General features: G+C 64.3%; 207 protein-coding genes, 3 tRNA genes, 2 other RNA genes and 1 pseudogene (2 of these 213 cut by a window edge). 100 read left to right on the top strand and 113 right to left on the bottom strand.

The genetic code is table 11. From position 1 onward, the window contains the following. The 4 genes from OSH12_RS09130 to OSH12_RS09115 all read left to right on the top strand — a co-directional run. Nucleotides 1-681 carry the 3' portion of an ABC transporter permease gene (locus tag OSH12_RS09130; protein WP_266343201.1) on the top strand. It extends 153 nt beyond the left edge of the window, so 681 of the gene's 834 nt are visible here — the last part of the coding sequence; its start codon lies beyond the left edge, outside the window; its stop codon occupies nt 679-681. A gap of 62 nt (nt 682-743) precedes the next feature. Next, nucleotides 744-1,697, top strand: coding sequence for an ABC transporter substrate-binding protein (locus tag OSH12_RS09125; RefSeq protein ID WP_266343200.1), 954 nt, complete (start codon nt 744-746; stop codon nt 1,695-1,697). A gap of 24 nt (nt 1,698-1,721) precedes the next feature. Continuing rightward, nucleotides 1,722-2,450 (top strand): ABC transporter ATP-binding protein, encoded by a 729-nt coding sequence (locus tag OSH12_RS09120; RefSeq protein WP_266343199.1) that lies wholly within the window; start codon nt 1,722-1,724, stop codon nt 2,448-2,450. A 25-nt stretch (nt 2,451-2,475) separates the two neighbouring features. Then, a complete protein-coding gene (locus OSH12_RS09115) occupies nt 2,476-3,825 on the top strand; it encodes an LLM class flavin-dependent oxidoreductase (protein ID WP_266343198.1) in 1,350 nt (449 codons plus the stop codon). Between the two features lie 33 nt (nt 3,826-3,858). Here OSH12_RS09115 and OSH12_RS09110 read toward each other — a convergent pair whose 3' ends face one another. Further along, nucleotides 3,859-5,271, bottom strand: a complete 1,413-nt coding sequence (locus OSH12_RS09110; RefSeq protein ID WP_380223463.1) for an aminotransferase-like domain-containing protein — start codon at nt 5,269-5,271, stop codon at nt 3,859-3,861. Between the two features lie 233 nt (nt 5,272-5,504). Here OSH12_RS09110 and ehuB point away from each other — a divergent pair, with 233 nt between their 5' ends. The 7 genes from ehuB (at nt 5,505) to OSH12_RS09075 (ending at nt 11,540) form a co-directional block, all read left to right on the top strand. After that, a complete protein-coding gene (gene ehuB, locus OSH12_RS09105) occupies nt 5,505-6,353 on the top strand; it encodes an ectoine/hydroxyectoine ABC transporter substrate-binding protein EhuB (protein ID WP_266343197.1) in 849 nt (282 codons plus the stop codon). Nucleotides 6,354-6,411: 58 nt separating this feature from the next. Then, nucleotides 6,412-7,074 carry an ectoine/hydroxyectoine ABC transporter permease subunit EhuC gene (gene ehuC, locus OSH12_RS09100; protein ID WP_266343196.1) on the top strand — a complete coding sequence of 221 codons (663 nt, stop codon included), beginning with the start codon at nt 6,412-6,414 and terminating at the stop codon, nt 7,072-7,074. Beyond that, complete coding sequence (gene ehuD / locus OSH12_RS09095; protein ID WP_266343195.1) at nt 7,071-7,736, top strand: ectoine/hydroxyectoine ABC transporter permease subunit EhuD; 666 nt, start codon at nt 7,071-7,073, stop codon at nt 7,734-7,736. The genes ehuC and ehuD overlap by 4 nt, the downstream gene beginning before the upstream one ends. Beyond that, nucleotides 7,733-8,503 carry an amino acid ABC transporter ATP-binding protein gene (locus OSH12_RS09090; RefSeq protein ID WP_266343194.1) on the top strand — a complete coding sequence of 257 codons (771 nt, stop codon included), beginning with the start codon at nt 7,733-7,735 and terminating at the stop codon, nt 8,501-8,503. The genes ehuD and OSH12_RS09090 overlap by 4 nt, the downstream gene beginning before the upstream one ends. Before the next feature lie 10 nt (nt 8,504-8,513). Continuing rightward, complete coding sequence (locus OSH12_RS09085; RefSeq protein WP_266343193.1) at nt 8,514-9,824, top strand: amidase family protein; 1,311 nt, start codon at nt 8,514-8,516, stop codon at nt 9,822-9,824. Between the two features lie 24 nt (nt 9,825-9,848). Beyond that, nucleotides 9,849-10,232: an ectoine synthase gene (locus tag OSH12_RS09080; RefSeq protein ID WP_266343192.1), complete on the top strand. Its 384-nt coding sequence runs from the start codon at nt 9,849-9,851 to the stop codon at nt 10,230-10,232. A gap of 153 nt (nt 10,233-10,385) precedes the next feature. Then, nucleotides 10,386-11,540, top strand: coding sequence for a M24 family metallopeptidase (locus OSH12_RS09075; protein WP_266343191.1), 1,155 nt, complete (start codon nt 10,386-10,388; stop codon nt 11,538-11,540). 53 nt (nt 11,541-11,593) lie between these two features. Here the strand turns inward: OSH12_RS09075 and OSH12_RS09070 are convergent, their stop codons facing one another. Genes OSH12_RS09070 through OSH12_RS09045 form a run of 6 tightly spaced genes read right to left on the bottom strand, consistent with a single transcriptional unit; the run spans nt 11,594 to nt 17,689 of the window. Further along, on the bottom strand, nt 11,594-12,397 hold the full coding sequence (locus OSH12_RS09070) for a PhzF family phenazine biosynthesis protein (protein ID WP_266343190.1): 804 nt from the start codon (nt 12,395-12,397) through the stop codon (nt 11,594-11,596). Next, the gene (locus OSH12_RS09065; protein WP_266343189.1) at nt 12,394-13,506 is read right to left on the bottom strand and encodes an NAD(P)/FAD-dependent oxidoreductase; all 1,113 of its coding nucleotides are present in this window, start codon (nt 13,504-13,506) and stop codon (nt 12,394-12,396) included. The genes OSH12_RS09070 and OSH12_RS09065 overlap by 4 nt, the downstream gene beginning before the upstream one ends. An 18-nt stretch (nt 13,507-13,524) precedes the next feature. Beyond that, nucleotides 13,525-14,616, bottom strand: coding sequence for an ABC transporter ATP-binding protein (locus tag OSH12_RS09060; RefSeq protein WP_266343361.1), 1,092 nt, complete (start codon nt 14,614-14,616; stop codon nt 13,525-13,527). Next, nucleotides 14,616-15,437: an ABC transporter permease gene (locus OSH12_RS09055; protein WP_266343188.1), complete on the bottom strand. Its 822-nt coding sequence runs from the start codon at nt 15,435-15,437 to the stop codon at nt 14,616-14,618. Before OSH12_RS09055 ends, OSH12_RS09060 begins: the two co-directional genes overlap by 1 nt. Continuing rightward, a complete protein-coding gene (locus OSH12_RS09050; RefSeq protein WP_266343187.1) occupies nt 15,437-16,633 on the bottom strand; it encodes an ABC transporter permease in 1,197 nt (398 codons plus the stop codon). The genes OSH12_RS09055 and OSH12_RS09050 overlap by 1 nt, the downstream gene beginning before the upstream one ends. Before the next feature lie 12 nt (nt 16,634-16,645). Further along, on the bottom strand, nt 16,646-17,689 hold the full coding sequence (locus tag OSH12_RS09045; protein ID WP_266343186.1) for an ABC transporter substrate-binding protein: 1,044 nt from the start codon (nt 17,687-17,689) through the stop codon (nt 16,646-16,648). A gap of 117 nt (nt 17,690-17,806) precedes the next feature. Between OSH12_RS09045 and OSH12_RS09040 the strand changes: the two genes are divergently transcribed. Next, on the top strand, nt 17,807-18,928 hold the full coding sequence (locus OSH12_RS09040) for an alcohol dehydrogenase family protein (RefSeq protein WP_266343185.1): 1,122 nt from the start codon (nt 17,807-17,809) through the stop codon (nt 18,926-18,928). Nucleotides 18,929-18,957: 29 nt separating this feature from the next. Here OSH12_RS09040 and OSH12_RS09035 read toward each other — a convergent pair. Continuing rightward, a tRNA-Leu gene (locus OSH12_RS09035) sits at nt 18,958-19,042 on the bottom strand. Between the two features lie 276 nt (nt 19,043-19,318). Between OSH12_RS09035 and OSH12_RS09030 the strand changes: the two genes are divergently transcribed. Next, nucleotides 19,319-20,017: a hypothetical protein gene (locus OSH12_RS09030; protein WP_266343184.1), complete on the top strand. Its 699-nt coding sequence runs from the start codon at nt 19,319-19,321 to the stop codon at nt 20,015-20,017. Between the two features lie 92 nt (nt 20,018-20,109). Here the strand turns inward: OSH12_RS09030 and OSH12_RS09025 are convergent, their stop codons facing one another. Continuing rightward, nucleotides 20,110-20,970, bottom strand: a complete 861-nt coding sequence (locus tag OSH12_RS09025) for a LysR family transcriptional regulator (protein WP_266343183.1) — start codon at nt 20,968-20,970, stop codon at nt 20,110-20,112. A gap of 164 nt (nt 20,971-21,134) precedes the next feature. On the opposite strand from OSH12_RS09025, the gene OSH12_RS09020 reads away from it, so the two are divergent. After that, nucleotides 21,135-22,007 carry a DMT family transporter gene (locus OSH12_RS09020; protein WP_266343182.1) on the top strand — a complete coding sequence of 291 codons (873 nt, stop codon included), beginning with the start codon at nt 21,135-21,137 and terminating at the stop codon, nt 22,005-22,007. A 72-nt stretch (nt 22,008-22,079) separates the two neighbouring features. Here the strand turns inward: OSH12_RS09020 and OSH12_RS09015 are convergent, their stop codons facing one another. The 3 genes from OSH12_RS09015 to OSH12_RS09005 all read right to left on the bottom strand — a co-directional run bounded on the left by OSH12_RS09015 (nt 22,080) and on the right by OSH12_RS09005 (nt 23,849). After that, nucleotides 22,080-22,424 carry a hypothetical protein gene (locus tag OSH12_RS09015; RefSeq protein ID WP_266343181.1) on the bottom strand — a complete coding sequence of 115 codons (345 nt, stop codon included), beginning with the start codon at nt 22,422-22,424 and terminating at the stop codon, nt 22,080-22,082. Between the two features lie 72 nt (nt 22,425-22,496). Then, on the bottom strand, nt 22,497-22,994 hold the full coding sequence (gpt, locus tag OSH12_RS09010; RefSeq protein WP_266343360.1) for a xanthine phosphoribosyltransferase: 498 nt from the start codon (nt 22,992-22,994) through the stop codon (nt 22,497-22,499). 96 nt (nt 22,995-23,090) lie between these two features. Continuing rightward, on the bottom strand, nt 23,091-23,849 hold the full coding sequence (locus tag OSH12_RS09005; RefSeq protein ID WP_266343180.1) for a competence/damage-inducible protein A: 759 nt from the start codon (nt 23,847-23,849) through the stop codon (nt 23,091-23,093). A 255-nt stretch (nt 23,850-24,104) separates the two neighbouring features. On the opposite strand from OSH12_RS09005, the gene map reads away from it, so the two are divergent. The 8 genes from map (at nt 24,105) to OSH12_RS08965 (ending at nt 32,159) form a co-directional block, all read left to right on the top strand. Next, a complete protein-coding gene (gene map, locus OSH12_RS09000) occupies nt 24,105-24,938 on the top strand; it encodes a type I methionyl aminopeptidase (RefSeq protein WP_266343179.1) in 834 nt (277 codons plus the stop codon). Continuing rightward, the gene (gene radC, locus OSH12_RS08995; protein WP_266343178.1) at nt 24,935-25,636 is read left to right on the top strand and encodes a RadC family protein; all 702 of its coding nucleotides are present in this window, start codon (nt 24,935-24,937) and stop codon (nt 25,634-25,636) included. The genes map and radC overlap by 4 nt, the downstream gene beginning before the upstream one ends. A 302-nt stretch (nt 25,637-25,938) precedes the next feature. After that, nucleotides 25,939-26,868 carry a metal ABC transporter substrate-binding protein gene (locus OSH12_RS08990; protein WP_266343177.1) on the top strand — a complete coding sequence of 310 codons (930 nt, stop codon included), beginning with the start codon at nt 25,939-25,941 and terminating at the stop codon, nt 26,866-26,868. After that, nucleotides 26,865-27,767 carry a manganese/iron ABC transporter ATP-binding protein gene (locus tag OSH12_RS08985; protein ID WP_266343176.1) on the top strand — a complete coding sequence of 301 codons (903 nt, stop codon included), beginning with the start codon at nt 26,865-26,867 and terminating at the stop codon, nt 27,765-27,767. Before OSH12_RS08990 ends, OSH12_RS08985 begins: the two co-directional genes overlap by 4 nt. Further along, nucleotides 27,764-28,624: a metal ABC transporter permease gene (locus OSH12_RS08980; RefSeq protein ID WP_323180632.1), complete on the top strand. Its 861-nt coding sequence runs from the start codon at nt 27,764-27,766 to the stop codon at nt 28,622-28,624. The genes OSH12_RS08985 and OSH12_RS08980 overlap by 4 nt, the downstream gene beginning before the upstream one ends. Beyond that, nucleotides 28,621-29,472: a metal ABC transporter permease gene (locus tag OSH12_RS08975; RefSeq protein WP_266343174.1), complete on the top strand. Its 852-nt coding sequence runs from the start codon at nt 28,621-28,623 to the stop codon at nt 29,470-29,472. Before OSH12_RS08980 ends, OSH12_RS08975 begins: the two co-directional genes overlap by 4 nt. A gap of 201 nt (nt 29,473-29,673) precedes the next feature. Continuing rightward, a complete protein-coding gene (locus OSH12_RS08970) occupies nt 29,674-30,708 on the top strand; it encodes a patatin-like phospholipase family protein (RefSeq protein ID WP_266343173.1) in 1,035 nt (344 codons plus the stop codon). A 2-nt stretch (nt 30,709-30,710) separates the two neighbouring features. Then, nucleotides 30,711-32,159, top strand: a complete 1,449-nt coding sequence (locus OSH12_RS08965; protein ID WP_266343172.1) for a GntP family permease — start codon at nt 30,711-30,713, stop codon at nt 32,157-32,159. Nucleotides 32,160-32,198: 39 nt separating this feature from the next. On the opposite strand, the gene OSH12_RS08960 is transcribed toward OSH12_RS08965, so the two are convergent. From OSH12_RS08960 to OSH12_RS08945, 4 genes are all read right to left on the bottom strand, one after another. After that, the gene (locus tag OSH12_RS08960) at nt 32,199-33,872 is read right to left on the bottom strand and encodes a L,D-transpeptidase family protein (protein ID WP_266343171.1); all 1,674 of its coding nucleotides are present in this window, start codon (nt 33,870-33,872) and stop codon (nt 32,199-32,201) included. Beyond that, the gene (locus OSH12_RS08955; RefSeq protein WP_266343170.1) at nt 33,853-34,881 is read right to left on the bottom strand and encodes an amino acid ABC transporter substrate-binding protein; all 1,029 of its coding nucleotides are present in this window, start codon (nt 34,879-34,881) and stop codon (nt 33,853-33,855) included. The genes OSH12_RS08960 and OSH12_RS08955 overlap by 20 nt, the downstream gene beginning before the upstream one ends. A 176-nt stretch (nt 34,882-35,057) precedes the next feature. Then, on the bottom strand, nt 35,058-36,047 hold the full coding sequence (locus OSH12_RS08950; RefSeq protein ID WP_266343169.1) for a potassium channel beta subunit family protein: 990 nt from the start codon (nt 36,045-36,047) through the stop codon (nt 35,058-35,060). 100 nt (nt 36,048-36,147) lie between these two features. Then, complete coding sequence (locus OSH12_RS08945) at nt 36,148-36,630, bottom strand: VOC family protein (RefSeq protein ID WP_266343168.1); 483 nt, start codon at nt 36,628-36,630, stop codon at nt 36,148-36,150. A 465-nt stretch (nt 36,631-37,095) separates the two neighbouring features. On the opposite strand from OSH12_RS08945, the gene OSH12_RS08940 reads away from it, so the two are divergent. From OSH12_RS08940 to OSH12_RS08925, 4 genes are all read left to right on the top strand, one after another. Beyond that, entirely contained in the window at nt 37,096-38,514 is a 1,419-nt protein-coding gene (locus tag OSH12_RS08940) for a circularly permuted type 2 ATP-grasp protein (protein WP_266343167.1), read from the top strand. 135 nt (nt 38,515-38,649) lie between these two features. Then, entirely contained in the window at nt 38,650-39,591 is a 942-nt protein-coding gene (locus OSH12_RS08935) for an alpha-E domain-containing protein (RefSeq protein WP_266343166.1), read from the top strand. Nucleotides 39,592-39,603: 12 nt separating this feature from the next. After that, on the top strand, nt 39,604-40,419 hold the full coding sequence (locus OSH12_RS08930) for a transglutaminase family protein (protein ID WP_266343165.1): 816 nt from the start codon (nt 39,604-39,606) through the stop codon (nt 40,417-40,419). Between the two features lie 84 nt (nt 40,420-40,503). Further along, nucleotides 40,504-41,247: a peptidase gene (locus OSH12_RS08925; RefSeq protein WP_266343164.1), complete on the top strand. Its 744-nt coding sequence runs from the start codon at nt 40,504-40,506 to the stop codon at nt 41,245-41,247. A 57-nt stretch (nt 41,248-41,304) separates the two neighbouring features. Here the strand turns inward: OSH12_RS08925 and OSH12_RS08920 are convergent, their stop codons facing one another. Continuing rightward, nucleotides 41,305-41,577 carry an usg protein gene (locus tag OSH12_RS08920; RefSeq protein ID WP_266343163.1) on the bottom strand — a complete coding sequence of 91 codons (273 nt, stop codon included), beginning with the start codon at nt 41,575-41,577 and terminating at the stop codon, nt 41,305-41,307. Between the two features lie 153 nt (nt 41,578-41,730). Then, nucleotides 41,731-42,627, bottom strand: a complete 897-nt coding sequence (locus OSH12_RS08915) for a LysR substrate-binding domain-containing protein (RefSeq protein WP_266343162.1) — start codon at nt 42,625-42,627, stop codon at nt 41,731-41,733. A gap of 140 nt (nt 42,628-42,767) precedes the next feature. Here OSH12_RS08915 and OSH12_RS08910 point away from each other — a divergent pair, with 140 nt between their 5' ends. Together OSH12_RS08910 and OSH12_RS08905 are read left to right on the top strand one after the other, a co-directional pair. Further along, nucleotides 42,768-43,550, top strand: coding sequence for an SDR family NAD(P)-dependent oxidoreductase (locus OSH12_RS08910; protein WP_266343161.1), 783 nt, complete (start codon nt 42,768-42,770; stop codon nt 43,548-43,550). Nucleotides 43,551-43,771: 221 nt separating this feature from the next. Further along, the gene (locus OSH12_RS08905) at nt 43,772-44,221 is read left to right on the top strand and encodes an SRPBCC family protein (protein ID WP_266343160.1); all 450 of its coding nucleotides are present in this window, start codon (nt 43,772-43,774) and stop codon (nt 44,219-44,221) included. A gap of 57 nt (nt 44,222-44,278) precedes the next feature. Here the strand turns inward: OSH12_RS08905 and OSH12_RS08900 are convergent, their stop codons facing one another. Genes OSH12_RS08900 through OSH12_RS08880 form a run of 5 tightly spaced genes read right to left on the bottom strand, consistent with a single transcriptional unit; the run spans nt 44,279 to nt 49,094 of the window. Further along, on the bottom strand, nt 44,279-45,889 hold the full coding sequence (locus tag OSH12_RS08900) for a molybdopterin-binding/glycosyltransferase family 2 protein (RefSeq protein WP_266343159.1): 1,611 nt from the start codon (nt 45,887-45,889) through the stop codon (nt 44,279-44,281). After that, nucleotides 45,890-46,609, bottom strand: coding sequence for an XdhC family protein (locus OSH12_RS08895; protein ID WP_266343158.1), 720 nt, complete (start codon nt 46,607-46,609; stop codon nt 45,890-45,892). Then, nucleotides 46,610-46,951, bottom strand: coding sequence for an XdhC family protein (locus tag OSH12_RS08890; RefSeq protein ID WP_266343157.1), 342 nt, complete (start codon nt 46,949-46,951; stop codon nt 46,610-46,612). 11 nt (nt 46,952-46,962) lie between these two features. Further along, entirely contained in the window at nt 46,963-48,180 is a 1,218-nt protein-coding gene (locus OSH12_RS08885) for a vWA domain-containing protein (RefSeq protein WP_266343156.1), read from the bottom strand. Next, on the bottom strand, nt 48,180-49,094 hold the full coding sequence (locus OSH12_RS08880) for an AAA family ATPase (RefSeq protein WP_266343155.1): 915 nt from the start codon (nt 49,092-49,094) through the stop codon (nt 48,180-48,182). The genes OSH12_RS08885 and OSH12_RS08880 overlap by 1 nt, the downstream gene beginning before the upstream one ends. Nucleotides 49,095-49,273: 179 nt before the next feature. Here OSH12_RS08880 and pcaD point away from each other — a divergent pair, with 179 nt between their 5' ends. Beyond that, entirely contained in the window at nt 49,274-50,059 is a 786-nt protein-coding gene (pcaD, locus tag OSH12_RS08875; protein WP_266343154.1) for a 3-oxoadipate enol-lactonase, read from the top strand. Here pcaD and OSH12_RS08870 read toward each other — a convergent pair whose 3' ends face one another. Both OSH12_RS08870 and OSH12_RS08865 read right to left on the bottom strand, forming a co-directional pair. Next, entirely contained in the window at nt 50,060-50,458 is a 399-nt protein-coding gene (locus OSH12_RS08870; protein ID WP_266343153.1) for a DoxX family protein, read from the bottom strand. Nucleotides 50,459-50,574: 116 nt separating this feature from the next. Then, entirely contained in the window at nt 50,575-52,236 is a 1,662-nt protein-coding gene (locus OSH12_RS08865) for an electron transfer flavoprotein-ubiquinone oxidoreductase (protein WP_266343152.1), read from the bottom strand. A gap of 352 nt (nt 52,237-52,588) precedes the next feature. Here OSH12_RS08865 and OSH12_RS08860 point away from each other — a divergent pair, with 352 nt between their 5' ends. Continuing rightward, nucleotides 52,589-53,422 carry a uracil-DNA glycosylase gene (locus OSH12_RS08860; protein ID WP_266343359.1) on the top strand — a complete coding sequence of 278 codons (834 nt, stop codon included), beginning with the start codon at nt 52,589-52,591 and terminating at the stop codon, nt 53,420-53,422. Nucleotides 53,423-53,562: 140 nt separating this feature from the next. Continuing rightward, a complete protein-coding gene (locus OSH12_RS08855; RefSeq protein WP_266343151.1) occupies nt 53,563-54,876 on the top strand; it encodes an MFS transporter in 1,314 nt (437 codons plus the stop codon). 24 nt (nt 54,877-54,900) lie between these two features. Here the strand turns inward: OSH12_RS08855 and OSH12_RS08850 are convergent, their stop codons facing one another. Next, entirely contained in the window at nt 54,901-55,398 is a 498-nt protein-coding gene (locus tag OSH12_RS08850) for a flavin reductase family protein (RefSeq protein ID WP_266343150.1), read from the bottom strand. 273 nt (nt 55,399-55,671) lie between these two features. Here OSH12_RS08850 and OSH12_RS08845 point away from each other — a divergent pair, with 273 nt between their 5' ends. The 7 genes and pseudogenes from OSH12_RS08845 (at nt 55,672) to OSH12_RS08815 (ending at nt 62,506) form a co-directional block, all read left to right on the top strand. Continuing rightward, nucleotides 55,672-56,589, top strand: a complete 918-nt coding sequence (locus OSH12_RS08845; RefSeq protein WP_266343149.1) for a branched-chain amino acid ABC transporter permease — start codon at nt 55,672-55,674, stop codon at nt 56,587-56,589. 1 nt (nt 56,590) lies between these two features. Further along, a complete protein-coding gene (livM, locus tag OSH12_RS08840) occupies nt 56,591-57,970 on the top strand; it encodes a high-affinity branched-chain amino acid ABC transporter permease LivM (RefSeq protein ID WP_266343148.1) in 1,380 nt (459 codons plus the stop codon). Further along, nucleotides 57,970-58,845 (top strand): annotated as a pseudogene (locus tag OSH12_RS08835) (ABC transporter ATP-binding protein); the annotation flags it as partial. The gene livM and the pseudogene OSH12_RS08835, both read left to right, overlap by 1 nt. Before the next feature lie 20 nt (nt 58,846-58,865). Then, a complete protein-coding gene (locus OSH12_RS08830; RefSeq protein WP_266343146.1) occupies nt 58,866-59,603 on the top strand; it encodes an ABC transporter ATP-binding protein in 738 nt (245 codons plus the stop codon). A gap of 49 nt (nt 59,604-59,652) precedes the next feature. Next, nucleotides 59,653-59,997 (top strand): DUF6867 family protein, encoded by a 345-nt coding sequence (locus tag OSH12_RS08825; protein WP_266343145.1) that lies wholly within the window; start codon nt 59,653-59,655, stop codon nt 59,995-59,997. Nucleotides 59,998-60,157: 160 nt separating this feature from the next. Then, nucleotides 60,158-61,276 carry a branched-chain amino acid ABC transporter substrate-binding protein gene (locus OSH12_RS08820; RefSeq protein WP_266343144.1) on the top strand — a complete coding sequence of 373 codons (1,119 nt, stop codon included), beginning with the start codon at nt 60,158-60,160 and terminating at the stop codon, nt 61,274-61,276. Nucleotides 61,277-61,387: 111 nt separating this feature from the next. Further along, nucleotides 61,388-62,506 (top strand): branched-chain amino acid ABC transporter substrate-binding protein, encoded by a 1,119-nt coding sequence (locus OSH12_RS08815; RefSeq protein WP_266343143.1) that lies wholly within the window; start codon nt 61,388-61,390, stop codon nt 62,504-62,506. Here the strand turns inward: OSH12_RS08815 and OSH12_RS08810 are convergent. After that, the gene (locus tag OSH12_RS08810) at nt 62,503-63,750 is read right to left on the bottom strand and encodes an NAD(P)/FAD-dependent oxidoreductase (RefSeq protein WP_266343142.1); all 1,248 of its coding nucleotides are present in this window, start codon (nt 63,748-63,750) and stop codon (nt 62,503-62,505) included. The genes OSH12_RS08815 and OSH12_RS08810 overlap by 4 nt on opposite strands. 160 nt (nt 63,751-63,910) lie before the next feature. Here OSH12_RS08810 and rpe point away from each other — a divergent pair, with 160 nt between their 5' ends. From rpe to OSH12_RS08785, 5 genes are all read left to right on the top strand, one after another. Beyond that, on the top strand, nt 63,911-64,585 hold the full coding sequence (rpe, locus tag OSH12_RS08805) for a ribulose-phosphate 3-epimerase (RefSeq protein ID WP_266343141.1): 675 nt from the start codon (nt 63,911-63,913) through the stop codon (nt 64,583-64,585). A 35-nt stretch (nt 64,586-64,620) separates the two neighbouring features. Next, complete coding sequence (locus tag OSH12_RS08800; protein ID WP_266343140.1) at nt 64,621-65,340, top strand: DUF2259 domain-containing protein; 720 nt, start codon at nt 64,621-64,623, stop codon at nt 65,338-65,340. Nucleotides 65,341-65,419: 79 nt separating this feature from the next. Continuing rightward, complete coding sequence (locus tag OSH12_RS08795) at nt 65,420-65,749, top strand: hypothetical protein (RefSeq protein ID WP_266343139.1); 330 nt, start codon at nt 65,420-65,422, stop codon at nt 65,747-65,749. 69 nt (nt 65,750-65,818) lie between these two features. Beyond that, nucleotides 65,819-67,126: an adenylosuccinate lyase gene (gene purB / locus OSH12_RS08790; RefSeq protein ID WP_266343138.1), complete on the top strand. Its 1,308-nt coding sequence runs from the start codon at nt 65,819-65,821 to the stop codon at nt 67,124-67,126. A gap of 93 nt (nt 67,127-67,219) precedes the next feature. Continuing rightward, a complete protein-coding gene (locus tag OSH12_RS08785; RefSeq protein WP_266343137.1) occupies nt 67,220-67,696 on the top strand; it encodes a glutathione peroxidase in 477 nt (158 codons plus the stop codon). 187 nt (nt 67,697-67,883) lie between these two features. On the opposite strand, the gene OSH12_RS08780 is transcribed toward OSH12_RS08785, so the two are convergent. The 3 genes from OSH12_RS08780 to OSH12_RS08770 form a co-directional block, all read right to left on the bottom strand. Then, the gene (locus OSH12_RS08780; protein WP_266343136.1) at nt 67,884-68,582 is read right to left on the bottom strand and encodes an MIP family channel protein; all 699 of its coding nucleotides are present in this window, start codon (nt 68,580-68,582) and stop codon (nt 67,884-67,886) included. A 78-nt stretch (nt 68,583-68,660) separates the two neighbouring features. Continuing rightward, nucleotides 68,661-69,434: an HpcH/HpaI aldolase family protein gene (locus tag OSH12_RS08775; protein WP_266343135.1), complete on the bottom strand. Its 774-nt coding sequence runs from the start codon at nt 69,432-69,434 to the stop codon at nt 68,661-68,663. A 95-nt stretch (nt 69,435-69,529) separates the two neighbouring features. Continuing rightward, nucleotides 69,530-69,853 (bottom strand): DUF1476 domain-containing protein, encoded by a 324-nt coding sequence (locus tag OSH12_RS08770; RefSeq protein WP_266343134.1) that lies wholly within the window; start codon nt 69,851-69,853, stop codon nt 69,530-69,532. A gap of 286 nt (nt 69,854-70,139) precedes the next feature. On the opposite strand from OSH12_RS08770, the gene purC reads away from it, so the two are divergent. The 8 genes from purC (at nt 70,140) to OSH12_RS08730 (ending at nt 75,829) form a co-directional block, all read left to right on the top strand. Further along, nucleotides 70,140-70,907 carry a phosphoribosylaminoimidazolesuccinocarboxamide synthase gene (gene purC, locus OSH12_RS08765; protein WP_201400204.1) on the top strand — a complete coding sequence of 256 codons (768 nt, stop codon included), beginning with the start codon at nt 70,140-70,142 and terminating at the stop codon, nt 70,905-70,907. 73 nt (nt 70,908-70,980) lie between these two features. Further along, on the top strand, nt 70,981-71,223 hold the full coding sequence (purS, locus tag OSH12_RS08760; RefSeq protein ID WP_266329440.1) for a phosphoribosylformylglycinamidine synthase subunit PurS: 243 nt from the start codon (nt 70,981-70,983) through the stop codon (nt 71,221-71,223). A gap of 21 nt (nt 71,224-71,244) precedes the next feature. Beyond that, on the top strand, nt 71,245-71,478 hold the full coding sequence (locus tag OSH12_RS08755; protein WP_266343133.1) for a hypothetical protein: 234 nt from the start codon (nt 71,245-71,247) through the stop codon (nt 71,476-71,478). A gap of 23 nt (nt 71,479-71,501) precedes the next feature. After that, on the top strand, nt 71,502-72,164 hold the full coding sequence (gene purQ, locus OSH12_RS08750; RefSeq protein ID WP_266343132.1) for a phosphoribosylformylglycinamidine synthase subunit PurQ: 663 nt from the start codon (nt 71,502-71,504) through the stop codon (nt 72,162-72,164). 75 nt (nt 72,165-72,239) lie between these two features. Then, nucleotides 72,240-74,453 (top strand): phosphoribosylformylglycinamidine synthase subunit PurL, encoded by a 2,214-nt coding sequence (purL, locus tag OSH12_RS08745; RefSeq protein ID WP_266343131.1) that lies wholly within the window; start codon nt 72,240-72,242, stop codon nt 74,451-74,453. A 41-nt stretch (nt 74,454-74,494) separates the two neighbouring features. After that, on the top strand, nt 74,495-74,728 hold the full coding sequence (locus OSH12_RS08740) for a BolA family protein (RefSeq protein WP_201400209.1): 234 nt from the start codon (nt 74,495-74,497) through the stop codon (nt 74,726-74,728). Nucleotides 74,729-74,763: 35 nt separating this feature from the next. Then, nucleotides 74,764-75,099 carry a Grx4 family monothiol glutaredoxin gene (gene grxD, locus OSH12_RS08735; RefSeq protein WP_266343130.1) on the top strand — a complete coding sequence of 112 codons (336 nt, stop codon included), beginning with the start codon at nt 74,764-74,766 and terminating at the stop codon, nt 75,097-75,099. A 256-nt stretch (nt 75,100-75,355) separates the two neighbouring features. Further along, entirely contained in the window at nt 75,356-75,829 is a 474-nt protein-coding gene (locus tag OSH12_RS08730) for a BA14K family protein (protein WP_266343129.1), read from the top strand. Between the two features lie 74 nt (nt 75,830-75,903). Here the strand turns inward: OSH12_RS08730 and ttcA are convergent, their stop codons facing one another. The 5 genes from ttcA to OSH12_RS08705 form a co-directional block, all read right to left on the bottom strand. Beyond that, the gene (gene ttcA / locus OSH12_RS08725; RefSeq protein ID WP_380223433.1) at nt 75,904-76,779 is read right to left on the bottom strand and encodes a tRNA 2-thiocytidine(32) synthetase TtcA; all 876 of its coding nucleotides are present in this window, start codon (nt 76,777-76,779) and stop codon (nt 75,904-75,906) included. Between the two features lie 70 nt (nt 76,780-76,849). Beyond that, entirely contained in the window at nt 76,850-77,743 is an 894-nt protein-coding gene (locus OSH12_RS08720; protein WP_266343128.1) for a DMT family transporter, read from the bottom strand. A 138-nt stretch (nt 77,744-77,881) separates the two neighbouring features. Continuing rightward, nucleotides 77,882-78,499: a 30S ribosomal protein S4 gene (gene rpsD, locus OSH12_RS08715; RefSeq protein ID WP_266343127.1), complete on the bottom strand. Its 618-nt coding sequence runs from the start codon at nt 78,497-78,499 to the stop codon at nt 77,882-77,884. Between the two features lie 191 nt (nt 78,500-78,690). Continuing rightward, nucleotides 78,691-79,467, bottom strand: a complete 777-nt coding sequence (locus OSH12_RS08710) for an SDR family NAD(P)-dependent oxidoreductase (RefSeq protein ID WP_266343126.1) — start codon at nt 79,465-79,467, stop codon at nt 78,691-78,693. Between the two features lie 96 nt (nt 79,468-79,563). Further along, entirely contained in the window at nt 79,564-80,553 is a 990-nt protein-coding gene (locus OSH12_RS08705; RefSeq protein WP_266343125.1) for a Gfo/Idh/MocA family protein, read from the bottom strand. Between the two features lie 163 nt (nt 80,554-80,716). Here OSH12_RS08705 and OSH12_RS08700 point away from each other — a divergent pair, with 163 nt between their 5' ends. Then, on the top strand, nt 80,717-81,718 hold the full coding sequence (locus OSH12_RS08700) for an LLM class flavin-dependent oxidoreductase (protein ID WP_266343124.1): 1,002 nt from the start codon (nt 80,717-80,719) through the stop codon (nt 81,716-81,718). A gap of 72 nt (nt 81,719-81,790) precedes the next feature. Here the strand turns inward: OSH12_RS08700 and murI are convergent, their stop codons facing one another. After that, nucleotides 81,791-82,588: a glutamate racemase gene (murI, locus tag OSH12_RS08695; protein ID WP_266343123.1), complete on the bottom strand. Its 798-nt coding sequence runs from the start codon at nt 82,586-82,588 to the stop codon at nt 81,791-81,793. Beyond that, nucleotides 82,585-83,394 (bottom strand): RNA methyltransferase, encoded by an 810-nt coding sequence (locus OSH12_RS08690; RefSeq protein ID WP_266343122.1) that lies wholly within the window; start codon nt 83,392-83,394, stop codon nt 82,585-82,587. The genes murI and OSH12_RS08690 overlap by 4 nt, the downstream gene beginning before the upstream one ends. 141 nt (nt 83,395-83,535) lie before the next feature. On the opposite strand from OSH12_RS08690, the gene OSH12_RS08685 reads away from it, so the two are divergent. The 9 genes from OSH12_RS08685 to OSH12_RS08645 all read left to right on the top strand — a co-directional run bounded on the left by OSH12_RS08685 (nt 83,536) and on the right by OSH12_RS08645 (nt 94,364). Then, nucleotides 83,536-84,099 (top strand): HdeD family acid-resistance protein, encoded by a 564-nt coding sequence (locus OSH12_RS08685; protein ID WP_266343121.1) that lies wholly within the window; start codon nt 83,536-83,538, stop codon nt 84,097-84,099. Beyond that, nucleotides 84,096-85,004, top strand: a complete 909-nt coding sequence (locus OSH12_RS08680; protein ID WP_266343120.1) for a glycosyltransferase family 2 protein — start codon at nt 84,096-84,098, stop codon at nt 85,002-85,004. The genes OSH12_RS08685 and OSH12_RS08680 overlap by 4 nt, the downstream gene beginning before the upstream one ends. 57 nt (nt 85,005-85,061) lie before the next feature. After that, complete coding sequence (locus OSH12_RS08675; protein ID WP_266343119.1) at nt 85,062-86,276, top strand: glycosyltransferase family A protein; 1,215 nt, start codon at nt 85,062-85,064, stop codon at nt 86,274-86,276. Between the two features lie 195 nt (nt 86,277-86,471). Beyond that, nucleotides 86,472-87,761 (top strand): glycosyltransferase family 2 protein, encoded by a 1,290-nt coding sequence (locus tag OSH12_RS08670; protein ID WP_266343118.1) that lies wholly within the window; start codon nt 86,472-86,474, stop codon nt 87,759-87,761. A 189-nt stretch (nt 87,762-87,950) separates the two neighbouring features. Continuing rightward, nucleotides 87,951-89,162, top strand: coding sequence for an NADP-dependent isocitrate dehydrogenase (locus OSH12_RS08665; RefSeq protein WP_266343117.1), 1,212 nt, complete (start codon nt 87,951-87,953; stop codon nt 89,160-89,162). A gap of 825 nt (nt 89,163-89,987) precedes the next feature. Further along, a complete protein-coding gene (locus tag OSH12_RS08660; RefSeq protein WP_266343116.1) occupies nt 89,988-91,049 on the top strand; it encodes an ABC transporter ATP-binding protein in 1,062 nt (353 codons plus the stop codon). 86 nt (nt 91,050-91,135) lie between these two features. Next, complete coding sequence (locus OSH12_RS08655) at nt 91,136-92,452, top strand: ABC transporter substrate-binding protein (RefSeq protein ID WP_266343115.1); 1,317 nt, start codon at nt 91,136-91,138, stop codon at nt 92,450-92,452. 117 nt (nt 92,453-92,569) lie between these two features. Then, nucleotides 92,570-93,457, top strand: a complete 888-nt coding sequence (locus OSH12_RS08650; protein WP_380223560.1) for a carbohydrate ABC transporter permease — start codon at nt 92,570-92,572, stop codon at nt 93,455-93,457. 10 nt (nt 93,458-93,467) lie between these two features. Beyond that, entirely contained in the window at nt 93,468-94,364 is an 897-nt protein-coding gene (locus OSH12_RS08645; RefSeq protein ID WP_266343113.1) for a carbohydrate ABC transporter permease, read from the top strand. Nucleotides 94,365-94,432: 68 nt separating this feature from the next. On the opposite strand, the gene OSH12_RS08640 is transcribed toward OSH12_RS08645, so the two are convergent. Continuing rightward, nucleotides 94,433-95,083: an AraC family transcriptional regulator gene (locus tag OSH12_RS08640; protein ID WP_323180624.1), complete on the bottom strand. Its 651-nt coding sequence runs from the start codon at nt 95,081-95,083 to the stop codon at nt 94,433-94,435. Then, nucleotides 95,043-95,345 (bottom strand): AraC family transcriptional regulator, encoded by a 303-nt coding sequence (locus tag OSH12_RS26215; RefSeq protein WP_323180623.1) that lies wholly within the window; start codon nt 95,343-95,345, stop codon nt 95,043-95,045. The genes OSH12_RS08640 and OSH12_RS26215 overlap by 41 nt, the downstream gene beginning before the upstream one ends. Before the next feature lie 156 nt (nt 95,346-95,501). On the opposite strand from OSH12_RS26215, the gene OSH12_RS08635 reads away from it, so the two are divergent. From OSH12_RS08635 to OSH12_RS08620, 4 genes are all read left to right on the top strand, one after another. Beyond that, the gene (locus OSH12_RS08635) at nt 95,502-96,338 is read left to right on the top strand and encodes an SDR family NAD(P)-dependent oxidoreductase (RefSeq protein WP_266343112.1); all 837 of its coding nucleotides are present in this window, start codon (nt 95,502-95,504) and stop codon (nt 96,336-96,338) included. A gap of 87 nt (nt 96,339-96,425) precedes the next feature. After that, nucleotides 96,426-97,448, top strand: a complete 1,023-nt coding sequence (locus OSH12_RS08630) for an aldo/keto reductase (protein ID WP_266343111.1) — start codon at nt 96,426-96,428, stop codon at nt 97,446-97,448. Between the two features lie 38 nt (nt 97,449-97,486). Further along, entirely contained in the window at nt 97,487-98,194 is a 708-nt protein-coding gene (locus OSH12_RS08625; protein WP_266343110.1) for a hypothetical protein, read from the top strand. 71 nt (nt 98,195-98,265) lie between these two features. Next, the gene (locus OSH12_RS08620; RefSeq protein WP_266343109.1) at nt 98,266-98,994 is read left to right on the top strand and encodes an SDR family oxidoreductase; all 729 of its coding nucleotides are present in this window, start codon (nt 98,266-98,268) and stop codon (nt 98,992-98,994) included. Nucleotides 98,995-99,054: 60 nt separating this feature from the next. Here OSH12_RS08620 and OSH12_RS08615 read toward each other — a convergent pair whose 3' ends face one another. The 4 genes from OSH12_RS08615 to recA form a co-directional block, all read right to left on the bottom strand. Continuing rightward, a complete protein-coding gene (locus OSH12_RS08615; RefSeq protein WP_266343108.1) occupies nt 99,055-100,848 on the bottom strand; it encodes a cation:proton antiporter domain-containing protein in 1,794 nt (597 codons plus the stop codon). Nucleotides 100,849-100,883: 35 nt separating this feature from the next. Next, nucleotides 100,884-103,535, bottom strand: a complete 2,652-nt coding sequence (gene alaS, locus OSH12_RS08610) for an alanine--tRNA ligase (RefSeq protein WP_266343107.1) — start codon at nt 103,533-103,535, stop codon at nt 100,884-100,886. Nucleotides 103,536-103,675: 140 nt separating this feature from the next. Further along, nucleotides 103,676-104,065, bottom strand: coding sequence for a GFA family protein (locus tag OSH12_RS08605; RefSeq protein ID WP_266343106.1), 390 nt, complete (start codon nt 104,063-104,065; stop codon nt 103,676-103,678). A gap of 101 nt (nt 104,066-104,166) precedes the next feature. Further along, the gene (gene recA / locus OSH12_RS08600; RefSeq protein WP_266343105.1) at nt 104,167-105,249 is read right to left on the bottom strand and encodes a recombinase RecA; all 1,083 of its coding nucleotides are present in this window, start codon (nt 105,247-105,249) and stop codon (nt 104,167-104,169) included. Nucleotides 105,250-105,576: 327 nt separating this feature from the next. Between recA and OSH12_RS08595 the strand changes: the two genes are divergently transcribed. After that, nucleotides 105,577-106,809 (top strand): serine hydrolase domain-containing protein, encoded by a 1,233-nt coding sequence (locus OSH12_RS08595; protein ID WP_266343104.1) that lies wholly within the window; start codon nt 105,577-105,579, stop codon nt 106,807-106,809. Nucleotide 106,810: 1 nt separating this feature from the next. On the opposite strand, the gene OSH12_RS08590 is transcribed toward OSH12_RS08595, so the two are convergent. Beyond that, the gene (locus tag OSH12_RS08590) at nt 106,811-107,500 is read right to left on the bottom strand and encodes an SDR family oxidoreductase (protein WP_266343103.1); all 690 of its coding nucleotides are present in this window, start codon (nt 107,498-107,500) and stop codon (nt 106,811-106,813) included. 277 nt (nt 107,501-107,777) lie between these two features. Between OSH12_RS08590 and OSH12_RS08585 the strand changes: the two genes are divergently transcribed. Beyond that, on the top strand, nt 107,778-108,689 hold the full coding sequence (locus OSH12_RS08585; protein WP_266343102.1) for a pseudouridine-5'-phosphate glycosidase: 912 nt from the start codon (nt 107,778-107,780) through the stop codon (nt 108,687-108,689). 107 nt (nt 108,690-108,796) lie between these two features. On the opposite strand, the gene OSH12_RS08580 is transcribed toward OSH12_RS08585, so the two are convergent. Continuing rightward, nucleotides 108,797-110,389 (bottom strand): winged helix-turn-helix domain-containing protein, encoded by a 1,593-nt coding sequence (locus OSH12_RS08580; RefSeq protein WP_266343101.1) that lies wholly within the window; start codon nt 110,387-110,389, stop codon nt 108,797-108,799. A gap of 25 nt (nt 110,390-110,414) precedes the next feature. On the opposite strand from OSH12_RS08580, the gene OSH12_RS08575 reads away from it, so the two are divergent. Beyond that, nucleotides 110,415-111,326 (top strand): DUF1194 domain-containing protein, encoded by a 912-nt coding sequence (locus tag OSH12_RS08575; RefSeq protein ID WP_266343100.1) that lies wholly within the window; start codon nt 110,415-110,417, stop codon nt 111,324-111,326. Nucleotides 111,327-111,336: 10 nt separating this feature from the next. On the opposite strand, the gene OSH12_RS08570 is transcribed toward OSH12_RS08575, so the two are convergent. The 4 genes from OSH12_RS08570 to cckA all read right to left on the bottom strand — a co-directional run bounded on the left by OSH12_RS08570 (nt 111,337) and on the right by cckA (nt 116,592). Next, on the bottom strand, nt 111,337-112,203 hold the full coding sequence (locus OSH12_RS08570; protein WP_266343099.1) for a class I SAM-dependent methyltransferase: 867 nt from the start codon (nt 112,201-112,203) through the stop codon (nt 111,337-111,339). 9 nt (nt 112,204-112,212) lie between these two features. Then, on the bottom strand, nt 112,213-112,596 hold the full coding sequence (locus tag OSH12_RS08565; protein ID WP_266343098.1) for a hypothetical protein: 384 nt from the start codon (nt 112,594-112,596) through the stop codon (nt 112,213-112,215). Continuing rightward, complete coding sequence (locus OSH12_RS08560; RefSeq protein ID WP_266343097.1) at nt 112,596-113,879, bottom strand: cytochrome P450; 1,284 nt, start codon at nt 113,877-113,879, stop codon at nt 112,596-112,598. The genes OSH12_RS08565 and OSH12_RS08560 overlap by 1 nt, the downstream gene beginning before the upstream one ends. A gap of 169 nt (nt 113,880-114,048) precedes the next feature. After that, nucleotides 114,049-116,592, bottom strand: coding sequence for a cell cycle histidine kinase CckA (gene cckA, locus OSH12_RS08555; protein ID WP_266343096.1), 2,544 nt, complete (start codon nt 116,590-116,592; stop codon nt 114,049-114,051). A gap of 533 nt (nt 116,593-117,125) precedes the next feature. On the opposite strand from cckA, the gene OSH12_RS08550 reads away from it, so the two are divergent. Next, nucleotides 117,126-118,466: a flagellar biosynthetic protein FliO gene (locus tag OSH12_RS08550; protein WP_266343095.1), complete on the top strand. Its 1,341-nt coding sequence runs from the start codon at nt 117,126-117,128 to the stop codon at nt 118,464-118,466. 108 nt (nt 118,467-118,574) lie between these two features. Here the strand turns inward: OSH12_RS08550 and dksA are convergent, their stop codons facing one another. Continuing rightward, complete coding sequence (dksA, locus tag OSH12_RS08545; protein WP_266343094.1) at nt 118,575-118,991, bottom strand: RNA polymerase-binding protein DksA; 417 nt, start codon at nt 118,989-118,991, stop codon at nt 118,575-118,577. Between the two features lie 487 nt (nt 118,992-119,478). Between dksA and OSH12_RS08540 the strand changes: the two genes are divergently transcribed. The 4 genes from OSH12_RS08540 (at nt 119,479) to OSH12_RS08525 (ending at nt 123,128) form a co-directional block, all read left to right on the top strand. Next, nucleotides 119,479-119,844, top strand: a complete 366-nt coding sequence (locus OSH12_RS08540; RefSeq protein ID WP_266343093.1) for a hypothetical protein — start codon at nt 119,479-119,481, stop codon at nt 119,842-119,844. Nucleotides 119,845-120,007: 163 nt separating this feature from the next. Further along, complete coding sequence (locus OSH12_RS08535; RefSeq protein ID WP_266343092.1) at nt 120,008-120,553, top strand: SixA phosphatase family protein; 546 nt, start codon at nt 120,008-120,010, stop codon at nt 120,551-120,553. A 95-nt stretch (nt 120,554-120,648) separates the two neighbouring features. Then, entirely contained in the window at nt 120,649-122,112 is a 1,464-nt protein-coding gene (locus tag OSH12_RS08530; protein ID WP_266343091.1) for a YcjX family GTP-binding protein, read from the top strand. Continuing rightward, nucleotides 122,109-123,128, top strand: coding sequence for a YcjF family protein (locus OSH12_RS08525; protein WP_266343090.1), 1,020 nt, complete (start codon nt 122,109-122,111; stop codon nt 123,126-123,128). Before OSH12_RS08530 ends, OSH12_RS08525 begins: the two co-directional genes overlap by 4 nt. Nucleotides 123,129-123,310: 182 nt before the next feature. On the opposite strand, the gene OSH12_RS08520 is transcribed toward OSH12_RS08525, so the two are convergent. The 3 genes from OSH12_RS08520 to OSH12_RS08510 form a co-directional block, all read right to left on the bottom strand. Continuing rightward, nucleotides 123,311-123,826 carry a cupin domain-containing protein gene (locus OSH12_RS08520; protein WP_266343089.1) on the bottom strand — a complete coding sequence of 172 codons (516 nt, stop codon included), beginning with the start codon at nt 123,824-123,826 and terminating at the stop codon, nt 123,311-123,313. A gap of 116 nt (nt 123,827-123,942) precedes the next feature. Beyond that, nucleotides 123,943-124,971 carry an NAD(P)/FAD-dependent oxidoreductase gene (locus OSH12_RS08515; protein ID WP_266343088.1) on the bottom strand — a complete coding sequence of 343 codons (1,029 nt, stop codon included), beginning with the start codon at nt 124,969-124,971 and terminating at the stop codon, nt 123,943-123,945. A gap of 126 nt (nt 124,972-125,097) precedes the next feature. Then, nucleotides 125,098-125,418, bottom strand: a complete 321-nt coding sequence (locus tag OSH12_RS08510; protein ID WP_266343087.1) for a 2Fe-2S iron-sulfur cluster-binding protein — start codon at nt 125,416-125,418, stop codon at nt 125,098-125,100. 770 nt (nt 125,419-126,188) lie between these two features. Between OSH12_RS08510 and OSH12_RS08505 the strand changes: the two genes are divergently transcribed. From OSH12_RS08505 to OSH12_RS08485, 5 genes are all read left to right on the top strand, one after another. Then, on the top strand, nt 126,189-132,557 hold the full coding sequence (locus OSH12_RS08505; protein WP_266343086.1) for an apolipoprotein A-IV repeat region-like domain-containing protein: 6,369 nt from the start codon (nt 126,189-126,191) through the stop codon (nt 132,555-132,557). A 214-nt stretch (nt 132,558-132,771) separates the two neighbouring features. Then, nucleotides 132,772-134,013: an MFS transporter gene (locus tag OSH12_RS08500; protein ID WP_266343085.1), complete on the top strand. Its 1,242-nt coding sequence runs from the start codon at nt 132,772-132,774 to the stop codon at nt 134,011-134,013. 110 nt (nt 134,014-134,123) lie between these two features. Next, nucleotides 134,124-134,276: a DUF3309 family protein gene (locus OSH12_RS08495; RefSeq protein ID WP_266343084.1), complete on the top strand. Its 153-nt coding sequence runs from the start codon at nt 134,124-134,126 to the stop codon at nt 134,274-134,276. A 165-nt stretch (nt 134,277-134,441) separates the two neighbouring features. Next, nucleotides 134,442-135,686, top strand: coding sequence for an MFS transporter (locus tag OSH12_RS08490; protein ID WP_266343083.1), 1,245 nt, complete (start codon nt 134,442-134,444; stop codon nt 135,684-135,686). 129 nt (nt 135,687-135,815) lie between these two features. Continuing rightward, the gene (locus tag OSH12_RS08485) at nt 135,816-135,962 is read left to right on the top strand and encodes a DUF1127 domain-containing protein (RefSeq protein ID WP_266343082.1); all 147 of its coding nucleotides are present in this window, start codon (nt 135,816-135,818) and stop codon (nt 135,960-135,962) included. A gap of 42 nt (nt 135,963-136,004) precedes the next feature. Here the strand turns inward: OSH12_RS08485 and OSH12_RS08480 are convergent, their stop codons facing one another. After that, the gene (locus OSH12_RS08480) at nt 136,005-136,934 is read right to left on the bottom strand and encodes a trypsin-like serine peptidase (RefSeq protein ID WP_266343081.1); all 930 of its coding nucleotides are present in this window, start codon (nt 136,932-136,934) and stop codon (nt 136,005-136,007) included. A 170-nt stretch (nt 136,935-137,104) separates the two neighbouring features. Between OSH12_RS08480 and OSH12_RS08475 the strand changes: the two genes are divergently transcribed. Beyond that, nucleotides 137,105-137,668 (top strand): sterol desaturase family protein, encoded by a 564-nt coding sequence (locus OSH12_RS08475; protein WP_266343080.1) that lies wholly within the window; start codon nt 137,105-137,107, stop codon nt 137,666-137,668. Here the strand turns inward: OSH12_RS08475 and OSH12_RS08470 are convergent. Continuing rightward, nucleotides 137,665-137,949, bottom strand: coding sequence for a helix-turn-helix domain-containing protein (locus OSH12_RS08470; RefSeq protein WP_266343079.1), 285 nt, complete (start codon nt 137,947-137,949; stop codon nt 137,665-137,667). The two genes, OSH12_RS08475 and OSH12_RS08470, sit on opposite strands and share 4 nt — an antisense overlap. Before the next feature lie 157 nt (nt 137,950-138,106). On the opposite strand from OSH12_RS08470, the gene OSH12_RS08465 reads away from it, so the two are divergent. Continuing rightward, entirely contained in the window at nt 138,107-138,430 is a 324-nt protein-coding gene (locus tag OSH12_RS08465) for an XRE family transcriptional regulator (protein ID WP_266343078.1), read from the top strand. A gap of 66 nt (nt 138,431-138,496) precedes the next feature. Here OSH12_RS08465 and OSH12_RS08460 read toward each other — a convergent pair. Continuing rightward, nucleotides 138,497-138,572, bottom strand: a tRNA-Lys gene (locus OSH12_RS08460). A 61-nt stretch (nt 138,573-138,633) separates the two neighbouring features. Then, nucleotides 138,634-138,709 (bottom strand) — tRNA-Lys (locus OSH12_RS08455). Nucleotides 138,710-138,934: 225 nt separating this feature from the next. On the opposite strand from OSH12_RS08455, the gene OSH12_RS08450 reads away from it, so the two are divergent. Then, nucleotides 138,935-141,142 carry an esterase-like activity of phytase family protein gene (locus OSH12_RS08450; protein ID WP_266343077.1) on the top strand — a complete coding sequence of 736 codons (2,208 nt, stop codon included), beginning with the start codon at nt 138,935-138,937 and terminating at the stop codon, nt 141,140-141,142. Nucleotides 141,143-141,588: 446 nt separating this feature from the next. On the opposite strand, the gene OSH12_RS08445 is transcribed toward OSH12_RS08450, so the two are convergent. After that, nucleotides 141,589-143,157 (bottom strand): 2-isopropylmalate synthase, encoded by a 1,569-nt coding sequence (locus OSH12_RS08445; RefSeq protein ID WP_266343076.1) that lies wholly within the window; start codon nt 143,155-143,157, stop codon nt 141,589-141,591. Between the two features lie 396 nt (nt 143,158-143,553). On the opposite strand from OSH12_RS08445, the gene OSH12_RS08440 reads away from it, so the two are divergent. Next, complete coding sequence (locus tag OSH12_RS08440; protein WP_266343075.1) at nt 143,554-144,633, top strand: CgeB family protein; 1,080 nt, start codon at nt 143,554-143,556, stop codon at nt 144,631-144,633. A gap of 331 nt (nt 144,634-144,964) precedes the next feature. Here the strand turns inward: OSH12_RS08440 and OSH12_RS08435 are convergent, their stop codons facing one another. After that, complete coding sequence (locus OSH12_RS08435) at nt 144,965-145,885, bottom strand: PhzF family phenazine biosynthesis protein (protein ID WP_323180620.1); 921 nt, start codon at nt 145,883-145,885, stop codon at nt 144,965-144,967. A gap of 167 nt (nt 145,886-146,052) precedes the next feature. On the opposite strand from OSH12_RS08435, the gene OSH12_RS08430 reads away from it, so the two are divergent. Continuing rightward, nucleotides 146,053-146,421 (top strand): BA14K family protein, encoded by a 369-nt coding sequence (locus tag OSH12_RS08430; protein ID WP_266343074.1) that lies wholly within the window; start codon nt 146,053-146,055, stop codon nt 146,419-146,421. 136 nt (nt 146,422-146,557) lie between these two features. On the opposite strand, the gene OSH12_RS08425 is transcribed toward OSH12_RS08430, so the two are convergent. Together OSH12_RS08425 and OSH12_RS08420 are read right to left on the bottom strand one after the other, a co-directional pair. After that, entirely contained in the window at nt 146,558-147,583 is a 1,026-nt protein-coding gene (locus OSH12_RS08425; protein WP_266343073.1) for a hydroxyacid dehydrogenase, read from the bottom strand. 96 nt (nt 147,584-147,679) lie between these two features. Beyond that, nucleotides 147,680-148,573, bottom strand: a complete 894-nt coding sequence (locus OSH12_RS08420) for a LysR family transcriptional regulator (RefSeq protein ID WP_266343072.1) — start codon at nt 148,571-148,573, stop codon at nt 147,680-147,682. A gap of 100 nt (nt 148,574-148,673) precedes the next feature. Between OSH12_RS08420 and OSH12_RS08415 the strand changes: the two genes are divergently transcribed. After that, nucleotides 148,674-149,414 carry an SDR family oxidoreductase gene (locus OSH12_RS08415; RefSeq protein ID WP_266343071.1) on the top strand — a complete coding sequence of 247 codons (741 nt, stop codon included), beginning with the start codon at nt 148,674-148,676 and terminating at the stop codon, nt 149,412-149,414. A gap of 218 nt (nt 149,415-149,632) precedes the next feature. Next, nucleotides 149,633-149,998: a BA14K family protein gene (locus tag OSH12_RS08410; protein WP_266343070.1), complete on the top strand. Its 366-nt coding sequence runs from the start codon at nt 149,633-149,635 to the stop codon at nt 149,996-149,998. Nucleotides 149,999-150,160: 162 nt separating this feature from the next. On the opposite strand, the gene ilvC is transcribed toward OSH12_RS08410, so the two are convergent. After that, the gene (gene ilvC, locus OSH12_RS08405; protein ID WP_266343069.1) at nt 150,161-151,180 is read right to left on the bottom strand and encodes a ketol-acid reductoisomerase; all 1,020 of its coding nucleotides are present in this window, start codon (nt 151,178-151,180) and stop codon (nt 150,161-150,163) included. A 14-nt stretch (nt 151,181-151,194) separates the two neighbouring features. After that, nucleotides 151,195-151,881, bottom strand: a complete 687-nt coding sequence (locus tag OSH12_RS08400) for a TetR/AcrR family transcriptional regulator (protein WP_266343068.1) — start codon at nt 151,879-151,881, stop codon at nt 151,195-151,197. A gap of 552 nt (nt 151,882-152,433) precedes the next feature. Between OSH12_RS08400 and OSH12_RS08395 the strand changes: the two genes are divergently transcribed. Beyond that, nucleotides 152,434-153,474, top strand: a complete 1,041-nt coding sequence (locus OSH12_RS08395) for an LLM class flavin-dependent oxidoreductase (RefSeq protein WP_266343067.1) — start codon at nt 152,434-152,436, stop codon at nt 153,472-153,474. A 57-nt stretch (nt 153,475-153,531) separates the two neighbouring features. Here the strand turns inward: OSH12_RS08395 and OSH12_RS08390 are convergent, their stop codons facing one another. The 9 genes from OSH12_RS08390 to OSH12_RS08350 form a co-directional block, all read right to left on the bottom strand. Further along, the gene (locus OSH12_RS08390) at nt 153,532-155,046 is read right to left on the bottom strand and encodes an ATP-binding cassette domain-containing protein (RefSeq protein WP_266343066.1); all 1,515 of its coding nucleotides are present in this window, start codon (nt 155,044-155,046) and stop codon (nt 153,532-153,534) included. 301 nt (nt 155,047-155,347) lie between these two features. Continuing rightward, complete coding sequence (gene ilvN, locus OSH12_RS08385; protein WP_266343065.1) at nt 155,348-155,887, bottom strand: acetolactate synthase small subunit; 540 nt, start codon at nt 155,885-155,887, stop codon at nt 155,348-155,350. A gap of 159 nt (nt 155,888-156,046) precedes the next feature. Further along, nucleotides 156,047-157,813: an acetolactate synthase 3 large subunit gene (locus tag OSH12_RS08380; protein ID WP_266343064.1), complete on the bottom strand. Its 1,767-nt coding sequence runs from the start codon at nt 157,811-157,813 to the stop codon at nt 156,047-156,049. 338 nt (nt 157,814-158,151) lie between these two features. Then, entirely contained in the window at nt 158,152-158,355 is a 204-nt protein-coding gene (locus tag OSH12_RS08375; RefSeq protein WP_266343063.1) for a hypothetical protein, read from the bottom strand. Nucleotides 158,356-158,383: 28 nt separating this feature from the next. Next, the gene (locus OSH12_RS08370) at nt 158,384-158,662 is read right to left on the bottom strand and encodes a hypothetical protein (protein ID WP_266343062.1); all 279 of its coding nucleotides are present in this window, start codon (nt 158,660-158,662) and stop codon (nt 158,384-158,386) included. A gap of 249 nt (nt 158,663-158,911) precedes the next feature. Then, entirely contained in the window at nt 158,912-159,880 is a 969-nt protein-coding gene (locus tag OSH12_RS08365) for a DMT family transporter (protein ID WP_266343061.1), read from the bottom strand. Nucleotides 159,881-160,599: 719 nt separating this feature from the next. After that, nucleotides 160,600-161,208, bottom strand: coding sequence for a hypothetical protein (locus OSH12_RS08360; RefSeq protein ID WP_266343060.1), 609 nt, complete (start codon nt 161,206-161,208; stop codon nt 160,600-160,602). A gap of 300 nt (nt 161,209-161,508) precedes the next feature. Continuing rightward, nucleotides 161,509-163,116, bottom strand: a complete 1,608-nt coding sequence (locus tag OSH12_RS08355; protein ID WP_266343059.1) for a glucan biosynthesis protein — start codon at nt 163,114-163,116, stop codon at nt 161,509-161,511. Nucleotides 163,117-163,266: 150 nt separating this feature from the next. Next, the gene (locus tag OSH12_RS08350) at nt 163,267-164,106 is read right to left on the bottom strand and encodes an alpha/beta hydrolase family protein (RefSeq protein ID WP_266343058.1); all 840 of its coding nucleotides are present in this window, start codon (nt 164,104-164,106) and stop codon (nt 163,267-163,269) included. A gap of 187 nt (nt 164,107-164,293) precedes the next feature. On the opposite strand from OSH12_RS08350, the gene adhP reads away from it, so the two are divergent. Further along, nucleotides 164,294-165,322 (top strand): alcohol dehydrogenase AdhP, encoded by a 1,029-nt coding sequence (gene adhP / locus OSH12_RS08345; protein WP_380223390.1) that lies wholly within the window; start codon nt 164,294-164,296, stop codon nt 165,320-165,322. On the opposite strand, the gene miaA is transcribed toward adhP, so the two are convergent. Further along, nucleotides 165,303-166,238 carry a tRNA (adenosine(37)-N6)-dimethylallyltransferase MiaA gene (gene miaA / locus OSH12_RS08340; protein ID WP_266343056.1) on the bottom strand — a complete coding sequence of 312 codons (936 nt, stop codon included), beginning with the start codon at nt 166,236-166,238 and terminating at the stop codon, nt 165,303-165,305. The two genes, adhP and miaA, sit on opposite strands and share 20 nt — an antisense overlap. Between miaA and serB the strand changes: the two genes are divergently transcribed. Next, nucleotides 166,237-167,148, top strand: a complete 912-nt coding sequence (gene serB, locus OSH12_RS08335) for a phosphoserine phosphatase SerB (RefSeq protein ID WP_266343055.1) — start codon at nt 166,237-166,239, stop codon at nt 167,146-167,148. The two genes, miaA and serB, sit on opposite strands and share 2 nt — an antisense overlap. Beyond that, entirely contained in the window at nt 167,145-167,696 is a 552-nt protein-coding gene (locus tag OSH12_RS08330; RefSeq protein ID WP_266343054.1) for a GNAT family N-acetyltransferase, read from the top strand. Before serB ends, OSH12_RS08330 begins: the two co-directional genes overlap by 4 nt. Before the next feature lie 200 nt (nt 167,697-167,896). Here the strand turns inward: OSH12_RS08330 and OSH12_RS08325 are convergent, their stop codons facing one another. The 9 genes from OSH12_RS08325 to OSH12_RS08285 all read right to left on the bottom strand — a co-directional run bounded on the left by OSH12_RS08325 (nt 167,897) and on the right by OSH12_RS08285 (nt 175,472). Beyond that, complete coding sequence (locus OSH12_RS08325) at nt 167,897-169,387, bottom strand: DegQ family serine endoprotease (protein WP_380223386.1); 1,491 nt, start codon at nt 169,385-169,387, stop codon at nt 167,897-167,899. Nucleotides 169,388-169,491: 104 nt separating this feature from the next. Then, nucleotides 169,492-169,677: a DUF2065 domain-containing protein gene (locus OSH12_RS08320; RefSeq protein WP_266343053.1), complete on the bottom strand. Its 186-nt coding sequence runs from the start codon at nt 169,675-169,677 to the stop codon at nt 169,492-169,494. Beyond that, nucleotides 169,674-170,690, bottom strand: a complete 1,017-nt coding sequence (hflC, locus tag OSH12_RS08315) for a protease modulator HflC (RefSeq protein WP_380223558.1) — start codon at nt 170,688-170,690, stop codon at nt 169,674-169,676. The genes OSH12_RS08320 and hflC overlap by 4 nt, the downstream gene beginning before the upstream one ends. Beyond that, nucleotides 170,690-171,820: an FtsH protease activity modulator HflK gene (gene hflK / locus OSH12_RS08310; RefSeq protein ID WP_266343051.1), complete on the bottom strand. Its 1,131-nt coding sequence runs from the start codon at nt 171,818-171,820 to the stop codon at nt 170,690-170,692. Before hflK ends, hflC begins: the two co-directional genes overlap by 1 nt. 169 nt (nt 171,821-171,989) lie before the next feature. Beyond that, the gene (locus tag OSH12_RS08305) at nt 171,990-172,487 is read right to left on the bottom strand and encodes a dihydrofolate reductase (protein WP_380223556.1); all 498 of its coding nucleotides are present in this window, start codon (nt 172,485-172,487) and stop codon (nt 171,990-171,992) included. Nucleotides 172,488-172,489: 2 nt separating this feature from the next. Next, nucleotides 172,490-173,017: a TIGR00645 family protein gene (locus tag OSH12_RS08300; RefSeq protein ID WP_266343049.1), complete on the bottom strand. Its 528-nt coding sequence runs from the start codon at nt 173,015-173,017 to the stop codon at nt 172,490-172,492. 39 nt (nt 173,018-173,056) lie between these two features. Continuing rightward, nucleotides 173,057-173,572: a GNAT family N-acetyltransferase gene (locus OSH12_RS08295; RefSeq protein WP_266343048.1), complete on the bottom strand. Its 516-nt coding sequence runs from the start codon at nt 173,570-173,572 to the stop codon at nt 173,057-173,059. A gap of 17 nt (nt 173,573-173,589) precedes the next feature. Beyond that, nucleotides 173,590-174,588, bottom strand: coding sequence for a DUF4424 domain-containing protein (locus OSH12_RS08290; protein WP_266343047.1), 999 nt, complete (start codon nt 174,586-174,588; stop codon nt 173,590-173,592). Between the two features lie 89 nt (nt 174,589-174,677). Beyond that, on the bottom strand, nt 174,678-175,472 hold the full coding sequence (locus OSH12_RS08285) for a thymidylate synthase (RefSeq protein WP_266343046.1): 795 nt from the start codon (nt 175,470-175,472) through the stop codon (nt 174,678-174,680). A gap of 174 nt (nt 175,473-175,646) precedes the next feature. Between OSH12_RS08285 and OSH12_RS08280 the strand changes: the two genes are divergently transcribed. Next, nucleotides 175,647-176,237, top strand: a complete 591-nt coding sequence (locus OSH12_RS08280; protein ID WP_266343045.1) for a hypothetical protein — start codon at nt 175,647-175,649, stop codon at nt 176,235-176,237. A 91-nt stretch (nt 176,238-176,328) separates the two neighbouring features. Here OSH12_RS08280 and OSH12_RS08275 read toward each other — a convergent pair whose 3' ends face one another. Continuing rightward, nucleotides 176,329-177,534, bottom strand: coding sequence for a multidrug effflux MFS transporter (locus OSH12_RS08275; RefSeq protein WP_266343044.1), 1,206 nt, complete (start codon nt 177,532-177,534; stop codon nt 176,329-176,331). A 294-nt stretch (nt 177,535-177,828) separates the two neighbouring features. On the opposite strand from OSH12_RS08275, the gene ssrA reads away from it, so the two are divergent. From ssrA to OSH12_RS08250, 5 genes are all read left to right on the top strand, one after another. Then, nucleotides 177,829-178,186, top strand: a transfer-messenger RNA (tmRNA) gene (gene ssrA, locus OSH12_RS08270). A 262-nt stretch (nt 178,187-178,448) separates the two neighbouring features. After that, entirely contained in the window at nt 178,449-178,967 is a 519-nt protein-coding gene (locus OSH12_RS08265; RefSeq protein ID WP_266343043.1) for an SspB family protein, read from the top strand. 58 nt (nt 178,968-179,025) lie between these two features. Next, nucleotides 179,026-180,417 carry a class II fumarate hydratase gene (gene fumC / locus OSH12_RS08260; RefSeq protein ID WP_266343042.1) on the top strand — a complete coding sequence of 464 codons (1,392 nt, stop codon included), beginning with the start codon at nt 179,026-179,028 and terminating at the stop codon, nt 180,415-180,417. A 302-nt stretch (nt 180,418-180,719) separates the two neighbouring features. Then, nucleotides 180,720-180,920 carry a DUF4169 family protein gene (locus OSH12_RS08255; RefSeq protein WP_266343041.1) on the top strand — a complete coding sequence of 67 codons (201 nt, stop codon included), beginning with the start codon at nt 180,720-180,722 and terminating at the stop codon, nt 180,918-180,920. Continuing rightward, nucleotides 180,917-181,165, top strand: coding sequence for a ribbon-helix-helix domain-containing protein (locus OSH12_RS08250; RefSeq protein WP_266343040.1), 249 nt, complete (start codon nt 180,917-180,919; stop codon nt 181,163-181,165). Before OSH12_RS08255 ends, OSH12_RS08250 begins: the two co-directional genes overlap by 4 nt. Here the strand turns inward: OSH12_RS08250 and OSH12_RS08245 are convergent. The 3 genes from OSH12_RS08245 to OSH12_RS08235 form a co-directional block, all read right to left on the bottom strand. Then, nucleotides 181,149-184,967 (bottom strand): AsmA family protein, encoded by a 3,819-nt coding sequence (locus tag OSH12_RS08245; RefSeq protein ID WP_266343355.1) that lies wholly within the window; start codon nt 184,965-184,967, stop codon nt 181,149-181,151. The genes OSH12_RS08250 and OSH12_RS08245 overlap by 17 nt on opposite strands. 39 nt (nt 184,968-185,006) lie before the next feature. Beyond that, the gene (locus tag OSH12_RS08240; protein WP_266343039.1) at nt 185,007-186,428 is read right to left on the bottom strand and encodes an FAD-binding oxidoreductase; all 1,422 of its coding nucleotides are present in this window, start codon (nt 186,426-186,428) and stop codon (nt 185,007-185,009) included. Nucleotides 186,429-186,600: 172 nt separating this feature from the next. Beyond that, entirely contained in the window at nt 186,601-187,584 is a 984-nt protein-coding gene (locus OSH12_RS08235) for a zinc-binding dehydrogenase (RefSeq protein WP_266343038.1), read from the bottom strand. A 192-nt stretch (nt 187,585-187,776) separates the two neighbouring features. Between OSH12_RS08235 and OSH12_RS08230 the strand changes: the two genes are divergently transcribed. Further along, a complete protein-coding gene (locus tag OSH12_RS08230; RefSeq protein ID WP_266343037.1) occupies nt 187,777-190,128 on the top strand; it encodes an ATP-dependent helicase in 2,352 nt (783 codons plus the stop codon). On the opposite strand, the gene OSH12_RS08225 is transcribed toward OSH12_RS08230, so the two are convergent. Further along, complete coding sequence (locus OSH12_RS08225) at nt 190,125-190,523, bottom strand: GNAT family N-acetyltransferase (RefSeq protein WP_266343036.1); 399 nt, start codon at nt 190,521-190,523, stop codon at nt 190,125-190,127. The two genes, OSH12_RS08230 and OSH12_RS08225, sit on opposite strands and share 4 nt — an antisense overlap. A gap of 72 nt (nt 190,524-190,595) precedes the next feature. Between OSH12_RS08225 and OSH12_RS08220 the strand changes: the two genes are divergently transcribed. Then, entirely contained in the window at nt 190,596-191,462 is an 867-nt protein-coding gene (locus OSH12_RS08220; protein ID WP_266343035.1) for a 50S ribosomal protein L11 methyltransferase, read from the top strand. 141 nt (nt 191,463-191,603) lie between these two features. Here the strand turns inward: OSH12_RS08220 and OSH12_RS08215 are convergent, their stop codons facing one another. Both OSH12_RS08215 and OSH12_RS08210 read right to left on the bottom strand, forming a co-directional pair. Then, nucleotides 191,604-193,097, bottom strand: a complete 1,494-nt coding sequence (locus OSH12_RS08215) for an acetyl-CoA hydrolase/transferase family protein (protein ID WP_266343034.1) — start codon at nt 193,095-193,097, stop codon at nt 191,604-191,606. A 142-nt stretch (nt 193,098-193,239) separates the two neighbouring features. Beyond that, nucleotides 193,240-193,455: a hypothetical protein gene (locus OSH12_RS08210; protein WP_266343033.1), complete on the bottom strand. Its 216-nt coding sequence runs from the start codon at nt 193,453-193,455 to the stop codon at nt 193,240-193,242. Between the two features lie 237 nt (nt 193,456-193,692). Between OSH12_RS08210 and OSH12_RS08205 the strand changes: the two genes are divergently transcribed. Further along, a complete protein-coding gene (locus OSH12_RS08205) occupies nt 193,693-195,528 on the top strand; it encodes an aminopeptidase P family protein (protein WP_266343032.1) in 1,836 nt (611 codons plus the stop codon). Between the two features lie 127 nt (nt 195,529-195,655). Beyond that, nucleotides 195,656-196,234 (top strand): PRC-barrel domain-containing protein, encoded by a 579-nt coding sequence (locus OSH12_RS08200; protein WP_266343031.1) that lies wholly within the window; start codon nt 195,656-195,658, stop codon nt 196,232-196,234. 59 nt (nt 196,235-196,293) lie between these two features. Here OSH12_RS08200 and ligA read toward each other — a convergent pair whose 3' ends face one another. Continuing rightward, nucleotides 196,294-198,441, bottom strand: a complete 2,148-nt coding sequence (ligA, locus tag OSH12_RS08195) for an NAD-dependent DNA ligase LigA (protein WP_266343030.1) — start codon at nt 198,439-198,441, stop codon at nt 196,294-196,296. Nucleotides 198,442-198,532: 91 nt separating this feature from the next. Beyond that, complete coding sequence (locus tag OSH12_RS08190) at nt 198,533-199,810, bottom strand: multidrug effflux MFS transporter (RefSeq protein WP_266343029.1); 1,278 nt, start codon at nt 199,808-199,810, stop codon at nt 198,533-198,535. 379 nt (nt 199,811-200,189) lie between these two features. On the opposite strand from OSH12_RS08190, the gene OSH12_RS08185 reads away from it, so the two are divergent. Continuing rightward, nucleotides 200,190-201,572 (top strand): FAD-binding oxidoreductase, encoded by a 1,383-nt coding sequence (locus OSH12_RS08185; RefSeq protein ID WP_266343028.1) that lies wholly within the window; start codon nt 200,190-200,192, stop codon nt 201,570-201,572. Between the two features lie 56 nt (nt 201,573-201,628). Here OSH12_RS08185 and OSH12_RS08180 read toward each other — a convergent pair whose 3' ends face one another. From OSH12_RS08180 to OSH12_RS08075, 22 genes are all read right to left on the bottom strand, one after another. Beyond that, on the bottom strand, nt 201,629-202,471 hold the full coding sequence (locus OSH12_RS08180; protein WP_266343027.1) for a siderophore-interacting protein: 843 nt from the start codon (nt 202,469-202,471) through the stop codon (nt 201,629-201,631). Between the two features lie 176 nt (nt 202,472-202,647). Beyond that, nucleotides 202,648-204,318 carry a DNA repair protein RecN gene (recN, locus tag OSH12_RS08175; protein WP_266343026.1) on the bottom strand — a complete coding sequence of 557 codons (1,671 nt, stop codon included), beginning with the start codon at nt 204,316-204,318 and terminating at the stop codon, nt 202,648-202,650. A gap of 18 nt (nt 204,319-204,336) precedes the next feature. Beyond that, nucleotides 204,337-205,209 (bottom strand): outer membrane protein assembly factor BamD, encoded by an 873-nt coding sequence (locus tag OSH12_RS08170; RefSeq protein WP_266343025.1) that lies wholly within the window; start codon nt 205,207-205,209, stop codon nt 204,337-204,339. 183 nt (nt 205,210-205,392) lie between these two features. Then, nucleotides 205,393-206,343: a UDP-3-O-acyl-N-acetylglucosamine deacetylase gene (gene lpxC / locus OSH12_RS08165; protein WP_266343024.1), complete on the bottom strand. Its 951-nt coding sequence runs from the start codon at nt 206,341-206,343 to the stop codon at nt 205,393-205,395. Nucleotides 206,344-206,604: 261 nt separating this feature from the next. Then, on the bottom strand, nt 206,605-208,374 hold the full coding sequence (ftsZ, locus tag OSH12_RS08160; protein WP_266343023.1) for a cell division protein FtsZ: 1,770 nt from the start codon (nt 208,372-208,374) through the stop codon (nt 206,605-206,607). 99 nt (nt 208,375-208,473) lie between these two features. Then, a complete protein-coding gene (ftsA, locus tag OSH12_RS08155) occupies nt 208,474-209,796 on the bottom strand; it encodes a cell division protein FtsA (RefSeq protein WP_266343022.1) in 1,323 nt (440 codons plus the stop codon). Beyond that, the gene (locus OSH12_RS08150; RefSeq protein WP_266343021.1) at nt 209,796-210,713 is read right to left on the bottom strand and encodes a cell division protein FtsQ/DivIB; all 918 of its coding nucleotides are present in this window, start codon (nt 210,711-210,713) and stop codon (nt 209,796-209,798) included. Before OSH12_RS08150 ends, ftsA begins: the two co-directional genes overlap by 1 nt. Then, nucleotides 210,701-211,624: a D-alanine--D-alanine ligase gene (locus OSH12_RS08145; RefSeq protein WP_266343020.1), complete on the bottom strand. Its 924-nt coding sequence runs from the start codon at nt 211,622-211,624 to the stop codon at nt 210,701-210,703. Before OSH12_RS08145 ends, OSH12_RS08150 begins: the two co-directional genes overlap by 13 nt. A gap of 254 nt (nt 211,625-211,878) precedes the next feature. After that, nucleotides 211,879-213,291, bottom strand: coding sequence for a UDP-N-acetylmuramate--L-alanine ligase (gene murC, locus OSH12_RS08140; RefSeq protein WP_266343019.1), 1,413 nt, complete (start codon nt 213,289-213,291; stop codon nt 211,879-211,881). Between the two features lie 4 nt (nt 213,292-213,295). Continuing rightward, nucleotides 213,296-214,414: an undecaprenyldiphospho-muramoylpentapeptide beta-N-acetylglucosaminyltransferase gene (murG, locus tag OSH12_RS08135; protein WP_266343018.1), complete on the bottom strand. Its 1,119-nt coding sequence runs from the start codon at nt 214,412-214,414 to the stop codon at nt 213,296-213,298. A gap of 7 nt (nt 214,415-214,421) precedes the next feature. Next, nucleotides 214,422-215,582, bottom strand: a complete 1,161-nt coding sequence (gene ftsW, locus OSH12_RS08130; protein WP_266343017.1) for a putative lipid II flippase FtsW — start codon at nt 215,580-215,582, stop codon at nt 214,422-214,424. After that, nucleotides 215,582-216,982 carry a UDP-N-acetylmuramoyl-L-alanine--D-glutamate ligase gene (gene murD, locus OSH12_RS08125; protein ID WP_266343016.1) on the bottom strand — a complete coding sequence of 467 codons (1,401 nt, stop codon included), beginning with the start codon at nt 216,980-216,982 and terminating at the stop codon, nt 215,582-215,584. Before murD ends, ftsW begins: the two co-directional genes overlap by 1 nt. Before the next feature lie 7 nt (nt 216,983-216,989). After that, the gene (gene mraY, locus OSH12_RS08120) at nt 216,990-218,075 is read right to left on the bottom strand and encodes a phospho-N-acetylmuramoyl-pentapeptide-transferase (RefSeq protein ID WP_266343015.1); all 1,086 of its coding nucleotides are present in this window, start codon (nt 218,073-218,075) and stop codon (nt 216,990-216,992) included. Then, entirely contained in the window at nt 218,075-219,526 is a 1,452-nt protein-coding gene (locus OSH12_RS08115) for a UDP-N-acetylmuramoylalanyl-D-glutamyl-2,6-diaminopimelate--D-alanyl-D-alanine ligase (RefSeq protein WP_266343014.1), read from the bottom strand. Before OSH12_RS08115 ends, mraY begins: the two co-directional genes overlap by 1 nt. Then, nucleotides 219,523-220,986: a UDP-N-acetylmuramoyl-L-alanyl-D-glutamate--2,6-diaminopimelate ligase gene (locus OSH12_RS08110; protein WP_266343013.1), complete on the bottom strand. Its 1,464-nt coding sequence runs from the start codon at nt 220,984-220,986 to the stop codon at nt 219,523-219,525. Before OSH12_RS08110 ends, OSH12_RS08115 begins: the two co-directional genes overlap by 4 nt. Before the next feature lie 83 nt (nt 220,987-221,069). Next, the gene (locus OSH12_RS08105) at nt 221,070-222,803 is read right to left on the bottom strand and encodes a peptidoglycan D,D-transpeptidase FtsI family protein (RefSeq protein WP_266343012.1); all 1,734 of its coding nucleotides are present in this window, start codon (nt 222,801-222,803) and stop codon (nt 221,070-221,072) included. Next, nucleotides 222,800-223,264: a cell division protein FtsL gene (gene ftsL / locus OSH12_RS08100; RefSeq protein WP_266343011.1), complete on the bottom strand. Its 465-nt coding sequence runs from the start codon at nt 223,262-223,264 to the stop codon at nt 222,800-222,802. Before ftsL ends, OSH12_RS08105 begins: the two co-directional genes overlap by 4 nt. After that, nucleotides 223,264-224,289 carry a 16S rRNA (cytosine(1402)-N(4))-methyltransferase RsmH gene (rsmH, locus tag OSH12_RS08095; RefSeq protein ID WP_266343010.1) on the bottom strand — a complete coding sequence of 342 codons (1,026 nt, stop codon included), beginning with the start codon at nt 224,287-224,289 and terminating at the stop codon, nt 223,264-223,266. Before rsmH ends, ftsL begins: the two co-directional genes overlap by 1 nt. Then, nucleotides 224,286-224,759 carry a division/cell wall cluster transcriptional repressor MraZ gene (locus OSH12_RS08090; protein WP_266343009.1) on the bottom strand — a complete coding sequence of 158 codons (474 nt, stop codon included), beginning with the start codon at nt 224,757-224,759 and terminating at the stop codon, nt 224,286-224,288. The genes rsmH and OSH12_RS08090 overlap by 4 nt, the downstream gene beginning before the upstream one ends. Before the next feature lie 558 nt (nt 224,760-225,317). Next, nucleotides 225,318-225,710, bottom strand: an RNA gene (gene rnpB / locus OSH12_RS08085) — RNase P RNA component class A. A gap of 221 nt (nt 225,711-225,931) precedes the next feature. Beyond that, nucleotides 225,932-226,438 (bottom strand): lytic transglycosylase domain-containing protein, encoded by a 507-nt coding sequence (locus OSH12_RS08080; protein WP_266343008.1) that lies wholly within the window; start codon nt 226,436-226,438, stop codon nt 225,932-225,934. Between the two features lie 170 nt (nt 226,439-226,608). After that, nucleotides 226,609-226,881, bottom strand: partial view of an N-acetylmuramoyl-L-alanine amidase gene (locus tag OSH12_RS08075; protein WP_266343354.1) — the final stretch only. Its footprint extends 459 nt past the window's final position; the window shows 273 of its 732 coding nt (coding positions 460-732); its start codon lies off the right edge, out of view — the gene reads right to left on this strand; its stop codon occupies nt 226,609-226,611.

Raw genomic sequence — 226,881 nt, 5'->3', positions numbered from 1 at the left:
GTCGGCCCAAAGGTGCTGCCCTCGCCGGTGCTGGTCGTGGCCGCCGCCTGGGAATTGACGCTGAACGGCCGGTTGCCGCAGGCGCTCGTCGCCAGCCTCGGCCGCGTGCTGGCCGGAACCATCATCGGCGTCGCGCTCGGCCTCGCGGCCGGGTTGCTGGCGGGCTATTACCGCGCCGGGCAGATCGTCGTCGACAAGCCGCTGCAAATGCTGCGCGCCGTGCCATTCAACGCGCTGGTGCCGCTGTTCATCGTCGCTTTCGGCATCGGCGAATGGATGAAGGTGTCGCTGATCGCCGTCGGCGTGCTCGTGCCGATCTACCTGAACACCTTCGCCGGCGTCCGCAATGTCGACAGCAAGCTGGTCGAGGTCGGCCTGGTCTATCGCGCGCCGCGATACCTGATCGCCTACAAGATCCTGTTCCTCGGCGCCCTGCCCTCGATCCTGACCGGCCTGCGCTTCTCGCTCGCCATCGCCTGGATCGCGCTCGTCACCAGCGAGACCGTCAACGCCAATGCCGGCATCGGCTACATCCTGGCGCAGGCGCAACGCTTCGTCCGCACCGACCAGGTCTTCCTCTGCATCGTCATCTACGCGTTTCTCGGCATCCTCACGGATTATCTCGTGCGGTTGCTGGAAGGCCGGCTGCTCGCCTGGCGCAACACTTATGACGGACGCTGACCACGAGCCGTCGTCGCCCCATTCCTCCACCTGATTATTTCAAGGACGACATGATGTTCCCAATGCATTCCAGCCTCCGCCGCACGACCGTTGCGGCCTCTCTCGGCCTCCTTTTCTCCGGCGGCGTAGCGCTTGCCGAGGACGTGGTGACGTTTCGCGCGGCCTATCTGCCGACGGCCAACTACCTGACCACCGTTCGCACCACCGGCATCCTGGAGAAGGAACTCGCCAAGGTCGGCGCGAAGGTCGAGTTCATCGGCCCGCTCGATCCGTTCTCGGCCTACAACACCGTGACCTCCGGCAGCGCCGACGCCTCGTCGACAGGAACCGGCTATTTCGTCAACCTCTCGGCCCAGAAGAGCGACTGGGTCGCGTTCGCGCTGGAGAAATACTCCGGCAACAGCCAGGGCATCGTCGCGGCGCCGGGCTCGGGCGTGACCTCGCTCAAGGATCTTTACGGCAAGAAGGTCGGCATCGACGGCGAGGGCGCGACCGGCGACTACATCCTCAACCTCGCCTTCAAGGAAGCCGGGCTTGACGTCTCGCAGGTCGAGAAGGTGACGCTGGATACGACCAGCTTTGCCTCGGCCTTTGCCAGCGGCCAGGTCGCAGCGATCGCGAGCTACGACCAGAATCTCGCCAACGCCATATCGACGGAAGGCGCCAAGGTGCTGGTGACCGCCGATCAGCTGCCGACCGCCAACTGGTCGATCCACATCGTCAGCCGCGAGTTCGCCGAGAAGCATCGCGAGGCGCTGAAGGCGGTCTATGACGGCCTGGTCCAGGAAGCGGCGCGCGCGCAAGCCAATCCGGCCCTGATCCCGGACGCCTATCGCGAATTCGGCGCCTCGGAAGGTCTCGCCAAGGTGGTTGCCGGCTTCGACACGCCCAGGATCCTGCCGCTCGACGCCACGGCCGTCGCCGATCTGAACCGCCTTGGCACGCAATATGTCGAGTTCGGCTTCATCGAGAAGGCGCCCGACATCGCCGACTACGTCGTCGACCTGTCGAAGTAGCCCGGATTGACGAGAGTCGCATACGTGCCCGAAATCAGGCTTGAGCGCATCTCGAAGCGCTTCGACGATGTCCCCGTTCTCGATGGCATCGACCTTGTCATCCCGGCGGGCGAGTTCATCGCCATCGTCGGCCGCTCCGGCTCGGGCAAATCCACCCTGCTGCGCATCATCGCCGGACTGGAGCAGGCCACCTCAGGCCGTCTCCAGTCCACCGACCGGCTCGCCGTCGCCTTCCAGGAGGCGCGGCTGATGCCCTGGCTGAAGGTGGCGGAGAATGTCGGCTTCGGACTGCCGGCAAAGGACCAGTCGCGCATCGTCGCGGATGCGCTCGGCGAGGTCGGCCTTGCCGGTAAGGCCGCGTCGTGGCCACTGACGCTTTCCGGCGGCCAGGCCCAGCGCGTCTCGCTGGCCCGGGCGCTGGTGAGGCAGCCCGAAGTACTGCTGCTCGACGAACCGTTCGGCGCGCTGGACGCGCTGACCAAGCTCGAAATGCAAAACCTCGTCGGGACGCTCTGGCGCGCGCATGGTTGGACCGTCGTCATGGTCACGCATGACGTCGCCGAAGCGGTCCGGCTTGCCGACCGCGTCATCGTACTCGACGGCGGCCAGATCTCGGAAAGCGTCGCGATCCCCGGCCGGGGACCGCGCAGCCCGGAGGACGGCCACCTCGCCGCGCTCGAAGCGCAATTGCTGCGCCATCTCGGCGTGCCGCTGCCGGCCGGCAATGCCGCGCCCGAAACGGCGCATTCCTGACCCCCCGCTTTTTTCCGGAATCATCATGCCCCGCACCCGCCCCGGACAGATCCATCTCGCCGCCTTCATGAATGCCGGGCCCGGCGGCGTCGGCGCATGGCGCCATCCCGACGCGGAATCCGGCTGGTTCTCGCCGGCCTTCTACCAGAAGGTCGGCCGCATCCTGGAGGCGGCGCGGTTCGATTTCGTCTTCTTCGCCGACAGCCTCGGCATCCCCCGCAGTTTCGGCAACAGCATCGAGAACCACGTGCATTACGGCGTTGGCACCCCTCGGCTGGATCCGATCCCGGTGATCGCGCAGATTGCCGCCGTCACCGAGCATCTCGGCGTCGGCGCCACGCTTTCGACCGGCTACCAGCAGCCGTTCAACGCCGCGCGCACCTTCTCCTCGCTCGATCACCTGACATCCGGTCGCGCCGGCTGGAACGTCGTCACCTCGTTCCAGGACGCGGAAGCGCTCAATTTCGGCAATGAGAAGCTGCCCGGGCGCTCCGAGCGCTACCAGCGCGCCGACGAGTTCCTCGAAGTCACCGCCAAGCTCTGGGACAGCTGGCAGGACGGCGCGCTGAAGCTCGACAAGGCGAGCGGCGATTTCGCCGACCCAGCCGCCGTCGCCTCGATCAACCATCAGGGTGCGCATTTCCAGGTCCAGGGGCCGCTCAGCCTGCCGCGCTCGCCGCAGGGCTATCCGGTCATCATCCAGGCCGGCTCTTCACCGGATGGCCGCGACTTCGCCGCACGCTGGGCCGACGTGATCTTCTGCAGCCATGCCTCAATCGAGTCCGCCATCGCCTTCTATGCGGAGGTGAAGGCACTGGCGGCTCGGCATGGCCGCGATCCCGACCATCTCAAGATCCTGCCGGCGGTGACGCCGATTGTCGGCCGGAGCGAGGAAGACGCCGAGGCGCGGAAGCTGGAATTTGAAGAACTCGTGCCGGCGGAGGCCGGCCTCGCCCGCCTCTCCTATCACATTGATGTCGACCTCTCGCAGTTCGACCTCGACAAGCCGCTGCCCCCGCTCGAGGTCAAGGGTGTCTATGGCCATTACCACGAGGTGCTGGAGGTCGCGGCGCGCGAAAACTTCACCGTCCGCCAGCTCGGCAAATGGTATGGCGCGCGCACCGAGGGCGATCTCGTCGGCACGCCGGCCGTGATCGTCGACCGGATGGAGGAGTGGTTCGACCGCCGCGCGGCGGACGGCTTCATGATTTCCCCGACCCACGTCCCCGCCGCGTTTGAACAGTTTGCCGAGCATGTGGTGCCGGAACTGCAGCGGCGCGGCCTGTTCCGGACGGAGTACGAGGGCGCGACGCTGCGCGAAAATCTCGGCGTGCCCAGGCCGGCATCGGGCGAGTGGAAATCACGGCTTCGCTAGGCATCGCCGACCTTGTCGCGATCGGCGCGGGCGTCAGACTATAGCGCGGCGCGTATCGGGCGGAGATTGATCAAGCAGGCTCCGGAGGCTCCGCAGCGCCGTTTCCAACGCGCCGCGATCCGGCGCGGCGCCTAGCGAGATCCGGACAGCTTCGAGTGACGGCTTGGCGATCGCAAAACTGGCACTCGCCAGGATCAGCACGCCCCGGAGCTCCGCCTGGCGAACGAAATCGAACGCTCGCCAGGGATCGGGCAACGTCAACCAGAGATGGGGAGCGGAAGGATTGGCTGCCAATCTCATTCCGGAGAGAATCGACGCGGCGAGTTCTTGCCGCCCGGTGTTCTCCGCGCCAATGGCGGCTGACATTTCCTGCAGGAAGCCGGAACGGATCCACCGTGTGGCGATGCCGGCCAGCAATGGCGACGCCATCATCGTCATGGCTTGCAGCGTCGCCGCCAATTCCTGCGCCTGTTTGGGAGATGGCGCGGCGACATAGCCAAAACGCAGGGCCGGCGTCAGGCATTTCGATAGGGTCGCGATATGCCAGGTGATGTCCGGACCAAGGGAAGCGATCGCCGGCGGCGGCGCATCGAGCAATGCGCCGTAAGGATCATCCTCGATAATCGAAACCGCGTGCTTGCGGGCGATCCGGACAATCTCCTGCCGCCGTAGCTCAGAAAGGCTCGCCGTCGTCGGGTTGTCCGCGGTCGGGGTTATGTACAACGCGTCGAGCGACTGGAGCCGGCAGGCGTCCTCGAACGCGGCCGGCAGGATGCCCTCGCCATCCATCGCCAGCGGAACGAGCACGAGCTCCTGCTGGGCGGCGACCGTGTGAATTCCCGGATAGCAGAACTCCCCGACGGCCACATGTCTGGATGCGCGACACAGCAGATGGCAAATGGCGAACAGGGCGCTCTGAGCTCCTGAGGCCAGGATCACGCGGTCCGGCGCGCAGCCGTCGACGCGCTGACCGAGCCATGTCGCCCCTGCCGAGCGATTGGTCCAACTGCCGCCCGTTTCCTGATAATCGAGCAGGGATTCGTCGCTGCCGGACAAGGCCTGGCCGATATCCCGCGCCAGAATGCGCTGGAAATCCTGCGGCTTTGGCGGGCTGTTCTTGCTGAGATCGATCGCCCCTGCCGCGACATCCGCGAGAGTGCTGGCGGGACGGGGCTCGCCCGCGACGAAAGATCCCCTCCCCGTCGTGGCGTCGATGATCCCCTCTTCGCGCGCGCGACTATAGGCTTTGGTGACGGTGGTAAGATCCACCCCCAGCGCGGCGGCGACCGCGCGCTGCGGCGGCAGACGATCGCCGGGCCGCAGCCGGCCGCTGGCGATATCGGCCACAAGGGCGTCGAAGATGCCCTGATGCTTGGACGGCGAGGCTTCTTCCAGCCTCGGGCTCCATCGGGGACTGCCAGGACCGATCGACGGGGAACGTCCCATGTGCATCTCCGCGACACGCGTTTGTATGGCGTTGCAGATATCCCGCGCTCGCGCCTGTCACAAGCTACAGGCCTACCGATCCGAATGGGAAGTAATTCCATTCCGCCCTTCAACGGAATTGTGGGGTGAAAAATCGCCACTTCTCCATACATTTGAAACATACATTCTTCCGAAACCTTGCACTGTTTGTATGGTTATGTGACGCAAACAATGGCGGTGTGGAGCATACCAGCATGATAAGATCGGCTCTCGTCGGCGCAGCGCTTCTGCTCGCCTCACTCTCCGGCGCATCCGCCGGCCTTCTCGACGACGTCAAGGCAGGCAAGACGGTCCGCGTCGGCTTCGCCGAGCAGGAACCCTTCATCGTCACCGGGCCAAACGGCAAGCTGACCGGCTATGAGGTGGACCTGCTGAACGCCGTCCTCGCCAAGATCGGCAAGGTCGAACTCGAGGCAGTACCCACGCAGTTCGGCGCGCTGATCCCCGGCCTGCAGGCCCGCCGCTTCGACATCATCGCCTCCGACCTCTACATCCGCCCCGACCGCTGCAAGCTGGTCGCCTTCGCCGAGCCGACGCATTTCGTCAATGACGGGATCATCGTGGCCGCGGGCAACCCGAAGGGCATCCACAGCTACTCCGACATCGCCAAGGATCCGGCGATCAAGCTCGGCTACCTGACCGGCGGCGGCCCGATCGCCGACCACGCCCTGGCCGCCGGCGTCTCCAAGGACCAGCTCGTCACCCTGCCCGACGTCGCCTCGCTGCTTGCGGCGGTGAAGACCAAGCGCATCGATGCGTTCCTCAACACCGGCGTCACCGTCCAGTCGACGATCAAGACCGCCAATGATCCCGCCGTCGAGCGCGCGATCCCGTTCGAGCAGGCGATCATCGACGGCAAGCCGGCGATCGGCATCGGCAGCTACGCCTTCCGCCTCGAAGACCAGCCCTTCGTCGACGAATTCAACAAACATCTCGCCGTGATCCTGACCTCGGGCGAGGCCGCCAAGATCGGCGAACCCTATGGCTTCACCGCGGCCGACATTCCCGACGGCACGGTCAAGCTCGCTGAGCTCTGCAAGTAGCCTTCCCTGACCGGGACGCGCGTCCGAGGATGCGCGTCCCGTTTTCGAGTTCGGTTTGATGGCCCTGATCTGGGAATACCGCTTCGATTTTCTGGCCGGCGTCTGGTGGACCGTCAAATTGTCGGTCCTTTCGGCGTTGCTCGCTTTGGTTCTGGCGATCGTCGCCGGCGTGGCGCGATCGTCGAAGCTGCGCGTGCTTCGCATCGCCTCCGGCGTCTATGTCGAGTTCTTCCGCGGCACCTCGGCGCTCGTCCAGCTGTTCTGGCTGTTCTACGTCCTGCCCTATCTCGGCATCGACCTGACGCCGCTGCAATGCGCGACGCTCGGCCTCGGGCTCTGCTTCGGCGCCTATGGCGCGGAAGTGGTGCGAAGCTGCATCCAGGCCGTGCCTCAGGGCCAGTTGGACGCCGCCGCCGCGCTCAACTTCAGCTATTTCCAGACGCTGCGCATCGTCATCCTGCCGGAAGCGCTGATCATGATGATGCCGCTGTTCAGCAACCTGCTGATCGAGCTGATCAAGGCGACCTCGCTGGTCTCGCTGATCACCATTCCGGATCTGACCTTCCAGGCGAAATCGATCATCACCAAGACCTACAGCTCCGGCAACGTGCTGCTGGTGACGCTGGCGATCTATCTCGTCATTTCGCTGATCGCGGCCAGCTTCATGCGCCGGATGGAAAAGGTGCTGTCGCGCGGCCGCCAGACGGGTCAGCCGGCATGACGGAGATCTTCTCCTGGCCGTTCGCGGCCGAGATCCTGCCGGCGCTGCTGCGCGGCGCGGTCGTCACCTTCATCGCGACGATCGGCGGCTTTTTCGCCTCGCTTATCATCGGCGCCGTGCTGCTGGCCCTCGGCCGCTCGAAGCAAACCGCCATTGCCTGGCTCGGGCGCGGGCTGGTCGAACTGCTGCGGTCGACGCCGCTGCTGATCCAGGTCTACGTCCTGTTCTTCGTGCTGCCGGATGCCGGCATCGTGCTGGAGCCGGTCACCACCGGCATCCTGGCGCTTGGCCTCTATCACGGCGCCTATGTCGCGGAAGCCTATCGCGCCGGGCTCGACAGCATCCCGCGCGGCCAGTGGGACGCGATCGAAAGCCTGCGCTTCTCGCGGTTCGCCGCCTATCGCTACCTCATCCTGCCGCAGGCGATCGCGCCGCTGGTTCCCTCGCTCGGCAACACCTTCATCACCATGCTCAAGGATACCCCGATCCTGGCCGCGATCACCGTCCCGGAACTGATGTTCGCCGCCAACGACGCCGGCTCGCAAAGCTTCCGCTATGTCGAGCCGATGACCATGGCGGCAATCGCCTATCTCGTCATGAGCCTGATCGCGGCGTTTGCCGTGTTCCTGCTGCGCCAGCGCCTCGGGACCCGCTACGCATGAGCGACATGATCACCTTCGACAAAGTGGACAAGCGCTTCGGCCAGACCGTCGTGCTGGACCAGTTCGATTTTCGCGTCGCGCGCGGCGAGAAGGTCGCGATCATCGGCCCGAGCGGCTCCGGCAAGTCGACGCTGCTGCGCATCATCATGGCGCTGCAGGATATCGATCAGGGCAAGGTCAGCCTCGACGGCCGGCCTCTCTGGGACGCGGCGGGCGGCAAGCACCGCATCAAGCCGACGCGAAAGCACCTGCGCGACATGCGCTCGCTGGTCGGCATGGTGTTCCAGAACTTCAACCTGTTTCCCAACCTGACCGCGCTCGGCAATGTCGCCGCCGCGCCGCGCCATGTGCTGGGTCTGTCGCAGGCCGAGGCCGAAGCGCGCGCCGCCGCGCTGCTGGCGCAGGTCGGGCTTTCCGACAAGCTGCAGAACTATCCGGCGACGCTTTCCGGCGGCCAGCAGCAGCGGGTCGCCATCGCCCGCGCCATGGCCCTGGAGCCGGAAATCATGCTGTTCGACGAAGCCACCTCGGCGCTCGATCCCGAGCGCGTCGGCGAGGTTCTGGAAGTGATGCGCGCGCTGGCGCATGAGCGCGACCTGACGATCGTCGTCGTCACGCACCAGATCGGCGTCGCCCGTGCGATTGCCGACCGGATCTGCTTCATGGAAGGTGGCCGGATCCTGGAAGACGGGACACCGCAGCAAATCCTCAACGAGCCGCGAAACGAGCGCACCCGCGCGTTCCTGCGCGCCGTCCATCTGAGCTGAGAGCGAGATCATGACGCAGACCCTGGCCGGCGACTTTCGCCACAACGTCGCGCAGCAACTGGCGCGGATCGACGCGCACCCCGAGGACGCCAGGCTGGCCATTCTCCGCCGGCGCGATGAAGCCGCGCTGCGGGAGGCGGCGGCCTGGGATACGCTGGCGGCATCCCCGTCCGCCCGGCCGGCGCTTTATGGACTGACCGTCGCAGCAAAAGCCTGCTTCGACGTCGCCGGCTGGCCGACGACCGCCGGGGCGAAGCTTCTCCGGGACGCCCCGCCGGCGAAGGAAGACGCCGCGCTGGTGGCCAGGCTGCGGGCGAACGGCGCGGTCGTCACCAGCCAGACCAACATGACCGAGTTCGCCTTCGGCGCGCTCGGGCTCAATCCACATTTCGGCACGCCGCGCACACCGCTCGATCCGTCGCGCGAGCGGATCGCCGGCGGCTCGACATCCGGCGGCGCCGTCGCCGTGGCGCTCGGTTTTGCCGATCTGGCGCTGGGCAGCGACACCAGCGGCTCCGTCCGTATCCCCGCCGCCTTTTGCGGCCTTGCCGCCTTCAAGCCCAGCAAGGGTCGCTACCCGGATGAGGGCCTGCTCCACCTGTCCACAAGCTTTGACGTCCCCGGATTCCTGGCGCGGGATATCCAGACCTGCACCCGCGCCGATCAGGCGATCACCGGCGAGACGGCGATCCAGCCCGCCGACCTGCGCGGCCACCGCTTCCTGCTGCCGCCAAAATTCGCGCTCGACGCCGCCGACGAGGCGGTCACTGCCCGCTTCCTGGAGGCTGTCGAAACCCTCCGGCAAGCCGGCGCGGTAATCGTTGAGCGCGACTGGCCGGAATTGGAGAGCTATGGCCGGATCGCCGTCGAGGGCGGCCTCATCGTCGCCGAGGCTTTCGCCTGGCACCAGCCTCATCTCGAGAGCCGCGCGGCGGACTACGATCCGCGTGTCGGCCCGCGCATCCAGCTTGGCAAGGATGTGTCCGCCGTCGCCTATCTCCGCGCCCGGCAGGAGTTGGCGCGGTTGGCGAAGGCCTATCACCGCGACCTCGAAGGCTTCGATGGGCTGCTGACGCCGACCGTGCCGATCCTGCCGCCGCGCGTCGACGACGTCTCGGACGACGAACATTATTACCCCGCAAACCGCCTGACCTTCCGGCTGACCGAGGTGGCCAATCGCATCGATGCGCCGAGCGTCAGCCTTCCCATCGCGCAGGGCCAACCGATCGGGCTGATGCTGACAGGGCGGAATGGGCATGACAGCGCCCTGCTCGCCCTCGCCGCCTCGGTCGAGGCCGTCCTCGCTTCTTCCCACCGCTGAAACCGAACCCCAGAAGGCAAGATCATGATCGTTCACGACGTCGAAGACCTGCGCAAGACCGACCGCCATGTCGTCACCGACAGTTGGCGCAGCACGCGGCTGATCGTGAAGGGCGACGGGCTCGGCTATTCCGTCCACCACACGGTCGTGCCCGAAGGCTCTGAAGTGCATTGCCACTACAAGGAGCACTACGAGACGAACTACTGCATCGCCGGCGCCGGCGAAGTCTTCGATGTCGCCACCGGCAAGACGCATCCGATCGCGGTCGGAACCGTCTATGCGCTCGACCAGCATGACGAGCACATCCTGCGGGCGCTCAAGGGCGATCTGCATCTCGTCTGCGTCTTCAACCCGCCCTTGGCCGGCACCGAGACCCACAACGCCCATGGCGGATACGATCCCGTCTAGCCACTGACAAATCATAGAACCGGCGCGGTGAAGAGCGCGGCGGTTCTCGTCGCACATCTAATACACGATTGAATCCATAGATTTTATCGTATTAAAGAGACGCCTATTGAAGTTCAGTCGGCGACAAGCGCCGGGGTCGATGAAGCGAGGGTTATGATGCGGGTGCAAGAGGCGAGAACGATCGAGTTGCAGCAACGGTTGGCGGAGGACGGCATCGACGTCGCCATCCTGCATGACGCGGACTCGATCTTCTATTTCTCGGGCTTCTGCGACTATCTCGGCATGGAGTATGACCGGGCAACGCTCCTGGTCATTCCTCGCCTGGGTGCCCCCGTCCTCATCACGCCGGCCATGGAAGCCGAGTTGGCGCGGCGGATGGGATCGGTCCCGGACGTTCGCGAATGGACCGACGGGATCGACGGCGAGTGGCCGCGCCATGTCGAGGCGATCTTCGCCGGCCAGACCTATCGCGTCATCGGCATCGAACCCTTCAAAACACACCCGCGTGTCGCCTCGGTCCTGCGCGCGCTGGCCCCAGACGCCGACTGGCGGGACGTCTCGCGCACGATCGGCACCCTGCGCGCCATCAAGTCGCCGGATGAGATCGCCACCATGCACCAGGCCGGCGAGGTTGCCGTGGCGATGGTCGAAGGTGGTCGCGCCGCGATTGCGGAAGGCGTGCCGGAATACGAGCTGGCGCTTGCTGTCATCGCCGCCGGCACGCGTCGCGCCGCCCGCTTCCTGGCCGACAATGGCGAGGACGCGCTCGTCTCGCCGACAATCTACAATCTGCAGATCCTGCAGTCCGGCTGGGAAACCTGCATGGTTCATCGCCGTTCGACGGTGAAGCCGCTCGCCAAGGGCGACCCGATCTATTTCTGCTTCTGCGGCATGGCGACGTTCAAGCAGTTCAAGCTCGGCTTCGATCGCGAATTCTTCCTTGGCTCGGCGACCGACGAGCAGCAGCGCACCTATGAGACGGTGGTGGCCGCCCAGCAGGCCGCGCTGGCGGAAATCCGGCCCGGCGCCATCGCCGAAGACGTCCATGCGGCGGCGGAGGAAGTCTATCGCTCCGCCGGCTTCGGCCTCGCCTATCGCACGGGCCGCGCCATCGGCTATTCCTACCTTGAAGAGCCGCAACTGAAGCGCGGCGACAAGACCCCGCTGCAAACCGGCATGACGTTCGCCGTCGATGGCGGCATCACCATCCCCAACACGTTCGGCGCGCGGGTCGGCGATTCCATCGTCGTCACCGACAAGGGCTTCGACTATTTGACCCGCTATCCGCGCGAATTCACGATCGTGTAGCGAAGCAGGATCGGGGGCGGACGGAAGCCGCGTCGCCCTCTCCCCCGATCTCATCAGGCTGGCAGGCTCAGCACGCCCTGCAACGAGATCGCCGCCCTTCCGCCAAGGACAACGCGCTCCCCGCGATCTTCGCAGCGAATGGTGCCGCCACGCGCCGACAATTGCTGCCCGACCAGATGCGCCTTGCCGAGACGCCACGCCCAGTAGGGCGTCAGGCAGCAATGCGAGACACCGGAGACCGGGTCCTCGGGCACGCCGTTGGCCGGCGCGAAAAAGCGCGAGACAAAGTCGACGGGATTTCCATCGCCATCAACGCCGCACGGGGCGGTGACGATCACCGCCGGCAGCTCCAGCCGGGCGACCGCCGCCATGTCCGGGCGCAGGCCGGCGACCTCCTGCCAAGTCTCGAAAACGAAGAGATGATGCTTGGCCGCCAGGGCCTCGACCGGCCGCGCGCCCAATGCCGCCACCACCTCGTCGGTGACGCGGGCCGGTCGCGGCGGCAAGGCCGCCATGTCGAGCGCCACGCCGTCGCCGTCCCGCCGAACCAGCATGTAGTCGTCGCCGGTGCGAAACCGCACTTCCGAGCGAGCCGGATCGAGCTTCGACAGCACGAGATGACCTGCGGCCAGCGTGGCGTGGCCGATATGGTCGACCTCGCGCGTCGGCGTGAACCAGCGGATACGGTAGTCGTCATCCTCGGGAGCGAAAAAGACCGTCTCGGTCTGGTTCAGTTCGGAGGCGATCGCCTGCATCGACGCGTCCGGCAGCCATTCCGGCAAAGGGCAGACGCCGGCCGGATTGCCGGCCAGCGGTCGATCGGAAAACGCGTCGATGATAAAGACGTCGAGCTTCATCTGGGATCCTTTCCGGCCGCCCATTCGGCGATTTTGGCAGGGTCGCGCTTGCCGGAGATCGCCTCGGCGACACCTTGGGCAATCAACGGCGCCAGCTTGAACCCATGGCCCGAACAGGCGCTCACCACCCAGCCTGTGCGTCCAAGCGGCTGGACGAAGAAGCTCTCGTCATCGCTGACCGTATAGAAGCAGGTCTTGGCCTCGAGGATCCGATAGCGCTCAAACCCGGCAAAGGCGGCGGCGGCTGCCGCTTCGACGGGCGCGATATCCTCGGATGACGGCGTCCGGTCCTCGTCCGGATGGCCACGCCGGCTGAAATGATGATCGCCGATCTTCAGACCCGTGCCGCCACGCGGCGGCAGCGTATAGCTCAGATGTGCGCCCTCCTCGATCAGGATCGGCGCCTCGGCCCAGGCGCTTCGGAGATCGTCGGGCGGATCGAGATACAGCACGGTCTGCCGCGACGGCGTGACCGCGGGAGCAACCTCCGGCAGGAGCCGGGTAACCCACGCGCCGGCCGCGACCAGCACGACGTCCGCCGCATGCGTCTTGCCGGCCACGACGACACGGCCATGCTCAAGGTCGATCGCCTCGACCGCGCTGTGCTCATGGAGAACGACGCCTGCCTCGCGGAGCCAGGCGACCAGATCCGCCAGGATACGCTGCGGGAACAACAGGCCGGCGCCACCGACCTCGACGACGGAATGGATGCCGCCGGGCCGGACCATCGGCAAGCGCGCGGCGACCTCGCCCTCCGTCAGAAGTCGATGCTCGATGCCGAACGCGTCGAGATCGCGGGCAGTCGTCGCATACCAGTCATCCGCCTGCCGGCGCACATAGGCGATGCCGGTGGGCAGGTAGTGACGCTTGCCAAGGTCCTGCCAGAGCGCGTCATACGCCCGGAAGGCATCCGGCATCAGCCGCGTGTAGCCGTCCAGCGAACCATAGGTATGGCGGGTGATGCGATGCTCGTCGAAGGACGAGGAAAGCGGATTGGGGATCGGCCCCTGGTCGAACAGCTCGACCGCAAATCCCTGCTTCACGAGGGAGCGGGCAAGCGACAAACCGGCAATGCCCGCGCCCACGACAATGACCTTACTGGCAGCCATACGTTCTCGTCTCACTCCTCAGATGACCGGCTCGAGCAGGAGCGTATGCTCCGCCCGCCAGCTCAGAACAATCTCGCTGTCCGGCACCGGCGCATGATCCACGCCGCGCACGCCCAGATTGACGCGAACCATCGCGCCGCCGTCGATCGCGACCTCGATGCCGAGGTGGTCGCCGAAATAGATCGCCTGCCTCACCCGACCGACGACGCGGTTCTCGCCATGGCCATCGCCGATGGAAATCCGCTCCGGCCGTATCGAGACCAGGACATAGGCGCTGCGGGGCGCGGACTGGCCGGCCACGCCGCGAAGCACCAGCCCGGCTGAGCCGTCGATGCGGACGTCGCGCCCGTCGCCCGTTCCGGTCAGGCGACCGTCAAAGGCGTTGGTCTCGCCGATGAAGCGGGCGACAAAACCGTTTGCAGGTTGCTCGTGAATGGTCCGGGGATCGGCGAGTTGCTGGACCCGCCCCAGATGGAACACCGCCACCCTGTCGGACATCACCATGGCTTCCGTCTGGTCGTGGGTGACATAGACGACGGTGAGGCCGAGTTCGCGATGCAGCCTGCGGATCTCCAGCTGCATCTGCTCGCGCAGCCGCTTGTCGAGCGCGCCGAGCGGCTCGTCCATCAGGACCAGCTTCGGCTCGAACACCAGCGCACGCGCCAGGGCGACCCGCTGCTGCTGGCCGCCGGATAATTGCCCCGGCCGTCGCGCACCCAGCCCGCCGAGCTCGATCATATCCAGCGCCCGCGCCACCCGACGATCGATTTCCGCCCTGGCAATTCCGCGCAGGGTCAGCGGGAAGGCGACGTTTTCGGCAACGCTCATATGCGGGAACAGGGCATAGCTCTGGAACACCACGCCGAAGTCGCGCTTGTGCGGCGGCAGGTTGGCGATCGAGCGCCCCTCATAGAGGATCTCGCCGGCATTGGCCTGCTCGAAGCCGGCGATCATCATCAGGGTCGTCGTCTTGCCGGAGCCGGAGGGACCCAGCAGCGTCAGGAATTCGCCCCGCTCGACGGTGAGGTCCAGCGCATCGACCACCAGCCCGCCGCCGTCATAGCGCTTGGTGACGCCCCGAAGGCGCAGAAGCGGCTCTGCCAAGGCCATCACGTCGCCTCCGAGGCGGTGGCGAGCCGGCGCGAACGGCGTCGAAGCATCTCGACGACCAGCAGGAACGTCATCGACAGCAGAAGCAGGAGCGTCGCTACGGCGGTGACGATCGGCCCGGTGTTTTCCTTGATTCCCGAGAACATCTGAAGCGGCAGGGTCCGTTGTGAGGGCGCTGTGACGAACGAAGCGACGACCACTTCATCCAGCGACATGGCAAAAGCGAAGATGGCTCCAGCGGCGACGCCGGGCGCGATGATCGGCAGCATCACCCGCCGGAAGGCCGTGATCGGGCTGGCGCCGAGACTGGCGGCGGCGCGCCAGAGCGTCCGGTCGAAGCCCTGCAGCGAGGCGACAACGCTTAGCGTGACGAAAGGCAGGCCGAGCGCGGCGTGGAAGATGACGAGCCCGGTCAGGCTGTTGCTGAGCCCCACCGTCGCCAGCGCGAAATATGCGCCCAGCGCCAGGATGACGATCGGAATCACCAGCGGAAGCAGGGTTGCGAGCAGCACGATCGCACGAGTCCGCCCCTGGAGACGATCGATCCCCAGCGCCGCGGCTGTGCCGATCACGGTCGCTATGAGCGTGGAGGCAGCACCAACCCGCAGGCTGCTCAGCAGGGCATCCCGCCACGCCGGCGACGCCGCCGCCTCGCCATACCAGTGCCAGGAGAAGCCGGGCAGCGGAAACGCGATGATGCTGCCCGACGAGAACGAAATCGGCACGACGACCAGCGCAGGCAGGACGAGAATGACGACGAGCAGGATCGAGCCAAGGCGCATCCACCATCGCGGCAGCGGCAGGCCGTAATCGGTCGACATCAGCGAGCCCCCTCCAGCGCGCGCATGGGCTTCAGCGCGGCGATCAGGACGCCGACAAGCGCGAGGAACAGAAGCAGCGCCACCAGCCCCAGGGCCGCGGCGAGGCCGGGATTGTTGGTGCGGATGACGGCGAGCTCGACGAAGGTTCCGATCATGCGGTCGGCCGGTCCGCCAACCAGCGCCGGGGTGATGTAATAGCCGGCCGCAGAGGCCAGCACGAGAAGCAGCCCCGCAGCGATTCCGGCGCGGGCCTGCGGAAGATAGACCCGAACAACGCTTTGCAGCGGCGTCGCCCCAAGCGAACCGGCGGCCATCAACTGCGTCTTCGGGATGGCGCGCAAGGCGTTGTAGATCGGCAGGACCATGAAGGGCAGCAGCACATGGGTCATGGCGACAAGGACGGCAAAGCGGTTGAAGGCGAGATCAAGCGGCTGGGCGATCAGCCCCGCCCGTTGCAGGAGGCTGTTGACCAGGCCATTCGACTGCAGCAGCAGCGTCCAGGCCATCGCGCGCACCAGGATCGACGTCCAGAGCGGCAGCATCAGCACCAGCAGCCAGCGCTCGGCAAACTTCGGCGGCAGGGAAGCGAGATAGAGGGCGAGCGGCAGGCCGAGCGCCAGGCACAGCGCCGCGACCGACGCCGCAATGACGAAAGTCCGCGTCAGGATGCTGCGATAGATCGCGAGTTCCGTCGGCCGGCTGGTGATCTCGCCTTTGGCGTCGCGCTCCAGATCGATAGCGGCCAGAAGATAGCGATCCGTCAAGGGACCGCTCGCCGCCCGGATCGCCTGCCAGATCTCGGGTTGAGCCCATCGGCCATCGGCTGCCTGCAAGGCCGCGACCGGATCGGACGGGCTCTCCAGCGCCGTCGCGCGTGCCGCCAGGACAGCCGTCCGCAGACCGGCCTTTTCGATGTTGAGGCGGCGCGCAACACGGCCAACAGCGCTATCGGATGCAGCTGCCAGATCCGCGACCAAGGCCGGATAGATCGCGGGCGACGGCGCACCCTCGCCTTCCGCCAGCATGGCAACGGTTCGAGGCAAGCCAATGGCAACGTCGCGATCGGCGACGCTCTGCCAGACCAGAAGGAACAGCGGAACCCCAATCACAGCCAGCAGGAACAGCGCCATCGGCGCCAGCAGCACCACGGTAGACAGCCGCGCACGTCTCGCGCGCGCGGCCCCGTTTCCAGACATTTTTGACAATCGCTACTGGCTGGCGAACGCGTTGAAACGCTCGGTCAGCGGCTCGATGTTCTCCGACCAGAAGGTGGCGTCGATCTGCAGCGCTCCGGCCAGGTTCTTCGGATAGGTCGGCAGTTCAGCGGCGACGGCTTCGGGCAGGGCGGCCGTTGCCTTGGTGTTGGTCGGGCCGAAGGCGACCAGTTGCGGCAGGATCTGCTGCTGGCTGGCGCGCGAGGCGAAATCGATGAACTTCAGCGCCTCTTCCTTGTTCGGGCTGTTCTTGAGGATGACCCAATTGTCGAGCGCATAGATGCTGCCCGGCCAGATGAACTTGAAGTTGCGCTTGTCCGTCTGGTTCGCCGCCGTGACGCGACCATTGAAGGCCAGCACCTGCGACGCCTCGCCCGAAGCGAGCAACTGGATGGCCTGACCGCCGCTCTCGAAGAAGACGAGATCCGGCTTGATCTTGGCGAGCTTGGCGAAGGCCCGATCGACACCTTCCGGCGTGCGCAGCACGCTATAGACCTGGTCGACCGGCACGCCATCGGCGATCAGCGCCAGTTCGAGCGCATATTTCGGCCCCTTGCGAAGCGCGCGCTTGCCCGGGAACTTCTCGACGTCGAAGAAATCCGAGACCGATGTGGGGGCCGGCCCCGCCTTGTCGGCGTCATAGGCGATGCCCGCCGACCAGGTGATCGCGCCGACGCCATACTTGTTCTGCGCGGCGGGGATCAACTCGTCCTTCGCGCTGATCTTGCTCCAGTCGATCGGCTCGAACAGTCCTTCGGCGCCGCCGATCTGAAGCTCCTCGACTTCGACATGGATCACGTCCCAGCCCGGATCGCCGGCGGCCTCCGCGCGCGTCCGCAAGGTGCCGACGCCGCCTTCCCAGGAATCGTCGACGACCTTCTTGCCTGTCTCGGCCGCGAAAGGTTCGAAATAGGCCTTGCGCTGCGCATCCTGGAAATTGCCTCCCCAGGAAATCACCGTCAGATCACGGGCGATTGCCGCCGTACTGACCCCGGCGATCAGGGCAGCGAGGGCGATACGGACAAGACGCGACTTCATCGGAATGACCTTTCGGCAAATAGCGGATATTTTAATACGACTATGTTGATAGACATTAAGGTTATAAGCTGTCAACCGCCCCTCTCCCAACGTCTTCAGCCATTCCGGTGAGTGCCCATGCCTGCAGAAATCCCGACCACGATGTCCGCCTTTCTTCTCACCGGACATGGTGGGCCCGAGACGCTGGAGTATCGCAGGGACTGGCCTGTCCCCGTTCCGGCCGCCGGAGAGGTGCTGATCGAGGTCGCCGCCTGCGGCATCAACAATACGGACATCTGGGTCCGCGAAGGCGCCTACGGGACCGACGAGGACGCCGGGGCCGTTGCCTCGTGGCGCCGCTGGGCCACGGAGTCGACCCTGACGTTCCCCCGCATCCAGGGCGCCGATACGGTCGGACGGATTGTTGCCAGCGGACCGGGAATCGCCGAAAGCCGGATTGGCCAGCGCGTCATCGTCGATTTCAGCATCTACAATTCCGATGGCGATAGCCTGGCCGACATCGACTATATCGGCCACGGCCGTGACGGCGGCTTTGCCGAATATGTCGCTGTTCCGGCCGAAAACGCCCATGCGATCGATACGGAGTGGACCGACGCGGAGTTGGCGACCATCTGCTGCGCCTACCTGACCGGCGAGCAGATGCTGGTGCGGGCAGCCGTATCGGCAGGCGAGCGTGTCCTGATCACCGGAGCCTCGGGCGGCGTCGGCTCCGGCCTGATCCAGCTATGCCGGGCTCGGGGCGCAATACCCTATGCCATCGTCGGCGCGGGCAAGGAGGCGGCCGTGAAGGCTGTCGGCGCGGAAGCCGTCATTCGCAGCGACGTCACGGATCTGGCGGAGGCCGTGACCGACGCGACCGGAGGCCAAGCCATCGATATCGTCGCCGATCTGGTCGGAGGCCGGAGGTTCAACGAGTTGCTGCGGATCCTGCGGCCGGAAGGTCGCTACACGACGGCAGGCGCCATTGGCGGCGCGCTCGTCGAACTGGACTTGCGCACGCTGTATCTGAAGCAACTCCAGCTCCACGGATCCTCGCAAGGCACGCGTGGCGATTTCCAGACTATCCTTGGCTACATCAGGACGGGAAAGATCCGCCCGCTGCTCGCCGGCAGCTACCCGCTGTCTCGCCTTCGCGAGGCACAGGACGACTTCAAGGCCAAGTGCTTCGTCGGCAAGCTGGTGGTCATTCCCGACGCGAAGTTCAGTGACAGCTCCGCCGGGGATCATCGGGACGACTGAGGACGGAGGGTCAACGACCGTCGGTCCTCTGGTGCGGGCGGCGGGGGTCGAACCCGCATGACCGAGGTCGAGCGATTTTAAGTCGCTTGCGTCTACCAGTTTCGCCACGCCCGCAGCGGCGGAGTTCTGCCATCTCGGCGGTCGCGTGAATAGCCCCCCTCGACGCAACTTCCACCGCGGTTGGGCCCAACCGACACTTGGGCGCGCACATGTCGGGGATATTGGCGCCCGCGCCGACCGCCCGAACAGCGTCGAGCGACAGTGCACCTCTCCATTTCCCTAAAATAGGCCTTCAATTCCCGGGCCGGCGGCTGCTACATCGGCGCGGGGGAATCGTGGCACCACGACGGCTCGCCCGCGCTTTGAACGACGAGCCACAGAGGTGCTCCCATGACCGATCCCGTATCCCATCGCCAGGTGCTGGCGCATGACCCGTTGGCTGTTTTGCGTCGCGTGCCCGCCATCGGCAATCTGATCCTCGGCATCCGGGCCGACGGCGCCCTGCTGGAAGGCCTTGGCGCGATCGAAAGCGTCGAGCTGGAGGATGGATTTGCCGTTCTGCGCGGGCCGGCGCGCGAGACGCGTTTTGAACTCGCGGCCATTGCCACCCTCGTTACCGACCAGATGGTGATGACGAATGTCCTGCCCTTCATCGAGATATTCGACGCCGACGGCAACACGATTGCCAAGTTGACGGCGCTGGACGGCCTGGAGCGCTTCGATGCGGCATTGGAGGGTATCGCGCGGACGCCCGTCGACGCAGCCCCGCCTGCCGCGCGCCCCGGCCCGGGCGACGCGCCCGACGATGCGCCGCTGAAGGCGGCCGAGACCGCTGGCAGTCCGGTCACGCTGCAGGCGGTGAAGCGCGGCGTCGTGCATCGCTGGACCGGAACGCTGACCAGCGTCTCATTCAGCCACGGCTTCCTGAACGCCATGCAGGACGACATGCACCTGCATATCCGCGCCGGCGCCATCGCGTCGTGGAGCAAGGAGAGCGTGGACGGCTCGGATGTATTCAGCGCCATAGACAGCAACGGCAAGGCGCTCGGCCTGACGCTGACAGCCGAGGCTGGCAGCCTGACGGCGTAATCGCTGGATCTCTGATCCGCCGCGCGATCCGCGCGGCGGCCCGTTAGCCTGTCAGAAGGCCGGCCGATGACAGCCGACCGCGAGCTACCGCGTCAGGCGGCGCGCGCGAGACCTTCCTGCTCGCAATAGGCCATGACGAGGTCGGCGAGGTCCAGGACCGGGCGGCGTGCGCCCGGCGCAACGCGCAGCGCCAGTTCGGTCGGCGGCACGGGGCCGAACCCGTCGCCCGCCAACACCGAATAGGCGGGGCGGATCGACCGCGCCTCGATCAGCGCCACGCCGAGGCCGCCTGTGATCGCCGCCTCAATGCCGATCAGGCTGGCGCTCTCATAGGCGACGCGCCAGCGCTTGCCGGAGACCTCCAGCGCATGCACGGCGCGGTCGCGATAGCGGCAGCCCTGCGGAAATGCGATCAACGGTATAGGGTCGACACGCCGCCAATCGACGTCGCCGGCACCGACCCAAACCAGTTCTTCCGGCCAGACGCCCTCAGCCGGGCCGACGCCGGCATCGCGCTTCATCAGCACGATATCAAGATCGCCGCGCTCCAGCCCTCGTTCCAACTCAACGGACAGGTCGCAGCGCACATCGAGGCGGCACTCGGGCCGGAGTTTTGCGAAGCTTGCGACCAGCCGGGTCAATTCCGCGACGGCGAAATCCTCGGTCAACCCGAGACGCACATGCTCGGCCGCCTGCGAGGCGCCGACGACGCTGCGCGCTTCCTCCGACAGCGCCAGGATGCGGCGCGCATAGCCGACCAGCCGCTCGCCTTCGGCAGTCAGCGCGACACCCCTGCCCTCGCGGATCAGTAGCGGCGTTCCGGCGAGATCCTCGAGCTTGCGGATCTGCTGGCTGACCGTCGACTGGGTGCGATGCACGCGCTCCCCGGCGCGGGTGAAGCCGCCGGCATCGACGACCGAAACGAAGGTCTTCAATAGATCGAGGTCGAACATGGCTGCACCTCCGATATCGGAATTTCGAATGGATATCATCCAAACATCGAATTTCCAAATAGAACGCAGAAAGCCTATGCATTCGCTCCCGGCTGCGGCCGGCTCTTCAACCAGCAGGCAGATCGCGAATGACGGATCGAGTGGCATCGGCAACGACAAGGCATATGGCGCGAGGCAACAGCCTCGCAGACCTTGGTCTGATTGCGCTCTTCTGCCTGATCTGGAGTTCGGCCTTCGCGGCGGCGAAATTCGCGCTGCCGGATTGCCCGCCTCTTCTGCTGCTATCAAGCCGCTTTCTCGCCGCCGGGGTGATCCTGATCGGACTCGCCGCCATCACCGGCCGTGCCATACGGCTGGACGGGCGCACCCTCGCCAGTTGGGCCGTTCTTGGCGTCTTCAACAGCGCGCTCTATCTCGGCCTCAGCTATGCCGGCATGCAGACGGTTTCTTCCGCCTTCACCGCCGTGCTGATCAGCGCCAATCCGCTGCTGACGGCGCTCATAGCCGGACCAGTCCTGGGCGAGCGTCTGTCACCGCTAAAGCTCGGCGGGCTGCTGCTTGGCATGCTGGGCGTTGCCATTGTCCTGAGGTCGCGGCTTTCGGGCGGCTTGGAGGACTGGCACGGCACCTTGCTGGTGCTGGCCGGGCTGGTGGCGCTCGTCGCTGGAACGATCCTGTTCAAGAAGCTGAAGCCCGGCGGCGATCTCTGGACAGGCACGGCGATCCAGTCGTTCGCGGCTGGTATCCTGCTGCTCCCCATCGCGCTGGCGACCGAAAGCCTCGGGGATATCCGCCTTACGCCGGCGCTTGTCGGCGGCTGGAGCTATCTGGTGATCGCGGCATCGATCGGCGGCTATCTGCTGTGGTTCCGCCTGCTGCAAACGAAGACCGCGACCCAAGCCACGTCGCTGCATTTCCTGCTGCCGCCGCTCGGCCTCGCCTTCGGCTGGCTGATGTTTCGCGAGCCGGTGAGCTGGATCGACTGCCTCGGCATCGTTCCAATCGCCATCGGCATCGCCATGGTGACGCGCGGATAGCAACGACCACAAAAAAGGGGCGGCGCCGATGCACGGGGCCGCCCCTTGAATATTGCAGAACGCGGATGCCGATCAGGCTTCCGGCTCGGCGCCCTCTTCGCGGGTTGCCTTGACTTCGGCGATGAAGTCCTCGGCATCCTGCTTGGCCGAGCGAGCATGCTCTTCCGCGTCCTTGGTGAAGCGATCCAGCTCCATCTTCAGGCCGCTGACCGAAGGCTTCTCGACGCTGTTGGCATAGGCGATCATGCGCAGCGAAACGGCGAGATCGAGCACCATGGCGCCGAGCAGGCCGTCATCAAGCTGCTTGTCGTCGGCATAATCCGAGATCAGGTCATAGAGAGCATCGCGGTGCTCTTCGTAGTCTGCTGCGAAGGCTTCGAAATCTTCGTCGTCGGCGGGCTTGTTCGGATCGGTCATTTCGTTGTCTCCTAAGTCGTTCTAGAGCGAGGCGTTTGCGGTTCGCAGATGCAAACGCGATCTGGCAAGGTTTTAGCCGACGATCGGCGGCTGGAAGGCGAGACCCATGTCCCAGGGGAAATAGATCCACGTATCCTGTGACACTTCGGTGATGAAGGTGTCGACGATGGGGCGGCCCATCGGCTTCGAATAGAGCGTGGCGTAATGCGCCTTCGGCAGCATCTCGCGCACCAGGCGGGCCGTGCGGCCGGTATCGACCAGATCGTCGATCACGAGCACGCCGGCGCCCTCGCCGCCGCCGAGATCGATGATCTCCTGGCTGACCGGCTTCAGGACCTTGAGCTGACCCTGCTGGTTATAGTCGTGATAGGAGGCGACGCAGATGGTCTCGATCATGCGGATGCCAAGCTCACGAGCGACGATCGCTGCCGGCACAAGGCCACCGCGCGTCACGCAGACGATCGCCTGCCACTTCTGGTCGCCGGAAAGGCGCCAGGTCAGCGCTCGTGCATCCCGGTGGAACTGATCCCAGGATACCGGGAACGCCTTGTCGCTGCGAGCGTCGACCATCATTGTCTCCTGGACGTAAAAGAAGCGGAACCTGTGTGATGCGGCTCCTTGCCATGCAATCGGGCCGTCTGTCGATCCACAGAAAATCCGGACATATCAGCTAGTCGCCTGCATCATAGCTGCGACCATCGCCTCGACATCGCGGGCCGCCTGGTCGAGCCGTTCGGCATCGCGCGAGCGCAGAACGATGTCGGTAGCGAACGATCCGTCGAGCATCTTCGGATAACTGCCGATCGAGACATCGGGATAATCGAGCTGGATTTCGCCGAGCTTCTTGGCGATGCGCCCCTCGCCCATGCCGACGGGCACCGTGCGCGACAGCATCTTGGCGCCGGTGGGGATCTTGGCGGCAACCTCGTCGAACATCGCCTGCATGATCGACGGCACGCCGGCCATGACATGGACATTGCCGATCGTGAAGCCCGGCGCTTTGGAGACCGAATTCAGGATCAGGTCGGCGCCAGCGGGAATTCGCGTCATGCGCATCCGCGCTTCGTTCAATTGTCCGGGCTCGTAATGGGCGCTCAGGATGGCGACGGCGCGCGGATCATAATCGATCGTCACGCCAAAGGCCTTGGCCATCGAGTCAGCCGTGATGTCATCATGCGTCGGCCCGATGCCGCCGGTCGAGAACACGTGGTCGTAGCGAACGCGGAGCGCGTTCACCGCGGCGACGATCTCTTCTTCAATGTCGGGCACGATCCGCACTTCGCGGATGTCGACGCCGATATTGGTGCAATATTCGGCGATGTAGCCGATGTTCTTGTCCTTGGTCCGCCCCGACAGGATCTCGTCGCCAATGACGAGGATCGCTGCTGTAACGACAGGCGCGGCTTCCGTGGTGGATTCAGCCATTCACAAACTCCATCGGTCTGGAACGGGTTTAGCCTTCCGGCGCTCCGCGCTCAAGTGCGGCCGACATGCGGCCGGCCATGATGCTCGCCGCGAAACCGCCTGGGCTTCCGGCGGCGGAGCGTCGCGCAACCGGGTGCGGCATGCAAAAACTCTTGTAACTAAGGCTCCGATGGGCCAGATCGGGGACAAACCTTCATTATCAGGCTTGTTCCCGCGGCCACGGAATGATGTGCTGGCGGGGCACGGAGTACCCAAATGGTCACCTATGTCGATGCAGACGCCGCCCCCGTGAAAAACACCGGGCAGATCCGCCTCTATGGCCCCGAAGCCTTCGCGGCGATGAAGCGCGCCGGCCAGCTGGCGGCGGCATGCCTCGACGGCCTGGCCGACATCGTCAAGCCGGGTGTACCGACGGACGAGATCGACCGCTACGTCTACGAATTCGGCGCCGCCCATGGCGCGCTGCCGGCGACGCTGGGCTATCGCGGCTACACCAAGTCGACCTGCACCTCGATCAACCATGTCGTCTGCCATGGCATTCCGGACGACAAGCCGCTCAAGGATGGCGACATCGTCAATGTCGACGTCACCTTTATCCTCGACGGCTGGTATGGCGATTCAAGCCGGATGTACCTGGTCGGCGACGTCAAGCGCGCTGCCGTCCGGCTGGTCGAGGTGACCTATGAATCGCTGATGCGCGGCATCGCGGCCGTGAAGCCTGGCAACACCACCGGCGACATCGGCTATGCGATCCAGTCCTACGCCGAAGCCGAGCGCTGCAGCGTCGTGCGCGATTTCTGCGGCCACGGCGTCGGCAAGGTGTTTCACGACACGCCGAACATCCTGCATTACGGCAACCCCGGCGAAGGCGTCGAATTGCGCGCCGGCATGATCTTCACGATCGAGCCGATGATCAATCTCGGCCGACCGCATGTGAAGGTGCTGCGCGATGGCTGGACCGCCGTCACCCGCGATCGCTCGCTCACCGCCCAGTTCGAACACACGGTCGGCGTCACCGATACGGGCTGCGAGATCTTCACCTTGTCGCCGCGCGGCTATACCTGCCCGCCCTACCCCACAGGGGCATGAGCGGGTTCGACGAGAGCCTTGAAGATGTGCCTCACTATTCGGGGCATCGGGAGCGGCTGAAGACGCGCTTCCGCGAGACGGGACCGGACTCGGTCGCCGACTACGAGTTGCTGGAACTGATCCTGTTCCAGGTCGTGCCCCGGCGCGACACCAAGCCGATCGCCAAGGCGCTGCTGGCTCGTTTCGGAACCTTTTCCGACGTGCTGGCCGCGCCCGAGGCACGGCTGACCGAGATTTCCGGCGTCGGTGCGTCGGTCGCCACCCATCTGAAACTCGTCCACGCCGCGGCCACTCGCTATGCCCGGGGCGCCGTGCGGCAGCGCCCTCTGCTCGGCTCGTGGAGCGCCGTCATCGACTATTGCCGCGCGGCCATGGCGTATGAGGAAAAGGAGCAGTTCCGCATCCTGTTCCTGGACCGCAAGAACGTGCTGATCGCCGACGAAGTGCAGCAGGTCGGCACGGTCGACCACACGCCGGTCTATCCGCGCGAAGTGGTGAAGCGGGCGCTGGAGCTTTCCGCGACGGCCATCGTATTGGCGCATAACCATCCTTCCGGTGACCCGACGCCATCGCGCGCCGACATCGAGATGACCAAGACCATCGTCGCCATCGCTGACCCGCTCGGCATCGCCGTGCATGACCACATCATTGTCGGCCGCAACGGCCACGCCAGCTTTCGCGCCCTCAAGCTGATCTGAGCGGGCCCGAACGGCTGGCGCTCCGTGCGCCCGTCGCGATGGCGAAAGCCCAGGCAGGTCCACACGCGCCACCCCTCTCGCGGCGGGCGGCAGTGTCAGCGTCGCCGTTTCCCGGCCAAAATACCTGCACCAGCGCCCCGCATTATCTCGCAATCCAATCCACCGGCGCCCTCGCCGGGCCCGGCTCACGCACTCCCACCGGAGACGCCCTGACGCCGCTTTTGCGAATGATTTGCAATCTCGATTAAACCATGCGAGCTTTCATGCGAGTAATTCGCAATTGCACGAATTGGAAACGAGACATGCTCGATCGAACGCGTCGCCGCTTGGTTATCGCCCTCGCCGGATTGCTGGCCGCCACCGTGCTATCGCCAGCCGGGGCGATCGCCGAGGACGTCGGGAAATTCAAGGCCGTCACGACCTTCACCATCATCGCCGACATGGCGCAGAACGTTGCCGGCGACGTCGCGATCGTGGAATCCATCACCAAGCCCGGCGCCGAAATCCATAACTACCAGCCGACGCCGCGCGACATCGTGAAGGCGCAGGACGCGCAACTGATCCTCTGGAACGGGCTTGGCCTCGAGCTCTGGTTCGAGAAATTCTTCGCCAATCTCGACGGCGTTCCGCAGGCGACCGTCTCGGCAGGCGTCGACCCGATCGGCATCGCCGAGGGACCTTATGGCGGCAAGCCCAATCCGCATGCCTGGATGTCCCCCGCCGCCGCCCTCCTCTACGTCGATAACATCCGCGATGCCTTCGCGAAGCACGATCCGGCCAATGCCGCGACCTATGCCGCCAATGCCGAGGTCTACAAGGCGAAGATCACCGCAACGGTCGCGCCGATCCGCGCCTCGCTCGAGGCGATCCCGGCCGAGAAGCGCTGGCTGGTTTCGAGCGAGGGCGCCTTCAGTTACCTCGCCCGCGATTTCGGCCTGAAGGAGCTTTACCTCTGGCCGATCAACGCCGATCAGCAAGGCACGCCGAAGCAGGTGCGCAAGGTGATCGACGCGGTCCGCGCCAACAACATCCCCGTCGTCTTCAGCGAAAGCACCATCTCCGCCAACCCGGCCAAACAGGTGGCGCGCGAGACGGGGGCTGCCTATGGCGGCGTGCTCTATGTCGACAGCCTGAGCGAGGCGGATGGCCCTGTCCCGACCTATGTGGACCTGCTTCGCGTCACATCCGAGACGATCGCCAAGGGCATCGCCCAGAAGGTCACGGCCCAATGAACGCGCGCGTCGCCCCGCTGGCATCCCCGGCGGCCCCTTTGTCCGAGGCGAGTGCCGGCATCTCGGTGACCAACGCCACCGTCACCTATCGCAATGGCCACACCGCCTTGCGCGACGCCAGCTTCACCGTTCCAACCGGCACCATCACGGCGCTGGTCGGCGTCAATGGCAGCGGCAAGTCGACCCTGTTCAAGGCGATCATGGGCTTCGTCCGCGTGTCGCGCGGCGACATCACCATTCTCGGCCAGCCGGTCGAGAAGGCACTGAAGCAGAACCTCGTCGCCTATGTCCCACAGAGCGAGGACGTCGACTGGAACTTCCCCGTCCTCGTCGAGGATGTCGTCATGATGGGCCGCTATGGCCACATGAACCTGATGCGGATCGCCAGGCGGTCGGACCATGCGGCCGTCGACGAGGCGCTGGAGCGTGTCGGCATGAGCGCCATGCGAAAACGCCAGATCGGCGAGCTTTCCGGCGGCCAGCGCAAGCGCGTCTTCCTCGCCCGCGCACTGGCGCAGGATGGCCGCGTCATCCTGCTGGACGAGCCGTTCACCGGCGTCGACGTGCAAACGGAAGCGGCGATCATCGAATTGCTGCGCGGGCTGCGCGACGAAGGCCGGGTGATGCTGGTCTCGACCCACAATCTCGGCAGCGTGCCGGAGTTCTGCGACCGCGCCGTCCTGCTCAATCGCACGGTTCTCGCCTATGGCCCGACGCGCGAGACCTTCACCCGCGCCAATCTCGAAAAGACATTTGGCGGCGTCCTGCGCCATATCGTTCTCGACACAAACATCGACGGCGGATCCATCGACATCATCAGCGACGACGAGAGCCCACTATTGCTCGGCTCCGGCGCACAAGCCCAGGCGCCCGTCGAGGAACTGGAGACCAGGCGCTGATGGCCATCCTGCTCGAGCCGTTTTCCTATGGCTACATGGTCAATGCCATGTGGGTCAGCGCGCTGGTCGGCGGCGTCTGCGCCTTTCTCTCGGCCTATCTGATGCTGAAGGGCTGGTCGCTGATCGGCGATGCGCTCTCCCATGCAATCGTTCCGGGCGTTGCCGGCGCCTACATGCTCGGCCTGCCGTTTTCGATCGGCGCCTTCTTCTCCGGCGGCCTCGCCGCCGCGGCCATGCTGTTCCTGAACCAGCGCACCAAGCTCAAGGAAGACGCGATCATCGGGCTGATCTTCACGGGCTTCTTCGGGCTCGGCCTGTTCATGGTTTCGCTGTCGCCGACATCCGTGAACATCCAGACCATCGTGCTCGGCAACATCCTCGCCATCACACCGGAAGATACGCTGCAACTCGCCATCATCGGCTTCGTCTCGCTCGCCATCCTTCTCGTCAAGTGGAAGGACCTGATGGTGACCTTCTTCGATGAGAGCCACGCCCGCTCGATCGGCCTCAACCCGACCGCGCTGAGGATCTTGTTCTTCACGCTGCTCTCCGCCTGCACGGTCGCGGCGCTACAAACGGTCGGTGCGTTCCTCGTCATCGCCATGGTGGTGACACCCGGCGCCACCGCCTACCTGCTCACCGACCGGTTTCCAAGGCTCCTGATGATCAGCGTCGCGGTTGGCGCGCTGACCAGCTTCGTCGGCGCCTATGCGAGCTATTTCCTCGACGGAGCCACCGGCGGCATCATTGTCGTGCTGCAGACTCTGGTCTTCCTGGCTGCTTTCGTTTTCGCACCGAAACATGGCCTTCTGGCCGCCCGCCGCCGTGCGGCGGAAGCGCTGGAGACGGCATCATGACGATCCTCGAAACGCTTCTGCAGCCCTTGCAGTTCGAGTTCATGCGCAATGCGCTTGTCATCTCGGCACTCGTCGCCGTGCCGACGGCGCTGCTCTCCTGCTATCTGGTGCTGAAGGGTTGGTCGCTGATGGGCGACGCCATCTCGCATGCCGTGCTGCCGGGCGTCGTCATCGCCTATATCGTCGGCGCGCCGCTCGCGATCGGCGCCTTCGTCGCCGGCATGGGCTGCGCGCTCGCCAGCGGCTATCTGAAGGCGAACAGCCGCATCAAGCAGGACACGGTGATGGGCATTGTGTTCTCCGGCATGTTCGGCCTCGGCATCGTGCTCTACACCAAGATCGAGACCGACGTTCATCTCGACCACATCCTGTTCGGCGACATGCTGGGCGTCGGCTGGCGTGACATCGCCGAGACCGGCATCATCGCCCTCGTCATCACCGCGATCATCGCCCTGAAATGGCGCGATCTGCTGCTGCACAGTTTCGATCCGGTGCAAGCCAGGGTCGTGGGGCTCCGGGTCAACTGGCTGCATTATGGGCTGCTCTGCATCCTGTCGTTAGCTATCGTCGGCGCGCTGAAGGCAGTCGGGATCATCCTCGCCATCGCCATGCTGGTCTCGCCCGGCGCCATCGCCTTTCTACTGACGAAGAAGTTCAGCACCATGCTGTGGCTAGCAACGGCCATCGCGGTGATTGCCTCGCTTTCCGGCGTCTATCTGAGCTTCTTCCTCGACAGCGCCCCCGCCCCGACCATCGTGCTGCTGATGACGGCCGCCTTCGTCGTCGCCTTCCTGGTCTCGACCCGCCGCGCTGCCCGCATCGAGACGGAGGCCACGCACCCATCGTAAGGCGTAGCCTATCCCCCTTCCGCCTCCCAGAGAACCGAGCCCACCGCTACGGCACGTCTCTTGCTACGAACAGGCTGAGCGTCTCATAAAATTGATCTTGGGACGCTACGCTCACGTCGGGGAACGCTGTGCTCTTGGCAGAATGCGTGGCTCTGATATCGGCAAGGGTGGGCAATCAGGCCCGGCCGCGGGGGAATGGATATGCCAGCAGCGAAGTCCGGAAAGCAGACGCGCCTGATCGATCTGGCACTGCAGGGCGGCGGCGCGCATGGCGCCTTCACCTGGGGCGTCCTCGACCGATTGCTCGAAGAGCCCTGGTTGAAAATCGAGGCGGTGTCGGGAACGTCGGCCGGCGCCATGAATGCCGTCGTGATGATTTCGGGCTTTGCCATCGATGGCGCCGAGGGCGCTCGCCACGCGCTGCATGATTTCTGGGAGCGCGTCGCCAAGGCCGGCGCGATGAGCCCCATTCAGCGCAACCCGATCGACAAGGTGATGGGAAACTGGTCGCTCGACAGTTCGCCCGCCTTCATCGCCATGGACCTGATGGCGCGGATGTTCTCGCCCTACGATCTCAATCCGATGGGCTACAATCCGCTGACCGACATCCTTGCCGAGAGCGTCGATTTCGAGCGCCTGGCCAAGGCGCCGATCAAGATCTTCGTGACGGCAACGAATGTCCGCACCGGGCGCGGCCGCATCTTCCGCAACCAGGAGATCACGCCGGATGTCCTGCTTGCCTCCGCCTGCCTGCCGACCATGTTCCAGGCGGTCGAGATCGACGGCGATCCCTATTGGGACGGCGGCCTTGCCGGCAATCCAACCATCACGCCGCTGATCCGCGAAAGCGACGCGCTCGATACCATCCTGATACAGATCAACCCGCGTGAGCGCGCAGGCACGCCGCGCTCGGCATCGGAAATCTTGAACCGGCTCAACGAGATATCCTTCAACGCTGCCTTGATGAAGGAACTGCGGATGATCGCGCTGATGCGCGAGATGGCGACGCCAGCCACGCCCGAGGGCGCACGCTGGGCCGGCATGCGGACGCACCGGATCATGACCGACATGATGTCCGACCTCGGCCACTCCTCGAAGCTCAACGCCGAATGGGCTTTCCTGACGATGCTGCGCGACGAGGGCCGGCGCGCCGCGGCGGAATTCCTCGCCGACCATGGCGACGATATTGGCGAGCGCTCGACCGCCGATCTCGACATCCTGTTGCAGGAGTGCTGAGCATGGGGCTGCTCGGAATTGTCCTCGGCCTGGCGCTTCTCGTCGGCCTCGCTTTCCGGGGCTGGAGCGTGCTGCTGCTCGCGCCGATTGCCGCCCTTGTAGCGGCGCTTCTCTCCGGCGAGCCTTTGCTGGCGCACTGGACCCAGACCTTCATGCCCAGCGCCGCGCAATTCCTGGCGCAGTTCTTTCCGCTCTTCCTGCTCGGCGCGCTATTCGGCAAGCTGATGGAGGATAGCGGTTCCGTCACGGTCATCGCCGACGCGATGATCCGCAAGCTCGGCCAGGGCCGCGCCGTGCTGGCCGTCGTGCTCGCCGGCGCCATCGTCACCTTCGGCGGCGTCAGCCTGTTCGTAGCCTTCTTCGTGCTGGCGCCGATGGCGACCCAGGTGTTTCGCGCCGCCAGTGTGCCGCGCCGGTTGATGCCGGCGGCGATCGCGCTCGGCACCTCGACCTTCACCATGTCGGCGTTTCCAGGCACCCCCTCGATCCAGAACGCGATCCCGATGCCCTTCTTCGGCACGACGCCCTTCGCAGCGCCCGGCCTCGGCATCATCGCCTCGATCATCATGCTCGTGTTCGGCATGGCCTGGCTCAACCGCGTCGAGGCGGCAGCGCGCAAGGCCGGCGAGGGATTTGGCGACGCGCCCGCGGTTGATACCAATACCGTGGAGGATGGCCTGCGCGAGCGGGCGGCGACGGCGCATGAATTCGACACGGCTGAACTGACGCGGGGCGGTCCGAGTTCCTCGGCGCCGTCCCTGTTGCTGGCATCCCTGCCGCTCGTCGTCGTCATCCTCGTCAATATGGCGATGTCGCTGGTGATCCTGCCCCGCCTCGACCTCTCCTATCTGGCGGAGGCGCGTTTCGGCGGAACCTCGCTCGCCGGCGTCGGCGGCGTCTGGGCCGTCATCACCGCGCTGGCCTGCGCCATCGTCGTCGTGCTGGCGATCAACTTCCGCCGCCTTTCGGCGGTGCGCGCCACCATCGACGCCGGCGCCAATGCCTCGGTGCTTCCGGTCTTGAGCGTCGCGAGCCTCGTCGGGTTCGGCGCCGTTGTGGCGGCCATGCCGGCGTTCCAGATCGTCAGCGACTGGGTACTCGGCATAGGCGGCGGGCCGTTGGTGTCGCTCGCGGCCGCCACCAACATCCTGTCGGCCCTGACAGGCTCGGCCTCGGGCGGCCTCACCATCGCGCTGGATGCGCTCGGCGGCACCTATCTCGAGCGAGCCGCAGCCATCGGCATGGACCCGGCGCTGCTGCACCGCGTCGCCGTCATGGCATCCGGCACGCTCGACAGCCTGCCGCATAACGGCGCTGTGGTGACGCTGCTAGCCGTGTGCGGCGTCACCCACCGCGAAGGCTATCGCGACATCGTCATGGTCGGCATCGTCGGCGCGATGATCGCGCTGGTCGCGGTCATCATGCTCGGAAGCCTGTTCGGCTCATTCTGAGCGGCAGCGGGCGCTACTTTCGCGCCGACGGCAACGCCATCACCAAGCCAGCGCCTTGCCGTCAAGGGCGGCCAGCAGCTTGGCGTCCTGGTTGTAGATGTCCTTGCGGAAATTGACCCCGTCCTCATCCACCCAGGCGGTCAAATAGGTCAGGTGGATGGGAAGCGGCGTCGCCAGCTTGACGACGGTGTTCTTCTCCGTCGCTACCACGCTGTTGATCCGGTCCATGTTCCAGCCGGAAACACCGCCGGCCGTCAGCACCTGCAAGGCCAGTTCGAGCGGCCGGCTCAGGCGAATGCAGCCATGGCTGAAAGCGCGCTCGGCCTTCGAGAACAGGCTGCGTGACGGTGTATCGTGCAGATAGACGCTGTGCTCGTTGGGGAACATGAACTTGACGCGGCCGAGCGCATTCTTCGGTCCCGGCTGCTGACGCAACTGGAACGGAAAATTGCCCGGCCCGTAATTCGCCCAGTTGATTGAGCGCAGATCGTAGACATCCTTGCCGCGCACCGCCTCGAAGCCCTGTGATGCCAGACCGCCGGGATTGCTGCGCAGCTTGCCAAGCTCTTCCTTGACGGCGAGACCGGACGGCACCGTCCAATAGGGATTGATCTCGATATAGCGAACCTGGTCGCTGAACACCGGCGTGCGGCTATACGGCTTGCCGACGACGACCGACATGCGCTCCTCGGCGCGGCCGTCCTTGACGCGGCGAAGCTCGAAGCCGGCGATGTTCACCATCAGATATTGCTGGCCGAGATCTCGCGGCATCCAGCGCCAGCGCTCCATCGCCAGCTCGATTTCCTGGACGCGGTCCTCGATCGGCACATTCATCGCCACCAGCACCGCCGGCCCGACGACACCGTCGACGTCGAGCCCGTGCCGAGCCTGGAAGCGCTCGACGGCCTTTACCAGCTCCGCATCATAGGTCTCATCCCCGCCCTGCGGCTCCGGGTCGGCGCCATCGGTTATCGAGAGCCTCTCGCGAATATCCGCGACACGAGGATCGGTCATGCCCGGCTTCAGCGTCGGGCCGAGGGGAACAAGATCCCATCCGCCTTCCATGGCAAGCTCGCGATACTGAGCCAGCGCGCCGCGCAGCGATGCGTAATAGTCGCTGGGAGGCTGCAAGGCGTCGAAAAAGTCGACGAGGTCGTCCGCGTTGGAAACAGCCTGCAGCGCCGCCGCCTGATCGAAGGTTCGGGTCTTCAGGAAGAAATTGGGATCGACCTTGGCCGGCAGGAACCGCCCGACCGACAGATCGCCGCTATATTCTAGAAACGCCGCCGAGAAGAACAGCTCGATCAGGGCAAGGCCGCGAACATCCTCTGGATCGGTATTCTGCATCAGCGACATGAGCTGGCGGGTTGGATAGTCGTCCGGCCGCAACCCGTCCGCGCCGGCATCGTTCAGGATCGCCACCAGCGCCTCGGCGCGGTCATCGCGAAGCCAGAGCAGTTCTCCCGCCTGTTCCTCGTAATAGGCGCGCAATACGTCGCGCCGCTGCTGGATCGGCAGCGGCAGTCGCTTTTCGCGTGCCAGCAGGTCGATCGCATTGATGCGGATGACGGCGAGGTTGCGCTGCTGTTCCTGAACCGTGGCCGCCTCGGCGGATGGCCCGGATGGCAAAAGGGTCGCGAACGCCAGAAAGGCTCCCGCGAAAAGCCGGATCGAATACTGACGGATCGGAGCGTTACTGAATGGGCGGCGCATAGAGGATCCCGCCTTGTGTCCAGGGTGCGTTGATGCCGCGGCTCAATTGCATCGGCGTGTCCTCGCCGAGATTGCGTTCGAAGATCTCGCCGATATTGCCGACGCCGCCGATGACCTGGGTGATCCAGACATCGGTCAGTCCGAGCGGCGGCCCGCTCAGGGCGCCCAGCAGGCCGGCCTCCTTCGCCTTGTCGGCGCCGACTGAAGTGGAACTCAACCCGACCTCCTCCGCGTCGATCAGGCCGAACAGCACCCAGCGCACGAGGTTGACCCATTTCGGATCATCGTCACGCACGACAGGCCCAAGCGGCTCCTTCGAGATGACGTCCTTGAGGATGACATGGTCGTCCGGCTTCGGCAGGTCGGCTCTTTCGCCGGCAAGCGCCGAGCGATCGGCCGTATAGGCATCGCACTTGCCATCCGCGTAAGCCTTGCGTGCATCCTGCCGCTCGGCGAAGGGCAGGAACGACACCTTGAGACCTGCCCGCTCGAAATAGGCGGTGGCGTTGTCCTGCGTCGTCGTTCCGCTGACGACGCAGACGGTAGCGCCGTTCAATTGCAGGGGGCTTGTCGCACCGTAAAGCGCCGGCACCATGAAGCCCTGACCGTCGAAATAGCTGACCCCGACAAATTCCAGCGACTGCCCGGCATCGCGCGAGAGTGTCCAGGTGCTGTTGCGGGAGAGAAGATCCACCTTGCCGTCGGTCAACGCCTTGAAGCGGTCGATCGCCGATAGCGGCACATAGTCGACCTTGCCGGCATCGCCGAAGATGGCGAGTGCGACCGCCTTGCAGAAGTCGACATCGAAGCCGCGCCAGGTCCCCTGCTCGTCTTTCTCCGAGAACCCGCCAAGTCCCTCGCTGACACCGCAGACGAGCGTGCCACGCGCCTTGACGTCCTCAAGCGTCCCCGCCGTCGCCTGCATGGCAGAGCCAGCCGCCAGCAACAGGCCCAAGGAGAGAACCGTGGCGCGCGCCGGAAAGCGCGCGGAAAAGGATGGCAACTTCATCGATGATTCCCAGGATGTCGCAACGGCAGTGCAGCCACAATACATCGACGCGAGCCTTCAACAAGGCCGAGACCAAAGATGTTGGCAGCGTCGCGGCGGCAAGTCTCAAAACGATCATGGCCGGGACAAGCCCGGCCATGTGTTCGTGAAGCGCGTTGGTTGCTGAAGCGCAGGCCCTAGTAGCGGGCGAGGTCCGCCGGCTTGTTGCCGAGGATCGCGTCGATCTTGGCCAGCACGTCCGGCGTCAGCGTCTCGCGGCTGTCGAGCGCGGCGAGGTTGTCTTCCAGCTGGCTCTTCTTCGAAGCGCCGAGGATGACGGTCGAGACGTTCTTGTTGGCGAGGCACCAGAGCAGCGCCAAATGGTGGATCGGCAGCCCGATCTCGCCGGCGAGCGCCGCCAGCTTCTCGACCTGCGCAATGCGCTGCTTGCCCTTTTCGCTCTGCCAGAGCTCCTTCAGCCACTCATAGCCCGGCAGGTCCAGACGGCTGCCTGCCGGAATGCCGTTATTGTACTTGCCGGTCAGGATGCCGGACGCCAGCGGCGACCAGATCGTCGTGCCGAGCCCCATCAGGTCGTAGAGCGGGCGATAGTCGCCCTCGACCTTGTCGCGCTCGAACAGATTGTACTGCGGCTGCTCCATGGTCGGCGGCGTGATCTTGAGATCCTTGGCCACGGCCCAGGCCTCGGTCAGCTGCTGCGCCGACCATTCCGACGTGCCCCAATAGAGCACCTTGCCCTGCTGGACGAGGTCGTGCATGGCGCGCACGGTTTCCTCGATCGGGGTGTCGATATCCGGGCGATGGCAAAAATAGAGGTCGAGATATTCGACCTGCAGGCGCTTCAGCGCCGCATGGCAGGCGTCGGTCACATGCTTGCGCGAAAGGCCGCGCTGCGTCGGCTTCGAGCCGCCCCAGAACACCTTGCTGGAGACGATGAAGGAATCGCGACTCCAGCCGAGTTCGGTCAGCGCCTCGCCCATCAGCGCCTCGGAAGCGCCCGCCTCGTAGCCCTCGGCGTTGTCGAAGAAATTGATCCCGCTGTCATAGGCCAGCGTCATGATGTCGAGCGCATCGCGCCGGTCGACCTGCTTGCCGAACGTGACCCAGGAACCGAGCGAAAACTCGCTCACCTGCAGGCCTGACTTACCCAAACGACGATACTGCATATTACATCCGATCCTGACTTCTGCGTCTGTAGAGTCGCGCGCAAGCTAGGGCACTTGCGTGTTCCGCGCTACCGGTCCGCAGGGCACAGGTCTGTGGCCATCAGGCCGCGCGCTCACCCTCATAGGCCCGCTGCAGGCCGGCGATGTCGATCTTGTCCATCTCCAGAAGCGCTTGCATGACCCGCTGGGATTTCTGCGCGTCGAGATCGGTCAGCATCGGCGCCAGGACAACCGGCACGATCTGCCAGGAGATGCCGAACTTGTCCTTGAGCCATCCCCTCTGGCCTTTCTCGCCGCCTTCCGACAGGCGCTCCCACAATTCGTCCAGCTCGTTCTGATCCTCGCATCGGACGACAAAGGACACCGCCTCGTTGAACTTGAATTTCGGGCCGCCATTCAGTGCGGTGAACTCCACCCCCGCCAGCTCGAACCAGGCCGACATCACGGTCCCCTTGGGCCCTGGCCCGGCGTCGCCATAGCGGGCCACCTTTTTCACCTTCGCGTTCTTGAAGATCGAGACATAGAAGATGATCGCCTCTTCGACCTGGTTATCGAACCATAGGAACGGTGAGATCTTTTGCATGGCAATGTCCTTTGCGCTGTGACCGCGAGGTCTCGTCGAAGGTCGCTGTGACGGTATCCCGGGACAGGGCTACGCCGGGTGCCGCTGGCAGCTTGCGTGCGTGAATCCGCTGTCAACGCGAATGCCGGATTGCCGGCATGCGAGCCGCATCGCTGCGCTGCCAAGAGACAAACAAAACGCCGATGGACGGGTTTGTGTTCCCTGCCGGGCGGGGATCACCGACGAGGCATAAGCACGAGATCGCCGGCCCCGACTGATCATTTTTCAGGCAATTGCCGCCTGTTGCGCCGCCTCGGGCCGATATTTCGAGATCAAAGATTTTCTCCTAGCCAAGAATGCCCGCGTCATATGCAATGCCTTCAAGGCTCTCGAGCCGGAAGCGCCGTCACGACAGGGTCGGAACCTTTGGGGTGGCATGGTGCTTGCGTTGCAGAGAGACGATAACAATAGGGGGATAGCGCGCACATGGTCGTTGCCTTCGATGAGATGAGCGCAAGCAGCGAGAGCTGCCGGCCGGGCTACGAGATCCTCAAACGCTGGCTCGATTCGACGCCGCCGGATCTCCTCTCGACCCGCCGCGCCGAAGCGGAACTGCTCTTCCGCCGCATCGGCATCACCTTCGCCGTCTATGGCGACAATGACGGTGAAGAACGGATCATTCCCTTCGACATCATTCCGCGCATCATCACCGCGCCGGAATGGACCAAGCTGTCGAAGGGGCTGGAACAACGGGTCAAGGCGCTCAACGCCTTCCTGACCGACATCTACTCCAAGGGCGATATCCTGCGCGCCGGCATCGTGCCGCAGGACCTGATCTACCAGAACCCCCACTACCAGCCGGAAATGGCGGGCGTGAAGCTCGCCCACGACATCTATGTGATGATCGCCGGCATCGACATCGTCCGGGTCGATCCCGACACCTTCTATGTGCTCGAGGACAATGCCCGCACGCCTTCCGGCGTCTCCTACATGCTGGAGAACCGCGAAGTGATGATGAAGCTGTTCCCCGACCTGTTCGCGGAACACCGCATCGCGCCGGTCGAGAATTATCCGGACGCCCTGCTCGCCACGCTGAAATCGGTCGCACCCCGCTCGGCCCCGGGCGACCCGACAGTGGCGCTGCTCACCCCTGGCCCGTTCAACTCGGCCTTTTACGAGCACTCGTTCCTGGCAGACAAGCTCGGCATCGAACTGGTTGAAGGTCGCGATCTGCAGGTGCGCGACAATGTCGTGTACATGCGGACGACCGAGGGACCGAAACGAGTCGACGTGCTCTATCGCCGTCTCGACGACGACTTCCTCGACCCCCTCACCTTCCGCCCGGATTCGGCGCTCGGCGTGCCGGGCCTGATGAACGCTTACCGCGCCGGCAACGTCACGCTGTCGAACGCAGTCGGCACCGGCGTCGCCGACGACAAGGCCGTCTACTCCTACATGCCGGAAATCGTCCGCTTCTATCTCGGCGAGGAGCCGATCCTGAAGAACGTGCCGACCTGGCGCTGCCGCGAGCCGGATTCGCTGAAATACGTGCTGGAGAACCTCGACACGCTGGTGGTCAAGGAAGTGGCCGGCTCGGGCGGCTACGGCATGCTGATCGGCCCCGCCTCCGACAAGAAGACCATCGAGGAGTTCGCCGCCAAGCTGCGCGCCAATCCAGATGACTTCATCGCACAGCCGACGCTCGCGCTCTCGACATCGCCGACTTTCGTCGATGCCGGCATCGCGCCGCGCCATGTCGACCTGCGTCCCTTCGTGCTTTCGGGCAAGGACAAGGTCCGCATCGTTCCCGGCGGCCTGACGCGCGTTGCCCTGAAGGAAGGGTCGTTGGTGGTCAATTCCAGCCAGGGCGGCGGCACCAAGGATACCTGGGTGCTGGATGCCTGACGCCGGACCGAGACCGTCCCCCGCCTGCGGGAGACGGGCACCACTCTCTACGTTCGATGCAATCCGCCCGCCCGATCCCTCCGCCCGTTTACAGGAGCGGATCGGGTGGAGCGTTGATATCCGGAGTTCTTTTCCGTGCTGAGCCGTACCGCCGATAATCTGTTCTGGCTTGCCCGCTATGTGGAGCGCGCCGACAACACCGCCCGCATCATCGACGCCGCCAATCGCCTCGCCGCCATGCCGATCGCCTATGCCGGCGGTTCGAACGAGTGGGAATCGGCCGTCGCCGCCACCGGCGCGCTTGGCCTGTTCAAGTCGCTGAACCGCGAGCCGACGGCCGAGAACATCATCGACTTCCTCGCCTTTTCGCCGGAGAATCCGTCTTCCATCCGCTCCTGCCTCGAGCGCGCCCGCGTCAACGCGCGCTCCGTGCGCACGGCGCTGACATCGGAAATGTGGGACGCGATCAATGGCGCATGGCTCGGCCTGCGCCAGTTTGACGGCGCCGCGCGCGACCGTATGAAGCTCAACGAGTTCCTCGTCTATGTGAAGGAAGCCTCGCTGCGCTTCGACGGTTCGGCCTACCGCACCATGATCCGCAACGACGTCTATTTCTTCTCAAGCCTCGGTACGTTCATCGAGCGGGCGGACAACACGGCGCGCATTCTTGACGTCAAATACCACCTGCTGCTTCCCGCCGAGGAAAGCGTCGGCGGCGGCCTCGATTTCTTCCAGTGGTCGTCGATCCTGCGCTCCGTCTCCGCCAACACCGCCTATCACTGGGTCTATCGCGAGAGCCTGAAGCCCTGGCTGGTCGCCGATCTGCTGGTGCTGAACGACCAGCTGCCGCGCTCCCTCGCCTCCTGCTACGACAATATCTGCGCCTTCCTCGACGAGTTGTCGCTCGCCTATGGCCGTCAGGGCCAGGCGCAGCGCGTCGCCCGCTCAACCCGCAACCGGCTGCAGAACGCCACCATCGACGAGGTGTTCAGCGACGGCCTGCACGAATTCCTGACCGAGTTCATCGCGGATAATGGCCGTCTCGGCCAGGCCATCACCGACCAGTACCTGGCCTGACGGAGACGATCCATGCGCCTCCGAATTGTTCATGAAACGGCCTACAGCTTCGATCCGCCGGCCCTCGGCGCGATCCAGACGCTACGGCTGACCCCGCGCGGCCATGACGGCCAGTTCGTCGTCAACTGGCGCATCGAGGTCGACCATGATTGCCGGCTCGATACCGCCACCGACTCGTTCGGCAATGTCGTGCAATCCTTCACCACGCAGGGAAAGCTGGACGGCCTCATCATCACCGCGCTTGGTGACGTCGAGACGCATGACATGGCCGGCATGGTGCAAGGCCAGACCGAGCGCTTTCCGGTCGGCGTCTTCCTGCGGACCACGCCGACCACCGCGCCCGACGGCGAGATCCGCGCCTTCGCCGACGACATTGCCGCCTCGGCGCCTAACGATCGGCTGTCGCTGCTGCATTGGCTGATGGACAGCCTGCACGAGCGGATCCTCCTATCCACTCCTGACGACGACAGCGCCAAGGCAACTTTCGCCACCGGCAAGGGCGATCCCCGCGCCATGGCGCATGTGATGATCGCCGCGACCCGTCATCTCGGCATCCCGGCCCGCTACGCCAGCGGCTATCTGTTCCGTCCGGATGCCGAGACTCCGGCGACGACCGAGCATGGCTGGGCCGAAGCCTATCTCGACGGCGTCGGCTGGGTCGGCTTCGACGTCTCGACGAATCTCTGCCCGACGGATAGTCATGTTCGACTGGCGATCGGCCTCGACCGGATCGGCGCATCGCCCGTTCGCGGCGCTGCCTATGGCAACGGCGTTGCGGTCCCTTCGATTGCCATCAGCGTCTCGGAAGCGCGCGCGGCGAAGAGATAGGGCGAGGTGAAGCGTAAATTTTCGCTTGCACCTCAATTTCACTGCCCTAAAACTCCGGCCGGGGCGGGGCAGGACGAAGAGTTTATGACCTATTGCGTTGGAATCCTGGTGCGCGACGGCCTTGTCATGTTGGCCGATACCCGCACCAATGCCGGCCTCGACAACATCGCGACGTACCGGAAGCTGCACCTCTACCAGACCGAGGGCGAGCGCGTGATCGCGATCGCCACGGCGGGTAATCTTGCCGTCAGCCAGTCCGTTCTGAACGTCATGACCGAAGGCCTCGAGAACCCGGAAACGGGCAAGATCGAGACGATCCATACGATTCCGTCGATGTTCAAGGTGGCGCAGTTCGTCGGCCGGGCGATCCGCGAAGTCTACCGTATCCATGGCAAGTCCATGGAGCAGCAGGCCGCCAGCTTCGATGTCACCATGCTGCTGGCCGGCCAGGTCAAGGGCGGGCGGCTGCGGCTGTTCATGGTCTACTCGGCCGGCAATTTCATCGAGGCGACGACCGACACGCCCTATCTGCAGATCGGCGAGCATAAATACGGCAAGCCGATCCTCGACCGTGCCGTCACTGCCGACACGTCGATTTCGGAAGCGCTCAAGCTCGGCCTCATCTCCATGGATTCGACGCTGCGCTCCAATCTTGGCGTCGGCATGCCGATCGACATCGCCGTGATCCGCCGCGACGGACTGAAGTTCGAGGTGTCGCACCGTATCGACGACAATGACGCCTATTTTGCCGGCCTGCGGGAGCATTGGTCCGCGGCGCTGCGCGACGCCCACCAATCCATCCCCAATCCGCCCTACGGTGAGACCTGATCGCAGGTGAATGGCCCGCGCCGGCTTTTTTCGGCGCGGGACCGATTCCTCAATGCATCAGTTCAGGGAAAATTCCGCCGCTGCGATCCGGCATTCGGCCGGTCCGATCAGCCCGCGATGCGCCACCCGCACCGAATGCAACGGGCCGTCGAGCTCGCGCTTCCAGAAGTCCAGGAACTTGTGAAGTTCCGGGAAATCCGGCGCCAGGTCGTAGTCCTGCCAGAGATAGCTTTGCAGGAAGACCGGGTGATCCGGCAGGCGATAGAGGATATGGGCGGTCGTCAGACCATAGCCCGAAAGCTGACGCAGCAGGGATGACGGCATAGGCACCTCATCTGGCGATCGGAAGTCCCTCACAAGGACTAGATGATGATCGCTCCGAAGTGACTTGTTTTCAATTCCAAAAGAGACGATTGTCTTTTGGTATCAGTATTTTAGCAGCACATCTTCGGGAGTGCTGCCAACGCCTTTCCCCAAACCGGCTCATGCCTCGACGCGGATCATCTCGATCAGCGCGCGCAGCGCTGCCGAAACATGGCGGCGCCCCGGATAGTAGAGATGGAATCCCGGAACCGTCGGGCTCCAGTCCTCCAGCACACGGATCAGCCGACCATCCGCCAACTCGGTCGTGACGAGGATATCCGCGGCATACAGCAGCCCCACGCCATCCATGGCCGCCGTAATCAACAGCGTATCGAAGGTGTCGACCACCAGCGGCCCAGTGACCGGTATCGCCAGCGACTTGCCGTCCCTCTCGAATTCCCAGCGATAGAGCCCGCCGCTCGAAATCTCGCGCCGGCCAATGCAGAGATGGTCGCGCAGATCCTGCGGCTGCTTCGGCTGCGGATGCGTCGCGAAATAGCCCGGCGAACCGACGATCGCCGCGTTGAAATCCGCCGACACGCGGATCGCGATCATGTCCTGGTGCACGCTGTCGCCGAGCCGGATGCCAGCGTCGAAGCCGCCGCTGACGATATCGACGAAGGCATCGTTGACCGCAACCTCCAGCGTGACTTCCGGATAGGCCTGCGTGAAACGGCGGAACATCGGCGCCAGGATCATCGCCGCCGCCGCGCGCGGCACGTTGAGGCGCACCGTGCCATGCGGCCGCGCGCTGAAGGCATTCACGTTTTCGACCGCCCGCTCCACGCTGGCGAAGGCGGGGCCGATCTGCTCCAGCAGCGCCTGCCCCGCCTCGGTCGGCGAGACAGTTCGCGTCGTGCGGTTCAGGAGCCGGACGCCCAACCGAGTCTCCAGCGCCCGAAGCGAATGGCTCAATGTCGAGGGAGTCAGGTTCAGCCGCGCGGCAGCGCGGCGGAAACTGCGCGCCTCGGCGACAGCGATGAAGGCCGTCAGTTCGGCCAGTTCATTGGCTCGCATGATTGATGAACCACACTCATGACCACATGCGATACACCATGGCTTATGTTTAGCAATCGGGACAACCATTTTCGCCTCACCGCCAACCGATGCTGCGCCGGAACAACCGCCGCGCCATCCTTCCCCACGATGAGGTCTTCATGTCCCAGTCATCCAACCGCCGCCTTCAGGATCGCGTCGCGCTCGTCACCGGCGGAGGCAGTGGCATTGGTCGCGCGGCCGCCGTGGCCTACGCCCGCGATGGCGCCAAGGTCGTCGTCGCCGGAAGGCGGGCGACCGAACTCGACGAGACCGTCCGCCTGATCGAGGCGGAAGGCGGCAGCGCCCTCGCCGTTCCCACCGATGTTGCGAAATCGGGCGACGTCCAGTCGCTGATTAGGACAACCGTTGATCACTTCGGCCGGCTCGACGCGGCCTTCAACAATGCCGGCGTCGAAGGCTTCGCGCCGATCACGGCGATGACCGAAGAGGAATTCGACCGTGTCATCGGCATCAACCTGAAGGGCGTCTGGCTGTCAGTGAAATACGAGATTGAAGCGATGATTGCGCTCGGCCATGGCGGTGCGATCGTCAACACGTCGTCCTGGCTTGCGAAGGGCGCCTCGTTTGGCTCGTCGGCCTATTCGGCCAGTAAGGGCGGCCTGGACGCCATGATCCGCGCCGTGGCGCTGGAGGTCGGCCCACACAACATCCGCATCAACAACATCAATCCTGGCATCATCGACACGCCGATGGCACGGCGGCTGACGAACAATGATGCCAGCGCGCTGGCTCCCTTTGTAGCGTTCACGCCGGCAAAGCGTGTCGGAACCTCGGAAGATGTCGGCGACGTCGCTGTCTGGCTCTCGACTGACGAGGCACGGTTCGTCACCGGTCAATCGCTGCTGGTCGATGGCGGCTTCACCATCGCCGGCCTGCGCTAAACGCCGTATGGGACAGCTCCGGCAGGTTTCGAACCTTGCCGGGGCTTTTCCCCTTCGCTTCTCCCGAAGACACTGGCCTTGTGGACAAGCTGCGTCTGGCGTGTTTCCTGCCACCTGAACGCCGCGCCGATGGCCGATGCAATGGCCTGGCGGCATCCCGAAGAACACTCTTGGTCGACCCAGCTCGGCCGCCTTGCCGATTTCGTGGAGAACGAACCAACATGGCCGATACGCCCAACCTGACGTTGAAACTCCTGATCAAGGCGTCGCCCGCCCGTCTTTTCAAGGCTTGGACCGACCCGTCCAAGATCGTTCATTGGTGGGGCCCGCATGAGACCCAGGAAGGCAGCGTCGAGGCCGAGACCGATCTCCGCGTCGGCGGCGCTTATCGCATCCGCTTCAAGACCAGCGACGGCCAGCAGCATGAGGCCAGCGGTGCATATCAGGAGATCGTCCCGGACCAGAAACTGGCGTTCAGCTGGACCTTGCTCGCGACCCCGGACCAACTGTCTACCGTGACCGTCACGCTGCGCGGCGAAGTCGGCGGCACCATGCTGACGCTGACACAGGCCCCGCTCGCCGACGAGGCGACGCTTGCAAGCCAGAGGGCAAGCTGGACCGGCGCCATCGAAAAGCTCGAGCGTTTCGCCACGCGCGGCGGCAAGAAGTAACGGAAATCCACGACGGCGGCGCGGCAGCCTGTCGCCGAACGATCGATGATCGCCGTGCTACGCCGGTAGCGTTCCGCCCATGGCGCGGAGCGCTTCCGGCGTGTCGAGGTCGAGCGCCACTTCCGGGCCGATCTCGACTTCGACGACGGCGTCCGCATGCGCACCGATCAGGTGTCGCGCGCCGGTATCGCCCTCGATGGCGCAGAGTTCGGCAAAGAACGCCCGCGACCAGAGCACCGGATTGCCGCGCTTGCCCAGATGCGTCGGCACGACCACCAGACGGTCGGCCGAGGGATCGAACGCTTCGATCAACCGATCGAGGATCGCGCTCGTCACCATCGGCATATCGGCCAGCATGACGACGACGCCATCGATATCGTCGCCGAGTCTGGCCACGCCTTGCCGGAGCGAGGTGGACAATCCTTCGGCGTAATCGGGATTGTGGACGGTGCGCACCCCTGTCCCGACCAGCGCCTGCTCCACCTCTTGCCGTCGATGACCGGTGACCACCGTCACCGACGCAGCCCGGCTCGCGCCAGCTGCATCGACGACCGTGCGCACGAGGCTGCGGCCGTCGATTTCGGCGAGCAGCTTGTTCGGCCCGCCCATCCGTCGTCCCTGGCCTGCCGCCAGCACCAGCGCGGCAATCTTCGGCGCGTGCGCGACGACCGCTTCGCGCGGCTGCGGGCGGGATGCGATCTCCATCAGTAGCCCACCAACGCCGAGCCCCGTGATCTCGCATGGCCCGACAGGCAAGCCTGCCAGTATGCGACCAAGGATCCAGTCAAAGCCGTTTTCGCGCGGGCTGCGGGCGCAACCGGGGGCGCCGATCACCGGCTTGCCGTCCAATTCGCCCAGAACCAGCAGGTTGCCGGGATCGACCGGCATGCCGAGATGAATGACGTTTCCGCCCGCCTCGCGTATCCCGGCCGGCACGACATCGCCTGCGTCGACCATCGCCGATGCCCCGAAGACGATGAGTAGCTTCGCGCCCTCGTCGGAAAGCTCAGCCAGCGCCTTGGCGATAGCTCCCGAGTCATGCGCCACGCGCCGTTCCGGCAGTAGCGTCGAGCCGCTGGGCTTCAGCCGCGCCTCGGTCATCCGCCGCGTCTTGTCCATCGTCGAGACCTTGAGGCTCGGCAGCCTGGTCGAAACGAGCCCAACCCGCATCGGACGATAGGGCGCGACGCGCACCAGCGCGGTGGCCCCGGCAATCGCCAGCGCCTGCCCGATCGAAGCGGCGCCGACACCGAAGGGAATAATCTTCACCGTGGCGACCATCTGACCGGCGATAACGGGCGCATGTTCCGGCAGGGTTGCCAGCGTGATGGCCGGATCGACGCGGTTGAAACGGTCGATGGCATCGCGGTCAACGACCAGCAGGCCGCTGTCGCTGGCATGGAGATTGGCGCGGCCGGTAAACGGCGCATCGGCGGAAATCCCGCTTCCCGAGACCGCGCCGGCGAGTTCCACGGCCGCTGCATCCTCATGAATATCGCCCGCCTCCAGCCGCGCAACGAGAACCGTCTCGATACCGGCGGCGGCGAGAATCGCCAGGTGATCGCGCGTGAGGCGAAGACCCTTCTTCAGCGTACGGCCTTCAACGTGCAGCGAATGGGCCAGGATCGCACCCTCGGCCTCCGACACCGGATGCGGCCCGAATTTCACTTATGCGCCTCCGGGCGTCGTCAGACCGCGCTTGCGCAGGCTGTCGATGATCTCGGCCAGCACGGAGACGGCGATCTCGGCCGGCGATTGCGCGCCGATGGCAAGGCCGATCGGGGCCCGTATCCGCGCCGCATCCGCCCCGGAAACACCGGTGGCCTGCAGCCTTTCGAGGCGCTTGGCATGCGTCTTCCGGCTACCCAGCGCACCGACATAGAAGCAGTTCGCCGCCAATGCTGCCTGAAGCGGCAGGTCGTCGATCTTCGGATCATGCGTCAGCGCCGCCACGGCCGTGAACGCATCGAGCGGAATACCCTTCAGCGCATCCTCCGGCCATTCGGCCAGGAGTGCGACATTGGCGAAGCGCTCCGGCGTGGCGAAGGCGGTGCGCGGATCGATGATCGTCACGTCGAGGCCGGCGATCCGCGCCATCGGCGCCAGCGCCTGCGAAATATGCACCGCGCCGATGATGACGAGGCGCGGCGGCGGCACATGCACGGTGAGAAAGAACTCGTCGCCCTCCGGCGTCTGAACCAGGCCGGAATGGGCCGAGCGGAAGCGCTGCGGCAGGATTTCGGCCAGGGTCGGCTCGACCATGAGGTCAAGATCGACATCGTTCTCCCGCACCAGCCGGACAACACCGGAAGCGAGATTGGTGATCAGGATCGCCGCCTGCCTTTGCCGGCGCGCTTCATTCAGGCTCTGGAGCGTGAAGCGATCCATTCAGACCACCTTCTCGACATAGACCTTGATGCGCCCGCCGCAGGAGAGGCCGACGCGCCAGGCCGTCTCGTCGGCAACGCCGAATTCAAGCAGGCGCGGCTCGCCGGCCGCAATCACGTCGATCGCCTCGCCGATGACAGCGCCTTCCACGCAGCCGCCGGAAACCGAGCCCTCGAAATGGCCGTCCGAATCGATGACCAGATGGCTGCCAACGGGACGCGGCGCCGAGCCCCATGTCTCGACCACGGTCGCCAACGCCACGGCGCGGCCGGCCCTCAGCCAGTCCTCGGCAATGGCGAGCACATCGGCCTCGCCCAGTGTCAGCGGTTGAACAGCAGACATGATGCCCCTCCTCAGGCGACAGCGAGATAACGGCGTGGATCGGCGGTTGAAGCCGACACGGAACCGAGCGCGCGGACAAGGTCGGCGACCGCCCCCAGCGAATGCACGGCGCGAAATTCGTCGACATGCGGCAGCATGGCACGAATGCCGCGCGCCTTCGCCTCGAAGCCGTCGAAGCGCAGCAGCGGATTGAGCCAGATCAACCGACGACAGGCGCGATGGAGCCGGTCCATCTCCGCCGTCAGCCCATCGAGGCTGTCGCGTTCCAGCCCGTCCGTCACCAGCAGCACGATAGCGCCCTGCCCGAGCACGCGCCGCGACCACAGCCGGTTGAAGTCGTGCAGCGCTGTCGCGATCCGCGTGCCGCCCGACCAGTCCTCGACCGCATGGGCGCAGGCGGCAAGTGCGGCGTCCGGATCCCTGAGGCGCAATTCGCGCGACACGTTGGTGAGCCGTGTGCCGAACAGGAAGGTGTCGACCCGCCGCGTCGCGCCCAGCGCATGCAGGAAATGCAGCAGGATGCGGCTGTACTGGCTCATCGAGCCGGAGATGTCGCAAAGCGCCACGATGGGCGGGAGGATTTCCGCGCGCTTGCGATAGACCGGCAGGATCATGTCGCCACCCGTCCGCAGGCCGGCTCGCAACGTCCGGCGTGCATCGATCTTTCCACGCGAGGCCGTGACCAGCCGCCGCGTCGGTATCCGGTCATCCGGAAAGGTCAGCCTGGCGAGCGCCGCCTGCGCCTCAGCCAGTTCTTCGGCGCTCATCTGGGCAAAGTCCCGTGTCGCCAAGCGCTCCTTCACGGAGGCGGCCAGACGGAGATCGCGTTCCGCCTCATCAGACGGCTGCTCGGATTCCGGCGTCCGGTCGCCATACATCGCCTGCGCCACGCGAGCAGCGGCTGGAGGCACATTTTTCGGGGACGCGGGCACGCGCGGTCGATCGACAAAGATCGGTGCGCTCAACCGGCCGCCTTTCCAGAACAGGCGAAACGCCTCGTCGAACACCGCCCGCTGTTCGCGCTTCGTCACCAGCACGGCATGCAGCGTCCAGTAAAAGTCGTCGCGCGAAAGGAGCCCGACGATCTCGACGGCGCGGATCGCATCGAGGATGGCAGCCGGCCCGACCGGCATGCCGGCACGCCGGAGCAACCGGCCAAACTGGACAAGGTTCTCATCGAGCCTGCCGCCCGAGGAAAGACCGCCATCCCCTTGATGCGACTCCGACATCACGCCGCCGCTTCCGCCCGCGCCGCCTCGACAAGCGCGCCGACGCTGCTGCTTTCGATCCTGGCAATATCGTCTTGATATTTCAGGAGAACCCCGAGCGTATCCGACACCAGTCCGGGCTCCAGCGCCACCTGATCCAGCTCCACCAGCGCGGCGGCCCAATCGAGCGTTTCCGCGACGCCGGGGCTCTTGAACAGGCCCTCGCGACGCAGCGACTGGACGAAGGCGACGACTTCGCGCGAGAGCCTTTCGCCGGCGCCCGGCACCTTGCTGCGCACGATCTGAAGCTCGCGGGCGCTATCGGGATAATCGACCCAATGATAGAGGCAGCGCCGCTTCAGCGCGTCATGGATCTCGCGGGTGCGGTTGGTGGTCACGACAACGATCGGCGGCTCGGCCGCCCGGATCGTGCCAAGCTCCGGCACGGTCACTTGGTTGTCGGCGAGCATTTCGAGCAGATAGGCCTCGAACGCCTCGTCGGCGCGGTCGAGCTCGTCGATCAGCAGGACAGGCGCCCCGCCCGCCCCGGCTTCCAGCGCCTGCAGCAACGGACGGCGGATCAGGAACCGCTGGGAGAAAACATCGTCGACCAGCCGCTCGCGATCCACGCTGCCGGCGGCCTCCGCCGCACGGATCTCGACCATCTGCGCGGCATAGTTCCATTCATAGACGGCCGAGGCGACATCAAGCCCCTCATAGCATTGCAGGCGGATCAGCTCGCGGCCGAGTTGCGCGGCCAGCACCTTGGCGATCTCGGTCTTGCCGACGCCCGCCTCGCCTTCGAGGAAGAGCGGCCGGTTGAGCCGCAGCGAAAGAAACAGCACCGTCGCCAGCGCCCGGTCGGAGACATAGCCGCCCGCGTCGAGCATTTTCTGGGTGGCTTCAATCGAGGCGGGAAGCGGCCGGTCGGACATCGCGGCTCCTTGCTGGCTATGAAGATTAAGCTGTCCACCGGAGGCTAAACCGGACTTGAACGTGCCCCTTGGCCGGACCTCTTCCCTTATATAGGCTGCGTCCAGCAACGCCCTTGTCAGGGGCCTGCCGCCATCATGCGGGCCGACCCGACCCGCTGGCAAGTTCGACGGGGTCTCTCATGCCACTGATCGCTATGGACGATCGTATCCGACTGAATGTCGAAGCCGATCCGGACAATGGCAAACCAGCGCTTCTCCTCACCAACGCCCTCGGTACCGACCTTTCGATGTGGGAGGATCAGCTTCCAGCGTTGCGCGAGGAATTCCGCGTCATCCGTTTCGATGATCGCGGTCACGGCGGCTCCGACATTCCCGACACGCCCTATACGATCGATCGGCTTGGCCGCGATGCGCGGGGCGTGCTCGACGCGGTGGGCGTCGAAAGCGCGCATGTCGTGGGATTGTCGAAGGGCGGCATGGTCGCCGCCTGGCTCGCCGCGAACAAGCCGGACTATGTCGAGAAGCTGGTGATCTGCGCCTCGGCGCCGCATCTGCCGCCGCGCGACATGTGGGAGGGCCGTGCGAAGACGGCGCGCAACGAGGGTTTGTCGGCGCTGGTCGATGCCGTGATCGGCCGCTGGTTCCGGGAAGGCTTTCGCGCTTCCCAACCGGAAATCGTTGCCCGCATTCGCGACATGATTCTCGACACGTCAGCGGAAGGCTATGCCGCGTGCTGCGAAGCGCTTGGCGAAATGGATCTGCGCGAGGATCTGGCTCTGATCCAGGCCCCCACCCTCGTGATTTGCGCGGATCACGACGCCGCGGTGCAACCCGCCAAGGCGCGTGAATGGGTGGCGGATATCGACGGCGCGCGGATGGAAGTCATCCGCAACGCCGCCCATCTTTGCAATGTCGAGCAGCCCGAGGCGTTCAACCGCGTCCTGCTCGACTTCCTGCGCGCCTGATCAGGCCCGTTCGCGATTCAGAAGCGCATCGACGCTCCAGCGACCGGGGCCGGCGAAGACGAAATACAGGAAGATGAAGCAATAGAGGATGGCGGCGTCGCCGCCGTTCAGCACCGGGTAGAAGCTGCGCGGTGCATGCGCGATCCAGTAGGCGAAGGCCATCAGGCCGGACAGCACGAAGGCCACCGGGCGCGAGAACAGGCCGATCAGAAGCAGGAAGCCGCCGATCAGTTCCAGCATGCCGGCCGTCCAGGAGAGGCTGAACATGGCCGGCGCCTTATCCGAAGCCGGGAAACCGAGAATCTTCTGCGTTCCGTGCGCCATGAAGATCAACGAAGAAACGATGCGCAACAGGCCGAGCGTATAAGGCTGAAACTTAGAAATCTTCTCAAACGACACTATAAGGTCTCCGTATGACTAGGGGCGATCCTGTTAACACGACAGGGATTTCGCGCCTAGCAGACGGAGCAACATACAGCGGGACGTGGGATAAACTTATCATCACGCGAACGTGATCACATGTTCGGGTAGTTCGGGCCCCCGGCGCCTTCGGGCGTCGTCCAGTTGATATTCTGGTTCGGATCCTTGATGTCGCAGGTTTTGCAATGGACGCAGTTCTGCGCGTTGATCACGAAGCGCGGACCGCTGGCCTCTTCCACCCACTCATAGACGCCGGCCGGGCAATAGCGCGCCGAGGGGCCGCCATAGACATCGTGCTCCGACGTCTTCTGCAGCGCCGGGTCGAGCACCTTCAGGTGGATCGGCTGATCTTCCTCGTGATTGGTGTTCGACAGGAATACCGAGGAGAGGCGATCGAAGGTCAAAACGCCATCCGGCTTCGGATAGACGATCTTCTTGCAGTCCTTGGCCGGCTTGGTCGTGGCGAAATCCGGTTTGCCATGCTTCAGCGTGCCGAAGAGGGTGAAGCCAAACGTGTTCGCCCACATGTCGATGCCGCCGGCGAGAATGCCGCCCAGCGTGCCGAACTTCGACCAGAGCGGCTTGACGTTGCGGACCTTCTTGAGGTCCTTGCCGATCGGTCCGGCGCGCCAGTTCGCTTCATAGCCCAGCAGCTCGTCGCCCGAGCGGCCGGCAGCCAGCGCCGCCGCGACATTCTCGGCCGCCTCCATGCCCGAAAGCATGGCGTTGTGGCTGCCCTTGATGCGGGGAAGATTGACGAAACCGGCCGAGCAGCCGATCAGCGCGCCGCCGGGGAACACCAGTTTTGGTACCGACTGGAGGCCGCCCTCGGTGATGGCGCGGGCACCATAGGAAAGCCGCTTGGCTCCGGCGAAGACGGGCGCGATCGACGGGTGAGTCTTGAACCGCTGGAATTCCTCGAACGGCGAAAGGTTCGGGTTCTTGTAGTTCAGATGCACCACAAAGCCGACGACGACCTGGTTGTCCTCGAGGTGATAGAGGAACGAGCCGCCGCCGGTCGAGAAGTCGAGCGGCCAGCCGAAGGAGTGCTGCACCAGGCCGGGCTTGTGCAGCTTCGGGTCGACCTGCCACAGTTCCTTGATGCCGAGACCGTATTTTTGCGGCTCGCGGCCTTCGGCCAGACCGAAGGATGCGATCAGCTGCTTGGCGAGCGAACCGCGCGCGCCCTCGCCGATCAGCGTGTACTTGCCGCGCAATTCCATGCCGCGCTGAAAATTCGGGCCCGGCTCGCCGTCACGGCCGACGCCCATGTCGCCGGTGGCAACGCCGGCCACCGCGCCATTCTCGTCAAACAGCACTTCCGCTGCCGCGAAGCCCGGATAGATCTCGACGCCGAGCGCCTCGGCCTTGGCCGCCAGCCAGCGGCAGACATTGCCGAGCGACACGACATAGTTGCCGTGGTTGGACATCAGCGGCGGCATCAGGAAATTGGGCAGGCGCACGGAGCCGGCGGGGCCGAGGAAGAGGAACTGGTCCTCGGTCACCGGCGTCTTCATCGGCGTGTCGTCTTCCTGGCGCCATTCAGGCACCAGCTTGTCGAGCGCGATCGGGTCGATCACCGCGCCGGAGAGAATGTGAGCCCCGACTTCGGAGCCCTTCTCGACCACGACGACCGTGATGTCCGGATCGACCTGCTTCAACCGGATAGCCGCGGCAAGTCCCGCAGGGCCTGCGCCCACGATCACAACGTCAAATTCCATCGCTTCGCGATCGGGAAGCTCTGCCGGGATTGCCATGCGTGCCTGTCCAGTTTCGAATGTCGCGCTCTGTTTAGAAGAGCAACAAACCGCAGGCAATGCCGAAAATATAGTGATGCGAAGGACTTGATGAGCCTTCCGCATCAACATGATGCCGTTCCGGCGTCAGGCCGCCTTGCAGGCCGCACAACCTTGAAAGGCCCGCGCGGCGCTGCGACTTATTTCGTCGTCCGAACCTGCTGGATCGCTCTTGCCATGCCGTTGCATGCGCCGGACGAACCGAGCCTGCGGCATTCGACACAAGGCCGAAGTTCTCCCTGAACTATGCTATCGTGCGGAAGCCCCAAAGGGTCGACATGGGCGCCGGTTGCGCCTACTCAAGAACGATATGATGGCTCCCGAATTGCAATCCCCGTCCCCTGAAGCGCTGGCGGCGCTGCTGGATTGGTACGTCGCCAATGATGTCGACGTGGCGATCGAGGAGGAGGCTGTCAATCGGCTGGTGGCGCGCGCCGCCGAACCCATGCCGGAGCCGACGCAGCGCCACGCGCCGGTATCGTTCGAATCGGCACCCCGCCCTCACCCGCAGCCAACCATCGCCACCGCCCTTTCGCCGGAAGCCGATGCTCTTGCCGCACGCGAGGCGGCAGCGAGCGCCACGACGCTCGACGCGCTGAAGGTTGTTCTGTCGCGCTTCGAGGGCTGCGCGCTGAAGACGACCGCCAAGTCGCTCGTTTTTGCCAGCGGCAATCCGGCGGCGCGCGTCATGCTGGTCGGCGATCCGCCCGGCCGCGACGAGGATTTGCAGGGCGAACCCTTTGTCGGCCCGGCCGGTCCGCTGCTCGACCGGATGCTGGCGGCAATCGGCCTGACACGAGCCGAGGTCTACATGACCAACATCGTGCCCTGGCGGCCGCCGGGCAATCGCGCGCCGACGCCGCAGGAGACGGCCGCCTGCCGGCCCTTCCTCGAGCGGCAGATCGAACTGGTCGATCCCGATTATCTGGTTTGCCTCGGGCCGATGGCGGCCAAGGAACTCCTGCCGACGAGCGAAGGTCTTCTTCGCATGCGCGGCCAATGGTTCCCCTACGACACCGGCAAGCGCACAATCCAGGCGATGGCAACGCTCCATCCTGCCTATCTGCTGTTGCAACCTCTGCAGAAGCGGCTTGTCTGGCGCGATCTTCTGACTTTGAAAGCTGCGATCACCGCCGCGACAGTCTAAAGTTCTGGCGCGACGCGAGTTTTTCATCCTGTAAACTTAATATTCACCACAAAGTGCCATCTTTTGGACATGCCGACGGCTGACTAGAGTCAGTCACCCGCTTCATTCAAATTGGCCGAATTTCGGCGCCTCCGGTTAGCATGGCATCCCAGCTCCTTCCCGTCGCCGCGCTCCTCATTGGGTCGGCACTGCTCCTCATCGCCGGCGGCCTTCATGGCCTTCTGCTTCCCATCCGTGGAGCCATCGAAGGATTCTCGACGACGGAGCTCGGCCTGATCGGCACCGGCTGGGCGGTTGGCTTCGTTCTGGGCTGCATCATTGTCCCGCGCATCGTGCGCCGCGTCGGCCATGTCCGCGCCTATGGCGTCATGGCTTCGATCGCCAGCGTCGTCATCCTGATCAACCTGCTGTGGATCTCGCCCTGGGCCTGGATCGGGCTTCGCGCCTTCTCCGGCTTCTGTTTCGCTGGCGCCCAGATGATCGTCGAAAGCTGGCTGAACGAGCGCGCCACCAAGGAAAACCGCGGCACGGTGTTCTCCGTCTACCAGATGGTGAATTTCGGCGCGTCGACGGCAGGGCAGCTTCTGCTCGCCACGGCGCCGGCCGAGGGCTTCTTTTTCTTCGTGCTCGGCGCGATCTTCTACTGCCTCGCCATCCTGCCGTCGGCGCTTTCAACCGCGCAGACACCCCGCCCGCTAAAGACGACCAAGCTCGATCTCCGCGGCCTGTTCCGCAATTCGCCCGTCTCGGCGGTCGGCTGTTTCCTGATCGGCCTCGTCAACGGCGCCTTCGGCACGCTCGGCGCCGTCTATGGCCAGAAGATCGGCCTGCCGACGGCCGTCATCGCCTTCTTCATGAGCGCGGCCGTGCTCGGCGGCGCGATTACCCAGGTGCCGTTGGGCAAGCTTTCCGACAAGATCGACCGCCGCTACGTGCTGATTGGCGTCGCCGTCGCCGCGATCGTCATGAGCCTCGCCATCGCCTTTGTCAGCCCGACCCAACCCACCGTCATCATCATCATGATCGCGCTGTTCGGCGGCATGATCTATCCGATGTACGGCCTCACCGTCGCGCACGCGAACGACTACACCGCGCCGGATGACTTCGTGAAGGTTGCGAGCGGCCTGCTGTTGATGTCAGGCTTCGGCACCATGATCGGCCCGATCATCGGCGCGATCACGATGGAATATCTGGGACCGGGCGGCCTGTTCAGCTTCTTCTCGGTCGTCCACGTCGTGCTGATCGCCTACACGGCCTATCGCCTGTCCCGACGGCCCGCCCCGCGCGACGTGCCCCGCGACGCCTTCCAGTCGATGCCGCCGCTGCGCAACGCAACGCCCGAGACGATCGCGCTGGATCCACGCGCCGAAGACCCCAAGCCGGCACCGGCGACGGCCATAGCGGCTCCAGCTCCAGCTCCAGCTCCAGCACCCGCGCCCACCCCGACACCCTGAGCGGCCGAGTTCGGGATCGAGTCGTCAGACCTGATGATAAGCGCGGTCGAGATAGACCAGCGCGCTGTCATGCGAACCGACGCGCACCGCCTCGACAAGGCCGAACAGCACCGAATGCGAGCCCTGCTCGATCACATCGGTCAGGCGGCAATCAAAGCTGGCGCGGGCTGATTCCAGCACCGGCGCGCCGGTTGCCAGCGTCACCCACGAGCCCAACGCGAAGCGTTCCGGCATGGAAAGGCCGGTGCGACCGGCAAAGGCCTCGGCCAGATCCTGCTGGTTTCCCTCTAGCGTATTGATGCAGAAGCTGCCGTTCCGTTTGAAGGCGGCATTGGTCAGGCTCTTCCGGTTGACGCAGACGAGCACGATTGGCGGACGATCGGAAACCGATGTCACGGCGGAAGCCGTCAGGCCGCATGCGCCGCCCTCGCCCGAGGTCGTCACTACATGAACCGGCGCTACCAGCCGGCTCATCGCTTCGCGGAACATTGCCGGATCGACCAGATCCGTGAGCGTATCCATGCCTATTCGTATCCCAATCCTGCCAGCTCCGTCACGCTTGGTCGTATCGGGTCGGGCCGACGACGACAAGCCGGACGGCGCTCCGGTCAAAAGAAATCAGCCTCAGCCCTTATAAGGTGAACTTACCTTATCCCGTCGCGTCAGTTGTGTGTTCGGAGGTGACTTGTTGTTTTGTTCGGTTCGTGTACCTAATCGAGAGATCAATGAGAGGCCGGTCTACGGGCACGGACCTCCACCAAAAAAAGAATTGAGCTGCATGCGGGGATCTACAATATGGAAGTGTTCCTACAACAATTGATCAATGGGATCACGCTTGGGTCTATCTATGGCCTGATTGCGATTGGTTACACGATGGTGTTTGGCATCATCGGCATGGTGAACTTCTCCCATGGCGACGTCTTCATGACGTCGGCGTTCATCGCACTCATTTTCCTCCTGGTCCTTACGACAGTTCTTGGCATGTCGTCGATGATACTGGCGCTGATCATTGTCATGGTGATCGCCATGGTATTGACAAGCTTGATGAGCTGGGCGATCGAGCGGATCGCCTATCGGCCGCTGCGCGGCTCGTTCCGCTTGGCGCCGCTGATCTCAGCCATCGGCATGTCGATCGTGTTGTCCAATTTCGTCCAGGTCACGCAAGGACCGCGCAACAAGCCGATCCCACCCATTCTGAGCGGTGGCATCGAGGTGATGAACTCCAACAATTTCGCCGTCACGCTCTCCTACAAGCAGATCCTGATCTGGGTCGTCACCGCCGTGCTGCTGGCCGGGTTCTGGTACCTCGTGCAGAAGACCTCGCTCGGCCGCGCCCAGCGCGCCTGCGAGCAGGATCGCAAGATGGCCGCCCTTCTCGGCGTCAATGTCGATCGCACCATCTCGCTCACCTTCGTCATGGGCGCGGCTCTCGCCGCCGTCGCCGGCACCCTTTTCCTCTCCTACTACGGCGTGGTGAATTTCTCGGACGGCTTCGTTCCGGGCGTGAAAGCCTTCACCGCCGCGGTTCTGGGCGGCATCGGCTCCTTGCCGGGTGCGGTCATCGGCGGTCTGCTGATCGGCCTGATCGAGACCTTCTGGTCGGGATATTTCTCCATCGACTACAAGGACGTCGCCGCCTTCTCGATCCTGGCGATCGTGCTGATCTTCATGCCGCAAGGCCTCCTCGGACGACCTGAAGTCGAGAAGGTGTGACATGGCAGACTCACCGGTTATCAAACATGGCTCGGATATTTCCGCAGCCGTGAAGGACTCGCTTTTGTCCGGCCTCATCGCGCTTGGACTGTTCGGTCCTCTGGTCGGGCTGCGGACCGAACAGAACATGCGCAACGAGTTGGTGGTGCAGGGCCGATGGGGGCTGCTTGCCTCCGTCATCGGCATCATCATCGTTGGGCGGTTCCTGCTTCTGACCCTGGTCTGGCCGGCCATGGCGGCGCGCAAGGAGCGGGCCGGCCCCGTATCCGAGACGCCTTCGGCCGCCCGCCAGGCGGTGTCGCGCTGGTTCGCGCCCGCGTCGGTTGTGTTCCTGTTCCTCTATCCGGCGATCGTCGTCAGCCTACTCGGCTTTCAGGGCTCGCTGAAATGGGTCGACAATTTCGGCATCCAGATCCTGATCTACGTGATGCTCGGCTGGGGCCTGAACATCGTCGTCGGCCTCGCCGGCCTGCTCGATCTCGGCTATGTCGCCTTCTACGCCGTCGGCGCCTATTCCTACGCCCTGCTGTCGAGCCATTTCGGCCTGTCGTTCTGGCTGCTGCTGCCGATGGCCGGCATTTTCGCGGCCCTTTGGGGCGTCATGCTCGGCTTTCCGGTGCTGCGATTGCGAGGCGATTACCTTGCCATCGTGACGCTGGCCTTCGGCGAGATCATACGCCTCGTGCTGATCAACTGGCGCGAAGTCACCAATGGCTCCGCCGGCATCAGCTCGATCCCGAAGATCACGCTGTTCGGCATCAAGTTCGATGCCTCGCCAGACGGCTTCGCCAGGATCATGGATCTGCCGATCTCGTCGGCCTACTACAAGATCTTTCTCTACTACCTGATCCTGCTGCTGGCGCTGCTGACGGCCTTCGTGACGATCCGCCTGCGCCGACTGCCGGTCGGGCGGGCATGGGAAGCCCTGCGCGAGGACGAGATCGCCTGCCGTTCGCTCGGCATCAACACCACCAACACCAAGCTGACCGCCTTTGCGCTCGGCGCGATGTTCGCCGGCTTTGCCGGATCGTTCTTCGCCGCGCGCCAGGGCTTCGTCAGCCCCGAATCCTTCACCTTCATGGAATCGGCGATCATCGTGGCGATCGTCGTTCTGGGCGGCATGGGTTCGATGGTCGGCGTGGCGCTGGCTGCCGTCGCCATGATCGGCGGCACGGAACTCCTGCGCGAACTGGCCTTCCTGAAGACGATCTTCGGCAGCAACTTCAACCCTGACCAGTTCCGCATGCTGATTTTCGGCCTCGCCATGGTCGGCATCATGATCTGGAAGCCGCGCGGCTTCGTCTCGTCGCGTGAGCCAACGATCTTCCTGGCGGAGAAGAAGTCGATTTCCGGCAGCCTCGTCAAAGAAGGACATGGCTGATGAGCGAAACCCTCGGCATGGCCCCGGACGCCCCGCGTCCGTGGGAAAACAACCCTGTCCTGACTGTCCAGCATGTGTTCATGCGCTTCGGCGGACTGATCGCCGTCAATGACCTGTCCTTCAGCGTCGGACGTGGTGACATCACGGCGCTGATCGGCCCGAACGGCGCCGGCAAGACCACGGTGTTCAACTGCATCACCGGCTTCTACAAGCCGACGCAGGGGATGCTGCAACTGGAGCATGCCTCCGGCGCGACCTTCCTGCTGGAACGGATGCCGGACTTCAAGATCTCGGCCAAGGCCAAGGTCGCGCGGACCTTCCAGAACATCCGCCTGTTTTCCGGCATGACCGTGCTGGAAAACCTGCTGGTGGCGCAGCACAACACGCTGATGATGGCCTCCGGCATGACGATCCTCGGCGTCCTCGGCTTGCCGAGCTACGACCGGGCCGAAAAGCGGGCTGTCGAGAAGGCCAGGTACTGGCTGGAAAAGACCGGGCTGACCGCTCGCGCCGACGATCCGGCCGGCGACCTGCCTTATGGCGCCCAGCGCCGGCTCGAAATCGCCCGCGCCATGTGTACGGAGCCGGAGCTGCTTTGCCTGGACGAACCGGCGGCTGGCCTCAACCCGCGTGAATCGGCGGAACTGAACGCCCTGCTGCTCGGCATCCGAAAGACCGAGAAGACATCGATCCTGCTGATCGAACACGACATGTCCGTAGTCATGGAGATTTCCGACCACGTCATCGTCCTCGAATACGGCACCAAGATCGCCGATGGCACGCCCACCGAGGTGCGCAACGACCCGCGCGTGATCGCCGCCTATCTCGGCGTCGATGACGACGAGGTCGAGATCGTCGAGGAACGACTGGACCAGATCATCGAAGGGGCGGCGACATGACCGGTCAGAACGGGACGCCGCTGCTGTCCGTGCAGGGCGCCAAGACCTATTACGGCAAGATCATCGCGCTGAAGGGCGTCGATGTGGACGTCTACAAGGGCGAGATCGTCACGCTGATCGGCGCCAACGGCGCCGGCAAGTCAACGCTGATGATGACCATTTGCGGCAACCCGCGCGCCCGGGAAGGCAAGATCCTCTTCGAGGGCCGCGACATCACCGAGATGCCGACGCATGAGATTGCGCGGCTGCGCATCGCCCAGTCGCCCGAAGGCCGCCGCATATTCCCGCGCATGACGGTGCTGGAAAACCTGCAGATGGGCGCGGCGCTCGACAAGCTCGCCCATTTCGACGAGGACGTGGAGCGGATGTTCACGCTGTTCCCGCGCCTGAAGGAGCGCGTCGCCCAGCGCGGCGGCACGCTTTCGGGCGGCGAACAGCAGATGCTGGCGATCGCCCGCGCCCTGATGGCGCGGCCCAAGCTGCTGATGCTGGACGAACCCTCGCTCGGCCTCGCGCCGCTGATCGTCAAGCAGATCTTCGACGTCATCGGCGAACTCAACCGCACGGAAGGCCTCACCGTCTTCCTGGTCGAGCAGAATGCGTATCACGCGCTGAAGCTCGCCCATCGCGGCTACGTGCTGGTGAACGGTCTCGTCACCATGTCCGGCACCGGCAAGGAATTGCTGCAGAAGCCGGAAATCCGCGCGGCCTATCTGGAAGGCGGTGCTCATTGAGCCCCTTCCCCAACTCTTCTTCGAAGAAAACCCCAAGGGGGCATTCCTGATGTCGGGCATCCTCTATGAAGAAGCCTCGATGGTGACGTTCCTGTTTGTCACCATCGTTCTGGGTGGCGCGGGAGCCTGGATGACAGGCCGCGCCTGCGCCCTGACCTGGCGACCGTTCGGCATGCTGCTGCTCTATCTGCTGATCCTGTCGTTCGCCGTGCGCTTCATCCACTTCTCGCTTTTCCAGGCAACGCTGCTGTCGCTGCATTACTGGATCGTCGATGCGATCTTCGTGCTGGCGGTCGGGTCGATCGCCTACCGCTACACCCGCACCAACCAGATGGTTTCGCAATATTACTGGCTTTACGCAAAGTCAGGACCGCTGGCTTGGCGTGCAATTTGAATTTTCACTCGCGGTTCGGCAATCGTCCAAGATTGAACCAAGACTGAAACAAGAAACCGGATGACAGTCATAAGGAAATCGGCAAGATAACCGATCAAGGCGACCCGTCATCCGCCGATAGGGCAAAAGCCCACCTTCCAGATCCAACGGGAGACGTAGAATGAAGAAGACCCTCATCTCAAGCCTGGCGTTCGCCGCGGGCTTGACGCTGGCCGGCATGGCCCATGCGGACGATATCAAGATCGCCGCCGCTGGCCCCCTGACCGGTCCGAACGCCGCCTTTGGCGCCCAGATCCAGAAGGGCACCGAGCAGGCCATTGCCGACATCAACGCGGCTGGCGGCGTCGGTGGCAACAAGTTCGTCCTCACGCTGGGCGATGACGTTTCCGATCCGAAGCAGGGCGTTTCGGTCGCCAACAAGTTCGTCGGCGACGGCGTGACTTTCGTCGTCGGCCACTTCAACTCCGGCGTGTCGATCCCCGCCTCGGAAGTCTATGCCGAAAACGGCGTCCTGCAGATCTCGCCCGCTTCGACCAATCCGAAATTCACCGAGCGGGACCTCTGGAACACCTTCCGTACCTGCGGTCGCGATGACCAGCAGGGCGCGGTTGCCGGCAAGTACATTGTCGACCACCTGAAGGACAAGAAGATCGCCATCATCCACGACAAGACCCCGTATGGTCAGGGCCTTGCCGACGAGACCAAGAAGGCTGCGAACGCCGGTGGCGTCACCGAAGTCGTCTATGAAGGCATCAATGTCGGCGACAAGGACTTCTCCGCCCTCATCTCCAAGATGAAGTCGGCTGGCGTCGAGGTCATCTATTACGGCGGCCTGCACCAGGAAGCCGGCCTCATCGTCCGCCAGGCGGCAGAACAGGGCCTGAAGGCCGTGCTGTTCTCCGGCGACGGCATCACCGACCGCGAGTTCGCCGCGATCGCCGGCCCCGCTGCCGACGGCACGCTGATGACCTTCGGTCCCGATCCGCGCCTGAACCCCGACGCCAAGGAAGTCGTGGAACGCTTCCGCGCTTCGGGCTTCGAGCCGGAAGCCTACACGCTCTACTCCTATGCCAGCGTCCAGGTCATCGCCCAGGCGATCGAAAAGGCCGGCTCCACCGATCCGCAGAAGGTCGCGGAAGTGATCAAGTCGGGCGGCCCGTGGAAGACCGTTCTCGGCCCGCTCTCCTATGATGCCAAGGGCGACCGCACCACGGCCGACTATGTCATCTACTCCTGGCTCAAGGATGCCGACGGCAAGCTCGACTACAAGCAGCTCTAAGCCGATCTCTATCTGACAAACATCGAAGCGCCCGCGTCTCCTCGAGACGCGGGCGTTTTCTTTTGGTCCGCCGCCGGGCATGATCGCGCCATGCCCCGAAAAGGACGACCGATGCTCCGCGCCACTCCTTGCCTGTCGACTTGCCTGTCCGCTTTCCTTGCCGTTCTGCTTACCGGCCCCGTGCTGGCCGATATCCGCATCCAGGCGGTCGGGCCGATGACCGGCCCCTATCAGGCGCTCGGCAAGCAGATCCGCGCCGGCGTCGAGACAGCGGTTGACGCGCTCAACGCACAAGGCGGCATCGACGGCGAACGCATCACCGTCGATATCGAGGACGATGCCTGCAAGCCCGACAATGCGGTCGCCACCGCCAATCGCGCCATCGGGCGCGGCAACGCGCTGGTGGTGGGCCATGTCTGCGCCGAAGCGGCGATGGCTGCCGGCGCCGTCTATGCCGACAACAAGCTGCTGGCGATCACCCCGGCCGTCACCGCCAACCGCTACACCGACAACCGCGCCGGGCCGACGCTCCTGCGCCTTGCCGCCCGCGACGACGCACAGGGACCAACGGCCGGCGCCTTCCTGGCCGAGCGCTTCGGCAACAAGCGCATCGCCGTTCTGAATGACGGCTCTCCCTACGGAAAACCGCTGGCCGAAGCCGTCAAACAGGCGCTGAACGAGACCGGCAAGCGGGAAGCCCGCCTCGACACGTTCGATCCCGGCGCGAAGGAATACAACGCGCTCGCCGACCGCCTCATCGCCGACGCGATCGATGTCGTCTTTATCGGCGGCGACCAGGGCGATATCGCACTGATCCTGAAGGCGCTGCGCGCCAAGGGTTCGCCGGCCATCGTCATGGGCGGCGATTCGCTCGCCACCACCGAGTTCCGCAACACCGCAGGCGACGCGGCCGAGGGAACGCTGCTGACCTTCTTCACCGACTGGCGACAGGGCGAAGCCGCGAAAGAGGCCAGCGCCGCGCTGCGCAACGCCGGCGTCGAGCCGCAGGGCTATGTTCTGCCGGCCTATGCCGCCGTCCAGCTCTGGGCCGCCGCGCGAAAGTCGAGCGGTTCGGCCGAGGGCGAGGACATCGCCTCGACGCTATCGGGATCTTCGACGCAGACCGTGCTGGGTCCCATCACCTTCGACGGCCAGGGCGACGCTCAACTCACCGGCTTTGCCGTCTATCGCTGGCAGGATGGAACCCTCGTCCCCGACGCCAGCCCCTAGCGGAAACGGGTCGGGCTGAACGGAGCCGGATCGACGAAGGGCATTTCGCGCGTGATCAGTTCGGCCAGCAGGCGGCCGGTCGCCGGGCCGAGCGTGAAGCCGAGATGGCCATGGCCGAAATTGAGCCAGAGACCAGGATGGCGCGGCGCCGGGCCAACGATCGGCATCGAGTCCGGCAAACAGGGCCGCGCGCCCATCCAGGGCTCTTCCTCGATCTGATCGCCGAGCGGAAACAACGCCTTCACCTGCGGCAGGATCTTGGCGATCTGCACCGGCGTCGGCGGCGCATCGCGCTCGTCGAACTCGATTCCCGAGGTGATCCGGTAGCCCTGCCGCATCGGCGTCAGCACATAGCCATGCGCGACATCGACGACCGGACGTTCGAGAACGGCATCGCCGCGCGGCTTGAAATGCAGGTGGTAGCCGCGCTTGACGGCGAGCGGATAGCGATAGCCCAGCGGCTTCAGCAGATCCATCGCCCAGGGGCCGAGCGCCACGACAACATCGGGCGCCGTCGCGCAGCGGCCGTCGATATCGACAACCCAGAGGTCATTCTCGCGCCGCAGCGACAGCGCGTCGCCATGCGCGAACGTGCCGCCCATCGCCTCGAACAGCCGTGCATAGGCCTTGGTGACCCCGCCGGGGCTCGTCACCGAAACCGAGTCGGGCCAGAAGACGGCGCGGGCGAATACCGGCGCCAGATCGGGCTCAAGATCGGTGATCTGGTGGCTGTCGAGCGTCTCGTAGCGCACGCCAAATCGCTCGGCCAGGGCGAGGTGTGCTTTCGTGTCGGCCTCGAAGCCGGCAATGCTGCGATAGCCCTTGAGCCAGCCGGTGCCACGGAAGAACTCGACCGCCCTGCCCTTGCCGGCCAGGACGCCGTGCTCGCTCGCTGCATGGGCGAGAATGGGGTTCATCGCCTCGGCATAATGCTCGATGGCGCGGGGCGACGACCCTGCCCTGAGCTTCAGGAGCCAGGGCGCGATCTTCGGCAGGAAGCGGCGATTGTAATGGAGCGCGGTTTCCTCGTTGCGGCCATATTTCCACAGCGCGCCAAACTGGCGTGGAAAGACGATCGGATAGAAGCCCTCGCGCTCGATGACGCCGGCATTGCCATAGGACGTCGCCTCGCCCGGATCGCGCTTGTCGATCAGGGCAACGCTGCGGTTGCGCTTCTGCAGATTGAGCGCGGCAGAGACGCCGACAATGCCTGCGCCGAGCACGATCGCGTCGAACCGCTCCATCTCTTTCTCGCCGGGAATCGCTTTCTTCCTTCCGCTGTTGGGTCGAGTTTGCCTGTCGCGGACCGGACGAGCAATTGCCGAGACCCGATTGCCGTGTTAGGGCCGAAACGAACCCGAACGGACCTGCCCCTTACGGTCCCCGAAGCTGAAAGCAGATATCATGGCCTCGCCTCTCCTGATCTCGCCATCCATCCTCGCTTCGGACTTTTCCCGTCTCGGCGAGGAAGTGCGCGACGTCGAGGCTGCCGGCGCCGACTGGATCCATCTCGACATCATGGATGGCCATTTCGTCCCCAACATCACCTTCGGCCCGCCGGTCGTGCGGGCGCTTCGCCCGCTGACCAAGGCCCTGTTCGACGTGCATCTGATGATCGCGCCCGCCGATGCCTATCTGGCTGAATTCGCCGATGCCGGCGCCGATCTGATCACCGTCCATGCCGAAGCCGGTCCGCATCTGCACCGTTCGCTGCAGACCATCCGCAATCTCGGCAAGAAGGTGGGCGTCGCGCTCAATCCCTCGACGCCGGAAAGCGCCATCGCCTATGTGCTCGACATGGTCGACCTCGTGCTGGTGATGAGCGTCAATCCGGGCTTTGGCGGCCAGAGCTTCATCCCGGAATCGATCGACAAGGTGGCGCGGATCAAGGCGATGATCGGTGACCGCCCTATCCACATCGAAGTCGATGGTGGCGTTGCGCCCGATACCGCGCCGGCACTGGTCAGGGCGGGCGCCGATGTGCTCGTCGCCGGCTCGTCGATCTTCAAGGGCGGCAGCGCCGCTTTTGCCGGCAACATCACCGCCATCCGCGACGCCGTTGCTCGCGGCTCGATCTAGCAAGTCCTCATCGCCCCAGCAGGAGAGACCGGTCCATGCGTGCCAGAACCCTCGCGGCCTGCCTGATGGCCGGCGGCCTTGTTGCCGCCCTGCCGATCCCGGCGATAGCAGGCGATTTCGCCGAGCGCTCGATCCTCGGCTTCTCGCCCAATGGCGACCGCTTCGCCTTCGAGGAATTCGGCGTCCAGGACGGCTCCGGCTTCCCCTATGCGAACCTGTTCGTACTCGATACGACGAGGGATAGCTGGGTCGCGGGCACCCCGGTGCGCGTGCGGCTCGACGACGAGACAAAGGGCGTTCCGGCCGCCCGAAGCGCAGCGGCCCAGAAGGCTGCCGCTCTGCTGGACGGTATCGACCAGCCCGGTACGCTGCTCGCCTCCAACCCGATCACCGAAAGCGGCCGCGATCCATACTCCATCGCCTTCCGCCGCCATCCCGTCCAGCAGCTGGATGGGCCGGAATTGACGGTATCGCTCACGCCGATCCCGCTCGCGGCGCCGGAAAACAGTGATCCGGAATACAAGACCCAAGGCTTCCGGCTGGTTCTCAAGGATGAACGCGGTGAAACCGTCCTGCATGAGGACAAGACGCTGCCGGCAAGCCGGGGCATCGCGCTCGATTACCGCATCAACGATGTCATCATCCATCAGCGTTTCGGCCAGCCGGCAACGCTGGTCGTGCTCGTCATGGTGCTGACGCGCGGCTTTGAGGGACCCGACGGACGCTACATCGCCGTCGCCACGCAGTTGCCCTGAGAAGGCCGCTTCCGAAGCCGATTCCGGAACGCCTGCATGCCTCGGCCGTTGAAGACCGGGGCGAGCAGGAGAACGCGTCATGTCTTCCCGACTGAAATTTTGCGATTCGGCCCCCCGCATAGCGAGGGTAGCGGCGCTCGCCGCCGTCGTGGGGGCAGCAATGGGCTTGGCCGCTCCGAAGCCGGTTTCCGCGCAAGAGATCTTGCTGGTCGAGGATATCGAGGTTCCGCCGCCCCCGATTGTCGACACGCCGCCTCCGCCCCCGCCCGGCTGCACGGAGACGACGATCCGCACCGAGGATGACGCCGGAACGACGATCGAGCGCCGCACCGATTGCCCGCCTCCCGTCGACGAGGATGGCCTGCCGCCACTGGACGAGCCGCCTCCACCTCCGCCGCCACTCGATTAGCCGCCCCATCGGGTTGTTCGGGCCCTCTCGCTCTGGTATTCCCCCGGTCGAAACCAAGAGGGCCCGCCTATGATCCCGCGCTACTCGCGCCCCGAAATGACGGCGATCTGGTCGCCGGAAACCAAGTTCCGCATCTGGTTCGAGATCGAGGCGCATGCGCTCGACGCTCTCGCCGATATCGGCACCGTTCCGAAGTCGGCGGCCGAGACCGTCTGGGCAAAGGGCGGCGCGGCAACGTTCGACATCGATCGGATCGATGACATCGAGCGCGTTACCAAGCATGACGTCATCGCCTTCCTGACGCATCTGGCCGAGATCGTCGGCGAGGACGCCCGCTTCGTGCATCAGGGCATGACCTCGTCCGACGTGCTCGACACCTGCTTCAATGTCCAGTTGGTGCGCGCCGCAGATCTGCTGATCGCCGATGTCGACAAGCTGCTGGAAGCCCTGAAGCGCCGCGCCTTCGAGCACAAGGACACGGTCACCATCGGCCGCAGCCATGGCATTCACGCCGAGCCGATCACCTTCGGCATGAAGCTGGCCCAGGCCTATGCCGAGTTCGACCGCAACCGCGCCCGCCTGGTCGCGGCCCGCGCCGAAGTCGCCACCTGCGCCATCTCGGGCGCCGTCGGCTCCTTCGCCAACATCGACCCGCGCGTCGAAGAGCATGTGGCGGAAAAGCTCGGCCTCGTGCCGGAGCCGGTCTCGACGCAGGTCATCCCGCGCGACCGTCATGCGATGTATTTCGCGACGCTCGGCGTCGTTGCCTCGTCGATCGAGCGTCTCGCCACCGAGATCCGCCATCTGCAGCGCACCGAAGTGCTCGAAGCCGAGGAGTATTTCTCCCCCGGCCAGAAGGGCTCGTCGGCGATGCCGCACAAGCGCAATCCCGTCCTGACCGAGAACCTGACCGGCCTCGCCCGTCTGGTTCGCGGCATGGCGCTGCCGGCGATGGAAAACGTCGCGCTGTGGCACGAGCGCGATATCTCGCACTCCTCAGTCGAGCGCATGATCGGCCCTGACGCCACGGTGACCCTCGATTTCGCTCTGGTCCGCATGACCAGCGTCATCGACAAGCTGCTGGTCTATCCGGACAACATGCAGAAGAACCTCGACCGCCTCGGCGGCCTGGTTCATTCGCAGCGCGTGCTTCTGGCCCTGACGCAGAAGGGTGCTTCGCGCGAGGACGCCTACAGCCTCGTCCAGCGCAACGCCATGAAGGTCTGGGAACAGGGCGCCGACTTCCTGACCGAGCTCAAGGCCGATCCGGCTGTGACAGCGCTGCTGTCGGAAGCGGAGATCGAAGAAAAGTTCGACCTCGGCTACCACACCAAGCACATCGACACGATCTTCCGCCGCGTCTTCGGCGAAGCGTAGGGATCGCTCACCAAGAGCTTGAGCTTAAGACAGGCGCCCTTATCTCTAGGGCGCCTGTTTTTGTTTCAGCGCCATGAAAGCCGAGGTCCACACATGCCCTCCCCGCTCTACGACATTCCCGTCAGCCGCATCGACGGCAGCAAGGCGACGCTCGGCGACTATGCCGGGCAGGTTCTGCTCGTCGTCAACGTCGCCTCGAAATGTGGGCTGACGCCGCAATATGACGGGCTCGAGGCCCTCTACCGAACCTACAAGGACAAGGGCCTGACGGTGGTCGGTTTCCCGGCCAATAATTTCAAGGGGCAGGAACCGGGATCGAATGAAGAGATCCAGGAATTCTGCCGGCTGACCTATGGCGTCGATTTTCCCATGTTCGCCAAGATTTCGGTCAAGGGCGACGACCGCCACCCGCTCTATGCTGCGCTGGCCGGCGATGACGACATCTCCTGGAATTTCGAAAAGTTCCTGATTGGCCGCGACGGCAAAGTGGCGGCTCGCTTCTCGCCTCAGACAGAGCCAAACGATCCCGCAGTCGTCTCCGCGCTGGAAGCAGAACTCGCGAAGAACTGAAGACCCGACAGCAAAAAGCCCGCCTCGAGGGGCGGGCTTGTGAACGAGAGCCGGCTATGGCTGCTTCAAGGCGCTGCGCTATTCATCACCTCTCCCTGAGGGAGAGGTAAGAAAGCAATGTGATGTTGCTTTCCGTATGAAGAAGGGCTGGCGAACCGCCAGCCCCATTTTTTCACTCAGCCGCGGGCTACCGCTCGCCGTGGTAGAGGATGCCGGCTCGATAGACGAAGCCGGCAAGCGCCGCGCCGATGAACGGCGCCACGATGAACAGCCAGAGCTGCGACAGCGCCGCACCGCCAGCGAACAGCGCCGGGCCGAGGCTGCGGGCCGGGTTGACCGACACGCCGGTGACATTGATGCCGACGATGTGGATCATGATCAGCGTCAGGCCGATGGCGAGGCCGGCGAAGTGATGCGGCACCAGCTTGTGCGTCACGCCGAGGATGACGACCAGGAAGATGAACGTCGCGACAACTTCGAAGATGAAGGCCGAGGTGACGTTGTATTCGCCCAGATAGCCGGGACCCCAGCCATTGGTGCCCATGCCGCCATCCCAGCCGGATGCCTTGCCCTTCATGATCAGGAAGAGGACAAGGGCGCCAACGATGGCGCCGGCGACCTGCGCGATCACATAGGTGATGAAGTCGCCGACATTCATGCGTCCCGCGATCAGCGCGCCGAGGCTGACGGCCGGATTGACGTGGCAACCGGAGATCGGGCCGATTGCATAGGCCATCGCGACGATCGCCAGGCCGAACGAGAACGCGATGCCGAGAACGCCGACCGTGCCGGCGCCGGCGATCGAAGGACCGGCGATGACGGCTGCACCGCAGCCGAAAAGGACAAGCGTGAAGGTTCCGATAAACTCCGCGATGGCTTTTTGCATGTGTAATTTCCCCGAAAACAGCCGAATCACTGCAGGGAAAAGGTACGCCTGAACCTGAACTTGTAAAATAGTGTCCGGTTACTCGGCTCTCGCTTCGTCAAGCATCGTCGCGGCACCCAGTCGAAAATACGCTCCGTCGGTGCCGAGCGCGATGAAGTCATAGCCGAGAGCGCGGTATTGCTTGGCCTGCGCGCCGGTGATGGCGAAGATGCCGACGAGCTTACCGGCCTTGCGGGCGCGGGCGAGAATATTGGCCGCCGCCTCTTGGTTGTCGGCCCGCATCGGATCTACGTTGGCGCCGTCCGAAAGCGCGATCGAGAGATCCGAAGGCCCGATGAAGACGGCGTCGATGCCCGGCACGGCCAGGATCTCGTCCAGCGCGGCAAGCGCTGCGCGCGTCTCGATCATCGCGAAGGTCAGCGTCTCGGCATTGGTGTCGCGCAGGAAAGCCGAACCGTCCGTGGCGCCTGCAAGCTGCATGGCGCGCACCGGCCCCCAGCTGCGCTCGCCGAGCGGCTGGTATTTGGCAGAAGCGGCAAAGGCGCGGGCGTCCTCGGCCGAATTGATCATCGGCGCGATGATGGCGCTGGCGCCCATGTCGAGCGCCCGGCTCGCCATGGCGAAATCGCCGACGGGAATGCGCACGATGGCGGGAACGCGCGCGAGCGCGATGGCGCCGATGCCGCGCATGACGCTGCCCGGATCATGCAGGCCGTGCTGCATGTCCAGCGTCACGCAATCGAAGCCGGCCCGCGCCGCGCCTTCCGCGACCAACGGGTCGGGCATGGCAATCCACGCGGTAAGGCAGGTGCCGCGCGAACGGAGCACCGAAACAAGGGAGGGTAACGCCATTTATCCGGTGCTCCGAAGGGTATGGAAGGGCCTGGAGCGTTTTTTAGGCGAAGCGGGGATCGCCTCGCGTGACGAAAACGCGCCCAAGCAAGGCTTTAGCCTTCGGTCTTAAGCTGCTCGATCGCCTGGGCGAGAAGCTCGTCCATCGTGCGACGGATCTGGTGGTCCGATTCGACCACGCCGGCCGCGTCGAAATCGGCCCGGATCTTGCGGAACACGTCATCGTCGCCCGCTTCCTCAAAATCGGCGGCGATCACGTCGGAAGCATAGGTTTCGGCTTCGACACCGGACTTGCCGAGCAGAGCCGCGGCCCAGATGCCAAGCTGCCGGTTCCGCCGCGCCATGGCCTTGAACCGCTGCGCTTCATCAAGCGCGAACCGGTTCTCGAAAGCGTCCTTGCGCTGGTCGAACGTCGTCATTGGCAATCTCTCCACATAGTCAAGTTGTTGGTCCCGGGAATGATATGGGGCTTGCATATCGCCGTCACCACCCCAAATTTAACGATAGTACCGAAAGCGAACACGCTGCTTGGAATGCCGAAAGCGCCGCATCTATCCGTCATTGTGAAATGGCGAGTGATCGAGTAGGTTCACGCCGCGCAAGGGACCCTTTTTGGAAGAGTCGCTTGGCTAAGCTTCGCCGCGGCGAATCCCTGTACAATGGAACCCCGGCTATATGGATTTCCTCAAACCACGGTATGTGCCCATGAACCGTCGTCGGCGCATCTATGAAGGCAAGGGCAAGATCCTTTTCGAAGGACCGGAGCCCGGGACACTGATCCAGTTCTTCAAAGACGATGCGACTGCCTTCAACAACAAGAAGCACGAAATTGTCGACGGAAAGGGCGTGTTGAACAACCGCATTTCCGAACACATTTTCACGCATCTGAACCGGATGGGCATCCCGACGCACTTCATCCGTCGGTTGAACATGCGCGAGCAACTGATCCGCGAAGTCGAGATCATCCCGCTCGAAGTCGTCGTCCGCAACGTTGCGGCCGGCTCGCTGGCCAAGCGTCTTGGCCTCGAGGAAGGCACGGTTCTGCCGCGCTCGATCATCGAATTCTATTACAAGGCCGACGCGCTCGACGACCCGATGGTGTCGGAAGAGCACATCACGGCTTTTGGCTGGGCGACCCCTCAGGAGATCGACGACATCATGGCGCTTGCCATTCGTGTCAACGACTTCCTGTCCGGCCTGTTCCTGGGCGCCGGCATCCAACTCGTCGATTTCAAGATCGAGTGCGGACGCCTCTGGGAAGCCGACATGATGCGGATCGTCGTCGCCGACGAGATCTCTCCCGATTCGTGCCGGCTCTGGGACGTGCAGACCCAGAACAAGCTCGATAAGGACCGCTTCCGCCGCGACATGGGCGGCCTCGTCGAGGCCTACCAGGAAGTCGCGCGCCGTCTCGGCATCCTGACCGAAGAGCAGGAGCGGCCTCAGGGCGGCGGTCCGGTACTCGTTCAGTAAATACCCGTTCATGGCAACGGCCGCCGCGAGGCGGCCGTTTGCATTTCTGGATCTATCTCGACTGGAGTTTCCGATGAAGGCCCGCGTCACCGTCACCTTGAAGAACGGCGTTCTTGACCCCCAGGGCAAGGCCATTGAAGGCGCCCTCGGCGCGCTTGGCTTTGCCGGCGTCGGCAGCGTCCGACAGGGCAAGGTGTTCGACATCGAAGTCGAATCGACCGACGCCGCCAAGGCGAAGACCGAGCTCGAAGCCATGGCCGCCAAGCTTCTGGCCAATACGGTCATCGAGAACTATCGTGTGGAGATCGTGGACTGATCCCGAAAGCGGAGCATCCTCATGGCGGACGTGACCAATGAACTGCTTTACGAAGTTCTGAAGTCGATCCGGAATGACGTCACGCGCATCGATCACAAGACCGATGAGATAAAGGCCGAGCTTCAGGCCATGCGTGGGCACATGATTGCGCTCCCGACGGACCTCCACAACATCTACGTGACCCTCGATCGCCACGAAACACGGCTTGATCGCATCGAACGGCGGCTGGAGCTCAGCTCCCCCGCCCTGCCCTGAGCAACTTTGATTTGGGATTGCCCATGAAATCCGCTGTCGTCGTCTTCCCAGGCTCCAATCGCGAACGCGACATGGTCGCCGCCATCGAGAAGATCACCGGCCACCGGCCCGTCACCGTCTGGCATGGCGATCATGACCTGCCCAAGGTCGACCTGATCGTCATCCCCGGCGGCTTCTCCTATGGCGATTACCTGCGCTCCGGCGCCATCGCCGCCCGCGAGCCGATCATGGGTGCCATCGCCCGCGAGGCTGAACGTGGCGTCGCTGTTCTCGGCGTCTGCAACGGCTTCCAGATCCTGTGCGAGGCCGGCCTGCTGCCGGGCGTGCTGATGCGCAATGCCGGGCTGAAGTTCATCTGCAAGGAAGTCGAGCTTCGCGTCGAGACGACGGCGAGCCAGTTCACCAAGGGCTATGCCAAGGGCGCGGTTATCCGCTCGCCGGTTGCCCATGGCGATGGCAACTATCGCACCGACGACGAGACGCTGGCCCGCCTCAAGGGCGAGGATCGCGTCGCCTTCCGCTATGTCGCCAATCCGAACGGTTCGGTCGATGACATCGCCGGCATCCTGTCGGAGAAGCGCAACATCCTCGGCATGATGCCGCATCCCGAGAACCTGATCGAACCGCTGAATGGCGGCACCGATGGCAGGCCGCTGTTCGAAGCAGCGCTTTCCGCCGTCGCCTGACATTCGCCAGACTGATCCCGACAGCCTTTTCCTCGACCGTTTGCGGTCCGCGACCTGATTGCCCTGAGGTTTTCCGTGCTCCAGAATGATACGCCGATCACGCCCGAACTCGTCGCCAGCCATGGCCTCAAGCCCGACGAATATCAGCGCATCCTCGATCTGATCGGCCGCGTGCCGACCCTGACCGAACTGGGCATCTTCTCGGCAATGTGGAACGAGCATTGTTCCTACAAGTCGTCGAAGAAGTGGCTGCGCACCCTGCCGACGACCGGCCCGCGCGTCATTTGCGGCCCCGGCGAGAATGCCGGCGTCGTCGATATCGATGACGGCCAGGCGATCATCTTCAAGATGGAAAGCCACAACCATCCTTCCTTCATCGAGCCCTATCAGGGCGCGGCGACGGGTGTCGGCGGCATTCTTCGCGATGTCTTCACCATGGGCGCCCGTCCGGTCGCGGCGATGAACGCGCTGCGCTTCGGCTCACCCGATCACCCGAAGACCCGCCACCTGGTTTCCGGCGTCGTCTCGGGCGTTGGCGGCTATGGCAATTCCTTCGGCGTGCCCACGGTTGGCGGCGAGGTGAACTTCCACGAGCGCTACAACGGCAACATCCTGGTCAACGCCTTCGCCGCCGGCCTCGCCGATGCGGACAAGATCTTCTATTCGAAGGCGGAAGGCGTCGGCCTGCCCGTCGTCTATCTCGGTTCGAAGACCGGCCGCGACGGCGTCGGCGGCGCCACCATGGCCTCGGCCGAGTTCGACGAATCGATTGAGGAGAAGCGCCCGACCGTGCAGGTCGGCGACCCCTTCGGCGAGAAGCTGCTGCTGGAAGCCTGCCTTGAGCTGATGAAGACCGGCGCGGTCATCGCCATCCAGGACATGGGCGCCGCCGGCCTCACCTGCTCGGCCGTCGAGATGGGCGCCAAGGGCGACCTCGGCATCGAGCTGGACCTCGACAAGGTTCCCTGCCGCGAAGCCAACATGACGGCCTACGAGATGATGCTCTCGGAGAGCCAGGAGCGCATGCTCATGGTGCTGCGCCCCGAGCAGGAGAAGGAAGCCGAGGCGATCTTCCACAAATGGGGGCTAGACTTCGCCATTGTCGGCTGGACCACGGACGACCTGCGCTTCCGCATCCTGCACAAGAACGTCATCGTCGCCGACCTGCCGATCAAGGAACTGGGCGACGAGGCGCCGGAATATGATCGCCCCTTCGTCCGCCGCCCCGTGCCGGCCGTGCTGAAGGCCGAGGACGTCGCTGCACCGGCAGACTATGCCGAGGCGCTGCTGAAGCTGGTCTCCGCCCCCGACATGGCCTCGCGCCGCTGGGTCTGGGAGCAGTATGACCATCTGATCCAGGGCAACACGGCGCAGAAGCCGGGCGGCGACGCGGCCGTCATCCGCGTCGAGGGCCACGAGAAAAAGGGCCTCGCCTTCTCGCTCGACGTTAGCCCGCGCTATTGCGAGGCGGATCCGTTCGAAGGCGGCAAGCAGGCGATCGCCGAATGCTGGCGCAACCTGTCGGCTGTCGGCGCGGAACCGCTGGCATCCACCGACAATCTGAACTTCGGCAACCCGGAAAAGCCCGAGATTATGGGCCAGCTGGTTGGCGCGATCGAGGGCATCGGCGCTGCCTGCCGCGCGCTCGACTTCCCGATCGTCTCCGGCAATGTCTCGCTCTACAACGAGACCAATGGCGTCGGCATCCTGCCGACCCCGGCCATTGGCGGCGTCGGCCTGCTGCCGGACATCGACGTGATGGCGACCGTTGCCTTCAAGAACGCCGGCGACGTCATCGTCCAGATCGGCCGCGATGGCAGCCATCTCGGCCAGTCGATCTACCTGCGCGAGATCCTCGGCCGCGAGGAAGGCGCTCCGCCGCCGGTTGATCTGGCCGAGGAACGCCGCGCCGGTGACTTTGTCCGCGGCATCATCCGCAGCCGTCTGGTCACCGCCTGCCACGACGTTTCCGATGGCGGCTTGCTGGTCGCACTCGCCGAAATGGCGATGGCGCGCGGGCTCGGTGCGACCGTTTCGGTCCCGGCAAGCGCGGCGACACCGCATGGCTACCTGTTCGGCGAAGATCAGGCCCGCTATGTCGTGACGGTCGACGCGTCGGTGCTCGACGCGGTCACGGCGGCCGCCGCCGAAGCCGGTGTTGAAGCGAAGGTTCTGGGCACGGTTGGCGGTGAGGTGTTGGATGTCGCCGGCCTCGCCACCATATCAGTTGCAAAGCTGAAGCAGGGCCACGAGAATTGGTTCCCTGAATTCATGGCCGCCGCCGAGTGATCGGCATATTGGGCTCAAGTTGACGGCTGAGGGGAATTACGATGGCAATGGACGCACGCGACATTGAGGCTCTGATCAAAGAGGCTCTTCCCGACGCGACGGTAACGATCCGCGATCTGGCGGGTGATGGCGACCATTATGCTGCCGAAGTTGTGTCCGAGTCTTTTCGCGGCAAAAACCGCGTTCAGCAGCATCAGATGATTTACGCTGCGCTCAAGGGAAACATGGGCGGCGTCCTCCACGCCCTCGCCCTGCAGACCAGCGCACCGGATTAAGATCGGCCAGTGGCCGCGAAAAGGAAACGATTGAGATGAGCGATATCCAGGCCTTCATCCAGAACGAAGTCAGCTCCAACGATGTCGTGCTCTTCCTGAAGGGCACCCCGGCGTTCCCGCAGTGCGGTTTCTCCGGGCAGGTCGTCCAGATCCTCGACTTCCTCGGCGTCGACTACAAGGGCATCAACGTGCTCGCCGACGCGGACATCCGTCAGGGCATCAAGGACTTCTCGAACTGGCCGACGATTCCGCAGCTCTACGTCAAGGGCGAGTTCGTCGGCGGCTGCGACATCATCCGCGAGATGTTCCAGGCCGGCGAGATGCAGACCTATCTGACGGAAAAGGGCATCACGGTCGCCAAGTCCGCCTGAGCCAGTCGGTAGGCCTGGCCGGACCCCTGATCCGGCGGGAGCGAATTCAAACCGCGCGTGGCGTCATGCGCGGTTTTTCTTTGCGTGCCCGTTCCGCAGGCCCGCATCGTATTCTCATAGAAATTCTCCTCCGGCCATAAGGATTGATCGAGAGAGGGAACGTTCTTCAGCGTTCAACGTTGATCACCCATCGGATAGTCCGTCGAAGCGTTGAAAATATCGATGGATCTTCACACCACGCATGAGGAGAAGACCCATGCTGACGAAAGTCAAAACGATCCTGAAAGCGACGTTGGTTGCCTCGGTTGTTGCTACGTCTTTCCTGGCAGTGCCCACGACAGCGCAGGCACAGTCAGGCGTGCGCGCGGACGGCTCTTACCAGGTCGCGGATCACCGGGGCAGGAACGGTCGAGATGATTGGCGCAGGCACCGTGGCGGTGGCGGCGATTGGCGCGGCCACAACGGCTATCGCAACAACCGCTATTATGGCGGCCGCGGCTACTACTATCGTGACAATAACAACTACGGCGCCGCCGCCGCTGCCGGCATCATCGGCCTTGCCGCCGGCGCCATGATCGCCAACTCGGCCAATCAGCCGCGCTATTACAATGGCGGCGGTTATGGTGGCGACTACGTCTCGTACTGCTCGAACCGCTACCGCAGCTTCAACCCGCGTACCGGCATGTTCACCGGTTATGACGGCTACCAGCATCGCTGCGTGATGCCGTAACCGGCGGGTTTTATTCTGGAATGACAAAGGGCGGCCTTTCGGGCCGCCCTTTTTTATATTCCGAACCGAGCCTGTCAGCGCTGGCCGACAAGGCTCTCGAAATCGAACAGGTTCCGGTCCAGCAAATGCGATGGGTTCGCCTTGCCGAGCGCCCGCAGCATGATCTCCTTGCGGCCGGGCGTCTGTTTCTCCCAGTCCGCCAGCATCTGCTTGACGACATTGCGCTGCAGGCCCTCCTGCGAACCGCAGAGATCGCAGGGAATGATCGGAAACTGCATCGCGGTCGAGAAACGGGCGATGTCGTCCTCGGCCGCATAGGCGAGCGGGCGCAGCACGAGCCGGTCGCCCTCCTCGTTCAAGAGCTTTGGCGGCATGGAGGCGAGCTTGCCGCCATGGAAGAGGTTGAGGAAGAAGGTTTCGAGGATGTCCTCGCGGTGATGGCCGAGCACGACCGCCTGGCACCCCTCCTCCCGCGCCACCCGGTAGAGATGGCCGCGACGAAGCCTGGAGCAAAGCGCGCAATAGGTCTTGCCGGGCTCGATCTTCGAAGTGACGATCGAATAGGTGTCCTGGCGCTCGATCCGGTGCGGCACACCGAGTTCGGTCAAATAGCGCGGCAGAATGTCCGCGGGAAAGCCTGGCTGCGCCTGGTCTAGGTTGCAGGCCAGCAGATCGACCGGCAGCATGCCGCGCCACTTCAGATCGAGCAGCAGCGCCAGCAGCGTGTAGGAATCCTTGCCGCCCGACAGGCAGACCAGCCAGCGGTCGCCGGGCCGCACCATGGCGAAATCATCCAGCGCCTGCCACACCTGACGGATCAGCCGCTTGCGCAGCTTGCCGAACTCGACCGTGTCCGGCCCCTTGCGGAACATCGGATGGCAGGCATCGCCCTCCGCCTCCGGCAATTCCGGGGCGGCGATGCGCCGTGCGATATCGAGAAGTTCGGTCATGGGCTGGGTTCCGGCTGTTGCCGCCTTGATGCCGCGTCGCAGCCCGCCCGGCAAGCCCTAACCGCTTTCCTCAGCGCTTGCGCGTCCAATTGACGATCAACACGCCCCCGATTGCCATCGCGCCACCGAGCAGGCTGAGAAGCGTCGGCACCTCGCCCAGCCACAGATAGCCGATCAGCGTCGCGGTCGGCGCGATGCAATAGAGGAAGTTGGAAGCGCGGGAGGCCGGAAACCGCTTCAGCGCGATGGCCCAGGTAAGGTAGCCGATGACCGTCGGCAGCACGACGAGATAGGCAATCGACAGGATCACCTCGGTGGATGCTAGGCGCAGTGCCTGGATCGTATCGGGGATCGCCGGGGTTAACGGAAGGCTACCAAGAAGGAGCACCCAGGCGGTGACAGCGAGCGCCGGCATGCGCCCCAGGAGCGGCTTCTGCAGGATGGTCGAGACCGAGGTGCAGAGGGCAGCACCGAGGATCAGCAGCGCGCCAATATTGAGCCCGATCCCGTCGCCGCTGCCATAGGCGATCAGCCCGACGCCGAGGAAGGACACCAGCGTTCCGACCCATCCGCCGAGCCCAAAGCGCTCGCCGAGCAGCGGCACGGCGATCAGCGCCACGATGATCGGGTTGATCTGGATGATGAAGGAGGCAGGCCCCGCCGCGATCGTCTGCTCGCCCGTATTGAGCAGCACCGCATAGGCCGAGATGAACAGCACGCCGATCACCAGCAAACGCAGGAAATCCTTGCGCGAAGGCAGAGGTGGCCTGGCGATGAGAAGATAGAGCCCAGCTGGAACGGCGGCGGAGAGGTAGCGCGCGGCAGCGAGTTCGACCGGCGTCAGCGCCGTCAGGCCGACGCGAATGGCGGCAAAGGCGGACGCCCAGCCGACGATCGTCGTGGCAATGGCAGCCAAGCCGACGAGATCGCCGGCGCGGCGCTTTTCGATCGCGATTTCGGTCATCGGGTCCTCCCTCCGTCGGAGAATCCCTTGATACGCCGCCGAATGGTCAATCCGAAGGTCGGAAATGCCTGCGCAGCGCACAAAAAAGAAAAGGCCGCCCGAAGGCGACCTTTTCCAGAACTCGATAACGCTGACGGATCAGCGCGAATAGAATTCGACGACCAGGTTCGGTTCCATGTGAACCGGATACGGCACGTCGGCGAGAGCCGGCACGCGCGAGAACTTGGCGGTCATCTTGTGATGATCGACTTCGATGTAGTCGGGAACGTCACGCTCGGCGAGCTGGGTCGCCTCGATGACGATCGTCAGCTGACGCGAAGCTTCCTTGACCTCGATCACATCGCCGACCTTCGCCTGGAAGGACGGAATGTTGACGCGACGGCCGTTGACCTTCACGTGACCGTGCGAGATGAACTGGCGCGAAGCGAACACGGTCGGGACGAACTTGGCGCGATAGACGATCGCGTCCAGACGGCTCTCGAGGAGGCCGATCAGGTTCTCCGACGAATCGCCCTTGCGGCGGGTCGCATCGGCATAGATCTTCCGGAACTGCTTCTCGGAGATATTGCCGTAGTAGCCCTTGAGCTTCTGCTTGGCGCGGAGCTGGGTACCGTAATCGGAAACCTTGCCCTTACGACGCTGGCCGTGCTGGCCGGGGCCGTATTCGCGCTTGTTGACCGGGGACTTGGGACGACCCCAGAGGTTTTCACCAAGACGACGGTCAATCTTGTGTTTAGACGAAGCACGCTTCGACATCGCATATCCCTTGGATACGAGTGACAGGGACACGTGCCCTCCTCTGCCAGCCTTTTGGGCCGGCCGACAGGAAACGAAGAACGTTTCCGCGGGTGCGTGAAATACCGCGCCGGCCCGAATGAGCCAACGCGATGGGCCGGGGTGTAGAGGAGATGGCCGGGCGAGTCAAATCCCGGAGCCGGTTAGCCGCCTCAGGCAACCGACATCAGCAATCCGCCCTCGACCCGCAGCGCCGCGCCGTTGGTGGCGGCCCCAAGCGGGCTCGCGACATAAGCCACCAGCGCCGCAATTTCCTTCGGATCGATCATCCGCTGCAACAGCGACGACGACCGATAAAGCCTGAAGAACTCCTTCTCCAGCTCGGCCTCGCTGCCGGGATTGCCGGGGAATACCGAGCGCAGGAAATCACCGATTCCGGCGGAACGGGTCGGGCCCGGCATGATCGAGTTGACCGTGACGGCCGTGCCCTTGGTCAGCTCGGCCAGCCCGCGCGCGATGGTCAGCTGGGCCGTCTTGGTCGTCGCGTAGTGGATCATATCGGGCGGAACCTGCAGCGACGATTCGCTGGAGACGAAGATGATCCGGCCCCAGTTGCGCTCCAGCATCGCCGGGAAATAGTGCCGCGCCAACCGGATACCGCTCAGCACGTTGACGTCGAAGAAGTGAAGCCAGTCTGCGTCGGTGATTTCGACGAAGGGCTTCGCTTCGTAGATGCCGAGATTATTGACGAGGATATCGATGGACGGCACGGCGCTTGTCAGCGCGGCAGCGCCCTCGGCGGTGGCCGGATCGGCAACGACGCCGCGCGCCGCACCGATCTCGCGCACGGTCTGCTCGACCTTCTCGGCCGAACGCCCGGTGACGATGACGGCCGCCCCTTCCTCGGCCAGCGTCTTGGCGATCGCCAGCCCGATACCACCGGTCGATCCGGTCACCAGCGCCGTCTTGTTCGACAGTTCGAGGTCCATTCCGATCTCCTGATCCTGCTTGCCTTGGCGTCCACAGGCGCCTCAAATCACGCTGCGGCAGACTAGGAGACTTTGCCGCGCCGGGCACGCCCGGAATCAGGCACGGCGGATATCGGCCTCCCAGCCCGTCAGCATCTCCATGATCTCGATTGAATCGGCGGGACGTGGCGACGGGCGCTCGGCTTCCTTGCGGCCGGCGGCGAGGCTGCGCTCGACCATCCGGACTTGGTGCACAAAAGCATCGGCATCGCTTTCGACGACGATCTCCTCGCGGGTTCCATCAAAGCCGGTGAAGAGCAGCCGGCTGGCGCCCGCCTCCGGAAGCCAGGGATTGTCGAGGAAGCGCAGGCTGCCCTTCTCACCGACGACGATGAACTCCGGATACATGCCATAGGTCTCGGCCGTCTGAACGGTCGCCAGAATGCCGTTGCCGAAATGGACCACCAACGCCGCTTCGCTGACATTGCCATCCTGCGTCGAGATCGTGCCAGTCCCGGTGGCAACGCGATCGCGGAACGCGCCCTGTCCCGCTACCGTCTGCACGGTCAGTTGCAGCAGCGACACCGGATAGCAGCCGAGATTGTAGAGCGCGCCGCGCCCCTGCGGATTGACCACCTGCCAGATGTCGGCGGCGTAATTGGCATGGATCGACTTCACCGCGCCAAGCCGACCCTCCCGCAAGATTTCAACGAAGCGGGCGATCAGCGGATGGGCGAGATACATCAGCCCTTCGACGAAGAAGACGTCGTTTGCCGCGACGGCCTCGACCAGCGCCCGACTCTTCTCCATGTCGATGGAAAGCGACTTCTCGCTGAGAACCGCTTTGCCTGCGGCTGCCGCCTCGCTGACGAAGCTGTGGTGCAGGTGGTTCGGCAGGCCGACATAGACGACATCGACAGCCGGGTCTGCGAGCAGTTCGGCATGGTCGGAATAGGCGCGATCGCCGCCAAAAAGGGCCCGGAACACTTCCGTACGGTCCAGGTCACGGCCGGCAACGGCAGCGATGCGCGATCCGGGGCTCCGCTGGATCGCCGCGGCGACCGTGTCGGAGATAAACCCCGTCCCGAGAATGCCCCACCCGATCATCGTCCGATCCCCCTGTCATGCCTGCCGCATCTAGCCTCGCGCCGAGTTCGGGAACAAGGGAGCCACATAATGTATCATTCAATACAAAAAAGAGCGTCCCGACCTTTCTAATCTTGGCCCGGCTGCCCACATAGCGAAAACACTGACCCCGCCGGAGCGCCTCATGCCCACGCACGCCACTATTCCGTTGTCCGTTCTCGACCTCGCCCCGGTTCGCCAGAACGGAACTGTCGCAGCCGCTCTTGCCAATTCGCTCGACCTCGCCCGCCATGTCGAAGGGCTGGGCTACAACCGTTTCTGGGTCGCCGAGCATCACAACATGCCCGGCATCGCCAGCTCGGCCACGTCCGTGCTCATTGGCTATCTCGCCGGCGGCACCTCAACGATCCGCGTCGGCTCGGGCGGCGTGATGCTGCCGAACCATGCCCCGCTCGTCATCGCCGAGCAGTTCGGCACGCTGGAAGCGCTTTATCCCGGCCGGATAGACCTCGGCCTCGGCCGTGCGCCGGGCAGTGATCCGATGACCATGCGCGCGCTCCGCCGCGACATGACCGACGACGACAATGCCTTTCCGCAGAATGTGCAGGAACTATTGGCCCTGCTGGCGCCCGCGGCGGAAGGCCAGAAGCTGCGCGCGGTGCCCGGGGCAGGATCCAACGTCCCGGTCTGGCTGCTCGGCTCCTCGACCTTCAGCGCCCAGCTCGCCGCATTGCTCGGCCTGCCCTTCTCCTTTGCCAGCCATTTCGCGCCGCAGCGGCTGATGGAGGCGCTGGAGACCTATCGCCACTTCTTCAAGCCGTCCGAATATCTGGACAAGCCCTATGTGATGGTCGGCCTTCCGGTCATCGCGGCCGAAACCGACGAGGAGGCGAACTTCCAGGTGACGACGCAATACCAGCGCCTCGTCAATCTGGTGCGGGGCCAGCCGACCGTGCTGATGCCGCCGGTCGACAGCATGGACAGTCTCTGGGAGCCGCGTGAAGAAGCCTATGTCCGGTCCCATCTGGGCGTGGCGATCATTGGCGGACCGGAGACGGTCAAGAAGAAGCTTGCCGCCGTCATCGAGCAGACCGGCGCGGACGAGTTGATCGTCACCACGGATTTCTATGAGCCCGCCGCCCGAAAGCGATCCTTCGAGATCCTCATGGACGCGCATCGCGGCTAGAGTCTTGCCGGGTCGCGTTTTCTTCACGCGACCCGGTGTTCACCTCGCTCGAAAACGCTTTAGGCGATACGCTCAGGCTATCTGCGCCGGGCTGAGGCCAAACTGGGCCAGCAGGCGAACCTGCGCCTGCGCCCAGGGCTTGCCGGAGGTGAGACAGGCTTGGCCGGCTGCCATCGCCACGCCGGCCGGATCCCGCGCCAGCGAAAGCACCGAGAGCACCCGGCGCGCGATAGCCTCTGCCGGGTCCACCCAGGTAACGGGCCAGGGCGCGACGGCCTCCAGGCGCTCTATCAGGAATGGATAGTGTGTGCAGGCAAGCACGATCGTATCCGTCCGCTTGCCGTCCACCTCGATGAAGGCCGGCTCGATCTCGGCGCGAATGGCGGCGTCATCGACGGCATCGCCGCGCATGATAGCCTCGGCGAGCGGCGCCAGCTCCGACGAGCCGACCAGGCGGACGTGGCATTCGCTGGCAAAGCTCTTGATCAGTTCGCGCGTATAGTCACGCTTCATCGTTCCCGGCGTCGCCAGAACGCCGACGACATGGCTGTTGGAACGCTCGGCGGCCGGCTTGATCGCCGGCACGGTGCCGATGAAGGGTATCGCATGGCGCGTGCGCAGCGGTGGCAGGACCAGCGTCGAGGCCGTATTGCATGCGATCACCACGGCATCCGGCGCGAAACGTTCGATCAGCCGTCCCATCAGCGCGACGATATGATCGGATAGCGGTCCCGCCTCCCAATCGCCATACGGAAACCCGGCATCGTCCGCGACATAGGCGATTTCAGCCGAGGGCAATTGCCGCCGGATCTCGCGCAGGACCGAGAGACCTCCGATACCCGAATCGAAAACCAGCAGCCGGGCGGTCAATCGTCCGCCTCGCGGCTGGTGGTTTCCGTGCCATCGGCGCGACGACGCGGCCGGGTCGGCCGATTTTCGAGCGCCGCGACGACGCCGCGCAAGGTGCGGATGTCGGCCTCGGTGAACTGGGCCCGCTGCAACATGGCGCGCAATGTCTGCACGACGACGGGGCGCTTTTCCACCGGCCGGAAGAAGGTGACGGCGTCGAGCGCGCCTTCCAGATGTTCGAACAGGCCGAACAGTTCCTGTTTGGTCGCCGGACGACTGTCATTCGGCGTGGTGAAACGAAGCCCCGCCTCCTCCGTCTCCAGACCGCTCCGCCGCCATTCATAGGCGAGGATCAGAACGGCCTGGGCGATGTTGAGCGAGGCGAATTGCGGATCGATCGGCAACGTCACGATTTCATCGGCGAGCGAGATTTCCTCGTTCGTCAGGCCGATACGCTCCCGCCCGAACAGAATGCCGGTCCGGAGACCGCCATTCATATGGCCGCGCATGATCTCGGCCGCGGAGCCAGGGCCGCGCACCGTCTTGGCCAGTTCGCGGGGGCGCGCTGTCGTCGCGACGAGATAGCCGAGATCGGCAACCGCTTCCTCGACCGTCGGGAACAGGCGGATGCGATCGAACACATGGACGGCGCCGCTGGCTGCGCGCCGCGCGCTCTCGCTCGGCCAGCCATCGCGCGGATTGACGATGCGCAGATCGCGCAGACCGAAATTCGCCATGGCGCGGGCGGCAGTGCCAATGTTCTCGCCAAGCTGCGGTTCGACAAGAATGACGGCTGGCCCGTCGACAAGAAGTTCAGAAACGACCATTTCGCCCGTGCATCATGTTGAGAAGGCCATCTCCTAGCCCATAGATCGCGGTCACGCTATATTCGCGCCGCGCAAAGCCCGTTGCAGCACTCGCCTGAGTCGCAATGATGGCACGAGGACCGTCCAAGGGGAGGACATGAGATGCCCGCAGATCTGGCAGCCAATAAGAGCTTTTCCACGACCGTACGGGAGAAATGGGGCTGGTTCCTAATTCTGGGTATCGTGTTCGTGATTGGCGGCGTCTTCGCCATCGCAATGCCGTTGATCTCCAGCGTCACGGTGGCGATATTCATTGCCATTGTCCTCGTGATCGCAGGCATTTTCCAGATCTTCCAGGCTTTCAGCGTCCAGGGCTGGGGCGGTTTTCTTTGGCAGCTGGTCGTTGGCATCGTCATGCTGATTGGCGGCATCGCGATTTATATGATGCCGGTCACCGGCGCTGTCTTCGTGACGTTCATCATTGCCGCGGTCTTCCTCGCGAAGGGCATCTTCCAGATCGCGCTCTCCTTCCGCGTCCGCCCGATGGACGGCTGGGGCTGGATCCTCGCCGCTGGCATCATCGCCTTCCTGGCGGGCTTGTTCATCCTGCTGCAGTATCCGTTCTCCGGCCTCTGGGTCCCCGGCACGCTGGCCGGCATCTCGCTGCTCTTCACGGGCTGGAGCTACATCGCGCTGGCTCTGGCTGCACGACGCATCACGGCATGAATCAAGCGGACTGGCGTGAGTTCTATGGTGTCGGCGGCAGCGAAAAGCTGCCGCTCGTCTCCATCATCGCCATCAACTTCAGCTACGCGGCCTACCTGAAAACGGCGCTGGAATCGGCCGCCGCCCAGGACTATCCGGCACTGGAAATCATTGTTCTCGACAATGGCTCAGAGGATAATAGCGTCCCCCTGATCGAAGCCTTCGTCGAACGACATCCCGAAGTTCGCTTCATCAAACTCGCCAAAAATCTCGGCCAGTTGGGCGCTGCGCACCACATACTGACGCAACACTCCGTCGGCGGCGACTATATCGCCTTCCTCGACACCGATGACTTTCTCTTCCCGAGTTTCATAAGTCATCACATCCGCGCCCATCTGCTCGTGGCCAATGGTGCTGGAATATCTACTAGCGAAACGCTTCAGCTCGATCGCGAAGGGACGATCGTCGCCGGCAACATACCGCTATGGTGGAAGTCGCAGGCGATTGACCCTTCCGACTGGAAAACAGTTGAAGTATCCACAGATCACAAACCTCCGCAGATTCTCGATTTCACGCTGGTCGCGCCTCGCATTACGCAGTGGCTGTGGTTTCCTGGGACGTCGAATGTCTACAACCGAAAGAGCATAGATGAGCTATTTTCGGCTATCGTCGAACCGATCGAAAAGCGGTTTACCCTAGATACGTGCGCCGCGCCGGTCGGTCACCTCGGACAGGGCAGCATCATGCTCCACGAAATACTGTCCTGTTATCGAGTGCACGACAGGAATTCCAGCGTGACAGCTCCAACGCTCCAGCACTTCAGTTCGGGCAGGGCTTCATTTAGCAAGGGGAACAAGCAGCAGCATCGCTGGTTCCGGAAGAGCTTCAAACATATCAAAATTAGGCGCCTCATAGCGGACAAGTGATGTACGAACTGCCCCTCGCACCTTCCATCGATCCGGATTTTACCAAACGGAGGCGTCATGGAGCGGGCTGACTTCTCCGTCGGCGGAATACACGCGCCAGAGCTTGCGGCGCCCGGCGCGATTGCGCTCCCTCTGCTTTCTTTCATCATCGTACCGGATCAATTTTTGGATCTCGGCCCGCTGATCGCAGCGATCGATGCGCAGGACTACCCACGCATCGAGATCATCGTCGTCGGGCCAGTCGCATCTGATAGCGACGTGAGCTTCGCCGGGCAGACCGAGTTGAATTCCCGCCTACAAACCGTTTCGCTCGCGGAAACGCTCAGTCCGATCGAAAGAGGATTGGCTGGTCTGCGATTGGCCAATGGTGAATTCATCTCCTTCCTGGATGGCGATGCTGTGCCACGTCCGAATTTTGCGTCTGCGCATATCCAGGCACATCTCGCTAGCCGGCACGCCGTGCCGCTCACGCTTTCGGACTTCACCTCGATGAGAGCCGCCGGAAAGGATCACCCTGCATCCGTGGCGTATCTGTCAGACGGCAGCCTTATGCCTAGCGGCAAAACTATCCGGCTCTCCTGTATCGACGATGCCGCCTATGCGACGCTGTCAGAGCGGACGGAGCTGGTCGCCCCGGAGGCTCAAGACTCGATTCACTCGGTAGCCCAAGGCGCCATCTACAGGCGCTTCGTCCTGGAGTTGCTGCACCCGATCGAACCGCGATCGGATATTGAAACGCTCTCCATCCCCCTGCACTACCAGCCCCTCTGTATCCTGCTGGGCGGCGCAGCGATGATCGACTTGAAATTGATGACCGTCTCCGATGGTAGGGCCGCCACAACCACACTCACCGACGAAAAACTTGCAACGATCGCCGTCCGGGAAAAGCTCAAAGTGTGGGGCGCGAATGGCTCGGACTTTTCGCCGCGAGTAGGTGCCAAGCGCTACTGGAGTGGGATCACCGCCTTGTTACCCCTCCAGTCCGATACAAATGATGCGACATTCTCGGCGAGGACCACGGAATTAATGGCCGGCCAAATTGCGTTGTTGTTCGCTGCCTTTGGTGAAAAACAGACGATCCACCATCTCGACACGCTGCTGCCGAGGCCAACGCTGCTCAGCGTTCTTAAACAACATTATGGCTCCCACCTGCCGCTCCGCATCCATTGGGCCCTTCAGTCCAGCCCGATCCGGACGATGCATGAACAGATCCGGCTCTACCTGCGAGCACGCCGAATCCGACGCCGCCAAGCCCGCAAGACGTCGCCTTGACGGTCGGACTGGGCATAGAAATCTGGAATGGGTGTAATCAAGGTATTGCGCAGATGAATTCGGCAGCCTAGGGCTCAGCTAGCTAGGCTCCGAGCCGGCATGGTGCCGGCCAAGTCTCCCTCGACGACACACAGCATCGACCGGAAGCAGAGCCAGACCGACACGCCCCCCCCCGGATCGGTAGGATACCCCGTATTGACAAACCCTTCTTTCGCGGGCGCATGCGCAGACCTCACGATCTCTGGTGTTCCCACCTCGAAACTCGCGCCTGCCGGCGAAGTCCAACTGCCGAAGGTATCCTTCATCGTTCGGAACTGGAACTACGCCCGCTACATTGGCGTCACCATCGACTCGATCCGGGCGCAGGACTACCCGAATTTCGAAGCGATCGTCATCGACAATGCCTCGTCAGACGACAGTCGCGATATCATCGAACGCCATGTCGACGACGATCCAAGATTTCTCATTATCCATTCCGAAGTTAACCTCGGCCCGCTTGGCGGTGGCCTGCTGGGGCTTGAGCATGCAACAGGCGATTTCGTCGCTTTCATCGACTCGGACGACACGTTGCTGTCGAACTTCGCTTCCGCCCATATCCAGGTCCATTTAGCCAGCCGCCGCAATGTAGCGTTCACATCCAGTTCCGCCATGGAAACCGGTCCGAATGGCGCCATGCTCAATGGGCGTCGCACGCGCAGCGACACGCGATGTGACGAGACAACCGACGGATTGCGTCCCGCCGAAGTAGTTCCCCGCCTCCGGTCCATAGACAACGACACCTATGCCGTCCTTGCGCGTCACACGCGACTTCTTCAGCCCGTATCTATGAAATGGCCATGGTCACCCGGCACGTCGAATGTGTACCGGCGATTCATGCTCGACATGCTCACTCCCAACTGCGATCCGAGCGACCTGCCCAAACTGGCAACTGACGGGCACTATAATCGCCTCGCGCATCTTCTCGGCGGCTCTGCGGTGATCGATCTTCCGCTTTCGACTTACCGTATCCATGGCGACAATTTCGCTGCGTCGACGCCGAGCCTAGCCAGCATGGGCGGCGACGCCGGGCCGGCGACGAAGTTTCACATGCTCAGGGTACGCGAGATGGTTCGCGTCTTCGTTGCCAACGCCCCCGACTTTTCCATCCAAATCGGCCAAAAGCGCTATTGGAACGCCCTCGGCGCCTTGTTTGAACTGGGTGGGCTGAAGTCGGCAGCGGACAGGGTCGCCTGGAACCGGGATGACTTCTTCAGCAGCCAGATCCAGCATTTGACGGTGTCGTTTGGAGAACGGAAGACCCTGCGCAGATTGTCGGAAATCGTTCCATCTGATCTCTTGCGAGAGGGAGTAAGCTCGCTCCATGGCGCGAATTTTCCTCGTCGTATCCGCCAGGAACTCATGCTGAGCTCCGCAAGAAGGTTGCACGCCCGGATCAAAAGCGCGATCCGCAAAAGCCGCCACAGGCGATCCGCAGGCTCCTATTAAGCCGACCTTGATGGACACGGCCCTGCCTGGAAGATTTTCTTACCGCACATTCTGCCCCCGCCCAGCCTTTGCGCGTTTTGAGCGCGATGCTATAGGGGAGCCCGCACCATCCTCGGCGCCGTCTTGCCGTCCGCGGCCTCCTTCCGCCGGCAAGTCGAGCCGTCCAACCCCGAAGCGAGGTTCTCTTCCATGGCGAAGATCAAGGTAGCCAATCCCGTCGTCGAGCTCGACGGCGACGAGATGACCCGGATCATCTGGCAGAACATCAAGGACAAGCTGATCCACCCCTACCTGGATCTCGACCTCCAGTATTATGACCTCGGCATCGAGCATCGCGACGCCACCAACGACAAGGTGACGGTCGAAGCCGCCGAGGCGATCAAGAAGGTCGGCGTCGGCGTCAAGTGCGCCACCATCACGCCGGACGAAGCCCGCGTGAAGGAATTCAACCTCAAGGAAATGTGGAAGTCGCCGAACGGCACGATCCGCAACATCCTCGGCGGCGTCATCTTCCGCGAGCCGATCATCTGCCAGAACGTGCCCCGCCTGGTTCCCGGCTGGACCCAGCCGATCATCGTCGGCCGTCATGCCTTCGGCGACCAGTACAAGGCGACCGACTTCCTCGTCCCCGGCAAGGGCCGGATGACGATCAAGTTCGAGGGCGAAGACGGCACCGTCATCGAGAAGGAAGTCTTCAAGTTCCCGGGCGCCGGCGTCGCCATGGCGATGTACAACCTCGACGAATCGATCCGCGAGTTCGCCCGCGCGTCGCTGAACTACGGCCTGATGCGCAAGTATCCGGTCTATCTCTCGACCAAGAACACCATCCTCAAGGCCTATGACGGCCGCTTCAAGGATCTGTTCCAGGAAGTGTTCGACGCCGAATTCGCAGCCGAATTCAAGGCAGCTGGCATCACCTATGAGCACCGCCTGATCGACGACATGGTCGCCTCGGCGCTGAAGTGGTCCGGCGGTTATGTCTGGGCCTGCAAGAACTATGACGGCGACGTCCAGTCCGACACCGTCGCGCAGGGCTTCGGCTCGCTCGGCCTGATGACCTCCGTGCTGCTGACGCCCGATGGCAAGACCGTCGAAGCCGAAGCCGCGCACGGCACGGTTACGCGTCACTATCGCCAGCACCAGCAGGGCAAGGAGACGTCGACCAACTCGATCGCGTCGATCTTCGCCTGGACGCGTGGCCTCGCCCATCGCGCCAAGCTCGACGACAATGCCGAACTAGCCAAGTTCGCGCTGACGCTCGAGAAGGTCTGCGTCGACACGGTCGAAGCCGGCGACATGACCAAGGATCTGGCGCTGCTCGTCGGACCGGACCAGAAGTGGCTGTCGACCACGGGCTTCCTCGACAAGGTCAGCGATAACCTGACCAAGGCGATGGCATAAGCCTCACCACCTGATCGGAATACGAAACGGCGCGGGCTCATCCCCGCGCCGTTTTCTTTTGGGCAACACGGTTCAATGCCATCGACGCGATGGGGCGCAAACTATCACCCCCCAATTGCGGCATCCGGCATGACGCTTACGTCAGCATACCCAATACGAAACGAACAAATCGAACGGCTGCCCTATAGTTCAAAATTATCGATAGTTTACGATGTTGCAACTGCTCAATTGTCGAAGACTCATCTTATTGCGACGCAACAAATACACAGGCTCACGCGTTATTCTAAATAACCATGCCGCGTTGTGTTGACCGCAGCGAATAACTTTTCATATGATCAATTGATCTGCGCGACATAGCCGCGTACTCGGACAGAGGGAGAGACTGTCTTGGACGAGTTGGCGCAAGCTCATGCCGCTCTGTGAGCGGTTGAGGCGGCTAACTCTGGAACGGCAATTGCCACGGCGGCGCATGGAGGTGCGCGCTGTTCGTGAGCCCATCGGCAAGCCTTGCGGCACAATCAAACCAGCGCGAGCCGGCTGGATTTCCGTTCCGCGACACAGCGACCGAGGCACCAGCGCATGAGGAGCGTGGGACGCAATTGCGACAGGCATTCAGCCAGTGTCTTGCGAACCTCTCGCGGGAATCGACCGGCAGCAGCATGAAACGACCGTCAGGCAGCGTGGCGCGCACCTAATTCATGCAAAACGTCCGCAATGCCGGCAAGACGCCCGGCGTCGACGCCCAGGGTCAATGGCGCGTGTCGAAAAATCACCGCCAGGATGCATCCAAAGGCGGCACTTACATTAAGTTCTGGGAGGACGTGTATGGCGTCAGTAGAATTCGTAAATGTGAAAAAGTCATTCGGCGCTCAACCGATCATCCGGGGCGTCGACGTCCAGATCGATGACGGCGAGTTCGTTATCCTTGTCGGCCCGTCAGGCTGCGGGAAATCGACTCTGCTGCGGATGCTGGCCGGATTGGAAAACATCACCGCTGGCGAGATCCGCATCGGCGACAAGGTCGTCAATCGCATGCCGCCGAAAGAACGCGACATCGCGATGGTGTTCCAGAATTATGCGCTCTATCCGCATATGACGGTTGCCGACAACATGGCGTTTTCGCTCACGCTGAAGGGCGCCAGCAAGGCCACGATCGACGAGCGCGTCCGCCCCGCCGCCGAAATCCTCGGATTGACCCATCTGCTCGAACGCTACCCCCGCCAGCTTTCGGGCGGCCAGCGCCAGCGCGTCGCCATGGGCCGGGCGATCGTCCGAGATCCGCAGGTATTCCTTTTCGACGAACCGCTTTCCAATCTCGACGCCAAGCTGCGTGTCGCCATGCGGGCCGAGATCAAGGAGCTGCACCAGCGCCTGAGGACAACGACCGTCTACGTCACGCACGACCAGATCGAGGCCATGACCATGGCCGACAAGATCGTCGTCATGCATGACGGCCGCGTCGAGCAGATCGGAGCGCCGCTGGAACTCTATGATCGGCCCGTCAATCTCTTCGTGGCCGGCTTCATCGGCTCGCCCTCGATGAACATGATCAAGGGACGCCTCGACCCGAACGACGCCAGCCGCTTCGTGGCGACGGACGGGAGCGTGCTTCCGGTCGCCCGAGAGATCGAGGCAGCCAAGGGCCGGGATCTCGTCTATGGCCTGCGGCCGGAGGCCATGCGGCTCGACCCCGCCGGCGTTCCCGCAAAAGTGCTGGTGATCGAGCCCACCGGCTCGGAGACGCAGATCATCGCCACGCTCGCGGGCGCCGATGTCACCTGCGTATTCCGCGAGCGCGTCGCGGTAAAGCCGGGCGAAACGTTGAACATCGGCATCGACGCGGCGGCGATCCACATCTTCGACGCCGAAACTGGACTTCGCCTTTAGGGATCCATCCCCAAAGAGCGCGCCGCTTCGGGACGGCGCCTGCAACGCAGGCAAATCCCGCAAAAAGCAGGAGGAGGAGGAACCCCATGACTTTGAACAGACGCCATTTTCTGACCACGTCCGCCGGACTAGTCGCTGCGACCGGCCTTGGCGGGCTCGGAATCAGCCCCGCATTCGCCCAGGCCGCGGCGCCGACCTACAAGCCGGAAGAAGGCGCTTCGCTTCGTCTGCTGCGCTGGGTCCCGTTCGTCCCGGGTGAGGAAGCCGCCTGGCTCGCCAACACGAAGAAGTTCACCGACGCAACCGGCGTCGCGGTTCGCATCGACAAGGAAAGCTGGGAGGACGTCCGTCCGAAGGCGGCAGTCGCGGCCAATATCGGCTCCGGCCCGGACATGGTGATGAGCTGGTTTGATGATCCGCAGCAATATCCCGACAAGCTGCTCGACCTGACCGAACTCGGCGAATATCTGGGCGGCGCCCATGGCGGCTGGTACCCCGGCCTCGAGGGCTACGCCAAGCGCGACGGCAAGTTCATCGCCCTGCCCCTCTGCGCGATCGGCAACGCCATCGTCTATCGCGACAGCCACATGAAGGCGGCCGGCTTCAACGAATTCCCGAAGGACACAGCCGGTTTCCTCGAGCTCTGCAAGGCCCTGCAGGCGAAGGGCACCCCGGCTGGCTTCCCGCATGGCAAGGCTGTCGGCGACGGCAACAACTACGCCCATTGGCTGCTGTGGAGCCATGGCGGCAAGATGGTCGACGAGGCGGGCAATGTCGTCCTCAACAGCCCCGAGACGCTGGCTTCGGTCAAATATGCGCAGGAGCTCTACAAGACCTTCATTCCGGGAACGGAAAGCTGGCAGGACGTCAACAACAACCGCGCCTTCCTGGCCGGCCAGGTATCGCTGACCGCCAATGGCGTGTCGGTCTACTACGCCGCCATCAAGGATCCTTCGATGAAGGAAATCGCCGAGGACATGCGTTCGGTCAATCTGCCGATCGGTCCGGTTGGCGAATCCGTCGAGCTTCACCAGGCCTCGACCCTCTCCGTCTTCAAGCACACGAAGTATCCGGAAGCGGCCAAGGCCTATCTGCAGTTCATGTACCAGGCGGACAACATGAACAGCTGGATCGAAGGCGCCAGCGCCTATTGCTGCCAGCCGCTCAAGGCGTTCGCCGATAATCCGGTCTGGACCAGCAATCCGATCCATGCGGCCTATGCCAAGGCGTCCGGTTCGCTGCGTCCCAACGGCTATGCCGGCCCGCTCGGCACCGCCTCGGCAGCGACCATGGCGGACTATGTCCTGGTCGATATGTATGCCACCGCCGTCACCGGCCAGATGTCGCCTGAGGACGCCATCGCCCAGGCCGAACGTCGCGCGCAACGCTACTACCGCGTCTAGTCGGCACCTTCGTTTCCCGCCGCGCAGAGCGGCGGGAAACACCCTGATCCATGCCTGGGCGCGGAGATGTCCATGAGTTCCTACACTTCCCAAAAACCGCGATCCCGCGTGGCGGACATGTTCCAGAGCAAGAATGCTATGGGACTTATGTTCATGCTGCCGGCGGCGGTGTTTTTGATCTGCTTCCTCACCTACCCGCTCGGCCTCGGCGTGTGGCTTGGTTTCACCGATGCGAAGATCGGTCGCGACGGCGTCTTCATCGGCCTGGAGAACTACCGTTATCTCTGGGATGACCCCGTCTTCTGGACCTCCGTTTTCAACACGGTCGTTTACACCTTCGTCGCCTCGGTCCTGAAATTCGTGCTCGGCCTCTGGCTGGCGATGATCCTGAACGAGAACCTGCCGTTCAAATCATTCTTCCGCGCCCTCGTCCTTCTTCCCTGGGTCGTGCCGACGGTTCTCTCCGCGCTCGCCTTCTGGTGGATCTTCGACGCGCAGTTTTCGATCATTTCCTGGTCGCTGATGCAGATCGGCTGGATCGACGGCCCGATCAATTTCCTCGGCGATCCGACCAACGCCCGCATTTCGGTGATCGCGGCCAATGTCTGGCGCGGCATCCCCTTCGTCGCCATCTCGCTCCTGGCCGGATTGCAGACCATCCCGCCGTCGCTGCAGGAAGCAGCCTCGCTGGATGGCGCCACGAGCTGGCAGCGCTTCCGCCTCGTGACCTTGCCGCTGCTGAGCCCGATCATCGCCGTGGTGATGACCTTCTCGGTTCTGTTCACCTTCACCGACTTCCAGCTGATCTATGTTCTCACCAAGGGCGGCCCTGTGAACGCGACCCACCTCATGGCGACGCTGTCGTTCCAGCGCGGCATCCCCGGTGGCCAGCTTGGCGAAGGTGCTGCCATTGCCGTCGCGATGATCCCCTTCCTGCTCGCAGCGATCCTGTTCAGCTTCTTCGGCCTGCAACGGCGGAAGTGGCAGCAGGGCGGTCAGGACTAGGAGAGAAACCATGGCAATTTCCGCAAAGAACGACCCGGCCCTGAATGACGACGCGGAGGGCATGAGCTATCTGAACCGCCTGCCCCGCCGGCTCGTGACGGTCTATCTTCCGCTCGCCGTCTTCGTCTTCGTCCTGATCTTCCCGTTCTACTGGATGGCGATCACGGCGGTGAAGCCCAACCACCAGCTGACCAACTACGACCAGTACAGCCCGTTCTGGGTGGTCGAGCCGACGCTCGACCACATCAAATACCTGCTGTTCGAAACGTCCTATCCCGGCTGGCTGTGGAACACGATGCTGGTCGCTTTCGGCTCGACGGTGCTCTCCCTGGCAGCGTCCGTCTTCGCGGCCTACGCCATCGAACGCGTTCGGTTCACCGGTTCGCGGCCGGCGGGGTTGATGATCTTCCTCGCCTATCTGGTTCCTCCGTCGATCCTGTTCATCCCGCTCGCCGTCATCGTCTTCCAGTTCGGAATCTATGACACCAAGCTGGCGTTGATCTTCACCTACCCGACCTTCCTCATTCCGTTCTGTACCTGGCTGCTGATGGGCTATTTCCGCTCGATCCCCTTCGAGCTCGAGGAAAGCGCCCTGGTCGATGGCGCGACACGCTGGCAGATCCTGATCAAGGTCATCCTGCCGCTCGCCGTACCGGGACTGATCTCGGCCGGCATCTTCGCCTTCACGCTGTCGTGGAACGAATTCATCTATGCGCTGACCTTCATCCAGTCGTCCGAGAACAAGACGATCCCGGTCGGCGTATTGACGGAGTTGGTGCGCGGCGACGTGTTCGAGTGGGGAGCGCTGATGGCGGGCGCCCTGTTCGGCTCCCTCCCCGTCGTCATCCTCTACTCGTTCTTCGTCGACTCCTACGTCTCGTCGATGACGGGCGCGGTCAAGGAATAGCCAGCTTCCGCTGGGCCAAACTCGAAACGGCGCGGGAATTCCCGCGCCGTTTTTCGTTGTTGATCCGCCTAGACCGGCTGCGCCAGGCGCTGCGGGTCCAGCGCCGAGAGTTCACGCAGCCTGGCCGCGTCGCGACCCGGCGGCTCGCCGAACAGGCGGCTATATTCGCGACTGAACTGCGACTGGCTCTCATAGCCGACCGCGAAGCCGATGCTGCCGGCGTCCGCGCGCTGGATCAGCAGGAGCCGACGCGCTTCCTGCAACCGGATCTGCTTCTGGAACTGCAGCGGGCTCATCGACGTCACCGCCTTGAAGTGACGATGGAACGACGAGCCGCTCATGCCGGCGATTTCGGCCAGCGCCTCGACCCGCATGGTGTCGCGATAGTTGTGCTTGATCCAGTCGATGGCGCGGCTGATGCAGGACAGCCGGCTGTCGGAAAGCGCGATCTGGCGCAGCATGCGCCCCTGCGCTCCGGTCAGCAGCCGATAGAGAATTTCCCGCTCGGCCAGCGGGGCCAAAATCTCGAGGTCGCGCGGGCGATCCAGCAGGCGAAGCATGCGGACGACAGGATCGAGCAATTCCGCGTCGATCGGGCTGACAGCCATGCCGGCCGCCGGCGCGCCGTCATCGTCCATCTCGGCCAGCTCCAGCAGCATCGAAGCCAGCGCGGCGCGGTCAAGCCGCAGGCTGAAGGCGAGATAAGGGCTCTGTGTCACTGGCATCCAGGATCGCACCGCTGACCGGCAGGTCGACCGAAACGACGAGATACTTTGCCGTGTCATAGATCAGCAGCCTGTCGCCAACCACCACCTGCTTGCGTCCCTGCGCCACGGCGCAGAACAGAGGCTCGTAGAGAACGCGGGCGGGACCCGTCTGCGTGCAGGAACGCAGCAACGTCACACGCGGAATTGCCGTCTCGAAACGAGGCGAGGCGCAGTGGCGCTCGATCAGGGCGCGGAGTTCGTTCATGTCTTCCATGGTGGCTCCGATAAGACGACCAGCCCTCGCAAGGTGCAAGCGCGCTGGCAGCGTAGATCGGCACTCTGACAGGATCGTGCAAGAAGCTGGCAGCTATCGGCTAACGCTTCGGCCTCCGGCGCTCCATCTTCCCTCAACAACCAAAGGGAGTTCGACATGAGCAAGATCTGGTTCGTCACGGGTTCGACGCGCGGCATCGGTGCCGAGATCGTCAAGGCGGCTCTCCACAAGGGCGACAGCGTCGTCGCAACCGGCCGCGATCCGGCCGGCATCCGCGAAGCCTTCGCGGCAGATGGCGACCGCGTTCTGGCGCTGGCGCTCGACGTCACAGACCCGGCACAGATCGCCGCCGCCGTCGAAGCCGCCGTGCAAAAGTTCGGTCGCATCGATGTTCTGGTCAACAATGCAGGCTATGGCCATCTCGGCCTGTTCGAGGAATCGGCGGCCGGCGACGCCGAGCGCCAGTTCGCCACCAACGTGTTCGGCCTGTTCAACGTCACCCGCGCCATCCTGCCGGTAATGCGCAAGCAGCGCGCTGGCCACATCTTCAACATCTCCTCGATTGCCGGCATTCGCGGCGGCCTCGGCGGCTCGCTCTATTGCGCCAGCAAGTTCGCCATCGAGGGCTTCTCGGAATCGCTGGCGCAGGAAGTCGAGCCCTTCGGCATCCATGTGACGGTGGTTGAGCCCGGCTTCTTCCGGACCGACTTCCTGGACGAAACCTCGGTGCGCTTCGGCGCCAAGCCGATCGAGGACTATGCGGAAGTCTCGGCGCAGATCCGCAACGGCTACAAGGATCGAAACCACCAGCAGGCGGGCGACCCAGCCAAGCTTGCCGGCGTGATCGTCGAGCTCGCCTCCCGCGAAAAGCTGCTCTTCCGCTACGCCGCGGGCTCCGATGCCGCCGGCGTCTTCCAGGCCAAGATCGAGCGGTTGCAATCCGAACTCGAAGCGACGCGGCCGCTCTCCCCCACCACGGACGGCCACTTCTAGCCACGTCTCCGGGGCTGCTTGCCTCACCCGGCCTTCTTCCAAACCCATCGACGCCCTCCGGCGTCGTTCACCTGAACGGATTTTCCCATGCGAACCAAGACACTCGGCGGCACCGGACTTCTCGTTTCCGAAATCTGCCTCGGCACCATGACCTTCGGCGGTCGCGGCTTCTGGACCGCGATCGGCCAACTCGACCAGTCGGTCGCCGACAATATCGTCGCCCGCGCGCTCGATGCCGGGGTCAACTTCATCGACACCGCCGACGTTTATTCGGAAGGCCTGTCGGAAGAAGTCACCGGCCGCGCCATGGTCAATTCCGGCCGCAAACGCAGCGATGTCGTGCTCGCTACCAAGGCGCTCGGCCAGACCGGCCCCGGCCCGAACGACCGCGGCGCTTCGCGCGGCCACATCATGGACGCCGTCAAGGCGAGCCTGAAGCGGCTCGGCACGGACTATATCGACCTCTACCAGATCCACGGCTTCGACCCGCTGACCCCGGTCGAGGAGACCGTGCGCGCGCTCGATGATCTGGTCCGCCAGGGCCATGTCCGCTATGTCGGCGTTTCGAATTGGGCGTCCTGGCAGATCATGAAGGCGCTCGGCATCGCCGATCACAAGGACTGGGCGCGCTTCGCCTCGCTACAGGCCTATTACACGATCGCCGGCCGCGATCTGGAGCGCGATGTCGTGCCGATGCTCCGGGACCAGAAGGTCGGCCTGATGGTCTGGAGCCCGCTCGCCGGCGGCTTCCTTTCCGGCAAATATGACCGCGACGGCAAGGGACCGGACGGCGCACGCCGCGCCACTTTCGACTTCCCGCCGATCAACAAGGACCGCGCCTATGACGTCATCGACGTGATGCGCGAGATCGGCGACGCCAAGGGCGTCTCGGTCGCCCGCATCGCGCTCGCCTGGCTGCTGCACCAGCCGGTCGTGACCTCGGTCATCATCGGTGCCAAGAGCGTTGAGCAACTGGACGACAATCTCGCCGCGACGACCGTCCAGCTCTCGGCCGAGGAACTGAAGCGCCTCGACGAAGTCAGCGCGCTGCCGGCCGAATATCCCGGCTGGATGCTCGAACGCCAGAGCGCCGGCCGCCAGCCGGACTGACGCTTGACGGCGGCTTGCCGCCAAGGGATGCAGGGCGGATGAGCGATCTCGTCCGCCTTGCCGCCCGCAACAACGCCGATTGGTGCGACGCCGTCTGCCGCGCCTGGGGCCGGCCCGGCGAATTTTCCGGGTCGCTCTGGCTCAACCGGCATCCGGTGCCGCGCTTCTATCCGAACGCCGTCACGCTCACACCGGACAATGGCGAGGCGCAGCACGCGGCGGTGGCAATGCTAGCCACCGCCCTCGACGCCGGATTCGCGGTCAAGGACAGCTTCGCCGCGCTGGATCTCGTGCCGCTTGGCTTGACGCCGCTCTTCAGCGCCACCTGGATTTTCCGCCCGCCGGGACGGCCCGCACCGACCGGCGACGATGGTCTCGACTGGAAGGTCGTCTCGACACCGCAGGCCTTCGACGCCTGGCGTGCCGGCTGGTCCGGCGACGATCCCGCCCCCTCGCCCTTCGCACCAGGCCTGCTCCAAAATTCCGCCATCACGCTGATCGGCGGCTGGCGCGGCGACGCCGTGTTCGCGGGCGCCGCGCTCAACCGCTCGACCGCCGCCCTGGGCTGGTCGAACGTCTTCGGCCCCGCCGAATCATCGGCCGCCTGCCGGGCCGCAGCGCTTCGCTTCGCCCTCGACCTGGCCGGCGAGCGACCCATCATCGGCTACGAGCAGGGCGACGCGCTGGCGCAATCGCTCGAACTCGGCTTCCAGCCGGCCGGGCCGCTAACGATCTGGGGATGCTGACCCATCAACGCCATGGAATTTGCCCCGGGGTTCGCGCTAGGTTTCAGCGAACGACATTCGGGAGGAAAATAATGTCTGAATTCAAGGGCAAGCGCATTCTGGTTACCGGCGCCGGCAAGGGCATCGGCCGCGCCACCGTGCTGCTGCTGGCAGAATATGGCGCGACTGTCGTGGCGCTCTCACGCGATCCGAAGGATCTGGAAACGCTGGCGGCCGAAACCGGCTGTGAGACCTACGCCGTCGATCTCGCCGACCCGATCGCGACGCGCGAGGCCGCCCGCGCAGCCCAGCCGATCGACCTCGTGGTCAATTGCGCCGGCACGACAACGCTGGAGCCCTTCCTGGAAGCCAAGGTCGAGAGCTTCCAGCATCTCTACAACGTCAACGTCATCGCCGCGGCGATCGTGGCGCAGGAATGCGCGCGCAACATGATCGAGCGCGGCGTCAAGGGCTCGATCGTCAACGTCTCGTCGCTGTCGTCCTGGATCGGCTTCGAGGATCATGCCGCCTATTGTGCGTCCAAGGGCGGACTCGACGGGCTGACCACGGTGATGGCCAACGAACTCGGCCGCAAGGGCATCCGCGTGAATGCCGTCAACCCGTGCGTGACGCTGACGCCGATGGCGGTCAAGGCGTGGAGCGCACCGGAAAAGGCCGACCCGATGCTGGCGCGCATTCCGCTCGGCCGCTTCATCGAGCCGCGCGAAGTCGCCGAGACGATCGCCTATCTGCTGTCCGACCGCGCCTCGATGATCAATGGCGTGGCGTTGCCGGTCGATGGCGGCTTCCTGATCAACTGACTGTACTCGCGGGAGAGGCAGAGCCTGCGGGATCGCCGCCGGCCTGTCTCTCTTGCCCCGTCAGCCGTCGCCCAGCTGCGTCTGGGACCCGGCCTGCGCCTTGGCCTCGGCGGGATAAGGCCCCTCTTCGCTCAGCCGCGCCTCGACGAGCGCGCGCACGACCGCGAGACGGCTTTCGATGGCTTCCGAGGGGAGTCCGATCGTCGCCAGCAATTCGCCGCTCAATTGCAGGCTGCCCTCGAAGGCTTCCGGCACGACGTGGGTCGCGCCCAGATCCAGCAATTCTCGTGCATGCGCGACGCTGCGGGCGCGGGCGTGGATCGTCGCGCCCGGCCAGCGCGCCCGGATCGCCTCGACCATGCGCTTCGCCATGTCGCCGCCATCCGCCGTCACCACGAAGGCCAGCGCATTCTCCGCGCCCAGTCGCGTCAGGATCTCGGCACGCGTCGCATCGCCATAGAACACCGGCAGGCCGTCCTTCTTGGCGCGCTCGACATGCACGATGTCGAGATCGAGCGCCACGAAGGGGATACCCTCGGCCTTCAGCAGGCCGCCGACCATGCCGCCGACACGGCCATAGCCGCCGATGATGACATGATCGGACATCAACTCGTCGGCATGCACACCGTGCGTCGCCGTATCGCTCCGGCTTTCCAGCCGGCGCGCGATTCGCCCGCCAATAATGCCCATCGCCGGCGTGAACAGCATCGAAAGCGCCGCCACCGTGGTCGCGAAATGGGCGACATCGGCGCTGATGACGTTTTCGCGGAAGGCGAGCGCGAACATCACGAAGGCGAACTCGCCGGCGCCGGCAAGCAGGAACGCCATCTCGATCGCGACGGAACGCTTCACTCGCGCCAGGCGCGCGGCGACATAGGCCGTCACCAGCTTGACGATGAGCAGCAGCACGAGCGCCAGCAGCACCATGGTCCATTGCTGGAAGACGATATCGAGATCGATCGTCATGCCGACCGTCATGAAGAACAGGCCGAGCAGCAGATCCTTGAACGGCTCGACATCGACATCGAGCTGGTGACGATACTCGCTCTCGCTGAGCAGCAGACCGGCGAGGAACGCGCCAAGCGCCGAGGACAGGCCCGCCGCCGAGGTCAGCGCGCCGGAGCCGATGATGATCAGCAGCGTGATCGCGATCAGCAGCGTGCGATTGCCGGTCGCCCCGGCAAGTTGCATCAGCGGCTTGATCAGGAACCGGCCGAGCGCCAGCACGGCGACGACGACCGCGACGGCGATGCCGATACCCTGGACGAGCGCCAGGCCGACGCCGGCGCCTTCCGTCGCGCCGGCCGTGCCCAATATGCCGACCACGATGACGATCGGCACGACCGTCAGGTCCTGGAGGATCAGCACGCCGAGCGTGGTGCGGCCAGCCGGAGCGACGAGGCGCTTCCGCTCGATCAGCGACTGGGTGACGATGGCGGTCGACGACAGGGCGAGTGCCATGCCCAGAACCAGCGAATCATCGAACTGGAAGCCGGCCCATGCCGACAGGCCATAGATCATGGCGGTGGCGAGGATCACCTGCAGGCCGCCGACCTGCACCATCATCTTGCCGATGGCCGCGAGCCGGCCGAGCGACAGCTCGAGCCCGATGGTGAAGAGCAGGAACAGGACGCCGAGATCGCCCAGCGTCTGCAGGCGCGTCACGTCGGTGATCGCCGCATAGCCGAAGATCGGCCAGGTCTGTGCCAGATGGCCGAAGCCGCCGGGCCCGACCGCGATACCGGCGATCAGGAAGCCCAGCACGACGCCGAGCCGCATGAACTGGAACAGCGGGACGACAATGCCGGCGGCGATCAGGAAGATCAGAAGTTCCCTGCCCGCCGCCTCTTCCACGATGCCGTCCTCTTCTTGGGGGACTCCCCGAGTGCTTAGCTCGCCAGTACGGCTTCAATCGCCGCGAGGGCATCATCGGCCTTGCCGCCATCCGGACCACCGGCCTGCGCCATGTCCGGACGACCGCCGCCGCCCTTGCCGCCCAGCGCATCCGACCCGGCGCGAACCAGATCGATGGCGCTGTACTGGCCGACGAGATCGTCGCTGACACCAACGACGAGGCCAGCCTTGCCGTCATCCGAAACGCCGACGATCGCGACGATACCCGAGCCTACCGCCTTCTTGGCGTCGTCGACGAGGCCTTTCAGGTCCTTCGGCGAAATACCCGACACGACGCGACCGAGATAGCGCACGGAACCGATTTCGCGCACGCCGTCGCCAGCCGCCTGTCCGCCGCCACCACCGAGAGCCAGCTTCTTCTTGGCTTCGGCCAGCTCGCGTTCGAGACGACGCTTGTCCTCGACCAGCGACTGGACGCGGTCCGCCGCTTCGTCCGGGCGAACCTTGAGAGCAGCCGCGACCGCCTTCAGGCGCTTGTCCTGCAGCTCGAGATGCTCGCGCGCCGCCTTGCCGGTCAGCGCTTCCACACGACGCACGCCGGCCGCGACCGCGCTTTCGCCGACGAAGGTCACCAGGCCGATTTCGCCGGTGCGGCCGACATGGGTGCCGCCGCAGAGCTCGACCGAATAGGACTTGCCGTTCTCTTCGCCCATCGTGACGACGCGAACTTCATCGCCATACTTTTCGCCGAACAGCGCCATCGCGCCCGAATGCATCGCTTCGTCGCGATCCATCAACCGCGTCACGACCGGCGCATCCTGCAGCACGATCGCATTGGCGATCTCCTCGACGGCAGCCAACTCGGCCTCGTCGATCGGCTTCGGATGGCTGAAGTCGAAGCGCAGGCGCTCCGGCGCGACCAGCGAGCCCTTCTGGGCGACGTGATCGCCAAGTACGCGGCGCAAGGCGGCGTGCAGGAGATGGGTCGCCGAGTGGTTCGAACGAATGGTACCGCGACGGTCATGATCGACAATCAGGCGCACGGCATCGCCGGTCCGGATCGCGCCGCTTTCAACCGTGCCGACATGGACAAACAGTCCATCGGCGCGCTTCTGCGTATCCTCGACCCGGATCACGGCGCCGCCCTCGGTCTCGATCCGGCCGGCATCACCGACCTGACCGCCCGATTCGGCATAGAACGGCGTCTGGTTGACGACGATCGAAACCGGCTCGCCTGCCTGCGCCTCGGCGATCTCGGCGCCGTCGCGCACCAGCGCCAGCACCTGGCCTTCGGCGGCTTCGGCCGAATAGCCGAGGAACTCGGTCGCGCCTAGCTTGTCGCGCAGCGAGAACCAGACCGTTTCGGTCGCCGTATCGCCTGACCCCGACCAATTGGCGCGAGCCTCGGCCTTCTGCCGCTGCATCGCCGTCTGGAAGGCGTCGGTATCGACTGCGATGCCGCGGGCGCGCAGCGCGTCCTGCGTCAGATCGAGCGGGAAGCCATAGGTGTCATAGAGCTTGAACGCGGTCTCGCCGTCGAGCGTCGCGCCGCTGGTCAGCGAGCCCGTCGCGTCGTCCAGCAGCGTCAGGCCGCGCGCCAGCGTGCGGCGGAAACGGATTTCCTCCAGACGCAGCGTCTCGGTGATCAGCGCCTCGGCGCGAAGGAGTTCCGGATAGGCCTGGCCCATCTCGCGGATCAGCGCCGGAACCAGACGCCACATCAACGGATCGGCAGCGCCGAGCAAATGGGCGTGACGCATCGCGCGGCGCATGATGCGGCGGAGCACGTAGCCACGGCCTTCGTTCGACGGCAGCACGCCATCGGCAATCAGGAAGGAGGTGGCGCGCAGATGGTCGGCGATGATGCGATGACTGGCGCGATTGGCGCCTTCCGCCGGCACACCGGTCGCCTCGACCGAGGCGCGGATCAGCGCCTTGAACAGGTCGATGTCGTAATTATCGTGCACGCCCTGCATGACAGCGGCGACGCGCTCAAGGCCCATGCCGGTATCGATCGACGGTCGCGGCAGCGGCACGCGGTTGCCCGGCGCGATCTGCTCGAACTGCATGAAGACGAGATTCCAGATCTCGATGAAGCGGTCGCCATCCTCGTTCGGGCTGCCCGGAGGTCCACCGGGGATGTGATCGCCATGGTCGAAGAAGATCTCCGAGCACGGACCGCAAGGGCCGGTGTCGCCCATCTGCCAGAAATTGTCCGATGTCGCGATGCGAATGATCTTGTCTTCGGAAAGGCCGGCGATCTTCTTCCAGAGGCCGAAAGCCTCTTCGTCATCGTGATAGACGGTGACGCAGAGCTTGTCCTTGGCGAGCCCGAACTCCTTGGTCACGAGCGTCCAGGCGAGCTCGATCGCGCGTTCCTTGAAATAGTCGCCGAAGGAGAAGTTGCCAAGCATCTCGAAGAAGGTGTGATGCCGGGCGGTGTAGCCGACATTGTCGAGATCATTGTGCTTGCCGCCGGCGCGGACGCATTTCTGCGACGTCGTGGCGCGCGGATAGGGAGCCGCCGAACGGCCGGTGAAATAGTCCTTGAACTGGACCATGCCGGCATTGGTGAACATCAGCGTCGGATCGTTGCGCGGCACGAGCGGGCTCGACGCGACGATCTCGTGACCGTTCTTCTGATAGAAGCCGAGATACGCCGACCGAATGTCGTTGACGCTGCTCATGAACTGACCCGCCTGCTACAGTGGGGGCGCGCAAGAGCGTACCCAGCCGAAGGAATTGTGCGGGCGTTTGTAGCGACCGGTCGCGGGACTGTCCAGAAAACGCGTAAGTGGTGCTTAACGCCGCGCGGATCGGTCGCCTGTCAGCGGCTGCGACCGTCGAAATGCGTGACGTGAACGCCGGTCAGATCAATGTCGTCGATGCAGCGTAGATTGACCGCCACCATCGCGGACCCGTCCGGTCCGATTGCCTGCCCGAAGGCGCCGACGCCGCAGGTCGGACAGAAGAGATGGTGGATCTTCATGGTGTTGAACTGGTAGTCGACGAGGGTCTCGCCACCCGACTGGAGCTCGAAATCCGTCGCGGGTACAAAAGCGAGCCAGTGACCGCGCTTCTGGCAGATGGAGCAATTGCAGGCCATCGCGGCGCTGAAGTCGCCCCGCGCTGAAAAGCGCACACGCCCGCAATGACAGCCGCCGGACTGGGTCTCGCTGCGACCGGTTTCCGATGCGACGGCTTCCGAATCGGACATCTCAACACCCAACCGCTGAGAGAAACCGGTTGAGCAACGGCCGGATTGCCGTCACCCCAGAGAAGGCGGAAGGACGGAATCCGTCCCTCCCGCCCTCGATCCTATGCCTCGAGGGCGTCGTCGCCGTCATCACTTTCCGGCTCGCCCTTGGTGAGCTGCTCGGCAATCAACCCGGCATTCTGACGGATAGCCAGTTCGATCGCCGCGGCCGCCTTGGGATTGTCGCGCAAGAAGGCCTTGGCGTTCTCGCGGCCCTGGCCGAGGCGCTGGCTGTCATAGGAGAACCAGGCGCCGGACTTCTCAACGATGCCGGCCTTGACGCCGAGATCGACGAGTTCGCCCATCTTCGAGATGCCTTCGCCATACATGATGTCGAATTCGACCTGCTTGAAGGGCGGCGCCAGCTTGTTCTTGACGACCTTGACGCGGGTCTGGTTGCCGACGACGTCGTCGCGCTCCTTGATCGCGCCGATGCGGCGAATATCGAGACGCACCGAGGCGTAGAACTTCAGCGCATTGCCGCCCGTCGTCGTCTCGGGATTGCCGAACATGACGCCGATCTTCATGCGGATCTGGTTGATGAAGATCACCATGGTGTTCGACTTGGAAATCGAAGCGGTGAGCTTGCGCAATGCCTGGCTCATCAGACGGGCCTGCAGGCCCGGCAGGCTGTCGCCCATCTCGCCTTCGATTTCAGCGCGCGGCGTCAGAGCGGCTACCGAATCGATGACAAGCACGTCGACCGCGCCGGAGCGCACCAGCGTGTCGGTGATCTCGAGCGCCTGCTCGCCCGTGTCGGGCTGCGAGATCAGCAGATCATCGAGATTGACGCCCAGCTTGCGGGCATAGACCGGGTCAAGCGCATGCTCGGCGTCGACGAAGGCGCAGATGCCGCCATTCCTCTGGGCCTCGGCGATGGTCTGCAGCGCCAAAGTCGTCTTTCCCGACGATTCGGGACCATAGACCTCGACGATGCGGCCACGCGGCAGACCGCCGATTCCAAGCGCGATATCGAGCCCGATCGACCCGGTGGAAACGGTACCGATCTCGACGGCCTTGTTCTGACCGAGGCGCATGATCGAGCCCTTGCCAAAGGCCCGTTCGATCTGGGAGAGCGCTGCATCCAGCGCCTTCGACTTGTCCATTGTGGCCCCTTCGACGAGACGGAGAGAAGATTGAGACATTCCGGCGCTCCTTATTCCACACCGCTCGAACGTGAGCAAACACGGACAATGTACACGTTTTGTTCTCGTCTTCAAGTGGGATTCAAGAGAGCTGGTTCGAGAGGCGCAAACGCCGTTGGGCGGATCCGCGAAAGCCCTGTAGCATGAAAGCGGCCGGCGCGACGGCACGGCGTCCGGACGTGATGAATGCGAACCGGAGGAATGGCGATGTCGTGGTGTTTTTCAAAGAGGGCTGGCGCAACCGTCCTCCCGGCGCTGGCCTTCGCCCTTGCTCTCGTCGCCCCCCTTTTTGGAAGCGGCACGCCCGCCCGCGCCGATTCCAAGCCGATGAACGCCGCCGAATCCGATCCGGTCACTCTGGGCTGGATGGTCGGCGCGCCGCCACCGGCCGACAAGATCATCCGCTTCGAGGAAAACGGGGACTATTTCACCTTCCCGAAGCTTCGCTGGACGGTCTGCCATATGCGCGAGCTGATGCCGACTGTCGGCGTCGGCCGCGGTCTTGGCCCGCTCCGTTTCTTCGACAAGGGGATCGATAGCGGCATCGACGCCGTGACCTTCACGCCGCTCGGCAGCGACAAAACAATGAGCTTCGCCGAGGCGTTCGATGCCAACTACACCGACGGCATCGTCGTCCTGCACAAGGGCGTGCTGGTCTATGAGCGCTATGCCGGCTGCCTGAACGATACCGGCCACCATGCGGCCATGTCAGTGACCAAATCGCTGACGGGCCTGCTCGGCGAAATGCTGGTCGCCGAGGGAACGCTCGACGACAAGGCCAAGGTTGCGACGCTGGTGCCGGAACTGGCTGACAGCGCCTTTGGCGATGCAACGGTGCGCCAGGTGCTCGATATGACGACCGGCCTTCACTACAGCGAGGACTATGCGGACCCGAACGCCGATGTCTGGATCTATTCGGCTGCCGGCAGCCCGCTGCCGAAGCATGCCGACTACAAGGGTCCCCGCAGCTATTTCGACTATCTGAAGACCGTGAAGAAGGAAGGCGAGCATGGCGCCGCCTTCGGCTACAAGACGATCAACTCCGACGCGCTCGGCTGGATCATCGCCCGCGTCACCGGCAAGTCCGTGGCAAAGCTGCTGTCGGAGCGGATCTGGGCCCGGATGGGCGCCGAGATGGACGCCTATTACTCGGTTGATTCGATCGGCACGCCGTTTGCCGGCGGCGGATTTAACGCCGGCCTTCGCGACCTGGCACGAATCGGCCAGCTGATGCTCAATGGCGGCACGCTGAACGGCGAACGCCTGGTGCCGGAAGCTGCGATCGCGCATATCCGCGCCGGCGGCGACAAGCAGGCCTTCGCCAAGGCCGGCTACACGCTGCTGCCGGGCTGGAGCTATACCGGCATGTGGTGGATCTCGCACAACGCCAATGGCGCCTTCATGGCGCGCGGTGTGCACGGCCAGGCGATCTATGTCGACCCGGCCGCGCAGATGGTGATCGCCCGCTTCGCGTCCAATCCCGTCGCCAGCAATTCCGCCAACGACCCGACGAGCCTGCCCGCCTACGAGGCCGTGGCGAAATACCTGATGGGGAAATGACCTAGGACGTCAGGCCGCCATCGACGGTGATCGTCTGGCCGGTGACATAGCGGGCCAGCGGCGACACCAGATAGGCGACGGCGCTGGCGAGTTCCGCCACTTCGCCGTAACGGCCGGCCGGGATGCGGGCGATGCGCTCGGGCGTGCTCGGCAGCGAATCGATGAAGCCGGGCGCGACCGCGTTGATGGTGACGCCGTCCTTGGCCAAGGTCCGCGCCGCGACGGCGACATAGGCGGAAAGACCTGCCCGCAATACGGAGGACGAAGCAAAATCGCCATCGGCGCGGGTGGCGGCAAAGCTCGACATGGCAACAAACGAGCCCTTCGATGCTTCGAGATCGGCGCGCGCCGCCCGCAGCAGGCGAACCGTCGGCATCAGGAACATGTCCTGCGCCGCGCGCCAGTCTTCATCGTCGAGATCAAGCAGCTTCTTCTTCGCGGAATGGCCGCTATTGGCGACGATGGCGTCGATACGGCCCGTCTCCGACCGTGCACGCTCGACCAGCGCCTGAAGATCATCCGCCTGGGTCACATCGCCGCGAACGGCAAAACCGCCCAGTTCCGCAGCCAGCGCCTCGACGCCCTCAGAGCGACCGAGCAGGCCGACGCGATAGCCATCGGCGGCAAGGCGGCGGGCGATTCCCGCGCCAATGCCTTTGCTGGCGGCCGTGATGAGAACGGTCTTCGTCATGCTTCATGCCTCTTGCTGCTCCGAGACGGCGATGCCGCATCGGCTGGAACTTTCGCAGATCGATATGAACCGCTCCGGCGGCGGAAGAAAAGGCAATGATGTGCTGAAACGGACGCGAATACGCGAACGTCATACTGTCATGTGGACGAGGCATGTCACCCGCCCGCCATCGAGGGCTTGCCGAAAGCGGGGGCGATCGGCCATGGTCCGCCTTTTCGCGGATATGCTTCGCCATCACAGGCGACGGCCCGCCCCCTCAGAACGGTGACACAACCTGATGTCCGACAACGATCTCATCCTCTTTTCCGAAGAAGTCGCGGCCGCCAAGGCTGACGGCAAGCCCCTCGTGGCGCTGGAAACGACGATCGTCACCCACGGCATGCCCTACCCCGAGAACATCGCGACGGCGCGCGCCGTCGAGGACATCGTGCGGGCCAATGGCGCCGTGCCGGCCACCATTGCCATCATGTACGGCAAGATTCGCGTCGGCCTGACGGCGGACGAGCTGGAACGCCTCGCCGGCCTCAAGGACGTGATGAAGGTTTCGCGCGCCGATCTCGCCTTCGCGCTGTCGACCGGTCGCCCCGGCGCCACCACGGTTGCCGCCACGATGATCGCCGCGCATCTTGCCGGCGTCAGCGTCTTCGCAACCGGCGGCATTGGCGGCGTGCATCGCGGCGCCGAGACGACCTATGACGTTTCCGCCGATCTCTACGAGTTCCCCAAGACGCCGGTGACGGTTGTCTGCGCCGGCGCCAAGGCGTTGCTCGACATCCCGAAGACGCTGGAAGTGCTGGAGACGCTGGGCGTTCCGGTCGTCACCTATGGCCAGGATGAACTGCCGGCCTTCTGGTCGCGCCAGAGCGGCCTGCCGACGCCGTTGCGCCTGGACGCGGCGCGCGACATCGCCGCCTTCATCGCCAAGCGCGCCGAGATGGGCCTCGAGGGCGGCATGCTGGTCGCCAATCCGGTGCCGCTTGCCGACGAGATCCCGGCCGAAGAGATGCGCGGCTACATCGACACGGCAATCGCCGACGCCGACCGCGACGGCATCCGCGCCAAGCATGTAACGCCCTATGTGCTCGGCCGCATGCTGGAACTGACTGCCGGCCGCAGCCTCGTCACCAACATCGCGCTGGTGAAGAACAACGCCAAGCTCGCCGCCGAAATCGCGGCAGCGCTGGTCTAGGGCCGATCTGGCCTCGGAAATTCCGGGGCCGGATATTTCGGGGATGGGCCGCAGGACGAGTTTCTGCGGCCAAGCTGTCTTCGCGTCGGCGAACAATCAGCCGCGCCCTACCCCGTCGGTGGCACCAGCCCTGGCACGGCTCGCCAAACCTCTTCGTCGACAACAGTCGGGCCGAAGCGTCGGACCATCTGGGCGATCACGCCGCGCAGCAGGTTTTCGCGATGCTCCTGACGACGATAGAGCCGCGCAAAGACGTAATAGAAATACATGACGAGGCTCTGCGCCCGGGCGAAGTCGAGCGGGGCGTGGATCAGCAGCGCTTCGGGCGGCAAGGTCGCGTCCGGCCGCGCCGTGACCAGCGCCATCTGCAGGCGAGCCCCGGGCTGGATGCGGTAGAGCCGCTCGCAGGTCGCTTCCATTCCGTCGCGATCCCCGGCTGCCAGTTGCGCCGCTGAGCGCAAAACCAACAGATAGACCTCGAACTGCGACCCCGCTTCCGCGAGCTCCAGGCCATGGTCGTAGAGGTCGACCGCCTGCTCGGCAGCACCGGCCGCGAGCCGGATCTGGCCCAGAATGGCGAAGGCGGCGGCAAAGGCGGTGCTGGCGGCAAACGCCTGCTCGGCCAGTTGCTCCGCCAGAACCTCATGACCTCGGCCTGTGAAGAGCAGCAGCTTGGCGGCGGCCAGCATCAGGATCGGGTTTTCGGCGATATCGGGCAGCACCTGGAAGACGATTGTCTCGATCTCGTCCTGGAGGCCGGTCCGAGCCTCCGGCGTCAGATGCGCGCTGGCGGCGCCCAAAAGCAGTCTCGAATGCAGATAGAGACCCCACATCAGGCTGGTGGCCGGATCGTCCGGCTGCTTGGCGCGCGCCTCGGCCAGCTGCTCGCCCATCGCAATCCAGCTATCGTCGCTGCGCGCCAGCATCCGCGCCGCATCGTGCATCCGCAACTCGAGCGGCAGATCCGTGGGGGCAGCCCGCGACAGCGAGCCCAGGGTCAGCTGATGCCAGATCGCGGCCTGGAGGCGCCCGGCCAGCACATCCGATTCGACGCGCGCCGCATCCGGCGTGTCGAGCGAAAGCCTGTATGCGGCCAGGATCTGGCGGCTGGGGCCATCGCGCAACACCGCCGCGACATGCAGCCGCTCGCCCGCGCCGTAGAAGCTGACATCGAGAGAAAACTGAACGCCGGCGGCCGGCGCTCCCGTCCCTGCCCCGAGCCGCCACGTCTCCGCGAGGGCGATCGTCCGGCCGACGCCGGTGCGGCGGTCGAGATCCTCCTGCAGGGAACTCAGGAAGCGGCGCGCCATGGTTTTGGATTCCAATCGATCCAGCCCGGAGACGGGACCAATGATCAGGAAGGCGTCGATCAGCGCATCGGAGCGAACCGGATCGGCGATCCAGACATAGCCCTCGCCATACTGCGTCGCGATCAGCGCCGGCGCGCGCGCGGGATCACGAAGCTTGGCGCGCAGGCGATTGATCAGAAAATCGATGCTGCGGTCGGTAGTGTCCGAGCCCGTGCCGGCGATCGCGTCCAGTAGCTGGTTTCGCGTCATCACCATGCGCGGATGGCGCGTAAAGGCCAAAAGCAGAGCCCGCTCGGAGCGCGTGAACTTCAACTCGTCTTCCGCGCCATGGCGCGCAAACAGGAACGACGGGTCAAAGGTCAACTCGCCGTATCGCACGCCTCCTTGCATCGCCCTCTCCTCGTTGGATCAAACAATGATGCAACAATCCTTCCGTAGCGTCGAGGGCGGCGCATGGCCTCCTTTCGGGGTGTTTTTGTCGCGAGTAGAATTAAAGGCTAGGGGATCCACCATGCTTCTCGAATTTCGAGGAAATGTATTTTGGTCACAATGCTTAAGACTGTCGATAATAACTTTGGCTTCCTTGGCATTCGCGGAAGCGAGCGCCGAAAATAAAACCAACGCGGGGTCGGACATCCCCGTTGATCTCGAATTAGTGATTGCTCTTGATGTATCGACATCGATGGATCGCGAGGAAAGGCTCCTGCAGCGCGACGGATTCGCCGCCGCTTTTCGGGATGCGGACATTCTGCGGGCGATCCTGAGCGGACCCAATCGGCGCATCGCCGTCACCTTTACGGAATGGGCCGGCACATCGCGCCAGAACGTCATCCTGGAATGGAGTGTCGTCTCCGACGCGGCCAGCGCCGAGGCGCTTGCCGACAGGCTGGACGTCCGCATTCCGGGCCGGCTGCCGATGGGGACCTCGATCGGGGACGCGATGCGCCACGCCGCCTCGCTGTTCCACGACAACGGTCACACCAGCCAGCGCAGGGTGATCGACATCTCCGGCGACGGCATCAACAATAGCGGCCCCGACCCGGCGTTGATCCGCGATGCGCTCGTCGCGCAGGGCATCACCATCAACGGGTTGCCCATCACCTACAAGCCGCTGCTGGAGGGCGTAGCCGACGCCGTCGGCATGCCACTGCCGCCGCACTACCTAATCGACTATTTCAGCCGCGCCGTGATTGGCGGTACGGGCTCGTTCGTCGAGCCCGTACCGGCAATTGAGGAGTTTGGCGCTGCGATCCGGCGCAAACTGCTGCGCGAGATCCGAGGGTCGAACGAAGTGGCGGCCCTGCAGCCAGGGCCACTCAATCGCTGACGCCGGCGGTTCAGCCGATAGCGGGCGCCTTGATCGCCGCCACGACGTGGCCGACTTCCGCTCGGTCGAGCGCGGACGGCGCGCCTACGTAAATTTCGCCAAGCGCCGGTCCGGTCCGATCCTCGATCGACGAGAAGCCGAGATCGACCAACCGCCCCGCGAGGTCGTCCGGCTTGAAGAACGTGACGAAAGGCTCACCGAGGCTGGCCGTACGACCGGCCAGGGTGGTGAAGGCCAGACGCTGCAACAGGCTCAGCTTGTCGGGGATCTCGGCATAGTCGAAGACGACTTCGCCGCCGCCGCTGCGCGCGGCAATGATGCCAAGGGTCGAGAAGATCGCTGCTTCGGTCAGGTAGGGCGCGACGCCGAGCCAAGAGAAAAAGGCCGGGATGGACGGATCGAGCCCGGCTGCGACCAGCTTCTCGTCGAGGCGATCGACGGTGAAGTCGACCGGCACGAAACGCACGCTTTCCGGAACCGCTATGCCCGTCGCGGCAAGGCGCTCGCGCTTCCAGGCCTGGGTCGCGGGGTGATCGACTTCGAAAACAACGACACCCTGGTCGGCGAAGCGATTGCGATAGGCAAAGGTCTCGAGCCCGGCGCCAAGCACGACGATATGGCGGACGCCGCGCGCGACGGCAGCGGCCAGCCTGTCTTCGGCGAAGCGGCTTCGCGCGGCGAGAAAAGCGCGAATCGTCTCGCCGCCCGGCGAATCGGCGCGGGAGAGTTCGTCTCGCGCCAGGACAGATCCGCGATCGCCCCCGACGATGGTGAGAGCGAGCGGATCCTCGAAAATCAAGGGCTTGTCGAGGAGTTGATGGGCCGCGCGACGCATGGCGACGCGAAAGGCTGTGGCGCTTGGCTGACCTTCAATCATGGTTGCGTTTTACTCCACGCAGCCGAAATTGGTAAGCAGCCTTGTCGCGGTTTCTCTGTCCTCGACGGATCCGCCATGTTCCGACAAGAGCAACAGCGAAGGCTTGCCCTCCGGCTCGATGATGGCGTGGAACGGCACGAAGCTGGCCTTGTCGTTGACGGCGACCTCGCCGCAATAGCCATGAGCATTGCGGGCCTTTGAAAGACGCAAGCTCTTGAATCGCGCCTCGGCCGGCGTTTTGAAATCGCGTGTCACCAAGGTCTCGATCGATTGGACCAGCGCCGGATCGAGGCCGGTAGCCGAACCGTCGATCACCGTCTGCGCGCTTGCGGGCAGCACCGCCGCAAGCATCAGCCCAGCCGAAAGCCCTGTCGCTGCAATGGCGTTCCGCATCAGACGTCCCATGCGAGTTGCAGGCCGTTGAGGCCGTGGAAATGATAGTTGTCGCGATAGCTTGGCGCGGTAGCGAAGCGCAAACCCTTCAAGCGATCGAACAGGATCGGCATGGCGACCTGCATTTCGAGCCGCGCTAGCGGCGCGCCGATGCAGAAATGAATGCCGAGGCCGAACGAGACATGCGGCTTCAGTTCTCGCGTCGCATCGAAGCGATCGGCCGAGACATAGCGGTTCGGGTCGCGATTGGCGGCGCCGAGGAGCAGGCCCACCTGCTGGCCCTTTTTCAGCGGAATGCCGCCAAACTCCAGGTCCTCCAGCGCGTAGCGCATGAACATGTGCAGCGGCGGGTCGTAGCGCAGGCACTCCTCCACCGTTGCAACCGTCGATTCGGGCGTTTCGAACAGCGTTGCCGGATCGACGCCGGAGCGCAGGATCGCGCGCACGCCATTGCCGAGCGCGTGAACCGTCGCCTCGTGCCCGGCATTGAGCAGCAGGATGCAGGTGGTGATCAGTTCATCTTCGGAGAGCTTCTCGCCCTTCTCTTCAGCGGCGATCAACTGGCTGATCAGATCATCGCCCGGCTGGCCGCGCCGCTCCTGGACATAGCCCTTCAGGAAAGCGGAAAAGGCGAGCGTCGCGGCGACGGCGGCGTCTTCCATCTCGCGGGTGCGGCCAAGCTGGTACATGCCGACCATCGCATGCGACCAGGACAGAAGGTCCGGCGCACGCTCGACCGGCACGCCGAGGATCTCGGCGATCACCGTGATCGGGATCGGCGTCGCATAGGCTTCGATCAGGTCGACCTCGCCCTTGGCGGCAAAGTCGTCGATCAACTCGTTGCAGAGCGCCTCGATGCGCGGCCGCAGCCGCTCGATCTGGCGCGAGACGAAGGCGCGATTGACCAGGGTGCGAAGACGGGTGTGAACGGGCGGCTCGCGTTCCAGCATCGACAGGCCGTCGACATCGTAGAACGGCTTCAGATGCGCGGGGATCTCCGGAATGCCGAGCTCTTCGCGCGTCGCCACATGCAGGATCTCACGGCCAAAGCGGCGGTCGCGATAGAGGGCGTTGACGTCCTCGGCGGACAGGAAGCACCAGACGCCCTGCTCTTCCCAGAAGAACACCGGCGAGACAGCGCGGATCGCCTCGAACACCGGATAGGGATCCTGGAAGAAAGCCGGATCCTTGGCGTCGATCGAGGCGCGCCGGGTGACCGGATCGATCCGGAAAGGCAAGGCTTGTGTCGCAGCCTCGACGGTGGACGCGGATCGATCGTTCATGAACATTATTCCAAATTAAAATCGGACCGCCATTCTCCGCAGCCGACGTCGGCTTGGCAAGCACCGTCGCCTGCGGCAGCGTTGCGAGCCGGAAGGCGTGAAACGCCGGCCGGCTTTGGCCAAAACAGGAACGGAAGACGAGCGTACGGCGAGCCGCCTTAGCCCGGCGTTACTCGCCGAGCGTTTCCTTCACGGCGGTCGCCAACTGCTTGAGCGAGAACGGCTTTGGCAGGAAGTTGAAGGTCTCGCCATCCGGCAGGTTCTTGGCGAAAGCGTCCTCGGCATAGCCGGAGACGAAGATGATCTTCAACCCCGGTCGTTCCTTGCGGAGTTCCCGCAGCAGGGAAGGCCCATCGAGTTCCGGCATGACCACGTCGGAGACGACGAGATCGATCGTCCCGCCGGTCTCGCGCATGATTTCCAGCGCCTCTAGGCCAGAAGCAGCCTCATGCACCGTATAGCCGCGAGACGCGAGCGCGCGGGCGGCGAAGGCGCGCACGGCTTCCTCGTCCTCGACCAGCAGGATGCTGGCGCTACCGGTGAGATCAGCGATCTCCGGCGCCTTCTCGGCAACCACTTCGGGCTTGGCCGAAATCGCCGGCACATGACGCGGCACGAAGATGCGGAAGGTCGTGCCGACATCCGTCTCGCTGTCGAAGAAGATATGCGCGCCGGTCTGCTTGACGATGCCATAGACGGTCGACAGGCCGAGGCCGGTGCCCTTGCCGACATCCTTGGTCGAGAAGAACGGCTCAAAAATCTTCGACTGCACTTCGGGCGGAATTCCGGTGCCGGTATCCGTCACTTCGATCAGCACGTAGTCGGCCGGCGGCAGCGGCTTGTAGGTGAACTCCGCCACCTCTTCCGGCGTCACGTTGCGCGTGCGAATCGTCAGCGTGCCGCCCTTCGGCATCGCGTCGCGCGCATTGACGGCAAGGTTGATGACGACCTGCTCGAACTGATTGAGGTCTGCCTTGATCGGCCAGACGTCGCGGCCATGCACCAGCGACAGCTTGACCTTTTCGCCAAGCAGACGCTCCAGCAGGATCGAGAGATCGGAGAGAACATCGCCCATCGCCAAAACCTGCGGGCGCAGCGTCTGACGGCGCGAGAAGGCCAGCAGCTGGCGCACGAGCCCCGCCGCGCGATTGGCATTCTGCTTGATGTTCATGATGTCCTGGAAGGACGGATCGCTCGGCCGATGGTTGGCGAGCAGAAGATCGGAGAAGCCGATGATCGCCGTCAGGACGTTGTTGAAATCATGCGCGACACCGCCGGCGAGCTGGCCGATCGCCTGCATCTTCTGGCTCTGCGCGAATTGCAGCTCCAGCGCCCGCTGCTCGGTCGTCTCCAGCGCATAGACGGTGGCGATCTCGCGGTCGTTGGCGTCCTCGTCGATGGCGGTGACGTAGAAGCGCACGCTGCGCTCGCCATGGCCGAGAAGGGTGGTGTCGACGGGCAATATCTCGCTGCGACCGCCGGCAGCGCTTTCCAGCGCCACTTCCAGCGCCGGGCGCTCGGTCTCGGCGATCACGTCGATCAGCCGGGCGCGGTTGCCGCCATCCGACTTGATCGGCCCGAACATGCGCGCGAACGGCGCATTGGTACGGCCGATGCGGCCCGACTTGTCGATCGAGGCGATGGCGAACGGCGTGTGGTTGAAGAAGCGGGTAAAGCGCACCTCGGCTGCCCGCAGCGCTTCCGACGTTTCCTCGCCGGGACCACGATTGAGCACGATGGTGCGCGTCGCGCCCGGCGCGCCGTCGCCGGCGAAGGGCACACGGTGCAGCAGGCGGACGGGAAGGCTCTGGCCGTTCTGCTTGACGAGATCGAGATCGATCGTCTCCGTCCGCGCCTCGCCCGAATTCTCGCGACCGACCGAAAGCAGCGCCGCGCCGTCGCCGCGCACGATATCGCCGAGCGTCAGGACGCCCGCCTTGAAATGGGTCAGGTCGATTCCGAGCCAGTCGGCGAGCGTTGCATTGAGATAGACGATCCGGCCATCGGGTTCGGCCGAGAAGAAGCCGGCCGGCGCATGGTCGAGATAATCGATCGCATGCTGCAGATCCTGGAAGACGGTTTCCTGCTGGGCGCGATCGTGCGTGACGTCGGCAACCTGCCAGGCGGTCAGGAGGCGGCTGTCATCCGGCGCTGCCTTGACCGGCCGGACGCGAATTCGATACCAGCGCGGCGAACCGGAGGCGGGACCGGCCAAGGGGCTCGGCATCCGCACTTCCTCGACCGCCGGGCGTCCCTCGCGGATCGACTGCGACAGACGATAGATCGCCTCGCTGGCGGCCTGGTCGCCGGAAAAGACCCGCTCGACGACACGGACGTCCTTGCTTTCGTCTGCGCCCACGAGATCGGCATAGGCGGCATTGGCATAGAGGATGCGGCTGTCGCGATCCGTAATGATCAGGCCTTCGGCCATCGTGTCGATGAAGCCGCGACCGAGATCGTCACGCGGGGACTTGCCGCTAAAGCGCATCAGCCCGACGGCGGCGGCAAACAGCGTGAAGACGCCGACCACGGCAAGAAGGCCGAGCAGCGCGAAGATGAACGGTTCGGCCGCCTCGGGCGGCAACAGGGCAAAGGCAAGCGCCGCGCCGACAAGGCAGCAGGCAAGCACGAGCAACAGCCCGATGCCACCGGGACGATCCGACCGATCGACCAGCGCACGGCGGTGCGGTTTCTGGTTACTGTCGTCGGTCATGCCGTTGCGCGGCTCGACATGTGCGGCATGAACCCTTGCACCCCGGTCTGCCCCATCCTGTTCGTTAAGTTCTGGCGAACGCCTGTTGATCGCGAAGAATCGCTGCTCGCTTCTAGCAGGGAGAATGCGGAGGATCGCGGCTTAATTCAACGCAGGCCTGCGGAAATCGGCCGTCTGAGGCACGCTGTCCCGTCCGGGCGACGCTCCGTCCGCCTGCGCAGCGTGAAGAATCATCAACCGCATAGCGCCGACCGCGCCCCGACAAGGCCACTTTTCCGAAGAGAATGCCGGTTTGTCGGCTCATAGCCATGCGAATCCACTGGATTCTGCCACGGTCATGGTCAATGAATTCTTAATGTCCCCAATGGATTGATGGGGGCACGGACGTCGCGAGGCTCTCCAAGGCCTAGCGCACGTCTGAAAAACGTCGAATAAGCAGGGAATCGAGCTAGCAGGCGCCGGATGGTGCCGGGCTCGAACCGTTTCGTTGCCTGAATGCGGGCAGAACCGGATTCGGAAGTCGGGAGAGTAAGATGCACGATTATCTGGCGCCAATGTTCGGCGACACAGGCGCGACCATTGCCCAGTTCGTGATCACGCTCGTCGTGGTTCTCCTGGTCATCCTTCTGGTCTTCTGGCTGATCCGCATGTTCACCAATGGCAGCCTCGGCGCCGGACCGGCGCGCGGACGCCAGCCTCGCCTGGCCGTCCTGGACGCGCTGCCGCTCGACCAGCGCCGCCGCCTCATCCTGGTTCGGCGCGATAATGTCGAACACCTGATCCTGATCGGTGGCCCGAGCGACGTCGTCGTCGAACCCGGCATCCAGCGCGCCCAGCAGCAGACCCGACGCCTGGAGGCGATCCGCCAGGAGCCCCTGCGCCAGGACGAGCCGCGTGCTGAGGCGCAGCGCCCCGAGCCGCCCCGGCCGGAGCCCGCGCCGGCTCGCCCGGAACCGATCCAGGCCCGTTCCACGTCGCAGAGTGGCCGCAGCATCCCCGCCGCGCCGGTCGAACCCATCGCCACCCGCCAGCCGGAGCCACGCCGTTCCGAGATGACGCCGGTTGCCGAGGCGCTGCCGATCGCGGCTTCAGCTCCAGTGGAATCGCAAGCTCGCCGTGCGACGCCGCAGGTCGAAGAGGTCGAAGAGGTCGAGGCATTCGAAGAACGCGCCTCGGACACGTCGTTCGCGGCCGATGTCGAGCCGGAAGCCAGCTTCGAGCCGGCCTCGAAGCGTCCGGCCCCGCCTGTTGCTCCGGAACGCCCGGCGCCCGAGCCGCGCACCGGTCGTGGCTTCCCCAGCTTCCTTTCCGGCAATCGTCCGCGCCACACGCCCACCACCGCCGAGATCCCGCCGGAATCGGCTCCCGTGCCGCGCCCGACGACACAGCAGGGTCCGATGGAGCCTATCGAGGGCCGACCGACCGGCCAGCGCCCTCGCCCTTATGACCCCCGCCCGCTGCTCGGTTCGCAGCAGACGCCGGTAGCCCCGACAGCGCCGATTGACCCTGCCCGTGTCTCGCCGCGCCGCCCGATCGTCCCGCCAGCGCCTCCCGTAGCAGCCGAAGCGGATCCGTTTGCCGGATTGGACGACGAGGCAGACCGCCTGGCGCGCTTCGAGCCGATCTTCGACCTGGGACCGGAAACGACCAGCACCGAGGACGCGCATCTGTTCGGCGCAGCGCCGCGGTCGCACGCCCCGGCGGTCGAATCGCCCCAGCCGGAAGACGCCCCGGTCGCGATTGCAGAGGACTTCATCGAGGCTCCGCTCCCGCCGCACGATCCCTCCGATTCCGAGTCGTCCTCTTCGGTCGGTGATCTGGAAAAGGAAATGGCGCGCCTGCTCGGCGAGATCTCGAACTCGCGCAAGAGCTGACGGGGCCGCCGGCCACAAGGCCGGCGCCTCACACACAGAACGCACATGAAAAAAGGGCGCGAAACCGATGGTTTCGCGCCCTTCTCAATTCGCTCGAAGACGATAGTCCTATTCGTCGCGATACACCCGCTCACGCCGCTCGTGACGCTCTTGCGCCTCGATCGACAGCGTGGCGATTGGCCGGGCGTCGAGACGCATGAGGCTGATCGGTTCGCCCGTTTCCTCGCAGTAGCCATAGCTACCGTCGTCGATCCGCTGCAGCGCCGCGTCGATCTTGGAGATCAGCTTGCGCTGACGATCGCGGGCCCGGAGTTCGATCGCACGATCTGTCTCCGACGACGCACGGTCTGCCAGATCCGGATGATTGACGTTTTCATCCTGCAAATGTTGAAGGGTTTCCCGGGACTCCCGGAGAATATCGTCTTTCCAGGCGAGGAGCTTCTTTTTGAAGTACTCCCGTTGCCGCTCGTTCATGAAGGGCTCGGCTTCCGAAGGCCGATACGCTTCAAGGGTATCTAGCGTCATGAATGACCCCTTGTCGGTGGCATTTCGGCGCGGAATATAGCGATGCGACACCCTAAGGACAACAGGCCGCATGCGTGATTATGAGGGACCCGAAGATATCCCGATTTCACCCGCTTTTATCTCCCGGCGAAGAAAGAATATCTCCGCCAGTGCTTTGAAAATACAATCGTATTTCAATAAGCCACCTATTCCCTGGCAACAGGAATGAGCGCAAAGAGACACCAAAAGGACCGTGGCATTCACGCAACGTCAGGTAAAACTTCGTTAATCATACCGAGTTTGAATGCCCTTTGCGGCCGGATGCCGCCGGGACCGAATCCCGGTTTGCACGCGACCGATCCGCATCAGGCGCGTTCGACCAGGGAAGACGTCCGTGAGAGAAGCCCGTTCCCAGCACGCCCGCACGACGTCGGCAGAGCCCGCGTCATCGCTCCCACCAGATGACCATCGGGACGCGAACAGCGCCCTTTCGGGGATCGAAGCGACGATGGATGCGCTGCTGCAACTGATCGAAGCCGAAGCCGCCCTTCTGCGCGACGGCATGACATTCGCCGCCACCGAGCTTGGCGCGCGCAAAAGCCACTATGCCAAGCGCTACATGGACGAGCTCGCCGTTCTCGGCGCTATCGGGCAGAGCCTGGAAGACCTCGATCCCGGCCAGGTTGCCCGCCTGCGCCTGCGTCATGAAGAATTCCGCTCCGTCCTGCAGATCAACCTGGCCGCACTCGCGACCGCGCGCGCCGTCTCCGACAGCGCGTTGCGAGCCGTCATCGACAACCGGCACGTTCCTCGCCGCCCCGCCCGAGCCGATGGCGAAGTGCGGCCCAACCCGCGCTACGGCAATACCGGCTGAGGCGGTAATCCAGCCGGCCGACGACCGCTTTCCAGCCCCTCAGTCTGTGCCGCATCCCCGATTGAGTTCGCGCCCAAGCCATGTCAGCCTATCCGTCCGATAGCGCATCGGCCCCTGGATCAAGGGAACAAAATCGCGCCGGAACAGGATAGAATCGATAACCATGCGCCTCCTTCTGCTCCGCCACGCCAAATCCGCCTGGGATGTCGCCGGTCTCGCCGATTTCGACCGGCCGCTGGCGCCGCGCGGGCGACGCGCCGCGACGATGATCGGCGAGCATCTCGCCGCCCACAGGCTGGCGCCCGACCGTATCCTCTGCTCCGCCGCCCGCCGCACCCGCGAAACGCTGATGGGGCTGATGCCGATGATCGGGACGGATCTCGATATCCGGATCCTGCGCGGCCTCTACGAGGTCGGCGCCGACGCCTATATCGACACGATCGGCGCGCTTGGCGGCAGTTCCCGCCATCTCATGCTGATCGGCCATAACCCGACGATGCAGGACACGGCCATCGAACTGATCGGCAGCGGCAATCCGGCGTTGCGCGAGGAGATCTCCGACAAGTTTCCGACCGGCGGCCTCGCCGTCATCGATTTCGACATCCACAAATGGTCGGAGTTGCGCCCCAGGACAGGCCGGATCGTCGCCTTCTTCCGTCCGCGAGAGCTGGAGCTCGTCGGCTCCGACCCGATCGCCGACGACGAATAGATCTTTTGCGGCCCCGCCGCCGTGCCTACATGGGGACGCGGCCGGCTCTTCGGCCACACCATGCGGCCGCACTCCGCCGGCCAGGAACGGGACCTTTGAAGCTAACCACGCTGACCGACGAAGCGCGCCTCGCCCTTGTCACGCTGGGGGATCGCGCAGCGGATCTCGTATCACCGACCGTGCGCCTCGGCGTCACCGGGCTGGCGAGGGCCGGCAAGACGGTTTTCATCACGGCGCTGGTGCATAATCTCGTCCATGGCGGCCGGCTTCCGCTGTTCCGCTCCTATTCGACCGGTCGCGTCACCGGCGCCAGGCTGGAGCCGCAGCCCGACGACGACGTGCCCCGCTTCGATTACGAGGATCATGTCCGCGCCCTCGTCGACCAGCGAACCTGGCCGGATTCGACCTATCGGATCAGCGAGCTCCGGCTCACCATCGCCTATGAATCGGCGTCCTATTTCAAGCAGCGCTTCGGGCCGGGCAAGCTGAACCTCGACATTGTCGACTACCCCGGCGAATGGCTGCTCGACCTGCCGCTGCTCGCCAAGGATTTTGACACCTGGTCGCGCGAGGCTGTCGAGATGGCGCGCGGCCCTGCGCGGCGGATCGCGGCCGCGCCGTGGCTGGCGCGGCTCGAAACCATCGATCCCACTGCGCCCGAGGACGAGGCGGTGGCGCGCGAACTGGCGGCGCTCTTCACCGATTATCTGCGCGCATGCCGGGCCGACGAGAACGCCATGTCGACCTTGCCGCCCGGTCGCTTTCTCATGCCGGGCGATCTCGAGGGGTCGCCTGCCCTGACCTTCTCCCCCCTGCCCGACACCGCTGTAAACGCCCCTGCCGGCTCGCTCGGCCGGATGATGGCGCGGCGCTACGAGGCGTATAAGTCGGTGGTGGTAAAGCCGTTCTTCCGCGATCACTTCGCCCGGCTCGACCGGCAGATCGTGCTGGTCGATGCGCTCAACGCGCTGAACGCCGGCCCCGCGGCTGTCGCGGATCTCGGCGCCGCGCTGACCGAGATCCTCGGCTGCTACCGCCCCGGCTCCGGCTCGTGGCTGGGCGGGCTGATGACGCGACGCATCGACCGCATCCTGATCGGCGCGACCAAGGCCGACCATCTGCACCACGCCGACCACGATCGCCTGGAAGCCATTCTCTCGCGGCTGCTGGCGCCGGCGATCGAGCGGGCTTCGGCGGCGGGTGCACGCGTCGAGGTGGCGGCGCTCGCCTCCGTCCGCGCCACGCGCGAAGGCGTCGTCGTACAGGACTCGCAGAAGTTGCCGTCGATCATCGGAACGCCGCTTGCCGGCGAGACGATCGATGGCGAGACCTTCGACGGCAAAAGCGAAATCGCGTTCTTTCCCGGCGACTTGCCGAACAATCCTGATTCAGTCCTGCAAGGACCTGACTCAACTTCTGAGCTGAGCCCGACAGAGCTACGATTCGTGCGCTTCCGCCCGCCGGCGCTGGAACGGACGGCCGAGGGCATCACCCTGTCGCTGCCGCATATCCGGCTTGACCGCGCGCTGGAATTCCTGATCGGAGACCGGTTGTCATGAGCGATACCCCGCGCAAGCCAACCGCCTTCCGCCTCGACAGCATCCGTGTCGTCGACGACCCGGACATCGCCCATCGCCCCGGCGACCGGCCGATGGTGATCGCCGAACCGGAAGAGTTCGACCTCCCCGTCCCCGTGCCAAAACCTCGGCGCGGGCCGCGCTGGGCCAACATCCTCGTCTCGGCTCTCGGCATCCTGCTGTCGCTGGGCATTGGCCTTGCCGTCGACCAGTTGATCCGCGACCTGTTCCAGCGGGCCGAATGGCTCGGCTGGTTCGCGGTCGCGGTCGCGTCAGTCGGCCTGGTCGCGCTGATCGCGCTTGCCACGCGCGAGATCGGCGGACTGCTCCGACTTCGTCGCATCACGTCGATCCGCGAGGCGGCCGACGACGCCGCCCGCCGCGACGACCGCGTTGCCGCCCGCGCCTCGGTGCGCGACCTGACGGCGCTCTATGGCGAGCGGCCGGACACGGCACATGGCCGCGCGGCGTTGGAGCGGCACGCGGCCGAGATCATCGACGGACGCGACCTGATCGGCCTCTCGGAGCATGAACTGCTGCGCCCGCTCGATATCGCCGCGCAGACCCTGGTGCTGTCGGCTGCCAAGCGGGTCACGCTGGTGACGGCAATCTCGCCCCGCGCGCTGGTCGATCTCTTGTTCGTACTGGTGACGGCGCTTCGCCTGATCCGCCAGCTCGGCCAGCTCTATGGCGGCAGGCCCGGCACGCTCGGCTTCCTGCGGCTGGCGCGCACCGTCATCGCTCATCTCGCCGTTACCGGCGGCATGGCGGCGGGCGACTCGCTGGTCCAGCAGATCCTCGGCCACGGCATCGCGGCCCGACTGTCGGCGCGGCTCGGCGAAGGCGTAATCAACGGCATTCTCACGGCGCGCGTCGGCATCGCCGCCATCGACGTCTGCCGCCCCTTGCCCTTCATCGCGGAGAAGCCGCCGGCGATGGCGGACTTCATCGCCGAGCTGACGAAGATCGGCGGCAAGGCGGGCAAGAGGCCGGAGTGACGGCAGGCGAGCCGGTTAGAAAGCAAGCCCCTCACCCAACCCTCTCCCGCGAGCGGGCGAGGGCTTTTCGAGGCCGGATCACTCATCAATATTGATTGTCGAAAGGGCGCAGGCGAGCCCCCTCGCCCGCTTGCGGGAGAGGGCCGGGGTGAGGGTCTTCTGGATCCCACAAGCCGGCTCGGTCAGCCTGTCGTCCAATGCTTCGCGAGCGGCCCCTTCGATCCGGCGAGCGGGTCCTCGGCAGGCAGGGTGACGGCGCGGATCCGGGTTCGGACTGCGCCGGCGTCGACGACATCATCGGCGCGAACCAGATCCCAGCGCTGGCCCATCGGATACGCTCCGACGACGATCAGATCCGAGCTGGAGGCAATCCGTCTGTGCCCGACACCGGCCGGGATCAATACGGCGTCTCCGGCCACCAGGTCCACCGGCAGGCCGGCGTCGCCGCCGAGTTGAACCGTCACGGTTCCCGACGCGATGCCGAGAACCTCATGCGCGGTCGAATGATAGTGATCGAACGGATACATGCCGTTGCGCCACGACCCGCCCCAGCCATGCGACGTGAACAGACGCTCAAACGCCGAGGCGCGGTCCGTGCCATCCTCGACCAGAGCTGCCCGGTAGAGGATCAGCGGCAAGTCCGGATTGTTGGGAATGTCGCCGGCATCGGCGAAGTCATGCGTGGTGAACTGCATCATCGGCTCCGGCTTCGACCATAGGGTAAACGGCCCATGGCGGCTGGGGTTCCGGCCCGGCGCGGCGCGCCGGGGGATTCTTTAGCACGGGTATAGCCCGCGCGGCGCGGTGCGCCGGATCAGGCGACGCCCAGCTTCTTCTGCAGGCTCGTCGACGAGGTCGTGTACTGGAACAGGATCTTCTTGTCCGGGAACACGATCCGGCTCGCGGCTTGCGACATCAGCGCCGCCTCGTGGAAGCCGGAAAGGATCAGCTTCAGCTTGCCGGGATACCAGTTGATATCGCCGATCGAGAAAATGCCGGGCTCCGAGGTCTGGAACTTCTCGGTGTCGACCTTGATCAGGTTCTCATGCAGGTTGAGGCCCCAATTGGCGATCGGGCCGAGCTTCATCGTCAGGCCGAAGAAGGGCAGCAGTCGCGTCGTCGGCAGCTTGTGCTCGTTGTCGTCATTATCGGTGATGACGGCATGCGAGATGTGACCGTCTTCGCCCTCAAGACCCGTCACCTGGCCGAAGACCAGCTTCAGGTCGCCGGATTCGACGAGGGCGCGCATCTTGTTGACGCTGTCGGGCGCGGCGCGGAAGGCGTCGCGGCGGTGCATCAGCGTGACGCTCTTGGCGATCGGCTGCAGGTTCAGCGTCCAATCGAGCGCGGAATCGCCGCCGCCGACGATCAGGATGTCGTGGTCGCGGAACGCTTCCATCTTGCGGACGGAGTAGAAGACCGACTTGCCTTCGAAATTCTCAATCGCCGGAACCGGCGGGCGCTTCGGCTGGAACGAGCCGCCGCCGGCTGCGATGACGACGACCTTGGTCAGGAAGATCTTGTCGGCGTCGGTGGTGACGCGGAACGAACCGTCCTCCAGGCGCTCGATGCTGTTGACCTGCTCGCCGAGGTGGAAGGTCGGGTCGAACGGCTTGATCTGCGCCATCAGGTTTTCGGTCAGGCCGTCTCCGGTGATGATCGGAAACGCCGGAATGTCGTAGATCGGTTTTTCGGGATAGAGCTCGGCGCATTGGCCGCCGGGTTTGTCCAGGATATCGATCAGGTGACAGCGGACGTCGAGCAGGCCCAGTTCGAAGACGGCAAACAGTCCGACAGGCCCTGCGCCGACGATGACGACATCGGCTTCGATCGTTTCGCTCATGATCATTCCGTTATAATAGTGAATGCGCGCGACGTTTAACCGCTAGGGACGTCGCTGCAAAGCATCAAAGTTCCGCGCAAATGCCCCTTGCGAGCAAAACCATCCTCTGACGCAGGACGGAACGGTTCAGCCCTGGCGCTCCGGGATGCGGACGATCAGGCCATCCAGCTCGGGCTTGACGCGGATCTGGCAGGAAAGCCGCGAGTTCGGCTGCACGTCCTGCGCAAAGTCTAGCATGTCCTCTTCCATCGCTTCCGGCTCACCGGTGATCGCGACCCATGCGTCGTCGACATAGACGTGGCAGGTGGCGCAGGCGCAGGCGCCGCCGCACTCCGCCTCGATGCCCGGCACGGCGTTGCGCACGGCATTTTCCATCACGGTCGAGCCGTCGCGGGCTTCAATCTCGAAGGGCGTGCCATCGAAGGCAATATAAGTGATCTTGGCCATGGGATCCGAAACGCTGCAAAAGACTGCCCCCTATAGGCGATATGCCTCGGACGTGCCAAGGGCCGAGCGAGGGCAACCGCCGCGACCGATTGTATATACGGGCTCGTCTCGACCTCGGTTTCACGGAAGGTTCCCCGCCGCGGAGGGTAATTCGTTCGCCATGGTTAACAAATCCGGGGCCACCCTGAACGGCGACCTGCAACCCCCGCGCATCAGAATTTCCACATCGGCGCACGGCCTGACAAACGTTGATAGCGACTCGCCACCGCGCATCCAAAGCAAATCAGCACCTGGATGGATCGACCTTGATGTATAGTCCGCCGGCAGGGCCGGCCTGTGCACGTTCAGGATTGATCGAGACATACATCAGGAGGCGCAGCAACGGGATCAAATCCACCGACCTGCATCAGGCTCGCCGCAAATTGTACCGGCCGTCCACCACGATCTCATGAATGACGGTAAAGGCCCTTTCAGCCCGGCTCGCGCTAGCAGGGAAGCCCGCCTTAATACCTTGTTAATAAATTGCGGCCGAAAGGCGTGCTTTCTTGTACCCCTGTGCCTAATGTGCCAAAAGTGATCTCACGGGCAAGGGTGTGACGGCCGATCGGAATGGCGTGTATGGCTATCCGGGGGACGAGCTGATCTACGGGTTGTGGCAATCTTCGCGCATGTACCAAGCGCTAGCTGTATCCTGGAAGCATCCTTGTGCTTTTGGCGGGTTCCCGCCGAAGCGGCCGACAGAGTATCGAGTACGGACGCGAGGCTAAAAAATGGCGAATACCCCGAAGTCCAAGGACCCGGCGGATGCAGCGCTCACCGCCGTTGAGGAGGCGCTCCGGATCGATTTCGACGCTCCCGCGGCGGCCAATCCACGGCCACCCGCAGGCGGTGTCCCGCGAGATCGACGGCTAGAGCCGCCCCGGCTTCAGGAAGCGCCCCGCAAGGGTGACGCGCCGCGTCGGGCCGATGCGCCCCGCAAGGTCGATGCGCCAGCATCGCCGGCGAACCGCGCCCTGCCCGCTCCCACGCGTACCGAAGAATCCAGCGCCTCGCCGCGCGGCCGCCAGTCCGGCCGCAACAGCCGCATGCCCGCCAATGACGACCGTCGCGTCGGCGGCGCCTCGCTGCCGGCCCGCCGTCCGTCGCGCATGATCTATCCCGTCGCCGCGCTGCTTTCGGTCGCCTGGATTGGCGCCATCGCAGCCTATGTGACGTCAGCCGATATCAGCCTGTTCTCGGGCGATAGCGCTGTCGGCACGGCCCAGTTCACCAACCTCGCGCTTGCCCTCGTGCTGCCGGTCGGCATCGTCTGGGGCATCGCCATCATGGTTGCCCGCGCGCAGGAAATGCGCATCGCTGCGCGCTCGATCTCCGACGTCGCCGCTCGCCTGTCCGAGCCCGAGGACGCTGCTTCCGAAGCGGTCGTGACGGTCAGCCAGGCCATCCGCCGCGAAGTCGCCGCCATGGGCGACGGCATCGAGCGGGCGCTTGCCCGCGCCAGCGAGCTTGAGCTTCTCGTCCACAACGAAGTCGCGGCGCTCGAACGCTCCTATTCCGATAATGAAGTCCGCATGCGCGGCCTGATCGACGATCTCGCCAACCAGCGCGAGGCGATCGTCATCAACTCCGAGCGCGTCCGTTCATCGATCGTTTCGGCGCAGGAATCGCTGTCGAAGGATCTTGGCGAAGCCAGCGACCAGATCGCCTCCAACATCATCGGCTCCGGCGACCGCATCACCCAGGCCCTGGCCGGGCGCGGCGAAAACATCACCCAGGCGCTTGGCGCCGCCGGCGATGACATGATCAACAAGCTGTCGGTGCGCGGCGATGACCTGGTCAGCCGCCTGACCAGTGCTGCGACCGACGTGACCGAATCCTTCTCGCGCACCAGCGGCGAAGTGACGGACGTGCTGCTGTCGCGCAGCGCCGACATCAACGAGACGCTCGAGACCACCGGCCGCGCCATGGCCGAAACGGTTGCCGAGCGTGGCCGCGAGGTCAACGAGACCCTGGCCCGCGTGACGGAAGAGCTGACCGAAGGCCTCGACCGCCGCACCGCCGACATGACCCGTTCGATCTCCGTCACCGGCAACCAGGTCGCCGAGACGATTTCGCTGCATACGCGGGAAGTGAACGCCGCCCTGAAGTCCAATGCCGACAGCCTGATCGTCGACCTTGCCCTGCGCGGCCAGGAGATCAACGAGAAGCTGGACGAGACCGGCAACCGCATCGCCGACACCATCTCGGCACGCGGCGGCGACCTCGCCGACCGTCTGGCGCTGACCGGCGACCGGATCCAGGACGCGATTGCCATCGACGGCAGCGGACTGGCCGACCGGCTGACCGCCGCCGGCGACATCATGGCCACGCTGATCGAGTCCCGCACCGCCTCGCTGCGCGACACCATCGACGGCGCCTCCAACGCCGTGAACGAAACCTTCGACGCCCGTTCGGCAGAGCTGACCGAGCGCCTCGCCACCGTCGGCGGCGAAGTCGCCAAGGCGATCGCCGTCCGCGGCCTCAAGGTCAACGAGACGATCATCGCCTCGGGCAACGAGATTTCCGAGACGATCGCCTCGCGCGCCGGCCTATTGCATGAGCGGATCGTCGAATCCGGCAAGCAGATCTCCGACACCATGGAGAGCCGTGGCACCGCCGTTTACGACCTGATCATCGAATCGAGCCAGCAGCTGGCCGATGCGATCGAGACGCGCGGTTCGGCCGTGCATCAGCGCATCCTGCATTCCGGCAACGAGATCGCCTCGACGATCGAGAGCCGCGGCACCGACATCCACGATCGCATCGTCGCTTCGGGCACCCGTTTTGCCGATGAGATCGCCAATCGCGCCGATAGCACCCACCAGCAGTTCCTGTCGTCCGGCAGTGATCTCGCCAGCGAAATCGAAAGCCGTGCCGGCGCCGTGCATCAGCGCATCGTCGCCTCGGGCACCGACCTCGCCAACGAGATCGAACGCCGCGCCGACGCCGCCCATGAGCGCATCCTGACCTCGGGCAGCAACCTGGTCGGTGAAATCGAGACCCAGGCGCAGGCCGCGCATGCACGCATCCTGTCGTCCGGCGTCAATCTGGCCGGCGACATCGAAAGCCGCGCCGAAGCCGTTCACAAGCGCATCGTCGCTTCGGGCACCGAACTGGCAGACGAGATCGAGAGCCGCGCTCAGGCCGTGCATGAGCGCATCCTCACCTCCGGCACCGAACTGGCGCAGGACATCACCGATCGCGCCGACGCCGTTCACCAGAGCATCATCGCGTCCGGCACCGACATCTCTGGCGAAATCGAGCGCCGTGGCCTCGATGCGCAGCAGCGCATCGTCAGCTCGGGCACGGACCTCGCCGACGAGTTCGCCAATCGCGCCGACACCCTGCACAAGCGCATCCTCACCTCGGGCAGCGAGATCGCCAACGAGATCGAGACCCGCGGCGCCAATGTGCATCGGCGTATCGTCGACTCGGGCACCGAACTGTCCAACGAGATCGCCAGCCGCGCCGAGACCGCGCGCCAGTCCATCGTCGCATCCGGAACCGAGCTCGCCGACGAGATCGAGAACCGCGCTTCGACCGTGCATCAGCGCGTGATCGCCGCCGGCTCGGACCTGATCGACCAGATCGAGAACCGCACCGGCGTCGTGCACGATCGTCTCGTCGCCGCCGGATCGGCCCTGATCGGCGACATCGCCGGCCAAGCGGGTCTCGTGCATGAACAGATCGTCGAATCGGGCGCCGGCCTCGCGGACCAGATCGCCAGCCAGGCCCTCAGCTCGCATAGCCAGTTCCTGTCCTCCGGCAACACGCTGATTGGCGAACTGACCAGCCAGGCACGCGCCGCCCATGAGGAGATCCTCAGCTCGGGCTCGACCCTCGTTGAACAGATCGCCAGCCACGCCCTGCTCGCGCATCAGCAGATCTCGCAGTCCGGCTCCGCCTTGTCGGAAGAGATCGCCAGCCAGGCGCGCACCGCGCATGACCGCATCCTGACGTCCGGCTCCGACCTCGCCAACGAGATCGAAGGCCGCGCCAATGCCGTGCATGAGCGCATCGTCACCTCGGGCTCGCATATCGTCGGCGAAATCGAGAACCAGGCGACCCAGGCGCATGAGCGCATCGCCGCCTCGGGCGCCAGCCTCGCCAGCGAGATCGAGGGCCGTGCCAACGCCGTGCATGAGCGCATCCTGGTTTCGGGCGCCGACCTTGCCGGTGAAATCGAAAACCGCGCCTTGTCGGTTCACGACCGGATCGTCGACACGTCGGGCCGCTTCGGCGATCTGATCAACGATCGCGGCCTGGCCATCGCAACCGGCCTGGACGAGCGCTTCGCGGCGCTGCGCGACATCATCGAGGTCCGTGGTCCGGAACTGGTGACCCGCTTTGCCGACCGCGCCAATCTGATGGACACGACGCTGGCCGACCGCCTCGAAGGTTTCGGCGACGCGATCGAAGCCAAGATCGGCGCCGTCGCGGAGACCCTCGACAGCAACACCCGGCGTATCGACGAAGCGCTCGACGCCCGCTCGATGCAGATCAACCAGACCCTGATCGAGCGCACGCGCCACATCGCCGAGGCATTCTCGAACGGTCAGGCTGAGATCAGCACGATCATCGACGACCGCCTGTCGGACGTGACCAACCGTCTCTCCGACCGGACGCAGGCGCTCTCGGACATGCTTTCCGAGCGCTGGCAGTCGATCAACGACACGCTGGGCGAACGGGCCGTCGAGGCAACAAGCAACTTTGACGCCCGCGCAGTCCAGATGGATAACATCCTCTCGACCCGCCTCAGCGACATCAGCTCGACGCTCGGCCGTGAATCGGTCCGTGCCGCCGAACAGATCGTCGGCTCGCTTTCACAGGCGACCGAGCAGCTTGTCGCCGCCTCGAACGAGACCAGCGGCGCACTGCGTGCCTCGGCGAGCGATGCCTCGCAGAACCTGACCCAGTCGGCAGCCGACGCCTCGCTGCTCTTCACGCAGTCCGCGACCGATGCAAGCCAGGCCCTGACCCAGTCGCTGGACGACGCCTCGCGGAACCTCGCCCGTTCGGCACTCAACGTTTCCGAAACCGTCACACGTTCGGCCAACCAGGCGTCCGAGGCCCTGAACCAGGTCGCCTCGTCCACCGTCGAACTGCTGTCGACGTCGAGCGCCGACGCAGCCGGCCATCTGTCGCGGGTTTCCGCTGAAGCAGCCGAGCAGATTTCGCGGGTTTCCCTCGAAGTCGAGCAGAGCCTCGGCGGTCGTGCGATGAACACGGCGAACGCTCTCGAAGAGCGGACGCGCGCCTTCAACGCAGTTCTCGAAACCCGCAGCGCCGAACTGGCCAACCTGCTCGACGGCGAAGGCAACCGCCTCGTCGCGGCCATCGACCAGCGCGGCACCGACCTGACCAGCAGCGTCGCCAACGCCGGCGACACCATCGTCGATCTGCTGTCGTCGAAGGGCTCCGAGATCGTCTCGATGGTGCTTTCGCGCACCGACGAGGCTGCCCGCGCCCTGCTCGACAGCGGCGAGACCGTGTCGCGCAGCTTCGGCTCCACCAATGAGCGGCTTCGCACCGACGTGGCGGGCATCGTCGACCGCCTGGCGCAGTCGAACGAGATGCTCAACGCGCTGCTGACCCGCACGACCGAAAACCTGAACCAGATCGAGACGGGTCTCGCGACTCGGACCGGCGAATTCGCCCAGGCGATCGAGCAAGCCATCGGCGGCACGCAGAACTCTTCGACCCTGCTCGCTTCGCAGGTCGAGATGCTGCGCGACGTATCGAAGGACGTGCTGGAGAATGTCGGCGCCATTGCGGGCCGCTTCGAGGACCAGGGCCGCTCGCTCAGCCTCGCAGCCCGCACCCTGACCTCGGCCAATAGCGAGATCGAAGGCTCGATCGAGGAGCGCCGCGTCGCCCTCGACCAGCTCGCCCAGAGCCTGTCCGCCCGCTCCACCGAGCTGGACGGCATGATGCGCACCTTCACGGAAACCGTCAGCACCTCGCTGAAGGATGCCGAGGAACGCGCAGCCGAAGTCGCCAAGATGCTCGCCCGTTCGAGCGAGAGCGCCGCCAAGGGCGTGCTCGAAAACCTCGAAGGCATGCAGGCGACCGCAAGCAGCGAAAGCCTCAAGGCCGCCAATGTGGTCCGCGAAGCCAACCGCGCGCTGATGGACGACATGGCGACCGTTGTCGCCCAGGCGACCAAGCAGTTCTCGGCCGCGACCGACGAGATGCGTTCTGCCGCCAAGGAGATGCAGCAGGACCTCGAAGTCACCCGCACCGAACTGAAGCGTGGCGTCCTCGAGCTCCCGGCTGAGACGCGCGAAAGCGCCGATGCCATGCGCCGTGTCGTGACCGACCAGCTGAAGGCTCTCTCCGAGCTTTCGGACATCGTCGGCAAGCATGGCAAGTCGCTCGACGTCTCGGTCCCCGGCACGCCGCACCCGGCGCCGCGCGGTCGCGTTGCCGAAGCAGCGCCTGCCTTCGCCCGGTCGCAGCCGGTCGCAGCCCAGGCCGTTCGCCAGGCAGCCCCCGAGCCGGTCCGCGTCGCAGCTCCGGTAGCCCAGCGCCCTGCCCCGGCTCGCCCGGCGCAGGTCGTCGAGGCCGCTCGTCCGGTGGTTCAGGCCCCCGCTCCGGCACGCCAGGCTCCGGCCCGCGCCGAAGCCAAGCCGGCGCCGGCAGCCGATCAGGCCGAGCCGCGCGGCTGGGTCTCGGATCTGCTGCGCCGCGCCTCGCGCGACGAAGACCACAGCGCAACGCCGGTCGAACGTCGCGAGACGGCGGCTCCGGCTGCCACGGAAGGCGCGTCGCTCGGCAACCTCTCGACGGACATTGCCCGGGCGATTGACCCGCGCGCGGCGGCTGAGCTGTGGGAGCGTCATCACCGCGGCGAGAAGAACGTGTTCACCCGCCGTCTCTACACGCTGGCGGGCCAGCAGACCTTCGACGAGATCCGTCGCAAGTATCAGGGTGAGGCAGATTTCAAGGCAGCGGTTGATCGCTATGTCGGCGATTTCGAGCGCCTGCTGAAGGAAGTGAAGCGCAGCGGCCAGGATCCGGCAGCCAGCAACGCCTACCTCGTCTCCGATACCGGCAAGGTCTACACGATGCTCGCCCACGCAAGCGGCCGCTTCGACTGATCCGGTCCGATAGCGGGACTTTTGAAAGGGCGCGGCCAAGGCTGCGCCCTTTTCTTTTGGCCGCGACATTGTGGCCGGAAGGTCACGTGCGCCACGACATTGCGCTCGGGCGACACAAGCCGTTGTCGTCGCGGGAGAGCAGGACTAGACAGGAAGCGCCTCGTTTGCGCCGGAATGGCTTTCCGGCCGTCCCCCCGTTTCTGGAACTGCCTGCATGTCCGAATCCAAGGCCGAGCACCGACGCAAGAGCTTCGGCGCGTTCCAGCATCGTGGCTTTCTGTACTATTGGCTGGCCCGCCTGTGCGCGACGTTCGCCGTCAATATCGTCAGCGTCTCGGTTGGCTGGCAGGTCTATGACCTGACCCGCAATCCGTTCGATCTCGGCCTGATCGGCCTCGTCCAGTTCCTGCCGGCGCTGCTGCTCGTTCTGGTGACGGGCTCGGTCGCCGACCGCTTCAACCGCCGCATGATCATGGCGCTGTGCCTCGCCGGCGAGGCAATCGCCGTGCTGGCGCTGCTGGTTTTCACGATCTCCGGCAGCGAAGCGGTCTGGATCGTCTTCGTCATCCTGGCTTTCTTCGGCGTCGTCCGCGCCTTCATGGGGCCTGCGTCGCAATCGCTGGCGCCGAACCTGGTGCCGACGAAGGACCTCGCCAGCGCCATCGCCTGGAATTCCTCCGCCTGGCAGATCGCCACGATCGTCGGCCCGGTCGCGGGCGGCCTGCTCTACGGCGTTGCGCCCGAGGCGCCCTACGGCGTCGCACTCGCGATGATGCTGCTCGGCGCAGTTCTCATCCTGATGGTGCCGAAGCCGGCCCAAAAGATCCTCGGCGACAAGGCGAGCTGGGAAACGGTGATCGCCGGCTTCCGTTATGTCTGGAAGGAAAAGATCGTGCTCGGCGCGATCTCGCTCGACCTGTTCGCGGTGCTGCTCGGCGGCGCCACCGCGCTGATGCCGATCTTCGCGCGCGATATCCTGGAAGTCGGCCCATGGGGCCTCGGGCTGCTGCGCGCGGCGCCCGCCGTCGGCGCGCTGACGGTGGCGGCATGGCTCGCCTTCCATCCCATCCGCAACCATGCGGGTTTGCTGCTGTTCGGCTTCGTCACGGTGTTCGGCCTCACCACCATCGTCTTCGGCCTGTCGACGCTGGTCTGGGTCTCGGTCATCGCGCTCGTCCTGATGGGGGCCAGCGACATGATCAGCGTCTACATCCGCGAGACCCTGATCCAGCTCTGGACCCCGGACGCGGTGCGCGGTCGCGTCAACGCCGTCAACATGGTGTTTGTCGGCGCGTCCAACGAACTCGGCGAGTTCCGGGCCGGCATGTCGGCTGCCGTGTTCGGCGCCGTCACCGCCGTGGTGATCGGCGGCGCCGGCACGGTGGCGATCGCTGCGCTGTGGGCACGATTCTTCCCGGACCTGCGCCGCGCCCGCCATCTCGACGGTCGCCCCTGAGACATAGCCTCAGACAGAAAAGGCACTGGATACAACTGGATGCCTCTATTTGAGGGAACCGGAATGCGTGCTTCGCGTTGGATCTTCATGAGGCAATTTCGGGAGCTGACATGAGCACAATTCTTCTGATCATCATCGTGATCCTGCTGATCGGCGCGCTGCCCAGTTGGCCGCACAGCCGCAGCTGGGGCTATTACCCCAGCGGTGGTCTCGGCCTGATCCTGATCATCCTGCTGGTCCTGCTCCTGATGGGGCGCCTCTAACGCGCAGCCCCCTCGAATTCGCATGATGTTCCAAAAGCGGCCTCCCCAGCGGAGGCCGTTTTTACATGCCGCCGGCCAATTCGTGACCGGCGACCGTAGCGCGCCAACACTATCGTCCGGCCGTCGGTTGCTGTAGCAGACGCATCCCTTCTGTTGGATTGCGTCATGAACCAAGCTGATTCCCATACGGACGAAACCCGGACGTCCCGCGAGCGCATGTTGGCTTGCCTCGTCGTCGTCATCGCCACCCTTTCGACGATGGTTTCGATCGATCTGGTTCTGCCCGCGATCCCGACACTTCCCTCGCTGCTCGGCGGCGATCCGCAGGCGGCGCAATATGTGCTGGCGACCTATATGGGCGGCTCCAGCATCGGCCTGATCCTGTTTGGCAGCATCGCCCACCGGTTCGACGCGCGCATGCTGCTTGCCTGGTCGCTGCTGGCCTATGCCATCGTCTCCGCCCTGGCAGCCTTTGCGACGGATATCTGGACGCTGAACGCCATTCGCGTCGTGCAGGGGGCAACCTCGGCCGGCGCAGCCGTGCTGCCCGCGCCGATGCTGCGCCGCCTGTTCAGCGATACCGGCGCCGTGCGCGCCATCTCGGTCATCGGCAGCATCCAGTCGCTGGTTCCGGGCCTCGCGCCGCTGATCGGCGCCTGGCTGCTGCATATCTCCGGCTGGCAGGCGTCTTTCATCGTGCCGGCGGTTCTCGGCGCGCTCGTCTCGGCGGTCATCTTCATCAAGCCGTCGCTGCTGCCCGCCAACCAGAAGATGGAAGCCGGGCAGACGCGCGGCGGCTATCTCGCCCTCCTCCGCAACAAGCCGTATCTGCGCTATGCCCTCAGCCACGCGCTGATCCTGGGCGGGCTGATCACCTTCGTCTTCAGCGCGCCCTACATCATGGTCGAGACCATGGGCGGAACGGTTGGGAACTTCGTCCTGTTCCAGCTCCTGACAGTCGCCATGTTCGTCGTCACGTCGAACCTTGCCGGGCTGTTCGTCCATCGCTGGGGCCCGGAGCGGCTGGTGACGATCGGCACGCTGGCGGTCGGCGCGTCGGCGCTGGCGATGCTGGTCTTCGCCTTCTCCGGCGGAACGAGCCTCGTGATCCTGCTGTTGATCATGCTGCCGGTTTCGGGCGGCCTGGGTCTTCGCGGCGGCGTCGGCTTCGTCAAGTCGCTCGCCGCATCCGCGCCGGACGAAGGCCGCGGCTCGGCCGCGCTGATGCTGGCGATCACGCTGCTGCCGACCATCGGCACGGCGCTTGTCGCGCCCTTCATCCAGCATGGCCTGCCGGCGCTTGCCATCGCCTTCGCTGCCATCACGCTGCCGGCAGTCGCGGTGATCTACCTGCTGCCGCGCTACGAGGGCGAAATGAGCAGCAGCACGACCGCCGTTCATTTCGGCTAGCAGCGGCCAACGCGGAATGCTGCGCGGCGGCGGCGCGGGCGTGACCGCGTTCACTGCTTCCGTTACGGCATAGGCCTATCAATCCTCCAGCGCCCGCAAACGGGCGGCTTGTCTGGAGGAGATAACGCCATGAAAAACGCCTTGAACCTGCCGCGCTGGCTTCGCCGTCGCCATGATCGCCGGATCCTGATGGCGATGGATGACCGGATGCTTTCCGATGTCGGCATCAGCCGCTCGCAGATCGATCTCTATATTTCCGGCGCGCGGGGCCGCTGACCCTGTCGGCTGCGGGACGCTGTCGATACGTGCGGTATCCTGTCAGGATCCGCCGGCAGCCATCGCCCGGCCTGCCGCAAGGATGGCAGCGTCGGTGCCGAGCGCCGTCGTGACGCTGCCGCCCTTCTCACTATAGGGTGCGCCCTTGTAGCGTGGATCGCGCCAGGGCCCCGTCGTGATCGTGATGCCGCGAAACACCAGCTCGCCATTGACGCGCGAGAGGTTCATGCCGCCGGACGAAGCGCCCGTCGCGTCACAATCGGTCCGGAAGAAAGAGGTCTTCGCCGCCGAGCGCGACTTGTCGATGGCGCGCCGAACCTCGCAGCCTTGCGCGACCGGAACGTCGCGATCGACTTCCTTCTCCATTTCGGCCGGATGCGCGGTGATGACGATCAGCTTGTCGCCGTTCTGAACCGGCACGTCGGGCGCGACCGGGAATGGCTTCGCACCCGAAAGCGGCTCGACCAGCCGGACGATCGCATAGTCATTGTTCGATCCCGCCTTCGGCTTCTTCGAGCCGAAATGCGTCCTGTCATCGACCACCAGGTCGATCATCGGGCCATCGACGCTCTGCGGCCGGAAGAAGCATTTCCAGCGCCGCTTGCCCGATGGCTCGAAGAAGACATGCGCCGCCGTCAGGATCTGCTGGTTGGTCAGGAACAACGCCGCCGAACCGACTGAGGGCGACGGCGACAGGCAGCCGACATAGCCCGATACGCTGCGGATCCGCGAGATCTCGCCGCGCGAAAGGCCGAGCGACCGCCCGATCGCCAAAAGCGAATCGCGATCATCGGTACCGTCGATGATGTTCACCCGCTGCAGAAGCGGCGTTCGCGACGGGCGATCGACATCGGCCAGCCCCATCGTCGTCGCGAGGTCCGTCGTCCTTGAAAGGTCGATCGTCCGCGAAAAATCGATGGCGTGGGCGGCTACAGGAAGCAGCAGGGCAAGGCAGAAAAGGAGGGTGCGCATGAGAAGACCATGGCATGCCGCCATCATCCCGTCACCTGCCTCAACGTCCGCGACGGGCTCCACGAACATATTTGGTCGCACCCGCCCGTCCCCCCTTGTTGTCTAGCTGTTAAGCTGGCTCAATTCAGGGTGACGCTCTTCGTGACTTACAGCCAGACCAGGGTGTCTAGATGCAACTGCGACCCGTCACGTATTATTCCGACTTTATCGTCTATCCCGTCGCACTGACCGGGTTGATCCTCGCAGCCATACTTTGGCATGGCCACATCAATCCGCTGATCTGGGTCAGCGCTTTCGGCGTCGGGCTGTTCGTTTGGACTCTCGCCGAATACTGGATCCATCGCGGCATTCTCCACAACGTCCCCTATTTTCGCGATCTGCACGAGACGCACCACGCCTCGCCGACCGCCCTGATCGGCACACCGATCTGGCTTAGCTTCTGCGTCATCGCCGCCGTCGTTTTCTGGCCGAGCTGGTATCTATACGGCTTCGGCATCGCCAGCGGCTTCACGGCGGGGATCACGACCGGCTATGTCAGCTACAGCTTCATCCACCATGTGCTGCATCACTGGCACCCGCCGCACGACAGCTACCTCTACAAGGTGAAGCGCCGGCACGCGCAGCATCATCACAGCGCCGACGAAGGCAATTACGGCGTCACGACGCTGTTCTGGGATCACGTGTTCCGCACGGCGCTGCCAGCCGGGCCCGAGCGCGGAACAAAGACGCGCTAGCCGTCGTTCGCCGAACTCAGTTCTTCCGGACGCTTCCCCTCGTCGACGTGGCTGCGATGCAGGCGCACGCCGGGGCCGCCCTCGACCAGTTGACCGTCGTCCTCGAAAATGATGCCGGCGTCCTGCAGGGTGTCGCGTAGAGCCGCGTAGATCCCGGGCGGAACGACTTCGCCGCTATCAAAACGCAGCAGCGCGTCAATCGGAACGCCCGCCTCGCGGGCCAGATCCTCAACGCTCCAGCCAAGGCCGGCCAGCGCCATCCTGCATTGAACGACATTCATGCCGGTTCACCATTTCCTGTTTTCATCGCCGCCAGTAGACCACCGGGCCGCCCGCAGGGCAATCTGCAGCGGTAATCTCCCGACGTCCCCTGCGCCCCGGCAGGGTTGCAGGCATCGCGCCTGCACCCCATCATGTCCGGGTGGACAAGGAGACAGCATGACCGAACCCGCCTTCCTGACCGGCCGCATGATCGCCGCCGCCCGCGCGCTCACCAGCATCAGCCTCGCCGACCTGGCGATCGACGCCGGGATCGATATCGAGCGCCTGCGGCTTCTGGAGCGGAGCGGCAGCACGCCGGTTACGCCACGCAGCGATGCCGAGGCGATCGCGAATGCGCTGGATCGCTTTGGCGCACTGCTGGTGCATGAGGGGGATGGACTGGGCGCTGGCGTAAGGCTGAAGTTCACCCGGCTCGACGTCAAGCAGATCGCCCGCATGGAAGGCGAAGGCGGCCCGGCGCTCAGCGACGACGTGCCCTGACGGATCGGATGAAAAAGCCTGAAACGAACAAGGCCGCCAATCGGAGATTGACGGCCTTGTCGAAAGTGGTGGGTGCACCAGGGATCGAACCTGGGACAAGCTGATTAAGAGTCAGCCGCTCTACCAACTGAGCTATGCACCCATTCGCAGCAACGACAGAGCGAAAACAAGAAGGCTCTGCAACCGGCGAATGTATCGTAATTTGGTGGGTGCACTAGGGATCGAACCTAGGACAAGCTGATTAAGAGTCAGCTGCTCTACCAACTGAGCTATGCACCCATTCCGTTTCGACTTCGTAGCCTTCGCTGCGACGCCCGGAACGACGCGGTATGTAGCAAAGCGATCCGGACCTGTCCAGCCGCGCTTTCACGCGGCTGTGGAAATCTTCCCCACCCTGTCCACAAGCCCAGCGAAACTGTCATTCCCCCGTCATGCGCGGCCGATTTATTGCCGGCACTCCAAGGCGACTCTGCCACGGACCTCTCTGAATTGATTGAGGAAACCATGTTCAAGCCGATCCTGCGCAGCGCGCTGGCCGCCACCCTCCTGGCCGGAACCGCCCTTGCCTCGAATGCCGCCGAGAACTTCAACCGCATCGCGACCTTCCATGTCGTCGACAACCTGCCCGGGGATGCCGACGCCAAGGAGAGCACGGTTGCCGAGATCATTACGGCGACCGCCGATGGCAACACGCTGGTCTACACCGACAGCCCCGGCAAGCGGATCGGCCTGATCGACATCACCGACCCGAAGGCGCCGAAGCCCGCCGGTACGGTGGCGCTCGGCGGCGAGCCGACCTCGACGGTCGTCGCCAACGGCTTCGCCCTGGTCGGCGTCGTCACCTCCAAGTCGAAGACCGAGCCGTCGGGCCATCTCGCCATCGTCGATCTCGCCACCAAGGCTGTGACGGCGACCTGCGATCTCGCCGGCCAGCCGGATTCGCTCGCCAAGAGCCCGGACGGCAAGTTCCTCGCCATCGCGATCGAGAACGAGCGCGACGAGGACATCAACGAAGGCGCCATCCCGCAACTGCCGGCCGGCAATTTGACCAGCTTCGCCATCGGCGCTGACGGTTCGGTCGATTGCGCCACCAAGACGGTGATCGACGTCACCGGCATCACCGAGATCGCCCCGACCGATCCCGAGCCGGAATTCGTCGATATCAACGACAAGAACCAGGTCGTTCTCACGCTCCAGGAGAACAACCACCTCGTCATCGCCGACCTCGCCACCGGCAAGATCGTGAAGCACTTCTCGGCCGGCACCGTCGATCTCGACGGCATCGACGTGAAGAAGGACGGCGTGATCGACCTTTCCGGCAAGATGGAGAAGGTCCCCCGCGAGCCGGACGGCGTGCAGTGGATCGACGAGACGCGCTTCTTCACCTCGAACGAGGGCGACTGGAAGGGCGGCTCGCGCGGCTTTTCCATCTTCAACGTCGACGGCACGCTCGAATATGACTCGGGCACGTCGCTCGAATACGAAACCGTCCGCCTCGGCCATTACCCGGAAAAGCGCAACAAGAAGGGCAACGAGCCGGAAGGCGCGGAAGTCGGCACCTTCGGTTCGGACAAGCTGATCTTCGTCGGCTCCGAGCGCGCTTCCCTCGTCGGCGTCTACAAGGACGAAGGCGCCGGCAAGGCCCCGACCTTCCTTCAGGCGCTGCCGGGCGGCATCGGCCCGGAAGGCCTGCTCGCGATTCCCCAGCGCAACCTGTTCGTCACGGCAGCCGAAAACGATCTTCGCGAGGACGGCCTGATCGGCTCCGTCGTGACGATCTATGAGCGCACCAACGCCCGGGCCGCCTACCCGACCATCGTCTCGGCCGACAAGAACGGCAAGCCGATCGGCTGGGCCGCCCTTTCCGGCACGGTCGCCGACGCCAAGGAAGCCGGCAAGCTCTACGCCGTGATCGACAGCGCCCAGTCGATCGGCCGCATCCTGACGATCGATGCCACGAAGACGCCGGCCGTCATCACCGACGAGATGACCGTCACCAAGGATGGCAAGCCGGTCGAGAATCTCGACCTCGAGGGCATCGCGCTTTCGAGCGATGGCGGCTTCTGGCTCGCCTCGGAAGGCAATCCCGAGCGCGAGAAGAACAAGACGCAGTCCTCGCTCGTCCGCGTCGACGCCAAGGGCGTCGTGCAGGAAGAGATCGCCCTGCCGGAAGCGCTGGCAGCCCACGCCACCCGCTTCGGCTTCGAGGGCGTGACGGTTGTCGGCACCGGCGCCGACGAGACCGTCTGGGTCGCCGTACAGCGCGAGTGGAAGGACGATCCGAAGGGCTTCACCAAGCTGCTCGCCTACAAGCCGGCCTCGAAGGAATGGGCCGCCGTGCTCTATCCGCTCGACAAGGCTGAAAAGGGCTGGGTTGGCCTTTCCGAACTGACCGCCGTTCCCGGTGGCCTCGTTGCCATCGAGCGCGACAACCAGATCGGCCGCGATGCGAAGATCAAGAAGCTGACCTTCGTCTCGCTGGAAGGCATCACCCCTGCCCCGCTCGGCGGCGACCTGCCCAAGGTCGTGAAGAAGGACCTCCACGACCTGCTGCCGGCCCTGCAGGCGACCAATGGCTACGTCCTCGACAAGATCGAGAGCTTCGCCCTCGACGTCGCCGGCAACGGCTACGCGATCACCGACAATGACGGCGTCGACGATCATTCCGGCGAGACGCAGTTCCTCCGCCTGGATTTCGATCTGCCGAAGTAAGCGGCATTCGGACTGACGATGGCGGCGTCCTGTGAAAGCAGGACGCCGTTCTCGTTTGGGGACCTGCCCACACTCCACCCTCTCCCGCAAGCGGGCGAGGGCCTTTTCGATAGAGCTTGGCTGAGACGTCTCTTCGCTCTCCCTCAGGGAGAGATGGAAAGACGAACCACCTCGGTCGTCATCCCTGCGGAAGCAGGGATCCACCTTTCTCGAACGCGTGAGCGTCCGCTAAAGGGGCTCGGCTGCTTCGTTTTTTCCGTCCTCCGCGGGCCTCGCCGCTGCATGGATTCCTGCTTTCGCAGGAATGACGGCGAGGGTTTGGCGCAATCGCACCTTCTCCGGTGCGCGGGAGAGGGTCGGGTCTGGGTCTCTCCTTCATCCGCCCCCCAAACAAAAACGGCCGCGTCATCGACGCGGCCGTTTGCATTTCAGAAGCAGAAAGCCGATCAGGCGTTGACGGCCTGGGCGTGCTGGCGCTGGCGCTTCACCATCAGCTTGTTCAAGGACGACAGATACGCCTTGGCCGAGGCGACCATCGTATCCGGGTCCGCTCCCTTGCCGGTGACCGACTTGCCGTCCTCCTCGAGCCGGACCGAAACCTCGGCCTGCGCATCGGTGCCTTCGGTGACGGCGTGTACCTGATAGAGCGACAGCGTCGCCTCATGCGGCACGATCGCCTTGACGGCGTTGAAGATCGCGTCGACCGGACCGTTGCCGGTGACTTCCTTCGTCACATGCGCACCTTCGACGTCGAGGCTGATGATCGCCTTGGCAGCACCGCCGGTGCCGGCGATGACGGTCAAGGACAACAGGCGGATTGCCTCGGCTGCGACGGCCATGCCGTCGCCGATCAGCGCCTCGATGTCCTCGTCATAGACGTGCTTCTTGCGGTCAGCCAAATCCTTGAAGCGCTTGAAGGCGTCTTCCAAGGCGTTGTCGCCGATCTCGAAGCCCAGATCCTTGAGCTTCTCGCGAAATGCGTGGCGGCCGGAATGCTTGCCCATCACCAGCGAGGTCGCCTTCACGCCGACGCTCTCCGGCGTCATGATCTCGTAGGTCTCGGCGTTCTTCAGCATGCCGTCCTGGTGGATGCCGCTCTCATGCGCGAAAGCGTTCCGGCCGACGATCGCCTTGTTGTACTGCACCGGGAAGGCGGAAACGTTCGAGACCAGCTTGGAGGCGCGGGTCAGCATCGAAGCGTCGATGTTGGTGTCGTAGGGCATGACATCGCGACGGGTGCGGATCGCCATGACGATCTCTTCCAGCGCCGCATTGCCGGCGCGCTCGCCGAGACCGTTGATCGTGCATTCGATCTGGCGCGCGCCGCCGGCGATACCGGCCAGGGAGTTGGCGACAGCCAGGCCCAGGTCGTTATGGCAATGGGTCGAGAAAATCGCCTTGTCGGAATTCGGAACGCGCTCGATCACCTCGCGGAACATCGCCGCGTATTCTTCCGGAACGGCATAGCCGACCGTATCGGGCAGGTTGATCGTCGTGGCGCCGGCCTTGATGGCGGCGTCGACGGTACGGACCAGATATTCGATCGGCGTGCGGGTGGCGTCCATTGCCGACCACTCGACGTCCTCGACCAGGTTGCGCGCCTGCGTCACCGTGGCGGTGATGATGTCGAGCACCTGCTCCTCGGTCTTGCGCATCTGGTGGGCCAGATGGATCGGCGAGGTCGAGACGAAGGTGTGGATGCGCGAACGCTTGGCGACGCGGACCGCCTCGCCTGCCCGGATGATGTCGCCGGAAATGGCGCGGGCGAGGCCGGCGATGGTGACGTTGTCACCGGCGCGCTTGGCGATCTCGTGCACGGCTTCGAAATCGCCCTGGCTGGCGATCGGGAAACCGGCTTCGATCACGTCGACGCCCATGTCTTCCAGCAACTCGGCAACTTCGATCTTCTCTTCGAACGTCATCGAGGCGCCGGGGCACTGCTCGCCGTCGCGCAAGGTCGTGTCGAAGATGACGATCCGGTCCTTGGACGAGGACGAGGTGGTGTTCGCGGTCATGTTGGTCTTCCTTATCGGGTGCCCGACGCGCGCATGGCGATCAGGGCATGAATGGCGGAGGTCTTCGCTTTCATTCCCCTGAGTGCCCGCCCATCAAGGGCAGCCGACGCTCAGGGGCGTCTAAGGAGAAGCAGACCACGAAGAGCGGACATGGCACGGCCGGTCGCGCTGGACGCAACCTGGAAACCGGAACCATGAATCGTGAAGAGCTGCACGCTCTCGCCCTCGTTTACATTCCGCCGGACCGCGCGACGTCGCGCCGGGATCCAAACTGCAAGACCCATAGCAAAGGACCCCACCCCGAAGCAAGGCGACAATCGGACCTTTGCCGTTTCTGTTGCATGGTGATTTGGCAGGTTGCTATAGACCACGCGCAGCAGAGGATCACGCCGGACCATGACCGTCGACGAAGCTAGGACGAGTGGCGGCAGCCGGCTGCGCATTCTCGATATCAACACGCGCCTGTTCCAGAACGCCGCGCCGGATCAGACGGATTTCTTCTGGTCCAGCCGCAAACCGGGCGGTTCGAACGCGCCCCTGCTCGGCCCGACCGCCTTTTTCCGCACGATGCGCAAGCTGCGCGACGGCGATTACGATCTCGTCGTCGTCGATGGACCCAGCCTGCCGGCCTGGCATCCGCGCACCTGGCTGACGGCGCTGCGCGATTATCACATCCGTGCGCCAAAGGCGTTGTTCGCCATTGCCGCGACCCGGCTGATGCACCGCTTCCACGACGTTCCGGTGGCGGTCATCGACATCAATGATTCGTTCGGCGTGGGCCGGCACAATTTCCGCCTGATCGACCGCTGCCACAGCTATTTCAAGCGCGAGCTGACCGCCGACAAATGGCAGGTTTTCTTCAAGTCGAGCCACTGGGACCTGCCCGGCCGGCGCTGGCGTCTGAAGAAAAGCTCGCAGCGCCGCATCGCCAAGCTACGCCCAATTCATCTCGGCTATCCGGGCAGGCTCTCCGGCCAGCCGACGACCGTGAAGACATCCGACGTGTTCTTCGCCGGCGATACGCACCCCAACAGCACCGTGCGCAGCGAAGGCATCGAGGAATTGCTGGCGCTGCGCAACGAGGGCTACATCATCGACGTGCCGGACGGGCCGCTCGATCGCGCCACCTTCTACCATCGCCTGGCCTCGGCGCGGCTCGCCTGGTCGCCTATGGGCTATGGCTGGGACTGCTATCGCCATTACGAGGCGAGCGAGCTCGGCACCGTGCCGGTGATGAATTATCCGACGATCTGCCAGCACAAGCCGTTCCGCAATGGCGAGCATTGTTTCTACTATTCGCCCGAGCCGGGCGGTCTTTCTCGGGCGGTGCGCGGCGCGCTGCAGGACCCCGACCACATCGCCGGCATGGCGGTCGCCGCCCGCGCCTACACGCTGGAGCACCACTCGATCCGGGCCCGCGCGGAATATGTCGTCACGACCGTGCTCGGCCTGACGCTGGACGGCGAGCGGGCCTGATCAGAGCTGTCGAGGGAACTGGGCTGGGGCAGAGAGCACTACGTTGACATCGTAGTGGACACCGGTTCGGACGAAGCTCGGCTTCGTCGGCACTGCGCAATTGCCTTCACCGACCCCCGAGTTCAGGACGCGGTGAAGAAAGGCTTCCGCATCCCTCGATCATCATCCTGAGGTGCTTCGCGTCAGCGAAGCCTCGAAGGAGGGTCCAGCGAAACACCTCGACCTGCGGTCTTCATTCCCTGGACCCTCCTTCGAGGCCCGGCCTTGCCGGGCACCTCAGGATGATGACCGAGTGTGCACCGAGCGGCAGGAAAGCAAGCAAGGCCCCCCCCTAGATATCCAGCGTGCCGCGCGCGATCAGTACGGCGTCGCCGCCGATGCGGCTGGCATGCAGTGTGTGGTTCTCGATATCCACCTCGAGCGAAATCAGGCTCGGCCGCTTCATTTCAAAGCCCTGCTCGATGACGAAGCGGTGCGTTCCCGACGGCAGTTGATCGAACGCGGCGATCGCCCCGGCAAAGGCCGCGGCGGCGGAACCGGTGGCCGGATCCTCGATGATCCCCTCGCCCAGCCAGAACATGCGGGCATGGAACTGGTGATCGTTGGTTGTCGTCTCGCGCGTGTAGAGATAGACGCTGCCGACGCCTTCCGGCAGAGCGTTCTTCCAGTTCTGGATCACCGGCCGGGCGCGCGTGATGGCAGCGAGATCGCGCACCGGCACCAGCAGGTAGGGCACACCGGCCGAATAAACCGAGGGGCGGTGGTTCTCGCAGCCAAGCTGCGATGGCTCCAGCCCCAGCATCGCAGCCAGCGCCGCATCGTCGATCTCGGCATCCACCCTTGCCGATTGCTTCGGCACGTCAAAAATGGCGTGCCCGGCCTTGCCGGAGTGCAGCGCGACAACGCAGCGGATATCGCCAACCTTTTCCTCGACCACGAAGACGGCATCCTGACCCGCGGCCTCCGCGCCAAAGGTCTCGAGCGCCAGCAGCACGGCGGTGCCGACGGTCGGGTGGCCGGCAAAAGGCATCTCGTAGGCCGGGCAGAAAATACGCAGATGGGCGCGATGTCCCGGTTTTTCCGGCGGCAGCACGAACACCGTCTCGGCCAGGTTGAACTCGCGCGTAATCGCCTGCATGCGCTCGTCGCTCAGCCCTTCACTATCGAGGACGACCGCGAGCTGGTTGCCCTCGAGGGGCGACTTGGCGAAGACGTCGAGTAGGGCAAAACGGCGGGTCAAGGGCAGCCTCATGCGTCGATCCAACAGATCCTTCCTCATAGCATGAGACAACGCGACCCGGCTCCTGTGAAGCCGTTCATAGCGCCCGAAAGCGCCCTGTTGTCTTCTCTCATCATTCAGCGGGCATTCAGCTAGGCCCCCCTAGAGATCAGGCCCTCCGCCCCCCAATGGGAGATCGCATGATGAAGAAGATCGCAACCGCCGCTCTCGCCGCCCTGATCGGCATCACCGCCATCATCGGCACGGCCGAAACCGCCTCGGCCGAGAACGGCCGCAACGCAGCCGCCGCAGCCGGCGCCGTTGTCGGCCTTGGTGTCGGCGCCCTGCTCGCCGCCCCGCGCTATGACGATGGCTACGAGGTCGCCCCGCCGCGCTACGCCGCCCCGGTCTATGACGACGGCTACCGCGCACCGCCGCGCCGCGTCGTTCGCGCCAATTGGCGCGCTCACACGGAGTGGTGCTACGACAACTACCGCTCCTATGACGAACGCAGCGACACCTTTATCGGTCGGGACGGCAACGAATACCGCTGCCGCGGCTCGTACTAGAGCGATTTCAAGCGAAGAAACTCTCCATAAGGAGAGGCAAAGAATCCATTGCTCGGCCAATAATTCTGCATGACCAATAGATTTTGACAACGAAGACAATCACCCGCCGCCGGCATCCGACGGCGGGCTTTTTTGTCTACGTCACACGGACCGGCTTCGAACGCAGCCGGCTCGCCAGCGCCGGATCGGCGCGGCGGCAAAGCTGCGGCGGCAGGCCGCGCAGGATCAGCTCGGCATCGGCAACCGCCATCCGGCCGATCGAGAACAGCGCGTCGACGGTGCCGCCCGTCCTGTGCGCCGAGAGCAGGATGCCCTCCATCTGGCGCACCGGATCATCAGCCGGCACGGGCTCCTCCGGGAACACATCGGTCGCAACACGGATATGGCCGGAACGGACCGCGTCGAGCATGGCCGGGAAATCGACCACCGCCGCACGGCTCATCAGCAGGAAGGCCGCGCCCTTCTTCATCAGCGCGAATTCGCGCGCACCCAGAAATCCCTGATTCTCGCCCGTCACCGTCGCGAAGACGAACACCACCTGGCTGGTCGAAAGCACGTCGTCGAGCGAGGCCGGCTGGCAATCATGCCGCTCGATGATCTCGTCCGGCAGCCAGGGATCGAACACCTTGACCGGATTCTTGAACGGCCGGATCAGCTCGCGCAGATTCTTGCCGAGATCGCCGAGCCCGATGATGCCGACCGAAGCGCCGGCGAAGCGGAACGTCTCGGCATTGGCGGCAAGGCCATATTGCTCGGTGACGGCGCGAAACGCGCGGTCGGCGGCCGAGATACCGCGCGCCAGATCGATCGCCATGCCAAGGGCGGCTTCCGCCACCGGGGCTGCGAAGGCAGAGCCCGGCGTCAGCACCCAGATATTGCGTTCCTGGCAGGTCTGGTAATCGATATTGGGCAGGAAGTTGGTCTCGACATTGATGACCGCCTTCAGCTTCTTCGCCCGGTCGAGCCGCTCGCGCGGCAGCGCCGTCTGGCCGAAGATCAGCACCGTTTCAGGCAGCAGTTCGTCGATCTGCGCGTCCGACATCGGCGCATCTTCCGAGATCACCACGCGGCCCAGCTTCTCCAGCCGCGCACGGACATCCGGCTCCATGATCAGATCGAGCGTCCGCGGCAGCGGATCGACCAGAATAATTCCCTCAGCCAAGACAGTTCCTCCCATTCCTGATTGCCGCCAGCCTAGGCCAGTTTCGACTGGCTGCGCCATTGGCTGACGTTGCGCCAGCCGCGATCCACGACTTTTCTACAGATCGGCTTCGGCGAAGATCGGCACGATCCAGTCGAGGAAGACGCGCAGGCGCGGCGACAATTGCCGGTTCTGCGGATAGAGCGCCGCGAGCGGGGTCGGCGGCGGCGGGAAATCCGGCAGCACTTCGACCAGCGCTCCCCTGGCAAGGTCGTCGCGAAAGCGATAGCGCGGCGCCTGAATCAGGCCGAAGCCGCGCCGCGCGAGATCGGCCATCGTGTCGGAGTTATTGACCGAAAGGCGGCCCGGCAGGTTCACCAGCCGGACCTCGCCCTGCACCATGAATTCGAGCGGCATGGTCTGCCCGGTGCGCGAGGAGACGAAGCCGACGGCAAGATGCCCGTCCAGTTCGTCGGGCGAACGCGGCATGCCGTGTTTTTCCAGATAGGCGGGGCTGGCGCAGGTGACTTCGCGGATCAGGCCGAGCCGCCGCATGATCAGCCCGCTTTCGGCGGCGTTGCCGGCGCGGATGACGCAATCGACGCCCTCGCGCACGAGATCAACCAGCCGGTCGCCCTGCCCGATCTGCAAATCGAGCAGCGGGTATCGCTGCATGAATTCCTGCAACTTCGGCAGCAGGAAGGTCTGCGTCAGCAGGGGATGCGCATCGACGCGCAGCAGGCCGCGCGGCTGGGCGTTGCGAAACGCATTTTCGGCGTCATCGACCTCGGAAAGAATGGAGAGGCAGCGCTGGTAGAAGGCCTGGCCGTCGAGGGTCGGTGCGACATGGCGGGTCGTCCGCTCCAGCAGGCGCACGCCAAGGCTGCGTTCCAGCTGCTTGACCGCCTCCGTCGTCGTCGAGCGGGCAAGGCCGAGATCCGCCGCCGCGGCGGAAAAGCTGCGGCGGTCGACGACGCGGACGAACAGTTGCATGCGATCCAGACGGTCCATGACTTTGTTCACCACAGCCGAATTCTTATGTCAATTTGCCAAGAATTGTTCTGGAATAAGCCACACTCTATTTCTGGCTCAACATAACCGGAGCCAAGCCATGACCACCCCAGCCCAACGCGTCGCGATCGTCACCGGAGCCTCGAAAGGCATCGGCGCCGCGATCGCAAAGCGCCTTGCCTCAGACGGAATCGCCGTCGTCGTAAACTATGCCTCGAACCGGAAATCCGCCGACGAAGTCGTGGCGGCGATCGAGACTGCCGGAGGAACGGCCATCGCCGTCCAGGCCGACATCGCCAGCGCCGGCGGGGTCGCCGCCCTGTTCGACGCGGCCGAGACGGCCTTTGGCGGCGCGGACATCCTCGTCAACAATGCCGGCGTCATGACGCTCGGAGCCCTGTCGGACGTCGATGATGCCGCCTTCGAGGCGCAGGTCGCGATCAATCTTGGCGGCGCGTTCCGAGGCATGCGCGAAGCGACCAGGCGGCTTCGCGATGGCGGACGCATCGTCAATTTTTCATCCAGCGTCGTCGGCCTCTATCAGCCGGGCTACGGCATCTACGCCGCCACCAAGGCCGCCGTCGAAGCGATGACCCACATCCTGGCGAAGGAACTGGGGCCGCGCCGGATCACGGTCAACGCCGTCGCGCCCGGGCCGGTCGAGACGGAATTGTTCACCAAGGGCAAGACCGACGAGCAGATCCGCGCGATTGCCGGCATGAACCCGATGCGCCGGCTCGGCCAGCCCGACGACATTGCTGCCGTCGTCGCGTTTCTCGCTGGTCCCGACAGCGGCTGGGTGAACGGCCAGGTCCTGCGCGCAAATGGCGGCGTCATCTGACGCGCCGGTTTCCTAGCCTGAGCGGACGCCAACTGCCCACCATCAGGCGCCAAAATGACGCAGCCGTCTATTCTTGGTTTAAAATTGGTTAATTCAACAACACCACCACTACCCAAGGTAGTTCCACGACCGAAAACTTAGGCGCGTCAGTCATAGTTTTGCCCCGATGCATACCGATATTCGGCCCATCTCAGGCTTCACGAACAGGAGGCTTCATCATGAGAAGCTTCGTTACCGCGTCGCTCGCCGGCGTCCTTGGCATTCTTGCCGTAACGGCAACCGCCTCGACGGCTTCGGCTGACCGCTGGCACGGCGGCCCGCGCTACTATGGCCACTATCACCAGGACAATAGCGGCGCCGTCATCGGCGGCCTCGCCGCCGGCACCCTGCTCGGCCTCGGCATCGGCGCCATCGCGTCGCAGCCGCGCGTCTATGCCGACGACTACGAGGTCCCGCCGCCGCGTGGCGCCGCCTGGCGCGCCCATGTCGACTATTGCCTCGACCGCTACCGCAGCTACAGCCCCGAGACCGATACCTTCATCGGTCGCGACGGATACGAATATCGCTGCCGCGGCTCGTACTAAGCGCCAGCGCACCGAACATAAAAAGCCCCGCGGGATCGCTCCCGCGGGGCTTTTTGTTGGGACATTCGCCGGTGTCGGCGTTGGTAAAGCACGGGCAAGGCGGACAACAAAAAAGGAGCCGCCTCGCGGCGGCTCCTTCCGGTCTCGTAAGGCGATCTGGCCTTAGTTGACGGCCTTGTCGACCAGCTTGTTCTTGCCGATCCAGGGCATCATCTCGCGCAGCTTGGCGCCGACGGCCTCGATCTGGTGCGCGTCGTTGTTGCGACGGATCGCCTTGAAGCGCGCGCCACCGGCGCGGTATTCCTGCATCCACTCGGACGTGAACTTGCCGGTCTGGATGTCGGTCAGGACGCGCTTCATCTCAGCCTTGGTCTCGGCGGTGACGATACGCGGACCCGTGACATACTCGCCCCACTCGGCGGTGTTCGAGATCGAGTAGTTCATGTTGGCGATACCGCCCTCATAGATGAGGTCGACGATCAGCTTCACTTCGTGCAGGCACTCGAAATAGGCCATTTCCGGCGCGTAGCCGGCTTCGACCAGCGTCTCGAAGCCAGCGCGGATCAGTTCGACCACGCCGCCGCAAAGGACTGCCTGCTCGCCGAACAGATCGGTCTCGCACTCTTCCTTGAAGGTGGTCTCGATGATGCCCGAACGGCCGCCGCCAACGCCACAGGCGTAGGACAGAGCGAGCTCGAGCGCGTTGCCCGAAGCGTCCTGCGAGATCGCGACGAGGCAAGGAACGCCGCCGCCCTTCTGGTATTCGCCGCGAACCGTGTGGCCGGGGCCCTTCGGTGCGATCATGACGACGTCGATCGACTTCTTCGCTTCGATCAGGCCGAAGTGAATGTTGAGGCCGTGCGCGAAAGCGATCGCAGCGCCGTCACGGATGTTGCCGGCGATCTCGTCCTTGTAGATGTCGGCCTGCAGCTCGTCGGGAGCCGCCATCATCATCAGGTCGGCCCAGGCAGCAGCCTCGGCAACGGTCATGACCTTGAAGCCATCGGCTTCGGCCTTCTTGACCGTCGGCGAGCCGGCGCGAAGCGCGACGACCAGTTCCTTGGCGCCCGAATCCTTGAGGTTCAGAGCATGAGCGCGGCCCTGGGAGCCGTAGCCGATGATCGCGACCTTCTTGGACTTGATCAGGTTGAGATCGGCATCGCGATCGTAATAAACGCGCATGAGAGTGTTCCTTTCTATCCCGTCCGTTCGTTTCCCAAGCCGGCCCTCTGCGGAGCCGGTCCGGTATTTTCTTCCGTGCCAAAAAGCCGGAAAAATTCGTCAATCGCCTGGGCCGCGCGCTTTGCCGGCGCCTCGCCGTCCAGGCTGTCGCCCAGCAGCAGGCGCACATGCGTGTCGCGCACGATCAGGCCATACAGCGTGCGATAGGCCTCGCGCGTGTCGGCGAAGTCAAGCAGCCGTTCGCGTCGCCCGCTTTCGAGCAGCGCCGAGAGCCGCGTCTCGATCGGCCGGCGGCCGTGCTCGCGCAAAAGCAGGCCGAGATCGGCCTCGCCGCGCCGCGCCTGGCCGATGGCAAGACGGTTCAGCGCCAGTGAAACATCGCCGGCCAGAACCTTCAGAAGATTGGCCGCGATCCCGGTCAACTGGGCGGCGAGCACCGCCCTGCCCTTGGCGCCCGAGGCGGCCGGCTCGGCCTTCACCTTGCTCGACTGGAAAGTGATCATCGCGGCGAGAAGGCCGTCGCGATCGCCAAACCATTTGTAGAGGCTTTCCTTGGAGCAGTTCGCGGCTCGCGCCACGCCCGCCGTCGTCAGCGCCCGCTCGCCGCCCTCGACCAACAGCCCGAGCGCGCTTTCCAGAACGGCGTTCTGGCGCGGCGAATAGGTCTCGTTGCCGGCAATGGAGGTGGCGTTCGACGTCAAGCGACTGGATCTCCATGAGACTCTTGCGGACCGAGGCAACGGGCAAACGGCAGTCCTGGGACCGGCCGAAAATGCCGCACTGCGGTGTACCGTACGGTACGGTTCCAGCTCGATATAGGATGGGTTCGCTCCGGTCAAGCGACTCTCGGTCAACCGCGTGCTCTGCCTGGCGACCAGCCGCGCCGCCAGGGCTTGGCGCCGTGCCATTCCCTTGAGGATCGAAGTTCAAGCAAGCCCCTCACCCCACCCTCTCCCGCAAGCGGGCGAGGGCTTTTTCGGCGGCGCGTTTGGGTAAAAAATCTGGCGCGGAGCGAAGACGGGGGGCGGCGGACTCCCTCTCCCGCTTGCGGGAGAGGGTTGGAGTGAGGGTCTTCTGAAAGCTCGTCCCCTCGCCCGGCTTGCGCGCCGCCCCGGCACCCACCAGATGAGGCCCAACAGAAACCCCAATGAGACTCGACGCCGCCAAATGGTGCGGCGCAGGCGACCGACCTCCAGCCGCATCCGTGTACAGTGCAGCCAGAGGCAGCGTTGCTGTTCGAGTGGAGATTTCCCGTGAAGAAGAAGATCGGTTTCCTGTCGTTCGGCCATTGGCAGGCCGCCCCAGGCTCGCAAACACGTACGGCGCAGGATTCGCTGCTGCAGGCGATCGACCTGGCCGTGGCGGCGGAAGAGATCGGCATAGACGGCGCCTTTTTCCGCGTTCATCATTTCGCCCGCCAGGCAGCGGCACAATTTCCGCTGCTTTCGGCCATCGCGGCGCGTACGAAGCGCATCGAGTTCGGCACCGCCGTGGTCGACATGCGCTACGAAAACCCGCTCTACATGGCCGAGGAAGCCGCCGCGACCGATCTGATCGGCAATGGCCGGTTGCAGCTCGGCATCAGCCGCGGTTCGCCCGAGCCCGCCGAGCGCGGCTGGGAAGCGTTCGGCTATGATTCCGGCGACGACCTGACCGGCGCCGAACTCGCGCGCGTGCATACGGAGATGTTCCGGCTGGCGATCCGGGGAGCCGGTGTCGCCAAGGCCGCCACGGGAAGATCCGGCACCGGCGGCCGGCTGGCGATCCAGCCGCAATCGCCGGGCCTGCCGGAGCGCATCTGGTGGGGCGCCGCGACGCGGAAAACAGCCAAGTGGACCGCCGAGCAGGGCATGAACTTGATGAGCTCGACGCTGCTGCTGGAAGATACCGGCGTGCCGTTCAGCGAGCTGCAGGCCGAGCAGATCCGCGTCTATCGCGAGGCCTGGGCGGCAGCCGGCTGGAAGCATGAGCCCCGCGTTTCGGTTTCGCGCAGCGTGCTGCCGATCACCGATGACAGGGATCGCGCCTATTTTGGCGCGCGCGACGGATCCGACCAGGATCAGGTCGGCTATCTCGACAACAGCCTCGCCCGCTTCGGCAAGAGCTATGTCGGCGAGCCGGACGTGATCGCGGCGGAACTGGCCAAGGACCAGGCCGTGCTCGATGCGGACACGCTGCTCCTCACCGTGCCGAACCAGCTCGGCGTCGAATACAACGCCAAGCTCTTGCGAACGATCGCCGACCACATCGCGCCCGCCATCGGCTGGAAGCGCACGGCGGTGGAGCTCGTCTAGCCAGAACCAGGAGTGCTTCACCGACTCGCGGAGACGGCGAAGCACTTTTTCTGAGGTTCAGCCTGACAAGAGACTTTCGAACACGGCGGCCGGGTCATCGATCTCGACCAGCCGCCGGTTGGAAATCACCCAGATCCGCGTCGCCACGGCCTGGACGAATGCCCGGTCGTGGCTGACGAAAAGGCAGGCGGCGCCGTGCTCGGCCAGTTCGCCTTCCAGCATATCCTGCCCCTCGATATCGAGGTGGTTCGTCGGCTCATCCAGCAGATAGAAGTTCGGCTGCGACAGGCGCAGCAGCAGCATGGAAAGCCTTGCCCGCTGGCCGCCGGAAAGCCGGCCGACCGGCGCCGCCTGGGCATCGATGCTGATCCCGGCTCCAGCGAGTTGCGACCGCGCCTGATGATCGGTCAGGACCCCACGCTGCTTCACCGCATCCCAAGGCGTCGGAAACGCATCCAGCTGGGATAGCGCCTGATCGGAATAGCCGAGTTCGAGGCTCGCCGCGCCCCGGATATGTCGATCCTCCCCGACAAGGGCTGCTCGCAATCTTTCGACCAGCCGCGTCTTGCCGGTTCCGTTGGCGCCGAGCAAGGCTATCCGGTCCCCCTTCTCGATCCAGAGTCTCCCTGTTTTGAACAATGGCCGCCCGTCGGGTGTCGCGATCGCCGCGTCATCGATCGTCACCAGCGCCTTGGCGTGCGTGCCGCTATTGGTCAGGCGGATCGCGCCGGCCGAGCGTTCCAGATGTCCAGGCCGCGCCTGTTCCTCCAGCTTGTCGGCCCGCTCCGAAAGCTGCTTTGTCTTGACGACCAGCAGGTCGGAGCCGCTGTTGATCCCGATGTTCTTGAGCTTTGCCGATTGCTGTCGCAGGGCCCGGACCTTGCGCATGTCGTTCTCATATTGCCGATCACGCGCCGCATCGTTTTCGGCCAAGCTTTGGAGGGCGCGGGAATAGCCCAGCGCAAAGTCTTCGCTGGCCTCCGGCCGCAGGAACAAGGTGCGATGCGTCACGTCATCGAGAAAAGCGCGATCATGGCTCGCCGCGACCACGGCGCAGTCGCGAGGCAGGGCGCCGAGAAACCGCTGCAAAACGCCGATCCGGCCAAGGTCGAGATGGTTGGTCGGTTCGTCCAGCAGCAGCAGATCCGGCTCAACCACGGCCGCCCTCGCCAGCAGCATGGTGCGCTGCCAGCCGCCGGACAGGCCACGAACCGCGCAGCCCCGCAGGGTCTCGTCCACCTCGAGATCATCGAGCAGAACATCAACCCGCCAGCTCTCCGTTTCGGCGACCTCAGGGGCGAGCGCATCGAGCACGGCGGCATGGAAGCTCAGGGACAGGAGGTGTTCGGGCGGGTCCTGCGGGGCGAAGGCGGTGACAAGCCCTCGTGCGCGCGTCACGTCGCCCGACGTCGCCTCCTCCTCGCCCGCCAGGATACGAAGGAGCGAGGATTTTCCGCGTCCGTTCGCGGCAACCAGGCCCAGCCGGTCTCCCTTGACGATGGAGACGCTGAGGCCGCTGAAAAGGCAGATGTGGCGGGTGAGCGAAAGGTCTTTGATGGCGAGCAGGGACATTGGGATCTCATAGAATCAGACAGGCTGGCACGACAAACCGTGCCGGAAAGGCTGACGATGAGACGGCAATGCGGTCCCTGGTCAGCCCCGCGGAATCAGGCGCGGGGCGAAGACAGGTCCTCGGGTTCTGTCGTGGAAGCGATGATAGAGCACCGGCTTCCCCTTCTCTGTGAATCCCGTGAAGTCGGAAGGATAACAACCCGATCCGACCGCGACAAGGCCATCGGCCCGAGCGACAGCCAACAAAAAAGGCCGAATCCTGCGATCCGGCCTCTCTTTGGTTCGGCGATGCCTGAAAGCCTCAGGTCGCTTCCGGGCCGCGCGTGATGGCGGCGACGCCGGTGCGCGAGACTTCGACCAGGCCGATCGGCTGCATCAGCAGGATGAACTGATCGAGCTTGTCGGTGCGGCCGGTCAGCTCGAACACGAAGCTCTCGGTCGTTGCATCGATCACGCGAGCGCGGAAGGCGTCGGCAAGCCGCAGCGCCTCGACCCGGTCGTCGCCGGCGCCGCGCACCTTGATCAGCAGCAGTTCGCGCTCGATCGCCTTGCCGGTGACGGTCAAATCGATGACCCGGTGCACCGGCACCATGCGCTCCAGTTGCGCCTTGATCTGCTCGATCACCTGCGGCGGGCCAGCCGTCACGACGGTGATGCGCGAGCGATGCTTCTCGTGCTCGGTCTCCGAGACGGTCAGGCTCTCGATGTTGTAGCCGCGCCCCGAAAACAGGCCGATGACGCGGGCTAGGACGCCCGGCTCGTTGTCGACAAGCACCGATAGCGTGTGCTGCTCGGTCTTATCCTTGCCTTCCTTGATCGCGTAGACGGATCCAGGCTGCATGTTGTTCTCCAAATATTCGGCATCCGCCTGAAACAATGGCTCGCCGTCATCCCCGCGAAAGCGGGGACCCATTCAGCCGTGACGGTTCTCCGCCTGAATGGATCCCGGGTCTCAGCTGCGCTTCGCCCGGGATGACGCCAAGATTGGCTTATTGAAGGATTAGACCAGCGCCTTGCCGGCCGCGTCGATGGCGTTGGCGATCACTTCGTCGGTCGCGTCCGCTGCCAGCAGCATCTCGTTATGCGCCTTGCCCGAGGGGATCATCGGGAAGCAGTTGGCGAGGTTGGCGACGCGGCAATCGAACAGCACCGGACCCGGGGCTGCGATCATCGCATCGATCGCGCCTTCGAGCTCGGACGCCTTTTCGCAGCGCATGCCGATCGCGCCATAAGCTTCCGCCAGCTTGACGAAATCGGGCAAGGAGTCCGTGTACGAGTGCGACAGGCGGTTGCCATGCAGCAGCTGCTGCCACTGGCGCACCATGCCCATGTACTGGTTGTTCAAAATGAAAACCTTGACCGGCAGTTCATGCTGGATCGCCGTCGACAGCTCCTGAATGTTCATCAGGATCGAGGCGTCACCGGCAATGTCGATGCAGAGCGCGTCGCGATGCGCCGCCTGCGCGCCGATCGCCGCCGGCAGGCCATAGCCCATCGTGCCGAGGCCGCCCGACGTCATCCAGCGGTTCGGCTCGTCAAAGCCGAAATACTGCGCCGCCCACATCTGGTGCTGGCCGACTTCCGTCGAGATGTAGACGTCCTTGCCCAGCGTCCGCTCATAAAGCGTGCGGATCGCGTATTGCGGCAGGATCGTCTCGCTGTTCTGGCGGAAGCCGAGGCTGTTGCGCGCGCGCCAGCCGTCGATCTCGCTCCACCAGCTCTTCAGGCCTGCCTTGTCGGGCTTGTGACCGGCGGATTTCCACGCGGCCAGCATCGCCTTCAGCACATGCGCGACGTCGCCGACAATGCCGATGTCGACGCGGACGTTCTTGTTGATCGAGGACGGATCGATGTCGATATGGATCTTCTTCGAACCGGGCGAGAACGCATCGAGGCGGCCGGTGATGCGGTCGTCGAAGCGCGCGCCGACATTGATCATCACGTCGCAGTCATGCATCGCGTTGTTGGCTTCATAGGTGCCGTGCATGCCGAGCATGCCGAGCCACTGCTTGTCGGTCGCCGGGAATGCGCCGAGGCCCATCAACGTCGACGTGACCGGGAAGCCGGTCAGATGCGCCAGTTCGCGCAGCAAGGCCGAAGCCTCGGGGCCGGAGTTGATGACGCCGCCGCCGGTATAGAACAGCGGCTTCTTCGCCTTGGCGATCATCTCGACGGCAGCCAGGATCGCGGCCTGGTCGCCCTCGACGCGCGGACGATAGGTCTTGTGCTCGACGAGAGCCGGACCCTGATAGGTGCCGGTGGCGAACTGGACGTCCTTCGGAATATCGACGACGACCGGACCCGGACGGCCCGAACGCGCGACATAGAAGGCTTCGTGCAGGATGCGCGCGAGGTCGTTCACGTCCTTGACCAGCCAATTGTGCTTGGTGCAGGGGCGCGTGATGCCGACGGTGTCCGCTTCCTGGAAAGCGTCCGAGCCGATCAGATGGGTGGCGACCTGGCCGGTGATGCAGACCATGGGAATGGAATCCATCAGCGCATCGGCCAAGGGCGTGACCATGTTGGTGGCGCCGGGGCCGGAGGTGACGAGGACGACGCCGACCTTGCCGGTGGAGCGGGCATAGCCTTCGGCCGAATGCCCTGCCCCGCCTTCCTGGCGGACGAGGATGTGCTGGACCTTGTCCTGCTGGAACAGCTCGTCATAGATCGGCAGCACGGAGCCACCGGGATAGCCGAAAAGGTGTTCCACACCCTGGTCGATCAATGCCTGAACGACCATCTCTGCGCCGGTCATCTGCCGTGTCATCGTTTCGCTCCGTCGCGGACCCATTTGAGCTGTCCGCCTTGCAGTTCCATCAAGCCAATAAAAAAGGCCCTCTCGGGGCCCATTTTCGCGCACTACCTATCGTGACGGCTTTAGACCATCAGGCAGTGCGCTCTCTAAGTACAATAACGTTGCGGCGGATCATGTCCGGGCCCTTCGATTTGAATTCGCCGGAAGATGCCGCAGCGCGATCCGCCCGTCAACCCCCGGAGAAGAAAATTGCGCAAAGAGGGTGTTGTGATTGCGGAAAATTAGGGGAATACGGGAGCGGCCCATCCTGCCGGACGAGCCGCCCCTCTCGAATTGGACCCGTTTCTCGCCTACTTCTTGCTGAGCGCCTGCTTCGCAACGTCCACGCGCTGGGAGCTGATCAGATTTTCGACCCCCTCCTGATCGAGCTTGGTCTCGAACACACGCTGTTGCGCGCCGGTCAGCACGAAGGCCTTCACGCCCTTCTCGAAATAGCTCACCGACTGGATCTCGCCGAACTCGTCATGGACGATCGAGGCATCTACCTTTGCCATGAATTCCTCCCGAAAATGGATGTGGGGATCAGAATGACTCGACCTGCGCCAGCAGGTTGACGTTGCAGGTATTGTACGGCGCGTTGTTCCGGATCGTCACCACCTGCGCGAAGGTGCCGTCGACATGCTTGACGTAGCGGCCCTGGTAGAGTGTGGCGTCGCCCTTCGGGTACAGCACCCCGTTTCCCGACCCCGGAAAGACCACGAGACTGTAAACGACCGATTCCCGGTTTGTGAAACCGTGAATGAACCAGTCCATACTGCTATTGGCGGCAATAGTTGCCCAACCAATCGAACGTACTGCCATTCTTGCACCCTCCAATATTAAATGGATGCACGATTATAGTTTGCACGCATGGCGAGGATAATCAATTTATCGCGGTAAGCGCGTTACCGGATATTGAAAGTAGCGCAGTAATATCAGGCTGACATAACTCATGAAATTAACGCGACATCCATTCCATCAGGCGCCGATACTTTCGCAGGACGGCCTTCTACCCCTCCAGCCTGTTGGGTGGGTGAAGGCCTGTCTCGTATGTCATGAGCGATCCGGCCCCTACTCCGCCGGAACCAAGCGCCCTTCGAAGTCCGCCACGCCTTCCCCGGCATCCGCAGTTCCCAGCCCCGCCTGGCTGTCCGCCGCGACCGAGTGCGGGAGCGGGGTGCCTCGCGCCTTTTCGCGCCAGAGGGTCAAGACGCCGGAGCCGACGATGAGAATGATGCCCAGAAGCATCGGCAGTTCGAGATGGATGTGGAACACGAAGGTGTCGATCAAGATCGCCCAGAGCATCTGGCTGTATTGCGTCGGGCCGATCATTGCCGCCGGGGCGCGGAAGGCCGCCATCATCAAGAGGATGTTGCCGACCGCGCAGAGAATGCCGTAGCCGGCAAGCCAGCCCATCTGCGTCCACGTCGGGAGCGCGAGGGACGGGATCATCGCGAGACCGCAGATGAAGAACGTGCCGAGCACGCCGGCGCCATAGAGCGAGATGTTCTTCTCGCTCGGGCCGGCCGCGCGATAGACGACGATCGAGATGGCGCCGCCGAGGCCGCCGATTACCGCGCCGAGATGACCGATCGAGAGCTCGCGAAAACCGGGGCGCAGCACGATCAGCACGCCGATGAAGCCGATGGCGACGGCGCTCCAGCGCTTCAGGCCGACCTTCTCCTTGAGGAAGAGCACCGACATGATGGTGACGAAGGCCGGCAGCAGGAAGATCAGCGCAAAGGCTTCCGCCATGGAGAGATGGCTGAAGGCGGTGACGCTGCCGATGCAGGCGAAGCCGTTGGCGACGAAGCGCACCAGCCAGAGCGGCCGGTTCGTCGTGCGCACGATGTCGCCCCAGCGGTCGGTGGACTTCTTCAGGAAGGGGATCGCGGCGAGGCCGAACAGCGAGCCGATGAAGGCGATCTCGTAGGGCGGCAGCGACCCGGCGAGAACTTTGACGCTGGCGTCGGAGAAGGCAAAGGCGGCGAAAGCGGCAAAGCCGAGGAGGAGGCCCTTGAGGACCGGATCAGACTGCACGGGAGAGGCCTTTTGCAGATAATTTCTATGGGCAGGTCAAGGTGGCAGCGGTCGACTTTGCCGGTTGCCCTCCCCGCGCCCCTCCCAGGTGATCGCAAGCAGAGCTCCTCCGATCGCGGAGGTCCGGGCCGTCTGGCCAGCCAGAATGCGATGTAGCAGAACCGTGCGAAGCCACCATGACGAAGTGATCGCGATGGCTGCGCCTTGCTGCCGCATGGCGGCTTCCGTGCCCCTATAGCGAGATTCATTTGGATGGCAGCTGGCTTCTAACCTGTGTCCGGGGAAGCCTCTTGCAGAACCCCGCCCTCAACATCCCGAGGAGGCGCGCAGGGCCGTCTGGACGCATAGTGGTATGCAAACCCTAGAGAAACTTGCCCTTAGGCCGTGCGTCCTTCGAGACGGCTTTCTGCGAAAGCCTCCTCAGGATGTTGAAAATGGGTTTCTGCAGAAGTGCCTTTCAGCATTGTGCAAAGGTCTCCCTCAGGAAGAGCTACGCGCGACAACATCCTCAACATGCTGAGGAGGCCCGGAGGGCCGTCTCGAAGCACACAGAGTGGTAGTGTCGTCGGCATCTGCCCCAAGGGGGGGCGTCCTTCGAGACGGCTTGCTGCGCAAGCCTCCTCAGGATGTTGGACGTTGAGTGCTGCAGAACTGCCTTTCAGCGTTGTGCAAAGGTCTCCCCAGGGAGAGGTCGAGAAAGTGCCATGCTTGTCCGGCGCCTACCGCAGCTCTGCCTCCGGATAGGATCGGCTCGCCTGGCAGCGCTTTTCGCCGAGGCAGAGAAAGAGGATGGTGCCGTCGGGCCAGCAGAAGTCGGCATCGAATTTCTCCCTCGGCACGGTGGCGACGAGCAGCCGGAAGGCGATCCTGCCGGGCGCCCCTTCGTCCCGCGACAGGGCGGCATAGACGCCGAGGCGATCGCCACCGGCGCGCTGGATCGAGCCTGAAAAGATCGCGCCGGGGCTGATCAAGCCGCCGACAATGTCGATGCCAGCCTTGCAGACCCGAAAGCCGGGCGGCGCTTCGAAGGCGGCGTAATAGCTTCCGCCGCTCTGGCGCAGCATGCGGGCGGTGCCGCGATAGAGGCCGGAAACCGTTGGAACCTTGATGAAGCGGGTCGCCGCACGGGCTGGATCGGGCTCGTCGCTGCAATCAAAGCCCAGCGCCCGGCAACCGGAAACCGCCCTTTCTGGGTCGAGTTCGCGCCACGTTTCGACACGCTCCGTGTCGTGCCCGAGGCGAAACTCCTCCAGATAGACGCGCGACACCTCCTCGGCCGAAGCGCCGCGCGCCAAAAGCAACAGGAGGAGGCCAATGCAGCAACGCATGTTCGCCCTCGCGCCCATTTTAGCGCGATTTGGGATGGCATGCTTTCATTCTTCACCTCTCCCTGAGGGAGAGGTCGGCGCACGAAGTGCGGCGGGTGAGGGTTTACGGCCTCACCGGATGGTTTCCTAAACCCTCACCCGGAGCTTCGCTCCGACCTCTCCCTCAGGGAGAGGTGAAGAGAAGAGCGCCCATCCTCCGCCGTCATTCCCGCAAGGCGGACGACGAGGATTGTGCCGACAAGAAAAAGCCCGCCGGAGTGACCGGCGGGCCTTGTCGACTAAAGTTTTGCCCAAGACCGATCAGAGCTTGGCGACGTGGCCCAGCTTCGGGAAGAACTGGTAGAGCCAGGTTTCCGTCAGGGCCGCGCCGTCCTTGTCGCGGACGAACATCCGCATGTCGATCGGCTCGTCACCCTGCGACACCAGGTCGAAGAAGACGCGATAGACGCCCTTTTCGCCGGCTACCACCGGATAGGCATCGGCCAGCGTGACCGTACCGCGCGAGACGGTGATTTCGGGCTTGCCGTCGCCGCGCTTCAGTTCGGCCACCTTCGGGCCGGTGAAATCGACGGTGAAGCGCACCGCGCCGTCCGGGCGAGGTTGGCCGGGAATGCCGCCAACGCCATGGAAGGTCGACTGGACACGGCCGAGATCGGTCGGGGTGGGCTCGTCGCGGTCCCAATGCAGCTTGTAGCCGAATTCGAGCGGGCGGCCTGCGAGCACCGGCTCGTTGGGAACCCAGTACAGCACGATGTTGTCGTCGATCTCGCGATCGGTCGGGATTTCGACCAGCTGGACCGCGCCCTTGCCCCAGGCTCCCTTGGGCTCGACCCAGACGCTGGGGCGGCGGTCGTAAAACACGCCGTCGTCCTGGAAATGATCAAAGTTGCGGTCGCGCTGCAGCAAACCGAAGCCGCGCGGATCGGCGTCCTGAAAACTGTTGGTCATGACGCTGGTCGGATTGTTGAGCGGACGCCAGATGCGTTCGCCCGAACCGGTCCACATGCCGAGGCCGTCGCTGTCATGCACTTCCGGCCGCCAGTCGATGGCCTGGCTGCGCATGGTCTCGGAATACCAGTACATCGAGGTCAGCGGCGCGACGCCGAGGCGGGCGATCTGCCGGCGCGGGAAGAGCTTGCAGTCGATGTCCATCACCACGGCCTTGGTGACGGGGTCCTTGATGCAATCCATCCGGTAGGCGCCGGCGAGGCTTGGGCCATCGAGCAGGCAATAGACGATGACGCGGCCGTCCTGGCCGAGCACGCGCTCCAGCCAGAAGCCGGTGAAGCGCGGGAATTCTTCCGGCTCCGGCATGGCGGTGTTGATGGCGATGCCGCGCGCCGAGAGGCCGTACTGGTCCTGCGAGCCGGACGAGCGGAAATAGGACGCGCCGAGGAAGGCGAGCCAGTCGCTGGTCTGCGACGGCATTTCGATGCGGAATCCGGCGAAGCCGATATCGTCGGGAAGCTCGAGCGCCGGATGGCCCTTCGGCATGTCGAAGGCGTCGCGGCGATAGAGGATCTCGCGCGACTGGCCGTCATCGACGACGTGGACCGAAGCCGGCTCCTGGAAATACTTGCCGAGATGGAAGAGCTGGATCGGGTCGCCGCCCTTGCCGTCGGCCCACAGCGCGTGATCCTTGCGGAAGACGATGCTCTGGAAATTGTCATAGTCGATCTTGTCGAGGATGGCGCCATGCGGCGACCGATCCGAGACGAAGGGACGGCTCGCCTTGTCGGCGGCGAGCGCCTTGATGCGATCGAAGGAGAAGGGCTCTGGCGGCGCCAGCACGAGCCCGGCTGTCTCGGCCGAAGCCGCCGCCGAGGCGAGGCCGGCACCCGATAGGGAAACTGCAGCATAGGCCGACAGGAATGTCAGCATCGCGTCGCGTCGTGTCGGTTGAACCATGTCCGCTCTCATTAGAAAAAAGAATACGGCGCGCTCCTGCAAGAGCACCGCAGACGTCAGTCGGATAGCACGCTTCCGTAGCGTTGCGCAGCGATCCGACGCCAGATCACAATTGTTTCAGCAGATTCAGGCGGAATCAGGTGGGCCGACTCAGAGAGTCGATTTGAACCAGGCCGACGTCCTGGCGACGACGCTGTCGGCCATGGTCTGGTCATCGCCGAGCGTGCCGAAGATGTGGTCGCCTTCCGGCACGATCCAGACCTCCTTGGGCGAGCCCTTGGCAAGCTTGGCAAAGCCTTCGGGATAGGCGGCGGAAAAGTCCTTCGAGCCGGCGATCGCGAGATACGCACCTGGATAGGCGGCGATAGCGGTGTCGATCTTGTGCGCGTCGAGGCTGTCGAAGAAGCCCTTCTTCAGCACGATGGTGCGCCAGCCGAGATCGAGCCCGACAACGCCTTCCGTCTCGGCCGTGGCGACGGCCTTTGCGCCGATCGAGCCTTTCAGGTCCTTGGCGAAATCGCCGACCGAGGACCAGGTGACGAGCGACTTGAACGGCGCGCCTTCGCCCGCCGCCGCCAGCGTGGCGACCCCGCCGCCGAGCGAGAAGCCCAGAATGCCGAGGCGCTTCGGATCGACGCCCTTCTGCTTGGCGAGGAACGCCGCCGCTACCTTGGCATCTTCGAGCTGGCCGTCGATTGTCGTTGCGCCCGTGTCGCCGTCGCTCTTGCCGAAACCGCGAAAATCGATCCTGAGCGACGCGATTCCTTCCTTGGCCAGCGCCGCCGCTTCCCGCGCATAAAGGCCGCCCACTTCGTCACGCGACGAGCCGAAGCCGTGCAGCATGAGCACGGCCGGTGCGCTGGTGGCGCCATCCGGCAGGTTGAGCGTGCCGGCGACGCCGCCATCGAGCGTCACGACGCTCTCCCCGGCGAACGCGGGCAAGGGTAACGAAAGGGCGGCGACGAGGGCGAGCGAGGCGGACAGGCGCATGATGTCGTCACTCCTTGCGAGACATGGGCTGATCACCAGCAAAGCCCGCGCGACGGACGGCGTCAATGGCATGCAAACGTGACGCGATTTGATCGAAGTCATGGCTTTCACCGGGCAAGCGCGGTTTGCTCGACCGGACAAAAGCCGTCAGGATGACATATCGACAAGCCCCTCACAGGAGGTCGTGATGAAGACGATGAAGGCCGCCGTAGTCCGGCAGTTCGGCCAGCCGCTTGTTATCGAGGATGTTCCGGTTCCCGAGATGCGGCATGACCGCATCCTCGTCAAAGTCGAGGCGTGCGGGGTCTGCCACACCGATCTCCACGCCGCCAATGGCGACTGGCCGGTGAAGCCGAAGCCGCCCTTCATCCCCGGCCATGAGGGCTCCGGTTTCGTCACCGCCGTCGGCCGCGACGTCAAGGGCGTCAAGGAAGGCGACCGCGTCGGCGTGCCGTGGCTCTACACCGCGTGCGGTCATTGCGAGCATTGCTTCTTCGGCTGGGAGACGCTTTGCAACGAGCAGCAGAACACCGGCTATTCCGTCAATGGCGGCTATGCCGACTATGTTCTGGCCGACCCCAATTATATCGGCCACATCCCGAAGAAGCTCGATTTCGGCGCGGCGGCGCCGGTCATGTGCGCCGGCGTCACCGTCTACAAGGGCCTGAAGGAGACCGAGGCGAAGCCCGGCCAGTGGGTGGTGATCTCGGGTATCGGCGGCCTCGGCCACATGGCCGTGCAATATGCCAAGGCGATGGGCCTGCATGTCGCCGCCGTCGACATCAGCGAGGATAAGCTGAAGCTGGCCCGCGAGCTCGGCGCCGAGGTCACCGTCAATGCCTCGGAAGGCGATCCTACCGCCGCGATCCGCAAGGCGACCGATGGCGGCGCGCATGGCGTGCTCGTCACCGCCGTCTCGCGCCCCGCTTTCGCGCAGGCGCTCGGCATGGTGCGCCGACGTGGCACGCTGGCGCTGGTCGGCCTGCCGCCGGGCGAGTTCCCGATGCCGATCTTCGACGTCGTGTTGAACCGCATCACCGTGCGCGGCTCGATCGTCGGCACGCGGCAGGACCTGGCGGAATCACTCGAATTCGCCGCCGAGGGTCTCGTCACCCCGCATTACAGCTGGGACAAGCTCGACAACATCAACGCCATCTTCGACGAGATGAAAGCCGGCAAGATCGACGGCCGCGTCGTCATGCAGATCGCCAGTTGATCTCGGGGAGCGTCGCGCCGGGTGCGAGGCGCTCCCAATCCGCCATCTGGTTGCGGAACCAGGTGCCCTGCCGCTTGGCATAGCGGCGCGTCTCCATCTTGGCCCGCTCGATCGCCTCGTCGAGCGCGAGTTCGCCGGCGAGGTGCGCGCCGAACTCGCGAATGCCGATCGCCTTCATCGCCGGCAAGGCCGGATTGAGCCCGAGCGCGATCAGCGCCTCGGCTTCGGCCATGCCGCCGCGCTCGACCATGACGTCGAAACGACGGCCGATCCGCTCATAGAGCACCGCCCGCTCCGGTTCGAGCACGATGCGGCGGACTGCATCTGCCTCGACCAGCGGCGGTGCGCCCGTCTCCTGCTGCCAATCCCCGATGGTGCGGCCGGTCGCCTCGACCACCTCCAGCGCGCGAACCACGCGGGTCCGGTCAAGCGGCGCAAGCCGGGCAGCGCTTTCGGGATCGAGCTGTTTTAACGCGGCATGGAGCGAGGGCACGCCCTCGGCATCGGCGCGCGCTTCGACGGCGGCGCGCAGCTCGGCCGGGATCGGCGGAATGCTGGAAAGCCCTTCCGTCAGCGCCTTGAAATAGAGGCCGGTGCCGCCGACGACGATCGGCAGTTGCTCGTCCCGCCATGCGGCTTCGAGCGCCGCCTTGGCGTCCTCGCGCCAGCGCGCCACCGAATAGCGCTCTTCCGCACCAACATGGCCGTAAAGCCGGTGCGGCGCCTGCGCCTCCTCCTCCGCGTCGGGACGAGCCGAGAGGATGCGCAGCTCGCGATAGACCTGCATCGAATCGGCATTGATAATGACGCCGTTATGTTGCCGCGCCAGTTCGATCGCCAGGGCCGACTTGCCGCTCGCGGTCGGCCCGGCTATCAGGACAGCAGGTTTCCTCGTCGCAAAATTCAGGTTCCCCATGCCGTCCGATACCGCTCCGTTCGAATATGTCGCCACGTTCATAGCACGGCCCGAACATGCGGCATCGCTTTCCGAGGTTGTGGATGAAGCCGTCAACCTGCCGGGCGCCGGCCGTCCGGATTGGCTCGCCGATGGCGAAGCCTGCGACATCCCCCTCCCCGACGGCGAAAACGGCCTTGGCACGATCCGCGACAGCCTGCTCGAAATGATCGACGGCCGCCCGGTCGATGTGGTGGCGCAGCCGATCGTTGGCCGCCGCAAGAAGCTGCTGATCGCCGACATGGATTCGACCATGATCGGCCAGGAATGCATCGACGAACTGGCCGATATGGCTGGCCTCAAGCCCTATGTCGCGGCGATCACCGAACGCGCCATGCGCGGCGAGATCGCTTTCGAGCCGGCATTGCGCGAGCGCGTCGGCCTGCTGAAGGGCCTTCCCCTTTCCGTCGTCGACACCGTCCTGGCCGAGCGCATCAAGCTGATGCCGGGCGGACCGGAACTGGTGCGGACCATGAAGGCGGCCGGCGCTTATGCCGCCCTCGTTTCGGGCGGCTTCACGCTGTTCACCGGCCCTGTCGCGGCGATGATCGGCTTCGACGAGAATCGCGCCAACATCTTGAACCACGAAGACGGCGCGTTGACCGGCACGGTCGAGGAACCGATCCTTGGCCAGGAAGCCAAGTTGTCGGCGCTGATGGACCTGGCGCGCCGCTTCTCGCTTTCGAAGCATGAGACGCTGGCCGTCGGCGACGGCGCCAACGATCTCTCCATGATCCGCGCGGCCGGTCTCGGCGTCGCCTACCATGCCAAGCCCAAGGTCGCCGCCGAGGCGGCCGCCCGCATCGACCACAACGATTTGACCGCCCTGCTCTACGCACAGGGCTACCGGAAGAGCGAATTCGTCCGATGAAGCCAATCCAGACGGCCCGGCTCCGCCTTCGACGCTGGAACGACGCGGATCGCGCGCCGTTCGCCGCGATGAGCGCCGATCCGGCCGTCATGGAGTTTTTTCCCGCGCTTCTCACCCCGGATCAGGCGAACGCCTTCATCGATCGCATCGAGGCGCATTGGGACGCACGCGGCTATGGCAATTACGCGCTGGAAGAGCGCGCCACCGGCGCGTTTGTCGGCCTGACCGGCTTGTTCGATGTATTCCCGGAGGCGCATTTCGCACCATCGGTGGAGATAGGCTGGCGTCTCGCCCGACCGTTCTGGAGCCTCGGCTATGCGCGCGAGGCGGCGGAAGCCGTGATCGCCAGCGCCTTCGCCGAGCATGATTTTCCGGAAATTGTCGCCTTCACGGCCAAGCTCAACCTCCGCTCGGCCGCCTTGATGCAGCGTCTCGGCATGGCGCGCGACGCGGCCGATGACTTCGACCATCCGAACGTCGCGGAGGGGAACCCGCTGCGCCCGCACGTGCTTTATCGGATTTCGCGCGAGAATTTTGAGCGGCGATAGGCTTTCAAGAAAGCCCCTCACCCCAACCCTCTCCCGCAAGCGGTAGAGGGAGCTCGCCGCACCCCGTCCCCATCAGCCACACGCGATGGACGAACCGGACGCGCCCTAAAAGCCCTCGCCCGCTTGCGGGAGAGGGTTGGGTGAGGGTCTGGCTTGCTTGCGCTGGTCGCGGTCGAAATCGGCGAGGGCCCGAAAGCCCCCTACTCGTCCAGCTTCAACGGCACGAAGCGCAGTTCGCCGGCTGTGTTGGCGATCAGGAACAGCGCCGACCGGCGACCATCCTTCTTCAGCGCGTCAATGCGCGTGGCGATATCGGCAGGCAGCGAAACGGGTTCCTGCGACACCTCGACGATGACTTCGCCAATCGCGATGCCCTTCTCGCCGGCCGAACTTCCCGCACTGACAGCCGTCACAACGACGCCCTTCACTTCCGGCGCGATGGAAAACTGCTTGCGCAGTTCCGGCGTCAGCTCGGAGAAGGTAAGGCCGAGCAACTCGGTCACCGCCGGCTTGGGCGGCTCGACCGGAGCAGAACTCTGCTTTTCTTCCGATTTCTCGGCCGCTTCGGTCAGGCGACCGACCTTGACCTTGAGCGTCGTTTCCTTGCCCTTCCGGATCACGACGACATCGACAACCTTGTCGATATCGGAATCCGCGACCTGGCGCGGCAAGTCGCGCATCTCGCGGATCGGCTTGCCATCGAAGGAGATGACGACGTCGCCCGGCTCGATACCCGCTTCGGCAGCCGGCCCCTTTTCGGTCACGCCGGCCACCAGCGCGCCGCGGGCAGCGCCCATGCCGAGGCTCTCGGCGATCTCGTCCGTCACCTGCTGGATGCGGACGCCGAGCCAGCCGCGACGGGTCTCGCCATATTGGCGGATCTGGTCGACGACATGCACCGCCGCATCCGAGGGAATGGCAAAGCCGATGCCGATCGAGCCGCCAGACGGCGAAATGATCGCCGTGTTGATGCCGATGATCTCGCCCAACTGGTTGAACAGCGGGCCGCCGGAATTGCCGCGATTGATGGCGGCGTCCGTCTGGATGAAATTATCGTACGGACCGGAATTGATGTCGCGGTTGCGCGCCGAGACGATACCGGTAGTGACCGTGCCGCCCAGGCCGAACGGATTGCCGATCGCCATCACGAAATCGCCGACGCGCATCTTCTCCGAATCGCCGAACTTCAGCGCCTTGAGCGGCTTGGCCGCTGTCGGCTTTACCTGCAGGACGGCGATATCCGTCTTCTCGTCGCGGCCGACCAGCGTCGCGGTCAGCTTCGAGCCATCGCTGAAGTTGGCGATGATCTCGTCGGCGCCCTCGATGACGTGGTTGTTGGTGATGATGATGCCCGAGGCATCAATGACGAATCCCGAGCCGAGCGACTGCACCTTGCGCGGGGGCGCATTGGTGTCGCCGTCCTTCTGCTTGTTGAAGAACTCGTCGAAAAATTCCTGGAAGGGGGAGCCTTCGGGGGCCTGCGGCGCGGGAATTCCGCGCGCGCCCTCGACCGTCTGCGACGTCGAGATATTGACGACGGAATCGACCAGCCCTTCGGCGAGATCCGCGATGGAATCGGGCCCCTGCGCAGACCAGGCCGGCGCAATCATGGCCGGCGCTGTGGCTGTCAGGAACGCGCCCAGCGTGGCCGCGAGGCACAAGCGATAGGATTTCAATCTGGCCGCGGCCATCTGCATCTCTCCTCTGGCGTCATCGTCGAGCATGCCACGACGCTCGATCACGACCATTTCGGCGACTTTGATACATTTAGCGCACGGCGCATCCGCGCCGAGAGTCAATTGCGCGCGAGCCAGACAATGGCCACGCCGAGGGCCAGCATAACCAGGCCGCATCCCCGCAACAGAGAGTCTGATGCGGCAATTCCTTGCCGCATCAGGATTTTTGCAACCGCCGGCGCCATCGCGTAGAGCGCGCCCTCGATGACGAGGACCAACCCTAGCGCGGTGACGAAATCGGTCACGGCGCGGCAGGCGCCGCTTCAGCCGGAGCCGGAACTACCGGAGTCGCTTCAGCCGGAGCAGCGGGCGCTGCCGATGCCGGGGCTGCGACAGGTTCTGCAACAGGCGCCGGCTTGCCGGGCGTATTGCGCTCCGGAACCGGCAGAGCGTTGCCGCTCGGATCGGTCAGGTAGCGGAAGAAGGGCGACGTCGGCGAGATCACCATACGGGTGGAGTTCGCCTTCATGCCCTGCTGATACGCCTGCATCGAGCGATAGAACGAGAAGAAGTCCGGATCCTGCTCGAAGGCGGCCGCGAAGATGCGGTTCGTCTCGGCGTCGCCATCACCCTTGATCTCGTCAGCCCGCTGGTTGGCCTCGGCCACGATGACCGTCGCCTGCCTGTCGGCCTGCGCGCGGATGGTCTTGGCCGCCTGCTCGCCCTGGGCGCGGATATCGGTGGCTTCGCGCTGGCGTTCCGTCTGCATGCGCTGGTAGACAGCCTGGCTGTTCTCCGGCGGCAGATCGGCGCGACGGATACGAACGTCGACGACGTCGACGCCGAGGCCACGGCCCTCACGGTTCACCTGGTCGGTGATCTGGGCCATGAGTGGCGCACGGCCCTCCCGCACGATGCTGGCAAAATCCATCTGTCCGGCTGCGCCACGAATGGCGGAGTTCAGGATCACGGACAGACGCGATTCCGCGACCTGGACCGAGCCGGCTGCCTGGAAGAACAGCAGCGGATCGACGATCTTGTAACGGCCGAACGCGTCCATCACGAGACGCTTCTGGTCGCGGGCGATCACTTCGATCGGCGGCGATTCGATATCGAGCAGACGCTTGTCCAGCATCACGACATTGTCGATCAGCGGGATCTTGGCGTAGATGCCCGGCTCGGTTGCGACGCGAACCGGATTACCGAAGCGCAGGACGAGCGCCTGGTTGGTCTGGTTGACGATGAACAGGCCCGAATAGGCGACGATGGCGAGAATGATGACGATGACGAGGCCGAGCCCGCCGAAAATCTTGCTGATCACTGCGTGCCTCCCTGCCTGGCGGCCGCCGGCGCGCCCTGCAATGCTGGCAACGGCATGTAAGGCACCACTCCGCCTCCCTTTTCGTCGACGATGATCTTGTCCATGTCGGCGAAGACACCGGAAAGCGTATCGAGATAAAGGCGCTCACGCGTCACGGCGGGCGCCGCCTTGTAGGACTCGTAGACCTTCACGAAACGATCGGCCTGACCCTTGGCTTCGGCGACGATCTGGTCGCGATAGGCGCTGGCGGCTTCCTCGATCTGCGAGGCCTGACCGCGCGCGCCGGGAATGATCCGGTTGGCATAGGTCTTGGCTTCGTTCTGCACGCGGTCCTGGTCCTGTTCGGCCGCCTGGACGTCGCGGAACGAGTCGATGACTTCCTGCGGCGGTCCGACGTTCAGAAGCTGCACCTGCGTGACGAGAATACCGGCGCCATACTGGTTGAGCTTGTCCTGCATCAGTTGCTGCGCCGAGGTCTGGATACCGAGACGCTGTTCGGTCAGGACGCGCTGGATGTCCGATCGACCGATGATCTCGCGCATGGCACTTTCGGCCGTCGCCTTGACCGTACCTTCGGGATTCTGGACGTTGAACAGATACTTGCTGGCATCGTTGATCACCCAGAAGACGGAGAAATCAACGTCGACGATGTTCTCGTCGCCCGTCAGCATCAGGCTTTCCTGCGGAACGTCGCGCCCACTCGCGGCGGTGTTCCCGTCATCCTGGATCGTGCCGACCGTGGTGCGGTTCACGCGCGTAACCTGCGGCGTGTAGACGGCTTCGATCGGATAAGGCAGGCGGAAATTCAGGCCCGGAGGCGCGCTGCGCTGATACTGGCCGAATCGCAAGACGACGCCCTGCTCGTCCGGCTCGACGCGGAAGGTGAAGAAATTGTAGCCCAGGAAGGCCACGACCACCGCCAGAACGGCGATGAACAGGACAGGGTTGAAACCGCCGCCCGAGCCGCCACGACCCGGCAGAACCTGTCTCAGCTTATCCTGGCTACGGCGAAGGAGTTCCTCGAGATCTGGCGGGTTGGGACCATTGCTGCGCGGACCTTGTCCCCAGGGGCCGCCATTGCCGCCACCCTTCCATCCGCCGCCGCCCGTCTGGTTGCTCCAGGGCATCTTCGCTCCTTTATTGTCGATCTATAGGGAAGGCGTACCTGCCCCCGCCCATCGAAGCAAGAGAAGCCCCAGATATGCGGCCTCTGCAGGGCCTCAGCGAGGCTGGAGGTGGTGTTTCGACGCCGCGCTTTCAACTTCCGCGCAGCGTTTATCTAAGACGACGTCGGAGTTATCGAGGACGTCGTTGATAGATGGTAAATCGCGTCGCCGCGGTGTCGGAAATCCCGGCCGGGACATCCTCCGCCGAGACGAGCTCGAAGACAGCCGGATCGATCGCCGGAAAGTGCGTATCGCCCGCTGGCGAGGCATCGACATGGGTGATGTAGAGCCGCTCGGCGCGATCGAGAAAGGCGCGGTAGATCTCCCCACCGCCGATCACCATCGCCTCCTCCGCGCCGGTATCCGAAGCCGCGTCGATGGCCCCCTCCAGCGTCGGCACGACCACCACGCCTGGAGCGTCGTAAGCAGCGTCGCGGGTTAACACAAGGTTAACACGATTGGGCAAGGGCCGGCCGATCGACGCGTAGGTCTTCCGGCCCATGATCACCGGCTTGCCGGTGGTCAGGGCCTTGAAGCGCTTGAGGTCGGTCGACAGTTTCCACGGCATGTCGCCGTCATTGCCGATGACGCCATTGGCAGCGACCGCCGCGATGATCGAGACCCTCACTGTCACGGCCCCTTCGGCAGAACCGCCTCTTTGCCCTTGGGCGAGGCAGAGATACGATCCACCAGCGCCAACAGCAACGCCGAGACAACGAAGGTCATGTGCAGGATCGTCGACCACATGATCTTGTCGTTCGTATACTGGTTGGCGTTCAGGAACACCTGCAGCAGGTGGATCGACGAGATCGCGACGATGGACGACGCCACCTTGATCTTCAGGCTGCCGGAATCGAGCTTGCCGAGCCAGGAGAGATCATGGCCCGCATTGTCGAAGCGGCTGACATAGTTCTCGTAGGACGAGATCATCACCATGACCATCAGGCTCGCCACAAGCGCGGCGTCGATGAGCCCAAGCATGGCAAGGATCATGTCGGATTCGTCGTAGATGAAGACGTTGGTTGCCACCTTCCAGAACTTGGCGACAAAGGACGCCGCATAGAGGAGAAGCGCGGCGCCAAGGCCGCCATAGAAGATCACCAACAGCCAACGCGTTGACATGATGAGATTTTCGATGAAATTTTCGAAAGATTTCAAAGGAAGAGGCTCCGTGGATCTGAGGCCAGCATATACGGATCAGGATGCCGTTTCGCCAACCCTCCCCCGCACCATAAATGTCGCACCGAGCCGATCGAGCGCTTCTCCCTCGACCCGGCAGCGCTGCCATTCCTTCAAAATGCGAGCGCCCTGCGCCTCGTAGAAGGCTATCGAGGGCGCGTTCCAGTCGAGAACCGACCACTCGTAACGGCCCAACCCCTCGGTTATGCAGCGTTGCGCCAGATTGGCGAGCAGCGCCTTGCCAATACCAAAACCGCGAAATTCCGGATGGACGAACAGGTCTTCAAGGTAAATGCCGTGCCGTCCCTGGAAGGTCGAGAAGGTGTAGTACCAGAGTGCGAACCCGGCCGGCTTGCCCTGCCACTCGGCTATCTCGCAGAACACTTTTGGCGCCGCGCAGAACAGCGCCGCATCGATCGCTGAGGCGTCAGCCACCAGTTCATGCGCGAGCTTTTCGTAGTCGGCCAAGGCGCCGACGAAGTCGAGAACCAGCGGGGCATCGCCGGGCTGCGCGGATCGAAGGACGAGGGACATGGCGGTGTTCCGGGCTTTCAGGGTGATTCCGCACGAGGCGTCAGGATCAGGATATCGAGATCCTGCTGCGGATCGAAATCGCTCTTCACCACCTCGAATTGGGTCGGGCTGATCTTCTTGACGCCATCGCCACAGAACGAGACGAGGTTCTTCGGCGAGCCCTTGTCGACGACCAGCCGGAACTTGGCGATCGGGCCGGCCCAGTTGCTGCCGGTACGAAGGATATAGGCGATGCGATTTTCCGACAGCGTGTTGTCGCCGTCCGGTGTGTTGCCGGCGCGCGCCGTCTTCAAAAACCCATCGTCCATGCAATATTTCTGGCGGTAGACCTCGAACCACGGCTCGGACTGCGCCTCGGGGGCGACGAACGAGACGCCGACGCTCTGCCCGACACTGGGCTTATAGCTGTGCTCAACGACGATCCGCTTGCCGGCCGGAAACGTCTGCTCGCGATAAAACACCGTCGAAAGCCGCCAAGTCGGTGCAAGGTGTTTCACCATCCCCTTGCCGTCATTGTCATATTCGTCGATCGCCGCGATGCCGAGCCGAACCAGTTGGTCCTTGTCGGCCTGCGGCAGTACGTCGAGCGCCTTCCGTGTCTCGTCGAGATGGGGCGCCAGCGGCACGCCGAGCGCGCCGAGTAGCGCCGTCTGGTCGATGCCCAGCGCCAAGGCGCGCTGCTGCGCTTTGTTCTCGACCGGTTTGCCCTCGACCGTCGTCTTGAAGCCTAGAAAATTCACCGGATCGTCGACCGGGACCGAGACCATGAAGTCGATGCTGCCTTCGATGTCCGGCATCGGAAAGGCGACCAACGTCGTAATGTCGTGGTTCGCGTGGTTCTCGAAGGTGTAGCGGACACGAACCTCATCCATCGAGATGAACAGGTCTTCCGACTGCATCTCGATGTCTTCGTTCGTTACATAGACGAGGCCGCCAGTTGAAAGTGCAGCCGTGGAGTCATTGGCATGGGCCGGCGCGGCGAGCAGCAGGACGAGGCAGGCAACCGAGACACGCATGGGGTTCGCTCCAGCCCGGGGACATGCCCTTGGTGTAGCAGTCCCCCACCCCGGCGGTCGAGCCACGTCAAGAAAGGGCGAGACGTCTATCACACGGCGATGGGCGCCTTTATGGCGGGCTCGGGATCGTAGCCGACAAGCTCGAAATCCTCGAAGCGGAAATCCTCGATCCGACGGATGTCCGGATTGAGCTTCATCGTCGGCAGCGGCCGGGGCGTGCGCGAGAGCTGCAGCTTGGCCTGCTCAAGATGGTTCGAATAGAGATGCGCATCGCCGAAGGTGTGGACGAAATCGCCTGGCTTCAGCCCCGTCACCTGCGCGACCATCATCGTCAGCAACGCGTAGGAAGCGATGTTGAACGGCACTCCAAGGAAGATATCGGCCGAACGCTGGTAAAGCTGGCAGGAAAGCCGGCCCTCGGCGACATAGAACTGGAACAGGCTGTGACAGGGTGGCAGCGCCATGTTGTCCACCTGCGCCGGGTTCCAGGCCGAGACGATCAGCCGGCGCGAATCCGGCTTGTTGCGGATCATCTCGATGACATTGGCGAGTTGGTCGATCGTGCTGCCGTCGGGCGCCGGCCAGGAACGCCACTGTGCGCCATAGACCGGGCCGAGATCGCCGTTCTCGTCCGCCCATTCATCCCAGATCGAGACGCCGTTCTCTTTCAGGTAGCGGATATTGGTGTCGCCGGCGATGAACCACAGCAGTTCATGCAGGATCGAGCGCATATGCGCCTTCTTCGTCGTGACGAGCGGAAAGCCATCCTCGAGGTTGAAGCGCATCTGGTAGCCGAACACGGAGATCGTGCCGGTGCCGGTGCGGTCTTCCTTGCGGACGCCCGTTTCCAGTACGTGCTGCATGAGATCGAGATATTGGCGCATGGATCCGTCCGGCAGAGATTCGAGGTTGTCACGACCATACAACGAGCGGAAGCGCGGATCGAGAATTTGCACAGCGCCCCGGACTGCGCTCAACTGGTGGTGGGCAGCGCGAGATCGGCCATATCAGGGTCTCGCGGAACCAATGGCTGACTGCCCGGCCCCTGGAGCGCGGCAATGTCGCAGACCATCGCCAATCCCGACGTCTATCTGCACGTCCGCGTCATCATCGGCATTATCCTGGGCCTCAGCGTCTCGCGACTCCTGAATGGACTGAGTCGCTTCGCCCAGCATCCGCTTCGCAATCAGGTATTCATCACGCACCTGCTGTGGGTCGGATTCGCTTTCCTGTGCGTGGTACATTTCTGGTGGTTCGAGTTCTATCTCGCCTCAGTCCATATCTGGACCTTTGAACTCTATATCTTCATCATTTTCTACGCGAGCCTGTACTTCGTACTCTGCGCTACCTTATTTCCCGACAGTATGGCGGAATATTCCGGCTATGAAGACTACTTCATGTCGCGGCGGAAATGGTTTTACGGACTGATCGCCGTCATCTTCCTGGTCGACCTGGTAGATACTGCAATCAAGGGCAGCGCGCACTTCCACTCGTTTGGATTCATCTATCCAGCCAGGAACATTATCTATGCAATCGTGGCGATGATCGCCATGTTCGTCGACGACAAGCGTTTCCACCTCACCATCGCGATCCTCGCCCTCGGCTTCCAGGTATTCTGGATCCTGCGCGCCTTCAGCACGCTGAACTAGAGCGTTCTCAAGCGATGTGCGTCGGCACCGAGTCGGAGTATTTCGCCGTCTCGGAGAAACGGCGAAATACTTCCGATTGAAGCGACCAGCCCTACTCCGCCGGCACTTCGGCGAAGCGACCCCGACGACCGAGAGTCACCTGCGCCAGGGTAAAGGCGATGACGCCGCAAGCCGCGATGCCAGCGACCATCGGCAGCGCCGTCCCGTCGAGGAACAGCCCGACAACGGCCATGACGACAGCGCCCGTCACCATCTGAATCGTACCCATCAGCGCCGAAGCTGTGCCGGCGATCTCGCCATGCTCGTCCAGCGCCAGAACGGCAGACGTCGGAATGACCAGGCCAAGGAAGCCATTGCCGATGAACAGCACGATGATCAGCACCGCGAGAGCGTCGATGCCGGAAAGAAACAGCAGGAACAGGATCACCACCGAAGCGGCGAAGCCGGTGACGGCCACCCGCATCACCTTCGCCAGGCCAAACATTGAGCCGAGCTTGCCGTTCAACTGCGAGAAACCGAAAAACGAGATCGCGTTGACCGAGAAGGCAAGGCTGTATTGCGTCGGTGTCAGACCATAGTGATCGATCAGCACGAAGGAAGAATTTGCCAGATAGGCAAAGAAGCTCGAAATGCCGAACGCGCCGATGAAGACCAGGCCCATGAAGTGGCGATCGCGCAGTAGCTGCCAATAGCCGGCAAGCGCGCTGCCAACACTGCTTTCGACCCGATCCTTGGCGGGCCGTGTCTCGTCGAGCGCCAGCGCCAGCAGCACCATGCCAAGGATCGCCGCCACCATGACAATCCAAAAGACGGCGCGCCACGAGGCGACGGCCGTCACGGCGCTACCGGCGAGCGGCGCCAGGATCGGCGAGATACTGAAGACCAGCATCAGCATCGACATCAGCCGCGCCGCTTCGTTGCCGGTATGCAGATCGCGCACGATGGCGCGCGGCACCACCATGCCGGCGCAGGCACCGAGGCCCTGCAGGAAACGGAAAAAGATCAGCATCTCGACATTCGGCGCCAGCGCGCAACCGATGCTGGCGAGCGCGAACACACCCAGGCCGAAATAGAGCGGACGCTTGCGGCCCCACATGTCGGCGAGCGGGCCATAGATCAACTGGCCGAGGCCGACCGAGATGAAAAAGGCCATCAGGCTCATCTGCACGGCGGTGGTCGACGCGCCGAGATCCTGACCGATCGCCGGCAGGGCCGGCAGATACATGTCGATCGCAAACGGACCGATGGCACTCAACAGGCCTAGAACGACCGCATAGCGCAGGAGGGAGGAAGACATGACGAACACCGTGAATGCGGACGACCCCGCCCCCGCCGAACGGCCAAGCCGTCGCGAAAACCGGATCCCCGTTGGAAATGGAACAGCCGATCCGGCAACATCGTGCCGCGATCTTTTTTGTAATGATTGACACAGTAACTAGCAGCAATGACGCCGGCGTCAACCCATGTCGTCGGCAATGACACCATAAGGCCGTCCTGTGTCGCGTTTGCAACGCAACACAGCCCGCCTGCGGCTCGATCGCACGAGTTTCTCGTGCGCATTCATCGATCGGCCCGTCAGGCCAGGCCGTTGCACCTTTTCAGGGCCGTTTCGATCGCCTATATCAAGCGTGCCGGCGCAAGTCGGCTATGACGATAAACTGTCATCGAAATAAACCCATCGGACCCGGGGGCGGTACCCGGCGCCTCCACCCAAGCCCATCCCCAGCGGATGGTTTTCGGCGGGGGCGAAATAGGATCGACGAGGGCGTAAAGGGTGTTCTTTCGTTCGGCATGGTACCACCGTCATCGGACCAAATCTGTAGTTGCAAATGACAACTATGCTAAGGTCGCTGTCGCCGCGTAAGCGGTGCCGGAACCTGAATAAAAGTCCTCCCGGTTAGCACCGGACAGGCGGGGTTCGGAGGCACCTGGCAACAGAAGCCTCCACTTTCTTCCTCCGAAAATTTGCAAAAGCGCGCTCAGCCTTGATTGGGCAGGCCACAGCTTTGCCCTGAGGGGCCGTCGCGCCCGCCTCGCTGTTTACCTTTTCGGCGAAGCTCATCGGCTTGACCTTGACTTCTGGCGGCTGGAGATCGAGTTTTCGGAACAACGAGGCTCGTCAGGGAGCCCTTTTTAGCGCGGGTTCGCGGCTTTGCCGCATCGGGTGCCTGTCTCGATCCCGACCGCATTGATTCTGGGTAGTCGCCGTTCATGGCCGAAGATCTTATCCGCTACGACATTCTCGCCCAGGACGCGCTTCGCGGCGTCGTGCGCAAGGTCCTGGCCGAAGTAGCCAAGACCGGTCTCCCGGGAGACCACCATTTCTACATCACCTTCGAAACCCGGGCGCCCGGCGTTCGCGTCTCGACGCGGTTGATGACCGACTATCCCGAGGAAATGACGATCATCATCCAGCATCAGTACTGGGACCTCTCGGTCACGGAACATGCCTTCGAGATCGGCCTTTCCTTCAAGGGCGTGCCGGAACGGCTGCTCGTGCCCTACACGGCGCTGAAGTCTTTCGTCGACCCCTCGGTCCAGTTCGGCCTGCAATTCGAGACGGCTTCGTCGGACGAAGAAGCCGGCGAAGGCAGCCACGAAATGGAAGACATCGAGACGTCGCCGCTCGTGCTCGACCGGCCCGACCGTCCGGACGAAGAGCCGGCTGGGCCGAGCGACAAGCCGGCAGCCGAAGTCGTGCGTCTCGACGCGTTCCGCAAGAAGAGCTAATCCCTCTCTGACTATTCCTTGAACGGCGCCGCGCCAGCGGCTGATAGAGGCTGACTTCATGACAACGACCCGCATCGAAACGGATACTTTCGGCCCGATCGAAGTGGCTTCCGACCGCTATTGGGGCGCGCAGGCCCAGCGTTCGCTCGGCAACTTCAAGATCGGCCTCGAGAAGCAGCCGCTGCCGATCGTGCGGGCGCTCGGCATCATCAAGCGCGCCGCCGCGGAAGTGAACGCCAAGCTCGGCCGCCTCGACCCGCAGATCGCCAAGGCGATCGAAGCGGCCGCCCAAGAAGTCATCGACGGCAAGCTCGACGATCATTTCCCCCTCGTCGTCTGGCAGACCGGTTCCGGCACCCAGTCGAACATGAACGCCAATGAGGTGGTCTCGAACCGCGCCATCGAAATGATGGGCGGCGTGATGGGCTCGAAGAAGCCCGTCCACCCGAACGACCACGTCAATATGAGCCAGTCGTCGAACGACACCTATCCGACCGCGATGCACATCGCTTCGGCCGAGGAAATCGTCCATCGCCTGCTGCCAGCGCTGAAGCATCTGCACGCGGCGCTCGATTCCAAGGCCAAGGATTGGTCTGGCATCGTCAAGATCGGCCGCACCCATACCCAGGACGCCACCCCGCTGACGCTCGGCCAGGAATTCTCCGGCTACGCCCAGCAGGTCGAAAACGGCATCCGCCGCATCGAGATGACGCTGCCCGACCTGATGCAACTGGCGCAGGGCGGCACGGCCGTCGGCACCGGCCTCAACGCGCCTGTCGGCTTCGCGGAGGACGTCGCGACGGCAATCGCCACGATCACCGGCTTGCCCTTCACCTCGGCGCCGAACAAGTTCGAGGCGCTCGCCGCCCATGATGCGATGGTGTTCTCGCATGGCGCGATCAACACAGTCGCCGGCTCGCTGTTCAAGATCGCCAACGACATTCGCCTGCTCGGCTCGGGCCCGCGCGCCGGCCTCGGCGAGCTTTCGCTGCCGGAAAACGAGCCCGGCTCGTCGATCATGCCGGGCAAGGTCAACCCGACCCAGTGCGAGGCGCTGACCCAGGTCTGCGTGCAGGTCTTCGGCAACCAGGCCGCCATCACCTTCGCCGGCAGCCAAGGCCATTTCGAGCTGAACGTCTACAACCCGGTTATGGCGTACAACTTCCTGCAGTCGGTGCGCATCCTCGCCGACGCGGCGGTGTCGTTCACGGACAATTGCGTCGTCGGCATCGAGCCGCGCCTCGACAACATCAAGTCGGGCGTCGAGCGCTCGCTGATGCTGGTCACGGCGCTGGCGCCGACGATCGGCTACGACAATGCCGCCAAGATCGCCAAGACCGCTCACAAGAACGGCACGACGCTGCGCGAAGAAGCTGTCGGCGGCGGCTATGTGACGACCGAGCAGTTCGACGCGGTCGTTCGTCCCGAAGACATGATCAGCCCAAGATAGCTGCCATTTCTGTCGACTTGATATCGTTACCAACGAAGCGCATCATGAGCATGAGATCTGCTCATGGAGCGCTTCGTGAGTTTCTACGCCCGCCATGTAATCCGTAGCCGGCAAGCGCCGACCCGACCGACAAGGCCAAGCCCGACTTGGCGCGCAGCAGCCTGCGGTCCGGGGATATGGATTTGCTTTGATGGACCGGGGCCTCCGGCGCCCGCAAGTCCATCCAACCCTTCCCTGCACCCTCAGCCATAACAGCGTCGCATCAAGTCCACGTTTCACCTGCCTCCTCGGGGAGATTGAACATGACTGCTGAAATCATCAACCTGAACCGCGTCCGCAAGGAAAAGGCCCGCCTTGAGAAGGCCGCCACGGCCGAGGAAAATCGGGTCCGGTTTGGACGCACGCGCGCTCAAAGGGCAATCGACAGGATCTCGGCGGAGAAGGCCCGTCATCACGTCGATGGGCATCGCCGCGACGATGAGGAAGACCCTAAACCGGCATGAAGAAGCGCTCGGTCTCGATCGCCGGCCACCAGACGTCGATCTCGATCGAGGAGCCGTTCTGGCAGGCGCTGCGCGGGATTGCCGCGGAGCGCGGCCAAAGTCTCGCCGGCCTTATCGCTGCCATCGATGGAGAGAGAGCCGCCGAGGCAAATCTGTCCTCCGCCATTCGCCTCGCTGTGCTCGCCTGGTATCAGAACCGGCTGGAAGCCATGGATGCGGCGAAAACCGTCAGGGATTTGGAATAGCGGCTGGCGGCATCAGCAGCATGGGTGCACCCGGTTCGGTAGAAGGCATCGGCAGGGGCTGCGATGAGCGGCTCGGCGGCGTTGGCGGAACGCCCTTGAGCAGGGATTCGATGCCATCGGCGAAATCGGGCTGCGAGCGCTGCTCTGCCTCTGCGGCGCGACGCGCACGCTCCTGACGCTGCGCCTCTGCCTTGCGCGCTGCATCGGCCGCCTTCTTGGCCGCAGCAGCGTCCGCAGCCGCCTTGTCGGCAGCCTTCTTGGCAGCCGCCGCATCTGCCGCCGCCTTCTCCGCAGCCTGCTTCTCGGCCGTCTCGGCCGCCCGCCTTGCTTCCTCGGCTTTGCGCGCCGCGTCCGCACGGCGCTGGTCGTCTTCACGCGCCAGGCGAACCAGCCGGTTGAGCTTTTCCTTTTCGAGAATTTCAGCCTGCAGCGTCTCGATCCGCTCGACCTCGCGCTCGAAGGCACGCACCGACAGGAACCCGGCAAGTGGCGCAACATCGACGCGGCGCGTGGGCGAGGCCAGCGGACCCGAGAAGACGAGGCCGACCTGCGGTACCGCCCCGCTCACCCGGTCCTCGCCTGGATCGATGGTAAGCGTCCACTGGCTGTCGATGGTATCGGCGTTCAAATCGATCGTCGCGCCGCCGACCATCGTTGCGCTCTTGCTGATCACGCTCAGATTCTGAGCCCGAATTGTCCCAGCGGCGATGGAAAATGCTCCCTCTACCCGCTCGAAGGCGAGTGTGCCAGCATCGAGATAGCCCGCGAACAGCTTGCGCAATTCCGCCTCGCCTATCTCGCGTCCGGCGTTGGTCGCCCGAATGACCGCGCTGAAGGCCTCCGGATTGACGAAACGGGCCGAGCCCTCGCCGATCGAAAGCGAGCCACCACCGGAAAGCGATGAGACTACGCCAGCGGCGGAGCGACCAACTCCATCGAACTGGCCGGAAAAGTCGAACGTTCCGTCCGCGACCGAGCGCCCGTCGCGCTGCCAGACCACATCGGCCAGCATCGCGCCCTTGACCGACATCTGGCCCGAAACCGAGGCGTCCCCTTCCGGATTGATGATCGACAGCGAGCCGGACGCCTTGCCGCCGGCGAAATCGCCGCCTGTCAGCAGCACCTCGGTGCGGTCGCCGGAGAAATTCGCTTCCACAGCCGCATTGGTTACGGTGATACCCTCGCTGATCGCGAGCTTGTCGGCGGAAAGTCGAAACGATGCATCGAAGCCGTCGATGACCGGCCGGCCGAACGTTGTCTTCGACCAGGTGTTTTCGGTGTTGGTCAGGAGATCCGGCGGCACGCCGAGTCCGAGCGTTGTGACCAGCGCCAGATCGGCCTCGTCGACGGCGACGTCGGCCTTGAGCTTCCAACGCCCCGCCTGGTGGCCGAAATCGATCATGCCGCTGGTATAGGCGCCGCCAAGCTTGGCATCGCGGAACGACAGCGTCGCCGTACCATCCTTGACATCGAGCGACGTCGCAGCGTCGAGGGGCAGTCTCTCGGCGACGCCGGGAAGCGTCAGTCCAACCAAGGTCAGGGCCGGTGTCGCATCGGCGCCGCTCGCCGTGATCGTGCCCTGGAAGGTGGGCAAGCCTGCCGCGTCAACACCGATCTTGCCGTCGCTCGAATAGGTTAGGCCGGCGAAGACACCCTTGATCGACGCCCCAACCCCCTCGGCAAGCGTATTGCTTTCGCTTTCGATCGCCAGCCGACCCCGGCCGGGCTTGTCGAGTGGAAAGGCATTGAAGCCGAGTTGGCGCAGGAGATGTCCGGCATCCGAATTGTCGATGGCGGCGGAGACCTTGACCTCGCCCTCGCGCCAACCGGCCGGTGTACCCTTGAAGCCGAGCGCCATGTCGACCGCCGTACCGCCAGCGGTGCCGTTTACGACGAGATTGGCGTGCGTGATATCATCAGCAGCACGCGCGCTGATGACCGTGTCGAGGATCGTCGGTCCGAGCAGAGGCGCTGCCGTCTTGAACCAGCGGGCGATGCCCGAGCCCGGCACAAGCCTGTCCACGATCGCCGACGAGCCGGTCAGGTCTGTCGCATCGATCGAGACCGACAACTGGCCATTCGGCGTGCCGGCAAGATCCGCGACACGGCCATTGGCCGAAATCGATGCACCCGCGACATCGCCGATTGAAAGCGTCTTCGCCACCAGCACGCCGTTCGACAGGCTGCCATCGACGGCCACCTTGTCGAGGCGGATATCGCCGACATCGAGCGCCGCCGTCGTCAGCTTCACCTGATAGTCGTCCGCCAGAACGCCTGTGTTGCTCACACTCTGGCCGGCAAAAAGATCGGTGAGCGACGCCAGCTGGTCATAATCGAGCCGGTCGGCGACCAGATCGACGGCGAGATTGCGTCGGCCGGAGGAAGCTGCGAGTTGCCAGCCGATATTGCCGCGAAGGTCGGATTCGCCCATCCGCGCCGTCATGTCGGAGATGCCAACCTGACCGGACCCGATCTGGACCTGCCCCCTCATCTCGAAGGGTTGCAGCGGCGGCATTGCGGCAATCTTCCCGCCTCGCCACCAGGCCGCGAAAACGGAAGGCTGATCCGCCTCGAGACGGACAGCGCCCTCGAAGCTGGTTCGCGGCGTCGTCGTTACAATGCCGTCCGCCGTCAGTCGCGATTGGCCCGGAAGCTCCGCGCCAAGCTCCTCGATCTTCCAGCCATTCTCCGCCGTGACCGCGTCGAAGCGCAGGTTCTGGATGACCGAGCCGCCAATGACGATGCCTGGGATATCGAAGCCGACACGTCCCGGAATGCCGGGCACGGGAAGTCCGGCAAGCGCGGTAACGATAGCGTTCGCCGCCACATCGACGCGGGCCGGCTCGTTCGGCCCCTTGCCGATCGAGCGGTCGAGATCGAGTTGACGCGCCTTCAGCACGGCATCGAAACGCATGTCCTTGCCGAGGTCGATCGTCGAGGCGCCTGTCAGGCTATAGGGACGGTCTTCCGGCCCCTGCAAAAGAGTGAACGCAGGGAAGCGCAATTGCTCGGGCCGGAGATCGAAGCTGCCTGAAGCCCGCCAACCAGGCGGCGGCTTCCGGTTCGTCTTTCCGTCGTCATCCGCGACATGCGTCAGCGTGAAGCCGCCGGCCCAGGTCAGGCCCTTGTCGTCGAGGCCGAGCGGACCTTCGGCGGAAATCGCGACCGGCACATTGGCCGGATTGGCCTCGAGATTGACGCGGATCGTATGGTCGGCGTCGCGGCGGCCAGTAGCAATCCGGAACGTCGTCGGCACGCCATTCGCGACAAGCCCTCCTTCGACCTTCCACGGCCCCAGCAGCGAGCGCGCATCGACGGCGGCATTGATGCCGGTCAGCGAAACGGCCCGCCCCGTCCGCTCGTCGCGGTAGTCGATCGAGCCATCCGAAATATCGACCTTTTCCAAGGTAATGGCGTCGGGATCGAGGCTCTTCGACGCTTCCGTGCGGCGCAGCCAGTCCGGCGTGCCGTCGGCGCCGACCGTCACCTGCAGGCGCGGCCGGGTGATCGCCATGTCGACGACCTTGAAGGTGCCAGAGATCAGCGGGATCAGCTCGATACGGACGGCGAACCGGTCGATCTTCATCATCGGTTCGCTTGCCGTCCCGCCGACGCGGACATCGGTGAAGACAAGCGAGGGCATCGGCAGCAGGGAAGCATCCGCCGTTCCCGCGACCGTGACGCGTTGGCCGAGGATCTTCTCCGCCTCACGCTCGAAGGTCGAGCGGAAGGCGTTCCAGTCCACAAACCACGGGATCACCAGCGCCGATACGAGAACGGCGATGATGATGCTCCCGAAGATCAGATACAGCCTGTTCAGCTTAGCCTCCGCCGTGTCACGTCATGCGTCGGGCAGGATCTTGCCCGGATTGAGGATCCCGAGCGGGTCCAGCGCCGCCTTGATCACTCGCATGATGTCGAGACCGTGGCCATGCTCCTTGATGAGATATTTGCGCTTGCCCTGGCCGACGCCATGTTCGCCGGTGCAGGTGCCGTCCAAAGCGATGGCCCGCTCGTTCATCCGGCTGATCACGGCTTCGGCCTTGGCGATCTCGTCTGGATTGGTGATATCGATCAGGAGCTGGGTATGGAAGTTGCCGTCGCCGACATGGCCGACGACAGGCCCGATCAGGCCATTGGTCGCGATATCGGCGCTGGTCTCGGCGACGCACTCCGCCAGCATCGAGATCGGCACGCAGACGTCGGTCGAGACGCTCTGGATGTTGTCGCCGGGGCGAAGCCCCTTCACGGCGAAATAGGAATCGTGCCGCGCCTGCCAGAGCTTCGTGCGGTCCTCGGGACGGGTCGCCGAGGCGAACTCGCCGCCGCCGAACTCCTCGGCAATCGCCGCGAACTGCTCCGACTGCTCGATGACCGATGCCGGCGAACCGTGGAACTCCAGGAACAGATGCGGCGTCTCGGGCAGGCCGAGCTTCGCGAACTCGTTGGTGGCGCGGATCATCATCGCGTCGCCAAGCTCGACGCGAGCGATCGGAATACCGCTCTGGATCGTCAGGATCGCCGCATTGCAGGCAGCTTCCACGGTCGGGAACGAGCAGACGCCGGCGGCGACAGATTCCGGTAGGCCATGCAGGCGAACGGTCACTTCGGTGATGATGCCAAGCGTCCCCTCCGAGCCGACCAGAAGCCGGGTCAGGTCATAGCCGGCCGAGCTCTTCTTGGCGCGGCTGCCGGTGCGGACGATCGAGCCATCGGCCATGACGGCCGTCAGGCGCACGACGTTCTCGCGCATCGTACCATAACGAACAGCATTGGTGCCGGAGGCGCGGGTCGCGGCCATGCCGCCAAGGCTGGCGTCGGCGCCGGGGTCGATCGGGAAAAACAGGCCCTGGTCGCGGATGTAGTTGTTGAGCTGGATGCGGGTGACGCCTGCCTCGACCGTGCAATCAAGGTCCTCGGCATGCACGGCGACGATCTTGTTCATCTGCGACAGATCGATCGAGACGCCGCCGAAGGGCGCGTTGACATGGCCTTCCAGCGAGGTGCCGGTGCCAAATGGGATGATCGGCACACGATGCGCGGCGCAGATCTTGACGATCTCCGACACTTCCTCGGTGGAGGCGGCGAACACCACGGCATCCGCGGGCTCGTTCGGGAGCCACGTCGTCGTATTGGCATGCTGGCGCCGGATTTCCAGCCCGCGCGTAAAGCGCGCGCCAAAACGCTCCTGCAAAAGATCAAGCGCCGTGGCCAGAGCCACTTCGTCACGCGCACCATCATTGCGCAGCGCCGAAACTACCATACTGAAAGCCTCCCGAACGATTTCATGGCTCGCTCGCCATGTCGCGGGCAACCTAGCAAAACCAGCCTGCCACGCCAAAGACTTCCTGCCGGTTTCGCAGCCATCCGGCGTTAGTTCGGACGGTTTCGCACGGCGCAGTTGCCCCGCTCGGAATAGCCTACCAGTCGGTTCGTCACACCGAACCCTGGATGGCGATTTTGCCCGATCGGCCGGGCCGATCGCTGGCAGCGGCCGCTGCAGCAGCGTCTGCGAGGGCGAATCTCTCGTCGACCGCCAAGCGAAGCTCGCCCGATGCAGCCAGCCGCACCAGTTCACCGATCAGACGCCCGAGTTCGGCCTTGTCCGTCGAGGCCATACGCCGCGCGCCCCAGAAGCCTTTCACCGAGATCTGCCGGAAAATCAGATCGCCGGAGCTGATCACCAGCGGTTTGTTCGACATCGCGCCGAACGACATCAGCATACCGCCCTCGGCCAACAGGCTAGTGAGGCGACCGCCCTCCTCGCCACCGACGGAATCGACGGCGCGCAGGATCGGTGCCTTACCGACCAACGCACGCACCCGGTCTTCCCAACCCGGCGTTTCGGTTGAAATAGTGCCGTCGATGCCAAGCGCGGACAGTTCGGCTATGCCCGCATCCCGACGCACGAGGCCAACAACCTTGATACCGCGCGCCTGGGCGAGTTTTGCGACGATCTTGCCGACAGCGCCATTGGCGGCGTTCTGGATCATCCACTGCCCGCTGGTGATCTGAAGATCTTCCAGCAGCATGAGCGAACTGAGCGGCATGGCGATCAGCTGACAAGCGGTGTCGTCGTCGATGCCGTCCGGCAAAGGCACGGCGCTAGCAGCCGAGGCGATGAAATAGTCTGCCCATGAGCCGTGCACGCCGGCCACGACGACCCGCTGGCCGATGGCCGGCCCCGCGACACCCGCGCCATGTGCATCGACAACGCCGACCGCCTCGCTTCCGCCGATCGCCGGCAGGGCCGGCTTGTAGCCATAGGTGCCGCGAATGGTCCAGAGGTCGTGATTATGGATCGGCGATAGCGTCATGCGGACGCGGATCTCGCCGGGGCCAGGCTCCGGAACCGGGCGCTCGCCCGCGATCAGAACTTCGGACGGTTCGCCGAAACGCTCGTAAATGGCCGCACGCATCTGAGGAAACTCCTTTGCCGCATGAGACAAGCTAGTGCGCGGCGCCCCCAACAGCAAACCGCGCGCCCTTGGCTAGAAAACCCGTCTCGCGCTTGGACAGGAGCGTTCTCCTTCTGTACGAAGCTGGAATGGACGGCTGCCACGGTCCATATTTGTTCTCATGTCCCGTTCTTCGAATCGACCGCCCCGCAGATGACCGCTCCCTTCGACAGCTCCGCCCCCGTCCCGCGTCCCGGCGGCATCGCCGCGCGTGCGCTCGGCAGGGCAGCGCCGCCCGATTATGTCGCGCGCCTCAACCCGGAGCAGCGGCTCGCGGTCGAGACGACCGAGGGACCCGTTCTCGTGCTTGCCGGCGCCGGCACCGGCAAGACACGCGTGCTGACGACGCGCATCGCGCATCTGCTCGCCACCAACAAGGCGCTGCCCAGCCAGATCCTGGCCGTCACCTTCACCAACAAGGCGGCGCGCGAAATGCGCCACCGTATCGGCGAACTGATCGGCCCCTCGGTCGAGGGTATGAACTGGCTCGGCACCTTCCACGCCATCGGCGTCAAGATCTTGCGCCGCCATGCCGAACTGGTCGGCCTGAGATCCGATTTCACCATCCTCGACACCGACGACCAGATCCGGCTGATGAAGCAGGTGATCCAGGCCGAGGGTATCGATGAAAAACGCTGGCCGGCGCGCCAGCTCGCCAACCTGATCGACAGCTGGAAAAACCGCGGCCTGACGCCGGAAGACGTGCCGCCGGGCGATGGCGGATCATTCGCGGACGGGCGCGGCATCAAGCTCTACAAGGCCTATCAGGCGCGCCTGAAGACGTTGAACGCCTGCGATTTCGGCGATCTGCTGCTGGAAAACCTGCGCCTGTTCCGCGATCATCCCGACGTGCTCAAGGACTATCACCAGCGATTCCGCTACATGCTGGTCGACGAGTACCAGGACACCAACGTCGCGCAATATATGTGGCTGCGCCTGTTGGCTCAGGGCCGCAAGAACATCTGTTGCGTCGGCGACGACGACCAGTCGATCTATGGCTGGCGCGGCGCAGAGGTCGACAACATCCTGCGCTTCGAGAAGGATTTTCCTGGCGCCGTCGTGATCAAGCTGGAGCGCAACTACCGCTCGACCAGCCACATCCTCGGCGCGGCCTCGCATCTGATCACCCATAATGAGGGCCGGCTCGGCAAGACGCTGTTCACCGACGCCACCGACCCCGACGCCGCCCGCGTGCGCGTTGCCTCGTCCTGGGATTCGGAAGAGGAAGCCCGCGCCGTCGGCGAGGAAATCGAGGCATTGCAGCGCAAGGGCCACAAACTCAACGACATGGCGATCCTGGTGCGCGCCTCGTTCCAGATGCGCTCCTTCGAAGAGCGCTTCGTCACGATCGGCCTGAACTATCGCGTCATCGGCGGCCCGCGCTTCTACGAGCGGCAGGAAATCCGCGACGCGCTCGCCTATCTGCGCGTCGTAGCCCAACCGGCCGACGACCTCGCCTTCGAGCGCATCGTCAACGTGCCGAAGCGCGGCATCGGCGAGACAACGGTGCGGCTGCTGCACGACCATGCACGGGCGCGCAACATCCCGATCATCGAGGCCACCGAAGAACTGCTCCAGACCGAGGAGATCAAGTCGTCCAAGACGCGCACCGCGCTGCGCGACCTGCTCGCCGCCTTCGTGCTCTGGCGCTCGAAGCTCGACCAGATGAAGCAGGGCGAACTGGCCGAGATGATTTTGGAGGAGAGCGGCTACACCGACATGTGGCAGCAGGAGCGCACCGCCGACGCGCCGGGGCGGCTCGAAAACCTGAAGGAACTGGTCCGCTCGATGGAGGCCTTCGAGTCGCTCGGCGGCTTCCTGGAGCACATCGCCCTCGTCATGGACACCGACCGCGCCGAGAACCAGGATGCGGTCTCGATCATGACGCTGCATTCGGCCAAGGGGCTCGAATTCGAGTCCGTCTTCCTGCCGGGCTGGGAGGAAGGTCTGTTCCCGCATCAGCGTGCCCTCGACGAGAGCGGCCGCGCCGGCCTCGAGGAAGAGCGCCGCCTCGCCTATGTCGGCATCACCCGCGCCAAGCAGCGCGCGATGATCTGGTTTGCCTCGAACCGCCGTATCCACGGCCTCTGGCAATCCAACGTGCCGTCGCGCTTCCTCGACGAATTGCCGGAGAAGCATGTCGAGGTGATCGAGCAGACGTCGAGCTATGGCGGCTACAATGTCGGCGGCGTCGGCAACTACGGCGCAAGCCGCTTCGACCGTGCCGACAGCTTCAACAATAGCTATTCGACGCCGGGCTGGCAGCGCGCACAGGCGAACAAGGGCTCCGCGCAGACGCACACTCGCTCTGCCCCGCGCCAGATCGAAGGCGAACTGGTGGCGAAATCGAGCGGTTCGTCGTCAAAGTACAAGCTGGGCGAGCGCGTCTTCCACCAGAAATTCGGCTATGGCGCGATCATCGAAATCGAGGGCAACAAGTTGACCGTCGATTTCGAGAAGACTGGCGCCAAGAAGGTCGTCGACAGCTTTGTGAGCAAGCACTAGCCGGGCCCAAGCCGCATCAGCCCTGCCTCCGTCGGCCGGAAGCCGCAATCGCGGTAGAAGCCGGCGAGATGCGGCTCGAAATCGACATGCAGCCAATGAGCACCGCGCTCACGCGCCAGCTCTGCCGCCCGACGCACCAGCTTGGTGCCTAGTCCCGCTCGGCGATGGCCCGGATCGACGCAGGGATCGAGCAAAAAAGCGTGAATGCCGCCGTCCCAGGCGACATTCACAAAACCGACCAGCTCCCGTCCGTCAAAAGCGCAGAGATGGACGAGGCTGCGCGACAGAATCGCGCGCGGATCCCGCGGCCCTGGCTGCTGCCAGGCAGACTGCCAAAGCCGATCAAGCTCGTCATGGCTCGGAAAAGGATCGACGCGGATTTCTGTTTCGGCCATGAACCCTTTTCCAATTCAGTTCCAAGGCGGATATGAAGCACTCTCCGCCGCCGCCAGACAAGGTTCGCTCGCTTGACCCTCATCGCCTCCCTCAACCTTGCCAAGGAATCCGACGCGATCCGCCTCATCGAGGCGATCGGCGAGGATGACGCGCTTGGCTACCCCTCTGCCGCCACCACGGAGCAGGCTGACCAGAGCTGGACCGTCGACGTCTATTTCGAGGATGCGGCGGATGAAGACGCTCTCGCCCGCGTCGTCGCCGAGACGCTCGGACCGAATGTCGGCGCGTTCGTCGTCTCCGACCTCGTCGACGAGGATTGGGTCGCCAAGTCGCTCGAAGGCTTGAAGCCAGTCCGCGCAGGACGCTTCCTCGTCCATGGCAGCCACGACCGCGACAAGATCCAGCCGGGCGACATCGCCATCGAGATCGAGGCGGGCGAGGCCTTCGGCACCGGCCATCACGGCACCACGGCCGGCTGCCTCGAAGAGATCGACCGGCTCGGTAAGATCCACGACTACAAGAGCATCCTCGATCTCGGTACCGGTACCGGGGTGCTGGCCATTGCCATCGCCAAGGCATGGGACAAGCCGGTGCTCGCCACCGACATCGACCCGATCGCTACCCGCGTGACGGCAGAGAACGCCGTGCTGAACGGCGTCGGCGACAAGATCGACGCGGCAACAGCCGAAGGTTTTGACAATCCGGCGATGGTGGCGCGTGCTCCATTCGATCTCGTCGTCGCCAACATCCTCGCCGGTCCGCTGATCGCGCTGGCACCCGACGTCGCGCGCTATCTCGCGCCGAAGGCAACGGTCGTGCTGTCCGGGCTGCTGGTCGCCCAGGGTCCAAGCGTCACCGCCGCCTATGTGGCCGAGGGCCTCACGCTGGCCCGTCAGGGCGAACAGGAAGGCTGGCTGACGCTCACGCTCGAGCGGTAGTCAACGCTGTCGACAACGAGCCTCCGCATCATTCAGCCGCGATCGCTCGCGGACGAACCTCCCGAAAGCGCGGCTGAATGGATCCCGGGTCAAGCCCGGGATGACGCCGCAGGGTGAGGCGCCAGCAGGCAGAGCCCTGCCCTACGGCAGCATCGAGCCGGTCGCCTCCTGGCGCAGATGCCAGGAATAAGCCTCCGCCAGCAGATGCGGGGTCTGCCCGCCATGATCGCGCACGGCGCGGCGATAATAGTCCGCCGCCAGTTCGCGATAGCTCGGGTGGATGCAGTTGGCGATGATCACTTCGGCCCGCTCGCGCGGCGCAAGGCCTCGCAAATCGGCCAGGCCGTTCTCCGTCACCACGACGTCTACGTCATGTTCGTTGTGATCGACATGCGGCGCCATTGGAACGATGCGCGAGATCGACCCGTCCTTGGCGAGGGACTTGGTGACGAAGATGCCCATGTAGGCGTTGCGGGCGAAATCGCCGGACCCGCCAATGCCGTTCATCATGTGCGTGCCACCGACATGCGTCGAGTTCACATTGCCGTAGATGTCGCATTCGAGCGCCGTGTTAATGGCGATGACGCCGAGACGACGCAATACTTCCGGATGGTTCGATACTTCCTGCGGACGGAGCACCAGGCGGCTCTTGTAGCGGGCGAGATCCGGCATGACGCGGGCCTGGCAGGCGGCCGACAGGGTGATCGACGATCCCGACGCGAAGGCGAGCTTGCCGGAATCGAACAGGTCGAACGTGCTGTCCTGCAACACTTCGCTGTACATGGTGAAACCATGGAAGGGGCTGTCGATCAGCCCGTGCAGCACTGCGTTGGCGATCGAGCCAATGCCGGCCTGCAACGGCGCGAGTTTCTCGGTCAACCGACCCTTGCGGACCTCGTGGCTCAAAAACTCGATCAGATGGCCGGCAATCGCCCGCGTCTCGTCATCCGGCGCTGCCGTCTCGGCAGAACTGTCCGCGCGATCGGTGATGACGATCGCTGCGATCTTGGCGGGGTCGATCTGGATGAAGGGAAGGCCGACGCGACTATCCGGCGAGACGATGGGGATCGGCTCGCGGTGTGGACGGCGGGTCGGGATATAAATGTCGTGCAGCCCTTCGAGCTCGGCCGGTTGGCCGATATTGAGCTCGATGATCACCTTCTCGGCGAGAATGGCGAAGGTGGCCGAGTTGCCGACCGAAGTGGTCGGGATAATGCCGCCTTCGCGGGTGATCGCCACCGCCTCGACAACGGCGACATCAATCGGCCCCATCTGGCGCGAGCGCAGCAGTTCGACCGTCTCGGAGAGATGCTGGTCGATGAACATCACCTCGCCCTTGTTCAGGGCGGCGCGCAGCACACGGTCGGATTGGAACGGCAGGCGGCGTTTCAGCACATGCGAGCGGGTCAGCACCTCGTCAATGCCATTGCCCAGCGATGCGCCCGTGATCAGCGTAATGCCGAAAGGTTCTGTCGCGGCGCGCTCGGCCATCGCCAGCGGCACTGCCTTGGCATCGCCGGCGCGCGTAAAGCCGCTCATGCCGACGGTCATGCCGTCGCGGATCAACGACGCTGCCTCCGCTGGCGACATGACCTTGTCGAGAAGCGAAGGAAGGCGGATACGGTCCTGCAGCATAGTGTCCAGCTTTGGGTTGCGTTTGCCGGACCATAGGCCTCGCAAGGCTGCGAAGCACCCCGCAAAAAGCAGAAAATCCGCGACGGGCTGTCGCGGATTCTCGAATTACCGACGATCGACGCCGGTCAAGCCGGCATCGGCCTCAGACGATGGCGCTCATCGCACCGTGGCTGACGGTCTCGCGATCAAAGCCGAAAGTGGCGAGCGCGGCATCGTCGAGCGAAAGTTGGTAGCCGTTCACGAAACGCGGCATCTGCCGGTCGCGCGAATGCGTCATGCGAGCCACAGCGCGCCGTACGCCATGGCCACGGCTTCCAGCCGGGGCAACGCCGAACTCGCCAAATGCTGCAGTCAACATGATCAATTCCTTTGAGCGGTGACGCCCTGTGCGTCCCTTAACCAACACCTTCATACCCCTAACGCTGACGTGAAGGTACAGCTGGTTCGGAATGACAGACATGCGGTTTTTGCAACGCACAACATCTCGCCACAATTGCGCCGCGCCGCAAACACGGAGTGTGATGGAATTGCAGTAGACAAGGCGCCTCGTTAGGGTCGCGCAATCGTTCCGATCCGCGTGAAGAAGGCCCTGCGCATGTTCCAGAATTTCGACGCTCCCAGCCGCGCCCATCCGATCACCGAACGGCTGGTGGCGCTTCGCGCCCAACTCGGACGCACAGGATTGCAGGGTTTCGTCGTTCCGCATGCCGACGAATATCAGGGAGAGTACATTCCAGCATCCGCCGAACGACTCGCCTGGCTGACCGGATTCACGGGTTCGGCCGGCGCGGCGATCGTGCTGACCGATGAAGCCGCCGTCTTCGTCGATGGGCGCTATACGCTGCAGGTGCGCGATCAGGTCGATGTCGCCGACTTCACGCCGGAAGACCTGATCGGCCATCCGCCGCACCAGTGGCTGAAGGCCAAGCTCAGTGCCGACGATCGGATTGGCTACGACCCGCGCCTGCTTACGCTTGCGGAAGTTCGCCGCTTCGAGGCGGTCTGCCAAGCGGCCGGCGCGGAGTTCGTGGCGCTCAGCGAAAACCCGATCGACGCGATCTGGGCCGATCGCCCTCTCCCACCGCTGTCGCAGGTCATGCAGCAGCCGGATGATCTGGCCGGCGAGACGTCCGTTGAGAAGATCCGCCGCATGCAGGCGGTGCTGGCCGAGAAGGGTGTCGATGCGGCCATCCTCGCCCAGTCGGACTCGATCGCGTGGATCTTCAACATCCGCGGTGCCGACGTGCCGCACAATCCCGTCGTGCTTTCCTACGCGCTGTTGCGTCGCGACGAGCGCCCAACGCTATACGTCGATGGTCGTAAGCTTTCCAATGTCCTTCGGGATGCTCTGTCCGAGCGCGCCGACATCAAGGAAGAGCGCGATTTCCTTGTTGACCTGACCAAGCTTGGCGCCGACGGACGGCGCGTTCTGGTCGACCCGCAGACGACGCCGGCCCTGTTTGCCCGCACGCTCACCGACGCCAAGGGCACCCTGGTCGAAGGCGGCGATCCCGTCGTGCTCCCCAAGGCGCGCAAGAACGCCGTTGAGCTTGAGGGCACACGCCGGGCGCATCGCCGCGACGGCGCCGCCATGACCCGCTTCCTCGCCTGGCTCGATGCGAATGGCGACCAGGGAACGGAAACAGAAATCAGCGTCGCCCGGAAGCTAGAGCAGTTCCGCGCCGAGGCCGGTGTAGCCGACGACATGCCGCTGCTGGAGATTTCGTTCGACACGATCTCTGGCGCGGGACCAGACGGCGCGATCGTGCACTACCGCGTCAATGAGAGCACCGACCGCAAGCTCGAGACCGGCACGCTGTATCTGGTTGATTCCGGCGCGCAATATCGCGACGGCACCACAGACATCACCCGCACCATCGCCATCGGCCAGCCGACATCGGAGATGCGCGACCGCTTCACCCGCGTGCTGAAAGGCCATATCGCACTGGCGACGGCACGCTTTCCGAAAGGGACCACCGGCGCGCAACTCGACACGCTCGCCCGGCACGCGCTCTGGCAGGCCGGCCTCGATTTCGACCACGGCACCGGCCATGGCGTCGGCGTGTTCCTGTCCGTGCATGAAGGGCCGGTCCGGATCTCGAAGGCAGGCCACTTGCCGCCCGAGTCAGGGATGATCCTCTCGAACGAGCCCGGCTACTACAAGACCGGCGCTTATGGCATCCGCATCGAGAATTTGATCGTTGTCACGCCCCCTGCCCCGATCGAGGGTGGCGACCGCGAGATGCTGGGTTTCGAGACGATCACATTGGCGCCGATCGACCGCAATCTGATCGAGGTTGCCCTGCTCACCCCCACCGAAAAGGGCTGGATGGATGCCTATCATGCTCGCGTTCGCGAGACGCTGGCTCCCTCCCTCGACGGCGCTGCCCTGCGATTTCTGATCGATGCGACGCAACCGCTGGAGGCATAAAGCCATTCAACTTCATCACGAAGCCTTTCATGACGACAGGCTTCGTGATGGAACGTGACTGCCGACACTCCGTTGACCAACCGAGCTATAAAGTTCAATTGGTTAGATAAAACACGGAGTTACGACCATGAAGATGCTTTTCAGAACAACCGCCCTGGTCGCTCTCCTTGCTGCCGGCCCGGCGCTGGCACAGGACGCAACCACGCCAGCGGACACCACCGCGCCGGCTGCGACCACAACCGAAGCCGTCGCGCCGGCCGGCCGTTTCATCGTCCTGGAAGATGGCTCAACGGACTGGCTCGCCTCGAACCTGATGGGATCGACCGTCTATAGCGGCACCGATGAAAACCTCGGCAAGATTGTCGATATCCTGGCGACAGATGCTGGCCAGGTGAAAGCCGTCGTGATCGGCGTTGGCGGCTTCCTCGGCATCGGCCGAAAGGACGTCGCCGTGTCGCCCAGCACGTTGGAGCGCGTCCAGATCGATAATGGGGTCAAGCTGGTCCTGAAGACCACCAAGGAAGAACTGAATACAGCGCCGGAGTTCAAAACCGCCGCGCAGCAGGAATCGTCGACAGTGACCTCGACGCCTGAGACGCCGGACACCACCATGCCGGCAGCGGACCCGGCCACGCCGGCTCCCGCGACACCGGCACCCATGGCACCGGCACCCACGGCACCGGAAACGGCCCCTGCGGCGCCGTAAGACCCAGCAAGTCGCAGGATTGGAGGCCTGCCCGCGAGGGCGGGCCTCTTTTTGCTAGGTCAGTCCGCGCCGATCAGCGTGAACCAGCCATCCTCATCAACGACCTCGACGCCGTTCTCGGCTGCTGATTTGAGCTTGGACCCTGCTCCCGGCCCGGCAACCAGCAGGTCCGTCTTCTTCGACACAGACCCGGCCACCTTGGCGCCAAGTCGCTCCGCCATTGCCTTGGCTTCCTCGCGCGTCATACGAACGAGCGTGCCGGTGAAGACGACCGTCTTGCCGGCGACGGGGCTGTCCGTCTTCGCCGCTTCCAGCGGCTGCGGGTTCACCTGCTCCAGCAGTCGGGCGAAGGCATCACGATTGTGGGGCTCGTCGAAGAAATCGACGACCGCTTCGGCTACCACCCCGCCGATCCCCTCGATCCCGATCATCTCGACCCAGGCGTCATTGCCCTTCAAAAGCTCCGGTCCCGGCGGCTTGGCTGCCAGCGCCGTATCGCGAAACGCCTCGACGGTGCCAAAATGGCGGGCGAGGCGCTTGGCGTTTGTCTCGCCGACATGGCGGATGCCGAGCGCGAAGATGAAGCGGTTGAGAGCAATTGTGCGCCGTTCGTTGATCGCGGCGAACAGGTTTCTGGCCGAAGTCTCACCAAAGCCGTCGCGGTTCTTCAATCGCTGAAGTTGCCCGGCATCGCGCGCTTCCAGCGTGAAGATATCGGCCGGCTCCTTGATCAGCCCCCACTCGTGAAAAGCCTGCACCTGCTTCTCGCCAAGCCCCTCAATGTCGAAGGCATTTCGCGAGACGAAATGACGGATGCGCTCGACGGCCTGCGCGGCGCAGATCAGTCCGCCCGTGCAGCGCCGGACTGCTTCGTCCTCTTCGCGCACAGCATGGCTGCCACAGACGGGGCAGACAGTCGGAAACTCGTAAGGCACGGAATTGGCCGGCCGCTTATCGAGCAGGACGGAAACGATCTGCGGGATAACGTCGCCGGCGCGCTGGATGACGACGGTATCGCCGACGCGGATGTCGACGCCATCGCGGATTGGCAGGCCGTCGCCGCCAATGCCCTTGATATAGTCTTCATTGTGCAGCGTCGCGTTCGAGACAACGACGCCGCCAACGGTGATCGGCTCCAGCTTTGCCACTGGCGTCAGCGCGCCCGTTCGGCCGACCTGGATGTCGATGCCGTTCAGCACGGTCACCGCCTGCTCGGCGGCAAACTTATGCGCGATCGCCCAGCGCGGGCTGCGTGAGACAAACCCGAGCCGGTTCTGCAGCGCGAGCGAATTGACCTTGTAGACGACGCCGTCAATGTCATAGCCGAGCCCGGCCCGGTCCACCTCGAGAGCGTGGTAGAAGGCGAGCGCCTCCTCGACCGTGGTGCAAAGCATCATTCGAGGATTGGTCGGCAGTCCCCAGCTCGCAAATGCCTCGACCATTTCCATCTGCGTCTCGGCCGGCATGGCGCTCATGTCGCCCCAGGCATAGGCGAAGAAGCGCAACGGTCGCGCCGCAGTGATCCTGGAATCGAGCTGGCGGAGAGAGCCGGCCGCCGCGTTGCGTGGATTGGCGAAGACCTTGCCGCCTCCTGCCGCCGCCATGCGGGCGTTCAGGGCCTGGAAATCAGCATGCGCCATGTAGCATTCACCGCGGATCTCGACGATCTCCGGCACACCAGCGGGCAGTTGTTCGGGAATATCGGCGACCGTGCGGGCGTTGGCGGTGACGTTCTCGCCCTCAAACCCATCGCCCCGGGTCGCAGCGGTGACGAGCCGGCCGCCTTCGTAGCGCAGCGACAGCGATAGGCCGTCGATCTTCGGCTCGGCGGTGAAGGGAATGGCGTCTGCCGCGTCGATCTTCAGGAAGCGCCGAGCGCGATCGATGAAGTCGATGACGTCCTGGTCCGCGAAAGCGTTGTCGAGCGAAAGCATCGGCACGACATGCGGCACCTTGGCGAACTTTGCCGAAGGCGCGGCGCCAACCGATATGCTGGCCGCCGATGTCAGGCCGGGAAACTGCGCTTCCAGGGCATTGAGCCGGCGGCGCAGCGCGTCATAGTCCGCGTCCGTAATCGTCGGCGCGTCGTCCTGGTGGTAGCGAAGATCGTTCTCGGCGATCTCGGCGCTGAGGCGCGCATGCTCCAGCGCGGCCTCGTCTGCCTTCAACGTCTCGACCGGTGTTTCGCGCAGGGTATCCGACGGCATGGTTCAACTCCCATTCAAGGGAAAGCTATGCCGCGCCATCGGATTGCTCGCAAGGGGCGTCGGCATTCGCCAACAGCCCCTACGCGCAGACTTAGTGGCCAACCTCGATGACGGCGGTCGGATCGGGATGATGCGGCGCGAACAGGTGGCCGCGCTCCGTCCAGTAGACGACGATCAGGCTGAGAATGCCGGTGGAAAGGTAGCCGATCGACAGCGGCATGACCGTGCCATCGAAGGCCTGGCCGATGACGAGGCCGACAATCGTGCCCAGGATCGTCGTGTAGAAGCCAATCATCGACGAAGCCGTGCCAGCGATGTTGCCAAGCGGCTCCATCGCCATGGTGTTGAAGTTTGGCATCGTCAGGCTGAACAGGAACTGGCAGGCGGCGAGCAGGAGCGCGAAAAGGATCAGCGGTGGCTTGCCGTCAAACCAGAACGCGCAGCCCACCATGATCAGCGACATCAGCACATGACCGCAAACGCCGGCATGCGAGATGCGCCGCATGCCAAGCCGCCGGACAAGGCGGATATTAACGAAGGAAGCAATGCCCATCACGGCGGCGATCATGCCGAAGACGAGCGGGAACATCGTGCCGAGAGCATAGACCTCGGTCTCGAAGATCTGCTGCGACGAGCCGATATAGGCCATCAACCCGCCGAACATCAGGCCAATTGCCGTCGAATAGCCGACGGTCGCCCGCTCCTGCAGGCAGCGCTTGGCGCCGCCGGCGATGCGGTCGAAGGAGAACGGCATACGGTATTCCGGATGCAGCGTTTCGGGCATCCGCTTGCCGAACCAGACGGCGATGGCGACGGCGATCACGAGCATGCTGACGAAAATCATGTGCCAGGTGCCGAACAGCAGAAACAGGCTGCCGATCGCCGGCGCGAATACCGGCACGATGATGAAGATCATCATCGTGAACGACATCACCCGCGCCATCTCGCGGCCTTCATAGCGGTCGCGCACGATAGCGACCGACAAGATGCGGGTCGCCGCCGCGCCCATACCCTGAATCAGGCGCGCGACCAGCAGCAACTCGAAATTCGGCGCGAACAGAGCAATCACGCTTCCGATCGAGAAGATAACAAGACCAATCATCAACGTCGGCTTACGACCGACAATATCGGAGACGGGCCCATAGAAGAGCTGCATGATCGCAAAGCCCGCCATGTAGACGGTCAGGATCAACTGGACTTCATTGGCGGAAGAAAGGTTGAAATCATGCTGGATATGGCCGAAGGCCGGCAGCAGATTGTCGATGGACATCGAGCCGAGCGCCATCATGAAAGCGATGATGACGACAAATTCGACGAAAGACGGCTCCGGGGCCGAACGAATAGCGGCCTTCTCGGACAGGACGGACATAGCAAGTTTCCCAAGGGGCACCGGCAGGCGAAATGGCCTGCTCGGAAGCAATCGGTCGCTGGAGGCAAACGGGGGGCCTGAAACGATCGGTGCGAAGATATGGTCTAGGCGGAAATTTGTGGCGTGGCCGTGACACCGGTCACAAAAGACAAGAACAAGGCACGCTACGCCACATTCCTTTACTCCAAAGGCAGCCTTATGTTCAACGCGCAATTGCGCGATCGGCGCAAATCCGGGCCTTCTGCGACATGTCGATCACATTCCCGGATCGACGCGTGATGCTCGCAGTACGACGTGGCCTCAAGGAATACACTGTCGTAGCGTGTGGGCGGGCACTTCCGAAGTTTGTGGCAGACGCGGCAACCCGTGGAGGAAAGCCATGCGTTCCCAGGAAGCAGCCGAACTTTCCGGCAAGTTGCGCGGACCGGTCCTCGACCGAGACAGCCTCGACTATGACCAGGCCCGCAAGCTCTACAACGGCATGATCGACAAGAAGCCGTTGTTGATCGCCCGCTGCAGCGATGTGGCGGACGTGATCGAGGCGGTCAAGTTCGGCCGTGAGCACAAGCTGCTGATCGCGATTCGCGGCGGCGGCCATAACGGCCCCGGGCTCGCCAGTTGCGACGACGGCCTTGTCATCGACCTGTCGGCTATGAAGGGTGCCCGCATCGACCCCGATACCGCGACGGTCCGTGTCGGCCCCGGCTGCACGCAGGGAGACGTCGACCACGCGACGCACGCCTTCGGCCTCGCGGTCCCCGCCGGCATCGTCTCGACCACCGGCATAGCCGGCCTGACGCTGGGCGGTGGCACCGGCTATCTCACGCGCCAGTACGGCCTGACGATCGATAGCCTGCTAGAGGCCGATGTCGTACTGGCCGATGGCAGCTTCGTGACGACCAGCAAATCAGAACGGCCGGACCTGTTCTGGGGCCTTCGCGGCGGCGGCGGCAATTTCGGCATTGTCACCAGCTTCCTGTTCAAGGCGCATCCGGTCGACATGGTCTTCGGCGGACCGATCTTCTGGGACCAGAAGGACGCCGCAGAGGTCATGCGCCGCTATCGCGATGTTTTGCCGGCAGCGCCCGAAAAGCTGGGCGCTTTCTTCGGCCTAAAGACCATGCCCTCGGCCGACCCGTTCCCACGGGAGCATTGGGGCAAACGGATCTGCGCCCTGATCTCTTGCTACAACGGACCGCAGGAGGAAGGCGAAAAGGCCATGAAGCCGTTCCTCGACGGTGTGCCGCCGCCGCTCGTCAACTGGATGGGCATGATGCCCTTCCCCGCGCTGCAAAGCCTGTTCGATCCGCTAATGCCGACCGGCATGCAATGGTACTGGAAAGGCGACTTCGTCAACGAACTGACCGACGCGGCGATTGACGCCCATCTGGAGCAGGCCGCGAACACGCCAAGCATGCTGTCACTGATGCACCTCTACCCGATCGACGGGGCCGTCCACCGCGTCGGCAAGGACGAAACCGCCTGGAACACGCGCGACGCTCGCTGGTCGATGGTGATCGCCGGCATTGATCCGAACCCGCAACAGGCCGGTCCGATCACCCGCTGGACCAAGAGCTACTGGCAGGCCGTGCATCCGCATAACAAGGATGGCGGCTATGTGAACTTCATGATGGACGACGAAGGCGAAGGCCGGTTGAAGGCAACCTATGGCGGCAATTACGACCGCTTGCTGGCCCTGAAGTCAAAGTACGACCCGGAAAACCTGTTCCGGGTGAACCAGAACATCCGCCCCATGCACTGAGGCAATGGCAAAAACCTGCGGCACGAGCCATGCCCGTGCCGCAGGCAGAGACGATCTCAGTCGTTGTGATTTTCGTGGAAGCTGACGAGGCCGCGCTTCCAATAGCCGGCCGCCTTCACGCGCTGCTTGGGCAAGCCAAGGTCATCGACGAGGATCTTGCGCAGGCGCTTGGCGGTATCGGACTCGCAGGCGACCCAGGCGAAGCCCTCGCCTTCGGGACGCAGGAACGCCGCGACTGCGCCATCCAGCAACGTCCCCTCACCCGGCGCGACATCCTCGCGATAGAGCCAACGGATATCGACCGTGGCCCGGCTCGCCAGCGCGATCTCGTCAGCAGGAGTGCCAACTTCGATAATCACCGTCACCCTGGCTTCGGGCCGCAATTCCTCAAGCCGGCGCGCGATCGCCGGCAGCGCCGTATCGTCGCCAACCAGCAGATACCAGTCGAAATCGTCAGGAACGATCATCGAGCCGCGTGGCCCGGCGACATGGAGCGTCGAGCCTTCGACGGCAGCAATCGCCCAAGCGGTGGCCGGCCCAGCTTCGTGGACCGCGAAGTCGAGATCGAGTTCGCCAGACGCGGCGTCATAGCGGCGCGGCGTATAGTCCCGCGCAATCGGCTTCTCGGCTCCTTCGGCAAAAACCGGACCGTTCGGACCGAAGGTCGGCAGCGAGGGCTCGTCCTCGCCCGGACGAGCGAAGAACAGCTTGACGTGGTCGTCATGCGAACGGCTCTCGAAGCCTTCGAGATCGTCGCCTGTCACTGTCACGCGGATCATCGTCGGCGTCAGATAGGTCGTGCGCGCCACGGTCAGGCGACGGATCTTGAGCGGATAGCGAACGCGGTAGGTTTCGTGCAACGCGGGGGGAAGCAAGATCGCAGAGGGATTATCGGACATGGGAACTCCTGAAAGGAGAGCAGTCCGACCTCGAGGCAAAGCCGCGCAGGTCGAACCTGCTCCGGGCAAGCTCGATCGGCGCGTTGTTTGACGTTAACGCCTACGTGCAGGCCTGTGGCGAGCCCGCAAACCACATCTGCAAAATGCCGTCCCGCTGCTCAAAGAGCAAGCGCCGATCAGCCTTGTCCGTGAATGAGCTGCTGCGCCGCAGCGCGTGCGGCATCGGTAATGACGCTGCCGGCCAGCATGCGGGCGATTTCCTCGCGCCGCTCTTCGCCCAGCAATGGCGTCACGCCGGTCGCCACGCGATCCTCACCGGCGACGCCATCCTTGGCGATGCGGAGATGGCTGCCGGCCCGCGCCGCGACCTGCGGGGCGTGCGTGACGGAAAGCACCTGAACGCGCTCGGCCAAGCGCGCCAGACGACGACCGATCGCCTCCGCGACCGCACCGCCGACTCCGGTATCGATCTCGTCGAATACCAGCGTCGGCGCCGAACCACGATCGGCCAGCGCCACTTTGATGGCCAGCAGGAAGCGAGAGAGCTCGCCGCCCGAAGCGACCTTCATCATCGGCCCCGGACGAGTGCCGGGATTGGTGCGAACGAAGAAATTGACGATATCGATGCCGGCGTCGCTGCGCTCTTCCGCATCGGTTTCGATCGAAACGATGAAGGCAGCCCGCTCCAGCTTCAAGGCCGGCAGTTCTTCCCCCACGCGCCCTTCCAGTTCTTCCGCTATGGCACGGCGACGGGCCGATAGCGCGGCAGCGAGCGCGTCGAAGGTGCGGCAGGCGGCTTCGGCCGCCGCTTCCAGCGCGGCGAGGCGCTCTTCGCCAGAATCGAGCGCGGCGAGATCGGCGACCATCCGGTCGCGTAGCGCGGCAAGGTTCTCAACCGGGACATCATGCTTGCGGGCGGCGCCGCGCAAGGCAAACAGGCGCTCCTCGGTGCGCTCCAGTTCTTTCGGATCAAACTCGCTGTCACGCATGGAGCGCGTCAGGATCGTCTCGGCCTCTTCCAGCGCATTGATCGCGCTGTCGATCGCCTCGACGACGCCATCGAGCAGACCGCCTGCCTGGTCGCGCTTGCGCTCCAGCCGGCGTGCGAGGCTGGCCAGGTTCGGTACCGGCGAGGTGTGTCCAGCGATGGTGTCATGCGCATCGGATAGATCGCCGGCGATCTTCTCCGCCTGCATCATCTTGTGTCGACGATGCGCCAGTTCCGTCTCTTCGCCAACTTGCGGCGAGAGTTTTGACAACTCCTCGACGGAGGCGCGGAGATAGTCGCCCTCGCTGCGCGCCGAGGCGATACGACGGCGCAGGGCAGCAACCTCGCTCTCGGCCGAACGCCAGGTGCGATACGCCTCGGCGACGGCCTGCGTTTCGGGATCAAGCGCGCCAAAGGCATCAAGGAGACGGCGATGAATCGCCGGGTCGATCAGCGCGCGGTCATCATGCTGGCCATGAATCTCGACCAGCGAGGCGCCAACATCGCGCAAGAGCGCGACGCTGACCGGCTGATCATTGACGAAAGCGCGCGTGCGCCCGTCGCCGGTCTGGACGCGGCGCAGGATGATGTCGCCGTCATGATCGATCGCATTGCCACCGAGCAGCGTACGGGCCGGATGGCCGGCCGGCACGTCGAAGACGGCCGTTACCTGCCCCTGGCTGGCGCCCTGGCGAACGAGCGCGCCGTCGCCACGGCCACCAAGGGCCAGCGACAGCGCGTCGAGCAGGATCGATTTGCCCGCGCCGGTCTCACCGGTCAGGACCGTGAGACCACGCGCAAAGTCGATCTCAAGCCGATCGATAAGAACGATGTCGCGGATCGCGAGCGCGGCGAGCATGGCGCGCCCCTGTCCCCGTTAGCCCGTAACAGCGCGGAAGCTGCGGCTGATCCAGGAGCCCTTGTTCTCCGACGGCGAAACGCCGCCTGTCTGGAGAAGCGAATAGGCGTCCTTGTACCACTGCGAGTCCGGGAAGTTGTGGCCGAGCACGGCGGCTGCGGTCTGCGCCTCGGGAACGATACCCATCGCGTAATAGGTCGCGGTCAGGCGGTACAGCGCTTCCTCGACATGCCGAGTGTTGGCATATTCGGTGACGACAACCTTGAAGCGGTTGATCGCGGCCGGATATTCCTTGCGCTCGAGATAGTAGCGGCCGACCTGCATTTCCTTGCCGGCCAGTTGGTCGCGCGCCACGACGATCGCCTTCTGTGCGTCGTCGACATATTCGGACGTCGGATACTTGTCGACGACCTCCTGCATGGCGGCGATAGCCTTCTTCGTCGCTTCCTGGTCGCGTGTGACTTCCGGGATCTGCTTGAAGTAGGACTGGCCGATAATGTACTGCGCGTAACCCGCATCCGGGCTCGACGGATAGAGCGAGATATAGCGGCGCGAGGCCGTGACAGCCTCTTCATAATTGCCCAGACGATAGTTCGTGAAGGCAGTCATGATCAGCGACTTGCGGGCCCATTCCGTATAGGGATGCTGCTGGTCGACTTGCTCGAACTGCTTTGCCGCCGCCTTCAACTTGCCGTTCTGCATCAGGGTCAGGCCCTGATTGTACATCTGGCCTGCCGGAACATCGGGCTCATCGACCGTGTCATCGTCCTTGGTCAGTGAGCAGCCGGCAACAGCCACCAAAGCGCAGAGCGCGGCGGCACGCAGCGTGACAGAGCCGAACCGGCCAAATGTGGCAATGGTCGACGGGCGGATCGAGCTAACTTCGTTCATTCACACATCGAACCGGCGTGAGCCGGCATCGCCTCTTTCGATGGGACAAAGCGGTGTCGCTTCTCTAGCCGAAACGCCACCATCACGCCACCAGCCCTCGCAACCCATTACCGCTATTTCGTGGCGGAGTTGCGAGAGGTGACGGAAATACCCGATTTGTGCGGAATTTGCCGCTTTTGCAGGCTAGGATTTATCGGGACCATAGGCCGCCGCAGGCAGCCGAACCGGCATCTGGTCGTGCGCGACGTCGCGCTTCGGCACGGAAGCGGCCTCAACGAAGGTCCAGGCGTCCGAATCAGCCAGAAGCGTTTCGACGATCTTGGCGTTCATCCGATGACCGCCGCGATAGGAGCGGTAGGCCCCCAGGATCGGCGCACCGGCCAGGGCGAGATCGCCGACAGCGTCCAGCGTCTTGTGACGCACGAACTCGTCTGCGAAGCGCAGGCCTTCCGGATTGATGACCTTGTCGTCACCCAGCACGACGGTGTTGTCGAGCGAGGAGCCAAGCGCCAGGCCGCGCGACCAGTAGTATTCGACATCCTTGAGGAAGCCGAAGGTACGGGCCCGCGCCAGATCGCGCCGGAATACCGTAGCATCCAGATCGACGACGAAAGCCTGGCGACCGATCAGCGGCGACTCGAAGTCGATGTCGATCTCGAAGCGACGACCGTCAAACGGCAGCAGTTCGGAGAAACCGCCGGCATGCTCGATGCGCACGGGCTTCAAAACCTTGACGAAGCGGCGCGGTGCGCTGAGCGTAACGATCTCGGTCTGGTCGATAAGGTCGACGAACGCCGCGGCGCTGCCATCCATCATCGGCACTTCGGCGGCGTCGATCTCGACAACGACATTGTCGATGCCGAGGCCATTGAAGGTCGCAAGCAGATGTTCGATGGTGGCAACCGACAGGCCGTCATGGGCAACGGTCGTGCAGGAATCGGTAGCGTACAGACGATCGATCCGCGCATGGATCGGCTGTCCGTCGCCGGCGTCAATACGGTGAAATACGATACCCATATTGGCCTCGGCCGGATTAAGGACCATTGCCACGGGCTTGCCGCTGTGCACGCCAATACCCGAGACCACAACGCGATCGCGCAAAGTGGTCTGGTGCATGCCTTGTCGTTTAGCCATCAAATCGCCCCGTGAGAGCTTGTCAAAATTCCCGACTGCTCCGTGGTCCGCCCCCTGCTGTTCCGACCTGCAAGATCCCTGATCCGCCGAACGGCCAACCGGAATCATCAGATTCGTCAGCATGTTGTGAACGATAGATAGAGCGTGTACCGGCCGGTAAACAAATCACTCTTTCTAACGCTCTGTAACGTGGCTCCCGGACCGGAATGAAAAAGGCCCGGCGCTGTCTCCAGTGCCGGGCCTCGATCTTGCTTGTGTGCGTTAGTTCGCCTGGCGGCGGAGGAACGCCGGGATTTCCAGCTGGTCATCCTCGCTGCGCGGCATCACGCGACCATGCTGGTCGAGTTCTGCCTGACGCGGGCGATAGTCCTGCGCCTGCTGCGGTGCGCGCGGCGGCTGGGCCTGCTGCGGCTGACGCGGAGCGGCTGCGTAGCCGGCCTGCGGAGCCTGCTGCGGGGCCTGCGGCTGGCGAACCGGCTGCTGCGGGCTGCCCTGCTGGGGAGCGCGCTGCTGCGGAGCCGGCTGCTGACGGTTTGCCTGCGGCGCCGGCTCTTCTTCACGACGGCCGAGACCGACATGTGCCAGACGACGGAGCAGGCCCATCGGACCACGATCCTCTTCGACCTGCGGCTGGGGCTCTGCGCGCTGGGCCTGCATCTCGCGCTGGGCGACGACCGGGAAGTCCTCGACACGCGGCATGCGGGAAGCGGAGGGAGCCTCGGCTGCCGGCGGGATGAAGGGCTGCGGAGCCGGAACGTGATCATCACGGACCGGAGCCGGCACCATGTCGAACTCGTGGTCGAGTTCGGCCTCAGCGTAGGAAACAGCCGGCGGCGCCATCGGAGCGATGGTTACACCAGGATCCCGCACCTGATTCTGAGCGGGTGCGTGCTGCTGGGGAACTGCGGCGCGGAAAGCCGGAGCCTGTGCCGGAGCACGGGATTCGGTCTGGACCGACGGGCGGTTCTGGGGCTGGCCCTGCGGAGCGGCTGCCTGGGCGGCGGCCTTCATGCGGGCGGCCATATCCTGCGTGCGCAGGTCGCCGGGCGAAACTTCGTCCTTGGCGTCCGATTCGATGCCGGTCGCGACGACCGACACGCGGATGACACCCTCGAGGCTCTCCTCGAACGTGGCGCCCAGAATGATGTTCGCGTCGGGATCGACTTCCTCGCGGATACGGGTCGCGGCTTCGTCAACTTCGAACAGCGTCAGGTCACGACCGCCGGTGATCGAGATCAGCAGGCCGCGGGCGCCGTGCATCGAGGTTTCGTCGAGCAGCGGGTTGGCGATAGCGGCTTCGGCAGCCAGGATCGCGCGGCGTTCGCCCGAAGCTTCGCCGGTGCCCATCATCGCCTTGCCCATCTCGCGCATCACCGAACGAACGTCGGCGAAGTCGAGATTGATCAGGCCTTCCTTGACCATCAGATCGGTGATGCAGGCAACGCCCGAATACAGGACCTGGTCGGCCATCGCGAATGCGTCGGCGAAGGTCGTCTTCTCATTGGCGATCCGGAACAGGTTCTGGTTCGGGATCACGATGAGCGTATCGACGCTTTCCTGCAGTTCCTTGATGCCGGCCTCGGCAACGCGCATCCGGCGGGCACCTTCGAATTGGAAGGGCTTGGTCACCACACCGACGGTCAGTATACCGTGCGAGCGGGCAGCCCGCGCGATGACGGGAGCCGCACCCGTGCCCGTGCCGCCGCCCATGCCGGCGGTGACGAACACCATGTGCGAACCGGCGAGATGGTCGTTGATCTCGTCGAGAACTTCTTCGGCGGCAGCGCGGCCGACATCCGGCATCGAGCCGGCGCCGAGACCCTCGGTGACTCCGACGCCCATCTGGATCAGACGTTCGGCGCGAGCCGACATCAGAGCCTGGCTATCGGTGTTGGCGCAGACGAACTCGACCCCTTCGAGGCCCGAGCGAATCATGTTGTTGACAGCGTTGCCACCCGCGCCGCCCACACCAAAGACCGTGATCTTCGGCTTCAGTTCAGTAATATCCGGCATCTTCAGGTTGATCGTCATGGTGACCTCGTCGTCTTGACCCCTAAGCCGGTGGCGTTCCCCGACCATATTTCCATCGCACTGAAACGCCCCGCCGCGGGCGCCTCATCTCGTCGCTATTTAAAAACTGTCTCGAAACCAGTGACCGAAGCGGGAGAAGTACCCACCTGTTCCGGTCATGGCCAACCGATGCCCCCGCATCGCGGATACCTGCTCGATCTGCGCGACCTGCGGATAGATCAGAAGACCTACCGCGGCCGAGAAGGCCGGCCCGCGCGCCGCCTCCGGCAGACCTGTTACGCCGAGCGGACGGCCGAGGCGGACATTGCGGGCAAGAATCCGCCGCGCCGCCTCGGTAATTCCTGTCAGTTGGCTGGCGCCGCCCGTGAGGACGATGCGTCGACCAACCATGGTCTGGAAGCCGGAGGCGTTGAGACGGTCCCGGACGAGTTCCAGAATTTCTTCGATGCGCGCGCGGATGATCCGCGTCAGCGCGGAGCGCGGGATCTGGTTCGGCAGATCGCGGTCGTCGTCGCCGATTGCCGGCACCGAGAGAATGTCGCGGTCGTCCGAGACGCTCGGCAGCGCGCTGCCATGCATCGTCTTCAGACGCTCGGCATCCTCGATCCGGGTCGACAGGCCGCGGGCAATGTCCGTGGTGACGTGCTGGCCGCCGATGGCGATGGCGTCGGCATGAACGAACTGGCCGTCCATGAAGACGGAGATCGTCGTGGTGCCTCCGCCGAGATCGACGCAGGCAACGCCCAGCTCCGTCTCGTCGTCGACGAGGGCGGAAAGACCCGAGGCGTAGGGTGTCGCCACCATGGCCTCGACGGAAAGATGGCAGCGGCCGATGGCGAGTTCGAGATTGCGCAACGGGGCGGTCTCGCCGGTGACGACATGCATGTCGACGCCAAGACGCTCGCCCAGCATGCCGCGCGGATCGCGAATGCCGCCATTGCCGTCGATGGCATAGCCAATCGGCAAGGAGTGGATAACCGCGCGGTCGTCCGTCACGGAATGCTCGCGACCAGCAGACAGAACGCGCTTGATGTCCGCCTCGACCACTTCATGGCCAGCCAGGGCGACGCTGGCGGAGAACGCCTCGCTCGCCAGGCGGCCACAGGAGACGTTCACGATCAGCGATTCAACCGTCACGCCGGCCATGCGTTCAGCCGCGTCTACGGCCAGGCGGATCGCCTGCTCGGCCTTGTCGAGGTCGATCACGACACCGGACTTGATGCCGCGCGACCGCTGATGGCCAATGCCGAGGACTTCGACGGCATGGGTACGACCGGGCAGGACGTCGCCAACCTCGCGCGGCTTCAGCCGGGCGATCAGGCAGCAGATCTTGGACGAACCGATGTCGAGGATCGACACAACGGTGCTTTTCTTGGTCGGCAGAGGACGCATGCGGCTGTCGGATGACACAAAAAGGGACATCAGGTGCTCGCTCCCTTACGCTTGGCGAGCTTCTCGCGTTCCTTGATTTCAACCGTGCGCCGCTCGGCCGCTTCCGGCGTCAGGCGCACGAACATACGATTGCCGAGGCGAAGGTCGACGCTGACGACGTCCTTCGACAGCAGGCCATTCCTGGCGTCGAGATCCGCGATCACGGCCAGCGCCGCTTCGGGCTTTTCCTGCGGCAGCATCAGCGTCACGCCATTGTCCAGCATGAAGTTCCAACGGCGTTCGGAGATGAGAACGGCGGCGCGAAGGCGCGAACGGATCGAGGATGCGCTGGCGGCAAGAGCAATCGCCTCGCCGGCACGTTTGTCGGCGCCCTGCCCCACGACCCGGATCAGATCGCGGAAATGGGTGTCGGAGGCATCCCCGATGACGCGGCCCTGCTCGTCAATGACGGAAACCGTCTGGTCGCGCTGCCACAGAACGTAGGGCTTGCGCTCATCGATGGTGATCTTGAGGGTCGCCGGATAGACCTTGCGCAGCGTCGCATTCTCGACCCAAGGCAGTGTCTCGACCCGCTCACGCGCCGACGACAGGTCGAAGGTCGCGAGCGAAGCTTCCGGCGGCAATTCCAGCCGGTTAAGGACGGCGATCTCCGAGGTCTCGGTCTGACCGGTAATCTTCACGGATTCGATGGCAAGGCCGGAAGCCGAGCTCAGCCACGTCACCGTCTCGTCGACCCGATCGGCAGAGATGATGCCGGCAATGCCGGTGGCGGCGAACAGCAACGCCGTGCCCTTGAGGCCGGCGTGACGAGGCACCCGCCAGTTGATGCGCGAGAAGGTACGGATCCGCCGACGCAGCCAAGGCGACAGTTTCAGGCCAGCGGCCATCTCTGTTGCCGGCGCATCGCCCGCCGTCTCCTTGGTCGATCTCGGGCTTATCTGCCGCAAGACGCGTCCTCCACCATCCAACTGACCAATGCCGGGAAGTCGATCCCGGCGTATCGCGCCATATCCGGGACCAGCGACGTCGCTGTCATGCCCGGCTGGGTATTCACTTCGAGACAAACCAGCTGCCCCGTACCGTCCGGGCGATCATCGTATCGGAAGTCGGCCCGGCTGATGCCGCGACATCCGAGAGCCTGATGCGCCCGTACTGCTAGATTCTGTATACTTTGGTAAATATTTGGTGAAAGCGGCGCCGGAATTACGTGGCGGGCACCATGGTCCGAATATTTGGAATCATAGTCGTACCAGCCGCCATCGGCCGTGATGAGCTCAATGATTTCAAGGGCTTCACCGCCCATTACGCCACAGGTTAGCTCGCGTCCCCCAACGTAACGCTCGACCATAACGGTCTCGCCGAAGGCCCAGTCATCCGCAAATAATTGTTGAGGCGGGTTAATCGCGTCCTCGCGAACGATCAGCACACCGAAGCTCGACCCTTCGGCAACCGGCTTGACGACATAGGGAGGCTCCATCGCGTGAGCGCGTGCCGCCTCCAGGCGATGGATGAGCAGCGAGTCGGCGACGGGAATGCCGGCGGCCTGCATGACGTCCTTGGCGCGCGCCTTGTTCATCGCAAGCGCCGAAGCGAGGACGCCGGAATGCGTATAGGGAATGCCGAGGATTTCGAGGACGCCCTGGATCGAGCCGTCCTCGCCGAACGGACCATGCAATGCGTTGAGGGCGACGTCCGGCTTCAGCTTCGCCAGAACCTCGGCGACGTCGCGCTGCACGTCGACGCGCGTAACCCGATATCCGGCCAGATCCAACGCATCGGCGCAGCCATTTCCCGAGTCGAGCGACACAGGTCGTTCACTGGACCACCCGCCCATGAGGACGGCGACATGCTTCGCCAAAACGCTTTCCTTCCAACCGAATCGCCTTGGTCGGAATATCTACGAAAAATGGTAAAGAAGCGTTAACCAACAGAGCCCGGCAAAATGAAAAAGGCGGCCCGTTGCGGGGCCGCCTTTCGAACTGAGTCAATCGGTCGCGTCAGAACTGAGTCGGGCGATCATTTTTTCGCGCGGTCGGAATCCCCTGACGGCAAACGGTGGATATCCCGTCGAAATGGGCGACCACGAAGACTATTCCCGCGACGGGCCACCGCTCAGGCGACGGCGGCCAGCGCTTCGAGTTCGCCCGGCAGGGCATAGGCCCAGGTGGTGATCGAGCCGGCGCCGAGGCAGACGACATAGTCCCCCGGCTTGGCAATGGCGGCGACCTCGGCAGCAAGCGTCTGCGGCCCCTCCAACACGCGCGCATCACGGTGGCCGCGCACCCTCAGTCCGTCGACAAGATGCTCGCTGTCCATGCCTTCGATCGGCGCCTCGCCGGCCGCATAGACCGGCGCGACGAAGACAGTGTCGGCGTCGTTGAAGCACGAGCAGAAACCATCGAAGAGATCACGCAGGCGCGTGTAGCGATGCGGCTGTACGACGGCGATGACCCGACCCTTGGTCGAGGCGCGCGCTGCCTTCAGCACGGCGGCAATCTCGACGGGGTGATGTCCGTAATCGTCGAACACCTCGACGCCGTTCGCGGTGCCCGTGTGGGTGAAGCGGCGCTTCACGCCTCCAAAGGCAGCAAGACCCTTGCGGATCGCCTCGTTCGAAATGCCGAGATGGTGCGCGATGGCGATGGCGCCCGTTGCGTTCTGGACGTTGTGCTCGCCCGGCATTGGCAGCACGAGGTCGACCAATTCGGCCGTCTCGCCCGTCACGCGGTCGCGGATGCTGGCGGTGAAGATCGACTTGCCGCTCTCATTGCGCAAATTGCTGTAGCGGATATCGGCCTGCGGATTGGCGCCGTAGGTGATGATGCGCCGGTCCTCGATCTTGCCGATCAGCGACTGCACCTCGGGATGATCGAGGCACATCACGGCGAAGCCGTAGAACGGAATGTTCTCGATGAACTGCTTGTAGGCGTCGCGCGCCTTGTCGAACGAGCCGTAGTGGTCGAGGTGCTCGGGATCGATGTTCGTCACGAGCGCCACGTCGGCAGGCAGCTTGACGAAGGTGCCGTCGCTCTCATCCGCTTCGACGACGACCCAGTCGCTGGCGCCCATGCGCGCATTGGTGCCGTAGGCGTTGATGATGCCGCCATTGATGACGGTCGGATCGAAGCCGCCGGCATCGAGCAGGGCTGCGACCATGGAGGTCGTGGTCGTCTTACCATGCGTGCCGGCAATTGCGATGGCGCTCTTGAGGCGCATCAGTTCGGCCAGCATCTCGGCGCGCCGCACGACCGGCAGCAGGCGCTCGCGGGCAGCCTTCAGCTCGGGATTGCTGGCCTTGATGGCCGAGGAAACAACGACGACGCGGGCATCGCCCAGATTGGCCGCGTCGTGGCCGACGGCGATGGTGACGCCTTTGGACTTCAGGCGCACGACATTGGCGTTCTCGGCCGTGTCCGAACCCTGCACCCGGTAGCCTAGATTAACCAGCACCTCGGCAATGCCGCTCATGCCGATACCGCCGATACCGACGAAGTGGACGGCACCAATGTCACGGGGCATTTTCATGGACTTAAACTCCGGTAGATTTGCCGAGCCGCTCGCCGCCGGCTACGCGCTCGACCAGATCGGCCAGGCGTTCAACGGCGTCAGGGCGTCCGACTGATTTTGCTGCGGCCGCCGCCTGGGCCAGACGGCCCGGCTCAGCCAGAAAGGCGGTCAATTCGCGCGCCAGACGGTCCGCTGTCAACTCGGGCTGCGGTACGACCCAGCCACCGCCGGCCTTGGCCAGCACGAGAGCGTTGGCGCTTTGGTCCTGATCGATGGCACCCGGCAGCGGCACCATGACGGCCGGACGACCGATAACGGCCAGTTCGCACACGGTCGAAGCGCCGGAACGCGAGATGACGAGATGACTCTTTGCGATCCGTGCGGGCATGTCCTTGAAGAACGGCGCCAGTTCAGCCGCAATGCCCAACGCCTTGTAGGCGGCGCCAACGCGGTCCATGTCCTCTGGGCGGCACTGCTGGACGATCGACAGCCGCGTACGGGCCGCCGCGTCGAGCTTGGCTAACGCCTCGGGCAGAAGATCGGAGAAGAAGCGCGCGCCCTGGCTGCCGCCGAAAATTACGAGGTTGAGCGAACCGTCTGCGGCAATCCGCGGATATTCGACTGTGCTGGCATCGATCACCGCCTGGCGCACCGGATTGCCGGTCAGCACCACCTTGCTGCCTGCGGCGCTCGCATGGCCAACCTGCTCGAAGCTCGTCGCCAGCGCGCTGACGCGCGACGCAAGCAGCCGGTTGGCGCGACCGAGCACGGCATTGGCATCGTGAACGACGGTCGGGATCTTGAGATGGGCCGCCGCCAGCATGGGCGGCACGGTTGGATAGCCGCCGAAGCCGACGACGGCAGCGGGCTTCAGCCGCTTCAGCATCACCTTCGACTGGCGATAGCCATGCCAAAGGCTCCACGCCGCAGCGATCAGAACCTTCGGTGACTTCACCGAGGGGGTGGCCGAGCGGATGATATGCGTCTCGTCGGCCGGAAAATTCTGGCCGTAGGTCTCGGCACGATGATCCGTCGCAAGGTGGACGGACCAGCCACGGCTCTTGAGCGCGAACGCAAGTGCCTCGGCCGGGAACAGATGCCCGCCCGTTCCGCCGGCGCAAAGCAGGATCGTCTTTTCCATGGTCTTCTCAGATAGCTTTCGGACGGGTCGCTGCAAACCGGCTGAAGCCGGATGTCAGGCTGGCCGCCTCAAAGCGACGGCGGGTCAACGCCAGCACGAGGCCCATCTGGAAAGCGATCGCCAGCATCGACGAGCCACCATAGGAAATGAAGGGCAAGGTCATGCCCTTGGCCGGCATCAGGTTCAAATTCACCGCCATGTTGATGACCGACTGAACGCCGAACAACACCAGCAATCCGGCAGAGGCAAGGCGCACGAAGGCATCCTCGTTCTTCAGGCTGTGGCTCATGCCCCGCACGACGACGAAGCCGAACATCAGCACCAGGCACATGCACAGGATGATGCCGAATTCCTCGGCGGCTACCGCGAAGATGAAGTCGGTATGGCTGTCCGGCAGGATGCGCTTGACGACGCCCTCACCGGGACCGCGTCCGAACCAACCGCCATGGACGATCGAATTCAGCGCGGTATCGACCTGGAATGTGTCGCCCGCCGCGGGATCGAGGAAGCGGTTGATACGGCCGGCGAAGTGCGGAAACACCGTGTAGGCGGCAACGATGCCGACTCCCGCGAGACCAGCCAGGCCGGCGATCCAGAACCACGACAAGCCCGCCATGAAAAACACCGCCGACCAGGCGATGACGACAAGCAGGGTCTGGCCAAGGTCGGGCTGCGCCACCAGCAACGCAGCGACAATCGCCAGCAGAAGCATGGCGAAGATGTTGCCGGGGATGTCGTTGCGGCGCGAATTCTCCGTGAACAGCCAGGCCGAGAGAACGAGGAAAGCCGGCTTGACGAACTCGGACGGCTGCAGCGAGAAGCCGAGGATGTTGATCCAGCGACGCGCACCCTTCACTTCCTGGCCGACGAACAGCGTCGCGAACATCAGCACGAGGGCGATCGAGAAGACGATCAACGCGGTACGGCGGACATTGCGTGGCGACAGGAACGACGTGGCGATCATGATGGCGATCGTCGGCACAACGAAGAAGACGTGGCGCTTCACGAAGTGGAAGCTGTCCAGGCCGATGCGCTCGGCGACAGGAGGGCTTCCGGCGAGCGACAGCACGACACCGGCGATCAGCAGCGTGAGGAACCCGAACAGGAGATATTTGTCGACCGTCCACCACCATTCGGCGAAGACGCTGCGATCGGCCCTGCTGACCATCACTGAACCTCCACGAGGGGCTTGGCGCCTTTGAGCGCCTGGACATGCGCGCGAAAATCATCGCCGCGCTTTTCAAAATTTGCGTATTGATCGTAGGACGCGCAGGCGGGCGACAGCAGCACCACCGGTTCGGCCGCGCCATCCTTAGCCGCGTCCGAGGCGGCCGCGGCAACGGCTGCGTCCATCGTGCCCGACATCACCGTTTCGACCTTGCCGGCCAGCGTCGCGGCGAACTCTTCCGCCGCCGCGCCGATCAGATAGGCCTTGGCGATCTTCGGGAAATAGGAAACGAGGCTGGTGATGCCGCCCGTCTTGGCCTTGCCGCCGGCGATCCAATAGATGCGATCGAAGCTCGCCAGCGCCTTTTCGGCGGCGTCGGCGTTGGTCGCCTTGGAATCGTTGACGAAGAGAACCTTGCCGACGCGAGCAACGCCTTCCATGCGATGCGCGAGGCCGGGAAAGCTCTTCAGCCCGTCCTGGATGGCAAGCTCCGACATGCTGACGGCACGGGCGGCGGCGATCGCCGCTGCTGCGTTTTGCGCATTATGGTCGCCGCGAAGCGACCCAATACCATTCAGGTCCGCGATCTCATGAACCGTGGCGTCGTCGGCTTCGAGGATACGGCCATGCTCGGCATAAAATCCGTTGGCCACCGGACGCTGGACCGAAATGCGCTCGACCGGCGTCCCTAGCTTGTCGAGATCGGAGGCGATGGCGGTGCACCATTCGTCGTCGATACCGATGACGGCGGTCTCGGCGCCGCGAACCAGCCGCGCCTTGATGGCCGCATAGCGCTCCATCGTGTCGTGACGGTCGAGATGGTCTTCCGTGAGGTTGAGCAGCACACCGACGGTCGGATTGATGGTCGGAGCCAGATCTATCTGGAAGGATGAGCACTCGACGATGTGGATGCGGTCGGTGGCCGGCGGATCAAGCGACAGGATCGCCGTGCCGATATTTCCGCCGAGCTGCACGTCCCAGCCATCGTTGCGGAACATATGGGCGATCAGCGCCGTCGTCGTGGACTTGCCGTTGGTGCCGGTGATGGCAATGAACGGTGCGGCTGGGGCGATCGCTCGCCGTTCGCGGCAGAACAGTTCGATGTCACCGATGATCTCAACGCCGGCGGACTTGGCCAATTCGACCGTCCAGTGCGGCGTTGGATGAGTCAACGGCACGCCCGGCGACAGCACGAGAGCGACAAAGCGGGAGAAATCGAGCGGACGCAGATCCCCGGTCGGGATGCCGGCGGCGGCGGCCTTGGCCACCGAGGCCGCGTTGTCATCCCAGGCCACGACCTCCGCGCCACCGGCGACGAGCGCCTCGGCGGTCGCAAGTCCGCTGCCGCCCAGTCCGAAGACCGCGACCGACTTGCCGGCGAAGGAGGTAATCGGCGTCATGTTCTACTTACCGGATCTTCAGGCTGGAGAGACCGATCAGGGCGAGGACGACGGCGATGATCCAGAAGCGGATCACGACCTGCGGCTCGGTCCAGCCCATCTGTTCGAAGTGATGATGGATGGGCGCCATCTTGAACACGCGCTTGCCAGTCAGCTTGAACGACACGACCTGGATGATGACCGAAGCGGCCTCGAGCACGAACAGGCCGCCGACGATGGCGAGCACGATCTCGTGCTTGGTGGCGACGGCGATGGCGCCGAGCATGCCGCCGAGCGCCAGCGAACCGGTATCGCCCATGAAGATGGCGGCCGGCGGCGCGTTGAACCAGAGGAAACCGAGGCCCGCGCCCAGCATTGCGCCGCACAGCACGGCGAGTTCGCCGGTGCCGGGAACGAAGTGGATCTGCAGGTATTCGGCAAAAATCGCATTGCCCGAGAGGTAGGCCATGACGCCGAACGAGGCGGTCGCGACCATGACGGGAACGATGGCAAGGCCGTCGAGGCCATCGGTCAGGTTCACGGCATTGCCGGCACCGACGATGACGAACGCGCCGAACGGAATGAAGAACCAGCCCAGATCGAGCACGAAGGCCTTGATGAAGGGGAAGGTCAGCGTGTTGGAGAGCGGCCCGGACGAAAGATGGGACACCGCGATACAGGCGACGGCGGCGATGGCGAACTCGGCGGCGAGGCGCGAACGGCCGGAAAAGCCCTTGTGGCTCTGCTTCGTCACCTTGAGATAATCGTCATAGAAGCCGATCAGACCGAAGCCGACCGTCACGCCCAACACCGTCCAGACATAGATGCTGGAGAGGTTGGCCCAGAGCAGCGTCGAGACGATCAATCCAGAAAGGATCATCAGCCCGCCCATCGTGGGCGTGCCCTTCTTGGTGACGAGATGGCTTTGCGGTCCGTCTTCACGGATCGGCTGGCCCTTGCCCTGCTTCAGCTTGAGAGCCCGGATGATCGTCGGGCCAAACAGGAAGACAAAGATCAGCGCCGTCATCGTCGCGCCGCCCACACGAAACGTGATGTAGCGGAAGACGTTGAGGCCCGAGAATTGCGCGGAGAGATCCCCCAGCAGGTAAAGCATCAGACGGGTCCTTCAATGGCGGGATCGCTCTCGACGGGCGCCGGTGCAAATCGAGTCTTCAATGTCTCGACGATGGGAGCCATGCGACTACCATTCGAGCCCTTGACCATCACGACGTCGCCGGCGGCGAGCTCGTCGAGAAGAATCGCCTCGAGCTCATTTGCGGTTTCCGCATAATGGCCCCGCATGGCGTCGGGCAAGACCTCCCAGAGCGCCAGCATCGACGGACCGGCGAGATAGGCGCGGTCGATTCCAGCCGCGACCAGCGGTTCGACCAATTCGGCATGCAACCGCAGTGTGTCGTCGCCAAGCTCCCGCATTTCGCCGAGTACGGCGATGCGGCGGCCATTCCCCTCCGTCCGCGCCTGCGCCAACACGGTGATCGCGGCGCGCATCGAGGTGGGGCTGGCGTTGTAGCTCTCGTCGATCAACGTCGCATTGCCATCGGCGATCACGAGACTGTGCCGGGCACCGCGACCCTTCGGCGCGCTCAGCCCGCCAAGAGCCATTGCCGCCTCGCCGACATCGCCACCAAGCTGGGCAACGGTGAGCAGGACAGAAAGCGCGTTCTGGACGAGATGGCGGCCGGGAGCACCGATCGTGAACTCGACGAGTTGATCGAGGATACGGGCGCTGACGCGCGAATGATCGGCCTGCATGTCGAGCGCTTCGAGGCGCGCATCGGCATCACGCCCCGTGCCGAAGGAGAGTACCTGATTGATGCCGGCATCCATGGCGAGCAAAGCCAAGCGCTCGAATTGCGGGCTGTCGCCGTTCAGGATGACGCTGCCGCCCGGCTCGACGCCGGAGAAGATCTCCGCCTTGGCGCGGGTGATGCCGTCAATGCCATCCGGGAAGAATTCCAGATGCACGCCTTCGATGTTGGTGATCACAGCCACATGCGGACGGACCTGAGCCACCAGCGGAGTGATCTCGCCGGCGTGGTTCATGCCGATCTCGAACACGGCGAAGCGGTCGTTGGCCGGCATGCGCGACAAGGTCAGCGGCACGCCCCAATGATTGTTGAAGGAAGCGGGCGAGAAATGCGTCGGGCCCTGCTCGCTGAGCACATGGCCCAGCATTTCCTTAGTCGAGGTCTTGCCGACGCTGCCGGTCACGGCGGCAATCCGCGCGGTCGAGCGGGCGCGCGAGGCGCTAGCCAGTTCCTGCAGGGCCACGAGGACATCCTGGACGACGATCAACGGGATCGTCATCCGACCAAGGCCGGAGAGCTGATCCGACGCTACGACAGCAACCGTCGCGCCATGGCCGGCGGCTGCGCCGACAAAACGATGGCCGTCAAAGCGGTCACCGCGAATGGCGAAGAAGGCGTCGCCAGGCTGGACGGTCCGGCTGTCGATTGAAATGCCGGTGACCGCAGAACCCGCGGCCGTCGGACGCCCATTCATGCCAGCGACGAGTTCGTCGAATCCCCAAAGCTTCTCAGTCATGTGCGAGCCTCCGCAGCGAGCGCCGCCGCGACGACGTCATGATCGGAAAAAGGCAACACCACGCCGTTGACGATCTGCCCGGTCTCGTGGCCCTTGCCGGCGACACAGAGCACGTCGCCCTCGCCCAGCATAGAGATGGCTTCCTCGATCGCGGTCTTGCGATCGGCAATCTGGATTGCATCCGGCGCGCCGGCCAGAATTGCGGCGCGGATGCTGGCGGGATCCTCGGAGCGGGGATTGTCGTCGGTGACGATAACGACGTCGGCATTGCGCGTGGCGGCTTCGCCCATCAGCGGGCGCTTGCCCGCGTCGCGGTCGCCACCGGCGCCGAAGACAACGAACAGACGCTTGCGCGTCATCGGCCGCAGCGCACCCAGCGCATGGTCGAGCGCGTCCGGCTTGTGCGCGTAGTCGATGAAGACAAGCGCACCCTTGTCGGTGACGCCAACCCGCTCCAAACGGCCGGGCGCCCCCACCAGCGAGCCGAGCGCGTCGATGGCGATGCGTGGCTCGATACCTGTGGCAATGGCGAGCCCGGCTGCGACGAGCGCATTGGAAACCTGGAACCCGCCGGCGAGCGGCAGGCGCACGGTCATCGGCGTGCCGAAGACGTCGAGTTCGAGCGTCTGGCTGTAGAGATCGGGTTCAGCCTTGACCAGACGGATCGACCGCCCTGCCCGGCCGACATCGATCAAGCGCTGGCCACGCCGGCGCGCCACGGCCATGACAGCTTCGGCATAAGGGCCATCGGCGTCGACGACTGCGGTGCGGCCTTCCGGTAGCAGATTGCCGAACAGCTTCAGCTTGGCTTCCAGATAGTTCGCTACCGTCGGATGGTAATCCATGTGGTCGCGGCCGAGATTGGTGAACGCGCCCGCCACGAGACGAACGCCATCCAACCGATGCTGATCAAGGCCGTGGCTCGACGCCTCGAGCGCGGCATGGGTCACGCCCTGCCGCGCGAGTTGGTCGAGAATCCGGTGCAACTGGATCGGGTCGGGCGTCGTCAGGCTGCCATACTCGGAACCAGCCGGAGACACGACGCCGATAGTGCCGATCGAGGCGGCCTGCTTTCCGGCGATCTCGAAGATCTGACGCACGAAAGCAGCGACCGAGGTCTTGCCGCTGGTGCCGGTAATGGCGACCAACTCTTCGGGCTGCAGCGGATAGAAGCGGGCTGCGATATGCGCCAACGCCATTCGCGGGTCGGACGCGCGCAGCACCGGCACGCCGATATCGTCCGGCAGGGTCACGGCATCGGGACTACAGACGACAGCCGCCGCGCCTCGCTTCACCGCATCCAGCACAAAGCGCGAGCCGTCCGCCGCCACGCCCTTCAGGGCGGCAAACAGAAAGCCCGGCTGGACAGACCGGCTGTCGGCCGTGAGGCCTGAAATCTCGATCGCCGCCGCGTCGGCGGAAAGCGCGAAGTCGTTGGAAGCTAGATCACCGAGCCGCATTCTGGGGTCGAATCCTCCCGATCGTCAGGTTTAGCGCCCGAGTCGGGCCCTTTGACCCGACTCAAGGGTTCGCTCATCGAACCTCAATACGACACAAGCATGGCGTCAGGGTGGCTTTCATTCTCTGTCCGCGGCTGGACCCCGAGAATGGCGCCGGCGCGACGGATGATGTTGGAGCTGACATTAGCCGCGTTCCACGCCGCGAGTGCTGGCAGGCCAGGCTTCTCCGGCTTCGGATCATCAACCGAAATCAGCATGACATATTCCGGATTATCCATCGGGAAGGCCGACAGGAACGAATTCAGATAGTGACCGTCGACATAGCGTCCGTTGACGATCTTCTCTGCCGTACCGGTCTTGCCGCCGACGACATAGCCAGGAACATCGGCGTTGCGACCGGACCCCTTGACCGCGTTGAAGCGGAACAGCCAGCGCATCTCATCGCTCGTCTTCTTGGAGATCATCTGAGTTGCGTCGGCCATGGCGGCTTCCTCAGTGCGCGGGAAGAACGTCGGCGACAGCAAGTGCCCGCCATTGACCAGCGCGGCATCGGCCATCGCGGCCTGCATCGGCGTGATCGCAATGCCGTGGCCGAACGAAACAGTTAGCTGCGTCGCCTGGCTCCAGCGCTTGGGCACCTGCGGCGTCGCCACTTCCGGAAGATCCGTCTTCAGGCGCGTCGAGAGGCCGAATGTCTTCAGATAAGCCTGCTGCTCTTCCTGGCCGACGGCGAGCGCCATCTTGGCTGTGCCGATGTTTGAGGAATACTGGAACACTTCCGGAACCGTGAGGAAGCGGGCCTTCGGATGGAAGTCGCGAATGGTGTTGCGGCCGACCTTGATGGGGAAGCGTGCATCAATGCTGTCGGTCATCTTGATCCGACCGGATTCGAGCGCCATAGCGAAGGTGAAGCTCTTGAACACCGAGCCGAGTTCGTAGGTTCCCGCCGTCAGGCGATTGAGGCGGTCCGGCTTGTTGGCATCGACCGGCGCGTTCGGATCAAAATCGGGCAGCGACGCCAGAGCCATGACTTCGCCGGTCTTGGCGTTGACGATCACACCCATGGCCGCGAGGGCCTGGTAACGCTGCATCGCGCCGACGAGTTCGTCGCGCAGGACATGCTGGACGCGCAGGTCGATCGACAGCCTGACCGGCTGCATGTCGGCTCCCTTGGTCGCGAAGCCTGCGCCGTGCAGGTCGCCAAGACCTCGCTCGTCGATCGCCTTCTCGATGCCGGCAATGCCCTGGTTGTCGATATTGACCAAGCCGACGATATGGGCTGCGGCGGGGCCGCCCGGATAGAAGCGGCGGTTCTCCGTCAGGAAGCCGACCCCGGGAATACCGAGATTGTGGATCTCCGACTGCTGTTTCGGCGTGATCTCACGCTTGACCCAGACAAAGCCGGCCTGGGTCGACAGCCTCTTGCGGAGTTGGGCCGCGTCGAGATCCGGCAGAACGCTGGTGATCAGCTCGGTCGCCTCGTCGGGATCGACGATCTTGTTCGGCTCGGCAAACAGCGACGCTGTCTTGATGTCGGTGGCGAGGATTTCGCCATTGCGATCGACGATGTTGGGTCGGGCGGTGGCAATCGCCGATCCGGCGTCTCCTCGCGCCGCCGAAGCGGCCGGGTCGCCCAGCCCCAGCATGACGAGGCGGCCACCGATGATGCCGTAGACCAGCATGAAGGCCATCATCGTCAGCCCGATGCGGCTGCGGGTCTGGTCGTGGCGCGCCTTGCCGGCGCCCTTCAGGGCGACATGGCGGGCGCCGTTGGCCGGACTGAACATTCCCGGGCGGTCGGTCAGCATCATCGTCATGGATTCGCTCCCGATTGGGTCGAAAGGATACGCGGACGCGGCTTGGCGACGCCGGCCTGGGCCGTGCTGGGCTTCGCAACGATGGGCTTGGCGGCAGCCAAACCGTTCCTGGCTCCGGCGCTCCTGGCGACACCGCTGGTGATCATTCCATCAAGGCTGGCGCCGGGCACCTCGATCGGCCTGTCAGGAACTTCCTCAATGCTGGCGAGCTGGCGTACATCGAGCGGCACAAGATGCAGGTAGGAGCCGTAGCGCCCCACCAGTTCCTGCAGTCGCGCCGGCTGGTCCAGGACGCTCCACTCCGCCTGGAGAACGTTCAGCAGTTCCTTCTCGCGGGCGATCTCACGCCTAAGTTCCATGACGTGATCGGCGGCACGACCAGCCCGGTCCTTCATCGCATAGGTGAGGACGGCGCCGGCGATCATCAAAGCAACCCAGATGACATTGAGTCCCCGGAGCATCACGACCTCGCCACTTTGAATTCAGGAAGAGCTGGAACACCCGCCGCGCGCGCATCGAACGGGCGCGATGGCGCTTCTGTCCGGATACCGGCGCGAAGCTTGGCGGAACGGGCGCGCGGATTGCGCGACGTTTCCTCGTAGCCTGCCACGACGGGACCCTTGGACATCAGCGTGAAGGTCGGCGCCGCCAGCACCCGCTCCGGCAGATGCCGCGAGCCGCCCGCGCGAACCTCGCTGCGATCGGCCAGAAAGCGCTTGACGATGCGGTCCTCGAGAGAATGGAACGCGACGATCACCAGTCGGCCACCCGGCTTCAGAACGCGCTCGGCGGCGGCCAGCGCCCGGCCGAGCTCGTCGAGCTCCTGGTTGACATAGATACGCAGCGCCTGGAACGTACGGGTCGCCGGATGGATCGGGTCCGTCGGCTTCTTTCCGACGACGCGCTCGACCAGTCCGGCCAACTCACTGGTGCGCAGATAGGGCTTGGCAACGCGATCCTGCGCGATGGCGCGGGCGACGGCACCAGCGCGACGCTCCTCGCCGAGAACCGAGATGATGCGAGCGATATCGCGCGCTTCCATCGTGTTGACGACGTCGGCGGCGCTCGGGCCTTCCTGGCTCATGCGCATGTCGAGCGGACCGTCGAAGCGGAACGAGAAGCCACGCTCGGCCTCGTCGAGCTGCATCGACGAAACGCCGATGTCGAGCACGACGCCATCGACCTTGTCATGGCCCTGCCCCGCCGCGATCTCGTCCAGATCGCCGAAACGACCCAGCACAAGTTGCAGGCGGCCGTCATAGGCCGAGACCATCGGCTGACCGTCGATGACGGCGTTGGGATCGCGGTCGATGCCGATCACCGAAGCGCCGGCATCGAGCAGCGCACGGCTATAGCCGCCAAGCCCGAAGGTGCCGTCGATGATGACCTGGCCGGCGGCCGGCTCAAGATGCGCAAGCACTTCGGCGAGCAGCACCGGAACGTGACGGTCGGATCCGCCTGCGTTTGTATTGTCGCCGGCGGTCATGAATCCGTACCTCCCGAGGAACGCGGTCCCGAGCCAAGCCGGCGGCGCAGTTCGCGCACGCGGTTCTTGGCCTCGTCGCGATAGGCGACGAAACGTTCCGGTTCCCAGATCTGAAATTTGTAGCCCTGACCGACGAAGGTCACGGTGTCGCCGATACCGGCATGGGCCTTGATCACCTCGGACAGCGCGACGCGCCCTTCCGGATCGATCCGCAGCACCTCGCTCTCGCCGATCAGAGTCGTCGAAAGGAATTCGTGGTCCTCGGAGAAGGGCTCGAACAGCGTCAGGCTGGCGCGGATCTGGGTGACGAGACGATTGCCGCCCGCATCGACCGCGTTCTGGTCCAGCGTCGGGCAGCAATAAAGTCCCTCGAAGCCGTCGCGCACGAGCACGGAGCGGAATGAGGCCGGAATCGAAACCCGCCCCTTGGAGTCCAGCCTGTTGGTGAAGGTTGAAACAAATTCGTCCATCACCTTTCGCGCCGGCGCTCCTTTTGAAAATGCCCATTGAGGTCCGGCCCGTATGCCGAGCCTGAAAAACACGCAATGGACGCGGACTGGAAACATCACCCCGACATGCGATGCGACCCCGTCGTTCGACCTCGATTTGTCGACCGCAGCGCCCTTGGATCGGGATGATTTGGGATACCATGGGTGAATATGGGCGTCAATGGAATCGGCCCCCACGACAGGCAGCGGCCACCGCCCTGATCACACAAGGTTAAGCTTAATTTTCCGTAGCTTTTTCAGGCCCATGCGCAAGGAATCCGCATGGTTTTCCGCCACGAGCCCAATGAGGCTCATGCAGAGGAAAATTTGCCATGCTGTGGGAATGCCGGGACGATGCCGCGGAAGAATGCCCTACCCGGCGTCACGGTGGGGCCTGCGCCCATGGGCAGGCTCGCTCAGGCCCGTTTGCGTAGCGTTCGAGACCGCGTCGCAGCGAGGGCAGTCAGCGTCGGGCAACGCGGCCCGGGTGTCGGAGCCCTGAGAGGCTACCGACACTGGGAACGTCAGAAAACGGAGAAAAATGCCAGTCGGCCTATAAGCCGGGTTCTGTAGGGCGGCGGCGAACCGCCGCGTGACGACCATTCATCTTGGACGTCCGTTACCGGACGCCTCGCGCGACCAACCCGGGCGACGAACCTGGAAACAGGCTGGGCTTGCGCCCATGTCACCCCTATTCGGTCTTGCTCCCGGTGGGGTTTACCGTGCCGTTCCCGTTGCCGGGACCGCGGTGGGCTCTTACCCCACCCTTTCACCCTTACCCGCTGCGCAAGCGTAGCGGGCGGTTTACTTTCTGTGGCACTTTCCCTGGGGTCGCCCCCGCCGGGCGTTACCCGGCACCGTGTTTCCATGGAGCCCGGACTTTCCTCCCCTGCGACCTTTCGATCTTGCAGCAGCGGTCGTCCGGCCGACTGGCTCAGGGGGCTTAGGGGGGCGACGGGTGCGGGTCAAGCCCAAAGGGGCTGTCATCCCGCAACCCGACATCAAGGCGATCCGGAAGCGTGCCTGCCACAACGGTCTCAGGCGATGCCCTGAAGAAGGCATATCAAGCCAGGCCGTTTAGCCCCTCCGGGCGATCCGCTCAGGCGGACGCCGCAACTCGGAGACTAGGCTGACGTCAGGAGGATCGTGGAAAACTAGTTGGAGGCGATGATCTGCTGGACCTTGCCGCAATAACGCAGCGGACCCTTGCTCATGCGCTTGGCGCCATGGCCGCCATTGTACTTCAGGATCGTGCCGCAGAGATCGCCACCGGCGAGCTTGCGGGCCTGGCCGAGATACATCATGCCGTAGCGGATATTGGTTGCGGGATCGTAGAGAGCCTTGGCGGTGCCCTTGTATCCCATGCCGCGCGCGGTCTGCAGACGGACCTGCATAAGGCCGATCTCGCCGACACTGCCGGTCAGGTTGGGCTTGTAGTTGCTTTCGACCGTGACAACAGCATGAGCCAGCGACAACGGAACGTTGTTGGCGGCTGCATGCGTCCGGATCAGATCATCGTAATTGCTGCGGCCAGTGGCGGCAACGCGGGTCTCATTCGACTTCAGAAGACGAGACGAACCCGACTTGGCGAAGGCAGGGGACACGGCAAGGCTGCCGGTGGCGACGATGGCAGCCAGGGCCAGTACGCATAACTTCTTCATACCTGGGGGTAACTCACTTCATTGACGATGGCGCTCTTGTCGTTGGCCAAGAGTCCCGAATTGGGGCACCGGAACTGAAATCAGATTACAGCCTTTAATAATCCGTGATCGACTTCCGGCATCGTCAAAAGTTGCGCCGACTTATCATCCGCGCGGTTCCGCAGCGGCACTTACGCCTTTTCGGACAAGGCCCTGGCCAACCGATGAAGCGTCGCAATCGTCGAGGAATCCGCGATTCCGTCGACCCGCTCCGGCCGGAAGTGACGCTGGAATGCGGTCACAACCAATTCGGTCTCCAGATCGTAAGTTCCAGAGATCTGAAGGGGATAGCCGTAGAGCGCCAGCATCGCCTGCAAGGCCTCGATCGGAGCGCCACTTTCACCAGCGCTAAAAAAACGACCACCCCGAATCGGCTCCGGCTCGACGTAATGGCCGATCCCCGA

This window comes from Kaistia terrae (genome assembly GCF_026344005.1).
Taxonomy (GTDB): domain Bacteria; phylum Pseudomonadota; class Alphaproteobacteria; order Rhizobiales; family Kaistiaceae; genus Kaistia; species Kaistia terrae.
The sequence above is the reverse complement of the archived record's forward strand: the minus strand, read 5'-3'. Positions and strand labels throughout refer to the sequence as shown.

What these genes read in the sequence shown, in the direction of transcription:
- OSH12_RS09125 (WP_266343200.1), top strand. Translation starts at nt 744, where the DNA reads ATGCATTCCAGCCTCCGCCGCACGACCGTTGCGGCCTCTCTCGGCCTC.
- OSH12_RS09115 (WP_266343198.1), top strand. Translation starts at nt 2,476, where the DNA reads ATGCCCCGCACCCGCCCCGGACAGATCCATCTCGCCGCCTTCATGAAT.
- OSH12_RS09110 (WP_380223463.1), bottom strand. Translation starts at nt 5,271, where the DNA reads ATGGGACGTTCCCCGTCGATCGGTCCTGGCAGTCCCCGATGGAGCCCG.
- ehuB (WP_266343197.1), top strand. Translation starts at nt 5,505, where the DNA reads ATGATAAGATCGGCTCTCGTCGGCGCAGCGCTTCTGCTCGCCTCACTC.
- ehuC (WP_266343196.1), top strand. Translation starts at nt 6,412, where the DNA reads ATGGCCCTGATCTGGGAATACCGCTTCGATTTTCTGGCCGGCGTCTGG.
- ehuD (WP_266343195.1), top strand. Translation starts at nt 7,071, where the DNA reads ATGACGGAGATCTTCTCCTGGCCGTTCGCGGCCGAGATCCTGCCGGCG.
- OSH12_RS09090 (WP_266343194.1), top strand. Translation starts at nt 7,733, where the DNA reads ATGAGCGACATGATCACCTTCGACAAAGTGGACAAGCGCTTCGGCCAG.
- OSH12_RS09085 (WP_266343193.1), top strand. Translation starts at nt 8,514, where the DNA reads ATGACGCAGACCCTGGCCGGCGACTTTCGCCACAACGTCGCGCAGCAA.
- OSH12_RS09080 (WP_266343192.1), top strand. Translation starts at nt 9,849, where the DNA reads ATGATCGTTCACGACGTCGAAGACCTGCGCAAGACCGACCGCCATGTC.
- OSH12_RS09075 (WP_266343191.1), top strand. Translation starts at nt 10,386, where the DNA reads ATGATGCGGGTGCAAGAGGCGAGAACGATCGAGTTGCAGCAACGGTTG.
- OSH12_RS09070 (WP_266343190.1), bottom strand. Translation starts at nt 12,397, where the DNA reads ATGAAGCTCGACGTCTTTATCATCGACGCGTTTTCCGATCGACCGCTG.
- OSH12_RS09065 (WP_266343189.1), bottom strand. Translation starts at nt 13,506, where the DNA reads ATGGCTGCCAGTAAGGTCATTGTCGTGGGCGCGGGCATTGCCGGTTTG.
- OSH12_RS09060 (WP_266343361.1), bottom strand. Translation starts at nt 14,616, where the DNA reads ATGGCCTTGGCAGAGCCGCTTCTGCGCCTTCGGGGCGTCACCAAGCGC.
- OSH12_RS09055 (WP_266343188.1), bottom strand. Translation starts at nt 15,437, where the DNA reads ATGTCGACCGATTACGGCCTGCCGCTGCCGCGATGGTGGATGCGCCTT.
- OSH12_RS09050 (WP_266343187.1), bottom strand. Translation starts at nt 16,633, where the DNA reads ATGTCTGGAAACGGGGCCGCGCGCGCGAGACGTGCGCGGCTGTCTACC.
- OSH12_RS09045 (WP_266343186.1), bottom strand. Translation starts at nt 17,689, where the DNA reads ATGAAGTCGCGTCTTGTCCGTATCGCCCTCGCTGCCCTGATCGCCGGG.
- OSH12_RS09040 (WP_266343185.1), top strand. Translation starts at nt 17,807, where the DNA reads ATGCCTGCAGAAATCCCGACCACGATGTCCGCCTTTCTTCTCACCGGA.
- OSH12_RS09030 (WP_266343184.1), top strand. Translation starts at nt 19,319, where the DNA reads ATGACCGATCCCGTATCCCATCGCCAGGTGCTGGCGCATGACCCGTTG.
- OSH12_RS09025 (WP_266343183.1), bottom strand. Translation starts at nt 20,970, where the DNA reads ATGTTCGACCTCGATCTATTGAAGACCTTCGTTTCGGTCGTCGATGCC.
- OSH12_RS09020 (WP_266343182.1), top strand. Translation starts at nt 21,135, where the DNA reads ATGGCGCGAGGCAACAGCCTCGCAGACCTTGGTCTGATTGCGCTCTTC.
- OSH12_RS09015 (WP_266343181.1), bottom strand. Translation starts at nt 22,424, where the DNA reads ATGACCGATCCGAACAAGCCCGCCGACGACGAAGATTTCGAAGCCTTC.
- gpt (WP_266343360.1), bottom strand. Translation starts at nt 22,994, where the DNA reads ATGGTCGACGCTCGCAGCGACAAGGCGTTCCCGGTATCCTGGGATCAG.
- OSH12_RS09005 (WP_266343180.1), bottom strand. Translation starts at nt 23,849, where the DNA reads ATGGCTGAATCCACCACGGAAGCCGCGCCTGTCGTTACAGCAGCGATC.
- map (WP_266343179.1), top strand. Translation starts at nt 24,105, where the DNA reads ATGGTCACCTATGTCGATGCAGACGCCGCCCCCGTGAAAAACACCGGG.
- radC (WP_266343178.1), top strand. Translation starts at nt 24,935, where the DNA reads ATGAGCGGGTTCGACGAGAGCCTTGAAGATGTGCCTCACTATTCGGGG.
- OSH12_RS08990 (WP_266343177.1), top strand. Translation starts at nt 25,939, where the DNA reads ATGCTCGATCGAACGCGTCGCCGCTTGGTTATCGCCCTCGCCGGATTG.
- OSH12_RS08985 (WP_266343176.1), top strand. Translation starts at nt 26,865, where the DNA reads ATGAACGCGCGCGTCGCCCCGCTGGCATCCCCGGCGGCCCCTTTGTCC.
- OSH12_RS08975 (WP_266343174.1), top strand. Translation starts at nt 28,621, where the DNA reads ATGACGATCCTCGAAACGCTTCTGCAGCCCTTGCAGTTCGAGTTCATG.
- OSH12_RS08970 (WP_266343173.1), top strand. Translation starts at nt 29,674, where the DNA reads ATGCCAGCAGCGAAGTCCGGAAAGCAGACGCGCCTGATCGATCTGGCA.
- OSH12_RS08965 (WP_266343172.1), top strand. Translation starts at nt 30,711, where the DNA reads ATGGGGCTGCTCGGAATTGTCCTCGGCCTGGCGCTTCTCGTCGGCCTC.
- OSH12_RS08960 (WP_266343171.1), bottom strand. Translation starts at nt 33,872, where the DNA reads ATGCGCCGCCCATTCAGTAACGCTCCGATCCGTCAGTATTCGATCCGG.
- OSH12_RS08955 (WP_266343170.1), bottom strand. Translation starts at nt 34,881, where the DNA reads ATGAAGTTGCCATCCTTTTCCGCGCGCTTTCCGGCGCGCGCCACGGTT.
- OSH12_RS08950 (WP_266343169.1), bottom strand. Translation starts at nt 36,047, where the DNA reads ATGCAGTATCGTCGTTTGGGTAAGTCAGGCCTGCAGGTGAGCGAGTTT.
- OSH12_RS08945 (WP_266343168.1), bottom strand. Translation starts at nt 36,630, where the DNA reads ATGCAAAAGATCTCACCGTTCCTATGGTTCGATAACCAGGTCGAAGAG.
- OSH12_RS08940 (WP_266343167.1), top strand. Translation starts at nt 37,096, where the DNA reads ATGGTCGTTGCCTTCGATGAGATGAGCGCAAGCAGCGAGAGCTGCCGG.
- OSH12_RS08930 (WP_266343165.1), top strand. Translation starts at nt 39,604, where the DNA reads ATGCGCCTCCGAATTGTTCATGAAACGGCCTACAGCTTCGATCCGCCG.
- OSH12_RS08925 (WP_266343164.1), top strand. Translation starts at nt 40,504, where the DNA reads ATGACCTATTGCGTTGGAATCCTGGTGCGCGACGGCCTTGTCATGTTG.
- OSH12_RS08915 (WP_266343162.1), bottom strand. Translation starts at nt 42,627, where the DNA reads ATGCGAGCCAATGAACTGGCCGAACTGACGGCCTTCATCGCTGTCGCC.
- OSH12_RS08910 (WP_266343161.1), top strand. Translation starts at nt 42,768, where the DNA reads ATGTCCCAGTCATCCAACCGCCGCCTTCAGGATCGCGTCGCGCTCGTC.
- OSH12_RS08905 (WP_266343160.1), top strand. Translation starts at nt 43,772, where the DNA reads ATGGCCGATACGCCCAACCTGACGTTGAAACTCCTGATCAAGGCGTCG.
- OSH12_RS08895 (WP_266343158.1), bottom strand. Translation starts at nt 46,609, where the DNA reads ATGGATCGCTTCACGCTCCAGAGCCTGAATGAAGCGCGCCGGCAAAGG.
- OSH12_RS08890 (WP_266343157.1), bottom strand. Translation starts at nt 46,951, where the DNA reads ATGTCTGCTGTTCAACCGCTGACACTGGGCGAGGCCGATGTGCTCGCC.
- OSH12_RS08885 (WP_266343156.1), bottom strand. Translation starts at nt 48,180, where the DNA reads ATGTCGGAGTCGCATCAAGGGGATGGCGGTCTTTCCTCGGGCGGCAGG.
- OSH12_RS08880 (WP_266343155.1), bottom strand. Translation starts at nt 49,094, where the DNA reads ATGTCCGACCGGCCGCTTCCCGCCTCGATTGAAGCCACCCAGAAAATG.
- pcaD (WP_266343154.1), top strand. Translation starts at nt 49,274, where the DNA reads ATGCCACTGATCGCTATGGACGATCGTATCCGACTGAATGTCGAAGCC.
- OSH12_RS08865 (WP_266343152.1), bottom strand. Translation starts at nt 52,236, where the DNA reads ATGGCAATCCCGGCAGAGCTTCCCGATCGCGAAGCGATGGAATTTGAC.
- OSH12_RS08860 (WP_266343359.1), top strand. Translation starts at nt 52,589, where the DNA reads ATGGCTCCCGAATTGCAATCCCCGTCCCCTGAAGCGCTGGCGGCGCTG.
- OSH12_RS08855 (WP_266343151.1), top strand. Translation starts at nt 53,563, where the DNA reads ATGGCATCCCAGCTCCTTCCCGTCGCCGCGCTCCTCATTGGGTCGGCA.
- OSH12_RS08850 (WP_266343150.1), bottom strand. Translation starts at nt 55,398, where the DNA reads ATGGATACGCTCACGGATCTGGTCGATCCGGCAATGTTCCGCGAAGCG.
- OSH12_RS08845 (WP_266343149.1), top strand. Translation starts at nt 55,672, where the DNA reads ATGGAAGTGTTCCTACAACAATTGATCAATGGGATCACGCTTGGGTCT.
- livM (WP_266343148.1), top strand. Translation starts at nt 56,591, where the DNA reads ATGGCAGACTCACCGGTTATCAAACATGGCTCGGATATTTCCGCAGCC.
- OSH12_RS08830 (WP_266343146.1), top strand. Translation starts at nt 58,866, where the DNA reads ATGACCGGTCAGAACGGGACGCCGCTGCTGTCCGTGCAGGGCGCCAAG.
- OSH12_RS08825 (WP_266343145.1), top strand. Translation starts at nt 59,653, where the DNA reads ATGTCGGGCATCCTCTATGAAGAAGCCTCGATGGTGACGTTCCTGTTT.
- OSH12_RS08820 (WP_266343144.1), top strand. Translation starts at nt 60,158, where the DNA reads ATGAAGAAGACCCTCATCTCAAGCCTGGCGTTCGCCGCGGGCTTGACG.
- OSH12_RS08815 (WP_266343143.1), top strand. Translation starts at nt 61,388, where the DNA reads ATGCTCCGCGCCACTCCTTGCCTGTCGACTTGCCTGTCCGCTTTCCTT.
- OSH12_RS08810 (WP_266343142.1), bottom strand. Translation starts at nt 63,750, where the DNA reads ATGGAGCGGTTCGACGCGATCGTGCTCGGCGCAGGCATTGTCGGCGTC.
- rpe (WP_266343141.1), top strand. Translation starts at nt 63,911, where the DNA reads ATGGCCTCGCCTCTCCTGATCTCGCCATCCATCCTCGCTTCGGACTTT.
- OSH12_RS08800 (WP_266343140.1), top strand. Translation starts at nt 64,621, where the DNA reads ATGCGTGCCAGAACCCTCGCGGCCTGCCTGATGGCCGGCGGCCTTGTT.
- OSH12_RS08795 (WP_266343139.1), top strand. Translation starts at nt 65,420, where the DNA reads ATGTCTTCCCGACTGAAATTTTGCGATTCGGCCCCCCGCATAGCGAGG.
- purB (WP_266343138.1), top strand. Translation starts at nt 65,819, where the DNA reads ATGATCCCGCGCTACTCGCGCCCCGAAATGACGGCGATCTGGTCGCCG.
- OSH12_RS08785 (WP_266343137.1), top strand. Translation starts at nt 67,220, where the DNA reads ATGCCCTCCCCGCTCTACGACATTCCCGTCAGCCGCATCGACGGCAGC.
- OSH12_RS08780 (WP_266343136.1), bottom strand. Translation starts at nt 68,582, where the DNA reads ATGCAAAAAGCCATCGCGGAGTTTATCGGAACCTTCACGCTTGTCCTT.
- OSH12_RS08775 (WP_266343135.1), bottom strand. Translation starts at nt 69,434, where the DNA reads ATGGCGTTACCCTCCCTTGTTTCGGTGCTCCGTTCGCGCGGCACCTGC.
- OSH12_RS08770 (WP_266343134.1), bottom strand. Translation starts at nt 69,853, where the DNA reads ATGACGACGTTCGACCAGCGCAAGGACGCTTTCGAGAACCGGTTCGCG.
- purC (WP_201400204.1), top strand. Translation starts at nt 70,140, where the DNA reads ATGAACCGTCGTCGGCGCATCTATGAAGGCAAGGGCAAGATCCTTTTC.
- purS (WP_266329440.1), top strand. Translation starts at nt 70,981, where the DNA reads ATGAAGGCCCGCGTCACCGTCACCTTGAAGAACGGCGTTCTTGACCCC.
- OSH12_RS08755 (WP_266343133.1), top strand. Translation starts at nt 71,245, where the DNA reads ATGGCGGACGTGACCAATGAACTGCTTTACGAAGTTCTGAAGTCGATC.
- purQ (WP_266343132.1), top strand. Translation starts at nt 71,502, where the DNA reads ATGAAATCCGCTGTCGTCGTCTTCCCAGGCTCCAATCGCGAACGCGAC.
- OSH12_RS08740 (WP_201400209.1), top strand. Translation starts at nt 74,495, where the DNA reads ATGGCAATGGACGCACGCGACATTGAGGCTCTGATCAAAGAGGCTCTT.
- grxD (WP_266343130.1), top strand. Translation starts at nt 74,764, where the DNA reads ATGAGCGATATCCAGGCCTTCATCCAGAACGAAGTCAGCTCCAACGAT.
- OSH12_RS08730 (WP_266343129.1), top strand. Translation starts at nt 75,356, where the DNA reads ATGCTGACGAAAGTCAAAACGATCCTGAAAGCGACGTTGGTTGCCTCG.
- ttcA (WP_380223433.1), bottom strand. Translation starts at nt 76,779, where the DNA reads ATGACCGAACTTCTCGATATCGCACGGCGCATCGCCGCCCCGGAATTG.
- OSH12_RS08720 (WP_266343128.1), bottom strand. Translation starts at nt 77,743, where the DNA reads ATGACCGAAATCGCGATCGAAAAGCGCCGCGCCGGCGATCTCGTCGGC.
- rpsD (WP_266343127.1), bottom strand. Translation starts at nt 78,499, where the DNA reads ATGTCGAAGCGTGCTTCGTCTAAACACAAGATTGACCGTCGTCTTGGT.
- OSH12_RS08710 (WP_266343126.1), bottom strand. Translation starts at nt 79,467, where the DNA reads ATGGACCTCGAACTGTCGAACAAGACGGCGCTGGTGACCGGATCGACC.
- OSH12_RS08705 (WP_266343125.1), bottom strand. Translation starts at nt 80,553, where the DNA reads ATGATCGGGTGGGGCATTCTCGGGACGGGGTTTATCTCCGACACGGTC.
- OSH12_RS08700 (WP_266343124.1), top strand. Translation starts at nt 80,717, where the DNA reads ATGCCCACGCACGCCACTATTCCGTTGTCCGTTCTCGACCTCGCCCCG.
- OSH12_RS08690 (WP_266343122.1), bottom strand. Translation starts at nt 83,394, where the DNA reads ATGGTCGTTTCTGAACTTCTTGTCGACGGGCCAGCCGTCATTCTTGTC.
- OSH12_RS08685 (WP_266343121.1), top strand. Translation starts at nt 83,536, where the DNA reads ATGCCCGCAGATCTGGCAGCCAATAAGAGCTTTTCCACGACCGTACGG.
- OSH12_RS08680 (WP_266343120.1), top strand. Translation starts at nt 84,096, where the DNA reads ATGAATCAAGCGGACTGGCGTGAGTTCTATGGTGTCGGCGGCAGCGAA.
- OSH12_RS08675 (WP_266343119.1), top strand. Translation starts at nt 85,062, where the DNA reads ATGGAGCGGGCTGACTTCTCCGTCGGCGGAATACACGCGCCAGAGCTT.
- OSH12_RS08665 (WP_266343117.1), top strand. Translation starts at nt 87,951, where the DNA reads ATGGCGAAGATCAAGGTAGCCAATCCCGTCGTCGAGCTCGACGGCGAC.
- OSH12_RS08660 (WP_266343116.1), top strand. Translation starts at nt 89,988, where the DNA reads ATGGCGTCAGTAGAATTCGTAAATGTGAAAAAGTCATTCGGCGCTCAA.
- OSH12_RS08655 (WP_266343115.1), top strand. Translation starts at nt 91,136, where the DNA reads ATGACTTTGAACAGACGCCATTTTCTGACCACGTCCGCCGGACTAGTC.
- OSH12_RS08650 (WP_380223560.1), top strand. Translation starts at nt 92,570, where the DNA reads ATGTTCCAGAGCAAGAATGCTATGGGACTTATGTTCATGCTGCCGGCG.
- OSH12_RS08645 (WP_266343113.1), top strand. Translation starts at nt 93,468, where the DNA reads ATGGCAATTTCCGCAAAGAACGACCCGGCCCTGAATGACGACGCGGAG.
- OSH12_RS26215 (WP_323180623.1), bottom strand. Translation starts at nt 95,345, where the DNA reads ATGGAAGACATGAACGAACTCCGCGCCCTGATCGAGCGCCACTGCGCC.
- OSH12_RS08635 (WP_266343112.1), top strand. Translation starts at nt 95,502, where the DNA reads ATGAGCAAGATCTGGTTCGTCACGGGTTCGACGCGCGGCATCGGTGCC.
- OSH12_RS08630 (WP_266343111.1), top strand. Translation starts at nt 96,426, where the DNA reads ATGCGAACCAAGACACTCGGCGGCACCGGACTTCTCGTTTCCGAAATC.
- OSH12_RS08625 (WP_266343110.1), top strand. Translation starts at nt 97,487, where the DNA reads ATGAGCGATCTCGTCCGCCTTGCCGCCCGCAACAACGCCGATTGGTGC.
- OSH12_RS08620 (WP_266343109.1), top strand. Translation starts at nt 98,266, where the DNA reads ATGTCTGAATTCAAGGGCAAGCGCATTCTGGTTACCGGCGCCGGCAAG.
- alaS (WP_266343107.1), bottom strand. Translation starts at nt 103,535, where the DNA reads ATGAGCAGCGTCAACGACATTCGGTCGGCGTATCTCGGCTTCTATCAG.
- OSH12_RS08605 (WP_266343106.1), bottom strand. Translation starts at nt 104,065, where the DNA reads ATGTCCGATTCGGAAGCCGTCGCATCGGAAACCGGTCGCAGCGAGACC.
- recA (WP_266343105.1), bottom strand. Translation starts at nt 105,249, where the DNA reads ATGTCTCAATCTTCTCTCCGTCTCGTCGAAGGGGCCACAATGGACAAG.
- OSH12_RS08595 (WP_266343104.1), top strand. Translation starts at nt 105,577, where the DNA reads ATGAACGCCGCCGAATCCGATCCGGTCACTCTGGGCTGGATGGTCGGC.
- OSH12_RS08590 (WP_266343103.1), bottom strand. Translation starts at nt 107,500, where the DNA reads ATGACGAAGACCGTTCTCATCACGGCCGCCAGCAAAGGCATTGGCGCG.
- OSH12_RS08585 (WP_266343102.1), top strand. Translation starts at nt 107,778, where the DNA reads ATGTCCGACAACGATCTCATCCTCTTTTCCGAAGAAGTCGCGGCCGCC.
- OSH12_RS08580 (WP_266343101.1), bottom strand. Translation starts at nt 110,389, where the DNA reads ATGCAAGGAGGCGTGCGATACGGCGAGTTGACCTTTGACCCGTCGTTC.
- OSH12_RS08575 (WP_266343100.1), top strand. Translation starts at nt 110,415, where the DNA reads ATGATGCAACAATCCTTCCGTAGCGTCGAGGGCGGCGCATGGCCTCCT.
- OSH12_RS08570 (WP_266343099.1), bottom strand. Translation starts at nt 112,203, where the DNA reads ATGATTGAAGGTCAGCCAAGCGCCACAGCCTTTCGCGTCGCCATGCGT.
- OSH12_RS08565 (WP_266343098.1), bottom strand. Translation starts at nt 112,596, where the DNA reads ATGCGGAACGCCATTGCAGCGACAGGGCTTTCGGCTGGGCTGATGCTT.
- OSH12_RS08560 (WP_266343097.1), bottom strand. Translation starts at nt 113,879, where the DNA reads ATGAACGATCGATCCGCGTCCACCGTCGAGGCTGCGACACAAGCCTTG.
- cckA (WP_266343096.1), bottom strand. Translation starts at nt 116,592, where the DNA reads ATGACCGACGACAGTAACCAGAAACCGCACCGCCGTGCGCTGGTCGAT.
- OSH12_RS08550 (WP_266343095.1), top strand. Translation starts at nt 117,126, where the DNA reads ATGCACGATTATCTGGCGCCAATGTTCGGCGACACAGGCGCGACCATT.
- dksA (WP_266343094.1), bottom strand. Translation starts at nt 118,991, where the DNA reads ATGACGCTAGATACCCTTGAAGCGTATCGGCCTTCGGAAGCCGAGCCC.
- OSH12_RS08540 (WP_266343093.1), top strand. Translation starts at nt 119,479, where the DNA reads ATGGATGCGCTGCTGCAACTGATCGAAGCCGAAGCCGCCCTTCTGCGC.
- OSH12_RS08535 (WP_266343092.1), top strand. Translation starts at nt 120,008, where the DNA reads ATGCGCCTCCTTCTGCTCCGCCACGCCAAATCCGCCTGGGATGTCGCC.
- OSH12_RS08525 (WP_266343090.1), top strand. Translation starts at nt 122,109, where the DNA reads ATGAGCGATACCCCGCGCAAGCCAACCGCCTTCCGCCTCGACAGCATC.
- OSH12_RS08520 (WP_266343089.1), bottom strand. Translation starts at nt 123,826, where the DNA reads ATGATGCAGTTCACCACGCATGACTTCGCCGATGCCGGCGACATTCCC.
- OSH12_RS08515 (WP_266343088.1), bottom strand. Translation starts at nt 124,971, where the DNA reads ATGAGCGAAACGATCGAAGCCGATGTCGTCATCGTCGGCGCAGGGCCT.
- OSH12_RS08510 (WP_266343087.1), bottom strand. Translation starts at nt 125,418, where the DNA reads ATGGCCAAGATCACTTATATTGCCTTCGATGGCACGCCCTTCGAGATT.
- OSH12_RS08505 (WP_266343086.1), top strand. Translation starts at nt 126,189, where the DNA reads ATGGCGAATACCCCGAAGTCCAAGGACCCGGCGGATGCAGCGCTCACC.
- OSH12_RS08500 (WP_266343085.1), top strand. Translation starts at nt 132,772, where the DNA reads ATGTCCGAATCCAAGGCCGAGCACCGACGCAAGAGCTTCGGCGCGTTC.
- OSH12_RS08495 (WP_266343084.1), top strand. Translation starts at nt 134,124, where the DNA reads ATGAGCACAATTCTTCTGATCATCATCGTGATCCTGCTGATCGGCGCG.
- OSH12_RS08490 (WP_266343083.1), top strand. Translation starts at nt 134,442, where the DNA reads ATGAACCAAGCTGATTCCCATACGGACGAAACCCGGACGTCCCGCGAG.
- OSH12_RS08485 (WP_266343082.1), top strand. Translation starts at nt 135,816, where the DNA reads ATGAAAAACGCCTTGAACCTGCCGCGCTGGCTTCGCCGTCGCCATGAT.
- OSH12_RS08480 (WP_266343081.1), bottom strand. Translation starts at nt 136,934, where the DNA reads ATGCGCACCCTCCTTTTCTGCCTTGCCCTGCTGCTTCCTGTAGCCGCC.
- OSH12_RS08475 (WP_266343080.1), top strand. Translation starts at nt 137,105, where the DNA reads ATGCAACTGCGACCCGTCACGTATTATTCCGACTTTATCGTCTATCCC.
- OSH12_RS08470 (WP_266343079.1), bottom strand. Translation starts at nt 137,949, where the DNA reads ATGAATGTCGTTCAATGCAGGATGGCGCTGGCCGGCCTTGGCTGGAGC.
- OSH12_RS08465 (WP_266343078.1), top strand. Translation starts at nt 138,107, where the DNA reads ATGACCGAACCCGCCTTCCTGACCGGCCGCATGATCGCCGCCGCCCGC.
- OSH12_RS08450 (WP_266343077.1), top strand. Translation starts at nt 138,935, where the DNA reads ATGTTCAAGCCGATCCTGCGCAGCGCGCTGGCCGCCACCCTCCTGGCC.
- OSH12_RS08445 (WP_266343076.1), bottom strand. Translation starts at nt 143,157, where the DNA reads ATGACCGCGAACACCACCTCGTCCTCGTCCAAGGACCGGATCGTCATC.
- OSH12_RS08440 (WP_266343075.1), top strand. Translation starts at nt 143,554, where the DNA reads ATGACCGTCGACGAAGCTAGGACGAGTGGCGGCAGCCGGCTGCGCATT.
- OSH12_RS08435 (WP_323180620.1), bottom strand. Translation starts at nt 145,885, where the DNA reads ATGAGGCTGCCCTTGACCCGCCGTTTTGCCCTACTCGACGTCTTCGCC.
- OSH12_RS08430 (WP_266343074.1), top strand. Translation starts at nt 146,053, where the DNA reads ATGATGAAGAAGATCGCAACCGCCGCTCTCGCCGCCCTGATCGGCATC.
- OSH12_RS08420 (WP_266343072.1), bottom strand. Translation starts at nt 148,573, where the DNA reads ATGGACCGTCTGGATCGCATGCAACTGTTCGTCCGCGTCGTCGACCGC.
- OSH12_RS08415 (WP_266343071.1), top strand. Translation starts at nt 148,674, where the DNA reads ATGACCACCCCAGCCCAACGCGTCGCGATCGTCACCGGAGCCTCGAAA.
- OSH12_RS08410 (WP_266343070.1), top strand. Translation starts at nt 149,633, where the DNA reads ATGAGAAGCTTCGTTACCGCGTCGCTCGCCGGCGTCCTTGGCATTCTT.
- ilvC (WP_266343069.1), bottom strand. Translation starts at nt 151,180, where the DNA reads ATGCGCGTTTATTACGATCGCGATGCCGATCTCAACCTGATCAAGTCC.
- OSH12_RS08390 (WP_266343066.1), bottom strand. Translation starts at nt 155,046, where the DNA reads ATGTCCCTGCTCGCCATCAAAGACCTTTCGCTCACCCGCCACATCTGC.
- ilvN (WP_266343065.1), bottom strand. Translation starts at nt 155,887, where the DNA reads ATGCAGCCTGGATCCGTCTACGCGATCAAGGAAGGCAAGGATAAGACC.
- OSH12_RS08380 (WP_266343064.1), bottom strand. Translation starts at nt 157,813, where the DNA reads ATGACACGGCAGATGACCGGCGCAGAGATGGTCGTTCAGGCATTGATC.
- OSH12_RS08375 (WP_266343063.1), bottom strand. Translation starts at nt 158,355, where the DNA reads ATGGCAAAGGTAGATGCCTCGATCGTCCATGACGAGTTCGGCGAGATC.
- OSH12_RS08370 (WP_266343062.1), bottom strand. Translation starts at nt 158,662, where the DNA reads ATGGCAGTACGTTCGATTGGTTGGGCAACTATTGCCGCCAATAGCAGT.
- OSH12_RS08360 (WP_266343060.1), bottom strand. Translation starts at nt 161,208, where the DNA reads ATGCGTTGCTGCATTGGCCTCCTCCTGTTGCTTTTGGCGCGCGGCGCT.
- OSH12_RS08355 (WP_266343059.1), bottom strand. Translation starts at nt 163,116, where the DNA reads ATGGTTCAACCGACACGACGCGACGCGATGCTGACATTCCTGTCGGCC.
- OSH12_RS08350 (WP_266343058.1), bottom strand. Translation starts at nt 164,106, where the DNA reads ATGCGCCTGTCCGCCTCGCTCGCCCTCGTCGCCGCCCTTTCGTTACCC.
- adhP (WP_380223390.1), top strand. Translation starts at nt 164,294, where the DNA reads ATGAAGACGATGAAGGCCGCCGTAGTCCGGCAGTTCGGCCAGCCGCTT.
- serB (WP_266343055.1), top strand. Translation starts at nt 166,237, where the DNA reads ATGCCGTCCGATACCGCTCCGTTCGAATATGTCGCCACGTTCATAGCA.
- miaA (WP_266343056.1), bottom strand. Translation starts at nt 166,238, where the DNA reads ATGGGGAACCTGAATTTTGCGACGAGGAAACCTGCTGTCCTGATAGCC.
- OSH12_RS08330 (WP_266343054.1), top strand. Translation starts at nt 167,145, where the DNA reads ATGAAGCCAATCCAGACGGCCCGGCTCCGCCTTCGACGCTGGAACGAC.
- OSH12_RS08325 (WP_380223386.1), bottom strand. Translation starts at nt 169,387, where the DNA reads ATGGCCGCGGCCAGATTGAAATCCTATCGCTTGTGCCTCGCGGCCACG.
- hflK (WP_266343051.1), bottom strand. Translation starts at nt 171,820, where the DNA reads ATGCCCTGGAGCAACCAGACGGGCGGCGGCGGATGGAAGGGTGGCGGC.
- OSH12_RS08295 (WP_266343048.1), bottom strand. Translation starts at nt 173,572, where the DNA reads ATGTCCCTCGTCCTTCGATCCGCGCAGCCCGGCGATGCCCCGCTGGTT.
- OSH12_RS08290 (WP_266343047.1), bottom strand. Translation starts at nt 174,588, where the DNA reads ATGCGTGTCTCGGTTGCCTGCCTCGTCCTGCTGCTCGCCGCGCCGGCC.
- OSH12_RS08285 (WP_266343046.1), bottom strand. Translation starts at nt 175,472, where the DNA reads ATGCGCCAATATCTCGATCTCATGCAGCACGTACTGGAAACGGGCGTC.
- OSH12_RS08280 (WP_266343045.1), top strand. Translation starts at nt 175,647, where the DNA reads ATGTCGCAGACCATCGCCAATCCCGACGTCTATCTGCACGTCCGCGTC.
- OSH12_RS08275 (WP_266343044.1), bottom strand. Translation starts at nt 177,534, where the DNA reads ATGTCTTCCTCCCTCCTGCGCTATGCGGTCGTTCTAGGCCTGTTGAGT.
- OSH12_RS08265 (WP_266343043.1), top strand. Translation starts at nt 178,449, where the DNA reads ATGGCCGAAGATCTTATCCGCTACGACATTCTCGCCCAGGACGCGCTT.
- fumC (WP_266343042.1), top strand. Translation starts at nt 179,026, where the DNA reads ATGACAACGACCCGCATCGAAACGGATACTTTCGGCCCGATCGAAGTG.
- OSH12_RS08255 (WP_266343041.1), top strand. Translation starts at nt 180,720, where the DNA reads ATGACTGCTGAAATCATCAACCTGAACCGCGTCCGCAAGGAAAAGGCC.
- OSH12_RS08250 (WP_266343040.1), top strand. Translation starts at nt 180,917, where the DNA reads ATGAAGAAGCGCTCGGTCTCGATCGCCGGCCACCAGACGTCGATCTCG.
- OSH12_RS08240 (WP_266343039.1), bottom strand. Translation starts at nt 186,428, where the DNA reads ATGGTAGTTTCGGCGCTGCGCAATGATGGTGCGCGTGACGAAGTGGCT.
- OSH12_RS08235 (WP_266343038.1), bottom strand. Translation starts at nt 187,584, where the DNA reads ATGCGTGCGGCCATTTACGAGCGTTTCGGCGAACCGTCCGAAGTTCTG.
- OSH12_RS08230 (WP_266343037.1), top strand. Translation starts at nt 187,777, where the DNA reads ATGACCGCTCCCTTCGACAGCTCCGCCCCCGTCCCGCGTCCCGGCGGC.
- OSH12_RS08225 (WP_266343036.1), bottom strand. Translation starts at nt 190,523, where the DNA reads ATGGCCGAAACAGAAATCCGCGTCGATCCTTTTCCGAGCCATGACGAG.
- OSH12_RS08215 (WP_266343034.1), bottom strand. Translation starts at nt 193,097, where the DNA reads ATGCTGCAGGACCGTATCCGCCTTCCTTCGCTTCTCGACAAGGTCATG.
- OSH12_RS08210 (WP_266343033.1), bottom strand. Translation starts at nt 193,455, where the DNA reads ATGTTGACTGCAGCATTTGGCGAGTTCGGCGTTGCCCCGGCTGGAAGC.
- OSH12_RS08205 (WP_266343032.1), top strand. Translation starts at nt 193,693, where the DNA reads ATGTTCCAGAATTTCGACGCTCCCAGCCGCGCCCATCCGATCACCGAA.
- OSH12_RS08200 (WP_266343031.1), top strand. Translation starts at nt 195,656, where the DNA reads ATGAAGATGCTTTTCAGAACAACCGCCCTGGTCGCTCTCCTTGCTGCC.
- ligA (WP_266343030.1), bottom strand. Translation starts at nt 198,441, where the DNA reads ATGCCGTCGGATACCCTGCGCGAAACACCGGTCGAGACGTTGAAGGCA.
- OSH12_RS08190 (WP_266343029.1), bottom strand. Translation starts at nt 199,810, where the DNA reads ATGTCCGTCCTGTCCGAGAAGGCCGCTATTCGTTCGGCCCCGGAGCCG.
- OSH12_RS08185 (WP_266343028.1), top strand. Translation starts at nt 200,190, where the DNA reads ATGCGTTCCCAGGAAGCAGCCGAACTTTCCGGCAAGTTGCGCGGACCG.
- OSH12_RS08180 (WP_266343027.1), bottom strand. Translation starts at nt 202,471, where the DNA reads ATGTCCGATAATCCCTCTGCGATCTTGCTTCCCCCCGCGTTGCACGAA.
- recN (WP_266343026.1), bottom strand. Translation starts at nt 204,318, where the DNA reads ATGCTCGCCGCGCTCGCGATCCGCGACATCGTTCTTATCGATCGGCTT.
- OSH12_RS08170 (WP_266343025.1), bottom strand. Translation starts at nt 205,209, where the DNA reads ATGAACGAAGTTAGCTCGATCCGCCCGTCGACCATTGCCACATTTGGC.
- lpxC (WP_266343024.1), bottom strand. Translation starts at nt 206,343, where the DNA reads ATGGCTAAACGACAAGGCATGCACCAGACCACTTTGCGCGATCGCGTT.
- ftsZ (WP_266343023.1), bottom strand. Translation starts at nt 208,374, where the DNA reads ATGACGATCAACCTGAAGATGCCGGATATTACTGAACTGAAGCCGAAG.
- ftsA (WP_266343022.1), bottom strand. Translation starts at nt 209,796, where the DNA reads ATGTCCCTTTTTGTGTCATCCGACAGCCGCATGCGTCCTCTGCCGACC.
- murC (WP_266343019.1), bottom strand. Translation starts at nt 213,291, where the DNA reads ATGAAAATGCCCCGTGACATTGGTGCCGTCCACTTCGTCGGTATCGGC.
- murG (WP_266343018.1), bottom strand. Translation starts at nt 214,414, where the DNA reads ATGGAAAAGACGATCCTGCTTTGCGCCGGCGGAACGGGCGGGCATCTG.
- ftsW (WP_266343017.1), bottom strand. Translation starts at nt 215,582, where the DNA reads ATGGTCAGCAGGGCCGATCGCAGCGTCTTCGCCGAATGGTGGTGGACG.
- murD (WP_266343016.1), bottom strand. Translation starts at nt 216,982, where the DNA reads ATGACGCCGATTACCTCCTTCGCCGGCAAGTCGGTCGCGGTCTTCGGA.
- mraY (WP_266343015.1), bottom strand. Translation starts at nt 218,075, where the DNA reads ATGCTTTACCTGCTGGGGGATCTCTCCGCGCAATTCTCGGGCCTCAAC.
- OSH12_RS08115 (WP_266343014.1), bottom strand. Translation starts at nt 219,526, where the DNA reads ATGACTGAGAAGCTTTGGGGATTCGACGAACTCGTCGCTGGCATGAAT.
- OSH12_RS08110 (WP_266343013.1), bottom strand. Translation starts at nt 220,986, where the DNA reads ATGCGGCTCGGTGATCTAGCTTCCAACGACTTCGCGCTTTCCGCCGAC.
- OSH12_RS08105 (WP_266343012.1), bottom strand. Translation starts at nt 222,803, where the DNA reads ATGACGATGATGCTGACCGACCGCCCGGGAATGTTCAGTCCGGCCAAC.
- ftsL (WP_266343011.1), bottom strand. Translation starts at nt 223,264, where the DNA reads ATGCTCCGGGGACTCAATGTCATCTGGGTTGCTTTGATGATCGCCGGC.
- rsmH (WP_266343010.1), bottom strand. Translation starts at nt 224,289, where the DNA reads ATGACCGCCGGCGACAATACAAACGCAGGCGGATCCGACCGTCACGTT.
- OSH12_RS08090 (WP_266343009.1), bottom strand. Translation starts at nt 224,759, where the DNA reads ATGGACGAATTTGTTTCAACCTTCACCAACAGGCTGGACTCCAAGGGG.
- OSH12_RS08080 (WP_266343008.1), bottom strand. Translation starts at nt 226,438, where the DNA reads ATGAAGAAGTTATGCGTACTGGCCCTGGCTGCCATCGTCGCCACCGGC.